201 protein-coding genes and 9 pseudogenes (2 of these 210 cut by a window edge) are annotated in these 230,686 nt (G+C 63.4%); 93 read left to right on the top strand and 117 right to left on the bottom strand.

Going from position 1 to position 230,686, the window contains the following annotated elements:
- The 3 genes from PVE73_RS08910 to PVE73_RS08900 form a co-directional block, all read right to left on the bottom strand.
- Positions 1 to 744: the 5' portion of a dihydrodipicolinate synthase family protein gene (locus PVE73_RS08910; protein ID WP_277366592.1), read on the bottom strand. The gene continues 171 nt to the left of window position 1, outside the view; the window shows 744 of its 915 coding nt (coding positions 1-744); the start codon lies at positions 742 to 744; the stop codon falls past the left edge of the window.
- A gap of 95 nt (positions 745 to 839) precedes the next feature.
- A complete protein-coding gene (locus PVE73_RS08905) occupies positions 840 to 1,826 on the bottom strand; it encodes a tripartite tricarboxylate transporter substrate binding protein (protein WP_277366591.1) in 987 nt (328 codons plus the stop codon).
- A gap of 169 nt (positions 1,827 to 1,995) precedes the next feature.
- Complete coding sequence (locus PVE73_RS08900) at positions 1,996 to 2,733, bottom strand: tripartite tricarboxylate transporter permease (protein ID WP_277366590.1); 738 nt, start codon at positions 2,731 to 2,733, stop codon at positions 1,996 to 1,998.
- A 96-nt stretch (positions 2,734 to 2,829) separates the two neighbouring features.
- Between PVE73_RS08900 and PVE73_RS08895 the strand changes: the two genes are divergently transcribed.
- Positions 2,830 to 3,775 (top strand): IS630 family transposase gene (locus PVE73_RS08895; RefSeq protein ID WP_246249038.1). Its coding sequence is split into 2 segments (ribosomal slippage): positions 2,830 to 3,170 and positions 3,169 to 3,775, totalling 948 coding nucleotides; the frame shifts between segments, so codons are not numbered across the junction.
- Here PVE73_RS08895 and PVE73_RS08890 read toward each other — a convergent pair.
- The 4 genes from PVE73_RS08890 to PVE73_RS08875 all read right to left on the bottom strand — a co-directional run bounded on the left by PVE73_RS08890 (position 3,747) and on the right by PVE73_RS08875 (position 6,972).
- Complete coding sequence (locus tag PVE73_RS08890) at positions 3,747 to 4,559, bottom strand: tripartite tricarboxylate transporter permease (RefSeq protein ID WP_277366589.1); 813 nt, start codon at positions 4,557 to 4,559, stop codon at positions 3,747 to 3,749. The genes PVE73_RS08895 and PVE73_RS08890 overlap by 29 nt on opposite strands.
- Positions 4,553 to 5,038: a tripartite tricarboxylate transporter TctB family protein gene (locus PVE73_RS08885; RefSeq protein ID WP_277366588.1), complete on the bottom strand. Its 486-nt coding sequence runs from the start codon at positions 5,036 to 5,038 to the stop codon at positions 4,553 to 4,555. The genes PVE73_RS08890 and PVE73_RS08885 overlap by 7 nt, the downstream gene beginning before the upstream one ends.
- A gap of 51 nt (positions 5,039 to 5,089) precedes the next feature.
- Positions 5,090 to 6,058, bottom strand: coding sequence for a tripartite tricarboxylate transporter substrate binding protein (locus tag PVE73_RS08880; RefSeq protein ID WP_277366587.1), 969 nt, complete (start codon positions 6,056 to 6,058; stop codon positions 5,090 to 5,092).
- A gap of 101 nt (positions 6,059 to 6,159) precedes the next feature.
- Positions 6,160 to 6,972, bottom strand: a complete 813-nt coding sequence (locus PVE73_RS08875; RefSeq protein ID WP_277366586.1) for an IclR family transcriptional regulator — start codon at positions 6,970 to 6,972, stop codon at positions 6,160 to 6,162.
- 245 nt (positions 6,973 to 7,217) lie between these two features.
- Between PVE73_RS08875 and PVE73_RS08870 the strand changes: the two genes are divergently transcribed.
- Complete coding sequence (locus PVE73_RS08870; RefSeq protein WP_277366585.1) at positions 7,218 to 8,930, top strand: dihydroxyacetone kinase family protein; 1,713 nt, start codon at positions 7,218 to 7,220, stop codon at positions 8,928 to 8,930.
- 95 nt (positions 8,931 to 9,025) lie between these two features.
- On the opposite strand, the pseudogene PVE73_RS08865 reads toward PVE73_RS08870, so the two are convergent.
- The 4 genes and pseudogenes from PVE73_RS08865 to PVE73_RS08850 all read right to left on the bottom strand — a co-directional run.
- A pseudogene (locus tag PVE73_RS08865) lies at positions 9,026 to 9,254 on the bottom strand (ABC transporter substrate-binding protein); the annotation flags it as partial.
- A 2-nt stretch (positions 9,255 to 9,256) separates the two neighbouring features.
- The gene (locus tag PVE73_RS08860; RefSeq protein ID WP_277366584.1) at positions 9,257 to 11,113 is read right to left on the bottom strand and encodes an ABC transporter ATP-binding protein; all 1,857 of its coding nucleotides are present in this window, start codon (positions 11,111 to 11,113) and stop codon (positions 9,257 to 9,259) included.
- A gap of 21 nt (positions 11,114 to 11,134) precedes the next feature.
- A complete protein-coding gene (locus PVE73_RS08855; RefSeq protein ID WP_277366583.1) occupies positions 11,135 to 12,577 on the bottom strand; it encodes a M81 family metallopeptidase in 1,443 nt (480 codons plus the stop codon).
- 13 nt (positions 12,578 to 12,590) lie between these two features.
- A complete protein-coding gene (locus tag PVE73_RS08850) occupies positions 12,591 to 13,664 on the bottom strand; it encodes an ROK family protein (protein ID WP_277367392.1) in 1,074 nt (357 codons plus the stop codon).
- 165 nt (positions 13,665 to 13,829) lie between these two features.
- Between PVE73_RS08850 and PVE73_RS08845 the strand changes: the two genes are divergently transcribed.
- From PVE73_RS08845 to PVE73_RS08825, 5 genes are all read left to right on the top strand, one after another.
- The gene (locus PVE73_RS08845) at positions 13,830 to 15,368 is read left to right on the top strand and encodes an ABC transporter substrate-binding protein (RefSeq protein ID WP_277366582.1); all 1,539 of its coding nucleotides are present in this window, start codon (positions 13,830 to 13,832) and stop codon (positions 15,366 to 15,368) included.
- A 59-nt stretch (positions 15,369 to 15,427) separates the two neighbouring features.
- Positions 15,428 to 16,348, top strand: a complete 921-nt coding sequence (locus PVE73_RS08840) for an ABC transporter permease (RefSeq protein WP_277366581.1) — start codon at positions 15,428 to 15,430, stop codon at positions 16,346 to 16,348.
- Between the two features lie 89 nt (positions 16,349 to 16,437).
- On the top strand, positions 16,438 to 17,220 hold the full coding sequence (locus PVE73_RS08835; RefSeq protein ID WP_277366580.1) for an ABC transporter permease: 783 nt from the start codon (positions 16,438 to 16,440) through the stop codon (positions 17,218 to 17,220).
- Entirely contained in the window at positions 17,217 to 18,185 is a 969-nt protein-coding gene (locus PVE73_RS08830; RefSeq protein ID WP_277366579.1) for an ROK family protein, read from the top strand. The genes PVE73_RS08835 and PVE73_RS08830 overlap by 4 nt, the downstream gene beginning before the upstream one ends.
- A gap of 13 nt (positions 18,186 to 18,198) precedes the next feature.
- Positions 18,199 to 18,924 carry a copper homeostasis protein CutC gene (locus PVE73_RS08825; protein ID WP_277366578.1) on the top strand — a complete coding sequence of 242 codons (726 nt, stop codon included), beginning with the start codon at positions 18,199 to 18,201 and terminating at the stop codon, positions 18,922 to 18,924.
- A gap of 73 nt (positions 18,925 to 18,997) precedes the next feature.
- Here PVE73_RS08825 and PVE73_RS08820 read toward each other — a convergent pair whose 3' ends face one another.
- From PVE73_RS08820 to PVE73_RS08790, 7 genes are all read right to left on the bottom strand, one after another.
- Positions 18,998 to 20,212: a M20/M25/M40 family metallo-hydrolase gene (locus PVE73_RS08820; RefSeq protein WP_277366577.1), complete on the bottom strand. Its 1,215-nt coding sequence runs from the start codon at positions 20,210 to 20,212 to the stop codon at positions 18,998 to 19,000.
- Positions 20,213 to 20,299: 87 nt separating this feature from the next.
- Complete coding sequence (locus tag PVE73_RS08815) at positions 20,300 to 21,175, bottom strand: alpha/beta hydrolase (protein ID WP_277366576.1); 876 nt, start codon at positions 21,173 to 21,175, stop codon at positions 20,300 to 20,302.
- Positions 21,176 to 21,189: 14 nt separating this feature from the next.
- A complete protein-coding gene (locus tag PVE73_RS08810) occupies positions 21,190 to 22,206 on the bottom strand; it encodes an oligopeptide/dipeptide ABC transporter ATP-binding protein (protein ID WP_277367391.1) in 1,017 nt (338 codons plus the stop codon).
- A gap of 5 nt (positions 22,207 to 22,211) precedes the next feature.
- A complete protein-coding gene (locus PVE73_RS08805; protein ID WP_277366575.1) occupies positions 22,212 to 23,210 on the bottom strand; it encodes an ABC transporter ATP-binding protein in 999 nt (332 codons plus the stop codon).
- Entirely contained in the window at positions 23,207 to 24,124 is a 918-nt protein-coding gene (locus tag PVE73_RS08800) for an ABC transporter permease (RefSeq protein ID WP_277366574.1), read from the bottom strand. Before PVE73_RS08800 ends, PVE73_RS08805 begins: the two co-directional genes overlap by 4 nt.
- Positions 24,121 to 25,098, bottom strand: coding sequence for an ABC transporter permease (locus PVE73_RS08795; RefSeq protein ID WP_277366573.1), 978 nt, complete (start codon positions 25,096 to 25,098; stop codon positions 24,121 to 24,123). The genes PVE73_RS08800 and PVE73_RS08795 overlap by 4 nt, the downstream gene beginning before the upstream one ends.
- Before the next feature lie 73 nt (positions 25,099 to 25,171).
- Positions 25,172 to 26,791: an ABC transporter substrate-binding protein gene (locus tag PVE73_RS08790; RefSeq protein WP_277366572.1), complete on the bottom strand. Its 1,620-nt coding sequence runs from the start codon at positions 26,789 to 26,791 to the stop codon at positions 25,172 to 25,174.
- 81 nt (positions 26,792 to 26,872) lie between these two features.
- On the opposite strand from PVE73_RS08790, the gene PVE73_RS08785 reads away from it, so the two are divergent.
- From PVE73_RS08785 to PVE73_RS08765, 5 genes are all read left to right on the top strand, one after another.
- Positions 26,873 to 27,784 carry a MurR/RpiR family transcriptional regulator gene (locus PVE73_RS08785; protein ID WP_346772407.1) on the top strand — a complete coding sequence of 304 codons (912 nt, stop codon included), beginning with the start codon at positions 26,873 to 26,875 and terminating at the stop codon, positions 27,782 to 27,784.
- Positions 27,785 to 28,013: 229 nt separating this feature from the next.
- A complete protein-coding gene (locus PVE73_RS08780) occupies positions 28,014 to 28,484 on the top strand; it encodes a hypothetical protein (RefSeq protein ID WP_277366570.1) in 471 nt (156 codons plus the stop codon).
- A gap of 221 nt (positions 28,485 to 28,705) precedes the next feature.
- Positions 28,706 to 31,228 carry an NAD-dependent epimerase/dehydratase family protein gene (locus PVE73_RS08775; RefSeq protein ID WP_277366569.1) on the top strand — a complete coding sequence of 841 codons (2,523 nt, stop codon included), beginning with the start codon at positions 28,706 to 28,708 and terminating at the stop codon, positions 31,226 to 31,228.
- A 329-nt stretch (positions 31,229 to 31,557) separates the two neighbouring features.
- Complete coding sequence (locus PVE73_RS08770; RefSeq protein WP_277366568.1) at positions 31,558 to 31,803, top strand: hypothetical protein; 246 nt, start codon at positions 31,558 to 31,560, stop codon at positions 31,801 to 31,803.
- Positions 31,804 to 31,819: 16 nt separating this feature from the next.
- On the top strand, positions 31,820 to 32,515 hold the full coding sequence (locus PVE73_RS08765; RefSeq protein WP_277366567.1) for a thioredoxin family protein: 696 nt from the start codon (positions 31,820 to 31,822) through the stop codon (positions 32,513 to 32,515).
- 63 nt (positions 32,516 to 32,578) lie between these two features.
- Here PVE73_RS08765 and PVE73_RS08760 read toward each other — a convergent pair whose 3' ends face one another.
- The 4 genes from PVE73_RS08760 to PVE73_RS08745 form a co-directional block, all read right to left on the bottom strand.
- On the bottom strand, positions 32,579 to 34,756 hold the full coding sequence (locus PVE73_RS08760) for a TRAP transporter permease (protein WP_277366566.1): 2,178 nt from the start codon (positions 34,754 to 34,756) through the stop codon (positions 32,579 to 32,581).
- Positions 34,757 to 34,831: 75 nt separating this feature from the next.
- Positions 34,832 to 35,809 (bottom strand): TAXI family TRAP transporter solute-binding subunit, encoded by a 978-nt coding sequence (locus tag PVE73_RS08755; RefSeq protein WP_277366565.1) that lies wholly within the window; start codon positions 35,807 to 35,809, stop codon positions 34,832 to 34,834.
- A 209-nt stretch (positions 35,810 to 36,018) separates the two neighbouring features.
- A complete protein-coding gene (locus PVE73_RS08750; protein ID WP_277366564.1) occupies positions 36,019 to 37,368 on the bottom strand; it encodes a sigma-54 dependent transcriptional regulator in 1,350 nt (449 codons plus the stop codon).
- Positions 37,365 to 39,206 carry a sensor histidine kinase gene (locus tag PVE73_RS08745; protein ID WP_277366563.1) on the bottom strand — a complete coding sequence of 614 codons (1,842 nt, stop codon included), beginning with the start codon at positions 39,204 to 39,206 and terminating at the stop codon, positions 37,365 to 37,367. The genes PVE73_RS08750 and PVE73_RS08745 overlap by 4 nt, the downstream gene beginning before the upstream one ends.
- Before the next feature lie 229 nt (positions 39,207 to 39,435).
- Between PVE73_RS08745 and PVE73_RS08740 the strand changes: the two genes are divergently transcribed.
- The 3 genes and pseudogenes from PVE73_RS08740 to PVE73_RS08730 form a co-directional block, all read left to right on the top strand.
- On the top strand, positions 39,436 to 40,539 hold the full coding sequence (locus tag PVE73_RS08740; RefSeq protein ID WP_277366562.1) for a carboxynorspermidine decarboxylase: 1,104 nt from the start codon (positions 39,436 to 39,438) through the stop codon (positions 40,537 to 40,539).
- A 38-nt stretch (positions 40,540 to 40,577) separates the two neighbouring features.
- A complete protein-coding gene (locus tag PVE73_RS08735) occupies positions 40,578 to 41,819 on the top strand; it encodes a saccharopine dehydrogenase family protein (protein WP_277366561.1) in 1,242 nt (413 codons plus the stop codon).
- 90 nt (positions 41,820 to 41,909) lie between these two features.
- Positions 41,910 to 42,596: pseudogene (locus PVE73_RS08730) on the top strand (IS630 family transposase); the annotation flags it as partial.
- A gap of 272 nt (positions 42,597 to 42,868) precedes the next feature.
- Here PVE73_RS08730 and PVE73_RS08725 read toward each other — a convergent pair.
- Positions 42,869 to 43,894, bottom strand: coding sequence for an IS110 family transposase (locus tag PVE73_RS08725; RefSeq protein WP_277364553.1), 1,026 nt, complete (start codon positions 43,892 to 43,894; stop codon positions 42,869 to 42,871).
- Positions 43,895 to 43,969: 75 nt separating this feature from the next.
- On the opposite strand from PVE73_RS08725, the pseudogene PVE73_RS08720 reads away from it, so the two are divergent.
- A pseudogene (locus tag PVE73_RS08720) lies at positions 43,970 to 44,230 on the top strand (transposase); the annotation flags it as partial.
- 76 nt (positions 44,231 to 44,306) lie between these two features.
- Here the strand turns inward: PVE73_RS08720 and PVE73_RS08715 are convergent.
- The 4 genes from PVE73_RS08715 to PVE73_RS08700 all read right to left on the bottom strand — a co-directional run bounded on the left by PVE73_RS08715 (position 44,307) and on the right by PVE73_RS08700 (position 48,104).
- Positions 44,307 to 45,635 (bottom strand): TRAP transporter large permease subunit, encoded by a 1,329-nt coding sequence (locus PVE73_RS08715; RefSeq protein ID WP_277366560.1) that lies wholly within the window; start codon positions 45,633 to 45,635, stop codon positions 44,307 to 44,309.
- Positions 45,632 to 46,216 carry a TRAP transporter small permease gene (locus PVE73_RS08710; RefSeq protein ID WP_277366559.1) on the bottom strand — a complete coding sequence of 195 codons (585 nt, stop codon included), beginning with the start codon at positions 46,214 to 46,216 and terminating at the stop codon, positions 45,632 to 45,634. Before PVE73_RS08710 ends, PVE73_RS08715 begins: the two co-directional genes overlap by 4 nt.
- A 60-nt stretch (positions 46,217 to 46,276) precedes the next feature.
- Positions 46,277 to 47,296: a TRAP transporter substrate-binding protein gene (locus PVE73_RS08705; protein WP_277366558.1), complete on the bottom strand. Its 1,020-nt coding sequence runs from the start codon at positions 47,294 to 47,296 to the stop codon at positions 46,277 to 46,279.
- Positions 47,297 to 47,360: 64 nt separating this feature from the next.
- Positions 47,361 to 48,104, bottom strand: coding sequence for a GntR family transcriptional regulator (locus PVE73_RS08700; protein WP_277366557.1), 744 nt, complete (start codon positions 48,102 to 48,104; stop codon positions 47,361 to 47,363).
- Positions 48,105 to 48,304: 200 nt separating this feature from the next.
- Between PVE73_RS08700 and PVE73_RS08695 the strand changes: the two genes are divergently transcribed.
- From PVE73_RS08695 to guaA, 4 genes are all read left to right on the top strand, one after another.
- Complete coding sequence (locus tag PVE73_RS08695) at positions 48,305 to 49,504, top strand: mandelate racemase/muconate lactonizing enzyme family protein (protein WP_277366556.1); 1,200 nt, start codon at positions 48,305 to 48,307, stop codon at positions 49,502 to 49,504.
- A 14-nt stretch (positions 49,505 to 49,518) separates the two neighbouring features.
- Complete coding sequence (locus PVE73_RS08690) at positions 49,519 to 50,283, top strand: SDR family oxidoreductase (RefSeq protein WP_277366555.1); 765 nt, start codon at positions 49,519 to 49,521, stop codon at positions 50,281 to 50,283.
- Between the two features lie 17 nt (positions 50,284 to 50,300).
- The gene (locus PVE73_RS08685) at positions 50,301 to 51,344 is read left to right on the top strand and encodes an L-idonate 5-dehydrogenase (protein ID WP_277367390.1); all 1,044 of its coding nucleotides are present in this window, start codon (positions 50,301 to 50,303) and stop codon (positions 51,342 to 51,344) included.
- Between the two features lie 210 nt (positions 51,345 to 51,554).
- Positions 51,555 to 53,117, top strand: a complete 1,563-nt coding sequence (guaA, locus tag PVE73_RS08680) for a glutamine-hydrolyzing GMP synthase (RefSeq protein ID WP_277366554.1) — start codon at positions 51,555 to 51,557, stop codon at positions 53,115 to 53,117.
- Between the two features lie 216 nt (positions 53,118 to 53,333).
- On the opposite strand, the gene PVE73_RS08675 is transcribed toward guaA, so the two are convergent.
- The 11 genes from PVE73_RS08675 to PVE73_RS08625 form a co-directional block, all read right to left on the bottom strand.
- Positions 53,334 to 53,864 (bottom strand): 2,4'-dihydroxyacetophenone dioxygenase family protein, encoded by a 531-nt coding sequence (locus PVE73_RS08675; protein ID WP_277366553.1) that lies wholly within the window; start codon positions 53,862 to 53,864, stop codon positions 53,334 to 53,336.
- 11 nt (positions 53,865 to 53,875) lie between these two features.
- A complete protein-coding gene (locus tag PVE73_RS08670; protein WP_277366552.1) occupies positions 53,876 to 54,571 on the bottom strand; it encodes an RraA family protein in 696 nt (231 codons plus the stop codon).
- Positions 54,572 to 54,582: 11 nt separating this feature from the next.
- A complete protein-coding gene (locus tag PVE73_RS08665) occupies positions 54,583 to 55,272 on the bottom strand; it encodes an SDR family oxidoreductase (RefSeq protein ID WP_277366551.1) in 690 nt (229 codons plus the stop codon).
- Positions 55,269 to 56,762, bottom strand: coding sequence for a tripartite tricarboxylate transporter permease (locus tag PVE73_RS08660; protein ID WP_277366550.1), 1,494 nt, complete (start codon positions 56,760 to 56,762; stop codon positions 55,269 to 55,271). Before PVE73_RS08660 ends, PVE73_RS08665 begins: the two co-directional genes overlap by 4 nt.
- On the bottom strand, positions 56,762 to 57,235 hold the full coding sequence (locus PVE73_RS08655; protein ID WP_277366549.1) for a tripartite tricarboxylate transporter TctB family protein: 474 nt from the start codon (positions 57,233 to 57,235) through the stop codon (positions 56,762 to 56,764). The genes PVE73_RS08660 and PVE73_RS08655 overlap by 1 nt, the downstream gene beginning before the upstream one ends.
- 40 nt (positions 57,236 to 57,275) lie before the next feature.
- The gene (locus PVE73_RS08650; RefSeq protein WP_277366548.1) at positions 57,276 to 58,232 is read right to left on the bottom strand and encodes a tripartite tricarboxylate transporter substrate binding protein; all 957 of its coding nucleotides are present in this window, start codon (positions 58,230 to 58,232) and stop codon (positions 57,276 to 57,278) included.
- Positions 58,229 to 59,008, bottom strand: coding sequence for a FadR/GntR family transcriptional regulator (locus PVE73_RS08645; RefSeq protein WP_277366547.1), 780 nt, complete (start codon positions 59,006 to 59,008; stop codon positions 58,229 to 58,231). The genes PVE73_RS08650 and PVE73_RS08645 overlap by 4 nt, the downstream gene beginning before the upstream one ends.
- Positions 59,009 to 59,174: 166 nt before the next feature.
- A complete protein-coding gene (locus tag PVE73_RS08640) occupies positions 59,175 to 59,987 on the bottom strand; it encodes an ABC transporter ATP-binding protein (protein WP_277366546.1) in 813 nt (270 codons plus the stop codon).
- Positions 59,984 to 61,018: an iron ABC transporter permease gene (locus PVE73_RS08635; protein ID WP_277367389.1), complete on the bottom strand. Its 1,035-nt coding sequence runs from the start codon at positions 61,016 to 61,018 to the stop codon at positions 59,984 to 59,986. The genes PVE73_RS08640 and PVE73_RS08635 overlap by 4 nt, the downstream gene beginning before the upstream one ends.
- 2 nt (positions 61,019 to 61,020) lie before the next feature.
- Positions 61,021 to 62,064: an iron ABC transporter permease gene (locus PVE73_RS08630; protein ID WP_277366545.1), complete on the bottom strand. Its 1,044-nt coding sequence runs from the start codon at positions 62,062 to 62,064 to the stop codon at positions 61,021 to 61,023.
- Positions 62,061 to 63,056: an iron-siderophore ABC transporter substrate-binding protein gene (locus tag PVE73_RS08625; protein ID WP_277366544.1), complete on the bottom strand. Its 996-nt coding sequence runs from the start codon at positions 63,054 to 63,056 to the stop codon at positions 62,061 to 62,063. Before PVE73_RS08625 ends, PVE73_RS08630 begins: the two co-directional genes overlap by 4 nt.
- Before the next feature lie 244 nt (positions 63,057 to 63,300).
- Here PVE73_RS08625 and PVE73_RS08620 point away from each other — a divergent pair, with 244 nt between their 5' ends.
- Positions 63,301 to 65,424: a TonB-dependent siderophore receptor gene (locus PVE73_RS08620; protein WP_277367388.1), complete on the top strand. Its 2,124-nt coding sequence runs from the start codon at positions 63,301 to 63,303 to the stop codon at positions 65,422 to 65,424.
- A gap of 46 nt (positions 65,425 to 65,470) precedes the next feature.
- Here the strand turns inward: PVE73_RS08620 and PVE73_RS08615 are convergent, their stop codons facing one another.
- From PVE73_RS08615 to PVE73_RS08585, 7 genes are all read right to left on the bottom strand, one after another.
- Positions 65,471 to 66,364, bottom strand: a complete 894-nt coding sequence (locus PVE73_RS08615) for an AraC family transcriptional regulator (protein WP_277366543.1) — start codon at positions 66,362 to 66,364, stop codon at positions 65,471 to 65,473.
- A gap of 252 nt (positions 66,365 to 66,616) precedes the next feature.
- Positions 66,617 to 68,206, bottom strand: coding sequence for an FAD-dependent monooxygenase (locus tag PVE73_RS08610; protein WP_277366542.1), 1,590 nt, complete (start codon positions 68,204 to 68,206; stop codon positions 66,617 to 66,619).
- Positions 68,207 to 68,302: 96 nt separating this feature from the next.
- Entirely contained in the window at positions 68,303 to 69,748 is a 1,446-nt protein-coding gene (locus PVE73_RS08605; RefSeq protein ID WP_277366541.1) for an aldehyde dehydrogenase family protein, read from the bottom strand.
- Positions 69,749 to 69,759: 11 nt separating this feature from the next.
- Positions 69,760 to 70,776, bottom strand: a complete 1,017-nt coding sequence (locus tag PVE73_RS08600; protein ID WP_277366540.1) for an amidohydrolase family protein — start codon at positions 70,774 to 70,776, stop codon at positions 69,760 to 69,762.
- A 77-nt stretch (positions 70,777 to 70,853) separates the two neighbouring features.
- Positions 70,854 to 71,636, bottom strand: coding sequence for an IclR family transcriptional regulator (locus PVE73_RS08595; protein ID WP_277366539.1), 783 nt, complete (start codon positions 71,634 to 71,636; stop codon positions 70,854 to 70,856).
- A complete protein-coding gene (locus tag PVE73_RS08590) occupies positions 71,633 to 73,576 on the bottom strand; it encodes a TRAP transporter fused permease subunit (RefSeq protein WP_277366538.1) in 1,944 nt (647 codons plus the stop codon). Before PVE73_RS08590 ends, PVE73_RS08595 begins: the two co-directional genes overlap by 4 nt.
- A 6-nt stretch (positions 73,577 to 73,582) precedes the next feature.
- The gene (locus PVE73_RS08585; protein ID WP_277366537.1) at positions 73,583 to 74,539 is read right to left on the bottom strand and encodes a TAXI family TRAP transporter solute-binding subunit; all 957 of its coding nucleotides are present in this window, start codon (positions 74,537 to 74,539) and stop codon (positions 73,583 to 73,585) included.
- A 223-nt stretch (positions 74,540 to 74,762) separates the two neighbouring features.
- Between PVE73_RS08585 and PVE73_RS08580 the strand changes: the two genes are divergently transcribed.
- Positions 74,763 to 76,490, top strand: a complete 1,728-nt coding sequence (locus PVE73_RS08580; protein ID WP_277366536.1) for a thiamine pyrophosphate-requiring protein — start codon at positions 74,763 to 74,765, stop codon at positions 76,488 to 76,490.
- A 14-nt stretch (positions 76,491 to 76,504) separates the two neighbouring features.
- On the opposite strand, the gene PVE73_RS08575 is transcribed toward PVE73_RS08580, so the two are convergent.
- The 8 genes from PVE73_RS08575 to PVE73_RS08540 all read right to left on the bottom strand — a co-directional run bounded on the left by PVE73_RS08575 (position 76,505) and on the right by PVE73_RS08540 (position 85,533).
- Positions 76,505 to 77,542: an NAD(P)-dependent alcohol dehydrogenase gene (locus PVE73_RS08575; protein WP_277366535.1), complete on the bottom strand. Its 1,038-nt coding sequence runs from the start codon at positions 77,540 to 77,542 to the stop codon at positions 76,505 to 76,507.
- Between the two features lie 16 nt (positions 77,543 to 77,558).
- The gene (locus PVE73_RS08570; RefSeq protein ID WP_277366534.1) at positions 77,559 to 77,759 is read right to left on the bottom strand and encodes a DUF2160 family membrane protein; all 201 of its coding nucleotides are present in this window, start codon (positions 77,757 to 77,759) and stop codon (positions 77,559 to 77,561) included.
- 5 nt (positions 77,760 to 77,764) lie between these two features.
- Complete coding sequence (locus tag PVE73_RS08565) at positions 77,765 to 78,601, bottom strand: carbohydrate ABC transporter permease (protein WP_277366533.1); 837 nt, start codon at positions 78,599 to 78,601, stop codon at positions 77,765 to 77,767.
- Positions 78,598 to 79,482: a sugar ABC transporter permease gene (locus PVE73_RS08560; protein ID WP_277366532.1), complete on the bottom strand. Its 885-nt coding sequence runs from the start codon at positions 79,480 to 79,482 to the stop codon at positions 78,598 to 78,600. The genes PVE73_RS08565 and PVE73_RS08560 overlap by 4 nt, the downstream gene beginning before the upstream one ends.
- Positions 79,483 to 79,562: 80 nt before the next feature.
- A complete protein-coding gene (locus PVE73_RS08555) occupies positions 79,563 to 80,993 on the bottom strand; it encodes an extracellular solute-binding protein (RefSeq protein WP_277366531.1) in 1,431 nt (476 codons plus the stop codon).
- A 1,021-nt stretch (positions 80,994 to 82,014) separates the two neighbouring features.
- Positions 82,015 to 82,941 carry an AraC family transcriptional regulator gene (locus PVE73_RS08550; RefSeq protein ID WP_277366530.1) on the bottom strand — a complete coding sequence of 309 codons (927 nt, stop codon included), beginning with the start codon at positions 82,939 to 82,941 and terminating at the stop codon, positions 82,015 to 82,017.
- Between the two features lie 325 nt (positions 82,942 to 83,266).
- The gene (locus PVE73_RS08545) at positions 83,267 to 84,361 is read right to left on the bottom strand and encodes an alcohol dehydrogenase catalytic domain-containing protein (RefSeq protein ID WP_277366529.1); all 1,095 of its coding nucleotides are present in this window, start codon (positions 84,359 to 84,361) and stop codon (positions 83,267 to 83,269) included.
- A gap of 152 nt (positions 84,362 to 84,513) precedes the next feature.
- The gene (locus PVE73_RS08540; protein WP_277366528.1) at positions 84,514 to 85,533 is read right to left on the bottom strand and encodes a LacI family DNA-binding transcriptional regulator; all 1,020 of its coding nucleotides are present in this window, start codon (positions 85,531 to 85,533) and stop codon (positions 84,514 to 84,516) included.
- A 189-nt stretch (positions 85,534 to 85,722) separates the two neighbouring features.
- Between PVE73_RS08540 and PVE73_RS08535 the strand changes: the two genes are divergently transcribed.
- From PVE73_RS08535 to PVE73_RS08500, 8 genes are all read left to right on the top strand, one after another.
- Positions 85,723 to 86,604, top strand: a complete 882-nt coding sequence (locus tag PVE73_RS08535) for a sugar ABC transporter permease (RefSeq protein WP_277366527.1) — start codon at positions 85,723 to 85,725, stop codon at positions 86,602 to 86,604.
- The gene (locus tag PVE73_RS08530; protein ID WP_277366526.1) at positions 86,597 to 87,478 is read left to right on the top strand and encodes a carbohydrate ABC transporter permease; all 882 of its coding nucleotides are present in this window, start codon (positions 86,597 to 86,599) and stop codon (positions 87,476 to 87,478) included. Before PVE73_RS08535 ends, PVE73_RS08530 begins: the two co-directional genes overlap by 8 nt.
- A 19-nt stretch (positions 87,479 to 87,497) precedes the next feature.
- On the top strand, positions 87,498 to 88,766 hold the full coding sequence (locus tag PVE73_RS08525; protein WP_277366525.1) for a sugar ABC transporter substrate-binding protein: 1,269 nt from the start codon (positions 87,498 to 87,500) through the stop codon (positions 88,764 to 88,766).
- Between the two features lie 57 nt (positions 88,767 to 88,823).
- Positions 88,824 to 90,242 carry a sulfatase-like hydrolase/transferase gene (locus tag PVE73_RS08520; RefSeq protein ID WP_277366524.1) on the top strand — a complete coding sequence of 473 codons (1,419 nt, stop codon included), beginning with the start codon at positions 88,824 to 88,826 and terminating at the stop codon, positions 90,240 to 90,242.
- A gap of 147 nt (positions 90,243 to 90,389) precedes the next feature.
- Entirely contained in the window at positions 90,390 to 91,595 is a 1,206-nt protein-coding gene (locus PVE73_RS08515) for an OpgC domain-containing protein (RefSeq protein ID WP_277366523.1), read from the top strand.
- Between the two features lie 44 nt (positions 91,596 to 91,639).
- Complete coding sequence (locus tag PVE73_RS08510; protein WP_346772419.1) at positions 91,640 to 93,253, top strand: glucan biosynthesis protein D; 1,614 nt, start codon at positions 91,640 to 91,642, stop codon at positions 93,251 to 93,253.
- A gap of 225 nt (positions 93,254 to 93,478) precedes the next feature.
- Complete coding sequence (gene xth / locus PVE73_RS08505) at positions 93,479 to 94,255, top strand: exodeoxyribonuclease III (protein ID WP_277366522.1); 777 nt, start codon at positions 93,479 to 93,481, stop codon at positions 94,253 to 94,255.
- Positions 94,256 to 94,279: 24 nt separating this feature from the next.
- Positions 94,280 to 95,389 carry an FAD-dependent oxidoreductase gene (locus PVE73_RS08500; protein WP_277366521.1) on the top strand — a complete coding sequence of 370 codons (1,110 nt, stop codon included), beginning with the start codon at positions 94,280 to 94,282 and terminating at the stop codon, positions 95,387 to 95,389.
- Positions 95,390 to 95,523: 134 nt separating this feature from the next.
- On the opposite strand, the gene PVE73_RS08495 is transcribed toward PVE73_RS08500, so the two are convergent.
- Positions 95,524 to 96,426, bottom strand: a complete 903-nt coding sequence (locus PVE73_RS08495) for a LysR family transcriptional regulator (RefSeq protein ID WP_277366520.1) — start codon at positions 96,424 to 96,426, stop codon at positions 95,524 to 95,526.
- A 106-nt stretch (positions 96,427 to 96,532) separates the two neighbouring features.
- On the opposite strand from PVE73_RS08495, the gene PVE73_RS08490 reads away from it, so the two are divergent.
- Positions 96,533 to 97,255, top strand: coding sequence for an SDR family oxidoreductase (locus PVE73_RS08490; protein WP_277366519.1), 723 nt, complete (start codon positions 96,533 to 96,535; stop codon positions 97,253 to 97,255).
- A gap of 29 nt (positions 97,256 to 97,284) precedes the next feature.
- Positions 97,285 to 97,722, top strand: coding sequence for an Atu4866 domain-containing protein (locus PVE73_RS08485; protein WP_277366518.1), 438 nt, complete (start codon positions 97,285 to 97,287; stop codon positions 97,720 to 97,722).
- A gap of 138 nt (positions 97,723 to 97,860) precedes the next feature.
- On the opposite strand, the gene PVE73_RS08480 is transcribed toward PVE73_RS08485, so the two are convergent.
- Entirely contained in the window at positions 97,861 to 98,604 is a 744-nt protein-coding gene (locus PVE73_RS08480; RefSeq protein ID WP_277366517.1) for an SDR family oxidoreductase, read from the bottom strand.
- 27 nt (positions 98,605 to 98,631) lie between these two features.
- Entirely contained in the window at positions 98,632 to 99,483 is an 852-nt protein-coding gene (locus PVE73_RS08475; protein ID WP_277366516.1) for an SDR family oxidoreductase, read from the bottom strand.
- Positions 99,484 to 99,651: 168 nt separating this feature from the next.
- Between PVE73_RS08475 and PVE73_RS08470 the strand changes: the two genes are divergently transcribed.
- Positions 99,652 to 100,587: an AraC family transcriptional regulator gene (locus tag PVE73_RS08470; RefSeq protein ID WP_277366515.1), complete on the top strand. Its 936-nt coding sequence runs from the start codon at positions 99,652 to 99,654 to the stop codon at positions 100,585 to 100,587.
- A 242-nt stretch (positions 100,588 to 100,829) separates the two neighbouring features.
- On the opposite strand, the gene PVE73_RS08465 is transcribed toward PVE73_RS08470, so the two are convergent.
- The 3 genes from PVE73_RS08465 to PVE73_RS08455 form a co-directional block, all read right to left on the bottom strand.
- On the bottom strand, positions 100,830 to 101,189 hold the full coding sequence (locus PVE73_RS08465) for a hypothetical protein (protein WP_277366514.1): 360 nt from the start codon (positions 101,187 to 101,189) through the stop codon (positions 100,830 to 100,832).
- Between the two features lie 213 nt (positions 101,190 to 101,402).
- Entirely contained in the window at positions 101,403 to 102,314 is a 912-nt protein-coding gene (locus PVE73_RS08460) for an AraC family transcriptional regulator (RefSeq protein ID WP_277366513.1), read from the bottom strand.
- Between the two features lie 77 nt (positions 102,315 to 102,391).
- Complete coding sequence (locus PVE73_RS08455) at positions 102,392 to 103,153, bottom strand: SDR family NAD(P)-dependent oxidoreductase (protein WP_277367386.1); 762 nt, start codon at positions 103,151 to 103,153, stop codon at positions 102,392 to 102,394.
- A 626-nt stretch (positions 103,154 to 103,779) separates the two neighbouring features.
- Between PVE73_RS08455 and PVE73_RS08450 the strand changes: the two genes are divergently transcribed.
- The 8 genes from PVE73_RS08450 to PVE73_RS08415 all read left to right on the top strand — a co-directional run bounded on the left by PVE73_RS08450 (position 103,780) and on the right by PVE73_RS08415 (position 114,337).
- Positions 103,780 to 104,772 (top strand): helix-turn-helix domain-containing protein, encoded by a 993-nt coding sequence (locus PVE73_RS08450; protein WP_277366512.1) that lies wholly within the window; start codon positions 103,780 to 103,782, stop codon positions 104,770 to 104,772.
- Between the two features lie 129 nt (positions 104,773 to 104,901).
- Positions 104,902 to 106,779, top strand: a complete 1,878-nt coding sequence (locus PVE73_RS08445; RefSeq protein WP_277366511.1) for an ABC transporter substrate-binding protein — start codon at positions 104,902 to 104,904, stop codon at positions 106,777 to 106,779.
- Positions 106,780 to 106,847: 68 nt separating this feature from the next.
- Entirely contained in the window at positions 106,848 to 107,852 is a 1,005-nt protein-coding gene (locus tag PVE73_RS08440) for an ABC transporter permease (RefSeq protein ID WP_277366510.1), read from the top strand.
- A 9-nt stretch (positions 107,853 to 107,861) separates the two neighbouring features.
- Complete coding sequence (locus PVE73_RS08435; RefSeq protein WP_277366509.1) at positions 107,862 to 108,728, top strand: ABC transporter permease; 867 nt, start codon at positions 107,862 to 107,864, stop codon at positions 108,726 to 108,728.
- Positions 108,725 to 109,786: an ABC transporter ATP-binding protein gene (locus PVE73_RS08430; RefSeq protein WP_277366508.1), complete on the top strand. Its 1,062-nt coding sequence runs from the start codon at positions 108,725 to 108,727 to the stop codon at positions 109,784 to 109,786. The genes PVE73_RS08435 and PVE73_RS08430 overlap by 4 nt, the downstream gene beginning before the upstream one ends.
- The gene (locus PVE73_RS08425; protein ID WP_277366507.1) at positions 109,783 to 110,688 is read left to right on the top strand and encodes an ABC transporter ATP-binding protein; all 906 of its coding nucleotides are present in this window, start codon (positions 109,783 to 109,785) and stop codon (positions 110,686 to 110,688) included. Before PVE73_RS08430 ends, PVE73_RS08425 begins: the two co-directional genes overlap by 4 nt.
- 19 nt (positions 110,689 to 110,707) lie before the next feature.
- Positions 110,708 to 112,246: an alpha-N-arabinofuranosidase gene (locus tag PVE73_RS08420; RefSeq protein WP_277366506.1), complete on the top strand. Its 1,539-nt coding sequence runs from the start codon at positions 110,708 to 110,710 to the stop codon at positions 112,244 to 112,246.
- Positions 112,247 to 112,732: 486 nt separating this feature from the next.
- Positions 112,733 to 114,337 (top strand): alkaline phosphatase family protein, encoded by a 1,605-nt coding sequence (locus PVE73_RS08415; RefSeq protein ID WP_277366505.1) that lies wholly within the window; start codon positions 112,733 to 112,735, stop codon positions 114,335 to 114,337.
- On the opposite strand, the gene PVE73_RS08410 is transcribed toward PVE73_RS08415, so the two are convergent.
- Positions 114,265 to 115,041, bottom strand: a complete 777-nt coding sequence (locus PVE73_RS08410) for a helix-turn-helix domain-containing protein (protein WP_277366504.1) — start codon at positions 115,039 to 115,041, stop codon at positions 114,265 to 114,267. The two genes, PVE73_RS08415 and PVE73_RS08410, sit on opposite strands and share 73 nt — an antisense overlap.
- A 107-nt stretch (positions 115,042 to 115,148) precedes the next feature.
- Between PVE73_RS08410 and PVE73_RS08405 the strand changes: the two genes are divergently transcribed.
- From PVE73_RS08405 to PVE73_RS08380, 6 genes are all read left to right on the top strand, one after another.
- A complete protein-coding gene (locus tag PVE73_RS08405) occupies positions 115,149 to 116,078 on the top strand; it encodes a DUF6282 family protein (RefSeq protein WP_277366503.1) in 930 nt (309 codons plus the stop codon).
- A 65-nt stretch (positions 116,079 to 116,143) separates the two neighbouring features.
- The gene (locus tag PVE73_RS08400; RefSeq protein ID WP_277366502.1) at positions 116,144 to 117,130 is read left to right on the top strand and encodes a fumarylacetoacetate hydrolase family protein; all 987 of its coding nucleotides are present in this window, start codon (positions 116,144 to 116,146) and stop codon (positions 117,128 to 117,130) included.
- A gap of 35 nt (positions 117,131 to 117,165) precedes the next feature.
- Complete coding sequence (locus PVE73_RS08395) at positions 117,166 to 118,197, top strand: NAD(P)H-quinone oxidoreductase (protein WP_277366501.1); 1,032 nt, start codon at positions 117,166 to 117,168, stop codon at positions 118,195 to 118,197.
- Positions 118,194 to 118,655 (top strand): MaoC family dehydratase, encoded by a 462-nt coding sequence (locus PVE73_RS08390; protein ID WP_277366500.1) that lies wholly within the window; start codon positions 118,194 to 118,196, stop codon positions 118,653 to 118,655. Before PVE73_RS08395 ends, PVE73_RS08390 begins: the two co-directional genes overlap by 4 nt.
- A complete protein-coding gene (locus tag PVE73_RS08385) occupies positions 118,652 to 120,205 on the top strand; it encodes a class I adenylate-forming enzyme family protein (RefSeq protein ID WP_277366499.1) in 1,554 nt (517 codons plus the stop codon). The genes PVE73_RS08390 and PVE73_RS08385 overlap by 4 nt, the downstream gene beginning before the upstream one ends.
- Complete coding sequence (locus tag PVE73_RS08380; protein WP_277366498.1) at positions 120,189 to 120,947, top strand: SDR family oxidoreductase; 759 nt, start codon at positions 120,189 to 120,191, stop codon at positions 120,945 to 120,947. Before PVE73_RS08385 ends, PVE73_RS08380 begins: the two co-directional genes overlap by 17 nt.
- A 3-nt stretch (positions 120,948 to 120,950) precedes the next feature.
- Here PVE73_RS08380 and PVE73_RS08375 read toward each other — a convergent pair whose 3' ends face one another.
- The 4 genes from PVE73_RS08375 to PVE73_RS08360 all read right to left on the bottom strand — a co-directional run bounded on the left by PVE73_RS08375 (position 120,951) and on the right by PVE73_RS08360 (position 123,713).
- Positions 120,951 to 121,400: a MaoC family dehydratase gene (locus tag PVE73_RS08375; RefSeq protein WP_277366497.1), complete on the bottom strand. Its 450-nt coding sequence runs from the start codon at positions 121,398 to 121,400 to the stop codon at positions 120,951 to 120,953.
- Entirely contained in the window at positions 121,384 to 122,058 is a 675-nt protein-coding gene (locus tag PVE73_RS08370) for a fumarate hydratase C-terminal domain-containing protein (RefSeq protein WP_277366496.1), read from the bottom strand. Before PVE73_RS08370 ends, PVE73_RS08375 begins: the two co-directional genes overlap by 17 nt.
- Entirely contained in the window at positions 122,051 to 122,920 is an 870-nt protein-coding gene (locus PVE73_RS08365; RefSeq protein WP_277366495.1) for a fumarate hydratase, read from the bottom strand. Before PVE73_RS08365 ends, PVE73_RS08370 begins: the two co-directional genes overlap by 8 nt.
- 172 nt (positions 122,921 to 123,092) lie before the next feature.
- Positions 123,093 to 123,713 carry a nuclear transport factor 2 family protein gene (locus tag PVE73_RS08360; protein ID WP_277366494.1) on the bottom strand — a complete coding sequence of 207 codons (621 nt, stop codon included), beginning with the start codon at positions 123,711 to 123,713 and terminating at the stop codon, positions 123,093 to 123,095.
- A 42-nt stretch (positions 123,714 to 123,755) separates the two neighbouring features.
- Here PVE73_RS08360 and PVE73_RS08355 point away from each other — a divergent pair, with 42 nt between their 5' ends.
- Complete coding sequence (locus PVE73_RS08355; RefSeq protein WP_277366493.1) at positions 123,756 to 124,742, top strand: amidohydrolase family protein; 987 nt, start codon at positions 123,756 to 123,758, stop codon at positions 124,740 to 124,742.
- A 61-nt stretch (positions 124,743 to 124,803) separates the two neighbouring features.
- Here the strand turns inward: PVE73_RS08355 and PVE73_RS08350 are convergent, their stop codons facing one another.
- From PVE73_RS08350 to PVE73_RS08340, 3 genes are all read right to left on the bottom strand, one after another.
- Entirely contained in the window at positions 124,804 to 126,795 is a 1,992-nt protein-coding gene (locus tag PVE73_RS08350) for a TRAP transporter permease (protein WP_277366492.1), read from the bottom strand.
- Positions 126,796 to 126,810: 15 nt separating this feature from the next.
- Positions 126,811 to 127,941 carry a TAXI family TRAP transporter solute-binding subunit gene (locus PVE73_RS08345; protein ID WP_277366491.1) on the bottom strand — a complete coding sequence of 377 codons (1,131 nt, stop codon included), beginning with the start codon at positions 127,939 to 127,941 and terminating at the stop codon, positions 126,811 to 126,813.
- 263 nt (positions 127,942 to 128,204) lie between these two features.
- Positions 128,205 to 129,428, bottom strand: coding sequence for a mandelate racemase/muconate lactonizing enzyme family protein (locus tag PVE73_RS08340; RefSeq protein ID WP_277366490.1), 1,224 nt, complete (start codon positions 129,426 to 129,428; stop codon positions 128,205 to 128,207).
- Between the two features lie 62 nt (positions 129,429 to 129,490).
- Here PVE73_RS08340 and PVE73_RS08335 point away from each other — a divergent pair, with 62 nt between their 5' ends.
- The 7 genes from PVE73_RS08335 to PVE73_RS08305 all read left to right on the top strand — a co-directional run bounded on the left by PVE73_RS08335 (position 129,491) and on the right by PVE73_RS08305 (position 137,118).
- Entirely contained in the window at positions 129,491 to 130,006 is a 516-nt protein-coding gene (locus PVE73_RS08335; protein WP_277366489.1) for a tripartite tricarboxylate transporter TctB family protein, read from the top strand.
- 9 nt (positions 130,007 to 130,015) lie between these two features.
- Complete coding sequence (locus PVE73_RS08330; protein ID WP_277366488.1) at positions 130,016 to 131,518, top strand: tripartite tricarboxylate transporter permease; 1,503 nt, start codon at positions 130,016 to 130,018, stop codon at positions 131,516 to 131,518.
- Positions 131,519 to 131,521: 3 nt separating this feature from the next.
- Positions 131,522 to 132,724 carry a CaiB/BaiF CoA-transferase family protein gene (locus PVE73_RS08325; protein ID WP_277366487.1) on the top strand — a complete coding sequence of 401 codons (1,203 nt, stop codon included), beginning with the start codon at positions 131,522 to 131,524 and terminating at the stop codon, positions 132,722 to 132,724.
- Positions 132,725 to 132,762: 38 nt separating this feature from the next.
- Positions 132,763 to 133,719: a tripartite tricarboxylate transporter substrate binding protein gene (locus PVE73_RS08320; protein WP_277366486.1), complete on the top strand. Its 957-nt coding sequence runs from the start codon at positions 132,763 to 132,765 to the stop codon at positions 133,717 to 133,719.
- A gap of 73 nt (positions 133,720 to 133,792) precedes the next feature.
- Positions 133,793 to 134,884 carry an Ldh family oxidoreductase gene (locus tag PVE73_RS08315; protein WP_277366485.1) on the top strand — a complete coding sequence of 364 codons (1,092 nt, stop codon included), beginning with the start codon at positions 133,793 to 133,795 and terminating at the stop codon, positions 134,882 to 134,884.
- 274 nt (positions 134,885 to 135,158) lie between these two features.
- On the top strand, positions 135,159 to 135,614 hold the full coding sequence (locus PVE73_RS08310; RefSeq protein WP_277366484.1) for a tripartite tricarboxylate transporter TctB family protein: 456 nt from the start codon (positions 135,159 to 135,161) through the stop codon (positions 135,612 to 135,614).
- A 4-nt stretch (positions 135,615 to 135,618) separates the two neighbouring features.
- Entirely contained in the window at positions 135,619 to 137,118 is a 1,500-nt protein-coding gene (locus tag PVE73_RS08305) for a tripartite tricarboxylate transporter permease (protein WP_277366483.1), read from the top strand.
- 115 nt (positions 137,119 to 137,233) lie between these two features.
- Here the strand turns inward: PVE73_RS08305 and PVE73_RS08300 are convergent, their stop codons facing one another.
- From PVE73_RS08300 to PVE73_RS08270, 7 genes are all read right to left on the bottom strand, one after another.
- The gene (locus tag PVE73_RS08300) at positions 137,234 to 138,598 is read right to left on the bottom strand and encodes an MmgE/PrpD family protein (RefSeq protein ID WP_277366482.1); all 1,365 of its coding nucleotides are present in this window, start codon (positions 138,596 to 138,598) and stop codon (positions 137,234 to 137,236) included.
- Positions 138,599 to 138,718: 120 nt separating this feature from the next.
- On the bottom strand, positions 138,719 to 139,687 hold the full coding sequence (locus PVE73_RS08295) for a tripartite tricarboxylate transporter substrate binding protein (RefSeq protein WP_277366481.1): 969 nt from the start codon (positions 139,685 to 139,687) through the stop codon (positions 138,719 to 138,721).
- Positions 139,688 to 139,899: 212 nt separating this feature from the next.
- A complete protein-coding gene (locus PVE73_RS08290) occupies positions 139,900 to 140,625 on the bottom strand; it encodes a FadR/GntR family transcriptional regulator (RefSeq protein WP_277366480.1) in 726 nt (241 codons plus the stop codon).
- 118 nt (positions 140,626 to 140,743) lie between these two features.
- Positions 140,744 to 141,490, bottom strand: coding sequence for an SDR family oxidoreductase (locus PVE73_RS08285; RefSeq protein WP_277367385.1), 747 nt, complete (start codon positions 141,488 to 141,490; stop codon positions 140,744 to 140,746).
- 32 nt (positions 141,491 to 141,522) lie between these two features.
- Positions 141,523 to 142,818 (bottom strand): TRAP transporter large permease, encoded by a 1,296-nt coding sequence (locus PVE73_RS08280; protein ID WP_277366479.1) that lies wholly within the window; start codon positions 142,816 to 142,818, stop codon positions 141,523 to 141,525.
- Between the two features lie 5 nt (positions 142,819 to 142,823).
- A complete protein-coding gene (locus PVE73_RS08275; protein ID WP_277366478.1) occupies positions 142,824 to 143,315 on the bottom strand; it encodes a TRAP transporter small permease in 492 nt (163 codons plus the stop codon).
- Between the two features lie 62 nt (positions 143,316 to 143,377).
- The gene (locus tag PVE73_RS08270; protein ID WP_277366477.1) at positions 143,378 to 144,367 is read right to left on the bottom strand and encodes a TRAP transporter substrate-binding protein; all 990 of its coding nucleotides are present in this window, start codon (positions 144,365 to 144,367) and stop codon (positions 143,378 to 143,380) included.
- A gap of 145 nt (positions 144,368 to 144,512) precedes the next feature.
- On the opposite strand from PVE73_RS08270, the pseudogene PVE73_RS08265 reads away from it, so the two are divergent.
- From PVE73_RS08265 to PVE73_RS08240, 6 genes and pseudogenes are all read left to right on the top strand, one after another.
- Positions 144,513 to 145,139, top strand: a pseudogene (locus PVE73_RS08265) (integrase core domain-containing protein).
- Between the two features lie 433 nt (positions 145,140 to 145,572).
- The gene (locus PVE73_RS08260) at positions 145,573 to 146,049 is read left to right on the top strand and encodes a gluconate 2-dehydrogenase subunit 3 family protein (RefSeq protein WP_277366476.1); all 477 of its coding nucleotides are present in this window, start codon (positions 145,573 to 145,575) and stop codon (positions 146,047 to 146,049) included.
- A 366-nt stretch (positions 146,050 to 146,415) separates the two neighbouring features.
- A complete protein-coding gene (locus PVE73_RS08255) occupies positions 146,416 to 146,619 on the top strand; it encodes a GMC oxidoreductase (protein ID WP_277366475.1) in 204 nt (67 codons plus the stop codon).
- A complete protein-coding gene (locus PVE73_RS08250; protein ID WP_277366474.1) occupies positions 146,616 to 146,762 on the top strand; it encodes a hypothetical protein in 147 nt (48 codons plus the stop codon). The genes PVE73_RS08255 and PVE73_RS08250 overlap by 4 nt, the downstream gene beginning before the upstream one ends.
- Positions 146,762 to 147,865, top strand: coding sequence for a cytochrome c (locus tag PVE73_RS08245; protein WP_277366473.1), 1,104 nt, complete (start codon positions 146,762 to 146,764; stop codon positions 147,863 to 147,865). Before PVE73_RS08250 ends, PVE73_RS08245 begins: the two co-directional genes overlap by 1 nt.
- Before the next feature lie 10 nt (positions 147,866 to 147,875).
- Positions 147,876 to 148,355, top strand: coding sequence for a hypothetical protein (locus PVE73_RS08240; RefSeq protein ID WP_277366472.1), 480 nt, complete (start codon positions 147,876 to 147,878; stop codon positions 148,353 to 148,355).
- 77 nt (positions 148,356 to 148,432) lie between these two features.
- Here the strand turns inward: PVE73_RS08240 and PVE73_RS08235 are convergent.
- A pseudogene (locus tag PVE73_RS08235) lies at positions 148,433 to 148,646 on the bottom strand (transposase); the annotation flags it as partial.
- 320 nt (positions 148,647 to 148,966) lie between these two features.
- On the opposite strand from PVE73_RS08235, the gene PVE73_RS08230 reads away from it, so the two are divergent.
- Complete coding sequence (locus tag PVE73_RS08230) at positions 148,967 to 149,473, top strand: CopD family protein (protein WP_277366471.1); 507 nt, start codon at positions 148,967 to 148,969, stop codon at positions 149,471 to 149,473.
- Here PVE73_RS08230 and PVE73_RS08225 read toward each other — a convergent pair.
- On the bottom strand, positions 149,451 to 149,948 hold the full coding sequence (locus PVE73_RS08225) for a DUF2231 domain-containing protein (protein WP_277366470.1): 498 nt from the start codon (positions 149,946 to 149,948) through the stop codon (positions 149,451 to 149,453). The two genes, PVE73_RS08230 and PVE73_RS08225, sit on opposite strands and share 23 nt — an antisense overlap.
- A gap of 54 nt (positions 149,949 to 150,002) precedes the next feature.
- On the opposite strand from PVE73_RS08225, the gene coxB reads away from it, so the two are divergent.
- From coxB to PVE73_RS08210, 3 genes are read left to right on the top strand one after another with little or no spacing between them, the layout of a single operon-like run.
- Positions 150,003 to 150,674 carry a cytochrome c oxidase subunit II gene (gene coxB, locus PVE73_RS08220; protein ID WP_277366469.1) on the top strand — a complete coding sequence of 224 codons (672 nt, stop codon included), beginning with the start codon at positions 150,003 to 150,005 and terminating at the stop codon, positions 150,672 to 150,674.
- Positions 150,671 to 153,184 carry a cytochrome c oxidase subunit I gene (gene ctaD, locus PVE73_RS08215; protein ID WP_277366468.1) on the top strand — a complete coding sequence of 838 codons (2,514 nt, stop codon included), beginning with the start codon at positions 150,671 to 150,673 and terminating at the stop codon, positions 153,182 to 153,184. The genes coxB and ctaD overlap by 4 nt, the downstream gene beginning before the upstream one ends.
- The gene (locus PVE73_RS08210; protein ID WP_277366467.1) at positions 153,181 to 153,540 is read left to right on the top strand and encodes a hypothetical protein; all 360 of its coding nucleotides are present in this window, start codon (positions 153,181 to 153,183) and stop codon (positions 153,538 to 153,540) included. The genes ctaD and PVE73_RS08210 overlap by 4 nt, the downstream gene beginning before the upstream one ends.
- 286 nt (positions 153,541 to 153,826) lie before the next feature.
- Here the strand turns inward: PVE73_RS08210 and PVE73_RS08205 are convergent.
- The 5 genes and pseudogenes from PVE73_RS08205 to PVE73_RS08185 form a co-directional block, all read right to left on the bottom strand.
- A pseudogene (locus tag PVE73_RS08205) lies at positions 153,827 to 154,108 on the bottom strand (DUF2285 domain-containing protein); the annotation flags it as partial.
- A gap of 49 nt (positions 154,109 to 154,157) precedes the next feature.
- Positions 154,158 to 154,484: pseudogene (locus tag PVE73_RS08200) on the bottom strand (DUF3363 domain-containing protein); the annotation flags it as partial.
- A 107-nt stretch (positions 154,485 to 154,591) separates the two neighbouring features.
- On the bottom strand, positions 154,592 to 154,813 hold the full coding sequence (locus PVE73_RS08195; RefSeq protein ID WP_277366466.1) for a hypothetical protein: 222 nt from the start codon (positions 154,811 to 154,813) through the stop codon (positions 154,592 to 154,594).
- A 51-nt stretch (positions 154,814 to 154,864) separates the two neighbouring features.
- Positions 154,865 to 155,071, bottom strand: a complete 207-nt coding sequence (locus tag PVE73_RS08190) for a hypothetical protein (protein WP_277366465.1) — start codon at positions 155,069 to 155,071, stop codon at positions 154,865 to 154,867.
- A gap of 127 nt (positions 155,072 to 155,198) precedes the next feature.
- Entirely contained in the window at positions 155,199 to 155,474 is a 276-nt protein-coding gene (locus PVE73_RS08185; protein WP_277366464.1) for a hypothetical protein, read from the bottom strand.
- A gap of 120 nt (positions 155,475 to 155,594) precedes the next feature.
- Here PVE73_RS08185 and PVE73_RS08180 point away from each other — a divergent pair, with 120 nt between their 5' ends.
- On the top strand, positions 155,595 to 156,491 hold the full coding sequence (locus PVE73_RS08180; RefSeq protein WP_277366463.1) for a LysR substrate-binding domain-containing protein: 897 nt from the start codon (positions 155,595 to 155,597) through the stop codon (positions 156,489 to 156,491).
- Positions 156,492 to 156,567: 76 nt separating this feature from the next.
- Here the strand turns inward: PVE73_RS08180 and PVE73_RS08175 are convergent, their stop codons facing one another.
- From PVE73_RS08175 to PVE73_RS08140, 8 genes are all read right to left on the bottom strand, one after another.
- Positions 156,568 to 157,623 carry a LacI family DNA-binding transcriptional regulator gene (locus tag PVE73_RS08175; RefSeq protein WP_277366462.1) on the bottom strand — a complete coding sequence of 352 codons (1,056 nt, stop codon included), beginning with the start codon at positions 157,621 to 157,623 and terminating at the stop codon, positions 156,568 to 156,570.
- Between the two features lie 34 nt (positions 157,624 to 157,657).
- On the bottom strand, positions 157,658 to 158,665 hold the full coding sequence (locus PVE73_RS08170; RefSeq protein ID WP_277366461.1) for a succinylglutamate desuccinylase/aspartoacylase family protein: 1,008 nt from the start codon (positions 158,663 to 158,665) through the stop codon (positions 157,658 to 157,660).
- 63 nt (positions 158,666 to 158,728) lie between these two features.
- Positions 158,729 to 159,076 carry a RidA family protein gene (locus PVE73_RS08165; RefSeq protein ID WP_277366460.1) on the bottom strand — a complete coding sequence of 116 codons (348 nt, stop codon included), beginning with the start codon at positions 159,074 to 159,076 and terminating at the stop codon, positions 158,729 to 158,731.
- Between the two features lie 22 nt (positions 159,077 to 159,098).
- Positions 159,099 to 159,884 carry a transporter substrate-binding domain-containing protein gene (locus PVE73_RS08160; protein ID WP_277366459.1) on the bottom strand — a complete coding sequence of 262 codons (786 nt, stop codon included), beginning with the start codon at positions 159,882 to 159,884 and terminating at the stop codon, positions 159,099 to 159,101.
- 12 nt (positions 159,885 to 159,896) lie between these two features.
- A complete protein-coding gene (locus PVE73_RS08155) occupies positions 159,897 to 160,628 on the bottom strand; it encodes an amino acid ABC transporter ATP-binding protein (RefSeq protein ID WP_277366458.1) in 732 nt (243 codons plus the stop codon).
- Positions 160,615 to 161,265, bottom strand: a complete 651-nt coding sequence (locus PVE73_RS08150; protein ID WP_277366457.1) for an amino acid ABC transporter permease — start codon at positions 161,263 to 161,265, stop codon at positions 160,615 to 160,617. Before PVE73_RS08150 ends, PVE73_RS08155 begins: the two co-directional genes overlap by 14 nt.
- A 20-nt stretch (positions 161,266 to 161,285) precedes the next feature.
- The gene (locus PVE73_RS08145; protein ID WP_277366456.1) at positions 161,286 to 161,954 is read right to left on the bottom strand and encodes an amino acid ABC transporter permease; all 669 of its coding nucleotides are present in this window, start codon (positions 161,952 to 161,954) and stop codon (positions 161,286 to 161,288) included.
- A gap of 5 nt (positions 161,955 to 161,959) precedes the next feature.
- Positions 161,960 to 163,315, bottom strand: coding sequence for an alanine racemase (locus tag PVE73_RS08140; protein ID WP_277366455.1), 1,356 nt, complete (start codon positions 163,313 to 163,315; stop codon positions 161,960 to 161,962).
- Between the two features lie 129 nt (positions 163,316 to 163,444).
- On the opposite strand from PVE73_RS08140, the gene PVE73_RS08135 reads away from it, so the two are divergent.
- Positions 163,445 to 164,482 carry a succinylglutamate desuccinylase/aspartoacylase family protein gene (locus PVE73_RS08135; RefSeq protein WP_277366454.1) on the top strand — a complete coding sequence of 346 codons (1,038 nt, stop codon included), beginning with the start codon at positions 163,445 to 163,447 and terminating at the stop codon, positions 164,480 to 164,482.
- Complete coding sequence (locus PVE73_RS08130) at positions 164,479 to 165,411, top strand: threonine/serine dehydratase (RefSeq protein ID WP_277366453.1); 933 nt, start codon at positions 164,479 to 164,481, stop codon at positions 165,409 to 165,411. Before PVE73_RS08135 ends, PVE73_RS08130 begins: the two co-directional genes overlap by 4 nt.
- Before the next feature lie 137 nt (positions 165,412 to 165,548).
- Here PVE73_RS08130 and PVE73_RS08125 read toward each other — a convergent pair whose 3' ends face one another.
- Genes PVE73_RS08125 through PVE73_RS08115 form a run of 3 tightly spaced genes read right to left on the bottom strand, consistent with a single transcriptional unit; the run spans position 165,549 to position 169,259 of the window.
- Positions 165,549 to 167,495, bottom strand: a complete 1,947-nt coding sequence (locus PVE73_RS08125; RefSeq protein WP_277366452.1) for a TRAP transporter fused permease subunit — start codon at positions 167,493 to 167,495, stop codon at positions 165,549 to 165,551.
- A gap of 4 nt (positions 167,496 to 167,499) precedes the next feature.
- On the bottom strand, positions 167,500 to 168,453 hold the full coding sequence (locus tag PVE73_RS08120; RefSeq protein WP_277366451.1) for a TAXI family TRAP transporter solute-binding subunit: 954 nt from the start codon (positions 168,451 to 168,453) through the stop codon (positions 167,500 to 167,502).
- A 59-nt stretch (positions 168,454 to 168,512) separates the two neighbouring features.
- Positions 168,513 to 169,259 carry a class II aldolase/adducin family protein gene (locus PVE73_RS08115; protein ID WP_277366450.1) on the bottom strand — a complete coding sequence of 249 codons (747 nt, stop codon included), beginning with the start codon at positions 169,257 to 169,259 and terminating at the stop codon, positions 168,513 to 168,515.
- Between the two features lie 94 nt (positions 169,260 to 169,353).
- On the opposite strand from PVE73_RS08115, the gene PVE73_RS08110 reads away from it, so the two are divergent.
- Positions 169,354 to 170,307 (top strand): LysR family transcriptional regulator, encoded by a 954-nt coding sequence (locus PVE73_RS08110; RefSeq protein ID WP_277366449.1) that lies wholly within the window; start codon positions 169,354 to 169,356, stop codon positions 170,305 to 170,307.
- Here PVE73_RS08110 and PVE73_RS08105 read toward each other — a convergent pair.
- The 3 genes from PVE73_RS08105 to PVE73_RS08095 all read right to left on the bottom strand — a co-directional run bounded on the left by PVE73_RS08105 (position 170,265) and on the right by PVE73_RS08095 (position 175,492).
- The gene (locus PVE73_RS08105) at positions 170,265 to 172,007 is read right to left on the bottom strand and encodes a thiamine pyrophosphate-binding protein (protein ID WP_277366448.1); all 1,743 of its coding nucleotides are present in this window, start codon (positions 172,005 to 172,007) and stop codon (positions 170,265 to 170,267) included. The two genes, PVE73_RS08110 and PVE73_RS08105, sit on opposite strands and share 43 nt — an antisense overlap.
- Positions 172,008 to 172,019: 12 nt before the next feature.
- On the bottom strand, positions 172,020 to 173,474 hold the full coding sequence (locus PVE73_RS08100; RefSeq protein ID WP_277366447.1) for an aldehyde dehydrogenase family protein: 1,455 nt from the start codon (positions 173,472 to 173,474) through the stop codon (positions 172,020 to 172,022).
- Positions 173,475 to 173,581: 107 nt separating this feature from the next.
- Complete coding sequence (locus tag PVE73_RS08095) at positions 173,582 to 175,492, bottom strand: FAD-binding monooxygenase (protein WP_277366446.1); 1,911 nt, start codon at positions 175,490 to 175,492, stop codon at positions 173,582 to 173,584.
- 158 nt (positions 175,493 to 175,650) lie between these two features.
- On the opposite strand from PVE73_RS08095, the gene PVE73_RS08090 reads away from it, so the two are divergent.
- Positions 175,651 to 176,118 carry a MarR family transcriptional regulator gene (locus PVE73_RS08090; RefSeq protein WP_277366445.1) on the top strand — a complete coding sequence of 156 codons (468 nt, stop codon included), beginning with the start codon at positions 175,651 to 175,653 and terminating at the stop codon, positions 176,116 to 176,118.
- 944 nt (positions 176,119 to 177,062) lie between these two features.
- On the opposite strand, the pseudogene PVE73_RS08085 reads toward PVE73_RS08090, so the two are convergent.
- From PVE73_RS08085 to tssI, 4 genes and pseudogenes are all read right to left on the bottom strand, one after another.
- Positions 177,063 to 177,292, bottom strand: a pseudogene (locus PVE73_RS08085) (alpha/beta hydrolase); the annotation flags it as partial.
- 62 nt (positions 177,293 to 177,354) lie between these two features.
- Positions 177,355 to 178,662: a type VI secretion system-associated FHA domain protein TagH gene (tagH, locus tag PVE73_RS08080; protein WP_277366444.1), complete on the bottom strand. Its 1,308-nt coding sequence runs from the start codon at positions 178,660 to 178,662 to the stop codon at positions 177,355 to 177,357.
- A gap of 127 nt (positions 178,663 to 178,789) precedes the next feature.
- Complete coding sequence (locus PVE73_RS08075; RefSeq protein ID WP_277366443.1) at positions 178,790 to 179,338, bottom strand: hypothetical protein; 549 nt, start codon at positions 179,336 to 179,338, stop codon at positions 178,790 to 178,792.
- Between the two features lie 35 nt (positions 179,339 to 179,373).
- The gene (gene tssI, locus PVE73_RS08070) at positions 179,374 to 181,170 is read right to left on the bottom strand and encodes a type VI secretion system tip protein TssI/VgrG (RefSeq protein ID WP_277366442.1); all 1,797 of its coding nucleotides are present in this window, start codon (positions 181,168 to 181,170) and stop codon (positions 179,374 to 179,376) included.
- A 279-nt stretch (positions 181,171 to 181,449) separates the two neighbouring features.
- On the opposite strand from tssI, the gene PVE73_RS08065 reads away from it, so the two are divergent.
- From PVE73_RS08065 to PVE73_RS08010, 12 genes are all read left to right on the top strand, one after another.
- On the top strand, positions 181,450 to 181,986 hold the full coding sequence (locus PVE73_RS08065; RefSeq protein ID WP_277366441.1) for an OmpA family protein: 537 nt from the start codon (positions 181,450 to 181,452) through the stop codon (positions 181,984 to 181,986).
- A 68-nt stretch (positions 181,987 to 182,054) separates the two neighbouring features.
- On the top strand, positions 182,055 to 183,377 hold the full coding sequence (locus PVE73_RS08060) for a type VI secretion system ImpA family N-terminal domain-containing protein (protein ID WP_277366440.1): 1,323 nt from the start codon (positions 182,055 to 182,057) through the stop codon (positions 183,375 to 183,377).
- 86 nt (positions 183,378 to 183,463) lie between these two features.
- Positions 183,464 to 184,006, top strand: coding sequence for a type VI secretion system contractile sheath small subunit (tssB, locus tag PVE73_RS08055; protein WP_277366439.1), 543 nt, complete (start codon positions 183,464 to 183,466; stop codon positions 184,004 to 184,006).
- Between the two features lie 54 nt (positions 184,007 to 184,060).
- Positions 184,061 to 185,554 (top strand): type VI secretion system contractile sheath large subunit, encoded by a 1,494-nt coding sequence (gene tssC / locus PVE73_RS08050; protein WP_277366438.1) that lies wholly within the window; start codon positions 184,061 to 184,063, stop codon positions 185,552 to 185,554.
- 135 nt (positions 185,555 to 185,689) lie between these two features.
- Positions 185,690 to 186,166, top strand: a complete 477-nt coding sequence (locus PVE73_RS08045; RefSeq protein WP_277366437.1) for a type VI secretion system tube protein Hcp — start codon at positions 185,690 to 185,692, stop codon at positions 186,164 to 186,166.
- Between the two features lie 107 nt (positions 186,167 to 186,273).
- Positions 186,274 to 186,831, top strand: a complete 558-nt coding sequence (locus tag PVE73_RS08040) for a GPW/gp25 family protein (protein WP_277366436.1) — start codon at positions 186,274 to 186,276, stop codon at positions 186,829 to 186,831.
- Positions 186,828 to 187,415 (top strand): type VI secretion system baseplate subunit TssF, encoded by a 588-nt coding sequence (locus PVE73_RS08035; RefSeq protein ID WP_277366435.1) that lies wholly within the window; start codon positions 186,828 to 186,830, stop codon positions 187,413 to 187,415. Before PVE73_RS08040 ends, PVE73_RS08035 begins: the two co-directional genes overlap by 4 nt.
- Positions 187,412 to 188,779: a type VI secretion system baseplate subunit TssF gene (tssF, locus tag PVE73_RS08030; protein WP_277366434.1), complete on the top strand. Its 1,368-nt coding sequence runs from the start codon at positions 187,412 to 187,414 to the stop codon at positions 188,777 to 188,779. Before PVE73_RS08035 ends, tssF begins: the two co-directional genes overlap by 4 nt.
- Positions 188,776 to 189,852, top strand: coding sequence for a type VI secretion system baseplate subunit TssG (gene tssG / locus PVE73_RS08025; protein WP_277366433.1), 1,077 nt, complete (start codon positions 188,776 to 188,778; stop codon positions 189,850 to 189,852). Before tssF ends, tssG begins: the two co-directional genes overlap by 4 nt.
- Positions 189,833 to 192,538, top strand: coding sequence for a type VI secretion system ATPase TssH (gene tssH / locus PVE73_RS08020; RefSeq protein ID WP_277366432.1), 2,706 nt, complete (start codon positions 189,833 to 189,835; stop codon positions 192,536 to 192,538). The genes tssG and tssH overlap by 20 nt, the downstream gene beginning before the upstream one ends.
- Positions 192,539 to 192,547: 9 nt before the next feature.
- Positions 192,548 to 192,991 carry a hypothetical protein gene (locus PVE73_RS08015; RefSeq protein ID WP_277366431.1) on the top strand — a complete coding sequence of 148 codons (444 nt, stop codon included), beginning with the start codon at positions 192,548 to 192,550 and terminating at the stop codon, positions 192,989 to 192,991.
- Between the two features lie 108 nt (positions 192,992 to 193,099).
- Positions 193,100 to 193,948 (top strand): peptidoglycan-binding domain-containing protein, encoded by an 849-nt coding sequence (locus PVE73_RS08010; RefSeq protein WP_277366430.1) that lies wholly within the window; start codon positions 193,100 to 193,102, stop codon positions 193,946 to 193,948.
- 833 nt (positions 193,949 to 194,781) lie between these two features.
- On the opposite strand, the gene PVE73_RS08005 is transcribed toward PVE73_RS08010, so the two are convergent.
- The 4 genes from PVE73_RS08005 to PVE73_RS07990 form a co-directional block, all read right to left on the bottom strand.
- Entirely contained in the window at positions 194,782 to 195,270 is a 489-nt protein-coding gene (locus PVE73_RS08005; RefSeq protein ID WP_277366429.1) for a hypothetical protein, read from the bottom strand.
- 463 nt (positions 195,271 to 195,733) lie between these two features.
- Positions 195,734 to 198,415 carry a caspase family protein gene (locus tag PVE73_RS08000; protein WP_277366428.1) on the bottom strand — a complete coding sequence of 894 codons (2,682 nt, stop codon included), beginning with the start codon at positions 198,413 to 198,415 and terminating at the stop codon, positions 195,734 to 195,736.
- Between the two features lie 168 nt (positions 198,416 to 198,583).
- Positions 198,584 to 200,875, bottom strand: a complete 2,292-nt coding sequence (locus PVE73_RS07995) for a M23 family metallopeptidase (RefSeq protein WP_277366427.1) — start codon at positions 200,873 to 200,875, stop codon at positions 198,584 to 198,586.
- Between the two features lie 12 nt (positions 200,876 to 200,887).
- Complete coding sequence (locus tag PVE73_RS07990; RefSeq protein WP_277367384.1) at positions 200,888 to 201,316, bottom strand: DUF1036 domain-containing protein; 429 nt, start codon at positions 201,314 to 201,316, stop codon at positions 200,888 to 200,890.
- A 307-nt stretch (positions 201,317 to 201,623) separates the two neighbouring features.
- Here PVE73_RS07990 and PVE73_RS07985 point away from each other — a divergent pair, with 307 nt between their 5' ends.
- From PVE73_RS07985 to PVE73_RS07965, 5 genes are read left to right on the top strand one after another with little or no spacing between them, the layout of a single operon-like run.
- On the top strand, positions 201,624 to 202,049 hold the full coding sequence (locus PVE73_RS07985; RefSeq protein ID WP_277366426.1) for a hypothetical protein: 426 nt from the start codon (positions 201,624 to 201,626) through the stop codon (positions 202,047 to 202,049).
- Positions 202,050 to 202,056: 7 nt separating this feature from the next.
- Positions 202,057 to 202,755 carry a MotA/TolQ/ExbB proton channel family protein gene (locus PVE73_RS07980; protein WP_277366425.1) on the top strand — a complete coding sequence of 233 codons (699 nt, stop codon included), beginning with the start codon at positions 202,057 to 202,059 and terminating at the stop codon, positions 202,753 to 202,755.
- Positions 202,756 to 202,770: 15 nt separating this feature from the next.
- Positions 202,771 to 203,211, top strand: coding sequence for a biopolymer transporter ExbD (locus PVE73_RS07975; protein ID WP_277366424.1), 441 nt, complete (start codon positions 202,771 to 202,773; stop codon positions 203,209 to 203,211).
- Positions 203,208 to 203,633, top strand: coding sequence for a biopolymer transporter ExbD (locus PVE73_RS07970; RefSeq protein ID WP_277366423.1), 426 nt, complete (start codon positions 203,208 to 203,210; stop codon positions 203,631 to 203,633). Before PVE73_RS07975 ends, PVE73_RS07970 begins: the two co-directional genes overlap by 4 nt.
- Positions 203,630 to 205,072, top strand: coding sequence for a hypothetical protein (locus tag PVE73_RS07965; protein WP_277366422.1), 1,443 nt, complete (start codon positions 203,630 to 203,632; stop codon positions 205,070 to 205,072). The genes PVE73_RS07970 and PVE73_RS07965 overlap by 4 nt, the downstream gene beginning before the upstream one ends.
- Positions 205,073 to 205,077: 5 nt before the next feature.
- Here the strand turns inward: PVE73_RS07965 and PVE73_RS07960 are convergent, their stop codons facing one another.
- From PVE73_RS07960 to tssK, 6 genes are all read right to left on the bottom strand, one after another.
- Complete coding sequence (locus tag PVE73_RS07960; RefSeq protein WP_277366421.1) at positions 205,078 to 207,216, bottom strand: serine/threonine-protein kinase; 2,139 nt, start codon at positions 207,214 to 207,216, stop codon at positions 205,078 to 205,080.
- Positions 207,217 to 207,264: 48 nt separating this feature from the next.
- A complete protein-coding gene (locus PVE73_RS07955; RefSeq protein ID WP_277366420.1) occupies positions 207,265 to 208,005 on the bottom strand; it encodes a protein phosphatase 2C domain-containing protein in 741 nt (246 codons plus the stop codon).
- Between the two features lie 79 nt (positions 208,006 to 208,084).
- Positions 208,085 to 208,756 (bottom strand): type VI secretion system-associated protein TagF, encoded by a 672-nt coding sequence (gene tagF, locus PVE73_RS07950; RefSeq protein WP_277366419.1) that lies wholly within the window; start codon positions 208,754 to 208,756, stop codon positions 208,085 to 208,087.
- A 2-nt stretch (positions 208,757 to 208,758) separates the two neighbouring features.
- A complete protein-coding gene (gene tssM, locus PVE73_RS07945) occupies positions 208,759 to 212,337 on the bottom strand; it encodes a type VI secretion system membrane subunit TssM (RefSeq protein ID WP_277366418.1) in 3,579 nt (1,192 codons plus the stop codon).
- Complete coding sequence (gene tssL / locus PVE73_RS07940) at positions 212,334 to 213,695, bottom strand: type VI secretion system protein TssL, long form (RefSeq protein ID WP_277366417.1); 1,362 nt, start codon at positions 213,693 to 213,695, stop codon at positions 212,334 to 212,336. The genes tssM and tssL overlap by 4 nt, the downstream gene beginning before the upstream one ends.
- A gap of 272 nt (positions 213,696 to 213,967) precedes the next feature.
- Positions 213,968 to 215,299, bottom strand: coding sequence for a type VI secretion system baseplate subunit TssK (gene tssK / locus PVE73_RS07935; RefSeq protein ID WP_277366416.1), 1,332 nt, complete (start codon positions 215,297 to 215,299; stop codon positions 213,968 to 213,970).
- Positions 215,300 to 215,582: 283 nt separating this feature from the next.
- On the opposite strand from tssK, the gene PVE73_RS07930 reads away from it, so the two are divergent.
- Positions 215,583 to 216,092 carry a PAAR domain-containing protein gene (locus PVE73_RS07930; protein WP_277366415.1) on the top strand — a complete coding sequence of 170 codons (510 nt, stop codon included), beginning with the start codon at positions 215,583 to 215,585 and terminating at the stop codon, positions 216,090 to 216,092.
- A gap of 46 nt (positions 216,093 to 216,138) precedes the next feature.
- Here the strand turns inward: PVE73_RS07930 and PVE73_RS07925 are convergent, their stop codons facing one another.
- Entirely contained in the window at positions 216,139 to 217,575 is a 1,437-nt protein-coding gene (locus tag PVE73_RS07925; RefSeq protein ID WP_277366414.1) for a caspase family protein, read from the bottom strand.
- 547 nt (positions 217,576 to 218,122) lie between these two features.
- On the opposite strand from PVE73_RS07925, the gene PVE73_RS07920 reads away from it, so the two are divergent.
- Together PVE73_RS07920 and PVE73_RS07915 are read left to right on the top strand one after the other, a co-directional pair.
- Positions 218,123 to 220,867, top strand: a complete 2,745-nt coding sequence (locus PVE73_RS07920; RefSeq protein ID WP_277366413.1) for an autotransporter outer membrane beta-barrel domain-containing protein — start codon at positions 218,123 to 218,125, stop codon at positions 220,865 to 220,867.
- 172 nt (positions 220,868 to 221,039) lie between these two features.
- Positions 221,040 to 221,752 (top strand): annotated as a pseudogene (locus PVE73_RS07915) (transposase).
- A 328-nt stretch (positions 221,753 to 222,080) separates the two neighbouring features.
- Here the strand turns inward: PVE73_RS07915 and PVE73_RS07910 are convergent.
- The 5 genes from PVE73_RS07910 to PVE73_RS07890 form a co-directional block, all read right to left on the bottom strand.
- Positions 222,081 to 222,314: a hypothetical protein gene (locus PVE73_RS07910; RefSeq protein WP_277366412.1), complete on the bottom strand. Its 234-nt coding sequence runs from the start codon at positions 222,312 to 222,314 to the stop codon at positions 222,081 to 222,083.
- A 25-nt stretch (positions 222,315 to 222,339) separates the two neighbouring features.
- Positions 222,340 to 223,014, bottom strand: coding sequence for a helix-turn-helix domain-containing protein (locus PVE73_RS07905; RefSeq protein ID WP_277366411.1), 675 nt, complete (start codon positions 223,012 to 223,014; stop codon positions 222,340 to 222,342).
- 78 nt (positions 223,015 to 223,092) lie between these two features.
- Positions 223,093 to 223,455: a DNA-binding response regulator gene (locus PVE73_RS07900; protein WP_277366410.1), complete on the bottom strand. Its 363-nt coding sequence runs from the start codon at positions 223,453 to 223,455 to the stop codon at positions 223,093 to 223,095.
- Positions 223,456 to 223,558: 103 nt separating this feature from the next.
- Complete coding sequence (fixJ, locus tag PVE73_RS07895) at positions 223,559 to 224,176, bottom strand: response regulator FixJ (RefSeq protein WP_277366409.1); 618 nt, start codon at positions 224,174 to 224,176, stop codon at positions 223,559 to 223,561.
- Positions 224,166 to 225,539, bottom strand: a complete 1,374-nt coding sequence (locus tag PVE73_RS07890) for a PAS domain S-box protein (protein WP_277366408.1) — start codon at positions 225,537 to 225,539, stop codon at positions 224,166 to 224,168. The genes fixJ and PVE73_RS07890 overlap by 11 nt, the downstream gene beginning before the upstream one ends.
- Before the next feature lie 207 nt (positions 225,540 to 225,746).
- Between PVE73_RS07890 and PVE73_RS07885 the strand changes: the two genes are divergently transcribed.
- Positions 225,747 to 225,941 carry an SDR family NAD(P)-dependent oxidoreductase gene (locus PVE73_RS07885; protein WP_277366407.1) on the top strand — a complete coding sequence of 65 codons (195 nt, stop codon included), beginning with the start codon at positions 225,747 to 225,749 and terminating at the stop codon, positions 225,939 to 225,941.
- Positions 225,942 to 226,225: 284 nt separating this feature from the next.
- Here PVE73_RS07885 and PVE73_RS07880 read toward each other — a convergent pair whose 3' ends face one another.
- Positions 226,226 to 226,618, bottom strand: coding sequence for a CBS domain-containing protein (locus tag PVE73_RS07880; RefSeq protein ID WP_277366406.1), 393 nt, complete (start codon positions 226,616 to 226,618; stop codon positions 226,226 to 226,228).
- Between the two features lie 146 nt (positions 226,619 to 226,764).
- On the opposite strand from PVE73_RS07880, the gene PVE73_RS07875 reads away from it, so the two are divergent.
- On the top strand, positions 226,765 to 226,950 hold the full coding sequence (locus PVE73_RS07875) for a hypothetical protein (RefSeq protein WP_277366405.1): 186 nt from the start codon (positions 226,765 to 226,767) through the stop codon (positions 226,948 to 226,950).
- Positions 226,951 to 227,318: 368 nt separating this feature from the next.
- On the opposite strand, the gene PVE73_RS07870 is transcribed toward PVE73_RS07875, so the two are convergent.
- On the bottom strand, positions 227,319 to 227,903 hold the full coding sequence (locus PVE73_RS07870; RefSeq protein WP_277366404.1) for an NAD(P)H-dependent oxidoreductase: 585 nt from the start codon (positions 227,901 to 227,903) through the stop codon (positions 227,319 to 227,321).
- 183 nt (positions 227,904 to 228,086) lie between these two features.
- On the opposite strand from PVE73_RS07870, the gene PVE73_RS07865 reads away from it, so the two are divergent.
- Positions 228,087 to 230,686, top strand: the 5' portion of a protein-coding gene (locus PVE73_RS07865; protein WP_277366403.1) for a bifunctional acetate--CoA ligase family protein/GNAT family N-acetyltransferase. The gene runs 82 nt beyond the window's last position; only the first 2,600 of its 2,682 coding nucleotides appear in the window; its start codon is at positions 228,087 to 228,089; its stop codon lies beyond the right edge, outside the window.

The raw sequence follows: 230,686 nt of genomic DNA, 5'->3' as shown, positions 1-230,686 counted from the left end.
GGCCGAGATCGTGTTCCAGAACTTGAGAAGCGCCTCGTGGATCTTCTGCGCCTTGGCATGATCGCCCGCCTTGACCGCGTTCCACAGCGTCACGCACACGCCGGGCACTGCGGCTGGATTGGCCGCGATCGTGCCGTGGGCGCCGATGGCGAAGGAGGGATAAAGGAGCGCGTCGACCGCCGTCAGGACCAGCTTGCCTTGTGGTGCGCTGACCAGGAGATCGGCCATCAGCTTGAGGTCGCCGGCGCTTTGCTTCACGCCGATGACGCCCGGCAGGCCCTTCATGATCCTGACCAGGAGCTTGGGGCTCAAATAGTTCCACGGCACGACATTGTAGATGATGACGGGAATGTCGGTTTCGCGCGTCAGGCGCTCGAAATGGGCGTAGGTGGCGTCGTCATCGGGCTTGAAGACGTAGTGTACGGGCGTGATCTGCAGCGCGGCCACGTTGAAGCGGCCCACGGCCTTGGCCTTTTCTATGGCGCTCCGCGTGCTGTTGGCGATGATACCGGCAATCACGGGAATACGGCCGCCGACCTCCTCCGTGGCAATCTCGACCGAGCGCGCCAACTCTTCCGTCGACAGGGTATGGCCCTCGCCGGTGCTTCCGCCAAGGCAGATGCCGTGGACATTCTTGCGCAGCATGAACCGCACGTTCTCACGCAGAGCGGCTTCGTCAATGGTCTCGTCCGCCTTGAAGGGCGTCACGAGGGGTGGGATGATACCTTCGAGTCTGTGGGACATCGGTCTTTCCTTGGTTGCCCTGTCTTTCTTGCCGGACGCCTTGGGCATGTCGCGCGCCGGGATCGGTGGCCGCGCGCTACCGCGGCCACGAAAACTCACTTCTGCGCAGCCGCGCTTGTTCCCAGCGCGTCCATGACGCGCTGAGTCTGCTCTTCGTGCTTCTCGACGAAGGCGCTAAACGCATCGGTTCCCAGCCAGACGGCGCCGAAGCCACGGTCCTTCATGCCGCTCTGGAAGCGCTCCGAATCGAACGCCTTCTTAAGCTCGGCTTCGATCTCGGCGACGAGGGCGGGATCCATTCCCGCAGGACCGGCAATGCCGCGCCAGGTGCCACCGGCAACGGCCTTTCCAGTCTCTTCTTCGACCGTCGGCACGTCCGGATACTTCTCCAAGCGCGTATCGTTGAGCACGGCAACCGTCTTGACGAGACCCGCCGAAGTCAGCGAGTCGGTCTCGGGCACGGAGCAGAGCACCACGTCCATGCCGCCGGATGCGAGTTCCTGAAGGGCGGCAGCCGAGCCCTGAGCGGGGATGAGATTCAGCTTCGCGACATCGATTCCCTCTTCCAGCATCAGCGAAACGAAGGGGATGTCCCAGCTTGCACTGCAGGTGCCGCCGCACGAAATCTTCAGGCTCTCCGGATCAGCCTTCAAAGCAGCGATAATGTCGTTGATCGACTGCAGCTTCGAATCGGCCGCAACGTGAACGGCCGCGGGATCAGCATTGAACTGCGCGATCGGCGTGAAGCTCTCGGCCGTGAAATCCGCCTGACCGAGCAGGCGGAACTGAGCGAAGGGGGAAAGCTGGCCGAGCGTATAGCCGTCCTTCTTCGCGCTGCTGTAACTGGTGTAGCCGACGATGCCGCCGCCCTGGGCCTGGTTCACCACGGTGAACGGCTGACCCGTATTCTCCTCCAGCTCGCGGGCCAGGAGACGCATCGTGTAGTCACTGCCCCCGCCCGCACCGGCCACCGCAATCAAAGTTACGGGCCGTTCAGGCCATTGGGCGAAGGCAGGCCCCGCCGCTGCCGAGATTGCCGTAAGAGCCGCTGTTGCAATGATGACGTGCCTGGTGAAGGTCATTTCTCTCTCCATGTTCCGATAATTGGAATAAGCATTGTTGCCTCCAGCATTCTACACCATACAGACAACAAGCCGCTGTCTCAAGACATAACTCCCAGTATAAAGAATTATTGCCACTAAATATATTATGTATCCCGAAGTGCGGATTGCCTGAGCAGCGAGGGTGAATTCAGGTCGGTTGCACGTCCTTCCTTGCACGGCCTTCTTCGGCCCCGCGCGAAAAGACCTTCACGCCAATCGCGGTCAGCCATGTGAGGATCGTCACGACTCCGATGGCAGCGCCGATGGGCCGCTCGAAAAAGATCGCAAGGCTTCCCTGCGACTTCAGCATGGTCGTCATGAAGGTCTGCTCGATCATCGGGCCCAGAATGAGGCCGAGAATCGCGGGCGCCAGCGGGATGTCGTTGGCTTCCATGAGGTAGCCTAGCAGCCCGAACGCCGCCACCAGCCCCACAGCGAACAGCGTGTTTTCGACGGAGAAGGCGCCCAGGATGCAGAAGACGAGGATGACCGGCGAGACGTAGCTTGACGGCAGCCGCAGGATGAGCCCGAAGCCGCGAATACACAGGATGCCCAGCGGAACGAGCAGGAGATTGGCGATGAAGAAGATCGCAAAGATCGTATAGATGGTTTCCGGATTGTTCAGGAAGAGCGTCGGACCCGGATTAAGTCCTTTGATGAACATGACGCTGATCACGATCGCGGTGATGGCGTCACCTGGAATCCCGAAGACCGTCGCGGGGATATAGGCACCACCCAAACTTGCGTTGTTTGCGGCACTTGCAGACATGATCCGCTCGACGGAGCCCTGCTCGTCATCCCGCCGGCCGACGCGCGAGCCTCGGCGCGCAATGGCATAGGATATCCAAGCGGCGATGTCCGAGCCCGCCCCCGGAAGGGCGCCCACCAGCGTCCCTAGAGCACGTCCGTTGAACTCCGAGTCGTAGCGTTGATGACACGGATTGGGTTTTATGATTCACCGTCGCCGTTGCAGGAGATGGCGATGGCTCGAGCTTACGGTGAGGATCTTCGGATGCGGGTTCTGGATGCTGCAGCGGCAGGCGCTTCGGCGCGCTCCGTCGCGGCACGGTTTGGCGTCGGCGTTTCGACGGCAATTGTCTGGATCAGGCGGGCGCGTGAGAACGGGGAACGCTCGGCGCGGCGTCAGGGCAAGCCGCGGGGCTCACGCCTGGATGCGCACGAGACGTTCGTTGTTGCCATGATCGAGGCGAACAAGGACGTGACGCTGAACGAGATGGTCGAGCGGCTCGCAGCCGAGCGCTCCGTGTGTATCGGCCGCAGTGCCCTGAGCGCCTGGCTGCGCGGGCGGGGCTGGACGTTCAAAAAAGTCCGCGCATGCATTGGAGCAGGACCGTCCTGATGTCCTGAAGCGCCGGCAGGATTGGTTCGAAGGCCAACTCGACCTCGACCCTGCCAGGCTTGTCTTCATCGATGAGACCGGCCTGTCCACCAAGATGGCCCGCCTGCGGGGTCGCGCGCCATGCGGCGAACGCTGCCGAGCCGGCATGCCGCATGGGCACTGGAAAACCACCACCTTCACCGGCGCACTGCGCCTGTCCGGCATGACCGCGCCCTTCGTCTACGATGGCGCCATGAATGGCACCGTCTTCCTCGCTTATGTCGAGCAGGTCCTGGTCCCCACCCTGAGGCGCGGCGATGTCGTCATCATGGACAACTTGCCGGCACACAAGGCAGCAGGCGTCCGCGACGCGATCGAGCAAGCCGGTGCAACCCTCATGTTCCTGCCGCCCTATAGCCCGGACTTCAACCCCATCGAGAATGCCTTCTCAAAGCTCAAAGCGCTCCTGCGGGCAAAAGCCGAGCGCACCATCAAAGCGCTCTGGGATACCGCTGGCGCACTCCTCGACCAGTTCACTCCCGCAGAATGCGCAAACTACTTCAGGGCTGCTGGATATGACCCGGATTAAGCCGGACGTGCTCTAGGAGACCGCCGCGGAGAAGCCCGAGCTTGTGCGGCCAGATCCGTGCGCCTGCTGTGGTGACTATGGGTCCCATTCGGCGGATATCGGCCCTGCCGTCGAAATCGGCATTCGCGTTGCGCATCAGTTCGGAAATCGCGAAGAGCCCGATCAGCACCGGGATTAGTCCCAGGCCGCCGATCAGATTCGTGGAGCCGAAGGTAAAGCGTGGGATTCCGGAAATCGGGTCCATGCCGACGGTGGCAAGCGTGAGCCCAAGAAACAGAGAGGCAAGACCCTTGAGCAGCGAAGGGCCGGCCACGAAAGTGGCGCAGCTCAGCCCCAGAACCCCCAGCCAGAAATATTCCACGCTGGAGAAGGCCAGTGCGATGCGCGCCAGCGAAGGGGCGGCCAGCGTCAGCACGAGAGCGCTGACGAGACCTCCGATCGCCGAGGCGAACAGGCCGGCTCCCAGCGCTACGGCGGCCTTTCCGTTGAGGGTGAGCCGGTGGGCATCCTCCGTATAGGCCGCCGAAGCCGGTGTACCCGGCATGCGCAACAAAGCGCCGGGAATGTCGCCTGCGAAGATGGCCATGGCCGAGGCGGTGATGATGGACGATACGGCCGGCAGCGGATCCATGAAGATCACGAACGGCACCAGGAGCGCACTCGCCATAAGCGCGGTCAAACCCGGGATCGCGCCGATCACAAGCCCGTAGATCGCAGACAGCACGATGACGAACAGCAAATGCGGATCGGCCAGTTGCTCGAGGACGGCGGAGAAATCTACCATATCAGCCACCCCGAAACGGAGGTGAGCGGCCCCCAGGGCAGCGGCACATGCAGAAAGGACGCGAAGCCGATATTCATGACCAAGGCGACGGCAAACCCCACGGCCAGCGCCCGGATCTTGGAAGCGCCCCTCACGGCGACGACGGTCGCCACGATGAGGGTTGCGGTAGCAAGGAAGCCGAGCGCATCCGCGAACACGACATAGAAAAGAATGGCCGCCGGCAGAATCCAGAACCGGACCGCCTTCCTGGCATCCCCGGTCCAGTCCGGCAGGACGGCAAGCGGCGCAGCTTTCAGATTGCTCAATCCCTGGAGGACCAGCGCGCCACCGCAGAGGGCAAGCCCCCCTCCGACGAGCATCGGGAAAAAGCCCGGTCCGTAGGACAGATTTCGCGGCGCGGTGAGCGTCTGGGAATAGGCGGCGACGAACACGCCTACCCCGAGAAGAACCATGCCGACGAAGATGTCGTGCACCTTCATTGTCTTTTCCCCGCCGATCTTTGCCGGAACCGTGGTTAGTGCCGTGCGCCGCTACTTGCCATAACCGAGCGCAGACATGACACGGGCCGTGTCCCGCTCGTGCTGCGCCATCAGTTGTGCGAGCGCTTCGGAGTCCATCCACCGGACGCCGAAATTCGCCTTGCGCATCGCGTCACGGAAATCGGGTGAGGCGACGGCGCTCTCGATGGCCTTTTCCCAGGCGTCGACCGCCTCGGCAGGCATGCCGGCCGGACCGCCGATGGCCCGCCACGTGCCTCCATCCACGGGCTTGCCGATCGTGGAACCCGCAAGGGGCACCTCCTCAAACCCTGGAACAGGCTCTGGGCTGAGGACCGCCAATGCCCGCACGCGACCGGCCTGCATCAATGAGGAGGCCTCGGGAAGAGAGGCCGTCTGGAAGTCCACGCCTCCGGCGGCAAGCTCGGTCAGCCCGCTTGCCGCTCCCTGCCCCGGAATCCAGTTGATTTTCGATACGTCGATCCCGTAGTCCAGCATCATACCCGCGACAGGCACATCCCAGACACTGCCGCAGCCGCCGCTGCAGTGGATGCTGAAAGCAGCGGGGTCGGCCTTGAGCGCCTCCAGCGCCTGCTTCAGATCGGAAAAGGGTGAATCCGCGCTCACGAGAAGCGACGAGGAATCGCCGTTGAAATTCGCGATGGGCGTGAAATCGGACGCGGTGAAATCTGCCTGGCCGGTAATCTTGTAGCCTGCATACGGAAAGAGCAGGCCGACCGTATACCCGTCCGGCGTGGCGTTCTGGATCGTCGTCAGACCGACAACCCCGCCGCCCTGGCCCTGATTGACGATCGTAATGGGCTGGCCGAGCCCTTTTTCCAGTTCACGGGCCAACATGCGTGTCGTGGTATCGCCGCCGCCTCCGGCTCCCGCCGGAACGACGATCGTCAGCGGCCGTGTGAAGAACCCCTCCGCCAGGGACGGTGCCGCTGTGGCGACGGTGAGGGCAAGCGTTGCAGCAGCTATACGCGGGACGTTCATCGACTTCCTCCCAGTCTTCAAGATGACATTCGAGAACTATGGCGACCGGCCTGCAATGTCAATCCCATATTCCGGAATAAGAAAGGGTGGACGCGTTGAGCTTACCGACTATCGTGACGTTTCAGTTCCCGTGAGATGGCATCTGCCGTCTGTATGACGGTCGGAGCGAGCCCCGTGATCCGACTGTGCGGCATGCGTTCCGTCGGGCCGGAAACGCTGACGGAAGCGAAGACCTGCCCGCGCGAATCGCGGATCGGAGCGCCGACGCTGCGGATGCCGATCTCGTTCTCCTCGTCGTCGATCGCATAGCCGCGCTCGCGAACCGCCTCGAGGTCGGCAAGCAGCGCCTCGATGGTCGTCAGGGTCCGCTCGGTGCGAGCACGCAAGCCCTCTTCAGCAGCGATGCGCCGGATGAGCATTTCATCCTGGAAAGCCAGAAACGCCTTGCCCACGCCCGTACAATAGGTCGGCGCGGCCTCGATCGTGGTGAGCGTGGTGAGCCGCGCCTCGCCCATTTCCTCCCGCTCGATGCAGACCATCTGACTCCCGTCGAACATGTGGAGATGCACGATTTCGCCGGTAATCTGGTGCAGTTGCAGGACGTGAGGCCGCGCATGCCGGTTCAGGTCGAGATTCGCCAGAACCACGCTGCCGTAATAGAACATTTTCAGGCCCAGCCGGTAATCGTGTCGCCGGCCGTCCTGATCGATCAGGCCGATGTCGCGCAGGGATGCGACGATGCGGTGAATCGTCGTCCGGGGCATGCCCGTCTTCTCCACGATATCCGTGATCGAGAGCTGACCCTTCGCACGGGTGAAGCAGTCGAGCACCGCTGCCATTTTGTAGAAAGATTTGGCACCACCATCGCGGCCCTGCTCGCCGTCGACATCCGCGGCGTGTGCCTTTTCGCTCATATCATTCATCGTTCCGCTCGATCTTTTCTTCTGCACGCCCAGATTCGCCTGTTCCTGCCGACATGAGAAAGGTACCATGCCCTGCCAGCTCCCGCATACCAGATCTCCACCGGGCAGAAACGCACCGATGACCGAGATGGCGGGATTTACCCGGCGCCGTTGACGACCTCATAACTTAGTGACACAAGAAGCGATTATTAGGTAGCACTAATTCCACAATTCGGAATATAACCGGGAGGGATGGAGTGAAGAAGCTCATCAACGACCCACGTGAAGCCGTTCGCGAAATGCTCGAGGGGCTGGCCGACATGTCGCCCGACCTCGTGCTCCTCAATGACGAGAATGTGGTTGTGCGCGACGGCATTCCTGCTTCCGGAAACAGGAATGTGGCCGTGATCTCGGGCGGCGGGAGCGGACACGAGCCGGCCCATGCCGGTTTTGTCGGTGAGGGCATGCTGACCGCGGCCGTGGTGGGCGATGTATTCACCTCGCCAAGCGTCGACGCGGTCTACGCGGCCATTGCCGCGGCGGCCGGTCCGGCCGGGGTGCTGCTGGTGGTCAAGAACTACACCGGTGACCGGCTGAACTTCGCCCTTGCCGCTGAATTGGCTAGGCAGGACGGAATTCCCGCTGAAATCGTGGTGGTCGCCGACGATGCCGCTCTTCGCGACACGGTGGAGCCGGCGCGCCGGCGCGGCATTGCGGGCACGATCCTAGTGCACAAGATCGCGGGTGCGGCGGCCGAGCGTGGAATGCCGCTGGCGGATGTCGCACGCGTCGCGCGCGCGGCAGCGGACGACGTCGTGACGATGGGAATCGGCCTGGGTGCCTGCACGGTTCCCACCGCCGGCAAGCCGAGTTTCACGCTCGGCGAGGACGAGATCGAGTTCGGCCTCGGCATCCATGGCGAAAAAGGCGTTCGGCGAGCCCCGATCCAGAAATCGGATGCCATCGTCGAGGCGATCCTGGAAACGCTTTTGACCGAGCTTGGCCCTCGTGCATCCGCGGGCGTCGCGCTGCTGGTCAACGGACTCGGCGCAACCACGCCAATGGAACTGACGATCGTCGCCAGGCGTGCCCTGGCTGTCCTGCGTGCAAGAGGCATCAAGGTTGAGCGGGGATGGACCGGGAACTTCATGACCGCGCTTGAAATGCCCGGCTGCTCCCTATCGCTGCTTCCTCTCGATGCGGAGCGCCGCGAACTTCTCGATGCGGCTTCCAAGGCCCCCGCGTGGCCCGGGCCGGGCATTGTTGCCGATGCCCGCAAGACGAGGCAGGCGCCGCGTCCCACGATCGACGCGGAGCAGGAGACACTCGAGCCCGGACCGATCTCGGACGTGCTGAAATCGGTCGTCCTCGCCGTCGCCGGAGCATTGGAGGAGGCGGAGACGGAACTGACCGACCTCGACAGCCGTGCCGGCGACGGCGATCTCGGCGCCAGCATGGAACGCGGCGCGCGCGCCTTGCGCGCGCTTCCACCCGCAGCCTTCGCCACGCCGGAATCGCTCTTGGTCGCCATGGCCAACACGCTGCGGCGCGCGATTGCGGGCAGTTCCGGCCCCTTCTATGCAACTGCGCTGATGCGGGCGGCGCGCCGGCTCTCCGGTCGGGCGGCACCGACCGCCGATGAATGGGCGGCAGCGCTTGCCGAGGCGGTCCAGTCCGTTGCCGATATCGGGGGCGCCAAACCCGGCGACCGCACGATGCTCGACGCATTGTCGGCTGCAGTTGCTGGCTGGGAGCGTGCCTCGGCGGAGGGGCGGTCGCCTCGGGAAGCGTGGGATGCGGCCGCTGCCGCCGCGCGCGCAGGCGCCCTCGAAACCGCGTCGATGCGCCCGCGGCTCGGCCGCGCAAGCTATCTCGGCGAGCGCGCGATCGGCGTTCCCGATGGGGGCGCCGTTGCCGTCGCCATCTGGATGGAGGCGATCGCAAACGCCCTACCCCGGGAAACGGCCTGAAGGGCTCGCAGCGAAAACCTGGCTCGATCGTTTGCGGCAACCTCCTCGTCGGGCGTGAGCTGCACGGTGATCGGCAGCGGTGTCTCGATCACAGCCAGCGCAAGCCGACTGCCGGAATCGCCTTCGCTCCAACGCTTCACCGAGGTGGCCGCATCGGCTGCCGTCACCGGGTTGCAATCGTGGAACTTGAGCCCATCGCGCAGCGTGAAGGTGTAAGTGAGTTATCGTCCCGTCGGCCATTTGCGGCTGCGGCTTGAAGACCTCATCCACCGCCACGGCATGAATCATGCAGCCGTGATTGCGGGTGATATGCGCTGTGGTGATGTTCAGGCAGCCTGATCTTCGACCCGCACGATATGACCTGGCCTCACCTCCCGGTAAGTGTGGACTGGCGGCTCGTATCCTGCAGGTCGTATGGGACTCATGATCTCGTCGCTGCTGATCGCCCGGCGCAGGGAACGCCTTTCCGGGTCGGGCACCGGCACGGCGGCCATCAGCTTCTTCGTATAGGGATGCTGGGGATCGGCGAAAAGCGCTTGGCGCGGGCCGATCTCCACGATTTCCCCCAGATACATGACGGCGACACGGTGGCTGACCCGCTCGACAACGGCCATGTCGTGGGAAATGAAGAGATAGGAAAGACCGCGCTTCTCTTGCAGGTCGAGCAGGAGATTGACCACCTGCGCCTTGATCGAGACATCGAGCGCGGAGACCGACTCGTCGGCGATGATGATCTTCGGATCAAGCGTCAAAGCGCGGGCAATCGAAATCCTCTGGCGTTGCCCGCCGGAGAATTCGTGCGGATAGCGCTTCAGCATGTCCGGGCTCAACCCGACCTGTTCGATGAGTTCGGCCGCTTTTTCCTTCGCCTGCTTGCGTGTGCCCAGCCTGTGGACGATGAAGGGCTCGGTAAGCGCTTCGGCAATGGTCATGCGCGGGTTGAGGCTCGCGAAGGGGTCCTGGAAGATCATCTGCGTCGAGCGCCTGAGCGCGTTGAGCTCGCTCCGTCTCAAGGAACGTACGTCCCGCCCGTCGATGATGATCTCGCCGCCTTCGATCACCTCGCCGCTTTCGGAACTGGTCAGCCGCATGATCGAGCGGCCGATGGTGGACTTGCCGCATCCCGATTCACCGACGAGAGACAGCGTCTCGCCTTTGAAAATGTCGAACGAGACGTTTTCGACGGCGTGTACGGCGCCGGCATGTTTGCCGAACAGTCCGCCGCCGATCCCGTATCGGGTCACGAGATTGCGTACGGAAAGAATCGGCGTTTCGCGATCGACAGCCGTTGCAAGGGGCGTTTCAGGACCGGGAATGCCGGTCTGCTTGTCCACGACGGCGAAGCGGAGAGGACGAGGCTGGCCCGTCATCGAGCCCATGCGAGGCACGGCTGCAAGCAGCGCGCGCGTATAGGGGTGCTTTCCCGCCGTAAAGATTTCCGCGGTCGTCCCCGTTTCCACCGCCTCGCCGCGATACAGGACCACGGTGCGGTCCGCGACCTCCGCGACCACACCCATGTCATGGGTGATGAAGAGGACCGACATGCCCTCCTCTTCCTGCAAAGCCTTGATCAGGTCGAGGATCTGCCCCTGGATGGTGACGTCGAGCGCCGTTGTCGGCTCGTCCGCGATCAGGAGTTTGGGACGGCTGGCCAGTGCCATCGCGATCATCACCCGCTGCCGCATACCACCGGAGAACTGGTGCGGATAGCTCCTGAGGCGCTCGGCGGCGTTGGGGATGCGAACCTTTTCCAGGAGCCGGATGGTTTCGGCTTTCGCCTCTGCGGCTGAAAGGGGCTTATGGCATGTGAGCGCTTCGGAGATCTGGCGGCCGATCGTGAAGACCGGATTGAGGCTGGTCATCGGCTCCTGGAAGATCATGGCCGCGTCGCGTCCACGCACCTTGCGCATCTCCGTCTCGTCCAGAGCGAGCAACTCGCGGCCGTTGAGCAGGATGGAGCCCTCGATCCGACTCGACGTCCTGGGCAGGAGCCGCATGATCGAAAGCGACGTCACGCTCTTGCCGGAGCCCGACTCCCCCACGATCGCGAGTGTTTCGCCCGGCATGACGTCGAGCGACACGTTCCGCACCACCGGGTTCCACTCCCCGCCGCTCAGGAAGGAGGTGGTCAGACTCCTGACGGAAAGGACCGGCTGTGAAAGGTCTGCGACTGCTTCTGTCATGGCTCCCCCTCCCTCGGTTCTTCAGGTGTTGCGCGCCGCCCTGGCGGAAACGAAGGCCGCCGGGGTGAAGTCGAAGTCCTTGTCGAATGGATAGGTGGGATGCTGCTTGCGACTGCGCACGAGGCGTTCGATGAACTGATCCACCGCGCCCGGAGACAGCACCAGCAGGTTGGGATTGGCGATGGGGGCCAGTTCGGGCGAGAGATAGCCCGATTTCACCGCGACGATCTTCGCGCTGTTGGGATCCAAACCGAGAGCGGTAAAATCGGCAATGGCGTGGAAGGGCCGGCGGCGCGCGGTCACCACGAGGTCGACCCCGCCGATGCGCAGAACGGCCTGCCGGTCGGCGGGATTCCCGGCCTCGGCAAGGAACACGACCTCGAATATGCCGGAAAACGGCCTGCTGCCGCGGTCGAGCGTCGCGCCGATGGCGAATTCCTGCCTTGCGCCGACACCGGCCCTGTAGGCGGCTTCGGTCGCCGGAGCGTCGGCGATACCGGCGAAGATGGTCTGCTTCGCATCGGCGGCGACCAGCGCGGCGAACAGTTCGGTCCGGTCGCCGACGCCACCGCCGGTCGGATTGTCGCCGGATTCGGCAAGCACCACCGGCCCGGTCTCGCTTGCGACGGCCTTGGCGACGCATTCCTCGATCGAGCCGGTCTCGGGGCCGAAGACGAAGCCCTCGCGCGCATCCCAATAGGCCTGAGCCAGCGCCTTTGCTTCGTTTTCCAGCGCGGCCCGGTCGGTTCCCGTCATGATGGCCGCAGCGGTCGCCCGCGGCTCGTCCGCCCAGACATAGCCGACATTGAGCGAGGCATCCCAGATACCTGGCTTGGCATCGATGCCGGGAAGCCGCGCATAGAGGCTCCTGGCGGGTTCGTCGACCGTGCTGGTGCGCTCGCCCGGCAGCACCACCGGCACCGGCGCCCAGACGACATGCGGGATCTCCTTCGTCTCCAGCGCCCTGATCAGCATGGACACCGACCGGCGCATCGTCTCCTCGACATCGATATGGGGCGCGGTGCGATAGGTCGAATAGATGTCGAGGCTGTCGATGATGCGCTGCGAAAGATTGCCGTGCAGATCGTAGCTGGCCGAAACGATGCAATTGGGCCCTACCAGTTCGCGCGCGGCCGTGATCCAATCGCCCTCGGCGTCTTCCATGCCTTCGACATTCATGGCCCCGTGCATGGCCAGGTAGAGACCGTCCAGCGGCAGCAGTTCCCCGAGCCTGTTCAGGAATTCGGCCTTGAACGCTTCGTAGGTCTCCCGCGCAACCGGCCCCCCGGGGATGCAGCGCGCGTGGATGGTCGGCAGGAACGTCGCATCATAGTCGGCCAGGAAAGCCAAATAGGGTGCCTCGAGCAGTTCAGCGCCGCGCAGCACACGGAACTCCTCCGCCCGCGTCAGGACGGGATTGTAGGTGCTGCATTCGATGTGGATACCGCCGACGGCGATGCGCATGAGGACCTCCGGACTAAATGATTCCGTTCAAGAAACTCTGGGTCGCAACACTCGCTGCGCCCACGGCCCACGCGTCGTCGGCGACACGCCGCATGCGGATGGGCGTGTCGCCGGAAAGCCGGGGCAGCACATTGGCCTCGATGGCCTGCTGCATGACTGTCGCGAACAATCCGTCGAACGCTTCTTCCCGGTGGGTGACGACGACCATCTGCGGATCGTTGATCTGAATGATCTGGGCGATGGCGAGGCCAAGGGCGCTGCCGGCGCGGTGAAGCAGCCTGATGGCGCTGGAGGAGCCGCTGGCCGCAACCGCTTCGACATCGCGCAGCGTTTCGGCCTCGATGCCGTCGGCCCGCGCCTGATCGAGGATCGCGATCATCGAGGCGACGGTATCCAGACAGCCGATCTTGCCACAGCGGCACGGCAGCCCGTCGACATCCACCGTGCAATGGGCGATTTCGCCGGCACCGCCATGCGCACCCCGGTACAGCCGGTCGTGAACGAAATGTGCTGCACCGATGCCATCGCCCAGCCAGATAAGGGTGAAGGCGTGCATGTCGCGGGCTTCACCGAACAGCTTCTCGCGGACGGCCAGGGCCTTGGCGTCGTTCTCGATGAAGGTGGGCAGGTTCGTGCGCGTGCGGATGAGCTTGGCCAACGGCACATCCTGCCAGCCCAACAGTGTCGATTTGATGCAGTTTGCCTGCTCCTGGTCGACGAGGCCGGAGAGCGAAACGCCCATGCCCGCTACACGCTCGGATGCAACGCCTCCGGTCCTGGTGAGGCTGGGCAGGGAATCGGCCACGGTCTGGGCGAAGGCGTCCGGATCGATGCTGCGGGGGACCTCGATGCTGGCGACAATGCCCCCCTTGAGGTCGACCAGCGCGATCAGCGCCGGGTCCGACATCATCGATACTCCGATGAAATAAGCACCCTCGGGCCTCAGGTCCAGCAGTGTGGAAGGACGGCCCTGGCGCTGGACGGTGCTGGTCTCGCGCAGCAGACCCTTATCGAGCAATTCGCGCGTGAGCCCGCTCATGGCAGCTTTGCTAAGCCCTATGCGCGCGCCCAGGTCGGCCCGGGTCATCGAGCCGGCCGCACTGATGAAGCGAAGTATTTGGCGATGGGTCAGTGTCAGCACCGGTCTCCCCAAAATGGGTTGACACTAAGTCTGCACAATGAATTAATCAAGCGCATTTAGTTCACCAATAGAACTAATAACTCATCCGGCATCCAAAAGAGGGGAAATCTCATGCCATTTCTGTCTGCTTTGCGAAGGGGAGTGCTGGCTACCGTCCTGATCGGTGCAGCCGCCTTCTCAACCGCCACCGCCGCCGAGACGCTGACCGTCATGCAGAGCGAAGCTCCCCGCTCCATGGATCCGGGCGATCAGAGTGCGACCTTCACGAACGCGCTATTGGCCCCGGTCTATGAAGGCCTGCTGCTGCGCGGGTCCGACATGCAGCTCAAGCCGGGTCTGGCCACCGAGTGGAGCGCCAATGAAACCGGCACCGAATGGACCTTCACGCTGCGTGACGGCGTCGTCTTCCACGATGGGACCGAATTCAATGCCGATGCCGTCGTCTACAATTTCGAACGACATCTGGACACCAGTCGCGGCCTGGCCGCATCGGGCCGCCTGCGCACCTTCCTCGACAGTGTCGAGAAGATCGACGACGAGACCGTCCGGTTCAGGCTCAAGGCACCCTATCCCGCATTCCTCAACATCCTGACCACCAATGCCGGTCAGATCGTCAGCCCCACGGCGGACGCGGAAGGAAACCTCGGTGCGGCTTCGGTCGGCACCGGTCCGTACCGCATGGCCGAATACCGTTCGGGCGAGTATGTGCTTCAGGAGAAATTCGACGATTACTGGGGCGACAACGCGGACAGCGTCGAAGCCATCCGCTGGACCTGGTCGTCCGAGCCGTCGGTGCTGAACATGGCACTTCAAGCAGGGGACGCCGATGTCATCAACCCGGTGCCGCCCGCCTTTGCCGCGGCGATCGACGCCAATCCGGAACTCAACCTGCACGTTTCCGACGGTGCGGCGGTATTCTGGGTGGCGCTCAATACCGAGGCCAAACCGCTTGACGACGTTCGCGTGCGTCAGGCTCTGAACTTCGCCACCGACAGGGAAGGCATCATCAACGCCATCATGTCCGGCTATGCCACACCCGCCAATTCGCCGCTCGCGACCGTGGCCGAGGGATATGATCCCGACCTCGACCCCTATCCGCTCGATCTGGACCGGGCACGCAAACTGCTCGAAGAGGCCGGCTATCCCGACGGCTTCGAAATGTCCGTTATCGTCCAGGAACAGGAAGCGCGTATCGGAGAAGTGCTGCAGGCCATGTGGGCTGAAATCGGCGTCGAACTCGATGTGCGGCGCATGGAGAGCGGCGTCTGGTCCGCGGCGGCCTTCGGCGATATCGAGCAGAAAGCTGCCGAGGATGTCGATGCGGTGATCGCTTCCTGGTCGTCGGGCGTCAACGGACCGGATCTCCAGTTCCGCCCACTCTACCACTCGTCGAGCTTCGCACCGGCCGGCGCCAATCTCGGCTTTTATCACAACGAGGAATTCGACTCGCTTCTGGACGAAGCTGCCGCCACCGTCGATGTGGATGTGCGCAACGAGATCTATGGCAAGCTGCAGCAAATGATCAACGAGGACGCCCCGCATGTCCTGCTCTACGTCTCCCAGGATCTCTATGCCACGCGTGAAGGTGTCGAGAACGTCTGGATGATCCCGGGCGGTCTCGTCCGCGTGGACGCAGCAACCAAGCAGTAACACGACGCATCGTCTGGGCTGGCTTCCACGGGTGCCGGCCCAGCCCTTTTGGGAGCGCCATGCACCGTTACATCCTCCGCAAGCTGATCTCGCTGCCGTTCATCCTGATCGGTGTGTCTCTTCTCGTCTTCATTGCCATCCGCATGCTGCCGGGCGAGCCCGCCCGTGTGATGGCCGGCCCTGAAGCCACCCAGGAAGCCGTCGATGCGATGACGGTGCGCCTCGGCCTCGACCGCTCGATCCCCGAGCAATACCTGACCTTCTCCGCCAATGCGCTGCGGGGCGATTTCGGGGAATCCATCCGTTCGCGCCTACCGGTCTGGAACGAGATCGCCGACCGTCTTCCCTATACCGTCGCCCTGGCCATTACAGCTTACATCTTTGCAATCGGCATCGGCGTCCCCTCGGGTATGCTGGCCGCGATCTACCGCAACCGATGGCCCGACTACATCGTCATGGTGCTGGCGATCGCGGGAGCCTCCATCGCCAATTTCTGGCTGGCGCTAATGGCGATGAACTACTTCTCCGTCCATCTGGGCTGGCTTCCCCTGCTGGGCGCGAGTTCCTGGCAAAGCTACATCCTGCCATCGATAACGCTGGCGGTTTTGCCGATGGCGGTCATCGCCCGAATGACGCGTTCCTCGATGATCGAGGTGCTCAGTCAGGATTACATCCGTACGGCGCGCGCCAAAGGCGTGCCGAACTCCAGCGTCTATTGGAGCCACGCCCTTCGTAACGCGCTGATCCCCATCGTCACCATCGTCGGCTTGAACTTCGGCGGCCTGATCGGCGGCGCGGTGGTGACCGAGACCGTGTTCAACTGGCCGGGCATCGGCCGGCTGCTGGTGGATGCAGTGCGCTACCGCGACTATCCGGTGATCCAGGGCGTCACGATGGTTGCGGTCTTCGGGGTCGTCATCATCAACTTCGCCGCCGAAATGGTCATCGCAGCCCTCAATCCAAGAATCAGGTTCGGCTAGTGAGTGCTTCGTCTCCCTCAGCAGCGCCCTCTCGCAATCGCCGCCGCCTGCGTCGAGCCTGGGCCTGGTCGCGGCAGAACGCCAATATTGTGATCGGCGCCGTCCTTGTCGGCCTTATCCTTCTCATGGCGATCTTCGCGCCATGGATCGCCGGAACCGATCCCTATGCCCAGAACCTCGCCAACACGCTCGAGCCTCCGTCCTGGAAGCACCCGTTCGGCACCGATGACAATGGCCGGGACATTTTCGCCCGCGTCATCTACGGTGCACAGATATCGCTACTCGAAGTGGTGCTCAGCGTGGGCATCGCGACCGCGGTCGGCGTGCCTCTGGGGATTGTTTCGGGGATGTCGGGCCGCCTTGTCGACCAGGCGATCATGTGGATCATGGACGTTCTGTTCGCCTTTCCCGGCATCGTGCTGGCCATTCTCATCGTGAGCGTGCTCGGCCCCAGCCTCTTCAATCTGATGATCGCCATCGCGCTCTTTGCTATTCCGGTCTATGCGCGCCTGAGTCGCAACGTCACGCTGGGGTTGAAGCATATGGAGTTCATCGAAGCAGCGATCGCCCTCGGTGTTCCCCGCCGGCGCATCCTTGTCCACTATATCCTGCGAAATTCGGTTGGCCCGATCATCGTTCAGTCCACGCTCACCGCGGGAACCGTCATCCTTTCGGCGGCATCCCTCTCCTTTCTCGGTCTGGGCGCCCAACCGCCGATCCCCGAATGGGGCGCGATGATGAGCCAGGGACGCAATTATCTCGGCGTCAATATCTGGATGTCGCTGTTCCCGGGGCTGGCGATCATGATCACGGTGCTCGGATTCAACATTCTCGGCGACGGCTTGCGAGACCTGCTGGATCCGAGAAAATGATTTCGCAAGCAACCGGGGCGCGGGTCGCATCTCAAGCCGAACCCGTCGCATATTGCGCCGATATCGGCGGTTCGTTCATCAAGTTCGGCCGGGCTTACGGGCCGGGAGATGTTTCGGTCGAGGAACATGTCCCCACGCCGGTCGCCTCGTGGCAGGGCTTCATGGACGCCCTGGCCGGGCTCCTCGAACGGCATGGACCGGAGAGCCGGCCGCTGCCGCTTGCCATTTCCATCGCAGGCCTGTTCGATACGCGGACCGGGCGGGTCACGGCTGCCAATATTCCCTGCTTCATGCACCACGACCTGATTACCGAGTTGTCGAGCTATCTGGGACGCAAGGTCCTGATTGCCAACGACGCCGACAGCTTTGCGCTGGCCGAAGCCAATATCGGGGTCGGACGCGGCCATGAGGTCGTCATGTGCATCATCCTAGGGACCGGAGTGGGTGGAGGTCTCGTTGCGGGCGGCAGGCTGGTGCAGGGGGCAGGCGGAGTGACCGCCGAATGGGGGCATGGTTCCATCGTGCAGACCAGCGTCACCCTCCCCGGCTCGGGCGAGCAGATCGTCGTGCCGCGCTTTGCCTGCGGTTGCGGGCAAAGCGGCTGTACCGACACGATCGGCGGGGCACGCGGCATCGAGCGGCTGCATCGGCATTTGACCGGACATCGCCGCTCCAGCCACGATATTCTTGACGCGTGGGAGGTGGGCGACCCCGTGGCCGGCAGGACCGTCTGCGTCTATCTCGAGCTTCTCAGCGAGCCACTCGCTTATGCCATCAACATCACCGGAGCATCCATGGTCCCAGTCGGCGGCGGACTTGCGACGCGCCCGGCGCTGATCGATGCGCTGGACCGCGCCGTGCGCAAGCGCACGCTCAACGCTTACACCGAGCAGTTGGTCCTGCCCGGGCGCCATATCACCGACGGCGGGCTCGTGGGGGTCTCGGTGCTCGCGTCCCAGCAATGAACAGGAACCTCATATGGACGAGCGGCTTCTTGAAGTCTGTGTCGACGACGCGCCCGGCCTCCATGCGGCCATTGCGGGCGGCGCGAACCGGATCGAGTTGTGTGCGGCGCTCACGGTCGGCGGCTTGACTCCGAGCCCCGGCCTGATGGCCGCTGCGGCAGGAAGTCCCGTGCCGGTCTATGCGATGATCCGCCCGCGCAGCGGCGACTTCGTCTTCGCGGAAACCGAGATCGAAATCATGCTGGCCGACATCGACCATGCCCGCCATTGCGGTCTCAGCGGGGTGGTGCTGGGCGCCAGCCTGCCTGACGGGCGGCTCGATGCAGCCGTTCTGAGGCGGCTTTGTATGCATGCGCAGGGGCTGGGCACGACGCTGCACCGGGCATTCGATCTGGTTCCAAGTTTCGCCGATGCCATTGAAATTGCCGTAGAACTCGGCTTCGAGCGCATCCTGACCTCCGGCGGCGCGCCCACGGTGCTGCAAGGCCTGGATCAGCTCGAGCGCATTGTCGCGCTTGCGGGGAACAGGATCTCGATCATGCCCGGCGGAGGCGTGAAGGCGGAGAACGCTGCGGAACTGATCGCGCGACTCGGCGTACGCGAACTGCACGCCTCGGGCGGGCTGGCCCGAGGCCCAGCGGGGGAAAAGATCCTGGAACTGGGCTTCGATGCGGCCTCTCGCCGGGCGACGGACAAGAACACGGTCGCAGCGGTGAAGGCGGCCATGGGCGGAAGGTGAAGCACCTGCGGCGCCTCAATCCCGCGTGGTCCCAATTCAGCCATAGACCGCCGAACCCAAGCGCGCGCCAGGATCAGGCGTCCTGCGCCATCCCCGCCGTGCCAAGAATGGTTGCCAGGCCAGCATAGAGGCCACGCAGCGATTCCTCCGGTTCCACATCGATCCATTCATCCACGGAATGGGCCCGCCCGCCGGTTCCGCCGGATCCGAGTCGGATCGCCGGCACGCCGAGGCTCATCGGGATATTCGCGTCGGTGGAACTCGACCCCGTCGTGGGCTCGAAGCCGAAGGCGGGCAAAGCCGCGAAGGCTGCCTGGACGATGCGGGTGTCGTGCGGTGTACCGCCTGCCGGGCGGTCGCCGATCCGCTTCACGTCAGCGGTGATCGGCCCGTTGGAGGTGTCGGCGCGCTCGTTTTCCTTTGCGACAGCCCGTTCGATCTGCTCGTGCAGCTGGGCGTCGATCCGATCCAACTCCTCCTGCTTTTCCGAGCGAAGGTCGATCTCGGCCCAGACTTCCTCTGGAATTGCATTGACGGAGGTGCCGCCGCCGAAGGTAGAAGCACAATAGGTCGTGCGCGGCTCTTCGGGAACTTCGAAGCGAGACATGCCCTCCAGGAGCGTACCGAGCGCATAGGCGGGATTCACCGTGCCGAATGCCGCCAGCGAATGTCCGCCTGGCCCACGGAATGCCACGCGATAGCGGTAGGATCCGACGGCGGTCGTGGTGACCTTCTCCAGTTCGAGCCCGTCCACGGTGAAGAAGCCGGCGATCTGGTGACGATATTTCCCTTCCGTGAAGAGATGGCGCACGCCGCGCAGGTCACCCTTCCCCTCCTCGCCGACATCCCCGACGAAGAGCAGGTCCTGCTCCGTTTCGATGCCTGCCCCATCGAGGGCGCGGATGAAGGCGAGCAGGACGGCCAGCCCCCGCGTATCATCTCCCACGCCGGGCGCGAAGAGCTTGGTGCCCTCGCGGCGCACCGAGCAATCGGTGCCCTCCGGGAAGACGGTGTCGAGATGTGCGGCCACGGCGATCATCTGGCCGTTGCCACGGCCCCGGCGCACGCCCAGAACGTTGCCGATGTCGTCACGCCCGACGTCTTCCAGACCGAGATCATGGAATTTTTGCTCATAGGCTCTCGCGCGACGTTCCTCCTTGAAAGGCGGTGCGGGAATTTCCGTCAGCTCGATGATCTGCTCCACCAGGAGGTCGTGCTGCTCGCGCAGGATGAACTGCGCTTTCTTGAAGGCGTCGGAAGCGATGATGCTGGCGACATCGTAGGTCATTTGATCTTTCCAATATCAGTCAGGGAGAACGGCAGATACGCGGGAATTGGCTGCAGAATGGAAGCTGAGGCCGAGGCCCGCCGATGGTCAAGCGTTCACGGCGCCCGCTCCCGCTCCCAGCACTTCGGCGGAAGGCAGCCCGCCTTCGAACCACACACCGGCCGCCGCCTGGGACATCGCGCACCCGTCATGCGCCACACCCGGAACCTCGGTAAGCCGCCAGCCGAACGCGCAGCCAAGGGCCTCTGCAGCGGCTTTCCCATTCGCCATGTAGTTGCGGGCGCGGTGCAGACGGCCCGTCCCCTGCTCCAGGGCCTCCGGCTGGGACGGCAGGTTGTCGGCATTCGCTTCGCAATCCATCTGCCCCGCCATGATCCACAGTTCGGCTCCCAGCAACTCGCGCAGATCCGCCTCGCCCAGGCCGATCCCGGCAAGACCGGCCGGGAAATCCGTGTCGAGCGTCGGCAGGGAATACCAGCCCGCATTCGCAGCGATCACCGACTTGAAAGGCCCAACGCCGACAAGAGAAACCATCCGGTGCAGGAACTGCCCGCCGGCGGAATGACCGTAGATGCGGGCTCGGCCCTCTTCCATGACACCCGCGGCCACCAGATCGGCGACAACGCGAGCGGGGACGTGGTAGATCCAGCTGTCCCGCGCAGTCACATTCCCCTCGGTATCCAGGACGATGCCATTGTTATAGTTCTCTGCCTCCGGGAAATCGGCTCTGGAGAAGGTGGGTGCGACGATCAGCAGATCGTGCTGATCGGCGGCCCGGATCCAGAAGTCCCGGTAGTCGTCGCCGTTGCGCATCATTCCGTGCTGAACGAACACCACGTCGTTGCCGGGCTTGTAGCCGGCGGAAGTGTAGCAATTCAGCGTGATTGTCTTGCCCGGCTGTCCGTGGAAACGATATGGAATCGCATTTTTTCCCTCGCGCTCGAGGAGTGTTTGAAGGATCATTCAAGCCTCATATTCTAGAAAAGATGGCAGGAAACGGTGCGTCCGGGTGAGATCTGACGGCCCGTTGGGGCTTCGGCCCGGCAGCGGTCCGTCGCGAAGGAGCAACGTGGGTGGAAGGCACAGCCCGAGGGCGGGTTGAGCGGCGACGGAATCTCCCCTTTGACTGCCGCGAACTTGCGCCTCCGGTTCTTGACCGATGGAATATTTTCGAGAAGTGTGCGCGTATAGGGATGTGCCGGATCGGCGAACAACTCCTTCGTCGGGGCCAGTTCCACGATCTCACCCAGATACATGATCGCCACGCGATCAGCGATGTGGCGCACCACCGACAGATCGTGACTGATGAAAAGATAGGTGAGCTTGCGGCTTTCCCTCAGCTTGAGGAAGAGGTTGATCACCTGTGCCTGGATCGACACGTCGAGCGCTGCGATCGGTTCGTCGCAAACGAGGAATTGCGGCTCCACGATGAGGGCGCGGGCAATGTCTATGCGCTGCCGCTGCCCTCCGGAGAACTGGTGGGGGTAGCGGCTGCGGTAAGCGGCATCCAGCCCAACCTCGCGAAGCGTGTCGTCCACGCGGCTTCGTATTTCCTTGCTCGTCGCCATCCTGTGGACGCGCAGCGGTTCGGCAAGAATATCCCCCACCTTCTGGCGCGGGTTGAGGGAGGCATAAGGATCCTGAAAGATCATCTGCACCCCAAGCGTGAACTCCTTCAGCGCCTCGCGAGAAAGATCCGAGACAAGCTCGCCCTTGTAGACAATCTCGCCGTGGGACGGGGGCGTGATCCCGGCGATCATCCGGCCAAGCGTGGATTTGCCGCAGCCGGACTCGCCGACGAGGCCAAGCACCTCGCCCTCTTGCACGGCAAGATTTACCGACCTGACCGCCTTCAGGACCGGAATCTCCGGCTTGCGTCCAAAGAGGCTGAGAAAGCGCTCGGCCAAGACCGGCCTGCGGGTGAATTCCCGACCCAGCCCGCGCAGCTCCAGTACGGGCGTGACCTCTGCTTCACCGGGGATATCGGCGGCCATCAGCATCACACGGTCTCCTCGACGGAGAGCGGATGGTGGCAGCGCCAGCTTCGCCCTTTTTCGTCAAACGCAGGCAGCGGCTCCTCGCGGCGGCAAAGTTCAGTGGCATGGTCGCATCTGGGAGCAAAGCCGCAACCCGCCGGTCGGGCGAAGAGCGGCGGCGCCGCACCCTCGATCTGGCGCAACGGTTCCCCTGCCGGGACGTCGCCTGGAACGGAATCAAGCAGTCCGCGCGTATATGGATGGCGCGGACGATCGAGGACGTCGTCGGTGGACCCCATTTCCACGATATCACCCGCATACATCACGGCGATGCGGTCGGCTAGTTCGGCCACCACGCCAAGATCATGCGAAATCCATATGAGCGCGGCGCCGCTCTCCTGCTGCAAGCGCTGTACCTCGGCGATGATCTGGCCTTGGATCGTAACGTCGAGCGCCGTGGTCGGTTCGTCCGCGATGATCAGGTCCGGGCTGTTGAGAAGCGCGATCGCGATCGCCACGCGTTGCCGCATTCCACCCGAGAGCTCATGCGGATATTGATCCACGCGCTTTTCCGGCGACGTGATGCCCACCTTGTTCAGACCGTCGATGCAGCGGCGGCGCACTTCGGCCGCTTCGACCTTTTCATGTTCGGTGATGGCCTCGGCCATCTGCTGTCCGATCGTCAGCACCGGGTTCAAGGTCGTAAGTGGATCCTGGAAGATCATCGCGAGGGACGAGCCCCGGATCTGTCGCAGAGATTCCGCATCGATCCGGCGAAGATCGCGGCCCTTGAAGCAAACCTCTCCCCGGGTGATCTCCCCCGGCGGATCGATCAGCCCGAGAATGGAAAACCCCGTCACCGATTTCCCCGACCCGGATTCTCCCACCAGGCCGAGAATCTCCCCTTCGTGAACGGTCAGATCGAGCGAATTGATGGCGGGCCATGCACCCTCGACGTCGTGAAAGACGGTTTGCAGCCCGCGGACTTCGAGCACCGGCGATGTTGTCCGTTGACGTGTCATGAGCGTTTCGGATCGAGCGCCGTGCGGAGACGGTCGCCGACGAGATTGAGAGAAAAGATGAGGATGACCAGCGCGACGCCGGGATAGAAGCTGATCCAGTAATCTCCGCTCATCAGATAGTCGAAGCCGCTGGCCACCAGCAATCCGAGCGAGGGCTCGGTCACCGGCACCCCCACCCCAAGGAAGGAGAGCGTCGCCTCCAGCGTTATGGCAGACGCGATCTGCACGGTGGCGACCACGAGAACAGCGTTCAGGCTGTTGGGCATGATGTGGCGGAACATCACTCGCGCTTTCGTATAGCCAAGGCTGAAAGCCGCCTCGACATATTCCTTTTCGCGTTCGGACAGCGCGGCGGAGCGCATGATCCGCGCGTAGTTCGCCCATTGCACCATCACGATGGCGATGATGACCTTGTCCACGCCCCGCCCCATCATCGCCAACAGCACGAGCGCAACGAGGATGGTCGGGAAACCCAGGATGAAGTCCACGAGCCGCATCAGCAGCGCCTCGATCCGGCCGCCCAGCACTGCCGCGACGAGCCCGACACAGATACCGATGACCAGCGCGATCGCGGTGGAGATCAGCCCCACCATCAAGCTCACCCGCATGCCATAGAAGATCGCGGAGACCATATCGCGCCCCTGCTGGTCCGTTCCCAGCAGGAAGACGGTGCCGTCGAAACTCTCCGAGCCCGGCGGCAGGCGGTTGTCCATGACACTGAAGGCGGTCAGGTCATAAGGATTCTGCGGCGCAAGGTAGGGCAACAGAAACCCGATCGCCACGATGACCAGCAGCGCGATCATCGAGCCCCGGATGCTGGGCCGGCGCTTCACCTTGCGCAGCATGGCGCGGCGAGATGGCGTATCGGTGATCGGTGGCCGACGCGCCGGAACAACGGAAGAAGATTGCGTCATGACATGCGCTCCACCAATTTGACGCGCGGATCAAGGACGGCATAGGCGAAATCGACGAGCAGGTTCACCGTGACGAAGATGAAGGTGACAACCATCACGTAGGCGACCACCACGGGTCGGTCGAGCTGGTAGATCGATGTGATCAGCAGCTTTCCCATGCCGGGCCAGGCAAACACCGTCTCGGTGATCGTGGAGAAGGCGATGAGGGAACCGAACTCGACACCGAGCACCGTAACGATGGGGATCAGAATGTTGCGCAGGATGTGACGGCGGACGATCGTCTGGCGACGGACACCCTTGGCGCGGGCGAACTTCACATAGTCCTGATGAACGGCTTCGGAGGCACCGGCCGCAGTGAGCCGGATCAGCAGCGCTATGTTCGGAATGGCGAGATTGACGACCGGCATTGCCATATGCCTCAGGCCGTCAAGCGTCAGGAAACTGAACGGGACACCGAGAACCTCCACCGTCTCGCCCCGCCCGGAAGCAGGTAACCAGTTCAGCCAGACCGCGAGCAGGAGGATAAGCACCATACCCTTCCAGAAACTCGGGATCGAATAGCCGAGAATTGAGCCGGTCATCACCATGCGGGAAGCGATGCTACCATCGTTTAGTCCGACCCAGAGGCCGATCGGAATGCCGACGATGCTGGCCAGAGCCAGAGCGCAGACGACGAGCTCGAATGTGGCCGGCATCCGGGAGAGGATGAGGCTCAGCGCCGGTTGACCATGCACGAAGGAGGTGCCGAGATCGCCATTGAGCGCATTACCCAGAAAAGTCAGATACTGCGCCCAGATGGGACGGTCCAGCCCGAGGCGCGCGATCATCTGTTCCCGTTCGAGCTGCGTCGCTTCCGGGCTGATCAGCAGATCGACCGGGTTGCCGACCGCATAGACGGCCAGGAAGACGGCGACCGACACGGCCAAGAGCACGGCGATGCTCTGCAGCATGCGCTGCGTAATGAAAAGGGTCATCGGAACGTGTCCTGAGATGGGCCGCGCCGGCCCGCCACAAACCGGAACTCGAGACTGCCGGATCGGAGCGGGCTTACTCGCCCGCGTCCGACGTGATCTTGTAGGCCAGCGTATACTGGTCCTTCCGACCCTCGTAATTCAGCCCCTTCCGGTGAGCCCAGATGGAGCTTTCAAAGTGGATCGGGATGAAGCCGAGCTTGTCCACGGCCATCTGCTCGGCCTTCTGGAGCAGCGCCTTGCGTTCGTTTTCATCGATCGTGGTGATCGCTTTCAGCAGGACCTCGTCGAATTCCGGATCCGACCAGGCGCCATAGTTTGAGGCGCCGACGCCCAGATCATCATTTTCCGTGGTCACATATTGGCGCAGGAACGACGCCGCCCCGCCCTCACTGGACCCCCAGCCGCCCATCGAGAAGCTGAATTCCTTGTTGCTGCGGCGGGTGAAGAAGATCGAGCGGGTCATCGCATCCAGTTCGGTCTGGATCCCGACACGGGTGAGGAATTGTGCAATTGCCTGCGCAACCTGCGAATCGTTGATGTAGCGGTCATTCGTGGCGTGGAACGTTATTTTGAACCCGTCCGGATAACCTGCCTCGACCAGCAGCTCCTTGGCGCGCTCGGGATCATAGTTCAGCGGCTCGGGGTTCTCGATCCCCCCGAACATGCCGTCCGGCACGAACTGATAGGCAGGCTGGGCGAAGCCGTCCATGATCCGGTCGACAATGGCCTGCCGGTCGATCGCCAGGGACACGGCGCGTCGCACACGCTCGTCCTGGAACGGGTTGGAGCCGTCGTCCGCTTCGACGAAAGGACTGTCCTCGCGGCCGATGTCCATCTGCAGGAAGATCACGCGGTTGGACGCGGCGGCGGTATATTCCAGATCGTCCCTCTTCTCGATCTGGCCTATGTCGCGTGCGGCCGGGTTCTCGATCAGATCGTAGTCACCGGAGAGAAGACCGGCCAGACGGGGACCAGCACTCGGCACCGGAACAAAGCTGACCTTGTCCCATTCCGGTGCTTTCCCCCAATAATTCTCGTTCCTCGATATGGTGATGCCGGCACCCTTGCTGAACTTCTCCAGCACGAACGGGCCGGTGCCAATCGCAGCATCGCCATTGTTGAAGTCATCCACGGTCGGCCAGGCGCCGGTCACGCCGCAATCGTTCTCCAGATCGAAGGACAGGTCCCCGTGTTCCACGATCCCATCGCTGAGAACCAAAATCTGCGATAGCAATTCGGGTAGCAGGGGCTCGACATTCTTGGTCTTGATGCGGATCGTATAGGGGTCCGGCGCCTCGACGGAGGCGAAATTGGTCACCTCCGAGGACGCGGTCGCGGCAACGCTGCCCTCATTGTTCATCACCCGGCAGAATGTGAAAATCACGTCGTCAGCGTCGAATTTCGACCCGTCCGAGAAGGTCACGTCGTCGCGGAGTTTGAATACCCAGGTATTGTCGTCTTCCGTATCCCAGGAGAGTGCGAGAGATGGATGGACGTTCTGGTCGGCATCCAGTTCGCCGAGCGCCGAGAAAATATGCATGGCCAGGGCGTTGTTCGGTGAAACGTCGTGGTAGTGCGGATCGACCGCCGTGGGCTCGGATGCGAGCCCAATCGTTAGATCCTCCGCAGCCGCCGGAAACACCGCCATCGCGAGCGAGATAGCAGCACATGCACTGAGTTGTCGATGAATCACATCCATCCTCCTTCTACCGTTCCCCGTGTGTTCTTGGTTAGACGCTTGTTGTCATTGCAACATTTATTACAGTAGAATGAAATGTATGAAACATCAATAGCGGCCAGGAGCCCGGTCGGAATGGTCAGGACCTTCTACTCAGACGTGGCCCAAAGGGTCTCCAAGGCGTATGCGACACTCAGCCCGGGACACCGTCAGATTGCTGATTTCATACTGAAAAACGCGACTGAAGCTGCCACCATGAACAATGTGGAACTGGCCACCCGATGCCAGGTCTCGACCGCCACCGCGACCCGTTTTGCCCGTGCTATCGGATTCGCGAGTTTCGCTGATTTCAGGGAATCGCAGATCAACGCCATGCGGAACGATCTGTCCCATGCCAACAAGCTCAGCCGGGAAATCGACTCGGCGGCCTCGCATTTCGACCTGGTCAGGAACGGACTTGAACAGGACCTCAGCAACCTCCATGCGACAAGCTCCGGTCTCGACGAGGGGACCTGCACGCGCGCAGTCGATCTGATCTTGAAGTCGGACCGCGTCTTTGCCTTCGGCGCGGGGCTCAGCCAGCATGCGATCGGCGTGCTCATGCACGGGCTGGAGCCCTATTGCCGCGGCAATGCCACCAATATCGGCCCTATGGGCAATGGCAACACAGCGATCCGGCGCGTGCTGCACTGCACCGAAAACGACCTCGTGATCACGTGCTCCCTACCCCACTACTCCGCCGATACGATCGAAATCACTCAGATCGCGCGACAGAAAGGCGCTTCGGTGATCTGCATCACCGACCGTCCGACGAGCCCGCTGACAAAACATGCGCACGAGATATTCTACGCCCATTCCAACCGACGGCTTTTGCCGAACTCCATCACCTCCGCTGTCGCGATTGCCGAAGGCATCATCGCCGCGGTTGCAAACCGTCGAACGGAGGGCCTCGCAGTGTATCGAACGCTCGACGCGCGGCACAGCCTCGGCACCAAGCAGGCGGAATAGATCCCATTCTGTTGGTCATTTCGGGATGCGGTCTGTCTGAAGGAGACGGGCTGCGATTTCTCGCCGCCGAGGCAATGTCGCCCCGCCGCTGGAACGCGGCCGGGGAACGTCGGCTAAGCGGAAACGTTCCCGTCTGTTGAAGGCACGACCAATCGACTCTGGTCCTCGAAAGGCGCGGTGCTGACCGTGCGACGCTGCCATGGAGAATTGCCGGCATGAGAGGCGTATAATGAAGAAAGTCTATGAAACGGTCGCGTTGGGGTATTTCGCTTTGGCCACGACGACTTTGCTGCTTTCGGCCATTCTCCTGGTGAGCTTTGCGGTTTGGGAAGTCGCTGCCAGCGTTTTTGCGAGCGACGCCGAAATAGTCGATCGCGTTCGCAGTTTGCTGGATGGCATAGGGCTGATGATTATCGGCTTTGCCGTGGTGGAGGCGGCCACCTTCATTGCGGAGGAAGAGTTGTTCCGAAAAAGAGAGTTGCGCTCCACAAGAGAGTCGCGGCGCTCGATTACGAAGTTCATCACGATCATCGTCATCGCCGCCAGCCTGGAGGCGCTGGTGATGGTTTTCAAGACGAGCCGCGAACAGATCCCCGAGGTGATCTACCCGGCTGCCCTCTTTGCCTCCGCGATGGTGGCACTCGTGGCGCTGGGCCTCTATCAATGGCTCTCCAGCCGTGTCGAACGTGAGAGCGATTAGCGCGACGTGCGTCCATGCGGACGCACGGCACGCGGACATGCGTGAGCCTTCAAGACGCGCGCAACCCGGCTCCAGGAAGCGGACATCGAAACCAGCAGGTCACCGGAACACCCCGGCCACGTTCGAGTTCTCGACGAGGAGAGCCCGTAAGGAGGAACTGACGATCTTGATCGAGGACAACGGGCTGACCACGAAGCGGCCTTCCGTCCGAAGGAGCGAAGATGGCGGAGAAAAAAGATACCGTAATCATCACCGGGGGCAGCGGGTTTCTCGGCCGTGCGCTTGTCGCGAAGCTTCGTCGGCAATTCGATGTCGTCTCACTCGATCTGAAGGCCGCGAAGGGCGGCCCGGAGCCAGGGCTTTTCGTCGAGATCGATCTCACCTCGGACGACAGCGTGAAAGCGGCACTCGAACGCGTACGCGAGCATGCCGGGAATCGCATCGCATCCGTCATCCATCTCGCCGCCTATTTCGACCTCACGGGGGAGCAAAACACGAAATACGACGAGATCACGGTGCGTGGTACCGGGCGTCTGCTTGACGGGCTACAGAGCTTCGAGGTCGAGCAGTTCGTGTTCGCCAGCACCATGCTGGTGCATCAGGCCGCCCGGCCCGGCGAGAAGATCGACGAAAGCCGTCCGCTCGATCCGAAGCTGCCCTATCGCGCGTCGAAGGTGGAGACCGAGGAGATGATCGCGCAGAGGCGCGGGAGCATTCCCGTCGTCTATCTGCGCCCGGCCGGCGTCTATGACAACCGGTGCAGCAATCCGTTCCTTGCCCACCAAATCTCCCGCATCTACGAGCGGAGTCCCAAGGCGCGCGCCTATCCAGGCGACCTCGAGACCGGGCAGTCATTCCTTCATCTTGACGATTTTGCCGAGGCGATTCTGCGGCTCGTCGAGCGACGCGGGGAGCTTCCGCCTGAGCTGCCGCTCCTGTTGGGCGAGCCGGAAACGATCGGCTACGGCGAGATGCAGCGCGAGATCGGACGGCTGATCCACGAAGAGCCGTGGGAGACCTGGCATGTTCCCAAGCCTCTCGCAAAGACGGGGGTCTGGATGGAAGAGGAAGTCCTGGACGAGGATTCCTTTATCAAACCGTGGATGGTCGACATAGCCGACGACCACTATGCGCTGGACATCACCCGCGCCAGAACGCTGCTCGGCTGGGAGCCGGCCCACTCCCTGCGCGAAACCCTGCCCGGGATGATCGAAGCCCTCAAGGCCGATCCGCATGGCTGGTACCGGGCAAACAAGCTGAACGCATCCAAGGTCGCCGGGCAAGGCCGGCCGGTCGCCGGGCATCCCGGCCGCGACGGCAAGGCGATGCAGGGGCATATGCACGAAATGGCCGAGATGCGGCTGCACATGCTCTGGGTGCATTTCCTCGTCGTCGCGCTCGGGGTCTGGCTCCTGACCAGCCCGTTCCAGTTCGCGCTGTTCAACCCGGAGATCGCTGCCGGCGTGGCCCACGACGTCACGCAGGAGCGCGGCTTGTGGGAACCGGCTCTGCGCAACGCCATCACCGGCTGGAACGAGATCGTATGCGGGCTTCTCCTGATCCTGTTCGGCTCGCTTGCGCTGAACCCAAGGCTGCAGTGGGCGCAATGGGGCACGACGATCGTCGGCCTGTGGCTGCTCTTTGCGCCCCTCTTCTTCTGGACTCCGAGCGCCGCAGCCTACGCCAACGACACGATCGTCGGTGCGTTGGCCATCACCTTCTCCGTGCTGGTGCCGATGATGCCAGGCATGAGCCATGAAGGCATGATGGACGAGAGCGAGATGCCGGCAGGCTGGACCTATTCGCCCTCCTCCTGGCTCCAGCGCCTGCCGATCATTGCGCTCGGCCTCTTCGGTTTCTTCGTCGCCCGATACCTGGCCGCCTACCAGCTCGGCCATGTGGATCACATATGGGAGCCGTTCTTCTCCGGCGACGGCACGCAGAACGGGACGGAATCCATCATCACCTCCGACGTCTCGCGCGCCTGGCCGATCCCGGATGCCGGGCTGGGAGCGACGAGCTACATGATCGAAGCGCTGATGGGCGTCATGGGCTCCTCCAAGCGCTGGCGCACCATGCCCTGGATGGTTGCGTTCTTCTTCATTCTCGTGGTGCCGCTCGGCGGCGTCTCGATCTTCTTCATCGTCATTCAGCCGATCGTGATCGGCACCTATTGCACGCTCTGCCTGATCGCCGCCTTCGCCATGCTGGTGATGATTCCGCTGACCGTCGACGAGGTCGTCGCCATGGGCCAGTACATGATGCGCAGCCACCGCGCCGGCCGGCCGCTGATCCGCACCTTCCTGCAGGGCGGCCCAGATGCCGGAGGCAAGGCGGACGACCGCGCCGGCTTCGGCGAGCCGCTGCGCAGGCAGGCCGAGGCATCCGTGCTGGGCGTGACGGTGCCGTGGACGCTGGTCGCCAGCTCGGTCCTCGGCGCCTGGCTCATGTTCTCCCGCCTCGTCTTCGGCACCGAGGGCGCGATGGCCGACAGCGATCACCTGGTGGGCGCGATGATCATCACCGTCGCGGTGATTGCCATGGCCGAGGTCGCGCGGCCGCTGCGGTTCCTGAACGTCTTCTTCGGTCTATGGCTCATCGCGGCACCATGGATGCTTTCGGGCGCGACTGCCGGGGCGGCCTGGAACGGCGTGATCTGCGGCCTTCTCGCAATCGCACTCAGCCTGCCGCTTGGAACGCGGAGCAGCGAACACTATGGAAGCTGGGATCGCTATGTTTTCTGAACACGATCTCGATGCGCCGGCCGTTCGTTCCGCAATGGCGGCAGGTGATCCGGTACAGATCGAACTTGCGCGCGCTGCTGGCGCCACCCGTATCCACGGCCATCCCGGGACGAAAGGATAGTCGACCGAAAAGGACGTGACCGGCGCCGAGGCCTCCACTCTCTGGTCCGGCAGGACGCCGCGGCAACGGCCGCGGAAAACTGACGGGCACTGGAGGATGCAAAGCGAAATCCCGTCACACTTGTCACTCTCACCCGGCCACCGCTCGGCTTTATATTCCCGCTCGATCCTGCAACGGCAGGCAATGGCGATCGACCGGGAGCCGAAGAATGGCAATGTCAGCAGCGAACAACGGAACCGCAACGGCTGGCTGGCTCGCTTATGCCGCCTCGCCGACCTTCGCCCTCATGGGCCTGATCGCGGCACACGATGCGGCCGGGATCGCGCTCTGCTCCGCAGGTTCGGGCATTCTGCCGGTCGACGGCATGACCGCGATGTACCTGCTGATGAGCCTCTTCCACCTGCCGCCCTGGCTGAGGCTTGCTTCCACCGCCGGGCGCGCATCGAACCGATAACCAAAGGAGACCGACCATGAACCATCCGATCGTTTCGCGGGAAGAGTGGCTGACCGCCCGCAAGGCGCTGTTCGCCAAGGAGCGCGCCATCACCCACGAGCTCGACGCGCTGCGCGCCGAGCGCCGGCAGCTGCCCTGGGTGAGGATCGAGAAGCCCTACGTCTTCGAAGGGCCCGACGGCGAATGCACGCTGGGCGACCTGTTCGGCGGCCACAGTCAGCTTGCCATCTATCATTTCATGCTGACGCCGGGTTCGGACCATCTCTGCCCTGGCTGTTCGTACACCGCCGACCATGTCGACGCGGCACGCCAGCATTTCGAGCATGCGGACCTGGCCTTCGCCGCGGTGTCGCGCGCGCCGATCCAGCGGATCGATGAGGTCAAGAAACGGATGGCCTGGACCTTCCCCTGGGTTTCCTCGGGCGACAGCGACTTCAACTACGATTTCGGCGTGTCGTTCACGGAGGAGGATCGCACCGCCGGCCGTGCGACCTACAATTTCGGTCTCACGCCCATCCGCAAGAGCCCGGACATGTTCGGCGTCAGCATTTTCGTGAAGGACGAGGACGGCGACATTTTCCACAGCTATTCGACCTATCACCGCGGCACCGAGCTGCTGATGGGCGCCTTCAACTGGCTTGACCTGACCCCCAAGGGCCGCAACGAAGGTGATGGCACCATGAGCTGGGTCCGACTGCACGATGAATATTGAACAGGGCATGGCCGGACATCACAGATAGGGCGCAGAACTGAAGTCCGATCAAGTCGAGCGCGTTCAGTCGGCCCCGCGTGCGATCATGCCCGGACTGGCGAAGCGCTTCTGGTAAAGAAAGACCGCGAGCCCGACGGCGAGGCCCCCGAAATCGGTCAGCCAGCCGCCCTTGATCATGCCCAGAGCACCGATGAGCAGGACGATCCGCAGCACCACGTTGAGCGGTCCGAAGAACCACGCCTGCACAGCGGCGGCCAGCAAGTAGATGCCGAGGCTCGCGGTCACGAAGACGTGCAGGATCTCCAGCCATTCGCCCTGCATTAGCAAGGCCTGCGAGTAGAAGAACATGAACGGGACGACGAAGGCGGCGAGGCCGAACTTGAAGCTCTCGACCGAAGTGCGCATGGGATCAGCACCTGAAAGGGCCGCGCCGGCATAGGCTGCAAGCGCCACCGGCGGCGTGATCGCCGACATCACCGCGAAGTAAAAGACGAAGAAATGCGCCGTCAGCACCGGGATGCCGAGTGCGGTCAGTCCCGGCGCGACCACCGCGGCCGCCACGGCGTAGGCAGCCGTCGTCGGCATGCCCATGCCGAGAATGATGGCGATACACATGGCGAAAAAGAGCGCCAGAAGCTGGTTCTGAGCGGCGATTGCGAGCAGGAGGCTGGAAAAGCGCGCTCCGACACCGGTGAGCGCGATGACGCCGACGATGATGCCGGCGCAAGCGCAGACGGCGACGAGCTGCAGCGACATGCGTGCGGCCATGTCCAGTGCCCTGGCGAGAGCAGTGGGGCCCATGCGGTCCGGCGTGAGCCAGCTCACCACCGCCGCGGCGATCATCGCGAGCGTGCCGGCGCGGATCACCGAATAGCCGGCAAAGAGGGCGTAGACGAGGATGATGATGGGGATGAAGAGATAGACCTGCTTGAGCAGTTCCTTGAAAATCGGCAATTCCTCCCTCGGCAGCCCCTTCATGCCGAGCCTGGTCGCCTGCAGGTCGACCATGAAATAGACCGAAGCGAAATAGAGGATCGAGGGGATGATCGCCGCGATCACGATATCGGTGTAGGGGATGCCGGTCACCTCGGCCATGATGAAGGCGCCTGCCCCCATGATCGGCGGCATGATCTGCCCGCCGGAGGAGGCGGCGGCCTCGATGGCGCCGGCGCTGCGGGCGGGATAGCCGACCTTCTTCATCAGAGGGATCGTGAGCGAGCCGGTGGAGACCACGTTGCCGGCCGAAGTGCCGTTGATCATGCCCATCAGGCCGGAGGCGAAGACGGCTACTTTTGCGGGTCCACCGCGCGCCCGGCCCGCCGCGGCGAAGGCGAAGTTGACGAAGTAGTCGCCGACGCGCGAAGCCTGCAGGAAAGCGGCGAAGGTGATGAAAAGGATGATGTAGGTCGAAGACACCGCGATCGGATCGCCCAGGACTCCCTGATCGGTAAAGATGTAGGTGAAGAACCGCTGCGCGTCATAGCCGCGATGGGTGAGGAAGCCCGGCAGGTAAGGCCCGGCGAAGGAATAGAGGATGAAGATGCCGGCAATGGCGACCAGCGCCAGCCCAGCCACGCGCCTCGTTACTTCGAGGATCAGGATGACACCGACCAGCGCTGCATAGAAGTCGCCGGGTTGCGCCAGCGCGGTTCCCGCCCGAAGCCGCAGGGCGGTGACGTTGAACAGGATGTAGCCGAGCACGGCGAGCGAGGCCACACCCAGCATGTAATCGTGCCACGGCGCGCGCTCCGCATCCCGCAGTGGAAAGAACCAGGCCGAAAGCACCGATGCGACAGTTCCCGCAAGGAGCGGGATTCCGAAGGTGGAAAAGACAAAACTTGGCGGCAGGGCGATGCCGGCTGTCCACCATCCGGCCCAGGCATAGGCGATCATGGCGGCCCCATAGCCGATCCCGCCAACGCCGATTGCCAGGAGCGGCCATTCGAGCGGATTGCGACGGTCATCTGCCGGCGCCTCGGCAACGACATCGCTCGAGGAATAGACGAGGAAGGCCAGGAGCAGTCCGCCGCAGACATGGAGCATGCGATAGGTCCACGGCTCCAGCGGATACAGGTTCATGACGAAGATGTGGAAGGCCGTGTAGACGATGGCCATCACCGCCACCGCATAGCCGAGGGAGCCCCTGTGGCTGCGCTGGTTCGTGGCCAGCGGCTCTTCGTCCACGCCCTTGGCGATGACCGTGGTGCTGTTCTTGGCCTCTTTTTTCTCGGCACCGGACATGGCTTCCTCCCTGTCGCCGGATGGACGGGCAGGCGGCAGCCGGGCCGCCGCCTGCACCTGACGAGCGAGATGCTTCTACTGGCCCTTCAGCTCGTCGGGGATCGTGACGCCCTTTTCCTCATAATAGCGCACCGCGCCGGGATGGTAGGGAAGGAAGGTGTTCTTATCGATATTCTCGGACACGGTCTCGGCCGCGCTGGCATGGATCGCCTTCATGCGATCATTGTTTTCCATCACCAGCTTGGTGATCTCGTAGGCGAGGTTCTCCGGCATGTCCTCATGGGCCACGGCGAAGTTCCACATCGCGACCGTCTGCTGCGGGTCCGGGAAGCCCTCGTAGAGGCCGCCAGGCACCTCGAAGGCGGCAAGTTCCGGACGTGCATCCAGGATCGCCTTCTGCTGCTCCGGCGTGAAGCCGAAGATGTTGACGTCGTTCTCGGCCGCGATCTGCGCAAAGGCGGCAATCGGCACGCCGGCAGCAAAGGCGAAGGCATCGATGAGACCATCCTTCACCTGCCCGATCGCATCGTTGGCGCCGGAATAGCTCACCTCCGGGCTGACGCCGACGATCTCGAAGAAGCGCGGCCAATAGGTGGCGGCCGTGCCGCCCGCTGGCCCGACGGAGACGCGCTTGCCGTCCAGGTCGTCGACCGAATCGATGCCGGAGGACTTGAGCGCCACACCCTGGAAGGGCGTCTGGTACATGGGGAAGAGCGCGCGCAAGCTCTTGTGCTCCACGCCCGGAGCCAATTCGCTCTCGCCCGTCCAGGCTTCGTAGGCCGGTCCCATCGTGACGAGACCGATCTGATGGTCGCCGGTTTCCACCAATGTGGCGTTCTGCACCGGGCCGCCCGTGACTTCGGCAGAGGCGTTGATGCCGAGATCGCTGGAGATCATGCCGGCGAGACCCGTGCCGTAGATGAAATAGGTGCCGCCCTGGCTTGCCGTGCCTATCGTGAGGCTCGACGGCCAGTCCTCCCTGTCCTGGGCGAGCGTCGGCCCGGCGAGGGCGAGTGCTGCCGCGTTCAACGCGGCCAAAACGAGCATGCGCATGGCAATCCTCCCTGAGTGCGAACGAATGTGCCGTTTCGACCGCAGCATCCTGCCGCAGTCGGACCGGTATCCTATGGCAGCACGAGTACGGGGCTTTTCAAGCACACATAGGCCCGAGCCGGGAAAATTCGATGACGGACGAACTGTGATGGGTGGAAATCGTAACAAAAGGGGGGACGGATGTGTGAGATGCCGCCCATCGGACACTGTTAGAGACGCAGTGTCTTGTGCTCCCGCTTGTCGAGACCGTAGCGCTGCATCTTCTCATAGAGCGTTTTGCGGGAGATGCCGAGTTCCTCATAGACGGGCCTCAGGTTGCCGCCATGCGCATCGAGAGCAGCGGCAATCACGCTCTTCTCGAAAGCGGCGACGCGCTCGGCTAACCGTCCCTCCTCCCCTGGCTGCGAGGCGACCGCCTCCATGTCCATTCCAAGGCCCAGCACATAGCGATCGGCGGCATTGCGCAATTCGCGCACATTGCCCGGCCAGTCGCGCCGTGCCACGTCGGCCACGATGGCGGGTGGCACCTCCAGATCCTCGCGATGATAGCGCGCGGCAGCCTCGCGCGCGAGTTGCAGGAAGAGAAGCGGTATATCCCCCCGTCGCGCGGCAAGCGCCGGCAGGCGCAGGGTGACCACGTTGAGCCGGTAGAGCAGGTCCGGTCGGAAGCGGCCTGCCGCCACCTCCGCTTGCAGATCTGTCTTGCTGGCTGCGATGAACCGCACGTCGAGCGACACCGCCTCGTTGGAGCCGAGCCGCGTGATCGACCGCTCCTGGATCACGCGCAGGAGCTTGGCCTGCAGGTCGAGCGGCATCGAGCCGATCTCGTCCAGCAGCACCGTTCCGCCGCGCGCATGTTCGAACTTTCCGTAGCGGGCGCGCATGGCGCCGGGGAAGGCGCCCGCCTCATGGCCGAAAAGCTCGCTCTCGATCAGGGTGGCCGGCAGCGCGGCGCAGTCGATCGCCACAAAGGGCCGGTCGGCGCGCGGGCTGACATCGTGCAGGGCACGGGCCGCCACTTCCTTGCCCGTGCCCGTTTCGCCGATGATGAGCACGTCGGCATCGGTTCCCGCCACGGCGCGCAAGCGATGACGGAAATCCACCATCAGCGGGTTCCGGCCGGGCAGCCGCGCCTCCACATCGTCGCGCTTGCCCGCAGCCGCGCGCAAACGCCGGTTCTCGAGCACCAGCGCGCGGCGATCGAGCGCGCGGGCGGCCGTATCGGCCAGGGCATGCGCGGTGAACGGCTTCTCGATGAAATCATACGCGCCTTCCCGCATCGCCTTCACCGCAAGCTGGACGTCGCCATGACCGGTGATGAGGATGACCGGGATGTCCGTATCGATCTCGCGGATGCGCCCCATCAATGACATGCCGTCCATGCCCGGCATGCGGATATCGGTGACGACGACGCCGTTGAAGCCGTAGCCGACATGATCGATCACCCGCTCGGCGCCCTCGAAGCTCCTGACCTCGAAGCCGGCAAGATCGAGCGACTGCGCGGCCGAGCGGCGCAGTTCCTCCTCGTCGTCCACGAGCAGGATCGTCCCGGCAGTCATTCCGCAGCCTCTCGCGCGGGCATGCGGGCGGCATCGAGGACGACGGTGAAGACCGCCCCGCCCTCCGGATCGTCGGCGACGGAAAGCTCGCCGCCGAAGTCCTTGACGATGTTGTACGTGATCGACAGGCCCAGCCCCAGCCCCTTGCCGACACCTTTGGTCGTGAAAAATGGATCAAAGATACGCTCGCGGATGGCCGCGGCGACGCCGGAGCCGTTGTCGTGCACGGCGAGCACCACCTTGTGCTCTTCCTGCCGGGCAGTGAGCACGATCCTGCGCTCGGGCAGCGCCTCCACCGCGTCCGCGGCATTGGAGAGCAGGTTCACAAGCACCTGCTGCAGGCGCACCGGGCCGGCGCGCACGGCAAGCGGCACCGGCCCGAGATCGACCGTTACGGCTGTTCCCGCCGCCTTCAGCCGCCATGCGACGATTTCAAGCGCATCCTCCACGACATCCGCAAGCGCCACCGGCTGGAGTTTCTGGTTGGGCTTACGGGCGAAATTGCGCAGATGGCGGCTGAGCGTGGCCATACGGTCGGTGAGGCTGGAAATCCGGGTGACGTTGTCGCGCGCCTCCGCCAGCCGATCGCGGTCGATCAGGATGGCGGCATTGTCCGCATAGGTCTTCACCGCCGCCAGCGGCTGGTTGAACTCGTGGGAAAGGGCCGCCGACATCTGCCCAAGGGCTGCAAGCTTGCCGGCCTGGACAAGATCCGCCTGGGTCCGGCGCAACTGGCTTTCGGTCGCGCGGCGCTCGGCCACCTCCTTCTCGAGCTGGCTGTTCACTCCGGCAAGGTCGGCCGTGCGCTCGGCCACCCGATGTTCCAGCTCTTCGCGCGCCTGGCGTTGGATCTGCATACGCTCGTAGAGACGCGCCCGCCGCTGCAGAACGACGAAACCGATGAGCGTCGCAAGGCCAAGAAGCAGGAGCGCAACCATGACGCTGGTGAACGTCTGCGAGCGCACGGAAGCCGTATCGAGCAGCACGCGCACCGTCCAGCCGGCCTCCGGCATCTGTTCCGAAAGGACGAGGAATTCCCTGTCCCGCCCATCGATGGGCATCCGCATCAGGTCATAGCCCTGGTCGGCCGCCTGCCGGAAGGACAGCGGCTCCAGCCGGGTATCCGCATAACGACGGGAAGCTTCGGTGCGGGCGAGCCGGTCGGGCGTGAGCGGCAGAAGCGAGGTGTAGAGCCATTCCGGCCGGCCGGTCATGAAGATGATGCCCTCGGGATCGGCCACGATGATCTCGTGGTCCCCGCCACGCCAGGAGGCCTCTATGGCGTCGATATCGATCTTGAAGACGACGACTCCCCGCACTGCCGCGTCCACCACGATCGGTGCCGAAAAATAGTAGCCACGCTTGAGGGACGTGGTGCCGAGCGCGAAGAAGCGCCCCTGCCGGCCCTGCACCGCTTCCTGAAAATAGGGCCGGTAGCTGAAATTCTCGCCCACGAAACTCGCCGGCCCGTCATAATTGCTGGCCGCGACTGTGGTGCCGTCGGTCAGCATCACGTAAATGTCCGAGGATTCGAGCAGCGTGTTGATGGCGCTAAGATAAGCGTTCGCGGCGGCGCGGTCGCCGGAATCCTGCGGGTCGATAACCAGCCGCTTTATCAGCGCATGATCGGCGATCAGTGCCGGAAGCGCCTCGTAGCGGTTGAGGTGCCCGCGCAGCGCTGCCACTGCCAGCCGCAAGGTGGTCTCGCCGCGCGTATACGCTTCGCCGAAATAAGCGCGCGTGGCGAGGGCGCCACCCTCCACTGCGATCAGTACTGCAAGCGCGGAGAGCAGGAGGGCTGCGAGAACCCAGCGCCCCCTGACGACGATCTTCTTCAACGCGGTACCCGGAGCATCAGCCTCGCTGGAGAGCAATATACCGGCAGACGAGGCCAGACAACTCCGGACTCGCGAGCGCGTGACAAGTCACCGCCGCGCCTCGCACTGGTCCCGCTGAATATTTGGTCCTCCGAACATCAACCTGGCGACACGCATGGTCAGCACAGGCCTAGATCAATTCTGCGGGTATTGCTAACACCACGGCCACCTGACGAACAAAGGCTGCCAGATGTCCGAAATCAGCACACCCTATTATCTGATCGACAAAGGAAAGCTCCTCCCGAATCTGGAGAAGATCGACAAGGTCAGATCGGAATCCGGCGCGAAGGTGCTGCTGGCGCTGAAGTGCTTTGCATCCTGGTGCGTCTTCGATCTCATGCGCGAGCATATGGACGGCACGACCTCATCATCTCTGAACGAGGTGCGGCTCGGGCGGGAGCGCTTCGGCGGCGAAACCCATGCCTACAGCGTCGCCTTTTCCGATGGCGAGATCGGCGAGGTCATCAGCCATGCCGACAAGATCATCTTCAACTCGATCTCGCAGCTCGAGCGCTTCGGCCGGCAGGCGGCGGACATCCCGCGCGGCCTTCGGCTGAATCCGGGTGTCAGCTCCTCCGGGTTCGATCTTGCCGATCCCGCGCGGCCCTTCAGCCGGCTGGGCGAATGGGACGCGGAGAAGGTGGAGGCCATGATCGACCGCATCGACGGCTTCATGATCCACAACAACTGCGAAAACGAGGACTTTCAGCTCTTTGGCGACCTTCTGGCGAAGACCGAAGAGAGGTTTGGCCATTTGTTCGAAAAGGTTGAATGGATAAGCCTCGGAGGCGGTATCCACTTCACCGGACCCGACTACCCGCTCGACATCTTCTGCCGGCGGCTGCGGGAGTTTTCCGACAAGTACGGCGTACAGGTCTATCTGGAACCGGGCGAAGCCGCCGTCACGAACAGCACGACGCTGGAAGTGACGGTCCTCGACAGGCTTTCCAACCAGAAGGAAATCGCCGTCGTGGACAGTTCGGTCGAAGCGCATATGCTCGACCTGCTCATTTATCGGGAGCGTGCGCATATCGCCCCGGATGAGGGGGCCCACAGCTACGTGGTCTGTGGCAAATCCTGTCTCGCAGGAGACATTTTCGGAGAGTTCCGGTTTCCCCGCCCCCTGGAAATCGGCGACCGCATCTCGATTGAAGATGCGGCTGGCTACACCATGGTGAAGAAGAACTGGTTCAACGGCGTGCAGATGCCGTCCATCGCAGTGCGCGAGCTTGACGGAAGCGTTAACCTGGTGCGCGAATTCACATTCGCAGACTACGAGAGAAGTCTTTCCTGAACTCAACCTGGGGCTAGAGAAGGAGTGTTCCCGAGGAAATGAAGAAGAACGTCCTCATCATCGGCGCTGGAGGTGTGGCGCAAGTCGTGGCGCATAAATGCGCAGAGAACAACGATGTGCTCGGCGACATCAATCTCGCATCGCGCACGGTGGCGAAATGTGACGCGATACGCGCGTCCGTGCATGAAAAGAAGAGCATGAAGACGCCCGGTTTCTTTGGTGTCCACGGACTGGATGCGCTGGATATCGAGGCCACCAAGGCGCTGATCAGGAGGACGAGCAGTTCCATTGTCATCAATGTCGGATCGGCTTTCGTGAACATGTCGGTGCTGGCCGCCTGTATCGACACGGGAGCCAGCTACATCGATACCGCCATTCATGAGGACCCGCTCAAGATCTGTGAGCCTCCGCCGTGGTACGGCAATTACGAATGGAAGCGCAGAGAAGCGTGCGAGGCGGCCGGCATCACGGCCATTCTCGGCGCGGGCTTCGATCCCGGTGTCGTCAACGCATACGCCGCGCTTGCACGGGACGAATATTTCGATTCGATGGACTCCATCGACATCATCGACGTGAATGCCGGCGATCACGGGCGCTATTTCGCCACCAATTTCGACCCGGAGATCAATTTCCGTGAATTCACCGGCGTCGTCTGGTCGTGGCAGAACCGCCGGTGGACCTCCAACAGGATGTTCGAGATTCGCAGGGATTGGGACCTGCCGGTCGTCGGCAACCGCACGACCTACATGACCGGCCATGACGAGATTCATTCGCTCTCCCGCAATCTGGACGTGCCGGACATCCGCTTCTGGATGGGCTTCGGCGAGCGCTACATCACCGTTTTCACGGTGCTGAAGAATCTCGGCCTGTTGTCCGAGCAGCCGGTCAAGACGGCGGAGGGACTCGAGGTCGTGCCTTTGAAGGTGGTGAAGGCAGTGCTGCCGGACCCTTCCTCGCTGGCACCCGATTATACGGGCAAGACCTGCATCGGTGATCTCATCAAGGGACGGAAGGACGGCGCCGGGCGCGAGGTCTTCATATACAATGTGGCCGACCACCGCGAGGCCTATCAGGAAGTGGGCAGCCAGGGGATTTCCTATACGGCCGGCGTGCCGCCCGTCGCAGCGGCCATGCTAATCGCGCAGGGAACCTGGGATGTCGGGAAAATGGCCAATGTGGAGGAACTGCCGCCGCGGCCTTTCCTCGATCTTCTCGGCAAGCTCGGCCTGACGACCCGCATTCGCGACGAGCAGGGCGATCGTCAGCTAAGTTTCAGCTAGAGCGGTTCAGGTTGTGTCTGAATCGGAGGGGATTCCGATTTCGGAGGTTTTGTGATTCAAGATGCTGGCTGGAGTGGAGGCCAGCATGGGATGACGCGACCTCTTTCGAATGATCTGCGTGAACGTGTTGTTGGGGCGGTCGAGGCCGGCGAGAGCTGCCGGTCGGTGGCGGCTCGTTTCGGCGTTGCCGTCTCGTCGGCGGTGAAGTGGTCTCAGCGCTACCGTGCGAGCGGGTCTGTGGCGCCGGGCAAGATGGGCGGGCACCGCAAGCGCGTGCTGGAGCCGCACCGTGCCTTCATCGCCGAGCGGATCAGCCAGACGCCGCATCTGTCGCTGCACAAGCTGAAGGAAGAGCTGGCGGCGCGCGGCGTGAAGGTGTCGCACGATACGGTGTGGCGGTTCCTGCGCCGCGAGGGGCTTCGGTTCAAAAAAACGCTGTTCGCCCTTGAGCAGGCTCGTGCCGACATCGCCCGCCGGCGGCAACGCTGGCGTTCTTGGCAGTCCGGTCTCGATCCGACACGGCTGGTGTTCATCGACGAGACCTGGATCAAGACCAACATGGCGCCGCTGCGGGGCTGGGGACCACGCGGCAAGCGCCTGCGCGGCTTTGCCCCGCACGGCCACTGGCGCACGCTGACCTTCCTCGGCGCTTTGCGCCATGACCGGCTGACGGCGCCTTGCGTCTTCGATGGACCGATCAACGGCCAGTGCTTCCGCGCCTATGTCGAGCAGCAGCTCGTGCCGGTGCTTGAACCGGGCGACATCGTCGTCATGGACATGTGTGGACGCCCCCGTTGGTGCAAGAAGAATCTTTTCGAAGAGCGCGGAGCGTGGTCAGGTGCTGACATGTGTCCGGCCTCTGATGCGGCGTTCTACATGCCGCGGGCCCGTATGGGAGTTCGCGGAGCGGGTCCAATTCAATCTCGCGTGCTCAAGGCACGTATCCATGATCTGGTTTTCCCGATCCCGTCTCGTTGACCGTTGCGCCATACTCTCCGTTCGACCTTCTCACACCATGGCAGCCCGCTCGAGGAGCGGTATAGAGCGGACTATCCTGCTATGGCCGGCGTTCGATAGGTTCCGCCTCTGGCCATCAATGCCCACACGATGCGCGCCGTCTTGTTGGCCAAGGCGACGATGACCAGCATGGGTGGCTTGCGCTCAAGCATCCGCGAAAGCCACGGATCCCCGGTCGATCCCTTCCGCATGGCCCAGCGCACGGCGGCGCTGGCCCCAATGATCAGCAGCCGTCGCAGGGTTCGCTCGCCCATTCGAGTCGTCTCGCCGAGCTTCTGCTTGCCGCCCGAAGAACGTTGCAGCGGCGTTAGTCCGAGCCATGCCGCGAAGTCTCGGCCTCTCTCGAAGGTCTGAGCGGACGGGGCCAACGCGGCAAGCGCCGTCGCGGTGACCGGTCCTATACCGGGAATGGTCATCAAGCGCCTGGCTTCCGTATCCTCTCTGGCGCGCCGAGCGACCTCTCGGTCTAGTTCGGCCACTCTCGTATCCAGCGCCCGTAACTGCTCAACGAGTAGAGACAGGATCGGGCGGGCGGCTTCGGGGATGGCGGAACCCTTATCCTCAATCGTCGCGATGAGCTTGGCCACGTGGAAGAGGCCTTGCGCAGCCACAAGTCCAAATTCCGCAAGATGGCCGCGTATTGCATTGATCGTCTGGGTCCGCTGGCGAACCACAAGATCGCGGATGCGGAACACCATTGCCGCAGCCTGCTGCTCTTCGCTCTTCACCGCCACGAACCGCATGGTCGGCCGTTGCGCAGCTTCACAGATTGCTTCGGCGTCAGCCGCATCGTTCTTCTGACGCTTCACAAATGGCTTGACGTATCCCGGAGCGATCAGCCGGACTTCGTGCCCGAGCTTCGCGATCTCCCGCGCCCAGTAATGGCTGCCGGCGCACGCTTCCATGGCAACCGTGCAGGCCGGCTGATCGACAAGAAAGCGAAGTACCTGATCGCGGCGAAGCTTCTTCCGGAACAGCACAGCTCCCGACCCATCTGCGCCGTGCGCCTGGAACACGTTCTTCGCCAGGTCCAATCCGATTGTGTTAACTTCCAACATGGACGCCTCCGTTCAAGTGATGATCAACGACACCACTTTGGCACAGCGATGCCGTGAGGGGGCGTCCACCCCATCAATCTCGGCTCGCACAAGTCGGCCGCCGTCCGGCAGATGATCAAAGCCGCCGGCGCAAGGCTCTGGTACCTGCCGCCTTATTCCCCAGACCTTAACCCCATCGAGCAGGCTTTCGCCAAGATCAAGCACTGGATGCGCGCGGCCCAAAAAGTGAACCATGAGGAGACATGGCGTCATATCGGCGGCCTCGTCTCCTCAATCCAGCCCAGTGAATGCAGCAACTACTTCGTCAATGCAGGATACGCTTCCGCCAAAACCTGAAAGGCTCTAGTGGTTTTGACGATACGGGGCGAGGACCAAACCTCGCCCCTTAAGAGCGGTTCACCCTTCGCCCGCGCTAGCGGCCCGTGATGCCGGGGAAGGCAACGAGCAGGCCGACGGCCAGTATCTGCAGGCAGATGAAAGGCAGGAGCGACCTGAAGATGGTGCCGAGGGAGATATCTGGCGGCGCGACGCTCTTCAGGTAGAAGGCGGCCGGGCCGAAGGGTGGCGACAGGAACGATACCTGCATGTTCATGCAGAACAGAACGCCGAACCAGACCGGATCCATGCCGAGCGATTTGATGATCGGCACGAAGATCGGCATGGTGAGCAGCGCGATCCCGACCCAATCGAGGAACGCCCCGAGGAAGAACAGGATCAGCATCATGAAGAGTACGATCACCGTCGGGTTGTCGGAGATGCCGGTGATCAGGTCCGAAACGAAGTTCACGCCGCCCATCAGGTTGTACACGCCGACGATGGCGGTGGCGCCGATGCCGATCCAAACGATCATCCCCACCGTGGCGAGCGTCTGAAGCGCCGCGTCGCGCATCAGGGTGTAGGAGAATTCGCCTCGCAGGATCGTGGAGAGGATCACCCCGCCGACGCCGATGGCCGATGCTTCCGTAACCGAAGCGATACCGCCATAGATCGATCCCAGCACGACGACGACCACGAGGATCGGGAGCGCGAGACCCTTGAGCAGCCGCAGCTTTTCCGCCGCAGGAATCGGCTCCTGCTCCACGTCCGGCACCACGCCCTTGGTGAAATAGGCGCGGAACAGGATATAGGCGACATAGAACATCGCCAGCATGAAGCCGGGAAGGAAGGAGGCCGTGAACAGGTCTCCGATCGAGACGTTCGCCGTCAGCCCGTAGATGATGAGGACGATCGAAGGCGGGATCATCGTGCCCAGCGAGCCACCGGCGCAGACGACGCCGATCGCGAGATTCTTGTCATAGCCGAGCCGCAGCATCTGCGGCAGGGCGATGAGGCCCAGGAGCACGATCTCGCCGCCGATGATGCCGCTCATCGCCGCGAGGATCACCGAGACGAAGACGGTCTGCACGGCGACACCGCCGCGGATACGCCCCGCAAACAGCTTCATGGCGTCGAAGAGGTCCCGCGCGATCCCCGAACGGTCGAGAATCGCAGCCATGAGCACGAACATCGGCACGGAGACGAACACGAAGTTCATCACGAACGAGTAGACCCGGCTCGTGATGAGCGGGATCGACATCGGGCCGAACCATCCCAGCGCAAAGATCAGCGCCACGAGCAGGGTGACGAAAGCGAGTGGCATGCCTGTCAGGAGCAATGCCACCAGCAAAGCGAACATCACGATGGTGCCCCAGCCGATGCCGAGCGCCTGAAGATTGATGCCGAGATCCAGCAAATCGGTCATCGCGGGGATCCCGGACGTTTGCGGGCGTAGTTGAACGCAAGGATGAGGAACTGCAGCACGAGCAGAATCATGATCACGAAGATGAAGACCTTGATCAGCGCCGGCGTCGGCGCGCTCCACGCACTGCCCGTCGTTTCCAGCCGGATCTCACCGGAAGGAGCAAAAACGGCGCGCTCCACCATATGGTAGGCGGCATAGGCAAAGAAGGCGCTCGCCACCGCGCATACCAGCGAGATCAGGACGTCGGCGATCCGTCGGACGCGTGGCGGGAACAGGTCGTAGAGGAGGACGACACGGATGTGGCTGTTGCGGCAGGTGCAGTAGAGGCCGCCGAAGGTGAAGGCGATGCCGCACAGGAAGACCGTGGTCTCATGCGCCCAGATCGTCGGGCTGTTGAAAACATAGCGCAGGAAGACCTCCATCAGGAGAATGATCGCCGCGGCGACAATGCCCGCGGCGAACAGATAGCCTGCCTTGTCCACGATACGCCCCATGACGCCCGCTTCCGGAGCCATGCTGCCGACGCCTTCGCTTGTCGGGGCGAGATCGGCCGCCTCGAAAGTGTCTTGCCCGTCTTTCATCGTACCACCCGAACTGCAGCCAGAAGTGCGACGGCCGCGCGATGGCGGCCGTCGTGAGCCTTATTGCAGAAGGCCCTTTTCACGCAAATACCCTGTGAGGGTATCGAACACCTTCTGCGCCATCGGCGAGCCTTGTGCGATGCGCTCCCATTCGGCAACCGCGAGCTTGCGGAACTTCGCACGTTCCTCTTCGGGCCAGTTGTGGACGGTGATCGCGGGGTCGGCCTCGGCCTCGGCCAGGGCGGCCTGGTCGGCTTCCTTCAACCCATTGATCTGGGTCTGCTGGAATTCCTTCACCGTCTCTTCCAGCAGCGCCTTGAGATCATCGGGCAGCGCGTCCCACTTTGCCTGGTTCATGGAAACCTCCACGAGCGGCAGCGAGTGGAAGCCGGGATAGACCGGGTGCGGCGCAACCTTGTTCAGACCCTGCTGCTGGTTCACCGAGAAGACCGAGTAGTCGGCCGCATCCACCACGCCCTTGTCCAGCGACGTGTAGACTTCCGAGGCCGGCAGGTTCACCGGAGCAGCACCTGCGGCTGCGAAGACGTTGGCGATCGGCCCTTCGGGCGAGCGGACCTTGACGCCTTTGAGATCATCCACGCCCTCGAGCGGCACGCGCGAGACGAAGGCCTCGAGGCCTGGCGTCGACACGCCGATGAAGTGCAGCCCGTAGGAGCCGAGGAGCTCCTGCATCAGTTCCTTTCCGCCGCCGTTCTCCACGAAGTCGATCATCTGCTCCGGATCGGACCAGGCGCCGACGGGGTTGGCGATCAGACCGAAGGCCGGATCCTTGCCGGCCCAGTAGGAGCTGTCGCAGATCTGGCCGTCGAGGATGCCAGCGGCGACCGCATCGAGCGTCTCGTTGTACTCGACCACGGAGCCGACCGGCAGCAGTTCGATCTGAATCCGCCCGCCCGACTTTTCGGCGACGAGTTCGGTCCAGCCCTTCTGATACTCGAAATTGGGATTTCCCGCCGGGTCCGAGGACTGGAAGCGGAAGGTGAATTCCTGCCCCCAGGCGGTGCCGGCGAGCAGGATGGCCGCCAGCGCGGCCGAGGCATTGATCAACAGACGTCTCATGACAGTCCTCCCGAAGGGTAGGTGTTATTGTTCGGCAACCGCGGTCCTTGCGGTGCCACGTTTATTACGCTGTCCCCGTGCTGCTGGCTGAGGAAGCGCTCGGCCGGACGGCTCTTACCGTCGGCAGAGTGGTATCGAAAAGGGCGGGATTGATCGAGTCCCCAACCTCGTCGATCATTGCGATGCTGAAGGTGATGAGATCGTCCGATGCCGAGCACGCGGCCGCCTCGTCCCCCTTTTGGATTTGATGCATGATCGCCAGATGACGGTCGATGGTGGCCTGCAGCCCCTTTTTGCCGCTGATCTGGGTAAGGTGCAGATAGCCGATCCGCCGCGCGATGGCGTGGAGGGGGCGTAGCGCCTGCTCCAGGAAGCGCTCGCCCGATGCCCGGATCATGAGCATATCGAACGACTTGTCCACCTCGTTGAACGCCTCGACGGAAATATCCCGCCGGTTCTCTTCCAGCCACCGGCGCAGATAGAGGAGCCGCGCACGGTCGTTCGGCGTCATGTTGCGCATTGCCGCTTCGGTAACGAAGCGGTTGAGGTCCCGCCGCACGGTTGTGAGCCGCCGCTCGCGCGCGAGGTCGATCGGCGCGATGCGCAGCCCGTTGCGCGGGCGTATCTCCAGAAGTGTCTCCGCGGCAAGGCGCATGACCGCCTGATGCACAGGCGTGCGGCCGAGGCCCAGCATCTCCTGCAGGTCCTGCGTCCTGAGCAAGGCGCCCGGCGCGAGCTGCATCGCCACGAAGAGCTCCTCGATGCGCTCATAGGCCTGCGAGGTCAGGTCGAGCCCCGCGTCGAACATGCGCGAATCCCCCGCCCCTCCACCGCCTTCGATGGCGGCGGGAGTGGTTCTGTCCGCATCGGGGGGAGAGCCCGTCCTCCGCAATTCAGTCTCAACTCCGTCATGACTTGCCGAGTGATATTTCACGGAATATGTTGACATGTCAACGCTGCCGGTTTGGAGGTTTCCGCCGGCGAGGACTCCAGAGAGGGCGAGACTGAATGAAGATTACGGCGATCGAAACGCTGCGCACCGACGAGTTTTCGAACGTGCTGTGGGTGCGTGTGCACACGGATGCTGGCGTCATCGGACTGGGAGAGACCTTCTACGGCGCCGGCGCCGTGGAGGCCCATATCCACGATACGCTCGCCGCGCGGCTGCTCGGCGAAAACCCGCTGCATATCGAGGCCTTGAACCGGACCATGGTGGACCTGCCGCTCGCCCAGGCTTCCACCGGCGCCGAATATCGCGCCGCCTCGGCGATCGACATCGCGCTCTGGGACCTGTTCGGGAAGGTGTGCGGGCAGCCCGTCCACCAGATGCTCGGCGGTCTCTGTGCCGAGAAGCTCAGGGTCTACAATACCTGCGCGGGCTACGGCTATGTGCGCAACCGCAACATCCGTCCCGTCGATACCTGGAACATCGGCGCCAGCGACGGCCCTTACGAGGATCTCTCCGGCTTCATGTCGGATGCCGGCGCGCTGGCCGAGAATCTCCTGGAAAGCGGTATCACCGCCATGAAGATCTGGCCCTTCGATCCAGCAGGCATCCGCAATCGCGGCCTGTTCATCTCCGCCGAAGAGATGAAGGCCGCGATCGAGCCGTTCGAGAAGATCCGCAAAGTCGTCGGCGACAAGATGGAGATCATGGTGGAGTTCCATTCATTGTGGAACCTGCCCACCGCGAAAAAGATCGCAAAAGCGCTCGAGCCCTACGACCCGGCATGGTTCGAAGACCCCATTCGGATGAACTCGCCCCAGGCGCTCGCCGAGTATGCCGCCTCGACGACCGTTCCGGTCTGCGCCAGCGAGACCTTGGGCTCGCGTTTTCCCTACAAGGACATGCTCGAGCGCGACGCGACGCACATCGCCATGGTCGACCTGTGCTGGACCGGCGGCCTGACCGAGGGGCGCAAGATCGCGGCGCTCGCCGACACCTATCATCGCCCCTTCGCGCCGCACGACTGTACCGGCCCGGTAGCCTTCGCGGCGGCCGTCCACACCTCCTTCAGCCAGCCGAACACGCTGATCCAGGAATCGGTCCGCGCCTTCTATACCGGCTGGTACAAGGAACTCGTCACCGCCGTTCCGAAGATCGAAAACGGCTACGTATACCCGATGGAAGGGCCGGGCCTTGGCGTGGATCTGCTGCCGCAGGTCTTTGAACGCCCCGACCTGACGCACCGCAAGAGCGAAATCTGAAGGGGAGCTCCAGCATGTCCAAACTCTTCGATCTGACCGGCCGCACGGCCCTCATCACCGGCTCCTCGCGCGGCCTGGGCCAGGCCATTGCCCGGGGGCTCGGCGACGCGGGGGGCCGGCTGGTCCTCAACGGCCGCAACGCCGAGGCCCTTTCCGCCGTTGCCGACGAAATGCGCAAGGCGGGATACGACGTCGTCGAGGCTGCCTTCGACGTGGCGAAGGAGGAGGAAGTCGAGGCTGCCTTCCGCCGCTTCGATGAAGAGGGAATAGAGATCGACATCCTCGTCAACAACGCCGGCATCCAGCACCGCCAGCCCTTGGTGGAGCTGGCGCTTGCCGACTGGCAGCGGGTGATGGACACCAATCTCACCAGCGCGTTCCTCGCCGGCCGGGCAGCGGCGCAGCGGATGATCCCGCGCGGCCACGGCAAGATCATCAATATCGGGTCCCTGACGAGCGAGCTCGCACGTGCGACGGTCATACCCTACACCGTCGCGAAAGGCGGTATCCGGCTCCTGACGAAGGGCATGGCGGCGGAGTGGGCGAAATTCGGCATCCAGGCGAATGCCATCGGCCCTGGCTACATGCTCACCGACATGAACGAGGCGCTCGTCAACGACGAGAAATTCGATGCCTGGGTGAAAGGCCGCACGCCGGCCGGGCGCTGGGGCAAGCCGGAAGAGCTGATGGGTGCCGCGGTGTTCCTCGCTTCCGCGGCCTCGGACTACGTCAACGGCCAGATCATCTATGTCGACGGCGGCATGCTGTCGGTCCTCTAGCACGGAAAAAGCTTATGATTCGCGCCCTTGTCGCCCATGCCGCCCATGATCTGCGCGTCGAGGAGCGGCAGACACCTGCCGACCCTGCCGCAGGCGAGGTCCGCCTCCGTATCCTCGCCGGCGGGATCTGCGGCTCCGACCTGCACTACTACCACCACGGCGGCTTCGGCACGGTCCGGATCCGCGAGCCGATGATCCTGGGCCATGAGGCGTCGGCCGTCGTCGAAGAAGTCGGTGCCGGCGTCGAAGAACTTTCGGTTGGAGATATCGTGGCCGTGAACCCCTCGAAGCCCTGCGGGCGTTGCGAGGAGTGCCGGCGCGGCCTCCGCAACGAGTGCCTCGATATGGTCTTCAGCGGCAGCGCCATGCGGTTCCCCCACGCGCAAGGGCTCTTCCGCGAGCGCATGGTTGTTCCCGCGGTCCAGGCCGTCCGCGCCGGCGCCCCGGCCGACCCGGCACTGCTGGCGCTCGCCGAGCCTTTCGCCGTTTGCCTTCATGCGGTGAAGCGGGCAGGTTCCCTCCTCGGCGCCACCGTGCTCGTTTCGGGCTGCGGCCCGATCGGCTGCCTGACGATCGCGGCCGCGCGCCACGCCGGTGCGGGACGGATCATCGCCTGCGACGTGGTTCCCGAGCCGCTTCGCCTGGCGGAACGCCTGGGTGCCGACGAGTGCCTGGACGTAGGCACGCGGCCTGCCGCCCTCGACGCCTGCAAGGAAGGCAAGGGGCGCATCGACGTCGCCTTCGACTGCACCGGGCATCCGCAGGCGCTCGCCACCGCGGTCGAGTGCCTGCGTCCGCGCGGGAAACTGGTCGCGGTGGGACTGGGCGGATCGCTGGATTTCCCCCTGCCCTCGGTCGTCACCAAAGAGCTCGACGTCGTGGGCAGCTTCCGTTTCGATGATGAATTCTCACTGGCCGTCGGCCTCATCTCGTCCGGTGCCGTCGACCTCTCGGGAATGGTCACCCGGACCTTTCCGCTCGAGCAGGCGAAGGAAGCGTTCGATCTTGCGGGTGACCGCGCAAGAGCGATGAAGGTCCAGCTCATCTTGAGCCAGGCCTGAAGAGCGCGCACTCGTGCAGGGTTGCGGAGCGAGATCGCGCCGGTCTGGACCAGACGGGAGTGGTGATCACAGACGGCCGGAATGACGTCCTGGAACGGTTTCTCGAGGCGTCATGTTCGACGGCGGGGTGAAGCATCGAACATGAAAGAATCCGGCGAAACCTTTGTCCGGCCTGTTGCGCGGAATCGCTTCCTTCTTTAAAGCCTCGCCATGAGCACCACGACCCACCCCGACACCGTCCTCATCATCGATTTCGGCAGCCAGGTCACGCAGCTGATTGCCCGGCGCGTGCGCGAAGCCGGCGTCTATTCCGAGATCGCCCCCTTCCAGTCCGCCGAGGAAGCTTATCTGCGCCTGAAGCCGAAAGCCGTGATCCTCTCCGGCAGCCCGGCTTCGACGGTCGATATCGGCAGCCCCCGTGCGCCCGATGCCATCTTCCAGTCCGGCGTGCCCGTGCTTGGCATCTGTTACGGCGAGCAAACCATGTGCGCCCAACTCGGCGGCAAGGTGGAAGGCAGCGACCATCGCGAGTTCGGCCGCGCCTTCCTGGAGATCGAGGAGGATTGTGCGCTTTTCGCCGATGTCTGGGCGCCCGGCACGCGCCACCAGGTGTGGATGAGCCATGGCGACCGCGTCACCGCGATCCCGCCGGGCTTCAAGGTGGTGGGCACATCCTCCGGCGCGCCCTTTGCGGCGATCGCCGACGAGAAGCGGAAATATTACGGCGTGCAGTTCCACCCGGAGGTGGTGCACACGCCCGACGGCGCCAAGCTCCTTTCCAATTTCGTGCACAAGATCGCAGGCTTGAAGGGCGACTGGACCATGGCCGCCTATCGCGAGCAGGCGATCGAGGCCATCCGCCGGCAGGTGGGGTCCGGCAAGGTCATTTGCGCGCTGTCCGGCGGCGTCGATTCCTCCGTCGCCGCGCTGCTCACGCATGAGGCCGTGGGCGAGCAGCTCACCTGCATCCTCGTCGATCACGGCCTGATGCGCAGGAACGAGGCGGACGAGGTGGTCGCCATGTTCCGCGAGCATTACAACGTGCCGCTCATCCTGGTCGATGCCTCCGACCGTTTCCTGGGCGCGCTCGAGGGCGAGAGCGATCCGGAGAAGAAGCGCAAGACCATCGGCCGCCTCTTCATCGAAGTGTTCGAGGAAGAGGCTAAAAAGCTTGGCGGCGCCGATTTCCTCGTCCAGGGCACGCTCTATCCCGACGTCATCGAGAGCGTCTCCTTCACCGGCGGCCCCTCCGTCACGATCAAGTCGCATCACAATGTCGGCGGCCTGCCCGAGCGCATGAACATGAAGCTCGTCGAGCCGTTGCGCGAGCTTTTCAAGGACGAAGTGAGGACACTCGGCAAGGAACTCGGCCTGCCCGACCGGTTCATCGGTCGCCATCCCTTCCCGGGCCCGGGCCTCGCCATCCGCTGCCCCGGCGGGGTCACGCGCGAGAAGCTGGAGATCCTGCGTTCCGCCGACGCCATCTATCTCGACGAAATCCGCAAGGCCGGCCTCTATGACGCGATCTGGCAGGCTTTCGCCGTTCTCCTGCCCGTCCAGACCGTCGGCGTCATGGGCGACGGCCGCACCTACGAATATGTCTGCGCGCTCCGCGCCGTGACCTCCGTGGATGGCATGACGGCGGATTTCTACCACTACGACATGGAATTCCTCGGCCGCGCCGCCACCCGCATCATCAACGAGGTGAAAGGCATCAACCGCGTCGTCTACGACGTGACAAGCAAGCCGCCGGGCACGATCGAGTGGGAGTGAGGGATAGATCTGACTCGGCCCGATATTCTTGACAGACCGACACCGTCCGTCGTGTTCCACCGCCGGGGTACTGGATCTGCGAAAGCGGCGATGCGCCCACAACGCCAGTGCGAACGCGCCTCGCGAGGCAGATAGGCGAGCGCTCCAAGCGGACACACCGGAGTTTGCCGCACGAAAGGAGACGGAGCGGTTGGCGGTCGGGCCGAGGGCGGCTTCTCAGCGGATGAAGTTGACGACGTAGTCCGCTCCGAGCCCAATGGCATCATAGTGTTTCCGGCAGAGGTCGATCTTGGTGAAGACATCCTCGTAGCCGGTTACCTTCCCCCAGGGATCGACGTAGCACATCACGCCGTTGACCTGGAACAGCGTGATCATCTCCTCGACATCCTCGGGGACGACGAGCGTGTGGGTCTCGCCCGGAGGCTCGTAGACATAGCCGCCCTCTTCGGCCACCCAGTCATGCTCCAGATAACGCCAGCGGCCCTTGAGGACGAAGCCATGAACCGGCGCCGGATGGCGATGGCGGCTGAGCACACCGGCCTTGCGGACCTTGAGCAGGTTCACCCAGTAGCCATGGGAGATGTTGAGACAGAGTGGGCGGAACCACACGTTCTGCGCCTGCGGCACCCATATTCGATCGTCCTGGGGAATGGCGTGCGGCACGACGAGGTCGGCGGCCGCTTCCGTGGGCATCGGCAACTGGTATGGCATTCTGGCCAGTTCGTCGGCGGTCGGGTTCTTGTTCATCTCTGCGCTGCTCACATGACGCCAAAGGTGTCGAATGCTTCGGTGGCCCCCATGCCGGCACGGATGGCCTTCTCGACCTCGCTCTCCGTCGCGGCCTTTTCGAGTGCCCGGCGAACCGCCTCCTCCTCCGCCTCCCGTGGTATCACTAGGACACCCTCGCGGTCTGCGAAGATCAGCGATCCCGGCGCAATGCGCACGCCCTCGATCTCCACGGGACAGCGATAGTCGATGACCTTACCGCGCGGCCCCTGGTCCTGGGCATAGACCCCCCGGCAGAATGCCGGGAAACCCAGCGCCTCGATGCCGCGCGCATCGCGCACATAGCCGTTCAGGACGGCACCCGCCGCGCCGAGATAGCTGGCCCGTGTGGACATCAGCTCTCCCCACAGGGCATACCGCATGGACCCGCCAGTTGCGACATAGATCTCGCCCGGACGAAGATTGTCCAGTGCCTCGAGCATCAGGCCGAACGGCTTCATGGTGAGCGGCCCGGCCGCGTCGGGCGCCTCGCCGGGAAACACGTCCGCCTCCAGCACCGGCATGGCGCGGCCGGCCATCACCGTGTCACGCTGCAGCGGGCCGATGCCGGCGGGCAGGAATTGGTTCATCAGGCCCATCTGATCGAGCACGTCACCAATGACGGCGGTGAAGAGCTTCTCCTTCATCAGGGCGAAAAGGCCGTTGTCGTCGGCGTAGGGCTTGCTCATCGATGTCTCCATTATGCGGCGGAATAGCCGCCGTCGACGGGCAGGATCACGCCCGTGACAAACGCGGATGCGTCGGATGCGAGAAAGAGGGCTGGGCCGACCAGGTCCTCCGGGGTTCCCCAGCGCCGCATCGGCGTGCGGTTGAGGATCGGCGCGCTGCGCGCCTGGTCTGCCTGCAGCGCGCTCGTCAGCGGGGTGGCGATCCAGCCGGGCGCGAGCGCGTTGACGCGGATGCCCTCTCCCGCCCACGCGATCGCCAGCGACCTTGTCAGCTGCGCAATTCCCCCCTTGGATGCGGAATAGGCCGGAGCCACCGCGCTGCCGAAATAAGAGAGCATCGAGGCGATATTGATGATGCATCCGCCATGCCTGGCGAGCAGCGGGCGCGCGGCGCTGCATGCACGCAGGGTCCCGGTCAGGTTGATATCGAGGACATCCGCAAAGCCGTCCGGCGTGAACTCGGAACCGTCTCGCCGGATGATGCCCGCGGCGTTGACGAGCACGTCCAGCCGGTCGAGACCGGCGAACAAGGCCTCGACGGAACGCGTATCGCGAACATCCAGGACCCGGTCCTCGATACCGCCCTCGGCAGCGACCGGCTCGTGGCCGGTCGCCAGCACCAGCATGCCCTGCGCGGCAAAACCCCGGGCGATTGCGCGGCCGATGCCGCCCGAGCCGCCGATGACAACGACCTGTTTCATTGCGGCGCCTCCTGCATGCGGCGACGCAGCGCGAAGAACAGCATCAGCGCCCAAAGGCCGAGCGTGAACACACCCAGCGTCCCCGCGATCGGACGGGCGAAGAATTCGGCGAAGCCGCCGGAAGACTTGATGAGCGACTGCATGAGGTTCTCTTCCACCAAGGGTCCCAGGATCAGTCCGAGGATCATCGGCGCCAACGGAAACGCATTCTCCTCGAGAACGAAGGCGACCAGGCCGAGACCCAGCATCAGCCAGACGTCAAAGAGCGTGTTGTTGGACGCGAAGGAACCGATGATGCAGAAGACCAGGATGATGGGGAACAGGATGGGCTGGGGCGCGCCCATGATGCGCCGCGCGGCCAGCACCGCCAGGAGCCCGAGCGGAATCATCAGGAGGTTGGCAAGGACGAAGATCACGAACACCGCGCTCACCAGACCCTCGTTCATGACGAAGACCATCGGGCCGGGCGTGATCCCCTTCATCAGGAGGACTCCGATGAGGATGGCCGTGATCGTGTCGCCCGGAATGCCGAAGACCAGCGTTGGGACATAAGCACCGGACAGGGCGGCATTGTTGGCCGAAGAGGCGTTGACGATACCTTCGGGGTGGCCGGAGCCGTATTTCTCCGGAGTACGCGAAAACCGCTTAGAAATGGCATAAGTGACCCAGGCGGCAATGTCGGCTCCTGCACCCGGCAGGGCACCGATGATAGCGCCGATCGCTGAGCTGCGCGCGACACCGTTGCGATACATCCAGAGCGTTCGGCCGACACCGGCGAGCATCGCTTCCATCCGGGCTTTCGGCAAAGGCGGTATGGCCATGGGATCGCCGATGCGGCGCAGGATCTCGCCAATCGCAAACATTCCGATGAGCACCGGGATGATCGAGATTCCCGCGATAAGCTCGGTCTCGCCGAAAGTGAAGCGCCGCGATCCCATCACCACGTCGATACCGACCGTCGACAGGAGCAATCCGATCGAGAGGGAAAGTGCGCCCTTTACCGCCGATGCGCTCGACACCAGAACCGCGCAGGTGAGGCCGAGCAGAGCCAGCCAGAAATACTCGTAGCTGGAAAAGCCGAGGGCAAACTCGGCGATCTGGGGTGCCGCGATCGCCAGCACCGCGACGCCGACGAGACCGCCGATGGCCGAGCAGAAGAGATTGGCACCGAGCGCCAGCTCGAGCTGGCCTTTCTGACGCATCTTGTAGGCGTCCTCGGTATAGGCCGCCGAGGCCGGAGTGCCGGGAATGCGCAGCATGGCGCCCGGGATGTCGCCGGCGAAGATCGCCATGGTGGTGGCCGCCACGATCGCGCCTATGGCTGGGACGGGCTCGAGGAAGAAGGTGATGGGAACGAGAAGTGCGGCACCCATCGTCGCGGTCAGCCCGGGTATGGCGCCGATGAAGAGACCATAGGCCGAGGCCGCGACGATGATGGCAAGCACGTCGGGACGGAAAACCATGCTCGTTGCGGCCGCAAGGGTATCCATCAGTAGATGACCTCCGTCAGGAGACCAAGCGGCAGCGGGACCGCCAGGATGCGCACGAACAGGAACCAGATGCAGGCGCTCGTCGAAATTGCCACGATGATAGACAGCAGCAGGCGCTTCGTGGTCAGCCAAAGCATGCCCGTCAGCAGGATCGGCACGAGGATGGGAAAGCCTATGCGCCCGCTCAGCACGATATAGAGGATCACCAGCACGGGAACGGACGCCATCCGCGTCAGCGCACCCGGTTTGCGCAGCCAGGGATCGATAACGACCCAGGGCGTGACAGCCGGCGCGCGCAGACCGCTGATCACCAGAGAAATTCCGCAGCCTGCCATGATGACGGCGACGATCATCGGAAATGTGCCGGCGCCGAACCCCTGCCCCGTGAGTTGGGGCATGCTCCAGGCCTGCCAGATGACGACGAGCGCCAGCGCCAGGAAGAAGAAGCCGAAGACGGCATCGTTGAGCTTCATGCCGCACCCCCGTTGGGGGATGCGGCGATGGTGCGTGTTGTCACTGCTTCAGTCCGAGTTTGTCGATGACCTCTGCATTGGTGGCGGCGGCGCTGGTCATGAACTCCGCGAACTCGCCCGAGCCAAGGAACCTCAGCCCGAAACCCCGGTTGGCCATGAACTCCTGGAAGGCGGCGCTGTCATAGGCGGTCTTCACGGCACCCTCGAGCTTGGCCACCACGTCGTCGGGCAGCCCGGCAGGGCCGACGATGCCGCGCCAGGTTCCGCCGACCGATGCCGTACCGGTCGCCTCTTCCGCAGTCGGGACGTCCGGATAGGCATCGAGGCGCTCGTCAGCAAGAACAGCCAGCGTGCGAACGCGACCTGCATCGCGCATCGGCTTGGCCTCCGGCAGCGACGAGGGGACGACATGGACGCCGCCGGCCACGAGCTCCTGGAAGCCGGGCGCCGCACCCTGGCTCGGCACGACGGTCAGGGCCTTGGGATCGACACCATGCGTGTTCATGAACGCGGCAAAAGCCAGATGGTAGGCGGCGCCGACGGGGAAGCCCGACGCCTTATACTGGCCGGGATTGGCGCTGATATCCTTGAGAGCTTCCTCTACGGTCTGCCACGGGCTGTCCGCGCTGATATTGAAGGCGGATGCATCGAAATTGACGAGCGCGATGGGCGTCATCTTTTCCGCGCTGATCGACGACGAACCAATTGCGGCGTAGGTGGTGATCTCGGCCGTGGCGAGGCCGATCGTGTAGCCATCCGGCTCGGCGTCGATCATCGCCGTGTGACCGACGATGCCGCCTGCGCCTTCGCGATTGACGACATTGACTGGCTGGCCGAGCTGGGCCTGCAGTTCCTGCGCCAGCATGCGCGCGACCGCGTCGGTGCCGCCGCCCGCCGCCCAGGGCACGATCATGGTGATCGGGCGCTCGGGGTACTCGGCGAATGCCGGCGCGGCCAATGCGCTGGTGGCGATCAGTGCCAGGAAAAGTTTCTTCATCTTCGGTCCTCCCTTGGGTGTGCTCGCTGGACCGCATCGGGGTCCGTTGAAACATCGTTGAGTTCAGGAATCTGCCTGCTGGTATCCGCCCTCGCCTGGGCGACGAGCGAATTCATTGCCGCCCGTGCGGCTTCGGCATCGCCGCGGGCGATCGCTTCGGAGACAAGACGATGGTTCGCGAGGTTTCCCTCGTAATTTCCGCCCTCGTCGTTGAGCATGCGCAGGTTCTCGCGCAACGCGTGGGTGATCGAGCCCATGATCGAGATCAGGAACCGGTTGTTGGAGGCATCGGCAATGGCCACATGGAATGCCAGATCGATCTCGATCTTGGCGGGAATGTCCATGCTGTCGGCAAGCGACGCCATGGCCTCCCATGCGCGCGCCACCGCCTGTCTTTGCATCCTCGTCGCCCGCAGCGCCGCTTCGGCGGCCGCCATCGGCTCCACCGCCTGACGCGTCGTCAGCAACTCCTGCATGAAGCGCGCATCGCGATTGAGGCCGCCGCCGGACCAGTCGAGAACGTCGGGATCGAGGACGTTCCACCGCACGCTGGGCAGGACGACGGTCCCGCGGCGCGGGGCGATTTCCACCAGCGACTTGGCCGCCAGCGCCTTCATGGCTTCGCGTAGCGTGTTGCGCGAGACACCGAATGCGGCCGCCAGCTCAGGTTCTCGTGGCAGGCCAGCTCCCTCGGGGAACTGCCCCGTCACGATAGCCTTCCCGATCGCGGCCGCCGCATGGGCTGTTCGTGATTGCCAATTGACTTTGCCAGTCATGGCGCTGGCCATCCTCCCGATACGCCTCCTCGCGCATTGGTAGGATGTATCGCATCTCAGGCAATCGCGTCAAGCATTCATCGGATGAATAAGTCGCTTGTCAGGAATGACAGACCCGCGCCTTGGCATTCAGGGATGATACGCCCGCCAAACGGAGGAGCGGAAATCAACGAACTTGCCCCGTTGCCATCCGGTGCCGGCCGATGGGAAGCATGATCGGCCTGCCGGAGGTCGGGTCGGTGATGATGCGGCTTTCGAGGCCGAAGACCTGCCGCACGTTCTCTTCCGTCAGCACCTCTTCCGGCTTGCCGGAGACGTGCAGGCGCCCCTCCACCATTGCCAGAAGGTAATCCGCATAGCGCGCCGCCAGGTTGAGGTCATGCAGCACCATGACGATGGTGGTGCCGCGCGTGTGATTGAGATCGGTCAGGAGATCCAGCACCTCGACCTGATGGCTGATGTCGAGAAATGTCGTCGGCTCGTCCAGGAGCAGGATCTCTGTCTGCTGCGCCAGCGCCATGGCGATCCAGACGCGCTGGCGTTGCCCGCCGGAGAGCTCGTCCACCGGCCTTTCGGCAAGCTCCACGGTCCTGGTTGCCGTGAGTGCGGCATCCACGGCCTCGTCGTCCCTGCGCGTCCAGCGTGAGAACATGCCCTGATGAGGGTGCCTTCCACGGCTGACGAGGTCGGCGACCGTGATGCCTTCCGGCGCGATGGGGGACTGGGGAAGCAGGCCCAATGTGCGGGCCAGTTCCCGCGACGGGGTCCGGTGGATCGATTTGCCATCGAGCAGCACATGCCCCCGGCGCGGCGCGATGAGCCGGGACATCGCGCGCAGCAGCGTGGACTTGCCGCAGGCATTGGCGCCGACGATCACGGTGATCTTGCCGGGCGGCACGGCGAGCTCCAGCCCGCTCAGGACGTCGGCATCGCCGTAACCGGCCGAAAGCTGGCTGACGGTGAGGGTATGAGCAGTCATAGCGAGCCTCCCGTCCGATTGACGCGGACGATCAGGAAAATCAGGTAGGGAGCACCCAGCGCGCCGGTCACCACGCCCACCGGATAGCGGCTCGGCAAAAGGAATTGCCCGCAGTAATCGCCGACCAGCACGAGCGTCGCCCCGATCAGCGCCGAGGGGACCAACAGCGAACCGTTGCTTCCCACGATGCGGGCGGCAATCGGCCCCGACAGGAAGGCGACGAAGGCGATCGGCCCCGTTACCGCCGTCGCGCATGCGATCATGCCGACCGCCGCGACGATGACAATGATACGGGTGCCGGCAACCCCGACACCCAGCGCGGCCGCGGCGTCATCCCCCAGCCTCAGCGTCTCCAGGTCGCGCGAACGGCTTAAAAGAAGCCCGCCGAGGACGGCGAGCGCCAGGAGAAGCGGGAGCGCCTGGCCTAGCTGCGCGCCGTTGACACTGCCGGTCAGCCAGCGCATCGCCTCCTGCAGGCTCCAGGCGGGAGCGTAGGAGAGGATGTAGGCGATGAAGCTTTCCAGCATGGCCGAAACGCCGATGCCGACGAGGATGAGCCGCGTTCCGGCAACGCCGTTCCTGCACGAAAGAGCATAGACCAGCAGCGCCACGCCCAAGCCGGCGATGACGGCGAAGATCGAGACGACCGGCCCGCTGAGCGACAGCACGACGATGGCGAAGACGGCCGCAGCGCTTGCGCCCGAGCTGATGCCGATGATGTCCGGGCTGGCGAGGGGATTGCGCAGCATGATCTGGAAGGCCACGCCGCCGAACCCGAAGCTCAAGCCCGCAAGGACCGACAGAACCGCCCGTGGCAGCCGCAACTGCCCAACGGTGAAGCTCGCGCCCGACACATCCTCGCCCAAGAGCACGCGGATGACGTCGTTCGGCGGCGTGAAGGATTGTCCCAGAGACAGCGCCAGGGCGAAGGTCGCGGCCAGCAGGAGCACCAGAACGGCGACCACGAAATTGTGCTTGCGCGTACGGCGGCGGCGGTTGTCGACGAGGGAATCGATGGTGGAGGCAAGCATCGTCACAGCTCACGCACCCGCTGGCGCCTGACGATCCAGATGAAGAAGGGGGCGCCGACGAAGGCGGTGATGATGCCGACATCGAGCTCGGCCGGTCTGGCTATGATGCGCCCGACGATATCGGCGGACAGAAGCAGGCATGCCCCGCCAAGTGCCGAAAACGGCAGCAGCCACCGGTGATCGACCCCGACCAGCAGGCGGCACAGATGCGGCACGACCAACCCCACAAAGCCGATCGGCCCGCAGATCGCCGTGGTCGCTCCGCACAGCAGGATGGCGCCAAGCGCGGCGACCGCGCGGGCCACGGCGACGCGCTCGCCAAGCCCGGCCGCCAACTCGTCGCCCAAGGCCAGCGAGTTCAGCTTGCGTGCCGAAAGCAGGCTTATGGCAAAGCCCAGAACAAGAAACGGCAGCACGTGGGAAATGCGGTCGAAGGTCGCTCCGCCCACGCCGCCGATCTGCCAAGCACGGATGCCGCCCGCGATGTCGTTTCGCGGCAGCACCACCGCGATGACCAGCGAGGAGAAGGCGACCGAGGTGGCGGCTCCGGCAAGCGCCAGCTTGAGGGGCGTTGCCCCGCCGCGCCCCAGGGAGCCGATGACATAAACGAAGACCGCCGACGCCCCTGCCCCCAGAATGGCCGTCCAGATATAGGCATGGGACGAGGTGATATTGAACCAGGCGACCGCGACGACGACGGCAAGCGATGCGCCCATATTGACGCCCAGGATACCCGGATCGGCCAGGGGATTGCGGGTCACGCCCTGCATGATCGCCCCGGCGAGCCCGAGTGCCGCCCCGGCAAGCAGGGCCAGCAGTGTCCGCGGAACCCGCACGGCAACCGCGGCCCGGCCGATGCTGTCGACCTGACCGCCAAGTGCTGCGACGATGTCGGTCCAGGCCACGTCGCGCGTGCCGACCGCCACGGAAAGGGCGCAAAGCGCTGCACAGGCCGCGATCACCGCAGCCAGCCAGAGGGTGCGGCTACGGTTCGACCTTCCGGGGAAAGACACCCGACCAGATGCCTCGATGCTCTGCGCCGTCATCTGGATTTTTGGGCCGCCTTTGCAAGCAAAACCAAGTAGTCTTTAAGCACCCACGGGATCGAAAGCGGTGTGGGATTTGCCGCCGTGCCGAGCGGATCCCTGCCCAAAAGGACCACCGCGTCGTTGGCGACGGCCGGCATCCTGGACATGAGCGGATTGGCCGCCAGCGCGTCGATCAGTCTCCGGTCGCCATAGGTGACGACGATATCGACATCGTCGAACGCATCGATCCGCTCGGCGCTGATGGAGTCCGAGTAGCGGCCTGCCTCCGACGCTTCCATGACGCTTTTCGGCGATTTCAGCCCCAGATCGGTGAAGAACTTCACCCGTGTATCGTTCCCGGTATAGAAATTGACGGTGCTGAGGTCGGTCGTGTCGAGATGGGTGATGAACATTGCCGATTTGCCCTGAAGTTCAGGGTAGCCGGCGACCGTTTCCGCAATTTCGGCCTCGATCTGCGCGATCAGCGCCTCGCCCTCGGCGGCCATGCCCAGCCCGGCGCTGTTGTAGCGGATCATCTCGCGCCAGTCGGTCGACCATGGGGCTTCAGGATAGGCGACGACCGGGGCGATCTGGCTGAGCGTGTCGTAATCCGATTGGCTCAAGCCCGAATAGGATGCCAGGATCACATCGGGATCGGTGGCGGCGACCGCCTCGAAGTCGATGCCGTCGCCCTCGTCGAAAAGCACCGGCTTGCCGGCGCCGAGCTCGGCCAGTTTTTCGGCTACCCAGGGCAACAGCCCATCGCCATCGTCATCACCGAAATTGGCCGCGGCAAAGCCGACAGGCACGACCCCGAGCGCCAGCGGAACCTCATGGTTCGCCCAGGCAACCGTCGCGACCCGTTCAGGCTTCTCGGTGATGGTCGTCGTGCCCAGCGCATGCTCGATGGTGATGGGATAGGTGGTTTCCCCCGCCCATGCACAACCGAATGCAATGAATGAGAGGCATGTCGCGGCAAGCGGCACGGTCAGACGGAAGAACCGCAGCATTGGCAGTACCCTCTATGAGGCTTAAGTGGACTTTCAGTCTCAGGTTCACCTGACGACGTCAAGTCGGGTGCCGGCGCGTCTGCGGTGGAGCGCCAAAGTTTCCGCAGGCTTCTACAAGAACGGTGAAATTTACAATACTGGATAAACAAGCTCAAGTTAGTAGGCGCGGCAAGGCTGCCCGTAGGCAATTCCTGCTGCCGGCGTCAGCCGACAGCGAGCAATCATGAAAGTCCGGATCCTGACCATGGAAATCGAAACGACAGGTGGCAACCACAGGCGGGCAGGAGCCCGCTACCGGAATGCGCTCCTACTGGGCTGCACGGCCTTCGTCGCCTTCCCGCCCGCGTGTTTGCTGGCTCAAGAGGTTGTGGATTCAGGGTCCGCCACCGTTCTTGAGACCCTCGTTGTCGAGGGCGGCGATCCCGATGACGATGCGAACTCGATCGTCGCGACGAAGACGTCAAGCGGCAGCAAGATGGCGACGGATATCCTGGATACGCCCGCCTCGGTGTCCGTTATCACCGCCAAGGAGATCGAGGAGCGTGGCGCGCAGAATGTCGAGCAGGTGTTGCAATACACCGCCGGCGTGACCGCGGATTTCTACGGCTCGGACGACCGTTTCGACTATTTCCAGATCCGGGGCTTCGATGCCTATGCCTATCGTGACGGGCTGACACTGGGCCGCCCCTTTGGCGGCGTGCGGGAAGAGCCTTATGCCTTCGAGCGCGTCGAGGTGCTGAAGGGCGCGAATTCCACCATCTTCGGCGTCTCGGACCCGGGCGGAGCGGTGAACTACGTCACCAAACGGCCGAAGAATGAGCGGTTCGGCGAAGTCTACGTTACCGGCGGGTCGTATGAGCACAAGGAAGTCGGTTTCGACTTCGGGGACAACCTGACCAAGGACGACACGCTTTCCTATCGTCTTACCGGCAAGTTCAAGGATGCCGATGACGAATTCGATTATTCGCGGGACGACGAGAAATTTTTCATGGGGGGCCTCACCTGGCGTCCCAGCGACGCGACCAGCCTGACCGTCGTCTTCGATCACCTGAATCGCGATGACGTTCCCGGTGGCGGCGGGCATCCGCTGGGCTCGGATTTCGACAGAAGCCGCTTCTTCGGGGAACCCGACTTCAATTATCGTGGCACGGACAGGAACACGGTCAGCGTCATGTTCGACCATGATTTCGGCTCCGGCCTGAGCTTCAGTTCGAACGCACGCTACAGCGACACGAAAACCGACTTCGGCTATGCCTATATTTCCGCCACGCCGACGGATGGCTCGACCATTGCGGACCGGGCTTACTTCGCCAACGATTCATCGAGGGAAAACTTCATCATCGACGCACGCCTGCAATACGACACCAGCTTCAGCAATGTGGACAGCCGCACGCTGGTTGGCGTCGAATACAATGAATCCTCGTCCGACAATGATTCGTATTTTGGCGCTGCACCGGGCATCGACTGGACGAACCCGGTCTATACCGGCGCGCCCGCATCCGTTCCGCTTTATAGCAGCAGGCACAACGACCAGAAAACCAAGTCCATCTACGTCCAGCAGGATCTGACCTTCTCGGAAAGATTGATCGCGACCGTCGGGTTGCGGAATGACTGGCTGGATTTGGAGGAGACGAACAAGCTCACAGGCGTGTCGTCCAGGGACGATCTCAGCGAGTTCACGAGCCGCGTGGGCCTGACCTATCGGGTCACCGATCAGTTGGCGGTTTATGGAAGCTATGCCGAGTCCGTCGCTCCCCCGTCCCTGGGCACTGAGCCGGAGCGCGGCGAGCAGATCGAGGTCGGCGTCAAATATCAGCCCAACGCATTCCCCGCGCTTTTTAGCGCTGCGTTTTACGATCTGACCAAGAAGAATGTCTCGGTCACGGATCCTATCACCCTGCTTCCGTCCACGATCGGCGAAGTTCGGGTTCGCGGTCTGGATCTTGAGGCAAAGGCCGAGCTGACAAGCAATTTCAGCCTGACGGCGGCATATTCATATCTCGATTCCGAGATCGTCGAAGACGGAGCGTCCACGAACGAAGGCAACCGTCTGCAGTTCGTGCCCAAGCATATAGCGTCGGTCTGGGGTCGCTATACGCTCGAGGGAAGCGGACGCCGTGGCGATATGACCTTCGGACTAGGCGCGCGTTACATGGGTTCGTATTATTTCGATGACGCGAACACGCAGTCGACGGGTAGCAGCATCGTCTTCGATGCCGCCTATAGCTACGACATCATGGAAAACACCTCTCTCGAGGTCAATGTAAGCAACCTGTTCAACGAGAAGCACGTCGCCTATGGCGGGTTCGGTGCAGATTGGTACAATCCGGGCCGCGCGATCTACGCAACGCTACGCCGCACCTGGTGACGAGGCTGCCCCGCCCGCAGCCATTGCGGCGGGGCAAGTCCGGCGATTAGCCGATCTGCCGCAAACGGCGCCATGCCGCCGGTGTTTCACCGACGTTTTGCCGGAAGGCTTTTGTCAGATGTGCCTGATCGGTGAACCCGAGTTGGGCGGCGATGCCCGCCACCGTCAGATCGCTCTCCACCAGCAGCTTTTGGGCAAGCTCGATGCGTCTTCCGAGCTGCCATTGCAGCGGCGTTTTTCCTGTCGTCTGCTTGAAGACATTGGCAAACCAGCTTTCGGACAAACCGACCGTCGCGGCCATCTCGGCGACCGTCAGCCGGCAATCGCCGCACGCATCGATGCGCGAGATCAGCCTGTTCATCTGCGCCTGGGTGAGCCTGCCATTGGCTTGCTTGCCGTCATGCTCGGGGATGTCGAGGAGACCGGTTAGGATGCTGCCCACGAGGCTCTCGGCATAGACCGGATGTTTCGAAGGGTTCGACACTTCCTCGACCAGCAGGCCGGCCAGCGTTTCGATGGAACCGACATCCTGGATTTCCACTGGACGGCGCAGTGCCGTCAGTGCAGCCGACGCTCCCACCGAGGGCGCCAGAAATCTCAATAGCCGATCCCTGTGCACGTGCAGATCCAGATGGGAGAAGCGATGCGGGGAGGTGAAATTGGTCCACAAGGGAACGCCGGCAGGCACATAGATCGCGCGCGTCATCGGACGGTCATGCTGTCCGAATCCTCCTTCCCGGTTGGTCATCCGGATGTGGGGCGACACGTCATTGAAAAAGATCACAAGGCGCGGATCGGGTGACAGGTAATATCCCTTGGCCCCGGACTGGCCTTCCGCATCCCAGAAGACGCTCATCAGGCCGTTCAAGCCGCGCCATTTGACAGGCGCGAGCACCCGGATGCCTTCTGTATAGCAGGTCATCGAATGCTGATAGCTCATGCTGGAAGCCCTGCGCGCTTAACCTGAAGGATGGCGGGGTTGTCTGACGCGGCAAATCATCGTGGCTGGCTTCTCCGATGGCATTTCAGAAGCGATCGGCCATGCATATTGCCGACCGGCCGCCATTTAATATGACAATAGCTATCATGTTTATTCGCTGTGGCAAGCCACTTGCGGCGAGGAGCTGATTTTGCGGTGACCTTCAGCGAGCTCGCGGGACGCCGCCGCTGATGCAGACGGCCCGGCGGGAAATCAGCGGAAGCCGGCCGTCTTGCGCAGCAAGGCCGGTGCATCCTTCGGTCCGGTTTCGCCGGCCCATGCCACGAACTGGTCCGGCCGCACCAGCACATAGCGCGCCTCGTAGCGCTCGCGGCCGCCCTCGCGGCTGTCCTCGACGGTATCGAACGGCAGCTCCAGCGCGCCCGCAGCCGCCTTGAACGCGGCAATGTCGGCCGGATCGCCATCCAGCGAAAGCAGCGTGAAGCCGCCGCCAAGGCATTCGTACACATTCCGCCCGGAGCTCAGCGGCTGCGGTGCCAGATGGTGTCCCGGCCGGGCCGCGAAACTGTGCCCGCCGATGGCGTTCGTCTCCGCCCCTGGCTGACCACAGACGATGGGGGAGCCGCGGTAGTTCGGCTCGAAAGCACTCACCTCCGTCCGCGCACCGCCGCCGCGTGCAGCCCATTCGGCCTCGAAGGCCGCCCTGTCGCGAGCCGGGTCGAAGGCTTCCAGAAAGGCGCGGTCGCTTTCGATCGCCTTCTCGATGAAATCGCGCGCGGTCGACTGGAAGACCGGCCGGCGCTCCGCGTCATAGCTGTCGAGCAGCCGGTCGCCGCCCCAGCCCCGAAGCGCGGCGGCGAGCTTCCAGCCGAGATTGCGCGCGTCCTCGAAACCGGTGTTGATGCCGTAACCGCCATAGGGCGGGTGGCTGTGCGCGGCGTCGCCGGCAATGAAGACGCGCCCCTTTCGATAGGTGTCAGCCACGGCCACGCGCAGGTCCCAGAAGCCGACATGCTCCAGCTCGACGTCGAAAGTGGCGCCGGCAGCGCGGTGGAGATAGGTCTTCGCGTCGAAATTCTCCTTCGTCGTGCCGGGCGCCACGGGGGCGTGGAAGAACCAGGTCTCGCCGAGATCGACGCGGCCGAAGAACTGCCAATAGCCTTTCAGGTCCGAGTGGAGCACGTTGAAGAAGGATTTTCCGGGGAAGCGCTCGAGCAGTTTGTGCAGGCCTCTGGAGCGGAAGACCAGAAGCACCATGAGCCTGTCGTGGTCCGAGCGGGTTTCGGTGATGCCCGCCTGCTCGCGCACCATGGAGCGGCTGCCGTCGCAGCCCGCGAGATATTCGCCATGTAAGGCGATCTTGCGGTCCCCTGCCCTTTCCGACGCTATGACGCTGACGCCAGCCGTGTCCTGGCGCACCTCTTCGGCGGTGAACCCATAGAGCACCTCGACCGAAGGCAACGCCTTCACGCGTTCGCGCAGCACAGCCTCCGTCGCATATTGGGGCAGGCGCTCATTGTCGGTGAAATAGTAGGGCCGCACCAGTTCGCGCTGCAGCCAGTCGTAATGGTAGTCGCCGAGCAGCGTGCCATAGGCGGTCAGGCCGCCGATGCCGTATTCCCTGGGGATCGTGCGGGCGGCGCGCAGCGCCTCCTCCGCGCCCCAGAAGTGGAAGTGCTCCATGGTGCGCTGGGTAAGGTTCTGCCCCTTCGGCACCTGCTGCGGCACCGGATGGCGCTCGACGACAATGGTGCGGATGCCGCGTTGGCCCAGCTCGATGGCGAGCCCCATGCCGACGGGCCCGCCGCCGGCGATCAGCACCTGTGCCTGTTTTTCCTGCATTCCGCTTCCACGCAGCCCTTTGCGAGTTCTTGACGCTCCCGAACGGTGCCTCCCTCCCCCGCTCTTGCAAGGTGAGGAGCCAGCGCCTCCTCCGTTCTAGATCGACCCCGCTTCCAGATAGACGTGCTTCGTCTCCAGGAAGTCGTTGAGCCCTTCCACGCCGTGCAGACGCCCCAGGCCAGAGTGGCGGTAGCCGCCGGTCTCGCCCTCCGCGAATAGCCGCCCATGGCAGTTGAGCCAGACGGTGCCGGCCCGGATCGCCCGTGAAAGCCGCATGGCGCGGTTGACGTCGCGCGTGAAGACGCTCGCCGCCAGGCCGTAATGCGTGGCATTGGCCTTGGCCACCGCTTCGGCCTCGTCTTCGAAGGTCTCGATGGAAACGATCGGCCCGAACAGTTCCTCCTGCACGAGCTCGGAATGCGCATCCTCCATTCGGAAGAGCGTTGGCGTCACGAAGGCGCCGCGCGCCAGCGGGCCATCGGGAATGCCGCCCTTCAGCACCAGCTCGCCCTCGTCGCCCGCCTGCTCGATCAGGCGGCAGACGCGGGCTTGGTTGTCCCTGTCGATGAGCGAGCCCATCTGGCTTGCGGCATCGGCGCCAGGGCCGACACGAACCTCGGCAAAGGCGGCGCGGATGCGGTCGGTGAATTCCTTCTCGCAGGATTTCTGCACCAGGAAGCGCGCCGCCGCCACGCAGATCTGCCCCGCCATCATGAGCGCACCGCCGGTCAGTTCCCGGCAGGTCTGGTCGAGATCGGCGTCGCCGAAGACAACGGCCGGCGCCTTGCCGCCAAGCTCCAGCGAAAGCCGTTTCAAGGTCGGCGCCGCCCCCGCCATGATACGCTTGCCGGTGCGGCTCGAGCCGGTGAAGCTGATGACGTCGATGTCGTCGGAGACGACCAGCGCCTCCCCCACCTCGATCCCGTTCTCGTTGACGGAGTTGACCACGCCTTGGGGCAGCGAGGGGCAGTCGTCCACGCACTCCATCACGCGCCGGTGGATGAGCGGCGTCTGCGGCGCCGGCTTGATGACCGCGGTGCAGCCTGCAGCCAGCGCCGGCCCGAGCGACCGGACGAGCAGGGTCACCGGCGCGTTCCACGGCACGATGATCGCCGCCACGCCGGCGGCCTCGCGGTTCATCATGGAGAAATTGCCGGGCGCGGTCTCCATCGTGCGCCCAAGAACCGTGCGCGCCAGGCCGGCATAGTAGCGCGTCTCGGAGATCGCGCCCGCCATCTCGCCCAGCGCCTCGCGCTTCAGCTTGCCGTTCTCGGCGACGATAAGGTCGGCAAGCTCCTCCTTCGCCGCCTCCAGGCGGTCGGCCAGTTCGTGGAGCACCGCCGCGCGCAGGCGCGGCGAAGAAGCCCAGGCGGTGCGCTCGAACGTCTCCCGCGCGACGGCGGCCGCCTGGTCCGCGAGGTCTCGCGAGCCGGGGGTGTAGCGGCCGAGCACGCCGCCGTCCGCCGGGTTGAGGCTGTCGAGCAGCTGGCCACCGGCGATCCACTCGCCGCGGATGTAGTTCTTCGCCTCGGGTAGCGCCATGGTCCCCTCCCTCAGATCGTCAGACCCAGGAGCTGAACGGCATTGTCCTGGTAGAGCTTCCGCCGCGTCGCCTCGGAGACCTCCAGCGTATCCAGAATGCGGATGGTCTCGCGGATATACATCGGCCCGCCCTCGGGATCGAAAGGCGCGTCGGAGGCGAACAGCACATGATCCTCGCCGAAGAACCCGATGGCGTGCTCGATCGCCTTGCGCGAGCCGAAGGAGGCCGTGTCGGCGTAGAAATCCTTGAAATATTCAAGGTGCGGGCGCTTCAGCGCCTTGCGGACGGCGCCGAGATCGCGGTCCGTCGTGCGCTTGCCCATCTGGTCCCAGCCCGGCCCGACACGCCCCTCGAAGAAGGGCACCATGCCGCCGGCGTGATGGGTGATGACCTTGAGGCCGGGATACTTGTCGAAGATGCGCGAGAAGACGAGGCGCGCCATGGCGGCCGATGTCTCGTAAGGCCAGCCGAAGGTCCACCAGATCTCGTATTCCGAACGCCTCTCCGACTCATAATCGGCAAAGTTCTCGCCGCGCGCCGGGTGCAGCCATACCGGCTTGCCGGCAGCGGCCATGTATTCGAAGAAGGGCTCGTATTCCGGCAGATCGAGCGGCTTTCCGGCCACATTGGTGAAGATCTGCATGCCGGCGGCGCCGAGTTCCTCGATGGCGCGCCTTGACTCGGCCACCAGGGCGTCCGGATTGTTCATCGGCGCCGTGCCGATGAAGGCCGGGAACCGCTGCGGATACTTTGCGCACAGCTCGGCCATGGCATCGGAGCCGATGCGGGAAAGCTCCAGCGCCTTTTCCGGCCCCGCAAGCTTTTCCAGCGGCGGCGAGGCGAGCGAGAGCACCTGCATGTAGTCCTCGCCGAACATGTCCATGACCTCGAAGCGCCGGTCGAGCTCGGTCATCATCGGCACCGCGCCAGAGCGCATGGTGATGTCGGTCATCTCGCCGATATGGGCGATCAGCGCGTCGAAAAACGGCTTCGGCCAGATGTGGTTGAAAATGTCGATCTTCTTCATGGATCCTCGCTCGCCATCAATGCGGGAAGGATGCGCAGGCAGCGCCGCAAAGTCAACAATCATCTCACTAGATGAGACTATTGAGCAGCGATATTGTGCCGCTGCTCGGACAGCGCCTGGGTGATCTCGGCCGCCGCCTGCCGCACATGGCCGCTGATCTCGTCGATAGCGTTGCCGTTGACGAGATGGCCGGCGATTGTCACGCAGACGCTGGCGATGGGGCTCCGGCCGGCATCGAAAACCGGTGCGGCGATGCCCACGACGCCGGGCGTCACCTCGCCGTAGGCCACCGCATAGCCCGCCCTTTTCACACGTTTCAGGCTGTCGCAGATCTCCTCGACCGTGTTGCCGAGGCCGATTGCGCTGAGATCCTCGATGCTGTGCTCGATCATGGGAATGAGATGGCGCCGCGGCAGGAAGGCCATGAGCGAGCGGGCGATCGCGCCGCGGCCGAGCGGCATGGGCCGACCGCGCGGATAGCTGCTGCGGGGGTTTACGGCGGACCGCTCCGAGGCCACGCAAAGGATGCGATCGCCGTAGCGCCGCACCAGAAGCGCGGTGCAGGTATATCGGTCCGTGAGATTTTTGAGGTGCTTCTGGCCGTTCAGGATGAGCGCGTCGGACTTACGAAGGAGAAAATCCATCTCCACCACCTTGGGACCGAGTGTGAAGCCGGCATTGGGGTTGGAGCTTAGGAGACCCGCCTCCCGCAGTGTCTTGAGATAGCGATAGAGCGTCGGCCGGCTGTAGCCCAGCTTCTCCATCAGTTCTTCCGGCGTCCATTCCAGCCGGTCCTCGGAAAAGACCTCCAGAATGGCAAGGCCGCGTTTTAGGCTGTTTGCCGCCTGTTCTTCGCTCACGTCAGCGCCTTCCTCCTTTCTTCCCGTGCGCGATAGGCTTCCATCCCCAAAAGGGCAACCCCGCCGCATACGCCGATGATATCGGTATAGACGGCCCCGGTAAAAGCCCCTGCCGGGACCAGCGCCATGAGACCGAAAAGGCCGAACAGAAGCCGCGTCGGAACGGACAGCTTCGAGGCGGCATATCCAGCAAGCGCCGCCGAGACGAGCCACACGCCCGCCCCCGCCGTTACCACCGCGAGGCCGATCTCGACGGGCGCACCGATCAGGAGCAACGTCGGGGAGAACACGAACAGGAACGGCACGACGAACGCCGCCCAGCCGAACTTGACGGACGCCCATCCCGTCTGCATCGCCGGCGCACTGGCGATGCTTGCGGCGGCGAAAGCCGCGATGGCGATGGGCGGCGTGATCATGGACATCATGCCGAAATAGAGCACGAAGAGATGCGCCGCGATCGGCTCGATGCCGACCGCTACGAGCGCCGGCGCCACCAGGGCGGCCAGAAGCACATAGACGCCCAGCGTCGGCAGGCCCATGCCGAGCACGATGCAGACGGCGGCCGAAAGCACGAGCAGCACGACCGCGCTGCCGCCGCCGATCTGAACCAGCGCATAGGTGAGGTTGAAGCTCAGCCCCGTGACGTTGAGGACGCCGATCACCAGGCCGGCGGCGGCCGAGATGACGATGATCTCTACGACGGATTTCCCCGTCTGCTCGAGGGATCCGAAGAGCGATCCAAGCTTCGGCCGCACCGACCGGTAGCCGAAGATCAGCGAGGTGACGATCACGGAGAGCGCCGCGGCGAGCGCAGCGCGCTCGGGCTGCCAGTTCAGCGAAAACAGGGCGCCGATCAGCACGACGAAGGCCAGGATGAAGTGCAGCCCGGTGACGATACGCCTGGCGGGCGGTATCTGGGATTTGGGAACCCGCGAGATGCCGAGCCTCGCCGCTTCCAGGTCGGCCTGGATGAAGAGCGCCACATAGTAGAGCAGCGCGGGAACCAGGGCTGCGAGTGCGACCTCGGCATAGGATATCTGCAGGAACTCGGCCATGAGAAAGGCCGCGGCCCCCATTACCGGCGGCATGAGTTGCCCCCCCGTCGAGGCCACGGCCTCGATGGCGCCGGCCTTGTGGGCCGGATAGCCGTCGCGCTTGATCATCGGGATGGTGACGATGCCGGTCGCCGTGACATTGGCCACCGCCGAGCCGGAGATGGAGCCGAACAGGCCGGAGGCGAGCACGGCGATCTTCATCGAGCCGCCGCGAAAGCGTCCCATTGCGAGCAGGGAGGCATCGGTGAAGAAATGCGAGCCGCCGGTAAGGCCGAGCAGGTTGCCGAAGAGGATGAAGGCGACGACCACCGTGGCCGCCACGCTCATCGGAATGCCGAAGACGCCGTTGACGTCGAAGGCCATATAGCCCGAAAGCATCTGCCAGTCCTGCGCCCGGCCGGCCAGCCGCCCCGGCACGAGATTGCCGAAGAGCGCGTAGAGCAGAAAGGCGGCGATGATGACGACCAGAGACCAGCCGGTCGTCCGGCGCAGCGCTTCGAGCACCAGGACGACGATGATGAGACCGGGCACGTAGGCGCTCGGCGGCTTCGAGAAGATGAGATTGACCACCTGGGGGTAGCGCACCGCCACATAACCGACGGCAAGAAAGGCAAGCAGCGCGAGCAGGCAATCGTACCACGGCACGGTCGCGCGCTCCTCTCCGCGCCTTGCCGGCAGCATCAGAAAGGCCAGCGGCAGCGTGAAGGCGAGCACCGCCGCCAGGAACTGCTGCGGATAGAGCGACAGTCCCAGGCTGCGCTGCAGGTTGAGTGACCAGGCCACCGCCACAAGCGTGAGGCAGATGGCCAGCACGCTTGCGACAGGGCGCCAAAGGGCGGGCGGAAGGCCGAAACCGGCCTTCCCTTCATTCCCCGGTGTGCTCATCAACGCCTACTCTTTCCAGATACCGGCTTCCTTGTAGAAGCGAATGGCGCCAGGATGATATTCCGAGGGCGCGATCTCTCCTGCCATGTCGTCGGGGTCGAAGGCGTTGAAGGGCGGGAAGGTCTTGGCCATCGTGTCCTTGCCTTCGTGCAGCACCTTCGTCATCTCGTAGACGACGTCGTCGGAGACGCCGGCGTGGGTGAAGACGACTTGCGGATAGGCGAAATAGGTTGCCTTCTCCTCCACGCCCGGCGTGTTCGGTCCCGGCTCGAGTTCGACGAAGTAGGCCACCGGCCAGTGCTCGCGCGCCAGCGCCAGGTTCTCCTCCGTGGGCTCGATCGGCAGCGCTCGCAGGCCGCCGACGGCGGCGTCCGCCTCCCGCACCTTGCCGGCGCCATGGGCGAAGATGAAGCCGACCGAATCTCCGGCGATGAAGGCGTCCGCGCCCGCCACCACGCTCGGCACCTGAACCGGCTGCATGTCGGCGCGGGTCATGCCGGCAGTCGCATACATCGCGTCGAGCTGCGGCAGGATGGTGTTCTGGGCGGTGTAGCCGTCCACCATCGGCTTGCCGCGGAGATCCGCGATCGAATGGATATCCGAATCGGCGCGCACGAAAATGGCCTCCACCAGCGGCATGATGAGGCCGACGACTCTGAGGTCCGGGTTGGCCGAGCCCTCGAACCATTCCTTGCCTTCCAGCGCATAGTTGACCTCCTGCAGGTTGGCGACACCGAATTCGATGCCGCCGGAGGCGACGAAGGGGATGTACTGGTTCGGGCTGGTGGCCGGCTGGATGGTCGCGTTCAGCCCCGCCTGGTTGGCCGCGTTGGCGACCGCCGTACCGATATTGTGAAACAGAGAACCCGGATTGGACGTGGCGATGCCCACGGTCTGGGCGGATGCGGCTCCACTGAAGCCGATTGCGGCCATCAGCATGGCCGAAGCGAAATGGCGTTTCATTGTTTCTCCTCCGCTGCTGCTCCCGTACCGTCCACCATCAGACGATACAAAATCCCTAAGAATGAGATTATTGTTCCATCATGCACTTGCCATCACGGACTTTTCAAGCTCATTCTGATCGGGCCCGCGCTGACATGTGCGCCCCCGCTTGCACCAAGCGCGCAAGCGGCCGCCGGGCGGCAGGTGCATGTGATCGGCTTATGAGAATTCTGAGGAGGAACAGATGGCGCTCGATCGATCCGAACCGCGGACGAAGCCCGTTGCCGACGGCCCGACAGGCGCCGAGACCTTGCTCCTCGGCCTGAAGCGCAGCGGCATCGACTATATCTTCGCCAATTCCGGCACCGACTTTCCGCCCATCATCGAGGCGTTCGCCTCGCTCGACGGGGACGAGGTGCCGGTGCCGGTCACAGTGCCCCACGAGACCGCGAGCGTCGCCATGGCGCACGGCTATTATCTCGTCACGGGCCGGCCGCAGGCGACGATGGTCCATGTCAATGTCGGGCTGGCCAATTCGGCAATGGGGGTCATCAACGCTGCCAGCGACAACATTCCCGTGGTGGTGATGTCGGGCCGCACGCCGATCACCGAGCACGGCAGGCGCGGTTCGCGCGTCACGCCGATCCAGTACGGGCAGGAGATGTACGACCAGTCCTCGCTGGTCAGCGGCGTCGCCAAGTTCCACTACGAGATGCGGTATCCCGAGCAGGGCGACATGCTCGCCGCGCGCGCCGTCAGCCTTGCCATGAGCGAACCGAAAGGCCCGGTCTATTTCAGCCTGCCGCGTGAGGCGCTGATGGAAACCGTGCCCGCCACTATCGCGCACGGTGCCTCGCCCCAGGCCCCCGCCACGGCGCCCTACCCCGACCCCGCCGCGATCGAGGAGGCGGCCCGCTGGCTGGAGAAGGCGCGCAGGCCGCTCGTCCTCTGCCAGCGCGGCGACGTCCACGGGCGCGTGGGCGCTTTTCTTTCCACGCTGGCCGAGCGCTTCGCGATCCCGGTGGTCGAGCCCTTCACGATCCGCAATGTCATGGCCTCGGACCACCCGATGTTCCTCGGCTATGACGTGAAGGGGCCGCTCGGCGAGGCCGACGTGGTGCTCGTCGTCGACAGCGCCGTGCCCTGGATGGAATCGCTGCACCGTCCGTCGCCGGAGACGAAGATCATCCATATCGGGCCCGATCCCCATTTCCAGCGCATGCCGATCCGCGGCTACCGGGCCGACCTTGCGATCGTCAGCGATGCCGCCGCGGCGCTTTCCGCCCTCGGCGAGGCAATGGCGGCGTCTCCGCACGCCGAGGAGCGCCGCGCCCTCCACGCGCGGGCGGCCGAGGAGCGGCGGCGCAACGCGGCCGAGCGCGCCGCGCAGGGTTGCGCCAGCCCGATGAGCGCGGAATGGATGAGCCACTGCATCTCGCAGGTCATGGACGAACACGCCGTCGTCTTCAGCGAGCTCGGCATCGTGCCCGGCGCCATGAGCGTGAAGCGGGCGAACCAGATCTTCAACAATCCGCATTCGGGTGGCCTCGGCTGGGGCCTTCCCGCCGCCCTCGGCGCACAGCTCGCCGACCGTGAGCGGCTCTGCATCGCCTGCATCGGCGACGGCTCCTATATGTTCGCCAATCCCGTCGCCTGTCACCAGATCGCCGAAGCCCTGGAACTGCCGGTGCTCACCATCATCAAGAACAACCGCCTGTGGAACGCCGTGCGCCGGTCGGTGGTCAACACCTATCCCGACGGCGCCGCCGCCAAGGCCAACCGCATGCCCCTCACCTCGCTCGAGCCCTCACCCGACTACACGCAGGTGGCGGCGGCAAGCCGCGCCCACACCGAGCGCGTGGAACACGGCGAGGACCTGCCGGCCGCGCTGGCGCGCGCCCTGGAGGTGATCCGCCGGGAGCGCCGGCAGGCGGTCCTGGAGCTGAACATCGCCGTTTCCGACCGGCACTGAAAGCGCGCGAACTTCTAGGAAGGCATATCGATCTGCACCTTCACCTGCCCTCGCGGCGCCCTGGCGGCGAATTCGAACGCCTCCACGCTCTCGTCGAAGGAGAAGGTCCTGGTGATGAGCGGCGAGACGTCGATCGCGCCCGAGGCAAGCATCGCCACGCAGCGCGGGAAGACATGCGTGTAGCGGAAGACGTGCTCCACGCGCGCCTCCTTGATCTGCGCCTTCGACACGTCATAGGCGATCGGCGAAAGCGGTATGCCGATATAGACTACTTTGCCGCCGGGGCAGAGCGGATCGAAGACATCGGCCGCCGCCTTCTCGTTGCCGGAGCACTCGAAGACGATATCGGCGCCCCAGCCGTCGGTCTCCTTCATGACCGTCTCGACGAGGTCCTGCGAACTGACATCCACCGGCGTCACAGGCCCGAGCTTCTTCGCGATGTCGAGCTTCGCGTCGTCCACATCGCTGACGATCACCCGCGCGCAGCCCGCAGCCAAGGCAGCGAGCACCGTGACGAGGCCGATCGGCCCTGCACCGACCACCACGGCAATGTCGCCGGGCTTCACCTGTACCTTGGTCGCCGCATGCACCCCGACCGCGAGCGGCTCCACCATGGCCGCGGCCGCGAAGGACACATTGTCGGGCAGCTTGAAGGTGAAATCCGCCGGATGCACCACTGTCGGGCGCAGCACGCCGTGGACGGGCGGCGTCGCCCAGAAGCGCACGGCCGGATCGAGATTGTAGAGGCCGAGCCGGGTGGCGCGGCTCGCGGGATCGGGAATGCCCGGCTCCATGCAGACCCGGTCGCCGGGCTTGAACTCCTTCACCTCCGCGCCAACCTCGACCACCACGCCGGCCGCCTCGTGGCCGAGGATCATCGGCTCGCGCACCACGAAAGGGCCGATGGCGCCATGGGTGTAGTAGTGGACGTCGCTGCCGCAGACCCCTACGGTCCTGAGCGCGATGCGGACGTCGCGGGGGCCGACCTTCTCTTCGATCGAAAAGTCCCTGAGCGACAGTTTCAGCTTTTCTTCCAGCACAAGCGCCTTCACGGCGAATTCTCCCTAGCTACCCGCGCGCGACAATGATCGCGCCGATGATGACCGACAGGATGGTCGCCACGAAGAGCGGCACGTTCTGTTCGAGGAAGCGCATCCAGAAGAGATGGATGGCGACGAAGAGGACGACGGCGATGAAGCCGCGGTCGAACCCGTTGGTGTGGATCGGCAGGAAGCCGCGCCGTTCCGGCTTGCGCGCGATCTCGTCCATTGCTGCTACTCCTTCACCGCGCCGAAGGTGAGGCCGGCCACGATGTGTCGCTGCGCGATCCCGAGCACCACCAGCGCGGGCACCAGGGTGAGCATGGCGGTCGCGGCCATCTGGCCCCAGTTGGTGCCTGTGACCGTGACGAATTCCGCCAGCCCCGTGGTGATCGTCCGCGCGTGCACGCTCGTGAGCGTGGCCGCGAAGAGATACTCGTTCCAGGCAAAGACCCAGGTGAGAATGCCGGTAACGGCGAGGCCGGGCCTTGCCAGAGGCAGGATGACCTTGGTGAGCACCTGCCAGGTGTTCGCCCCGTCCACGGTCGCCGCCTCGTCCAGCTCCCGCGGAATGCCGTCGATGACGCTTCTCAACGTCCAGATCGCGAAGGGCAGGTTGAAGACGCAGTAGAGCAGGATGAGCCCGATGCGCGTGTCGAACATGCGCCAGTCGCCGACCACGAAAACCTGCGTGTAGAGCAGGAAGAGCGGCAGCAGGAACACCGCCGGCGGCGCCATGCGATTGGTGATCGTCCAGAAGAAGACGTTTTCCTTGCCCGCCAACTTGTAACGCGACAACGCATAGGTTGCCAGCAGCGCCAGTACGGTGCACAGCAGAGCATTCGACGTGGCGATCACGATCGAATTGATCATGTAGCGCTGGAAAGCCGGGTCCTGCAGCGTGCGCGTGTAGTTTTCGGTGAAGAAGCTGGTGATGAGGAAGTTCGGCTTGCCGAAGAGCTGCACGCGGTTCTTCGCCGAGACTACGAACATCCAGTAGATGGGGAACAGCGTGACGAGGCTGGAGAAGATCCAGAACGCCAGGCTAAGGAGCGGGCGAGGCTTTCTCATGCTTCCACCCTCTTCAAATCCCGCCGCGCCACGAGCGCGGCATAGAGCAGCCAGCACATGACAATGGTGAGGTAGAGCGTGATGAGCGACATGGCGGAGCCATAGCCATAATCCGTCTTCGGAAAGACGACGCGCCAGATATAGAGCCCGATATAGCGGGTGGCCGAGCCCGGCCCGCCGCCGGTGAGCATCCAGACCTCGTCCACCGTGCGCAGCGCATCCATCATGCGGATGAAGACGGTGGCGAGGATCGCGGGCTTGAGCATCGGCAATGTCACATACCAGAAGATCTGGAAGCGGTTGGCACCGTCGATCTGCGCCTGCTCGAAGGGTTCCTTCGGCAGGGAGGAAAGGGCGGCAAGCAGCGTGAGCGTGACGAGCGGCGTCCAGTGCCACACATCCATGACGACCGTCATCATGAAGGCCTGATCGACATAGCGGCCGATGTTGAGATCGTAGCCGAACCAGGTCCGGAAATAATAGGGCAGCGGCCCGAGCCCGGGCACGGTGAGAAGGCGCCAGGTGGCCCCGACCGCGATCGGGGCGATCACGAGCGGCAGCGTGTGGATCGTGCGGAAGAAGCCCTTGCCCGGAAAGTCCCGCATGAAGAGCTGGGCCAGCAGATAGCCGAGCATGATTTCACTCGCCACCACGAAGAATGCGAAGCGGAGCGTGAGCCAGAGCGAATGGAGGAAAGGTGTGTCGAAGACAAGCCGGCGAAAATTTTCGACGCCGTTGAACTGCATCGTCGGGTCGGCGGCGAAGGTGTTCCACTGCGTGAACCCGATCACCAGCACATAGAGGAATGGCACCACACCGAAGATGAAGAGGATGATGAGCGTCGGCGCGAGGAAGAGCCAACCCACCGCTGACGATCGCATTCGCTACTCTCCGTTTCGCCGTGCTGCAGGGAGCCGCCGCGCCCTTCGGGTGGCGGCGGCTCCGTCGCAAGCGGGAGGACTTACTTGCGGTAGCCGAGATTCTTCAGCTCGGCGTCGGCAGCCGCGGCCGCCTGGTCGAGCGCGTCCTCCGGCGGGATCTCACCGATGATCGCCTGATAGATGAACGGTGCGATCGCCTCGCGGAGCTGATTGTGGAACGGGAAAGGCGGGGCGCCGCGGAAAAGCGGGCCCTGTTCCTTCATGAGCGTGTAGTAGCCGTCGACCTTCTTGTCCTGCTCGACCACCTTCGGATCGTCATAGGTCGCGGTATGGGTGATGCGCGAGCCGGCCAGAGCCCAGTCCGCCTGCACCTCATCCTGCGCGATATATTGCAGGAAGAGGAGCGCGGCATCCTGGTTCTTCGAGGAGTGCGGGATGCCGAAGGCGCCGCCGTCATAGTACCCGATATAGCCCTCGCCGGATTCCGCCTCCGCCATCACGCCTTCCGCCACCGGAGGAAGCGCAACGCCGACCTTGCCCACGACCGTGGACTTGGTATCGTCGGTCGCGATCCAGGCTGCGTTTTCACCATAGACGAGGCCTTGCGCCGCGCGGCCGGCAGCGAAGGTGGCCGCCACTTCGTCCCAGGTGCTGGAGGTGGATTCGGGAGGCGCGAACTCCAGGTTGCCCAGCCACCACTGCAGCGCCTCCTTGGCCTCCGGGCTGTTCAGCTCTCCCCCGTTCTCGACCGAAACGCCATAGGTCTCCGTGTTGACACCCCAATTGTAGACACCGAAGGTCGGCAGGATGCTTTCCACGAACTCATAGACGGAGGCGGGGTGACCGGACGCGGCCTGCACCGTCGTGCCCCAGAGCTCCTCCCCCTTCTCCTGGCCCTGGGCCGTGAAGAATTCGGCGATCTCGCGATATTGCTGGTGGTTTGTCGCCGGTGCGAGGTCGCGGCCGTATTTCGCCCTGAAGGCCTCCTGCGCCGCCGGATCCTCGAAAAGATCCTTGCGGTAGAGGTAGATCTTGATGAAGGCCTCCATCGGCACGCCGAACAAGTCGCCCTCGGCATTCTGGAAATTTTCCACGAAGCTCGTGAATTCGGAAACCTCGAAATCCGGCGCCTTCAGGTTCGGCTTGTCGGCGAGCGCCTTTGTGAGATTCACGAGGAAGTCGCGCGCGAGATAGCTGTAGATGATGTCCTGCTCGATATAGACGAAGTCATAGATGCCGGTATTGGCTTCCATGTCCTTGATCGCCTTGTCGTACATCTGGTCCCAGGACGTCGCCTCGAATTCGACATTGATGCCGGTCGCCTCGGTGAAGGCCGGTGCGAGCACGTCCTTCACATAGTTGGACGGCGGCGTGCTTTCAGAAATGCCGCGGATCGTCGCGCCTTCGAGCCCCTTTGCGGCATCGGCCCAGAAATCGGCCTTGGCGACCGCCGTTCCCGCCAGGAAGGCGGCCGTTACGGCGGGCAGAACCAGCCTCGTAAAGTGATGCATGTGATCCTCCCATGTTCGAGGTCGGCGGCGCGTGGGGCGGGTCCCTTCCCCGCCGGCTTCTCCTCAAGCCGGCGTGCGGCACGCCTGTCCGACATCTTGACCAATCTCCGCCGGGGCCCTGCCTCGGTTCGGAGCAGAATCCTTGCTCAAACAACTGCTTGCAGCCAAGGCTCCAACTGAACTTTAAGAGCCATTCCCCCGCCTCACCACGCCCGATCGCCGCGGCGTCTGTACTTTTTTGCTGGCTGCGGTGGTATCAGGGTGGCGACTGCCGGGCGAAGCGGTTGGATGGCAACCGCCCTCATGCTGTTACCGGGGCGGCGGCTGCAGATCGAGCCGCTTGTGGGGATAGATTTCACCGCATCTCAAATAATCTCTACAGCAAAAACAAGTGCTTGGTCGCTATTCCTTACGCTGAAGCCGCCATTTTTCTCCCCACCGCCTCCGCCCGGTTTATTCTTTCCCCATCGCTCTCGCGGGAACCGGATGCGCACCGGGTGTTCGGGAGGGCGGCGGAAACCTCCCTCCCCAGGATCGGAACCTGGGGATCCGAGGGCCCGCGACAGGCCGGCGGTGCCGGGGTGCTGGGTCAGAGACAGCATCTCGGAAAAACGGATGCTGGGTGAGAGACGGCATCGCGGAAACCGCGGAGAAGCCGCTAGGGCTCTCCTTCGGCCCGGCAGAGACCACCCCCTTCATTGGGTGCAGCCGGGAAGGAGAAGGGTCCGAGTGATCGGCCGAGGTCGGGACAGACTCCGGCGGGGGTGAGGAGCGGTCCGCGCAGCGGACGAAAAGCCAACGATTTGGCTTTTCGAGCGAACGAACGCCCGGAGCGAAAGCGGAGGGCCAAAGGGAGCGCCTTATTTAATTTTGTGGCGTGAACGGTGCGCCCCGCTTCCCAAGTTCTTTGACAATGGCCAGACGGTGCAAACCGGGCGTGGCAACGGGAAGTGCTGGCCGAAGCCCGGGAGATGCGAGCGACTTGGCGTTCCCGTGACGGGTGGCGACAGTCCCGTCCAACTCACCAGGCGCGCATCTCCAAAGCTTCCAACGGTCGTGCTGCCGTGCTCATCCGCCATGCCTCGCGGCGGTAGTCCGACGGCGTTCGCCGGCAGAATTTTACGAATTGCCGATTGAAGTTGGCGATGTTGTTGAAGCCGACGTCGAAGCAGATATCCGTGATCGGACGGTCGGTCTGCGTGAGAAGAGTACAGGCGGAATGAACCCGCATCCGGTTCACGTAGCGGGCAAAGGTGTGGCCCGTCTGCTTCTTGAAGAAACGGGAGAAGGCGTGCGCCTCCATGCCGCAAAGCCTTGCGACGGTCGTCAGCCGCATATGCGAAGTGAAGTGCTCGAGAATATAGTTCATGGCGATCTCGAGCTTGTCGTGTGCCGGTGATTGAACCGGCGGTAGCGGCGGGCGGAGCGAAAGCGTCCGCCGGTCCGCCGGATTTCGCGCCAGCGCCGCCATCAATTCCAGGAACAGGAGGAGACGCTGGATACCGCGGGCATATCCGATCTGCGCGAGGAGCCGTCGTCCGGCCTGGGCCGTGAGGCCGCTGAACTCCAGTCCGTAGGATGCTTCGGCGAACAGGGCGCCCAGATCCTCGAACTCCGGGGAAAGACTTACGAGCTTGTCGGCAAATTCGGGCGTGAACTGCACCAGCATGTCGCGGTCGGCAACCCGCTCGCCGGCCTTGATGTCGCTGACCCAATTATGCGGCAGGTTCGGCCCGGTGAGGATGACACATCCCGCCTCGAACGGGCCGACATAGTCGCCGATCATCATCTTGCCGGAGGAAGCCTGGATGACGTGGAATTCGTATTCCGGGTGATAGTGCCACTTGGCGAGGTGGTGCGGGTAGTCGTGCACGAACCATCTGAAGGATTCCGACGGTTCGCAGACGATCACCTCGTAGTCGGGAACAAGCTTTCGTTCGGCCCCCATACTCTCCTCCCAATCGGTGCGCTCGGTGCTCTTCCTTTGCTCAAGCCGTTTTCCAGATGGCCTCCGTCCTCCCACGGAGCCCATCACCACTATCGGCGCATTGGAGACGATTTGCACTCAAAAACGACGCGCCGCCATGATGATGCTTCATCATGCATGATCGTCAACGCTCAAGAAAGACGGAAAGCGATCAGACTACTGCGCAACAGTGTCGGCGGGCCGCATTTTTCCAGCCGCTCGCTCGGAGGGTTCCATGTTTGGCGGGAGAAGGCGGATTTCACTGCCTTCCAGCGCGAGAGCCGTCGCTGGAGCAGTATCATGCCGGTCAGACATTCGCCCGATAACCCGGCCGCATCAGCACCTTGACGGAATCGAGTGAATTCGCAACCTTGAGCGCCTCATCCCAATCCTCCAACGCATAGCTGTGGGTCACGATGCCTTCGGAGGTGACGAGACCCCGCACGAGGAGATCTATGGCGATCGGATAGCTGAAGGGGCCGAGATGCGCGCCGCGGACGTCAAGCTCCTTGCGGTCGCCGATAATGGACCAGTCGACGGTCGTCTCGGAGCCGAAGACGGAGAACTCAACGAACCGCCCGAGCTTGCGGATCATCTCCAGCCCCTGCGTGACACCGCTCGGATGGCCCGTGTTCTCGATGTAGACGTCGCAGCCATAGCCGCCGGTGAGGTCCTTCACGGCAGCGACCACATCCTCATTACCGGCGTTAAGGGCGAGGTCCGCGCCGTAGCGCCTGGCAAGCTCCAACCGCTCCTCCACCATATCGACGACGATGAGCTTCCGGGGCGTCTTGAGTCGCGCCACCTGCGTCATCAGAAGGCCGAGGGGACCGGCACCGGCGATCACCACGACATCGTCGAGTTCAATGCCGGCACGCGTCACCGTGTGAACCGCGCAGGCAAGCGGCTCGATGATCGCCGCATGTTCGAGCGGCAGGTGCGAGGGGATCTTGTGCACGACGGCATTGGCCGGAAACTTCATATACTCGGCCATGCCGCCGTCGGCGACCTGCCGCTGGAACCCGAAGATGTTGTGCACCTCGCACATCCAGTACTGGCCGGAACGGCAGAAGCGGCAGCGCCAGCAGGGGACGATCTGCTCGGCGATCACCATCTCGCCCTCGGCGACACCGAAATGTTCGGCCGCCCCCTCGCCCAGTTCCTCCACATAGCCGAAGAACTCGTGGCCGGGGATCACCGGCGGCTTCACATATGGGTTGGGACCGCCCCAGAACATCTGGGCGCCCGACCAGCACTTGCAGTCGCTGGCGCAGATGCCGCACGCAGCCACGCGCGCAACGAGTTCGCGGGGACCCGCCGTCGGCCGCCCAACCTCCTCCACGCGATAATCGCGCGGGCCGTGGCAGACGACGGCGGTCATCTTGTAATTGGGTCTATCCATCTCATCCTCCACGAAGAAGAAGGAAAGTAGGATCAGCGCCGGCAGGCAACCACAATCATTTCACCATGCTCCTGTACTTTTTTGCCGCCCCAGCAACGAGACAGCCCCCTCGGCAGCGAGCTCCGCTATGCGCGCGACCTTGTCGCTGGCCGTCACGCCTCCAGTCGTCGACATGAGTCTCCTGGAATGATCCGGGACGACAGGACCGAGTAACGCCGGTCGCCGTCCTGTCGGCCGGCCAAGCGGACAAGCAGGCTGTCCGCAGCCGCTTCGGCCAGGCGGGCTGGCTCACGATCGATCATCGTGATCGTCGGAGACATGACTCTGCCGAGCCTCGGATGGTCGGCTCCGAGAAGGGAAACGTCATCGGGAAAAGTAAGGCGCAGTCGTTTGAGCGCCTCGATGGCACCAAACAGGATCTGGTTGCCCGCCGCGATGAGCGCAGTTGGACGCCGCTTCCGGTCCATCAATGACATGATCGCATCATATGCATAGGTCTCCGAGTTGCCCCCGTCCACGAGGCGATCGGAGGGTACCGTCAGGCCAGCCTCTTGCATCGCCTGCCGAAACCCGGCGATCCTTTCGCGTCCCGGCCTCATCTTGCTGCTCGGAGCGATGAGCGCGATATCCCGATGGCCGAGCTCCAAGAGATGGCGGACGGCCTGGCGCATGGCTGCGGCGTGATCGCTGACCACGGCATCGACCGCCCCGGGAAGATCGCGATCGACCAGGACGACCGGGCACGACATGGACTGCACGCGCTCGATGATCTCCGGCGAACTTTCGTCGCATGTCTTGAGCAGGACGGCGTCGACCCGGTTGCGCTCGAAGGTGCGCAGCGCATTGCATTCGGTCGCCGGATCGAAGTGGGAACAGGCCAGCATGACCGTGTATCCGGCTTTGTGGAGCACGCGTTCGACATTCTGGGCGACAAACGCGCTCACACCATGTGCGAAGTCGGGCATCAGGAAGCCTATGGTGCGCGACGAGCCGCGCCGCATACTTTGAGCCGCGGCATTCGGCTCGTAGTTGAGCGCGCGCATCGCCGCCTCCACGCGCAGCCGTGTCGAGAGCTTGATCGAAGGGTGATTGTTGATCACCCGCGATACGGTGAGCGTCGACATGCCCGCTTGCGCGGCGACATCTTTGATTGTGGGGCGTCCGTCAGCCATGATCTCTGCCCATTCTCACGAAGCATATCCGACCGCCTGTCAAGGCCGTTGACGTCCGCCGAGCATTCCACTACAAAAGTAATAACGATGCAACTTTTCTGGGAGGAGATGGATGGATCGCCATGCCTGCTGGGTCCGATCGGGTCACCCGGGTCCGGTCGACGATGTCGATCGGCGGGCGGCGCAGCAATGACGCATATCTTCCGCCGCCATTGGGGCACAGCGCTACTGCTTTTGTCTCCGGCGCTGCTTTTTGCGGCGGTCTTCCTGCTCTACCCTCTCCTGAACGGGGTCTATCTCAGCTTCACGAACGCATCGGCGCTCAGGCCCACGCACCGTGTCATCGGCCTTGGCAACTATCAGTATCTTCTTTCCACGCCCGAGTTCTTCGTCGTCCTGTGGAACAGTGCTCTCCTCGTCGGAGGCGCGATCTTGCTTTCGATGGTCGGCGGCCTCGCGCTGGCCCTGATGGTGAACCGACGCCTGCCCGGCACCACCCTGTTTCGCGCCGGCGTTTTCCAGATATGGATCGTGCCGTGGATTTCCGTCGCCATCCTGTGGGGATGGATCTTCAACGCCGACTACGGGATCGTGAACCACCTGCTGACGAGCACCGGGCTGGTCTCGGAGAACGTCAGATGGTTCTCCGACAGCACGACGGCCCGCCTGGTGGTGGTGCTCGGCTTCGCCTGGCGCATGATTCCCTTCATGATGGTGGTTTCGCTCGCCGCCCTTCAGAGCATCCCCTCGGAAATCCTCGAAGCAGCCGATGTGGATGGGGCCACCCCCGTGCAGCGCTTCTTGCGGATCACACTGCCGCTTCTGCGCCCCATGCTCGTCACGCTCGCCCTGCTGCAACTCGTAAAACTGTTCCAAGAGATCACGCTCCCCTGGGTTCTCACCCAGGGCGGTCCGGTGAACAGCACCACCACCCTCAGCCTGTACACCTACAAGCTGGCCTTTCAGCAGTGGGACTACGGGCTCGCCGCGACAGCGGGTACGATCTGGCTTGTCCTGCTCGGCCTTCTCGGGCTCACGGCAATGCAACTGACGCGCCGCCGCTATGACTGATCTGGGACTCGCACGTCGCGACGATGCGGCATTTGAAACCTTCGACAGCCGGCGAAGCGCGGCGTCGGCGGCGAGCTATCTCGTCATGATCGTCAGCCTGCTGATCCTGCTCTTTCCGGTCGCCTGGATGCTGGCCACGGCGTTCAAGAGTCCTGGCGAAGTTTTTGCCGTGCCGCCGCGCTGGATTCCGCGTCGACCGACGCTCGAGCCGTTCGCCTACGCGTTCTCGCCGATCATGCTGCGCTTTTTCCTGAACAGCATGATCATCGCCGCCGTCACGGCGGTCGCGACGACACTCATCGGCGCTTGCGCCGCCTACATCATCTCGCGGATGCGCCATTGGACGACCGACCTTCTGCTCGTCTTCTTCCTGGGGTCGCTGGCCTTTCCCTTGCCGCTCCTGATGATCACGCTCTACCTGACGATCTCCACCTTCGGCCTTCTGGACACGTATCTCGCCGTCGTGATCGGGCATATGATGCTCACGCTTCCGGTGGTCATATGGCTGCTGAAGGGGTTCGCGGACAGTCTTCCGGTCGAAGTCGAGGAAGCCGCCTATATGGACGGCGCGGGTCTGCTCCGGATCGTTTCCTCGATCATCATCCCGATGATGAAGCCGGGGTTCACGGCCGCCGCAATCTACGTATTCGTCACCTCCTGGAACGAGTTCATCTTCGGGCTGACATTCACCACGTCGAACAGCATGCGGCCTCTGCCGGCCGGCATCGCGCTGCTGTTCCTGCAGGAGTTCCAGTACCAGTGGCCCCAGATGATGGCGGTCGCGACCACGGCGAGCGTGCCCGTACTCGTACTCTTCCTGGCGTTCCAGAAGAACTTCGTCGAAGGGGTCACGGCCGGAGCCGTGAAGAGCTAGCCAAAAGGGAGGAAGCATGATGAGAAAGAAGCTGTTTGGATCCGTCCTTGCCACCGCGATGGCCGTGGCGGGCGCCTCTGCGCACGCACAGGAGGTCACGTTCATGGGATGGGTCGGACTTTTCGACTTCCAGAAGGCGGGATGGGAGAACATCGTCAGCTCCTTCGAGGAACAGAACCCCGGCATGACGGTGCGCTACATAGGCACGCCGAACGAGCAGACGCTGAACCAGGCCGTGGTGGCGATCAATGGCGGCAATGCTCCCGACATCATCCAGATCAATCCGGGCGGGGTCTCGCAGTTGAACGGGATGGGCGCGCTCGCGGACCTGAGCGGGCTCATCTCCGAAGAGACGCTGGCACAAGTGCCTGAGGGATATCGCAAGGCGATGTCCTTTGGCGACAGGTTGGTGGCGCTGCCATGGATCCCCGGTCCGATCACCATGGTGTACAATCGCGACCTGATGTCGGAAGCCGGCCTGGATCCGGACTCGCCGCCGCGCACATGGGCGGAGTTCACCGATGCGGTGCAGAAGATCTGCGCGCTTGGCGACCGCAATGGCGGCAAGGTCTATGGCGTTGCACTGCGATCGGCCCAGCAGCCCGTCACCGGGCTTTGGGCGATCCCGCTGATCTGGGCGCAGGGCGGTGAGGTTGTCGATGAAGAGGGGCGCGTCACGTTCGACACGCCCGAGACAAAGGCCGTGCTCGGCTGGTATCGGGACACGATCAACAGCGGGTGTGCTCCGGAGTTCTTCGACATCCAGCAATCGCGGAATGTTTTCGGCCAGGGACGCGCCGGCTTCATCTTCGAAGGGCCTTGGGTCCGCGGTCTTGTCGAAAATCTTTCGGGCGGCACCCTCGAAATGGGCGCCGATGCGGATGTCTGGGTCGCCGACATGCCGTCGGCCGATGGCAATTCGCCGCGCAATCTCGACAATTCCAACATGCTGGTTCTGTCCGAAAACGCGAAGGACAATCCCGCCGCGGCGGCCTTCCTGGAGTTCATCGTCAGCGATCCGCAGGCAGTCGAGTTCTTCTACGAAACCTCGAACCAGCTCACCACCTCGCGGACCGATCTGCTCAATGCCGGCAAGATGGAAGAGGATCCCTACATTCAGGCCTTCGCCGCCACGCTGGAGCACGCCAATCCACTGCCGATCCGCGACGTTCAGGCGACCTCGATGCTCGATGCGCTCGCCGTCGCAATGCAGTCCGTCATAAAGGGCGGAGACATCGACGCCGAAATTGCCAACGTCGAACGTACCGTCGATCGCTTTCGAGACTAGACTATGACCCGGGGCGGCCGCTCCGTACGGCCGCCCCGTCCAGCCGCAGGAAAGTTCATGGCCCCGCCGAATATCCTTCTGGTCGTCGTCGACCAGCTTCGCTTCGACTGTGTCGGCTTTGCCGAAAGATATCCCGTCCGCACACCTCATATCGACCGCTTCGCTTCGGAGGGCACCTGGTTCTCGTCCGCCTATACCCCCATTCCCACGTGCTGCCCCGCCCGCCAGTCGTTTCTGACCGGGAAACGCGCGGAATCCCTCGGCACTCTTTGGAACTATGATCTCGGGCCGAAAATCCCGGCAATTGATCCTTCGCACTGGAGCTGGACGCAGGCTTTTGCCGATGCAGGATATGCCATGTCGTATGTCGGCAAATGGCATGTGAGCCCGCGCCATGATCCCCGGTCCTTTGGATTTGCCACTTATGTCAGCGAGTCGGACTACGAGTCGTTCCGACAGGGGCGTTACCCGGACCTCGAATACCGGAACGGATATTTCGGCGAAGATGATCCCCTCCCGCTCGAAGACACGCGGACGCACTGGCTGGCGGGTCGGTCGATGGACGAGATCCGTCGGCATGCAAAATCCAAGCAGCCATGGCTCGTGCGTCTCGATCTCTCGGAACCGCACCTGCCGTGCCAGCCGGCGAAGCCGTTTTCAGACCTGTTCGGCCCCGGCGACGTTCCGCAGTGGACATCCTTCCGGGAAACCTTCGCCGACAAGCCCTACATCCAGCGCCAGCAGCTGGTGACCTGGCGGATCGAAGACTATGAGTGGGCGGACTGGGCACCCATCGTCGCCCGCTACTACAACACCATCGCGCAAGTGGACGACGCGTTCGGACGTCTGTTGAGCGTTCTGGAAGAGTCCGGAGCCGGAGAAGACACGGTCGTCATCTTCACCTCCGACCACGGAGACATGTGCGGCGGGCACCGCATGATCGACAAGCACTACGTTCTCTACGATGACGTGGTGCATGTCCCCCTGATCGTGCGCATGCCTGGCCGGCGCAACGGGAACCGGTGTGACGATTTCGTCTACAACATGCTGGACCTGCCTCCCACCTTGCTGGAGGCGGCGGGTCTCGAAGTGCCTGATGGGTTGCATGGCAGATCCCTGATGCCGGTCCTGCGGGGGGGAACCGATGCTGCGCCTCGGCAATCGGTGATCGCTACCTACAACGGACAACAGTTCGGCCTTTACAGCCAGCGGATGCTGCGGCAGCGCGACTGGAAATATATCTGGAACGCCACGGACGTGGATGAGCTCTACGACCTCCGACACGACCCCGACGAGTTGGTCAACCTTGCAGGGCGGCAGGCGCAGGCGTCACGCCTCGCGGAGATGCGCAGGACGCTCTACGAGGAACTCATTGCCTGCGACGACAGTCTTGTCGCCAATCAGTGGCTTAAGGATCAGCTCCTCAACAGTCGGAAAATCGGGCCGATCACGACTGCGCGTTCCAACTCTCCGTAGCATCGGCACGATGCTTCCCACCGAGCCAGGACCCGCCGACGCATAACGGCGGTGCAAACGTGCCGAACAGATCGTGATGCCGTTCAAGGAACCTGCTCGTGCTAATTCCGTTCCTCGCCGGGGGCTTCAAGCCTGACGAAAGGGATCATGCGACGCCTGGAAATCTTGGACGGCATGCGAGGTTATTTCCTCGTTTTCATGATGCTGAACCACCTGACCTTCACCGGCGGATACTTGTTGGTGAAGTTCAATCACGGTGAACTGGGCTATGTGCAGGACGCGCAGGGTTTCGTGTTCCTGTCAGGTCTCCTGGTCGGAATGGTCTATGCGCGCCGCATGCTGAAGGAGGGCTATGCGGCGGGTGCCCACAAGATCCGCAAGCGAGCGATGGAAATATATCGCTACGCGGCAGGCTCCATTCTCGCGATCATTGCCCTTGGCCTCGTCTTGACCAGGTCTTCCGTCTACTGGGAGCCTTGGCTTTGGAAGCTTTCCAGCCACGACCCTTTCTATGCGATCGCTTCGCTGCTGCTGCTCTACCAGCCCACCTATATGGATATCCTGCCTCAGTACGTCCTCTACATGCTGGTTTCGCCACCGCTCATCTGGTTATGTGTAACGGGGCGCTGGAAGTGGGTTGCGGTATCTTCGGTCGTCGTGTGGATCGCCGCGCAGCTCGGCCTACACCTTCCACTGGGCAATGGCGTGCACAGCGTCATGGAATGGATCCATGAAGGCGAGATGTTCCGCTCGGCCTTCAACGTTCTTGGGTGGCAGATCGTCTTCATGTCCGGTCTCGTGCTCGGCGCGCTGTCTGCAACCAAAGAGATCGATTGGAAACAGGTGATCACGCCGGAAAAGACCGCCTTGGTATGGGCCGCTCTCGCGCTCGTGCTGATCTTCATGACCATACGCTTCGGCTTCACCTTTGGCTTCCTGCCCGAAGCCGTGGCCGAACGCTTCACCGGTCTCGACAACCGGGTCGAGTTCAGCTTCGTCTATCTGGTGAATTTCATGGCGACGGGATATCTGGTTGCCTGGATGATCATGGCCGGCTCAGTCTCGGACAATCGAGCGGTTCGGATTTTGGGCAAAGGGCTTCGCCGCATATTCAGCCTGTCGTTACTGCGCCTCATCGGTCGCCATTCACTCCAAGTCTATGCTTGGCACGTGATCGTCGTCTATCTGCTGAAGGGCTTAGAATATCACAATGGTCCATTCACGGAATGGACCAAAACGATAATTGCTCTGCTGGCCGTCGGGTCGCTTGCCATACCGGCCCTGTACCGGGAGCGGATGAGCATCCTCGGCAAATATCCTCTTTTGGCGCGCGCACGCCAAGCGGGCCGCTGAGGAAAGAAAGGCGGGCTTGCCGAAATCACAATTCGAAAACTCTCATGAATGACCAAGGGGACTGTGCATCCATGGCTGAGTTCAATCGACGCGATATCCTGTCGCTTTTCCTTTCGTCTCCTTTGGCAGCTGTCCTGCCGGCGCGCGCCCGTGCCGCGGCGGCCGATCATGGGATGACCTTCGGTTCTCCCGAGCCCTTCAACTTCGACACCTTGAAGCGACGTGCGGCGGAGATGGCAGAAACGGTGTGGCAGGATGGGAGATCGCCATACAGCGAAATCCTCGAGAAGATCGATTACGATGCGTTCCAGGCGATCCGGTTCAAGAAAGGCCACGCCCTTTGGGCCGACGACAAGGGCGGTGCGCCGGTTCAGCTCTTCCATCTGGGCCGCTACTTTCAGGAACCGGTCAAGATTCATGTGGTCGAGAACGGTACCGCTCGCGAAATCCTTTATCGGCGCAGCTATTTCGACTTGCCCGCGCATCATCCTGCCCAGAAATTGCCTGACGACATCGGCTTTTCCGGATTTCGGCTGCAGGACCCTTCACAGGAAACGGACTGGATCGCGTTTTTGGGCGCGTCCTATTTCCGCTCCTCCGGAGAGCTCGACCAGTACGGCCTCTCCGCGCGCGGCCTCGCCATCGACACGGCTCTGCAAAAGCCGGAAGAGTTCCCGCGCTTCAGCCAGATATGGCTGGAACGCTTGGAAGGCCAGGAGGGGCGCGTGCTCGTCTACGCCCTTCTCGACAGCCAAAGCATTGCCGGCGCCTACCGCTTTGATTGCGTGAAATCCGGCGGACCCGTGATGGATGTCACGTGCTCGCTCTATCCGCGCAAGGCCATCGAACGCCTCGGCATCGCACCGCTTACTTCCATGTACTGGTACTCGGAAACCAACCGAAGACAGGCTGTCGACTGGCGACCGGAGATCCACGATTCGGATGGATTTGCCATCTGGATGGGCAATGGGGAACGCCTCTGGCGACCGCTCAACAACCCGCCGACAACGGTGACCAACGCCTTCCTCGACGAAAATCCGAAAGGCTTCGGTCTCCTGCAGCGGGACAGGGAGTTCACGCATTATCAGGACGACGGGGTGTTCTACGACCGTCGTCCCTCTGTATGGATCGAGCCGACCAACAAATGGGGCAAGGGCCAGGTTCAACTCGTTGAGATCCCGACGGATGACGAAATCCACGACAACATTGTCACATATTGGGTACCTGACGACGCAGTCGAACCCGGCAGACCGCTCGAATTCGACTATCGGCTTTACTGGACCGCTGACGAGCCCTACCCGGCGGACCTGGGGCAGGTCGTAATGACATCCACCGGGATAGGTGGCGTTCCCGGCCAGCCGAGACCTAAGAACGCAGTGCGTTTCGTCATCGATTTTCGCGGCGAGGCGGTCGGCACCCTCGACCGTGACGATGCAAAACCCGTCATCGACCTCTCGCGCGGAACGGTCAGCCTCACGGATTCTCATCCTGTGGTCGACCAACCAGGCCTCTATCGTGCATTCTTCGATACGACCGTCGAAGGTACGGATCCGATCGACATGCGGATGTATATCCGAGACAATAGCGGCCAAGCGCTCACGGAAACCTGGCTCTATCAATATTTTCCAAGCTACATGGATGATGAGCGTCGATCCTAAGTTGAAGCACCGGGATCACGCAACAGCAGCCGCGATGCCCGCAATGCCGCGCCACCATCGGTCACCCCGCCTGTTTGACGGAGAAAGGGCGTCCCGAATGCCGTGCCCAGGAAGGAAGCCCGCCCTTATCGGTACGGTTGCCGGGTGTGTCGCCTCGACGATCGCCGACGATCTCCACCCCGGAGGCCAGGCCGTAAGGGACTGGGTGGGACGCATCATCTCCCGATGAAGATTGCGACATTCAACATCAACCACATCAACAAGCGGCTGCCGAACCTCCTGGAGTGGCTGCAGGCGTCGAAGCCGGATGTGGTCTGCCTCCAGGAACTCAAGGCCGCTGATGATGCCTTTCCGGAGCATGCCATGGCGGATGCCGGCTATAGCGCTGTCTGGAAGGGCCAAAAATCCTGGAACGGTGTGGCGATCCTCTCGCGCTCCGGGCGGCCTGTGCTGACCCGAACCCATCTGCCCGGTGACAGAACCGATACACAGGCGCGCTACATCGAAGGGGCGGTGAACGGCATTCTCATCGCATCCATCTATGCACCGAACGGAAACCCGCAGCCCGGTCCGAAATTCGACTACAAGCTCACCTGGCTTGAGCGCCTGCGAAAGCACGCGACAACCTTGCGCAAGACCGGTGCGCCGGTTGTGCTGGCAGGCGATTTCAACGTCGCGCCTACGGAGATCGACATCTACCCGACCAAATCCTGGGACGACAATGCGCTCATTCAGCCGGAGAGCCGCGCTGCCTTCCGGCGGCTCGTCGGGCGAAGTTGGACCGATGCGGTCCGCCAAGTCCACCCCGGTGAGCGCATATACACGTTCTGGGACTACAGGCGCATGCGCTGGCAACGCGACGCCGGGCTCAGGCTCGATCATCTGCTCCTGAGTTCCAACCTGCACGACCGCCTCGTCGATGCGGGGGTTGATCGGGAGGTGAGAGCCAGGGAAGGCGCAAGCGACCATGCACCGGCATGGATAAGGTTGAGGTTCGGCTGATGCGAAGCGCAGGATGGATCGTTCATGTCTGAGGCCCGCCCCGGCACCGCTGCACCGAGCCCTCTCGTCAAGGTGCAGGTCGTCGTTATCGGCGCCGGCCAGGCCGGTCTATCGGCGGCCTACCATCTGAAGAGGCGGGGTTTGGCCCCGCACAAAGGTTTCGTGGTGCTCGACCGGTCACCGGAGCCGGGCGGCGCGTGGCAGCATCGCTGGCCATCGCTGACGCTCAGCACCGTAAACCGCATCCACGACCTGCCGGGAATGCCCTTTTCAGAAGCGCTCGACACGACTGCCACGGAGCTACCGGCCAGCACCGCCGTCCCGGCCTATTTCGCTGCCTACGAGAAGAGGTTCGAGCTTCCGGTCTATCGGCCGGTGACCGTGAAGGTCGTTTGCGACAGAGGCGACCGCTTCAGGGTCGAAACGGACCGCGTCCAATTCTCCGCGCGCGGGCTCATCAACGCCACGGGGACCTGGGAGAGCCCCTATATTCCCGACGTTCCCGGGCGCGAGCAGTTCAGGGGCAGACAACTCCATACGAAGGATTACCGCACCGCCGATGCGTTCCGGGGCGAACATGTCGTCGTCGTCGGAGGCGGCATCTCGGCGATCCAGTTGCTCGATGAGATTTCCCAGGTGACTGTGACCAGTTGGGTCACGCGACGGCCTCCGCAGTTTCGGCGGGGTACCTTCGACGCCGAGGCCGGCCGCGCCGCGGTGGCATTGGTGGAAGACCGCGTTCGCCGAGGCCTGCCGCCGGCATCCGTCGTCTCGGTCACCGGGATTCCGGTCACGACCGCTATCGAGGCGATGCAGGCGCGGGGCGTCCTAAATCGGCTGCCCATATTCAGCGAGATCACCGAAGATGGCGTGCGCTGGCCGGACGGAACGACGCTTCGTGCGGACGTGATCCTCTGGTGCACCGGCTTCCGCAGCTCGCTCGACCACTTGGCGCCGTTAATGTTGCGCGGCGAAGGCGGCGGCATCAAGATGACGGGCCGTCTGGCGACGCAGGTCTCCAAGGACCCACGTGTACATCTGGTGGGCCACGGCCCCTCCGCATCCACCATCGGCGCCAATCGCGCAGGCGGCGCTGCCGCACAGGAGCTGATGGCATTTCTTGCCGAGCATTGACCCGCCTGGCGCAACGCGATCGGCGCGAGGGCGGCGATTCGGAAACGCACATTCCTGCCGTGCAGGGTTTCGAGCTGGCACATCGGCACTTCGTCCGAATGCTTGGACAGGGTGGATATTCGGAGAGGCTGCGATCAGAAGGGGCCGGCCTGCCGGTATTGCCGCACGTGCTCGATGAGCGCGCGCAGCTTGGGTGCCATGTTCCGGCGGTGCGGGAAGTACAGGTAGAAGCCCGTGAATGGCGGGAGATAGTCCTCAAGCAAGGAAACCAGCTCGCCGCGGTCGAGATAGGGGCGAAACGTCTCCTCTATCCCGAATGTGATGCCGCCGCCTGCCAATGCGGTCCGGATCATCAGGAGCATGTCGTTTGTCGTGATCTGCGGCTCGACCGCGACGTCGAAGGCACGGCCGTCTTCCTCGAACTCCCATCTGTAGGGTGCGACGCCGAGGGAGGGACGCCAGCCGATGCAACGGTGACTGACGAGATCACGAGGGTGGTCCGGCGATCCGTGCACGGCAAGATATTTCGGTGCGGCGACCGCGACCTCCCGCTGATCGCCGGTCAGGGGGACGGCGATCATATCCTGTTCGATCACATCGCCGAGCCGGACGCCGGCATCGAACCCGGCGGCAACGATGTCGAACTCGTCGTCAGTCACGGTGACGTCGATGGTGATCTCGGGATAAGCCTCCGCGAACGACGCGATGAGAGGCCCGGAAAGGAAGCGCTCGGCGATCGAGGTCGCCGCGATTCGCAGCAGACCGCGCGGGGCGGTGTCGCCCGCCAGTTCCTCCATCGCTGTGTGCACCTCCGCCAGCGGGCGGGAGAGGGCGACGTGGAGGCGCTCCCCGGCTTCCGTCAACCGCACGCTGCGGGTGGTGCGGGTGACAAGCGCCACCCCACAGGCATCCTCCAGCCGCCGGACACCCTGGCTGACGGCTGAGCGGGTAATCCCGAGACGGTCGGCGGCGGCCCGGAAATTCGCCTCCTCGGCCACGGCGAGAAACAAGGTCAGCAGGTTCAGATCGATTGCCATTGTCGCTCGGAGCTAACCATTGAGGTTAGGAATGAGAGGATACCGGCGACAATGCCCTTTGCCTAGCTCTGTCGTGTCAGACCCTCTCAATTGAATGGAGACAGGAATGGACAAGGTCATATTGATCACAGGCGCATCCAGCGGCATCGGGGCCGGACTCGCGCGGGAACTGGGTGCTGCAGGAGCGCATATCCTGCTGGGCGCGCGGCGCCTCGACCGGATCGAGGCGTTGGCGGCGGGAATCAACGAAGTCGGCGGCACCGCCGAAGCCATGGCGCTCGACGTCACGGACCGGGACGCCATGGCGGCCTTTGCGAACAGGGCCGTTGAGCGCTGGGGACGCATCGACGTACTCATCAACAATGCCGGCATAATGCCGCTCTCGCCCCTTGGCGCCCTGAAGCTGGACGAATGGGAACGGATGGTCGACGTCAACATCAAGGGCGTGCTGTGGGGCATCGGCGCCGTGCTGCCGGCGATGGAGCGGCAGGAATCCGGCCAGATCATCAACATCGCGTCGATCGGCGCGCACCGCGTCGTTCCCACGGCCGCCGTTTATTACGCGACCAAATTCGCCGTGCGGGCCATCTCCGAAGGTTTGCGCCAGGAGAGCGATCGCATCCGCGTGACCTGCGTGAATCCGGGCGTCGTCGAATCCGAACTCGCTTCGACCATCACCGATCCGGAAACCGCGAAAGCCATGGAGGAATGGCGGCGCATCGCGCTCAAGCCCGCCGACATCGCCCTGGCCGTGCGGCAGATCATCGAGGCGCCGGAAACCGTCGACACCAGCGAGATCACCATCCGGCCGACGGCGTCTCCCAACTGAACCAATCCGACCCGAGAAGGAATCCACACATGAAACGTCACACGACTGTCCTTGCCGCCGGCCTGGTGCTCGTTGCCGATGCCGGTCCCCTTTCCGGACAGGAGAACGTCCGCGAGCAAGAAGGTGCGAAGGCGCCCCTCGAACTTCAAAGCGGCACGGACGCGTTGACTGGGAACGGAAATCGCCCCTTTTTTCGAGACGGCGGAGGACCGGAAGTGACCCGGGAAGCCGCCAGCCATCCCTATATCGGCATGTGGGTAACCGGTGATGGCCACATCCGCCACGAGCTCCTGCCGAACGGCCGTTATGTCGAGGCGCGCGGCAATCGTGAGCGCGCCTATGAAGGCCGCTACGAGATTACCGGCGACCATATCGAATACTGGGACGACACGGGCTTCACGGCCGACGGCGATTTCATCGACGGCGTCCTGCACCATGCCGGGATGATCCTCTATCGCAGCCGATGATCGCGTTGCGCGGCAGTATCGACTGCAGCACGGCGTTAGACTGGCTCAATTGGAAGCAAACGAAAGCAGAGCCGCGCAACCGGAAATCCCGTTGCGCGGCTCCGACGGTTTACGCGAGCAACTGAACGACGGCGTCGTTCAGTGGGCGCTGAGCGTCTCCACCGCGTGATCAAAGCGGCCTTCTCGCTCCGCCCAGCGCAGGAAGCCCACGCGCTCCACCAGGATCTCCTTGGGCGTCGGCTGCTTCTGAAAGAGCGCCATGGCCTCGTCGATGAACGCGTCGAGGGGCATATACTCCTCGCGCGCCGACTGGCCGGGGGTAAGCTCGGTTCGAACTGCAGGCGGCGCAAGCTCGATCACCTCCACCTTGTCTTTGAGCTGCTGGCGCAGCGAGACCGTGTAGGAGTGGATTGCCGCCTTGGTCGCGTTGTAGGTTGGCGTGCTGCTGAGCGGCACGAAAGCGAGGCCCGACGTGACGTTGACGATCGCGGCGTTTGGCTGGCCTCGGAGATGATCGATCAGCGCGTTGGTGAGTCGGATCGGCCCGAGCAGGTTGGTGACAACAGTCTCTTCCGCATCGCGCAGATCGCGGGACCTGGTCAGATCCTCGCGGCGCATGATGCCGGCGTTGTTGATCAGGACATTGAGCGCCGGATACTCGGCGGTCACGCGCCGGGCAAAATCGCTGATCGCTTTCGGGTCCTCGACGTCGAGGATCATCGCGTGCATGCGATCCCGTCCGGCGATGGTCTCCACCAGCGTCTCCATGCGGCGGCCGGCGACGATCACCGTGTTGCCGAGCTCGAAGAAGTGCTGCGCCAGCTCCCGACCGATTCCGGATCCGCCGCCGGTGATGAGGATGGTGTTTCCTGTTGTTTTCATGGGCTTTGCTCCTTGTTGCAAAAGGGATCAGACGATGCCGCCATTGGCGAAGACCGTCTGTCCGTTGATCCAGGTGCCGTCGCCGCTGCAGAGTGCTGCGATCGCTTCGGCAATGTCTTCTGGTTCGCCGATGCGGCCATGCGGCGTGCGGGCGGCGAAGCCGGCGATCTGCTCCGGCGTCTTGCCGTCGGTGAAGAGCGTCGTGTTGACGACGCCCGGCGCCATGGCATTCACCGAGATCATCCGGCCTTCGAGCTCCTTGGCGAGAACGCTGGCAAAGAGCCCCTGCGCGGCCTTGGTGGCGGCGTAAGGTCCGTAGGTCGGGGTACGCAGCTGTATGATGCTCGACGAGAGCGCGATGATGCGGCCGCCGTCGCGTACCCGCCGCGCCGCCTCCCGCAGCACGAAGAAGCTGCCCTTCTGGTTGACGTCGACCATGCGGCTGAAATCGGCGTCGCTCATGTCGCTGAAAGAAGCGAGGTTCATGATGCCGGCATTGCTCACCACCACGTCGACGCCGCCGAAGGCGCGCTCGTTCTCATCGAACAGGCGTTGCACGGCGGCTGGATCGCTGACATCGGCCTGCACCCAGATGGCGCGGCCGCCCGCAGCCTCGATCTCTCCCGCAACCGCCGCCGCAAGATCGCGGTTCTTCTCGCAATTGACGGTTACGGCATATCCGTCGCGGGCGAGACGCTTGGCGGTCGCCGCACCGATGCCCCTTGAAGAGCCGGTCACCAGGGCGACTTTGCCGTTCGTCGTCGGCGCCGGAATCGGGCTGGTCGTTTGAGCGTGCGCGGCCCCCATGGCGAGTGCGGCGGAGCCGATCGCAACACCCGCCAGCACCGTCCGTCTCGGTAGCTTGTTTTGTTCAGACATTGTCGTCTCCTTCCTCATCGAGAGAATTGGCTTTTGCCACAACCTCACATACCGCCCATGGGCGTGTCGGGGCTTGCCAAAGCATGCGCAAAACTTGCCGGATCCTGCAGGTCGGGTGATATTTGCTCGCGCGCGTGCTAGGGTCGTTGCGGTTACAGGAGAGATCCCATGGATGCGCTCAAGGATGTCGTTCGCAACTACGCGGCTCACCATGCAAACAACGAGGGGCTGGCGCTGACGCCGGTGCCGGGCCTGCGCATGATGTGTGTCGAATCACCGCCCGGCGATCTGCATTCGATCTACCGCCCGCTGGTTTGCCTCGTTCTGCAGGGCGCCAAACGCATGACCGTGGGACGGGAGCAGCACGTCTTCTTCGCGGGGCAGTCGGTGATCGTGAGCGCTGACATGCCGGTCGTGGGCCGGATCGTGCAGGCGAGCCCGGACGAGCCCTACATAGCGATCGCTGTCGAACTGGAAATGGCGACCCTGCGCGAACTCGCAGCGCATCTGGGCGACTCGCGCGCGCAGCGTCCTTCGGAGATACGCACCTTGTTCTCCGAACACACGAACGACGCGGTTCTGGATTGCGCAATGCGGCTGATGCAGCTGATCGACAGGCCCGATGCGATGCCGCTGCTGCGCCCCGGGATTATGCGGGAGCTGCATTATTGGCTTCTCTCCGGACAGCACGGCAGGGCCCTGCGGGCCCTCGCCGCCCCCGACGGCCACGAGAGTCGCCTGGCGGCGGCCATCGCGATCCTGAGGGAGGAATATCGATCGCGCATACCCGTCGAGCGCCTGGCGACGGCCGCCGCGATGAGCCTCACCGCCTTTTACAAGCATTTCAGGCACATGACCTCGCTGACGCCGGGGCAGTATCAAAAGCGGCTTCGCCTCATCGAAGCCCGCCGCCTGATGCTGGAAGAGGGCTTTTCGGCAAGCAGCGCGGCATTCGAGGTGGGGTATGAAAGCGTCTCGCAGTTCACCCGCGAATATGGCCGTCTCTTCAAGGCCTCGCCCAAGCGTTCCGTCCTTCGCTTTCGAGAAACGTCAGGGAACGGCGCGGAGGGGCTGCTTCAGGCAGAACAGGCGAACGCCGCATAACCTCTCACGACACCTCAGACGGTGTTGAGAATCCCGGCCATTTCTTCGCGATGAGCACGGACCTGGCTGCTGCCGATCGTGGCGAGGGCATGGTCGCGCTGTCCGCCAAAATCGGCCGGCGGGACCGGACGCGAATCCTAATGTATCGCAGCGCGTGCGTGGTTCTGGAATGTGCACGTGGGGAGGGCAACGGCGTCACCCTCCCCACCCGGTGCTGGAGATGAAACATCTCGGCATCAGAGCTACCGAACCGGCAGGTCGTTCTGATCGCTGATGCCGAAGTCATCCGAGGCGTTGTATCCCCTGTACACCCGGTCCGTGCGACCGATCTGCGTGCCAACGGGATAGCCGAAGGTGCTGGGGGTAGCGGCCCCGGCATCGATGCCACCGAACTGCCGGCGGCTGAGCGACGTCGGCAGGTCGTCTTGGTCGCTCGGGCCAAAGCTGTTCGCGGCGGAGAATCCAGGCGCGACGTTGGAGCTGGCCTGGAACGCCGGCGCACTCACCTGCGGTGTCTGGTGCGGGGAATCGTTACTGGCAAGGGCAGAGCCTGCCCAAAGCAATACAACGAGGGTCGAAGTGACGGGCATGATCTTACGCATAATGGTTTCCTTTCAGTGTCGAGGTTGAAGGCGTCCGAGTTCGACGAGCGATGAACACTCAAGCGCGATCCCGTGAGGTGGAAGCGCTGGAAGGTGTCGCGCTCGTAGCTCACATTGGACAGGTTGGTTGTAGTGCTTCACGCGACCGCCCGCCGTCGCAGGGTTGCGGCGACTGTCGCGACGTTTCGGCCATGTGATTTCGAGAGGAGAAATTCAGAGCTGACGGCGGAATTCCGTGGGCGTCTGCCCGGTCAACCGGCGGAAGGCTGCGGCGAACGCTGAAGGGGTACTGTAACCGACGGAGAGCGCGACTTCAGTAATTGGCGCGTTGGACACGGCAAGCATGGCGCGGGCGCGCTCGATGCGTTCTCGCGTCAGCCACTCGTGTGGAGACTGGCCAGTCGCGAGGCGGAACGCCGTGCAGAAATGATACCGGCTCAAGCCGGCAATCGCGGCCAGCTCGTTAAGGCCGACCTCCTCGCCGAGATTGTCCCGCATATAGGTGGTCACGCGGCGAACCTGCCAATCGGCCAGCCCACGCCTGGGCGCTGGCGGTGCCAGTGTTTGGAAGCTCGAGTGGCCGCGAACAAGCTGCGTGCAGAGGAGATCGAGCGCCTGCTCCACGAACAATCGAGAGGAGGCGTCGTCCGTGGCGGCCTCACGGGCCAGAAGCTCGAGGATCCGCGCGGATGTGGGATCATCGAACCCCACCCGCCCGAGCAATTCCACGGGCTTGCCGTCCGTGAGTGGATCCGCGCACGACTGGAGCCGCTCCGGGGTGAGATAGACATGCGAGACTTCGATGCCGCCGGAAATGTCCCAACGTCCTTCGGTGCCGTCGGGAATGAGTGTGATCGTACCGGAGCGCGTGGTGGCGACGGTCCGCTGACGGCCCATCTGCCACGTGATATCCTGTGGCTGTGAGTAGTACGTCATCACGACATGACCGCTCATCGCCGGAAGCGCATCATGCAGCGCGCCATGCCGCCAGCGACGTGTGAGGCGTGTGTCGCCGCGGAGAATCGCCGGAGCGAGGTCCGGCGGCGTGTCGAGAATGCGTTCCATCTCGGTGATCGCCGAGATGCCGTCGCGCTGGTTTTCGGTAATCTTCGGATCTTCGGGCATGATGGTGCCTCGATCGCATTCTGTTCTCTTACAGTAGCAGGAGGCAATCCTCCATCACCCCTAAAATGGAAAAGACCTCAGTACAATTGCTCCTCTTCCGCGAGAGTGACGGCCGCGAGAGCGCGCTTGAACCGGTTCTCAGCCTCCGCGTCGCGCAAAAACCTGACGCGCTCGACGAGGATCTCGGGCGGCGTCGGCTGCCGGCGAAAGAGATGCATTGCCTCCTCCACGAATTGATCGACCTGCATGCAGTCGGCGCGCAGTGACTGATGAGGCATCAACTCGGTGCGCAAAGCAGGCGGCACGAGTTCGATCACCTCGACTTTGCCCCTCAGCTGCTCACGCAATGAAACGGAATAGGAGTGCAGAGCAGCCTTGGTGGCCGAATAGGTGGGTGTGACCGTGAGCGGCACGAAGGCGTGGCCAGACGAGATGTTGACGATCGCGGCATCGGCCTGGTGCGTGAGGTGCGAGATCAGCGCATTCGTGAACCGTATGGGACCGAGCAGGTTCACCTTGATCATCTTCTCAGCGTCATAAAGGTCCCGTTCCATCGTCAGGTCCTCGCGCCGCATGATGCCGGCATTGTTGAACAGGACGTTGAGCCGCGGATGTTCGGCCGCGACCCGCCGCGCGAATCTCTCGATAGCGGCTGCATCGGTAAATTCGAGATGGTAGGCGGTCATGCGACTGCGTCCGGCTACGGTCTCGTCAAGCCCCGCAGTGCAGCGGCCCGTAACGATCACGTCATTTCCGATGTCGTGAAAGCGCCGCGCAAGCGCGCGGCCAAGTCCCGAGCTGCCTCCCGTGAAGAGCATTGTGTTGCCGATGATCTTCATGCCTGTCTCTCCCTTCTCGGGCACCCTTCTCGACGGGTTGCGTACCCGCGTGGTGTGCGCGTCTCCCTCGGTCGCGCTGGCAGCCTCCTCTCCCCGTCCCAGGTCGCGCGGACCGACCAGGAGGATCATGCTCGCCGCCGCCAATTTGCTTGCGATGTGAAAGCGGATTGCTGATCGACCCCGGTGATCTGCCGCGCTTGTTTTTATGCATATGCCCTCCATTCGGGAGAAATAGTGCCTGCAGCAAGTTCCGCCGCGCGGAAACGCAGCGCCGGCAAGCGTCGGGCTCGTGGCTCGCACTGGACACGTTGGATGTAGCCCTTCGACACGGCGGTCGCCGTCGCCGGGTTGCGGCGCCTGTCGCAATATTTCGGCGGCATGACTTGGAGGGCGAGATTCGGAACCGACGCGGAAACCGTGAACTTCCAGCCAGTCACTCGGCGGAGAGTTGCTGTGAACACCGAGGGTCTGCCGTAGCCGACGGCGATCGCCGATACGCTTCGTCGGCAATCCGGAAGCGGAAGGGTGTTCAAGTCTCCGATCACAACAATGAAACGCAGAGCCCGAACTGGAGAATATCAAAGCAACTGATATAATTCCGCTAATTGGGCAAAAGAGCGAATTCCATGAGCGACACCAGTGTCAGACGAAACTTTCTCACCGTCCATCCCGACCACAATACGGAAGCGATCAAAGGCCTCGCCTCCCCGATGCGTATCGATATTCTCCGGCTACTGCACCGTAGCGGTCCCCTCAATGTCAATGAGATAGCCCGGGCGCTTGATCTTCCGCAGTCAACGGTTGCTACGAACGTGCAGATCCTGGAAGGGGCGCGGCTCATCACGACGAAATCGATCAAGGCGAGCCGAGGCCACCAGAAGATCTGCTCCGCGCGCTATGACGAGATTGTATTGCGCTTTACGGACGATGACCGAAGGGACGACAGCGTCATCGAGGTCGCCATGCCGCTCGGCCTCTACACGAGCTGCAGCGTGTCCGCCCCTTGCGGTCTTTGCTCGACCGAGGGCGTGATCGGGCTTCTGGATGTGCCGGATTTCTTCCTCGACCCCGGCCGAATGAAGGCGGCTTTGATCTGGTTCGAGCGAGGTTATGTCGAATACAAGTTCCCCAACAACGCAAAGGTCCGCGGCACGCCGGTTGCGGCGCTCGAATTTTCGATGGAACTCTCGTCCGAGGTTCCCGGAACCAACGAGGACTGGCCCTCCGACATCAGTCTGTGGGTCAATGACGTGATGGTCGGGACGTGGACTTCGCCGGGCGACTACGGGGACCGCCACGGAGCCTACACGCCGCGCTGGTGGAAGCTGGAGGGCTCGCAGTACGGAAAGTTGAAAACCTGGCGGATTACCGACCGCGGCTGCTTCATCGACGGCACCAACGTATCCGGCGTTGCTCTGTCGGATCTGGCCATTGATGAGCACCATTCGATCCGCATGCGTGTCGGAATCGAGGAACACGCGCAGAACCCAGGGGGCGTCAATATCTTCGGCCGCGGCTTCGGCAACTATGACCAGGACATCATCATGCGTTTGTACTGCGGAACTCCGAACGAGACGGTGGTTGCCGACGGGGACGGGGAAGCCGTGCCGGTGAAGTAGGAAAAGGTATTTATATCACTTGAATTGATACATATCGCTCCGTTCGTTGACTTCAGAACTCCTCGGACATATGCTGACGCCCGTTGAAAAGGCGCATAACACGCGCCGCAACGTCAGGGAGGAAGCAGCATGCCACGGAGGCTATCGCTCGCCGTACTGGCAGGTGCGGTGTTTTTCAGCACCGCAGCATTTGGGCAGGAAGTTCCACGCAACCAGAACCTCATCGTCGAGAACCCGAACGGGACGATGGCCAACCCGGACTGGTTCAACATCTGGACCCCGGCCGGTAACTCGAACCAGCCGACCGGGCTCCACCAGCTCGCCATGGACACCTTCTGGTACATCGACCCGGACCACGGCCTCGACGGCGTCTGGGACAATTCGCTGGCGGCCGAGCCCCCGATCTACAACGACGACTTCACGCAGATGACAGTGCGCCTGCGCGAGGGCATCTACTGGAGCGACGGTGTCGAATTCACTGCCGACGATGTCGTCTTCACCGCCGAGACGCACATGAACAACAACGGGCTGGTGCGAAGCCCGACCTATCAGCTCAACGTCGAGAGCGTGGAGGCGCCCGATCCCTACACCGTCGTCTTCAACCTCAAGCAGCCGAACTCGCGCTTCCATTCCCTGTTCACGGTCCGCTGGAACGCGGCATGGATGATGCCGAAGCATATCTTCGAGGGTAAGGATCCGCTGCAGTTCAACTTCAACCCGCCCGTTTCGCTCGGCGCCTACACGCTGCACAGCTACGACCCGAACGGGCAGTGGTTCACCTGGCAGAAGCGCGAGGATTGGGAGCGCACCACGCTGGCCCGCTTCGGCGAGCCGGGCCCGCAATTCGTGACCTATGTCGATCCCGGCCCGCCCGACAGGCGCGTCATCGCCCAGATGAACCACGAGCTCGACATCATTCACGACGTATCGCCCGAGGGCATGTTCACCCTCGCGCGCGAGGCGCCGAGCTCAAAGGCGTGGTTCGACGGCTTTCCCTACGCCCATCCCGATCCGACGCTTCCCGCGGTGCTCCTCAACCACCAGCACGAAAAGTTCCAGGATCGCGACGTGCGCTGGGCGCTGGCGCTGGCGATCGACATCCGCGCGGTGGCGATGGCCTCCTATCGCGGCGCTGCCACCATATCGGCGATTCAGATCCCGCCCACGGGCACGCATCCCGAGTACTACCACCAACCCTTGACCGAATGGCTGAGCGAGTTCGAGATCGACACCGGCCAGCAGGTGATCCGGCCCTACGATTCGACCATAGGGCAGCAGATCGCGGACATGCTGCGGCCGTCCATGGGCGACCAGATCCCGGAGGATCAGGATGAAATCATGCGCGCCTTCGGCGCCGGCTGGTGGACTCAGAACCTCGAGGCGGCCGCGCAACTCCTCGAGCGGGCCGGCTTCACCCGTCGAGGCAACGACTGGTACATGCCGAACGGCGAGCGCTTCTCGATCCGGCTGATGGTCGAGGGTGACGGCCGTCCGGTGATGACCCGCGCCGGCACCATGATCGCGCAGCAGTGGCGTGACTTCGGCATCGACGCGACGCCCGAGAACGCGCAGGCAGCTTTCTTCACCCGTCGCAACGGCGGCGACTTCGAGGCGGCGATCAGCTGGAGCGTGGAGACCTGGGGCGGTCATCCCGACCTGTCATTCTTTCTCGACAGCTGGCATTCCGACTTCGTCGCGCCGCCGGGTGAGGTCCAGTCGCCGCGCAACTGGCAGCGCTGGTCGTCGCCGGAGCTCGACAAGATCATCGAACAAGTCCGTCAAGTGGAGTTCGACAGCCCGAAGGGGATCGAACTCGGGCATGAGTTCGTCAAGCTCACCGTCGAGGAGATGCCGACCATTCCGCTCATGGCCTACAACGTCTTCACCGTGATGGACGAGACCTACTGGACTGGCTACCCGACAGCGCAGGACCCCTATACCAATCCCGTTCCCAATTGGGGGAACTCGCGCTACATGATGGTCAGGCTGCGGCCGACCCAAGAGTAACCCGAGTGGGACCAGGTGGGGCGGGCTTTCCGTCCCGCCACCCCTGTGTTCTCCAACGAAACGGTCCGATGCGCAGCTACGGCATCTACGTCTTCACGCGCTTCGCGCAGTTCCTCCTCGTCGTCTTCATCGGCGTCTCGCTGACGTTCTTCATCACGCACCTGTCACCGATCGATCCGGTCGAGCAGATGATCGCAGGCATGACCGCCATGGGGCAGAGCGACCCGCAGTCGGTCGCAATGATGCGCCAGGCGCTGCAGGACCTCTACGGCACCGGCGACCCGCTGATGGAGCAGTACTTCACCTACTGGGGGCGCATTCTCTCGGCCGATTTCGGGCCATCGCTCTCGGCCTTCCCGACACCGGTCTCCGTACTCATCGGCCGGGCATTGCCCTGGACCATCGGCCTCCTGCTCACCTGCACGTTGATCGCCTGGGTTCTCGGCAACCTGCTGGGCGGCCTCGCCGGCTACTTCCGCCAAAGCCGCGCGCTCAAAGTGATCGGGGTTATCATCATGGGCTTTCATCCGGTGCCCTATTACATCATCGCCTTCGTGCTCCTGATCATTTTCGGCCTGATATGGCCGATCCTGCCAACGAGCGGTGGGGCGGCGGCGAACGTCCCGCGGGGCTGGAACGCCGACTACGTCCTCAGCGTGCTGCGCCATTCGATCCTGCCGGCGGTCTCGATCATTCTGGTCGGCCTCGGCGGCTGGTTCATGGGGATGCGAGCGCTCGTCTCCAACGTCGTCACAGAGGACTACGTCACCTACGCCGAGCTCGGCGGCGTCAGGCGCAGCCGGATTCTGCCCTTCTATGTCATGCGCAACGCGCTGGTGCCGCAGGTCACCGGCCTCGCCATGACCCTCGGCGCGATCTTCAACGGCGCGATCATCGTCGAGTTCGTCTTCAGCTATCCGGGACTCGGGCGGCTGCTGATCGCGGCTGTCTATGCCGGCGACTACGGCCTCGTCCTCGGCGTGACGACGATCTCCATCATCGCGGTCTCCGCCGCCGTCTTCCTGATCGACATCCTCTACCCGGTGTTCGATCCACGCGTGCAACTCGCCTGAGGCCCGCCGATGCTGAAGATCCTCCGCGACCTGTTCCGCTACAACCGCGAATTCGCGATCGGCGCCGTGCTGATGGCGGTGATCGTCGGCATGGCGGCGCTGTCGGCCTTCTCGCCCTACCCGCCGGCCAACATCTATGTCGTGCCGCCGGACGTGCCGCCATCGTGGGCCCACCCCTTCGGCACGAGCTCGCGCGGCCAGGACGTGTTCTGGCAGCTCACTTTCGCGCTGAGGAACACGCTGCTCTTCGGCTTCGCGGTGGCGATCCTCAGCCGGGTGCTCTCGCTCATCGTCGGGCTCATCGCGGGATACCGGGGGGGCCTGACCGACCGCGTGCTGATGTCGATCAACGACACCTTCATTGTCATCCCGCTGTTCCCGCTCCTGATCCTGTTCTATTTCGTGATGCGGGACTACATGAACTGGGCGCTTCTCGCGCTCGTCATCGCCTGCCTCGGTTGGGCCTACGATGCCCGCCTGATCCGCTCGGTGATGATGAGCCTGAAGACGCGCGAGTTTACCCGGACCAGCGTGTTCTCGGCCATGAAGATGCGCGAGATCGTCGTCCGGGAGCATTTGCCTTACGTCCTGCCGATCGTGTTCTCCACGACGCTCAACAACATCAATTGGTCGATCGGCCTTGAGGTGACGCTCTCGGTGCTCGGTTTCACCGACATCAACACCCCGACCATCGGCACCATGATCTTCTGGGCCAACCAGCACAGCGCCATGGTCGCGGGGGTCTGGTGGTGGTTCGTGTTTCCGACCGCCTTCATCACGTTGACCTTCATTGCGCTCTTCCTGCTCGCGGTGTCGATGAACGAGTACATCGACCCGCGCAGCCGGCTCGCACGCATGGGGAAGGGAGCGGGATGACCGCGGCCAACGATCCCATGTTCTCCGCCGGCGCCGTACTCTCGGTACGCAACCTGCGCGCCTACTATCAGATGCAGTATTTCGGCATTGTTAGGGAGGTCCGCGCCGTCGACGACATCACGTTTCACGTCAACAGGAATGAGATCTACGGCATCGCCGGGGAATCGAGTTCCGGCAAGACGTCCTTGATCAAGACGATCGCCGCCGCCAACCGCCCACCGCTCAATGTCCTTGGCGGATCGGCGAGGTACAGCTTCCTCGACCGCGACATCTTCAGGATGAGCGAGGACGAGGTTTCACGGGTGCGCTGGAAGCATCTGTCCTACATCATGCAGGGCTCGATGAATGTTCTCAATCCAGTCCGACGGATCCGCAAGTCGTTCGTCGACTTTGCCTTCCGCCACATCAACCGGCCCGAGCGGGAATTCTTCGACATCGTCGAGCGCCACCTCGAGCGGCTTCGCTTGTCTCCGGCGGTCCTGAAGGCGTACCCGCACGAGCTCTCGGGCGGCATGCGCCAGCGCGTGACAATCGCGCTGGCGACCATCTGCCGGCCCGAGTTCATCATCGCCGACGAGCCGACGACTGCCCTCGACGTGGTGGTGCAGAAGGATGTGCTGTCGATGATCCGCGAGGTGCAGCAGGAGATGGGCTCCTCCGTCTTGTTCGTCACCCACGACATGACGGTGCACGCCAACATGGCTGACCGGCTCGGCATCATGTACGCGGGGCGCCTTGTCGAGGAGGCCCCGACCCGTGAGATCTTCACCAATCCGCTGCATCCCTACACAGCCCATCTCATCCAGAGCTTGCCGCGGATCGGCGATCTCAGTCCGAAGAAGGCGCTACCGGGGGCGCCGCCGAATCTTTCCGATCCGCCGCCGGGCTGTCGTTTCCATCCGCGCTGTCCGCTCGCCATGGATATCTGCCGGCGCGAGAACCCGGCCCTGACGCCCCTTGGGCCGGGCCACCGCGTCGCATGCTTCGCCGCAAGCTCCGAGGTCCGCCCGGCATCCGAGGCCCGGGAGGCCGCCGCGACGGCGGAGGTGCGGCCGTGAGCGAACTCCTCGCCATTGACAAAGTCACCAGGAGCTACGCCTTCGGCGGCCTCTTCGCGCGGGGCGCATTCAACGCCGTCGACAATGTCAGCTTCACGCTGGAGGTCGCTCGGCCTGAGATCTTCACCATCGTCGGCGAGTCGGGGTCGGGCAAGACGACGCTGGCGCGAATGATCCTGAACCTGATCGCGCCGACCTCCGGCGCCATCCGCTTCCACGGCACCGACCTGGCCACGATCCGCGGCTCGCGCGCCCGCATGGACTTCATGCGTCATGTCCAGCCGATCTTTCAGAACCCGTTCGAGGCGTTCAATCCGCTGAAGCAGGTCGACCATTATCTCTTCATGACCGCCCGCCGCTTCACCGGCGCCGCGACGACGGCCGAGGTCGAGGCCTGCACCGATGCCGCCCTGAAAAAGGTCGGGCTGTCGCTCGCCGAGGTGAAGGGCCGCTTTCCCCACGAGCTGTCCGGCGGCCAGCTCCAGCGCACGGCAATCGCCCGCGCGCTGATCCCCGGTCCGTCACTGCTTGTCGCTGACGAGCCGGTGTCGATGGTCGACGCCTCGTTGCGCATGTCGATCGTCAACCTGTTCAAGACACTTCGCGACGACCTGCGCGTCTCGATCATCTACATCACCCACGACCTCGCCACCGCCTACTACATCAGCGACCGCATCATCATCATGCAGAAGGGCGTGGTGGTCGAAAGCGGCCCGGCCCGGCAGGTTCTCGACAACCCGCAGCACCCCTACTCCATCCTGCTCAAGGACTCGGTCCTCTCGCCCGACACCATCGGCGAGGGAATTCTAGGCCTTGCCCGCCGGCCAGGCCAAGGGCCGCCCCCGGCCATGGCGACGGACGGGGATGCCGTTGCCCATACGCGTGCGCGACCCCGGTCATAATAGGCTTAAGGAGTATCCCATGCCCCACAGCGAAGTTCTTCTCCACCGCGACTTTGCCATCGGCGAGACCGACCGGCGTCTGTTCGGCGCCTTCGTCGAGCATCTTGGCCGCTGCGTCTATGGCGGGATCTACGAGCCGGACCACCCCAGTGCGGACGCCCGCGGCTTCCGCGGCGACGTGCTCGAGCTGGTGCGTGAGCTCGGCCCTACGATCGTGCGCTACCCCGGCGGCAACTTCGTCTCGGGCTATGACTGGGAGGATGGTGTCGGCCCGGTCGAGAAGCGCCCGCGTCGCCTCGACCTCGCCTGGGAATCGACCGAGCCGAACACATTCGGCACCAACGAGTTCATGGACTGGTGCCGCTTGGCGAACATCGACCCCATGCTCGCGGTCAACCTCGGCACGCGGGGCCCCGATGCGGCGCGCCGTCTCGTCGAATACTGCAACCACTCCAGCGGCACGACCCTGTCGGATCTGCGCAGGGAGCACGGCTGGCCGGAGCCGCATAGCGTGAAATTCTGGTGTCTCGGCAACGAGATGGATGGCCCGTGGCAGATGGAGCGCAAGACGCCGACGGAGTATGGCCGGGTCGCGACCGAGGCGGCCAAGATGATGAAGCTGGTCGATCCCTCGATCGAACTCGCCGCCTGCGGCTCCTCCTCCCGCACGATGCCGACCTTCGGCGAGTGGGAGAGGGTCGTGCTCGAGCACACCTTCGACCATGTCGAGTATATCTCGCTCCACACCTATCTGAACAACTATGCCGGGGACACGGCGGCGTTCCTCGCCAGCCCCGACCTCATGGACAGCTTCATCGAGGAAGTGGTCGCAATCGCCGACGCCGTCGCCGCCGAGCGCCGCTCCTCCAAGCGCATCATGCTGTCCTTCGACGAGTGGAACGTCTGGTATCGCACCCGCCGCGGCAACACCCGAGTGCGCGAAGGCTGGCCGGTGGCACCGCCGATCCTCGAGGAAGTCTACACGATGGAGGATGCTCTGGCCTTCGGCGGCGCCTGCATCTCGCTGCTCAACCACGCCGACCGCGTCCGCGCCGCCTGTCTCGCGCAACTCGTCAACGCCATCGCCCCGATCATGACAGAGCCGGGCGGAGCCGCCTGGCGGCAGACGATCTTCTGGCCCTTCGCCGACTTCGCCAATCTCGGCCACGGCACGGTACTGACGGCTCAGGTCGACTGCCCGACCTATTCGGCGACCTACTACGACCCGCGTGGCAAGGACGACCTGCGCTTCCCGCTGCCAGAGGTGCCCTACCTGAAGCTCGCCGCTACCCACGGTGACGGCACGCTGACGCTCTTCGCGCTGAACCGGCATCTCGACGAGCCGATGAAGATGAACGTTACCGCGCGCGGCTTCGGCGAGTTGTCGCTTGAACGCGCCCACACCCTGCACAACGCCGATCTTCAGGCGACCAACACGAGGGGGGAGCCGGACAGGGTCCGCCCGGAGGAACTGCCAGGCGTCGAGGTGCACGGAAGCGCCGTGGTTGTGACGCTTCCAGAGGCGTCATGGACCGTGATACGCATGCGGACACGCTGACAGCAATTGGTGACCGCCTGAAATGGCATGGGAGAATTCCTGTCGACATCTCTGTTCGGGGTGCCGGGACGGCAGCCCGAATCCGGCAACCGGAGACGGGCTGCGGTTCCGCATGCTACCGTAGATCGCCTCCCCTCGCCGCTGTCCGGACGCGGGAACAGCAAGGATCAACGGAACTCGCCGTTAAATCCGCATGATGGTCGGGAAAGTCGCGCCCATTGCCGATCACCACAGCACTTGTCTGTAGCGGGCCCTTGCCCTGGTTCATGCTGCCTCTTACTTTAAGAGTTTGCTGCATGCGTCGATAATGCGGTCGAATCTGATGCCGACTTGCTTCGGTGATCCGACACAAACGAGATGCTCCTTTGCACCGTGAATCGATCTATCGACAATTGGCACGTTACAATCGCATTAATCGACAACTGTTGCAGAACTGTTGCGTGGACCCGCTAAAGCGCCGTAGCGCAATTTGCAGGTTCACACAGAGTGAAATTCCTGATTACCAGTTTCGACGGGCTTCGCCCCGATCTTATCGGGCCAGAACTCACGCCGAACATCGTTCGCGTACAAAAGATTGGCGCTACGCTTTCCCGACATCGAACAGTCTATCCGAGCGAAACACGTGTCGCGTTCCCGAGCCTGGTCACCGGCGCCACCTCCAGCGCCCACGGCATGGTCGGAAACAAATATGTCGAACGGAACGCAAAGCCGCAGCTTTATGTCGACACGGCCGACGCGGCCCTCATCGACCGTTTGAACCGCGAGAGCAATGGCGGCCTGATGACGTCCCCTACGCTGGGTGAACTGCTCCACAACGCGGGCAAGAGCCTGGCAGTGCTTGCAACCAATACGCCAGGGACCACGCGGCTCTTCAATCACAAAGCCGAGGGGCTCGGACATCTCCGGTTTTCGGGGCATTTTCGAGAGACCTGCACCCCAAACGACCTGCTGGCCAAAGCCGAAGCGCAGTTTGGCGCATTGCCGGCAGCACCTCCGGAGGGCGAGCCCGATTTCACCGGCCAGACCTGGATTACCTCGGTTTTCCTCGATCTCGTCTGGCCGAAGCTGAAGCCGGACGTCACCATCCTTTCCTATGGGGAGCCGGACACCACATCGCATTTTCATGGAACAGGCGCACAAGCCACTCGCGAGATCATCTCCTTTTGTGATGCCCAATTCGGCCGCGTGCTCGACTGGTGGGAAGCTGAGGGAAAGGCCGGGGGCGTCCAACTCATCATCGTGTCCGATCACGGCCATATCACTGCTCATAGCCGCGTCTCCGTCATCGACGAGTTGAAGGGTGCTGGTTTCGCACTTGCTCCAGCGCCTGCCGCGGGCGTGGATGTCGTTGTCGTGCCCGGACAGGTCGGCGCGCTTTATCTGGCCGAGCGTTCGGAAAAGAACCTCAGTCGTCTAGTGGAAGTCCTGACCGAAGCGCCCTGGTGCGGCCCGATCTTCACAACCCCGCGCAATGCCGTCGAAGGGATTGCCCATGGCAGCCTCGCGAGCAGTCTAGTCTTTGCGGACCACGAGCGCGCGCCCGACGCTTATTTCTGCTTCCGGGCCGACGACGAAGTCGATGACTTCGGGCTTATTGGCGGCGCCTGGTACGATAGCGACCGCCGCCCCGGCCTCGGTGTTCACGGCGGTCTTCATCCGAAAGAGCTCGCTGCAGTCGGTGTGGTAGCGGGGTCAGCGTTCCAGGATTGCGGCGTATCGTCGGACGTGCCCTCCGGAATCTGCGACTTCACCCCGACCATCCTGCATCTGTTGGGGTTGCCTCTTCCGGCATCCGCCACCGGCCGCGTGCTCCATGAGGTTCTTGCGGATGTTTCTGGCCGCCCTGAAATCGTTCAGGTGCCTGAGACGTTGGAAACGGGCCTCAATGGATATCAGCAGGTGCTTCAGCGCATCCGCATCAATGGCACGGTTTACCTGGAGGGCAGCGCGGTTGCCTGCAAGTCTGTCGTTGGTCGGTCGTCTCCTGCCGGGAACGAAACGGACCAGCGTGCCGGGCGTCAGGGCGCCCGATTGAGCCGAGCGAGGTCTTGCGATATTTCGGAGGCTGCGGCCTTGAGAACAGGCGCATAGCGCGCGCAGGCCTCCTCCTGGGATTTAAAGGCGGAGGTGAAGTAAGTCAGCCCGAGACTGGCTTTCACCTTGTTGTCGCTGCCGAAGATCGGCACGGCTATCGTATTGGAATTTTTCGGCTCAACATGCGGAGCACGTGTTGCATAGCCCACGGATCTGACATGTTCCACGAGCCGCCTTAGCTCGCGCGAATGATGCGCCAGGGCGTGCTCGGGGTCGTCCGATGCCCGCAGCATGTCCACGATCAGCTCGAATTCCGGCTCGCAGGTAAAGGCAAGGTAGGCCAGCCCCATGCCGCGGGTGATGAGCGGCAACCGCATGTTCACGGTGGCATGGAACGGTGAGATCGCGCTGTCCGGCACAGTAGAGAACCGTACGACAACGGCATCCCTGTCGAGGAGCGAAATCGATACCGGCCATTGGTGCTTGCGCGTCACGGCGATGGCCCAGGGCCGCCCGGCCTCCACGACCATGGGTTCCTTGTGGAATCCGGAGCTCAGGGAGCTCACCAACGCGCTCACCTGATAGCCGCCGAGCCGCTGATCGTTCTCCACGAAACCGGCTTCTTCGAGCGTCCTGAGGAGGCGCACCAGTGTCGGCTTGGGCAAGCCCGTACGCGCATGCAGCCGCGCGATCGAGGTGTAAGGCTGCAGGTTCAGTTCCTGCAACACGGCAAGCGCACGTTGGACCGATCTGACCCCCATGCTCCTCCTCATTCCGCCAGATGGAACATGCCAGCTAGATACATTGTGGCCGCGAGCCGTCAAGCTCTAATTCAAAAACCGGCCAAACGAAGCGAGGGGTCCTGCAGATGTCTGAAAAGAACCGCGCCGAGGTTCGCGCGTTGATCGCGAACATCGACGATGCGATCGTTGACGAGCTGCTGCAGGGCGCGGTCGATCTCCACGTCCATTCCGGACCCTCGACAATGCCCCGGCAGCTGGACCATTTCGAAGCGGTGGAACAGGCGGCCGCAACCGGCATGCGGGGCATCCTGTTCAAGGATCACCACTATTCGGTCGCTCCTTTTCTGCCGATAATGAACCGCGTGCTGGGCCATCACAATGTGGCGATGTTCGGCGGGCTCGTGCTGAACAACTCCACCGGCGGGCTAAATCCCTTCGTCGTGGACGCCCAACTCAAGATGGGCGCCAAGCTCATCTGGATGCCCACGGCGCAATCGGCGAACCACATCCGAAGCTCGCACCGAAAGACGCGTCTTGCATCGAACGTTCAACTGAAGAAGTCACCGGGCATCACGGTGGTCGACGCGTATGGGGAACTTCTCGACGTCGTCAAGGAGATCCTCGATTCCATTGCCGAGTTCGACGCCATCCTGTCCTCGGGACATCTGCACATTTCGGAGATATGGACCCTTTTCACCGAGGCGAAGAAACGCGGTGTCAAGCGCCTGCTGGTCAACCATCCGATGTACGGGCTGCATTTCACTTACGAGGATATCCGTGAGCTCGCGGAATTCGGGGCCCTGATAGAGCAGTCCGCCTGCCTTTACGTGGATTGCCGCTTCAACGTTTTTGCGCCGGGAGAACTCAGGGAACACATCGAGGCGGCGGGCGTGACGCATTCCTCGATCGGCTCCGACCTTGGACAGGTAGACAACCCCTCCCCCGTCGAAGGCCTCAGGCAGGCCGTGAAACTGTGCCTGGCGCTCGGCTTCTCCGAAGACGACGTGCGCGTGATGATACGAGACAATCCGGCGAAACTCGTCGGCATCGCCTAATACCGCCGCAGCGGCATCGACCGGACGGCCTCGGCCGGCGCCGGTTCCAGGTCAGAGGAGACGACATGAAACTTGGCACCATAAGCCGGCAGGGCAAACCCGCACTGGTCGTCAAAAAAGGCAATTCGGCCCTGCTCCTGTCCGAACTGTGTGAAAGCGCGGATCTCGGCGAAGCGCCACGCACGATGCAGGATCTGATCGAAGGCGGGGCGGACGAACGTGCGCGGGTGGAGGAGGCTCTTCGCAGGGGCGAGGCCGCGCCGCTCGACCCTGAATCCCTCGACTGGCTCGCCCCGCAGAACCGCCCCTCGAAGATCCTGGGCGTCGCCTTCAACAACATGGGCATCCGCAAATCGGCGCATGTGGACCCGGGCGTGCCCAACTTCTTCCTGAAAGCCCCGTCCTGTCTGACCGGCCACAACAAGCCGATCGTCATGGAAGAGCATTACGGCGAGACCATCCCCGAACTGGAGCTTGCCGCCGTGATCGGCAAGAAGTGCCGGAAAATCGACGTGTCAGAGGCGCGCAAGGCCATTTTCGGCTATTCCATCATCAACGACGTCACGTCTCATGGCATGAAATTCGGCATGGATTCGATCGCCACCACCCGCGAACCGAACTTGCTCCGTCCCCACCATCTGGCGTGGCGGCGGCGCCATGGCGACGACGATCGCGACGTTTATTTCGTCTATCATACCCGTTCCAAGGCGACGGACACCTTCGGGCCGATGGGACCATGGCTGACGACGGCGGACGAGGTTTCAGATCCAAACAATCTCGAAGTGAAGGGTTGGTTCGACGGCGAACCTTTTGCCGTCGACTCCACCTCGAGCTACCGCTTCAAGGTCGAAGAGGTGGTTGCGGAAGCCAGTCGCTACTTCACCCTCGAGCCTGGAGACGTTATCTGTTTCGGAACTTCGGCAAAAGGCATCGGAAACTTTCCCAACGGACACCGGTCGGTCAATCTGCACAAGCTCAGCGGGAGGCTCGACATCGAAGTGGAAGGATTGGGCCGGCTGTCAAATCCTGTCGTGCACGACTGGGAGGCCTAGTGCGATGCGGGCTGTTTCCCAAGAGAGGTGAATCGATGCGCGTCGTCGAAATCCGTGGCGCAGGCGGCCCGGAGGTCCTGCATCTCGCCGAACAGCCGAAGCCGCAACCGGGACCGGCGGATGTCGTGATCCGCGTGATCGCCGCCAGCGTGAACCGGCCCGACATCCAGCAGCGACGGGGGCTCTATCCGCCGCCGCCCGATGCGTCACCCATACCCGGTCTCGACGTCTCTGGCATCGTCGATGCGGTCGGCGCGGAGGTGAGCGGCATCGCCGTCGGCGATGCGGTGTGCGCGCTGACCAATGGCGGCGGCTATGCCGAATTCTGCGTCGTTCCGGCGGTGCAGTGCATGCCCGTGCCGGCCGGGTGCACCTTCGCCGAAGCCGCCGCTCTGCCCGAAGCCTTCTTCACCGCGTGGAACAACGTCATCTGGGGCGGGCGCCTGGCGGAAGGCGAGTCCCTCCTCGTCCAGGGCGGCACCAGCGGAGTCGGCATGGCCGCCATCCAGATCGCGCGGCAGCTTCGCCGCGCCACCGTCTATGCCACCGCCGGCACGGACGAGAAGCGCCGGATCTGCCTGGAGATGGGCGCACAGGCGGCGGTCGATTATCGTGGCGATTGGGACAAGGAAATCCTGAGGCTGACGGCGGGCAAGGGCGTCGACGTCATACTCGATGCGCAGGCGGGACCCTATACGCAAAGACAGCTCGATCTTCTGAACGCCGACGGCCGTCTGGTGTTCATCGCCAGCCACCAGGACGAAACGGCCGAGGTGAACATCCGCAAGATCGTGCGGCGCCGGCTGAGCCTTTCGGGTTCCACTATCCGGCCGCAGCCTCCCGCATACAAGGGCAGGCTGGCCGAGGCGCTGGTCAGGGAGGTCTGGCCACTGCTCGAAGCCCGGCGCATCGTGAACCGCATCCACGCGATCCTGCCTTTCGAGGAGGTTCGCAAGGCGCACGGCATTCTGGACCGCAACGAGCAGATCGGAAAAGTGGTGCTGGCCGTCGACACGTCGCTGGCTGAAACGCGCCCGGGTTCCGCGCGCAACGGGGGGTGCACATGACGCTCACGGTCGAACACGCCCTGGAGCTCAAGGCCTATGTCGGCCAGGTTCTCGGGACCTCCGGGTGGATCGCGGTGACCCAGCGGGCCATCGACGATTTTGCCAGACTTTCGGGCGACGATCACTGGATCCACGTCGATGTCGAGCGCGCACGCGGCGAGATGCCCGAGGGCCGCACGATCGCGCACGGCCTTTATCTGCTTTCGCTCGTCCCGGTCCTGCAGCGTGAAATCTATGCCATCCGCAAACGCGGAAGAGGCCTCAACTACGGCTATGACCGTTTACGCTTCGTGGCACCCGTTCCCGTGGGCAGCCATATCCGCCTCAGGCAGTCGCTGGCGCGCGCGGCCGCGCATGCGGTCGGCACGCGGCTCGAATTCGACGAGGAAATCGAGATCGAAGGGAGGGAGAAACCCGCCCTTGTCGCCCGGCATATTCTGTTGATCGAGAATCCATGAACCTCGCTATTGCGCCGAACAGGGATGAGGACGGACGGGTGATCGACGGCATTCTAGCGCATGCCGCCGAGCGTCCCGACGACATCGCCTTGATCTGCGGCGATGCCCAAGGAAGCTGGAGGCAATTGCGCACGGAAACGCTGGCCATGGCAGGAGCGATTGCCGCAACCGGATCGACCGGCGATCGTGTGGTCCTGCTCGGCGACGTGAGCATCGGGCTGGTGACGGCCTATCTCGCGGTGATCGCCGCCGGCCAATGCGCCGTCCCCCTGCAGACGTCGGCACATCCCGAAGCCCTCGCCGGCATGATCGGCAACTGCGCGCCTGGCCTCATCTTTGCCGACGGCAAATATCTCGGGGCCCTGAAGCCGTTCATCTCACCGGAGATCGTGACGGTTCGCCCGGATCGCGAGGCGGGTGAACTCAACGATTTCGTCGCGGGATCGCACCCACTGCCGGCACCGCGGCAGGTGCCGCCGGAAAACGCGTTCAATATCATCTACAGTTCCGGCACCACCGGAACGGCCAAGGGCATCGTCCATTCGCATGCCATGCGCTACCGCCAAGCGTCACGCGGTGTATTTGACCTCGATCCCTTCAGCACGATGCTTCTGGCGACGCCGCTTTATTCCAACACGACGCTGATGCCACTGCTGATGACGCTGTTGCACGGGGGTCGCGTCGTCATGATGCAAAAATTCGACGCCGAGGGCTATCTTGACCTCGCGGAGAAATACGCGGCAACCCATACCATGTTGGTTCCCGTGCAGTATCAACGCATTCTCTCGGCCGACAGCTTCGCCGGCCGGAACCTTACGCATTTCCGGGTGAAACAAAGCACCGGCGCTCCCCTGCCCGCTACCGACAAACTACGCGTAGCCCAGGAATGGCCGGGCCGCTTCATCGAAGTGTATGGGCTGACCGAGGGCGGGTGCACCTGCATGCTGGACGTGACGGCCCATCCAGACAAGGCGCACACGGTCGGCAAGCCGGCCCCCGGCAACGAGATCCGGGTCGTGGACGAAGAGGGCTACGACGTGCCGGTCGGCGAGCGGGGCGAGGTCATCGGCCGTTCGGCGATGATGATGTCCGGCTATTTTCGCAACCCGGCCGCGGACGAGGCCTTCTACTGGCGCAACAAGGACGGCGTCCTTTATCACCGCACGGGCGATATCGGCGTCTTCGACGAAGACGGGTTCCTGACGCTGGTCGACCGCAAGAAGGACGTCATCATATCGGGCGGCTTCAACATCTATGCCTCCGACATCGAGGAGAAACTGCGCGAGCATCCCGATATCGAGGATGCCGTGGTGATCGCGATACCGAATGAGAAGTGGGGCGAGACCCCGCTCGGAGTTGTGGTCGCCAGGCCGGGCGCACGGATCGAACCCGCCCAGATACGCGAATGGGTCAATGCGCGTCTCGGCAAGATGCAGCGGGTCTCGCGGATCGAACTGCGGGGCGAACTGCCGCGGTCAGCCGTCGGCAAGGTCCTGAAACAGGAACTCAAGAAGCCCTATTGGGGGGACGCCAGTGGCCCAGCAGACTGAGCCGACCGGATATCCCGACGTCGCTCTCGTCACCGGCGGGAGCAGCGGCATCGGACGCGCCACCGCACTCAGGCTGGCGGCACGCGGGACACGGGTCGTCGTCGGCTATCACAGCAGCAAGGACGACGCGGATGCGCTGATCGCACAGATGGCTGGCAGCGGTCACATGGCCCTGCGCATCGCCATCGACGACACCCGATGCGTCTGCGACGCCGCGGAGGCCATCGGAAGACGCTACGGCAAGCTGGATGCGCTGGTCAACAGCGGCGGCAGCAGCCAGACCATACCGCTGAACGAGCTCGACAAACTCACCGACGAGATCTTCGACCGGATCGTGATCGTGAATCTGCGCGGGCCGTTCGCCGTCATCCGCGCCATGCGGCCGCTGCTGGAAAAAGGCGAGAACGCCGCCATAGTCAACGTGTCATCGCTCTCGGCGCAGAAAGGGGTCGGCAGCAATCTCGCCTATTGCGCGGCGAAGGGCGGGCTGGACACGCTCACCATCGGTCTGGCGAGAGTCCTGGCGCCGCGTATCCGTGTCATCTCGGTCTCGCCGGCAGGGGTGGACACGAAATTCGTCGCCGGCCGCACGCGAGAGCAGCTCGAGGCCATGGCCGGGGCGATGCCGTTGCGGAAGGTCACCTCTCCCGACGATGTCGCCCGGGCGATCGTCGCCGGCATCGTCGATCTGACCAGCAGCACCGGGATCGTCATCAATGTCGACGAAGGGCGGCACCTCTGAGCCTCATTTGGCCGCACGCGCAGGCACCTGCCCGAGGCTGACGAGCGTCATGACGGCCTCACCGTTCTGATTGGCAACGGTAACCCTGCTGCGGATGACACCGAATTCGGGGCGGCTTTTGGAGCGTTCCGTCGATATCACCTCGCGGGTGACCTTGAGCACGTCTCCCGGACGTACGGGCTTGCGCCAGCGCAATTCGTCTATGCCGAGCCCAACAACGGGTGTGTCGCCGTGGCCCCCGCCCTCGATGAAAAGACGCATTGAGAGCGCGGCTATCTGCCAGCCGCTCGCAATCACCGTGCCGAACCGGCCGGCGGCCGCTTTTTCCGGATCCGTGTGCATGGGTTGTGGATCGTTCTGCAACGCATAGGAGATGATTTCCTCCTGCGTCATCTCATAGGGCCTGCTGACCCAGGTTTCGCCGATCTCGAAGTCTTCAAGAAAGCGGGGCATCGTCATCTCCAGGCCGAACAGGTTTCGGTGTGCTTCGCGCCGCCTCAAGTTCCCTCAGAATGTCCGGCAATCGGCCTGCCGCCTGCTGCTGCAGATTACGATACATGCTGTTGCCGTGGGCATCGATGGCGACGGTCACGGGGCCGAAGGACTCGAGCCTATAGCGAGCCAGGCGGAACTGCTCGATGAGATCGTCCCAACCCGTCTCCAAGCGCTCCACGGCACCGGCGGACAAAAGCGGCGCGGCACCTCCCGGCATCGAGAAATAGACACAGCCGGTCTCCCGCATCGCCTCGACGCATTCGGCACCCATGCCCCCCTTCCCGCCGACGGACGTCAGTCGCAACCGCCGGATGATCGTCGGCATGAAAGCGTCGAACCGGGTGGAGGTGGTCGGATTGACGTAATTGGGCAGCCATTTGCCGTTCTCCTGCCGGCAGCTGCCCCCCATGTGAAAGACCGCTTGGCCGTGCAGGTCGAGCGGGAGTTCTTCTCCCTTCTCCAGCGCTGCAATGACGCGCTCATGCGTGACGAATCCCGCGGTGACCGTCACCTCGCCGTCCAGCAGTGCCATATCGCCCAGATGGAGCGTCCGCGCCTCCTCCGTAGACAATGGCAATGTCAGACGCAGGACGTCCGGCTGTGTCGCCCTACTCAAGCCTCGTCACCTTTCCATCGTTATCGATGCGCAGCGCCGTGCGCCGATTGATCCAGCAGTTGAAGCACACCGCCACGGGAACGAAGCCGTGGCCGTGGGCATAGTCCACGTGCACGGCCAGCGCCGTCGTGTCTCCCCCCGTACCCATCGGCCCGAATCCGGTCTTGTTGACAGCCGCAAGCAGCCGTTCCTCCATCGCCGCGATCATCGGATCAGAATGCTTCGTGCCGATCTTCCGCAAGGTCGCCAGCTTGGCCATTTTAGCGGCGTGATCGAACGATCCGCCGATGCCCATACCGATGATGACCGGTGGGCAATGCTGCGAGCCTGCCTTTAGCACGCAATCCATGAAATAGGCTTCGATCTCGGCGATCTTGGGATAGCTGAAAACCTTCAGGTCGGCCCAGCGGCCCGATCCCAGCGCCTTGGGCGAGCACGTGATCTCCATGTAGTCCGCGCCGTCGATCACGTCGAAGGAGAGGATGGGCATATCCTTGCCCTCGTAGCTGCGCTCCAAGGTCAGGGGATGCGTGATGAACTTCAGGATCGGCGGCTCGACGGTTTCCACCAGGTCCGCGAAACCGTCAACGAATGCGCGGCGAATGTCGCCGTCGAGAGTCAGCTTCGTCCCGATCTTCACGAAATAGGTCGGGAAACCGGCATCGGAACAGGCGTGGCGATCTTGTGTCTCGGCCGCGCGGGCAGCGGCCTGCATGAATTGGAGTGTCTTCCGTGACGCTTCGCCGGTCTCGTTCTTCTCCGCTTCGGCCAGAGCTTTCTGCGTGTCATCCGGCACCTTCTTGAGCGACCAGCCGTAGAGGTCGTGGGCTGCCTGCCTGATGACCTGGTAGGTGATCGCCACTGTCGCCCTTCCTCCCGCGAACTACCACCCTGCACTACGCCGACGCTCGCCACACGACAAACCTATGGCTGCAACATTCCGTGCAGCGAAACAAAGACTGACGTGGCTCAAGCCTCTTGATCGAGGGTGTGCAGCAGTGGGATGCGCAGGCTGCGCACCCGCGTGCAAGAACCTAATCCAGTTGGTGAAGCCAGCGGCTTTCGCCTTCGTGGAACTTCTGCAGCGCTTCCGGCCGATCGTCTCCCAGCAGATCGTTGCTGAGATCGAAGCCCCTACGATCCTGCAGATAGGCAAGAAAGCGATAGGTCGGCCTGTAAGTCGCCAGACGGTCCCAGTCGATCGGCAGCGGCTTGGACGGATCGACGGTTCTCATGACGTCACGTTCGAAGATCACTTCAAAGGTGAGGAGGCGCCACACACCTTCCCGCCGCTCGACACGGGACTGGTATCTGCAAAAGATCTGGTAGTCGACCTCCACGCCTTCCAGCACAGCGCGGTTCATGATCAATCCGGGGCTTTCGACCGTCGCCCTGTCTCCGTTGATCTGCACGAAACCGGGAAACACCCAATGCTTGCTGCCCGGCGCCATTTCCAGAAGCTTCTTTGTCGCCGAGATATAGTCCACGCCATTGCCATCATACCAGCTCGTGCGGATATGGGCGTCCGGATGGAAGCACTCGGCCATCACATCCCAATGCCCCTGATCGCGCGCAAACCGCTCCCTGCTGACGAGATCGCGAATTTCCTCGCGGTCGGCCATTCGTGCAACTCGTTTCTCGAGTTCGGGTGCCATCTGCAATTTTCTCCACCGGTGGCTCGCGGACAGAAGACCCGGATGGGCGAAGTTCTGTCAATTCTCGCCGGCGGTGCATTCCGCCTAATAAAACGTTCCGGATCGCATCTTCATATCCTGCCGAACCCAGTGGCAAATAGCCTGTCAATCCGGAGAGCACGCTTCACGATGATCCCTTGCCCGCCACCCGATCCCGATCCCAGCAAGCCGCGTTTCCTCCTACCCGCGGGCGCGTGCGACAGCCATTGCCACATTCTCGGGCCTGCCGATCGTTTTCCCTATAGCCAAGACCGAGCCTACGACCCGCCGGATGCGCCAAAAGAAAGGCTCTTCGCACTGCACCGGCATCTTGGCATTTCGCGCGCTGTGATCGTCCAGGCGAGCTGTCACGGTCTTGATAACAGCGCCATGGTCGACGCCCTGAAGGATTTCCCCGAAACGACGAGAGGCGTTGCCAACGTCCCTCTTGATTGTACCGAAGAGCAGATCGCCGCGCTGGACGGGGTGGGCGTGCGTGGCGCACGTTTCAACTTCATGAGCCGCATCCTCGAAGCCCCTCCCCTTAAGGCCATCGACCGGGTTCTGGAGCGCATCGCCCCTTTTGGCTGGCATGCGGTGCTGCATTTCGACGCCGAGCAGATCCCGGAACTCAAGAACTGGATCAACAGGCTTCCTATACCATACGTCATCGACCATATGGGCCGCCTCCGCGGCCGCGACTACGGCGGCGCATATTTCCGCCACCTGTGCGCGATTATGGAGCGGGATTTGGCCTGGGTGAAGATATCCGGCGCGGAGCGCGAATCCGAGACAGGCGCACCCTACTCCGACATGGTCCCGATCGCGCAATCCCTTGTGGAGATCGCGCCGCAACGAATTTTGTGGGGCACCGACTGGCCCCATCCGGTATTGACGACGCCCATGCCCGACGATGGACACCTCGTCGACCTGCTGTTCGAGATGGTGCCGGACGACGCAATCCGGAACGCCATCCTCATCGACAACCCCGCCCGCCTATACGGATTCTGATCACCTAGCGGACACCGCACCTGGCGGGTGCTCGACACGGGGGCACTCCGGAAGGTTCCGATCATATTGTTGCCACCGTTGCCCGCGCTCGCGTGTTCAGGAAATACGCCATGGCCAGGACCGGCACGATCAGCACCAGGCCGATTATCAGGAGATCGGTGTCGCTCCAGTTCGGAATGGCCTCGCCCGGGAGCGCGATCAGCACCGCGCCCACCAGGATCGGCAGTCGAAGCAGGGTGCCCAATGCGTTCCGGGAAAACAGCGGGCCGATACCCGCCATGTAGCCCTGGATGGCGCACGCGAAGACGAAGACCCCGAACAGCGCTAGTACGATGGAGAACACGATGTTCTGCCATTCACCGACCAGAATAAGCCCGGGATCGAAGACGAAGAAGAACGGGATGAAGTAGATCACGGAGCCGATCCGCATGGACTCGAAACCGGTTCGCATGGGCGGTGTGTTGGCAACGGACGCGGCGGCAAAGGCGCCGAGCGCCACAGGCGGCGTGATGAAGCTCAGCATGCCCCAGTAGAAGATGAACAGGTGCACGGCGAGTGGGTCGAGACCGACTTGGATAAGTGCCGGCGCTAGCATAATGGCCAGGAAGATATAGCAAGCCGTGGCTGTCATCCCCACGCCGAGGATCAGGCTGGTGACGGCGCCCATGAGCAGCAGCAGGTAGGGTGAGCCGCCGGCGATGAACAACAGGTCGTTGACCAACGTGCCGGCGAGGCCGGTCATAGACAAACCGCCCACGATCATGCCGACCGCACCAAGCGTAGCGGCAAGGATGGCGAAGAGCCTGGCCAGACTGTCGAGGAATGCCAGGACTTCCGCTTTGCCCCAGCGATTGGTCCTTGAAAAAATCTGATTGATCGCCAACAGGACCAGGGTCGCGTAGAACGGCGCCAGCGACTCCCGCCGCATCACGAGGAGCATGAATACCAGGAGCACGATGGCAAAGATGTGGTGCCAGCCTTCCTTGAGCGTTTGCCTGAGCTCAGGCAGCTCGTCATCGGGCATACCCTTGAGCCCATCGCGGGCGGCACGCGCATCGATCTGGATGAACAGACCGAAGAAATAGAGGAACGCAGGAACGGCCGCCGCGATCGCGATATTGGCATAAGGCGTCTGTAGAAAATGGGCCATGACGAAGGCGGCCGCACCCATCACCGGCGGCATCAGCACGCCACCGGTGGAAGCGCAGGTTTCGATCCCCGCGGCGGTGACGCCCTTCATGCCGGAGCGCCGCATGGCGGGAATGGTCATCACACCGGTGGTCATCACATTGGTGACGACCGAGCCGCTGAGCGATCCCATCAGGCCGCTCGATACAATGGCGACCTTGGCCGGGCCGCCACGTACATGCCCCAGAAGCGCGAAGGCGAGATTGATGAAGAACCGGCCTGCGCCGGTATGTTCGAGCGCCGCGCCGAAAATGATGAACCCGAACACCAGATTGGCAAAGGCCTTGAGCGGAATGCCGAGGATGCTCTCCAGGCTCATCGAATGGTAGGCCGCGGCGAAGGAGAACGGGGACGAGAATGCCGAAATGGGACCCGGCATCTTGTCCGCGAACAACGGATAGAAGGAGAAAAAGGCCACGATGCAGGCGAGAATGATTCCGCCGGTGCGGCGCCCGGCCTCGATGATCAACCCCCAGAGGATGGCCCCCATGACGATGGCGGAAGGCGGCGGGATCATCTCCCAGCCCAACAGCACGATCGGATATGCGTAGTAGACGAAATAGCCGAGGCACCCGAAGGCAAGTGCGGCCAGCGCCCAGTCAATCACGGTCGGCTTGCTGTCCGTCAGTTTGCCATGCAGCGGAAACAGCAGGAAGACCATCGGGATGGCAAGCGCCAGAATGCCGTAGAGGTACTGGTTCTCGATGATCGTGTAATTGAGCCTGGAGCTGATATTGAAGGTCTGGTTCGTGCCCAGGACAATCAAGGCGATGGTGGCGATGCGCGTGACCCAGCGCGCCACCGTGCCGATGTTCCTGACGGGGACGGTCTCCCCGTCGGGAATGGAGGGTATCTGGCCCGTCATATGGATTCAGCGGATCTAGCGGAAATAGACCGGCAAACCGGCCGCTTCGAGCGCTTCGGCGCGGACCTTCATCCACTCCTCGGCAAAGCCTTCGCCGCTTTTGCCTTCCATCTTCTTCCATGCCTCGGCAAGGACGCCCGCCCGCTCGATCAAGGATTCGGTGTGTGCCTCAAGGTCGTCGGACCAGACGCCGGCTTCCTTGTAATAGCGGATGGCGCCCTCGTGGTACGGTACGACCCAGTCGAACATCTGCTTTTCCGCCGCATAGCCTGCGGTGCCGGCATCGGCCTTCGAGTAGACGCCGACCTGCGCATCCAGCGCCTTGGTGAGATTGTAGACCAGATCTTCCTCAGCATGGTAGGTGATCAGATCCGGATAAGGGACGCCCGCGCACTCAAGCGGGCCGGTGAAGGCAGCGCCAACCGTTGCCACGCGCTTGGAAAAATGCGGGTTCACATCGCGCAGACGGTGCCAGCCTTCCTGATCGTCATGAGGAAAGGCCAGCCATTTCAGGCCGCGGGCGCTGGCGGCCGCCTGCTCGACAACGCCGCTGGTGGTCACGCCGGTCATGGCATCGATCTGGTCGTTGATCATCGCCGTCCAGGCCTGGGCATAGCCGGGGAGTTCGACCAATTCCACCTCATCCGTGGTCAGACCAGCGAATGCCAGGAAAGCGCGGACGTTGGCCTGCAGGGAACCTGAACTCACGACCCAACCGACCCGCTTGCCCTTCACGTCGGCTGGCGTGTCGATGCCAGCGTCGGCCGCCACGCCTAGGCTGACGCAGTTTTCGGCCCCCGCCAGGTTGATGGCGCGCAGATTTTGCGGTCCCCATTCAGGTGAAGCATAGGCCTCTACCCCCTCGAATGCGAAGAACACGTCGCTCCCAGCCAGCGCGAATGGAATGCGGCCCTCTCGAACCGGTGCGATACGCGCCTGGTCGTTGCTGACAGCAATTACGCGCAGCGAAATGCCGTAGGCATCCTGAAGCGCTTTGCCGACGGCGATCGATTGGTTGTAGCCGGTTCCGCCCACATCGAAACTTGTCCACGTAAGCGTATCGGGCAGCTTGACATCACCGCCGGCAGCAAACGCCGGTGCCGCCATCAGCGCAGATAGTGCAAGGATGGACGATAGGTTCTTCATCACTTCTCCTCCCTGATTATTCTCCCAAGTGGCTCCGAATTCATGGAAACGGCGACTTGGAACCGCGACCCGGCACCCACCGACAATTCCGGCTGGTTTCTGGTTCTTTAAGTGAAATCAAAACACCTTACGTGCGGTCGCGGAACCGGAGACGCGGCGCGTTCCACGAGACGAAACGTTCTACTCACATCTAAAACGCGCTTTATCTTTGGATGCGCGCAAACTCGAAAGTCGCCGAAGTGAATTCCTGAATCTCGCAGGACCTAGGAGAAGGCGTAAAGGGGCTCCCGCTCGATCGCCTCTCCCAAGGACAACTTATGTTCCTCGAGCGCCGCAGCGCTGAAGGTGACGCCATGGCCGCGCCCCGAACCAAGCACATACCTTCCGTTCGCGATCGCCATGGGTCCGGACGTCGCACCAAAGTCGAAAAGGTTGAGTCCAAAAATGTTCTCGACATGCAGCGCATTGGGCAGTGCAGCTGCAAGATGGACGGATAGCTCCATCGCGCCATGGGGGGAAATGGGCAGGCCGGCGGCGGCGCCTAGCGCTGCGATCTTGAGGAACTCGGTGATCCCCCCGACCTTCCAGACATCAGGCTGGAGGTAGTCGGTAGCGCCATCGTGGACATAGTTCCAGAACTCGAACCGGTTGCATAGCTGCTCGCCAACCGCGATCGGCATTCCCGTAGCGTTGCGAAGCTTCATGTGCCCACCAACGTCGTCGGACAAAAGCGGCTCCTCGATAAAGAGAGGTGCAGCATCCAACAGGATACGGATGCGCTGGGTCGCTTCACCGACCGACCACTTCTGATTGGCATCCAGCATCAGACAACCGTTGTCCCCGATGATCTTGCGTATGGCGAGGCAGCGCTCGCGGTCTTCATAGAGGCCGGGACGACCGACCTTTATCTTGAAAGCGGTATAGCCGTCACTCGATTGCGCGCGAACCTGTTCCACCAGGTCTTCCATCGAAAGGTGCAGATTGATCGCACTCGCATAGACCTGGACACTGGTTCGGGCGCCGCCGAGCAGCCTGTACAAAGGCTCGCCAGCATTCTTGGCCTTGATATCCCACATCGCGATATCGATTGCGGAAATAGCCAGCGTCGTGATCCCGCCCGGACCGGCCGCATGGCACTCCATCCACAGCCGTTGCCAGATCTGCTCGGTGTTGCGTGGATCCGATCCCAAAAGCATCGGAGCGAGATACCCGGATATCAGCGCGTGCACCGCCGCTGCGCCGACCCCGGCGGTCGTGCACCAGCCGACGCCTATCTCACCATTGTCCACTTCGACCTCGACCACGACCAGTTCGCGGTGAGTCATTGTCACGCGGCTGGATGAAACCGCTTGCTTGAGAGGCATTCGGAATGCGCTGCAGGTTATGCGGCTTATCTTCATGATGTGCTTCGCTCCTGTGGCGATCGCTGAAGTTGTTGGCGAATGCGCCACTATGGCGTGCTCCTGCAGATATCCGTCTCCCGCCATCAGGGCATTTCGTCAGACGGAACACATCTTCGATTTGCATTCCGGAGACCGGGTTGAGGACTATGGTTGCTGCCCATCGACCACGACCAACCGGACTGGTGACGTCACTGAATATGCAGAAACTCAAACTCAACGCCGACATCGCCTCGGGACTGCTGTTTGCGGTTTTCGGCGGCTGGTTCTGTGCGACGTCCATCGCCGGCCTTGCACTTGGCAACGCGTTTCGCATGGGACCGGGCTTCTTTCCCGCTCTCGTCGGCGGGCTCCTCTTCGCTATGGGAATTTTTATCGCGATAAAGGGCTGGCGTGCCGAAGGCGCGATGATCAAGCTCCGCAGCATTCCCTGGCGGGCCATCGCGCTGTTTCCGATTGGCCTGATCTTGTTCGGCGCGGTGATGCGACCGTTAGGCCTGGCAATCGCACTTCTGACGCTCTGCTTCTGCTCTTCGGTTGCGCTCAAGGGCATGACACTGGTCAGGGCTGCCGTCTTGTCCGCAGCCATCACAACGCTTTGCATCGGCATCTTTAAACTTGGCCTCGGGCTGAACCTGCCCCTCGTCGGCGACTGGCTGCGATAGGAGGCTGCCTTGGACTTCATCTCGAATCTCGCTCTCGGCTTCTCGGTCGCCCTTGCGGCGCAGAACATCCTGTTCTGCTTCGTGGGTGTTCTCGGGGGCACGCTCGTGGGCGTCCTGCCGGGTGTCGGGCCGCTCGCCACCATCGCGATCCTGCTCCCCGTGACCTTTTCGATGGCGCCGGATTCGGCGCTGATCATGCTCGCCGGCATCTATTACGGCGCCCAGTACGGCGGATCGACAACGGCCATCCTGCTCAATCTTCCCGGCGAGGCCTCCTCGGCAGTCACGACCCTGGACGGTTACCAGATGGCCAGGCGGGGGCGTGCCGGCGCTGCTCTGGCCACCGCCGCGCTGTCCTCGTTCTTCGCCGGCACGGTCGCCACCATCATCGTGGCGATTTTCGCAGCGCCCCTGACACAGGTGGCTATGGCTTTCCGGCCCCCCTCCTACTTCTCGCTGATGGTGCTGGGTCTCGTCGCCTCCGTCGTGCTGGCCCATGGCTCGGTTCCCAAGGCCATCGCCATGGTCCTGCTCGGTCTCCTCTTGGGGATCATCGGCACCGATATCTATACCGGCACCACGCGCTTGGACATGGGGATGCTCGAGCTTGCCGATGGCGTGAACTTCGTGGCGCTCGCGATCGGCTTGTTCGGCATCGCCGAAATTCTGCGCAATCTGGAAAACCCGGAAAGCCGTGAAGTTCTCAAAGGCAGGGTCGAAGGATTGTGGCTGTCCCTTCACGACTTCAGGCGGATCGCCATGCCCTCCCTGCGCGGCACGGCCATCGGCTCGGCTCTGGGCATCCTTCCCGGCGGCGGGGCGATGTTGGCATCCTTTGCGGCTTATATCGTCGAAAAGAAGGTGTCGAAAAACCGCGACGAAATGGGCAGGGGTGCGATAGAAGGCGTTGCTGCGCCAGAAAGCGCCAACAATGCCGGCTCGCAAACCGCCTTCATTCCCATGCTTACGCTGGGTCTGCCATCCAACGCAGTGATGGCGCTCATGATCGGCGCAATGATCATTCAGGGCGTCCAGCCCGGGCCCGATATCATCCTTAAGCAACCCGACATGTTCTGGGGTCTGATCGTTTCGATGTGGATCGGCAATCTGATGCTGGTCCTACTCAATCTGCCGCTTGTCGGACTATGGGTCCGGTTCCTGACAGTGCCCTATCCGGTGCTTGTCGTCGCTGTGATGGCCTTCAGCGCCGTTGGAATCTATTCAGCCTCCGGCACGCTGTTTTCCATGTACGAGTTGGGGTTCTTTGGCCTGCTCGGCTATGTCTTCATGCGCCTGGGATGTGAACCGGCGCCGCTGATCCTGGGATTCATTCTCGGGCCCATGATGGAAGAGCAGTTGCGCCGCAGTATGCTGATGTCGCGCGGCGATCCGACCGTCTTCCTCACCGAACCCATCAGTCTTTCCTTCCTCATCGTCGCGTTAGCAGCGTTGCTGCTCATGACCGCTCCGGCCATCGCCCGCCGGCGTGAAGAAGCCTTTAGCGAGGAGTGAACCATGGACGATTGCCGGACCATGCGTCCTTTTGAAGGAACAAGGGTTCTTGATATAACCCATGTCCTTGCCGCGCCGTTCGCCACCTATCAACTCGCGGTGTTCGGTGCCGATGTTATAAGGATCGAAAACCCGCAAGAGCCCGACCAGACCCGGATCGACGGCAGCGACCCCGCGCTCTCGTCCGACAGGATCGGAACGCACTTCATCATCCAGAACGGCGGCAAACGCTCGCTGACGCTCAATCTCAAGACACCTGATGGTCGCGAGATCCTGCGACGCTTGGTCCGCACCGCCGATGTGCTGGTCGAAAATTTCCGGCCCGGCGCCATGAAGGCGCTCGAGTTGAGCTATGAGGACCTGCGCGAGATCAATCCCCGCCTGATCTATGCGTCCATGTCGGCATTCGGACAGGATGGGCCACGGGGCAAGCAAACCGGCTACGACCAGGTGATCCAGGCCGTCTCTGGCCTGATGATGGTCAACGGAACCACCGACATGGTGCCCATGAAGGTCGGCACGCCGGCAATCGACTATGCGACTGGCGCAATGGGCGCCTTCGCCGTCGCTTCAGCCCTTTTGCAGCGCGAACGGACCGGGCGAGGGCAATATATCGATTTGTCCATGCTCGATACCGCCTTGATACTTCTCGGCGCGCATCTGACCAACTACAGCCGCTCCGGACGCCATCCCAGTGCGGGAGGCAATCGGCACGAGTTCGCGACCGTCGGACTCTATGACACCGCCGATGGCCAAATCCAGATTGCCGCGATCAATATGCGGCAGCAGCGCCGCTTCTGGCGCCTGCTCGGGCATCCGGAACTGGTCAAGGCCAACAATGACGCGCGCCGATCGGACGCTGCGCGTGAGCGGGAAATCCTGCAGCGCATCCTGCTCACGAAAACCGCGCAGCAATGGGAGGACTGGTTCCAGGCGCACCATATCCCCGCAGCACGCATATGGACCCTGCCGGAAACCCTTGCTCATCCGCAGCTTGAGCACCGCGACATCCTTCATCGCTTTGTCGATGAACCGGGCATTCCCGGCACGATCACAGTGCCCAAGGCGGCATTCAAACTTGCTCATGGCGGCGCGCGGATGGATCGCCCGCCGCCGCGGATGGGCGAGCATAGCGAGGCGCTGCTCGCGGAACTCGGCTACTCGGCGGAAGAAGTCGCCGCGTTCCGCGATGCCGGCGCGATCTGACAAACCAAACGGGAGGAACCTCAATGAAACTGCTATCCTTGATCGCATCGTTCTCCTTGGCCCTGACCGGGCTGGGGTCCAGCGCGATCGCGCAAGAGTCCGACTATCCCAACGATCTCGTCCGCGTCGTGGTCGGGTCGTCGCCGGGGGGCACCGCCGATACCGTTTCCAGACTGATCGCCGACGCCCTTACCGAAAAGTTCGGCCAGACATTCGTTGTCGAGAACCTCCCGGGCGCTGGGGGTGCACTGGCGGCCAAGACCGTCAAGTCGGCCGCGCCGGACGGGTATACCATTCAGTTCATATTTTCTTCGTTCTCGATCCTGCCGTCCCTCAACCCAGAGGTCGGCTACGACCCGGTATCGGACTTCGAACCGATCGCCATGGTGTCGTCTGCACCCAACCTGCTGTTGGTGCACCCTTCCTTCGAGGTATCCACGCTTGCGGAATGGATCGAGAAGGTAAAGGAGAGTCCCGGCAAGTTCGACTATGGCAGTGGAGGGATCGGCTATAGCCAGCATCTGTCGATGGAGATGCTGCTACAGGCCATGGATGGCGAGGCCGTTCACGTCCCCTACACCGGCAGCGGCAATCTTCTCAGTGCTCTCATCTCCGGCCAAGTGCCGTTCGCCTTCGACACCCTGACGACAGCGGTACCTCATATCGAATCCGGAGCGCTGATTCCGCTTGCGATCACGAGCGCCGAACGCTCCGAAATCCTACCGGACGTGCCGACGGTGGCCGAAGAGATTCCCGGCTACGAACTCACTGCCTGGAACGGTTTCGTGGCGCCAGCCGGAACCCCGCGCGAAATCATCGTCAGGCTCAACGAGGCGATTACCGAATATCTCCAGACAGAGAAGGCCAAGACGTTCTTCGCCAAACTTGGGACAAAGATCGACGCCAGCACCCCGGAAGAGTTCAAGGCGATAATCGTGGGCGACTACGAGAAGTTCGCCGAGGTGATCGAACATGCCGGGATCACGGCGCAGTAGCACTAGCCGGCGCCCGACGCGACGCGTTCGCGGCGTCGCGCCCAAATAGCCGCTCACCATCCGGGGTTCGATCATGACGATCCAGCATCTCGTTCCTGCGAAAGATTTGGGTCAATTCGTCGCGGAACTCTTCGAGGCGGCGGGTCTATCCGTCCGGGCCGCGGAACGTGTATCCGACGCATTGATCGAAGCCGATCTCTCCGGACGGAGCTCGCACGGCGTCCTGCAGGCCGACAATTATCTCGCCCGCCTCGTTGCGGGTGCGATGTCGACGGCCGAGCAACCGCGCATCATCAGTGAGTCCGGCGGGGCGGTGGTTCTTGATGCAGCCGGCATGGAGGGGCATCTCGCCGCAGAGGAAGCCATCGCGATCGCGATTGCGAAGGCGCAGGACAACGGAGTCGCTGCCGTCGCAGTGCGCCGCGGCCAGCACATGGGCGTTGCGGGGCGCTATGTTCGAATGGCCGCGGAAGCCGGGTGCGCCGCGTTGGCGATGGGCAACACCAAGCCGGTCATGCCCGCGCCGGGTGGTGCCGAGCGCCTGGTCGGCACCAACCCCATCGCCATCGGCATCCCGACCACTGACCACCCGATCGTTCTGGACATGGCCACAAGCGCAGGAACATATGGTCGCATTCGCCATGCGCATGCCGCGGGACAAACCCTCCCCGAGGGATGGGCGCTCGATGCATATGGCAGACCGACCACGGATCCCGCCGCGGCAATGAAGGGATTGCTGCTGCCGATGGGCGGAGCTAAGGGGTTTGCACTTTCGTTCGCAATCGATCTGATGGCTGGTCTGCTCTCCAGTGGCGCTTGGGGCGCGAAGCTGGGGGAACTCGACGACGACACAACCAAGCCGCAGTTATCATCATACCTGTTCATCGTTCTCGATATCGCACATTTCCGCCCGCTATCAGACTTCCTTGAGGAGGCCGACGAAGCGGTCAGGCGGGTGCGCCAATCGCGTCGGGCCGAGGGCGTCGAGCGCCTGTTCACGCCCGGGGAGCGAAGCGCGGAAGCGCTTGAAAAAAACAACGGAATGATCGAGCTCGCGCCCACCGTCGCGCATGCACTGCGCGAGAGAGCGCAAGCCCTTGGTGTGGCCATTCCGCGCTTCATGGAGGAGCACCCGACGGCTGAGGCCGTTCCCAGGCAGTCATGAAGGAGATGCCGCTCGGTGTCCTTCGCCTCGTGTACGAAGTTCGCATCGGCGCTCAAGCACGAGTACACAATACCGGCGCCGGCGAGGAGCGGACTCGGGCTGCTCGAGGAGATTTGGCCAGCCACGGCCGCCAAGCTATGTTCCATCTGCCGGAATCGGTGGATTTTGAGAATTGTATGACCGACGCCCGCCCGCAAAGTCTCGGACGATCGTGAAGAGTCGTCGGGAGGAGATACGAAAACATGCGCGACGTTTATTCAGCAGGACAGCGGACATGACCGTCAGCTCGAACACACTCGCCGGGGCCATATTCCTGTTTTTCGGCATGGCCACCGTGATTGTCGGCTGGGGTTATGGCCTGGGCACCATGACTCAATTGGGCAGTGGAGCCCTGCCTGTCGTCGCCGGCGGGGCGCTCAGCGCGCTGGGTGTCGTCCAGCTCCTCAGTGCAGTCCGAAGCGCTGCATCAGCCGCCGTACCGGCGTTCTCCCGCTTCGAACTGCGGCCCTTGCTGTCGATCCTGGGCGCGGTGCTCGCCTTTGCAGTATTGATCCTGCCGACCGGCCTCGTCCCGGCGCTGGTCGCGCTCGTTGCGATCGGGTGGTTCGCTCAAAAGGGCGGAGCCAAATGGGAGATCGCCGGGGCGATGATCGTCGTCATCGTCCTCGTCACCGCGATCTTCAAATACGGCTTGGGCCTTCCGCTGCGCCTCTTCGTCTGGGGGTTCTGAGACCATGGACCTCGTCTCTCTCCTCGCCACGGGAATGCAGGTCGCCCTAAATCCCGTCAATCTGCTCTATTGTCTGCTGGGCGTGAGCCTGGGCACCGCAATCGGTGTTCTGCCGGGAGTCGGCCCCATTATCACCATCGCGCTGTTGCTGCCGCTCAGCTTCGGCCTGCCGACAGAGGCCTCGATCATTCTTCTGGCCGGCATCTATTACGGTGCCTCCTACGGCGGCTCGACGACCTCCATCCTGGTCAACCTGCCAGGCGAGGCCTCTTCCGCGGTGACCTGCATCGACGGCCACCAGATGGCCAAAAACGGCAGAGCGGGTGTAGCCCTTGCCGTGGCTGCGCTCGGATCCTTCTTCGCCGGGACGGTCGGAACCCTGCTGATCGCCCTCGCTGGCCCGCCGCTGGCGGCCGTCGCCATGCGCTTCGGCGCGGCCGAATACGCCGCTCTGGTCTTTGCCGCCTTGCTCATGGTCGCCACCATGACCCGCGGCGGGGCGATCAAGGGGATCGGCGTCGCGTTGCTCGGCGTCATATTCGGGCTGGCGGGATCGGACGTCATGACCGGCGTCTTCCGCTTCACCTTCGACATTCCCGAACTGCGCGACGGCGTCGACTTCGCGGCGCTGGCGGTGGGCCTGTTCGCCATAGCAGAGATCATCGGCAACACGTCCTCCGGCCCGCAGGGAAAAATCGCAACGAGCGCCATCGGCAATCTGTGGCCGACCAGAGACGATTTCCGCAGGGCCTGGCCGGCCGTCGTGCGCGGCACCGGCATCGGCGCGCTGCTTGGCGTGCTGCCCGGAGCAGGCGTCGCGATGAGCTCGTTTTCGGCCTACATGGTCGAAAAGAACATCGCCGAGCAACCCGAGCGCTTCGGAGAAGGCGCCATCGAGGGTGTCGCCGCACCGGAATCGGCCAACAACGCGGCTGCGCAGACCGGGTTCATCCCCACGCTGCTGCTCGGCATTCCCGGCAGCCCGGTCATGGCGCTGCTGCTCGGCGCATTCATGATACATGGCGTGGCGCCGGGACCGCGGATGATGAGCGAGCACGCGCCGCTCTTTTGGGGGCTGATCGCCTCCATGTGGATCGGGAACCTGTTCCTGGTCGTTCTCAACCTGCCGCTGATCGGCCTCTGGGTGCGCCTTCTCAATGTCCCCTACCACTGGCTCTACGTTTTCGTGCTCGCCTTCGCCTGTGTCGGCGTGTTCACGATGGGAACGTCTGCCTTCCAGATTTACGTGCTCATCTTCTTCGGCTTCCTCGGTTACCTGCTGAAAGCGGCGGGGCTCAGTCCCGCGCTCTTCATCCTCGGCTTCATTCTCGGGCCGATGTTCGAAGAAAACTTCCGGCGCGCGATGGCCATTTCTCATGGCGATCCGCTGGTTTTCCTTCAGCGTCCGATCAGCCTCATCTTCGTCCTGCTCGGCCTTTCGGTTCTCGCCCTCGCGACGACGTCCTTCGTGCGCCGCGGTCGCGAGGAAGCGGCTGAGGGTTGAGGCCCGCGCCGCAGTTTAGGGCTTCCCTCGGCGTAAGCACCATCTGTGGAGCGGTTCTGGCTCCGGGTCCGAAGAGATTGGCGCTGCTTTTAGATCCGGGCTACCGCCACGGCTTTTAGCAAGCTCGTAACCCTGCTTCTCTCAGCGGGGAGAAGAGATCATCGAGATGGGAAACATCGTCAAGGCCGAGAACGGCATCGATTATCCTGCCGGCCAGCGAGGCGGGGATGACGCCATCGACATTGGCACGAAATTTCTCGATGTAGACCGCGGCGGGCGCCGGGTTCTTCGCCGTCCCCAGCATATCCTCGATCGTGTGGGTGAGCCTGCGCCCATCCTTGAAGAGAATCGAGACCACGCCGCGCGATCGCGACGTATCGGCGGCAGCGATCGGGTCGGCGATGTGAACGACCTTGTCTGCCAGCGCATTGATGCGAGGGTCTGTGAGGCTTGCTTCGGCGTAGGCGTTCTTGTCGAACCGACCGAGCACATACGCCTCGGCCACCGTGTGCTGAAGACTGATGCGGCCATGCCAGGGAGTAAGAGGGCGCCGCTTTTCATCGACTGGTTCACAGACGGTGTGAAACGAGCGCGGCATGATCTCACAACGGACCTCCGCGATCTGATCCAAGTCGATCCGATTGTCGGCACGCAGTTTCAGCGCGGCCGAAATGAAGGGCATCAGCGTATAGGCGCAGGGATAAAGCTTGGTCGCGATAGAAAGTGCTTCCCAGTGTGTTCCAAGCCCGCTCGCAACCTGTGAGAACCTGAACTCCGGTTCTGATTGAATATAGCTCTTGAACCAGCCGAACTTGCCCTCGAAAACTTTGCCCGGTCCGGAAATCCCTTGCGCAGCCAGCGCCATTGACCGGACGGCAGCCGCCGCCGCAAACCCCACATGCAGTGTCTTGGTCGAGGTACCGTCCTCAAACGAAGCGATCGACCCTGCCGAAAGACTCGCCGCCGTTCCCACGGCATCGACGGTCTGCCGAGGGGAAAGCCCGCGCAAACGCGCAACGGAATATGTCGCTCCGAACACGCCATAAACGCTGGTGGGGTGAAGCCCGACCTCATGCATCCGCACAGGCGAAACCAGCCCCAGCCGACACAGAATTTCCGAGCCGACAATGAGGGCCTCCAGCAATTGACGGCCGGAAAGGCCCAGAGCCTGGGCGACCGGAATGCTCGCGGCGGCGATCACACCGGTAGGGTGGATGTTGCTGGCGATATGGGTATCGTCGAATTCGAGAACGGCCGAGGCGACTCCATTGATGAAAGCTGCTCCTGCAAGAGAAGTTTCGCCTCGAGACATGAGTGCATGAGCACCGCGACCGCCCCCATCGGCATCGGCCTGCGCGCGCTCCGAAGCTCCGACGGTTGGATGATCGTATGAGGCGATCATAACCCCGATGATGTCGAGAATTCGCAGCTTTGCATTCTCGACCACCTCACTGGGAGCGTGCTCGAGCGAAAACGTCAAGCTCCACTCTGCCAGCTGCGTGCTCAATGTAACCATGTGGCAGGTGCTCAGATTTGCAGATAAGCGAAGCGGAGGTCCGGCAGCCGCCAAGGCTGCCGGGGCTCCATGTCACGGAAAAGGCTACTGCTTCAGCCCCATCTTGGTGAGCAGTTGATCGTAATTCTGATGCTCAACCTCCAAAGCATCCTTGAGGCTGCTTGCACTCATGAACCGCGGCGTGACGCCGGAGCGGACCAGAAGCCGGGTGAACTCGGGTGAGTTGCTGGCATCTTGCAATGCACGTTCAAGCAGCGTGATGATTTCCTCAGGCATCCCGCCCGGCCCCATGATCATTTGCAGGCCCGTGCCCCGGATGGAGGGGTAGCCGACCTCGGCCAGTGTCGGGACATCGGGAAAATCATCGAAGCGTTTGTCCCCGGGCACCGCCAGCGGCGTGACGGCATCCTGTCGGGCTTGCGGAATGGCCGCCGCGTCGAGCATGAACTGCACATCACCCGCAAGAACGGCCTGAACCACCTGCGAAGCACCCGAATAAGGAATGTGGTTCGCTTCGACGCCGATATTGGCGAGCATGTCCACCGTGGCAATGTGGCCCGTCGAGCCCACACCGACGGAGCCGAAGTTGAGCTCGCCAGGGTGCTCCCTGGCATAGGCGACGAACTCTTCGAAATTGCTCACCGGAAGGGATTTGGAGGCAACCAGCATGCGTGGCGCTTCGCTGATATTGGCGATCGCGACGAGATCGGTCAGTGGATCGAAGCCCACCGGCGCCAAATGCGGAGCGGTGGTAATGATCGCATTGCCCGCCAAAAGCAGGACCGAACCGTCAGGCGCTGCCCTCGCCACGCGCTCGGCACCGATTGTGCCGCTGGCGCCTCCGACATTCTCTACGACGAAATTGGCGGTAAACCGCTTGCTCAACTCTTCGGCCACGATACGGCCCACCGTGTCGCCGGTGCCACCGGCCGCGTACGGGACGACGATCGTGACCGTATCGACTGGATAGGGTTGCTGTTCTTGTGCCACCGGCGTGGATATCGAAAGTGCCAAAGCGACAACCGCGGTTAATACCGCAGCCAGTTGTTTCATGTTCTTTCCTCCCGCAGGCTGTTATCGAGGTAATTATTGGCGCCCGGCTCGCTTCATTGTCGATGGCGAGCATCAAATGTTTCGCCTGCCGGAACAGCGCAGGTCCGGCGCAAGCCGGCATGCCGGAGGGCTGCCTGCCGCCCTTCGAGCTTGAGGCCGAGTTCGCAAAAGAAATCAAACGTCTCTGTCTACTTCTTGCCGAAGAAAATGATCTACCGCCCCCTGATGCGATCGATGTCGGCAACGGCGTTCTCCAATAAAACAAGTGCTGCCTGCGTTGCAGCCTCGGGGTTACCGTCTACGATGGCGCGCATGAGAGTGCCATGTTCGACCACAGCTCGGGGACGATGGGTCCCTGTGGCCGCGATCTTGAACATGTGCTTGAGGCCAAAACCAAACAGCTGTCCGATCGGCCAGAAGAACTCGTTTCGCGTGGCCAGGTAGATGGTTTTGTGAAAAGCAAGGTCCGCTTCCACCCATGCCGCGTTGTCGTCGCCTGCGTCGATCATCGCGTGGAAATTGGCTTCGAGCCGTCTGCGGTCCTCGGCATCCGCGTTCTGCGCCGCCAGCGCACAGGCCGCCGGCTCCGTCGCCCGGCGCAACTGGAACATTTTTGCAAGATAAGCGTCGGTATCGGTCACTTCCAGGCGCCAGCGCAACACATCGGGGTCGAGATGGTTCCAGTCCATGGACTGCCGGACACGGGTTCCAGTCTTGGGACGTGCTTCAATCAACCCTTTGGCAATCAACCCCTTGATCGCCTCACGCGCGGCCGTACGGCTGACTCCCAGTGTTTCGCAAAGGCGCACCTCCGGCGGCAGCGGCTCTCCCGGCAGGTAATCGCCGCGCACGATGGCCAATCCCAGCTCATCGGCAAGGCGGGCATGGAGGTTGCGCGAGGGCACGAATTGGAGGCCGGGATCAGCCGTTCGGGACATTGCTCTTCCTTGTTGACGACGCCGCGCGAGCGTCGCGACTTACGCGCCAGGTCCGAAAACACCAAGTCCGCGAGCCTATAGAGTAGATCGGAGGGCGCAAAGCAACTGTGATTTCTCTTCAGCCGGTCACCCGCATCGACATGCCGCCATCAATGGTGAGCACCTCTCCCGTGATGAAATCATTCTCGATCAGTTCCAGAATTGCCCGCGCCACGTCCTCGACCGTGCCCTCCCGGCGCAACGGAATGCGGCTGCCGATATTGTGAGTCTTGGCCTCCTCGGTCATGGCCTCATGGAATCGGGTGCGGATGATTCCGGGCGCAATCACGTTGACGCGGATGTTTTCCGGGCCGTGATCGAATGCCAACGCGCGGGCCAGCGGGATCAGAGCACCCTTGACGGTCTGGTATGCCACTGTGCCGGGGCATCCGCGCAACCCGGCAACCGAAGACACCAGCACCACCGCACCGCCTTCCTTCTTGAGATGAGGGTGCGCAGCTTTGAACAGGTGAAAGACGGGATGCACGTGTATGTCAAAGGCCTCCATCCAGTCCGCTTGCGAGAGCTCGGTGATCTTGCCCGGCGCCGGCCCGCCTGCGGCGTGAACCAGTACATCGAGCCGGCCGAAGGCCTTGGCCACCTCCTCGACTGTCCGCATAGCCTCGTCCGGCTTGGAAACGTCGCCCCAGATCAGTGCCACCCGGTCATTACCGAATTCGCGCTGCAAACCAAAGGCATCTTCGGTCTCGTTGCGCCCGTTCACGCCGACCTTGCCGCCTTGCTCAAGAATGCGGCGGCACAAGGCGAGCCCGATTCCGCGCGAACCACCTGTAACGAGAGCAACTTTGTCCGAAACTGAATACATCCAACTTTCCTTTTGCGGGTATGATTGATCTGTTAGCCGAGAGCCCATTGCGGGATCGCGCTGGCAAGCGGCTTGAAGAGCATGACGAGCACCAGCACCAGGATTTCGGCGGCGATGAACGGCCAGACGAAGCGCACGGTCTCGCTGTACCGGCACTTGGCGATGCTGGAGGCCACAAACAGCAGCACGGCGACCGGCGGCGTTGTCGAGCCGATCTGGGTGGCCATGACCAGCGCCACGCCGAGCTGGAACTGATCGAGACCAAAAGTCTGGCCGATATAGACGGCCAACGGCACCATGATGATGAGCACGGCCATGCTGTCCACGAACATAGTCAGCACCAGCATGGCCGCCATGAGCAGCGCGAAAACGACCATCGGTTCATCGGTGAGGCCGAGAATCGTGGACAGCACGACCTTGTTGAAGTTGAGATAGGCCAGCAGCCAGCCGAACCCGCCCGCCAGCGCGATGATGCCCGAGACCATGCAAGTGGTCATCGCGGCGGCGAGCAATATGCGGGGCAGATCGGCAAGCCGGATGGTGCGGTAGACGAAGAACGAGATCAGGAAAGAATAAACGCAGGCCACCACCCCGGCCTCGGTCGCCGTGAACACGCCGCCCAGAATTCCGCCCACAATGATAAGGGGCGCAAGCAGCGCCGCCCAGACCTTGAGCGAGGCTCTCAGCACCGCCCGCGCCGAGAACTGGCCGTCGCCGGTCTGCATCTCCGGATATCGGGACGCGGAGCGCGATTGGATATAAACGACACCCATCAGCGCCAGACCGATCAGGATTCCCGGGACAATGCCGCCCAAGAACAGCCCGCCCACCGAGACATTGGCCAGCGCGCCATAAACGATCATGGTCATGGAGGGAGGGATGATGGCGCCGATCGTGCCGCTGGTTGCGGTGATCGCTGCGGCATATCCGGCCTTGTAGCCCTTTTCCTTCATCGCCGGGATAAGCACCGAGCCGATCGCAGAGGTGTCGGCAGTGGAGGATCCCGAAACGCCGGAAAACACCATACTGGCGACGATGTTGGCCTGGGCCAGCCCGCCCCTCAAATGACCGACCACGGTCTCGGCGAAATCCACGAGCTTCCTGCTGATCCCCCCGCGCAGCATGAGCTCGCCGGCCAGGATAAAATAAGGCAGGGCCAGGAGGCTGAAGGAGTCGAGGGTTGAAAACATTTTTTGGGGGTAGAGCGCCAGAACCAGTTCAGGAACGAGCAGGATCCCGCCAAGGCCGATCAGGCCCAGCGTCAGGATGATCGGAACGCCCAGAAAGATAAGCGCCAGGAGGACGGCAAACAGGACGATTAGCATCATGATGCTTACGCCTGCTCGATTCTGCGATCGGGATTCTGGCCCATGGCGTTGGCGGCCAGTCGGCGCACGGCGACGAACGCCATATAAAGCGCCCCCAGGATCATGCCGCCATACACCCAGTGCATGGGCAGCCCCAGGCCGGGACTTCGTTGCATTTGCAGGACCTGGACCAGACGCTCAAGTCCGGTCAGCATCGCTACGGCCAGCGCGAGCCAGAGAATATCGACAACGGCGAGAAAGACACGGCGGCCCGTGTCCGATAGAATCGGGTGCAGGGTCTCCATGCCGATGTGCATGCCTCGACGGTAGGCGACGGGGATCGCCAGAAAGATCATCCAGATCTGGCCGTAGCGCTGAAACTCTTCGCTCCAGCTAAGTGAGAAGTTGAAGAAATACCGGTTGAACACTTGTGCCGCGCCCACAAGGACGATGGCACCAAAGCAAATGACGACAAGCGCTTCGACCAGCCGATCAATGCCGTCGAGCATACGGGTCATGATACCCTCCCTGAGGCAAGACCGGACGGCCCGCACGCGACAGGCCGTCCGATCACCGCAGCCTATTGTTCAGCAGCGGCCCTAATCTGTTCGAGCAGATCAGAAGCGTCGATCGTGCCCGCAAGTTCATCCTGCAGCGGCTGAGCAGCTTCCATGAATGGACTGGTGTCGACCTCGGTGATCGTCATCCCTTCTTCCACCAGCTTGTCGAGAGCCTCCTGCTCGCGACCCGGCGCCATGGCCCGGGCAATTTCGAGCGCGAAGTCGGCGGCGTCCTGAACGACTTGGCGTTCCTCTTCGGCCAGCTGATTCCAGAGCGGCAGCGAGTAGGTCATGACCGTGGGGCCGAACAGGTGCCGTGTCAGAGCCACATGATCCGTCACTTCGTAGAGTTTTGAGGAATAGACCATCGAGGCGGCGTGCTCGAAACCGTCGAGTACTTTGGTCTGCAAAGCAGTATAGACTTCGTCAAAGCCCATCGGGGTCGCGTTCGCGCCCATGGCGTTGAGCGCCGCGACATAGATCGGCGACTGAATGGTACGCAGTTTCAGTCCCTTGAGATCTTCGGGCTCGGTCACCGCCACACCGTTGGTCACGACGTTGCGGTAGCCCCAGGAAAATCCATAGCCCAGAACCTTGAAACCGGCCTGTTCGAAATCGGCGGCCAGTTCCGCACCGGCATCCCCGTCGAGCGCCCGTCCGGCGTGGGCATAGTCCGTCCACAGGAACGGCAGATCGAGAACGCCAGCCCTCGGGACAAAGGTATTGTAGGTCGCGGTGCCGCCGATATGCATCGTCGCGCCCGAACCCAGTTGCAGGGCTTGGATCACGTCCTGATCGTCACCAATCTCGCTCGAGCCATATATCTCCACTTCGAGCGTGTCGCTGTGGGTCTCGACGTACTGCTCGAACAGGATGGCCGCAGCGCCATTGTCGTTTTCCAGATCCTTCACCGATGAGAAGCCAAAGCGGATCGTCTTTGTGTCCTGCGCGATCGCCGGTGCCGTTGCGAGGCCGAGTAAGGCACAGGTCGTCAAAAGTGATTTGAACATGGAATATCCTCCCTTTCACATCCACTCTCATTTGTCATACCATAAGACAAGAAAGTCAAGCGTCCTGCCTGCTCCCCGCTTTTCGGACCGGTTCGGAGCTGAATTTTCCAGATTATGATCCGCGGATTGCGAGAGGGAGAATTCCATGAAGAAGTCGAAGTCCTCGGAAGCGCAAATCGCCTTCATCCTGCGCCAGGCGATGAGTGCACGCCGGTGGCGGAGGTCTGTCGCAAGGCCGGCATCTCCGACGCCACGTTCTATAATTGGCGCAAGCGCTACGGCGGGCTGACGCCGTCGGAGGTGAAGCGCATGCGTCACTCGAGGACGAGAACACCCGGGTGAAGAAGATCGTGGCGGACCTGTCGCTCGACACGGCGATGCTGCAGGACGTTCTCAAGCGAAAGCTCTAAGGCCTGCCGCCGGCGCCGGCTTGTGGGCCTATCAGCGCGGTGTGGAGCTCGACTTCTCCCGCCCCGGAAAGCCCACGGACAACGCCTTCATCGAGTCGTCCAATGGCAAGTTCCGGGCCGAATGCCTCAACGCCCACTGGTTCCTCAGCCTTGACGATGCCCGCTCAAAGATGGAGGAATGGCGCAAGGACTACACCACTGTCCGCCCGCACAGCGTGATCGGCAACAAAACAAGCAGCAGTTCCCTTGCGGCTGGCTTACGCCTTTGCCGGCGCCTGGGCGGGCTCCGCCATTCCGGCGGGTCCTACGGGCGAAGCGAAAAACTCGCGGCTCAGTCAAAGTGTTTCTGGGCCTCGATCTAACCCCAAGGGTTTCTCCTGCCGTCATGCGGCAAAAGCCGTCGCGTCGGCGCGTGCAGCCTGCGCAATGGGCAGTCCGGCTCGGTCACTCCGCCAGATGGCTGCAACGACATCCTCCGGCTCGGTCCTTCGCGTCCGCCACTGCCGCGTGGGCGGCAAAGACCTGCTTGGCAGTAGAGTCATAGATTTCGGAATGCCGCCGCCTCTGGCATCTTGGCGCGTGTGTTGGTTCCGCAACGGGTCCGAGTGCAGGACCTGTCGGTGCAGGCCAGCCTTTTAGCGGATCGTCTAGCCATTTTTTGGGTGGGGAAGAGGAACGAACCTCCATATCTCCGGTTATGCCCCGGGAAGAGAGGATGTTTCTTGTTTGCAAACTCAACGCCGCGTGCTGCAGTTCTTGCTTCTTGGGAGCACAGCTTTCGCGGTACCACCTAGCTTGCTTGCCGCGGAATACGGTCGTGGCAAGGGAATGCCGTGGTCGCCCCTGAAGGGAGAAACTCCTTATTTCGGAACCAACCACGATCGCTTTTTCACTCGGGACGAACGCGCGGCCGTCGCAGCGATCCGCGCCCGGCTGATTCCCAGCGACGACGACGGGCCGGGCGCCACGGAAGCCGACGTCGTGACCTTCCTGGACCGGCAGATGGCCGGCTTCTACGGGCGTGGCCAGCACTGGTATATGAAGGGGCCGTTAGGCGAAGCCGCCGCGACGCAGGGCTACCAGAGCGAACACCCGCCGGCGATGCTCTACAGGCTCGCGCTCGCGGAACTGGATGCGTATTGCCGCACCGAGCATGACTCTCCCTTCGTTGAACTCCCGGCAGAGCGACAGGACGAGGTCCTCACCGGCCTGGACGAGGAAAGGATCGAGTTCGACGGCGTCTCGGCGAAAACCTTCTTCGACCTCCTCTGAAAAAACGCGATCGGAGGTTCGAGAGCCACCCCGTCCCCGATGGCCTTCCTAACTGGGGCAGCCGATGGAAGCGCGCGGTGCGCGAGAACTTCCTCAAGACCACCAGCGTCGGCGTGCACGGCGCATCAATGGCCCACCGCAGCAACTATCTCGATCTTGATCCGACCTACACGGACGTCCACGGGCGCCCGCTCTTGCGCATGACCTATGATTTCACGCTCAACGACCGGCGGCTGACTCAGCATATAACGCCCATCGCCGAGCAGATCGCACGCGGAATGGGCGGACGAGAGGTAAGGTCAACGCGCGGCGCAGCTCGTACGATTCGGTGCCCTACCAGACGACGCACACACTGGCGGGACGATCATGGGAACGGACCCCACGACGAGTGCAGTCAACCGCTACTGCCAGAGTTGGGACCTACCGAACCTGTTTGTGACAGGTGCCGGTCTGTTCCCCCAAAACGCCGGATACAATCCCACCGGCACGGTCGGAGCTCTGGCCCACTGGTCGGTTGACGCCATCATCAACCAATACCTCCGCCAACGCGATCCACTGGTGCAGACATGAGGTCGTCCAAGCGCACATTCCTCTCCATCGCTACGGCCGTCGGGCTCGGGGGGCTGTTATTCAGCGCGGACGCGGCCCAGGCACAGGAGCTCTCATACTCGCAGGTGGAACGCGGCCGCTATCTGACGACCGCCGGCGGCTGATGGCTTGCCACACCGACCTTGAAAATGACGGCCGGCCTTTTGCCGGTGGACGGGGGCTGGAGACCCCGTTCGGCACAATCTATTCATCCAACCTGACGCCCGACGAGGAAACGGGTCTCGGTCGCTGGTCGCGCGAAGACTTCTTCAACGCGCTCAACGAGGGTATCGATCGGGAGGAGCGCCACCTCTATCCAGCAATGCCCTATCCCTATTTCACGCTGATGACGCGGGAAGATACGGATGCGATCTATGCCTACTTGCGCACGCTCGAACCAGTTAGGTCGGAGTTGCCGGAGAACGATCTCCCCTTCCCCCTGAGTATCCGGCAATCCGTGTGGGGCTGGAAACTGTTATTCTTCGACGACGAGGAGTTCGTGGCGAGCCCCGAGAGGTCGGAGGAATGGAATCGGGGTCGCTATCTTGTTGATGGGCCTCTTCATTGCGGCGGCTGCCACACGGGCAAGAATGCGCTCGGCGCCGCCGACGACGACGAGTATCTGCGCGGCGGCGTTCTGGAGAATTGGTTCGCGCCGAACATCCTCGGCGGCGAGAACGGCGGTATCGTCGACTGGGAGCACAGCGACATCGTCGAGTTCCTGGGAGACGGGCGCGCCAGACATACCGCTCCCATGCAGCGTATGGGCGAGGTGGTCGCCATCGCCACGCAGTTCCTGCACGAGGACGATCTGGAAGCGATCGCTACGTACCTCAAGAGCCTCGAGGACGACCCGCGGGAGGAACAAGACCAGCCCGACGTCGCGCGTGTAGAGACCGGGGAAGGCATCTACTTCGACAACTACGCGGCCTGCCACGCGGCCGATCGTTCGGGCGTCCCCAATTTCTTTGCCCCGCTCGAAACCTCGAACAAGGTGCTTGCCGAAGACCCGTCGACAGCAATCCGTATCATTCTCGGGGGCGCCCGCGCGCAACCGACAGAGGCGGCGCCAAGCGTGCTTGCCATGCCGCCATTCGCCTGGAAGCTGTCCGACGACCAGATCGCAGACCTGCTGACCTACCTCCGCCAGTCGGGGGACAGGAACGCGGGCTCCGTTTCGGCGTCGGAGATTGCGGAGATGCGCGAATACCTTGCCAACGAACATTGAGGGCTAGCTTATGTCGCGCCTTGTCCAGCTATCCTTCGTCCTGCTCTTCGGCCTCGCCGGAACCAGCTTCGCTCAACCCATCTATCTGGGCGAGCAGGAGTTCGATACCGGCAATCGCGACACCATGGCCGCCATCCTGGAGCGGTGCGCCGAGCTTGCCGAGGACGATTTCGCCACAGTAGCGTCCAGCACCCCAGAGACGACGCCCTCCGCCGTGGACCGACCGGAGGCGGCAGAAGCGGGGGACGAACCATCGGCCGCGCGGGAGCCACCGGATGCGCGCTCCGAAAGCGAGACCGTCATTGATCGTGACCTGCTGACCATCGACATCGACGGCTTAGCGTCGGACGGCGGCGAACAGGAACCTGCCGGCGAAGGCGCTGATGCGGGCGCTCCCCCCGGCGAAGACCCCGGCGGTGAAACGCAGCCGATCCGTCCCGCATCTCGCTGCAGTTCTGCCGGGAAGCGGGCATTGTTTACTGACCTATGATCAGCGCTGTGATCCGCGCGTCGGTCAGCCCTCCGGCGGGGCGACCGTTTTCGGCGGCGGACTAGAGCAACGTGCATTCAGACATATCCGGCGGTTTTGAAGTAGTTCTGGCATTCTGTGGGTGAATAGAGGGCACAGATGTCGCCGATGGCCTTCCTGAGACCGTCGATGGTGCGGATGGCGCGTGCCCGAAGGTGAGCCTTCAGCTCGGCGAAAAGCCATTCCGATCGGATTGAGATCGGGGCTATAGGGCGGCAGGAAGAGTATCCATGCGCCGCGCGCCTTGATGGCGGCTTCGGCCTTGGGGCTCTTGTGGGGCCAGATTGTCGAGGATTTCGACATCGCCCGCGGCTGCCTGTCGACGAAGCGACGATGGAGCAGGCTCCGAATGTCGCTCAGGAGAACTTCGTCGACCCAAGCCAGACCAGATCCATCGAGCAAAACGAAGTCGAAACTTATTGGCGCAACGCGCTGAACCAATGACGCCCTCTGCGGCGGCGGCCCGGCGGCCGCCGCGGACTCCTCCTCCGGCAACAACTCCCCTTGAATGAGTAGGTTAGTGACTTAGTTGCCGATGCGGATGCCTTTCATGGTGAAAAGGGGGACATGCCTTGATCGCATGGCTGAAGCTCGTCCATATCGGCGCGATCGCCGTCTGGATGGCGGGGCTCGTCAGCCTGCCGGGTCTTTACGTTCAGCGCGCTCACGTAAAGGACGCCGACCAGCTCTTCCGGTTGCAGCGGATGGTGCGCTTCGCCTATCTGGCGCTTGTTTCCCCGGCGGCCTTCCTAGCCATAGGCACCGGCATCGCTCTCATTTTCGCCCGCGGCGTCTTTGAGGGCTGGCTCTCGGCCAAGCTTGCCCTTGTGGGCGGCCTCGCGCTCCTGCATACGCTGACAGGTCTGGTCATCATCAGGCTTTTCCGGGAGGGGGAAGTTTATCCCGTCTGGCGCTTCGTGGCGGTGACGGCGCTGACGGTGGCGTTCATCCTGGGTATTCTCTACCTCGTATTGGCGAAGCCCCCGCTGGATGCAGCCCTTCTGATGCCGGCCGCCATGTCGGAACCTGGAGCACTTCGGCGCGTCTTCGAAGATCTTAATCCTTGGATGAGACCATGAGGCCGATGCCGTGATGAAAGATCAGCTTGCCCCCATGCCATCCGGCCAAGCCCGTCAGCCCGGTCGCAAGAACGGAGAGGAGCAGACCGTGGGGGAGTACCGCCGCGGGCTCGGCGAGCCTGACACCCCAGTTCAGGCCCGCCACGGAGAGCAGCATCATGGCGGCGACGCCATGCGCCCAGCTCGCCACGCGGCCTCGGATTCCTTCCACAAGCAGAAGTTCCGCAGTGCCTGCAAGCCCAGCCGCGACGCCACTGACGAAGGCGAAGCCGGAGGACCAGATGCCCACCCGCACCCAAAAGGGATCGGCCGTCCACCAGTAGAGCATATCGGCGCCCAGCGTGCCTATGACGAAGGCTATGGGGAAATGAACGCTCATGGCATGGATGGGGTGCCCCGCCACGGCCACGGCCGATGTGACATCTTTTTCCTCGACCGCCTCATCTACCGGGTTGGGCTGGTTTTCCTCGCTCATGGCGGCGCTCCCTTTCTCGAAAAAAGCGCCGAACCGAGCCGCTGGTTCCGCTGCATGCCGATCTTCGCCCTGGCGGCGCTGACCGCAGGCTGCTCGGGCGACTTTTCCGCGCTCGATCCCGCAGGCCCCGCCGCAGGATCGGTCGCGCAATTGTGGTGGGTGATGTTCGCCGGCAGCGTGCTCCTCTTCACGCTCGTCATGGGTCTCTTCGTGCTCACGATGCTGCGGCCGGGCTTCGGCTCCGTCGTCTCCGCAAGAACCTGGATCGTTTCCGGCGGGCTCCTCATGCCCGTGCCCATCCTGACGCTGCTGGTCTACTACTCGCTGTTTCAAGGCGAACGGCTTCTTCCCCAAAAAGACGGCACGGTGCAGCCGCTGCGCATCGAGGCCAAGGCGCGGCAGTGGGAATGGGAGTTCCACTATCTCAATGAAAGTTCCGCGCCTTCCACCGTCAACGTTCTCCACATTCCCGCCGGCCAACCGGTCGATGTCATCGCCGTCAGCGAGGATGTGATCCATAGCTTCTGGGTGCCGCGGCTCGGCGGCAAGGTGGACGCTACGCCAGGCCATGCGGCGCAGGTACGGCTCCTGGCTGATCGCGCGGGCCGCTTCGGCGGTCTCTGCGCCGAATATTGCGGGCGCGGACATGCGGGCATGCGCTTTTGGGTCGAGGCGCATGAGCCGGAGGATTTCGCGGCATTGGCGGAAAAGGGCTTTGCCGAATGATGGAGCCCGAGACGCCCGATCCGATTCGGCTGCACAAGGCGCTTTCGGCCGTCTGGGACACCGGGCCGGGCCTCGCGCGGCTTGCGGCAGTGAATCATACCATGCTCGGCCGCCGCTTCATGCTGACCGCTGCGATCTTCTTCGCGATCGGTGGGCTTCTGGCCATGCTGATCCGAGCCCAACTCGCCTCGTCGGACAGCCCGTTCATAGGAGAAGACCTCTACGCCCAGGTCTTCACCATGCACGGCACAATCATGATGTTCCTGTTCGCCATCCCGATGCTCGAAGGATTGGCGATCTACCTCCTGCCCAAGCTGCTCGGTGCGCGCGATCTCGCCTTCCCGCGCCTCACCGCCTACGGCTACTGGTGCTATCTGTTCGGTGGGACCATGCTCGTGGCCGCTCTTGCCTTCGGCTTGGCGCCGGATTCCGGCTGGTTCATGTACACGCCTCTCTCCTCGCGCGCCTATTCGCCGGGTATCAATGCCGATGTGTGGCTCCTGGGCGTGACTTTCGTCGAGATTTCCGCGCTTTCGGCCGCAGTCGAGATCGTGGCCAGCATCCTGAAGCTCAGGGCGCCCGGCATGTCTCTCGACCGTATGCCGATCTTCGCCTGGTACATGCTGGTGGTGGGCGGCATGATGCTGTTCGGCTTCCCGCCGCTCATCCTCGGTTCCATTCTGCTGGAGGTCGAGCGCGCCTTCGATTTCCCGTTCTTCGATCCGACGCGCGGCGGCGATCCGCTGCTGTGGCAGCACCTGTTCTGGCTGTTCGGCCACCCGGAGGTCTACATCATCTTCCTCCCCGCCGCTGGCGCGGTCTCCACCTTCCTGCCTGTCTTCGCCGACCGCCCGCTCGCCGGTTATCGCGCGGTGGTGGTCGCGGTGATCGCGATGGGCTTCCTGTCCTTCGGCCTGTGGGTGCACCACATGTACACGGTGGGCATTCCGCATCTGGCGCTGGGATTCTTCTCGGCAGCGAGCGGCCTCGTCGCCATACCGACCGCGATCCAGATCTTTGCCTGGCTAGCGACCCTTGCCCACGGAAGGCCGCGCTTCTCGATCCCGATGCTCTATGTCTTCGGATTCCTGTTCATCTTCGTCCTGGGAGGCCTGACGGGTGTCATGGTGGCAATGGTGCCCTTCGACTGGCAGGCGCATGACACGCATTTCGTCGTAGCCCACCTTCACTACGTGCTGGTCGGCGGCTTCGTTTTCCCCATGCTCGCCGCCGCCTATTATTGGATGCCGCATCTCACCGGCCGTGTTCCTGTCCACCACCTGTCCAAGGCTGCGTTCTGGCTCATCTTTATCGGCTTCAACACGACCTTCCTGATCATGCATCTCACCGGGCTGAGAGGCATGCCCCGGCGCGTGCACACCTATCCGCAGGAGCCCGGCATCGAGCTCTTCAACCTCATCTCCTCGGTCGGTGGTTTCCTTATGACGATCGGCTTCGGCCTTGTCCTCCTCGACGTCGTCCTGCAGTTCCGCTTCGGGCGTCCGTTCCGCCGCGATCCTTGGCGGGCCGGCACGCTGGAATGGGCGATGCCAACGCCTCCACCCTCTTATGCCTTCGCCTCGATCCCGGAGATTGCGGTGCGCGCCGACAGGCTGGAGCCTGCGCGATTGGGCCCCGAGATCGCCGCCGGCCGTGGCTATCTGGGTTTCGTGCGCGAGGGCCGGATGGAGACACTGGGTGTGGAGCCGACGACCGGTCGCATCGAGCAGGTGATCGAGCTGCCGCGCCAGAGCTATGTTCCGCTTCTCACCGCGCTCGCCACCGGCGCCTTCTTCCTTGCGATGATGGCCAAAATCTACCTGCTCGCCATCGTGGCTCTGGTTCTTGTCGTCGCGCTCTTTCTTCTCTGGACGCGTGGCAGCGGCAGCAAGGTGGATGTCGGCGCGCTTCCGATCGGGCGCGGCGCTGCTGCTCCGCCGCATTTTGAAAGCGGAACCGCGCCGTCCACGCTTGCCATGCTCCTCACATTGGCGGCAGACGCTACCCTCTATGCCTCCCTGCTGTTCGGCGGCCTTTTCCTTTGGGTATCCGCCCCGGACTGGCCCACCAACCACACACCAGAGCCTGGACTTCTGCTCCCGGTGCTGGCCATCCTCACACTGGCTCTCGCCGTCTTCTCCTCAACCAAGGCGGTTCGCGCCGCGGGCGGGAAGAACATGCCCTGGCTGCTTGCGACCGCCGCATCGCATGCGTTCGCCGCCCTCCTGTTCGGATCGCTGGCCTTCGCTGCCGTGCCGGATCGCGCAGAGCATGCCGTTTCGGCAACCGTCTTTGCCGTCTACTGCTATGCGGGCCTCCACGCGCTACTCGGCGTGGTGTTTGCGCTTTATGGCGCGTTCAGGGCCCGGGGCGGCTATGTATCGGAACGCCGCAACCTCGATCTGCAGATCGGCGGCTACATGCATGCATATTCAGCGGCGGCCGGCATGATCGCCATCCTCTTCGGCTGGCTTCTCACATTGCTGGGCGGCCCGGGAGGGATGGAATGAAACGCTGGGTGGCGAAAGTGGTCCCCTTTGCGATGCTTCTTGCGGGCTTCGTCCTCTGGAGCTTCGCCTTCGTCGTGCTTTACGGTATCCAGGCGACAGGGTGCCGGCTCGGCTGGCAGTCGATTGAAGTGATGGGGCCGGTGACGCTTCAACGCACCGTTCTCGTGATCCTGTTTCTGGGCTTTCTGACGGCCCATTTCGTGCTTTTCCGCGGGCTGCAGAGCAGCCGCCGCGAAGCTCCCGAGGAGGTCGACAGTCCCGCCTTTACCCGACAGGCGGGCGCGCAGTTGGCGCTCGCCGCGCTCGGCGCGGCGGCCTTCTGCTTCGCAGGCGTCTTTTGGCTTTCGGCGTGCTGACGTACGCAGTCGAATCTTTTCCAGAGGTCGCACGAACGAGATGGTCAGGAGAACAACGATCCAGATTGCGAATGGCACTTTGGATCAAGACACTATCGCACCCATGGCGCGGGTGTTCTTCAGCGCCGATCCGCATCTTGACCTTCGCTTGTCTCGCGCAACGTTCCCTCGCACCGCTTCAGGTTGTACGCGGTGTCAACGAGCGCGAAATGCGAGAAGGCCTGCGGGAAATTGCCGACCAGATCCCTGCCCTCCCAGTCGTACTGCTCGGACAGGATACCGGCAGCGCCTCCTCAATGGCCTGTTCGAGTATTCGGCGATAACCGTGCTTCCTCATCAACTGGGCGCGAGGGAGATGGCTTTCCCAATATCGGCGGGCTCGCGCTGCTTCGTCAACGGGGTCGCGATGCAGAACGATCCGGGCCACTTCTACCCGATCCGCACCCTCGGCATCAGCGTCTAGCAGGCGCAGATAGGTCAGGAAGTGCGCTTCATCGTATAGCGTGATGTCCGGGCCGCTCGGGGCCTCGTCATCGACATCGGGATCAAGCTCGGGTCTCACGCGCATCAGAGGTCTTCCCTACCAATGTACTCCGCCACTAGGCAGCGTCTGCGCCCGCTAGATCGGAGATCTCACCCGCAATCAGGCGCCGGTCGAGCCAGGTTGCCCCGTCCGCCCCGATCTGGCCTTCCATATCGAACGCCGACAGAACGCGAATGTTGGCCTGCCGGTCGCGACCGGCGTCATAGGCAGCGGCGCGGCCATCGAAGTCCTCCGGGATGCGCCACTGGTCGGCATCGATCCGCTCGACGACGCCGGCTCGGCGCAGCGCCTCCAGCCGGCGAACATGTGCGTCGATGAAGCCCTCATAGACGCCATCCGGCACGCGACCATCGAACCGCGCCTGCTCCAAATGGCGGCTCGGCCGTTAGATGCCGTCCTCAAGCGAAGCGCCGCTCGGCGAAAGCCTGCTTTCCTCGGCAGCGAGAATGAAATATCGCAGGTGGCACATATCATTCGCCACGTCGGTCAGCCATTCAGCAGTCCGTCTCATCTTCCTCGGGACCGCTGTGCGAGCGTGATGGGGGGGCGCAGGAGGAGCGCCGCAATGATCGTGACACACATCCCTGCAGCGCCGAGCCACGACGCCACCGTGTATCCAGCATCGGAAGGGAATGCCGCACCGGCGGCGGTATAGGCGGCCAGAGTCAACCCGCCCAGCGCGCTGCCGATTGAAAAACCGACGGCGCGAACAACCTGATTGAAACTCATCGCGGGGTGCCGTGAGATCGACCAACGGGGCAGCGCATCTGCGTTCGTGGATCACCCACGCGCTGAACAGTAGGGCGCAGCGGCGAGCAGCGCGACGGCGAACCCTGGGTGATCGATCCATACGCTGGTCTGGCTGATCGCCAGGAGCAAGGCAAGCAGGCCGCCGCCCAGCAGCGCTGCACCCAATAGATCGACCTCTGAGGACCGTTCGGCGGGCGAACGCGGCACCGCCAGCCATGCCGCAATCGTCGAAGTCACCGGCCACGGCGGTAATCAGCGGCGCGCCGAGGCTGCCGACGACAGCGACGACGAGCGCGATGAAGACCAACGCCGGCTCAAGCCGACGTTCAGTCGTAGGTAGCTATGGAGGCATTGCCGCTCGCGGTCATCGGTTGGCCTCCACGGTAAGATGCTTGAAGAGATGACCGGAGTTGATGCGGGTCGTCGCCTGACGCGCCCAGTCCGCATCGATCTCCGCTGCAGAAAGCGCAGCATTGGTGTTCAGCAACATCCCGTAGGCCATAAACGTCTTGACTTGGACCGCGTCGAGGCCGGAGGTCTCGCTGACGACCTGCCAGAGATGACCGAAGCTCTGGCGCACCACCCCGCGCACCTCGTCATCGCCGCAGGCTGCGAACGCCTGTAGCTGGAGCAACAGCAAGGTTCGATCTTAACAGGCGTCCGATGTCGCGGAGATCGTTGCGCTGCGTCTCCTCTGAGAAACGCCGCATGTTCATGTCGTCGATCAGCCGCTGGCGCAGCGCGCTAGGAGCGCTCTAAGGTGCACTTCCGTCAGCTTGAAGCGTTTCGCACGGTGATGACAACAGGTTCCACCGTGCGTGCGGCCGAACTCATGCAAGTCACGCAGCCAGCGGTGAGCCGCAGCATCGCCGAACTGGAAGCGGCCGTGGGGTTTGCGTTGTTCGACAGGGTGCGCGGCCGCCTCGTGCCGACGCCGGAAGGCCAGCTCTTCTTTCGCGAGGTGGACTCCAGTTTCCAAGGGCTCGATCGCCTGCGCGCGGCCGCCGCGACGATCCGCGACTATGGCTCGGGAAGCATACGTGTGGCGAGCTTGGCCGCGCTCGGTGCGGAACTTGTGCCCAACGCAATCCACGCCTTCTTGACCCGCAACCCGAGGATCAAGGTCACCCTTCAGGTGCATCCTTCCTCCACTGTCCGCAACCTCGTGATGGATGGCCAGTTCGATGTTGGGCTGGCAGCGGATGAGGTGGATCTGTCCGGCCTCGACTCGCAGCTCTTCGGCAATTTTCCGGCCGTCTGTGCGATTCCCGCCGGCCATCCGCTGGCCTTGCTTGAAGTCATTCGGCCCGCCGATCTCCGCCAGCATCAACTTGTCGGCCTTGCCCCCGAGGACCGCGCCCGCAATCGCATCGATGAGGCGCTTCGCGCCGAGGATCTGGAACCCGACTACATCGTGGAGACGCCGAGTTCTTCCACCGTTTGCGCATTGGCTCTGGCCGGTGTCGGTATTGGGTTCGTGAGTCCGTTTACGGTTCATGGGTTCGTCGAGCGTGGGCTTGTGGTCCGACCCTTCGCGCCGCGCGTCAGCTTTCGCTATTATCTTCTGTTCAGGCCGGACGCCCAGAAAGCCCGGTTGGTAAAAGAGTTTGTGGCAGCGCTCTTCGAACAACGACACAAAGCGGCGCTCCAGCGATGATGGCAGGTTGGCTCTGGAGAGTAAGCGGCCATTCGGATCAGAGGCGCGAAACAGTTAGCGTGCAACGTCCCGGAACTCAGGTCGACCCGCGTTCTATCAGTTGAAGAGGGACATGGCGGATAGCTTGTTCAATCTTGCCTCCCTGTAACCGCTCCAGGAGCATCTGACCGGCAATTGTCCCCACTCCACGCGTATCGGCGGCTATGGTGGTCAACCCCGGCGTTATTTCTTCTGCCAGCGTAGAATCGCCGAAACCCGCGATGGCGATGTCGCCGGGAACCTGCAGTCCTCTTTCCCTCGCTTCCAGGAGTGCGCCAACGGCAAGGAGATCGCTGGCGCAGAAAACGGCTTCTATGTCGGTGTGTCCGCTAAGGAGATCCTGCATGGCTTCGCGTCCTTCCGGCACTCCGGAAACGGTGTCGCGCGAGATGCGTTGGCAGAGTTCGAGCCCCAGTTGCTCGCAATGTTCGGCGAAGCTGTTAAGACGCAGCATTCCGCGGCCGCCGCTTCGACCAATGAAGGCGACCTTGCGATGTCCCCTCTGCGCGAAATGCTCAGCCACCATGCGTGCGCCGTCGGCGTTCGAAAAACCGACCAGCATATCAATTGGATCACGCGCGAGTGCCCAGCTTTCCATGATGGGAACGCCCATATTTCGTAAGAAGGTACGGTTCGATTCAAGCTCCATCACGCCGGTGATGAAAACGGCTGCCGGTCGCATAGCCGTCAATGAGCGGATCAACGTTGTTTCGCGCTGATAGGAGTAAGAGGTACGTCCGAGTACGACCTGGAACCCCGCGGGCTCCAGAACATCCGCCAGGCCTTCTATGGCAAGACTGAACTGTTCGCTCAGGATGTTGGAAACGAAGGCGGCGACGATGTCGGACTTGCCGCTTTTCAACGCCTTGGCGTGCGGGTTGGAAAAATAGCCCGTTACCTCCACCGCCTTCATGATCCTTTCGCGCCGCACGGCGGAGACCATTTGCGGTCGGCGCAGGGCGCGCGATACGGTGATCGGCGAAACTTGTGCGAGTTTGGCCACCTCTTCGATGCGCACGGGGCCGCGCTCGGCAGGGCTCTCGCTCTCTGGGGAAGCGACTCGCAGAACTTTGTCGAATGTCGGCTCGCTCATCGCCCCCGCCATACCGACCCGGAGCAGGCCCGCATCAGCTTTCGATTTCAGCGGCTGCCTGTATAAGGCAATCGCCGGCCTGGCAATCTGCGTGCAGGCGACGCGATATGACAATGCCGCCGCGGCGGAACATCAGGGCGTCCGCCTGGCACTCCAGGCGTTCCAGATCGTGATAATAGCCGGCGACGTCGCCAGCGGCGACAGTCTGGCCGAGGGTGACAACCGGCTCGAACCAGCCGCGGCGCGTGGCGTAGATTGCCTGATCGTGGCTCTGAAGGGCGAGGATTGTGGTCGACACCGGCGCCTTCGACTCACTGATGAGCGGTGCCTGCGTAATGCCGAGGCGCACCAGCAGGTTGTCGATCGCGCGTTTGGTATTCTCCATCGTCACGGGCGTGACCGTCGCCCCGCCACCGAATTCGCCGCTGATGCCGATTGCACCGGCGCGTGCCGCAGCGCCCATGGATGTTGGGGAATCGTAGCCGTTTTCAGCGATAAAGGCGTAGTCCTGGCCCAGGTGCTCCAGAAGATCGCGCGCCTTGTCCATCATTTCAGGCGTCGGCTGCCGTTCGATCAGAGCCGTCGTCAGGTGTTCCATCGAGGTGCCGCCGGAATGGATGTCGAAGACCACATCGTGCTGCGGGAAGAGCGCGTGCTCAAGATAGTGTGCCAGCCGCTCGGTCGGCGTGCCCGCCGGATCGCCGGGAAAAGCGCGGTTCAGATTGCCGTTGTCGAGTGGAGAACGGCGGCGCGCGCCCATCACTGCATGGATGTTGCTCATCGGCAAAATGGTGACGGCGCCGCGGATGAGGTTGGTCTCGAGCGCGCGTAGAATATGGCCGAGTGCGAAGACGCCTTCATATTCGTCGCCGTGATTGCCCGCCATAAGCAGCAGACGCGGCCCGGCGCCGTTCCTGAATCGGAAGACCGGAATTTTGACCTGGAAATAGGGCGAACGGTCGATGGAATAGGGAATGCTGAGAAAAGTCGCCGAACGTCCGTCGGCTTCGAAATCGAGATCAGTGAGAATGCCGGTATGCACGTGGATCTATTCCCGGTGTTGCCGGGCGGGACCGCGAATGGCCCCGGCCCGCTTTTTTAAACCTCAAAGGGCCGCGATTGCAGTCATCTCGACGCGCAGGTCGGGATCCGCCAAACGTGCTTCCACGCAGGCGCGGGCTGGCGGATTGGCTGGATCGATCCACTCATCGTAGATGCTGTTCATTGCATCGAAGTCGGTGATATGCGGCAGGAATACGTTGACCGCCACAATCTTCGACTTATCCGAGCCAGCCTGCTCGACGAGAGCGAGAACCTTGTCGAGGACCTCCTGCGTCTGCTGCTCGATGGAGGCCCTGCGATCGTTGGCAACCTGACCGGCGACATGGACGAGGCCGTTGGCCACGACTGCCTGGCTCATGCGCGAGCCGCTTTCATAACGCTTGATGGACATTTTCCGCCTGCTCTCTCTTCACTCAGATGCGGGGCAGGTTTTCCTGCTTCACGTTGAACCACTTTTCCTGAAGCTCCGGCAACTTGCCGTTCAAGCGGTTGGCGAAGAGGAAGGTGTCGAGCCAGCGCAAAAAGTCCGGCTCGCCCTGGCGGACGGCGATATGGGCCGGCGACTGCCGGATGAGGAACTTCAGTTCCATTTCCGCATCCGGATTGTCCTGGGCCGCTTCGGCGACGATCGCACTGTTCTCGGCGAATGAGGTTGCCTGGCCTGCCATATAAGCGGAAAGAACGGACGGTACGTCTTCGAAACGGATGAGATTGGCGTCAGGCGCATTTTCGGTCAGCCAGAGGTCGAGCGTCGTGCCTTTTGCGACTGCGATGCTTTGACCGGCGAGTTGATCCGGCGTTTCCGCCTTCTCCATGTCGGCCGGGCCATAGACACCGAGTTCGACCGCAGCATAGGGCTGGGAGAAGGCGACCTGTTGCGCGCGCTCCGGCGTGGCACCCAGCGCAGCGATCAAGACGTCCACCTTGTCGGCAAGCAGGCTCGGAATGCGGTTGGGCCCGGTTACCTGCACAAGTTCCAGATCGACGCCAAGATCGCTCGCCAGAAGCTGTGCAACCTCTATATCGAGGCCGGCAGGTTCGCCGTTCTCATCATTGAAGCCCCAAGGAGCCACGTCGAGCAGTACACCGACGCGGATTTGGCCGGCAGACAGAATGTCCTGAAGCTGATCAGCTTTCGCGGGGATGGTTGCGGCAATCGCGACGCCGGCGGCAATCACAAGCGCTTTCAATTTGAGCATGGCCTTCTTCCTCTAGTGGCGGTGTGATCCAATGAAGCTCTTGAGCTCCGGTGTTTTGGGGTTTGCGAACAGTTCTGCGGGTGGTCCTTCTTCCCAGACCTTGCCCTGGTGCATGAAGACGAGCTTGGTCGCCACGTCGCGGGCAAAGCCCATTTCGTGGGTGACCAGGATCATCGTCATGCCTCTCCTGGCCATATCCTCCATGACCTTGAGAACCTCGCCGACGAGCTCGGGATCGAGTGCCGACGTGACCTCGTCGAAGAGCATGAGATCCGGCGACATCGCCAGGCATCGCGCGATCGCCACGCGCTGCTGCTGGCCGCCGGAAAGCTGTTCGGGATAAGCGTCGATCTTCTCCGCCAACCCCACTTGCGCCAGCACTTGCTCGGCAAGTGCGCGTGCACCTGCCCGGTCGACCTTCTTCGTGCGGATCGGTGCCAGCGTGATGTTGCGTTCCACCGTCAGATGCGGAAAAAGATTAAAGGCTTGGAAGACGATGCCGACCTTTTGGCGAAGCTCGCGAAGCCCCCTCATTTTGGGCGAGACATGCTGGCCCTCCACGATTATCTCGCCGCCCTGCGTGGCTTCGAGCCCGTTGATGCATCTCAGCAGTGTGCTTTTGCCCGAGCCACTTCGCCCGATGATGGTGACGATCTCGCCCTCCTTCACCTCAAGCGAAACATCCTTCAGCACCTCCAGATTACCGAAAGATTTGCGGACGTACTTGATTTCAACCAGTGCCATTGAGACGTGCCTCGAGTGAACGGGACCAGGTGGTGAGCGGGAAGCAGATCGCGAAATAGATCGCCGCGACGATGGAGTAGATGAGAAGCTGCTGGAACGTTGCAGCCGCGGCGATCTGGCCGGCGCGGGTCAGCTCGACAAAGCCGACGACGGCCGCGAGCGAGGTTCCCTTGATGAGCTGGACGAGGAAACCGACGGTTGCCGGAAGCGAAATCTTCAGTGCCTGTGGCGCGATGACAAAACGGAACTGTTCGTAACGGCTGAGGCCAAGCGAGGCGGCTGCTTCCCACTGGGTGTATTTGACGGCCTCGATACCGCCGCGCCAGATTTCACCCAGGAAGACACCGGAATAGATCGAGAAGGCGACCGTCACCGCCGTCAGCGACGGCACTTCCACGCCGAGGAACACCGGCATGCCGAAATAGAAAAACATCAGCAGCGCCAGCAGCGGAACACCCTGCACGATCTGCAGGATGAGCGAGGCGAAAAGGCGGAGCGGCAGAAGCGGGCTCGTTCTAAGGAGCGCGAGCACAAGACCGAGAAGGCCACCGAAGAAGAAGGAGAGTAAGACCAGCACAAGGGTCCATTGCAAGCCGTGGGCGAAAGCGATGAAGTCGACGGTCGAGAGGCTGCGCATCTTGAATCTCCGAGAGAAGCCTAGCGGCGCACGGGCCAGCGGAACGCCAGCGCTCCGATGGCGGCGAATAGGATTCGGCTGGCGATGACGACCGCGACGTAGATAGCGGCGATCAGCGCATACACCTCGAATGAGCGGAAGGTGCGCGATTCCACGAAGGTCCCCGTGTGGAAGAGCTCGGTCGCCGCGATCTGCGAGGCGACGGAAGTGCCGAGAAGAAGCAGAATGAGTTGGCTGGTGAGCGAGGGATAGATATTACGGAGCGCCGGCGCGAGAATGACGAAACGGAACACCTCGAAACGTGTCAAACCAAGGCACTCGCCTGCTTCGATCTGACTTTTCGGAATGGAATTCAGGCCTGAGCGGATGATCTCGATCGCGTAGGCGCCGAAATAAATGCTGAGCGCGACGCAGGCGGCAGGGAAAGGCGACAGCCTTACGCCAACGCTCGGAAAGATAAAGAAGATAACGAAGAGCTGGATCAGCGGCGGCGTGTTCCGGATGATTTCGATATAGCTTTTCAGCAGGATGCGGATGGGTTTCGGCCCATTGATGAGGAGAACTGCGCCGAAGATGCCGATGATCAGCCCGAACAACGCAGAGATACCGGTCATCTGCAGGGTGGTAAGCAAGCCTTCCATGAACTCGTCCTGATAGCGCAGGACCTGCTGGAAATTGAGATTCTGCATAGGGCTCAGCCGAAGAAGGTTTGATGGACCGACGTGACGCGATCGTTATCGTCGATCACGAAGAACGCACGCCAGCGGTCGAAGCAGGTGCAAGGATGGGAGATGCCGAACTCGACGAGATCACCCACGCAAAGCGCCGGGCCTTCCCCGATGCGCAGAAAGCCATGCTGATCGTTGAGCTTTTCGATCGAAGCCGCGCCTTCGAGATCCCGCACCTTCTTCCCGTCCCGCCATACCGCAAGCGCGACGGGAAAGCCCTGGTCGAAGGAAACGTCGCGCATGCCGAGACCGCAGATTGCGAGGCCCGGCTCCGGTCGCGAAAGCACCTCCGCCCAGAGCCGCATCGCCGGCTCGAAGATATCGGACGCGACCGCGGCCTTGCCGTCCCGAACGAATCCGCCGCGGGCATCCATCCGCTTCATGGCGCGGGCATAGACCCCGTGGTCGTAGAAGAAGATAGCACCGCTTCGAAGCATGAGATCGGCATTGCCGTCTGCATCGGCAACCGGCTTCAATCCGCTAACGACGAGATCGAAAAATTGCGAGCCGCCGGAGGAGAGGATGAGCCGTTCGTTCGGCACGATCTTTCGGACTTGGGCGAAGACATCGGCTGAAAGGGCGTTCAGCATAGAAATCCCTTCTTGGGTCGCGACGTCATCGTCGCTTGCGACCGCGCCTTCATAGGCAGCGACGCCGGCGAGCCGAAGGTGCCGCGCGTTGCCTGCAACGTCGATAAGGCGTTGGGCATCCTCCGTCGTACGGCAACCGCCGCGGGCGAGGCCCATCTCTATCATCACGGGTTGTGGCCGCCCGGCAATCTCGCCGGCCCGCATTGCGGCGGCAAGCGCGGTTTCGGAATCGACGAAAAGGACGACCTCCGCCTCAGGATGCCGGACAAGCAGGCGACCGAGACGCTCGCCATTGGTTGCGCCGCCAATCTGGTTGGCGAGGAGAAGGCGGGTGGTGCCGCAACCAAGAAGGACGCTCGCCTGCTGAAGATTGGCGACGGACAGACCCCAAGCGCCGTTCGTTACCAAGTCGTGCGCGATTTCCGGCGACATCGGCGTCTTCGCATGCGGGGCAAAGAGCACCCCGTGCTCCCGCGCATAGGCGAAGATCGCGTCGCGGTTGGCCCGATAGGCGCTTTCGCGGATAGTAAGCACGGGAGAGGCGAGATCGCCGGCCGTCACGGACCAGGAGTGCTTGTCGATATCCGCGCCGGCAAAGGGTCGGGTCCCGGCCGGAATACCACGAAGCGTGTCGTCGACGACGAAATCGCCGGCCGTCGGAGCCGCCCGAAGCCCCCTCGTGCCGCTATACCGCCTCTCGCCGATCACGGCTGCCGATGTACGCCTCGCCATTACGAATTATCCACCCCTGCTCGACGCGCCGTGCCCTTGCTTTATGCGATTGGCATTCTGGACACGGCGCGATGACAACGTTATCATTTGTTATGTGAATGGCAACCCCCAAGTTCAGGCGACCGCGATTTGACCGACATCACCGAGACAAAACCCCGCAAGAGCACAGCTTTTGCGACCGTCGACTTCGACCGCGAAGGCCGCCAGGCCGGCCATATTCACATTCCGCATTCGCCCCATACCGATGCCTGGGGGGCGACCCGCATCCCTATTGCGGTCGTGAAGAACGGGAAAGGTCCGACCGTGCTTCTGACCGGGGGCAATCATGGCGACGAACACGAAGGTCCCATTGTCCTCGGCGAGCTCTTCCGGGAATTGCAGCCGGAGGACATTACAGGACGCGTCATCATCATTCCGGCACTCAACTTGCCCGCTGTGCGCGCGGCGCACCGGACGTCGCCCGTAGACGGACTAAACCTCAACCGCACCTATCCGGGTGATCCCGCCGGTACGATCTCGCAGCAGATATCCGCTTTCGTCTGCGACCATCTCTATCCGATCGCCGACGCGTTCATTGATCTCCATTCGGGCGGCTCGTCGCTCGACATCCTGCCGAGCGCAATCGTCGAGCCCGCAGCGGATTTCGCTCTCCTGAAGCGCAACATCGAAGCCGTGCTGGCCTTCGACGCGCCGCTGACCGTAGTCATCAGCAATCTCGGTGAGCAGCGAACCTCCACGGCAGCATCCGTCAGTGCCGGCTTGACGACGGTGGGAACCGAAATGGCTGGTGCCGGCGCAGTTTCGCTGGAAGCGCTTTCGATCGCCCGACGGGGTGTGCGCAACGTTCTCAGTCATCTCGGAGTCCTGCCCAGCGAACCGACGAGAAAAAGCAGCGCCGAGCGCGAAGTGCTCGAGATACCGGGCAAGGACGGTTATGTCTTCGCGCCGGAGGCTGGCGTTTTCGAGCCTTTCCACGCCAATGGAACGCGGGTGAAAAAGGGCGATCCGGCCGGCCGCATTCACTTCGTCGAGAACCCGGAGCGCGCGCCGCTTCAACTCGCCTATGCCCAGGATGGCATCCTCTATGGCCGCCGTCATCCAGGCCGGGTCGAACCCGGCAATTGCTGCCTCGTCGTCGCGGCACCCTACCAGGGGGACCTCTTATGATCGATCTCAACGATGTCCGTGCCGCTGCCAAGCGAATAGAGGGATATGTCCGACGCACGCCGCTCGTACCTGCGACGCAGTTCCGCGATCCGGTCTGCAAGGGGATGCTCCACCTGAAGCTCGAATGCCTGCAGCCATCGGGCTCGTTCAAGGCTCGCGGCGCTGCCAGCAAACTGTTCGCTTCCGATCCGAATGCAGTAGCGCGCGGTCTTGTCGCCGCGTCGGGCGGAAATCACGGCCTTGCAGTCGCCCGCAGCGCCAACTTAAAGAACGTTCCAGCGCACATCTTCCTGCCGGAAAACGTCCAGCCGGAGAAAGTCGAGAAGATGCGCCGCTGGGGTGCGGAAACGGTGATTGCCGGTGCCGATTATGACGAAGCGAATGCCGGCGCTCTCGCCCACGCAAAGAAATCCGGAGCGCTTTACTTCCACTCCTTCGCCGACCCGTTGATCGTGGCCGGCCAGGGTACGGTGGGCTTGGAGATTTTCGAGGATCTGCCGAACGTCGATACGGTCGTCATCGCTGTGGGCGGCGGCGGCTTCATCACTGGCGCCGCAGTTGCGCTGAAAGCGCTGAAGCCATCGATTCGCATTGTCGGAGTGGAGCCGACTGGGTCGCCGACACTCCATAATTCGCTTCGGTCTGGCGATGTCGTAACGCTCGATGAAGTAACGACGCGTGTTCCCACGATGGCGTGCCGGCGGACCGATGACGCCCTGTTCGCGTTGACGCGGCAGGTCGTTGACGAGGTGGTGTTGGTCGAGGATCAGGCGATGGCCGATGCCGCGAGCCAGCTCTGGTTCGAATTCGGTATCGCCGCAGACCTGAGCGGCGCGGCCACCATCGCTGCTCTCGCGACCGGCGCCATTCAAACAAAGGACAACGAGGTCATCTGTGCACCAGTATGTGGCGCAGGCCTGCCTCTATGACGGCAAGTGCAAGTCTCCGGATTCCGGTAATTCGGCCAAGGAGGCGCACCCACCAATAGATCCCGTTCAGGACGTGGCGATTGTCTGCAAGCGGCTCGTCGACCGTTAAAAGTCGGTCAGTTCGATGCGGCGCTGCATCAAGGGTGCTGCCCAACGTGCCGGGGGTCCTCCCTGCCAGGATATGGCCTGATGAGCGCATATATCCCGCAGAAGGCGATGAGCCCGATCACGTCCGTCCAGATGAAGCCTGGCAGCAGGCTGGCCGGCAGAAGCGCCAGCACGCCGGCGATGCCGATGGTCACCCGCTCGCCCATATTGAGGCTGCGCCTGAAAAAGCCGACGATCGCGGCTGTCACCATGTAGATGCCGAGGATGGCGGTGGCGAGCGTCCAGATCACCTGTGTCCAGGTGCCGTCGAAGGTGAGCGCCGGAGTGGAGATGAATAGGAACGGCACGATATAGGCCGGCCATGCGATCTTCATCGCCTCCATGCTCGTCGTCCAGGCCGAAGCACCTGCGATGTTGGCAGCCGCGAAAGAGGCGAGCGCTACCGGCGGCGTGATCATCGACAGGAGCCCGAAATAGAAGACGAAGAGATGCGCGGCGATGACCGGCACGCCGACTTCGACCAGCGCGGGAGCGACCAGCGTGGCGAGCAGGATATAGACACCGACGGTCGGCATGCCCATGCCGAGAACGACGCTGATCAGCGCTGTGATGACAGCCAGAACCGCCACGTTGCTGCCGCTCGCAGCGACGATGTTCATCGTCAGGTTGAAGGCAAGGCCGGAAATGTTGAGGACGCCGATGATGATGCCCGCCGCCGCGCAGACGATGATGAGATCGAGAGCGGAGCGCCCCGTATCGGCAATCAGAGGCAGCAGGTCGCGCAACTTCATGCGGTCACCCTTATAGCCGATGACGAAGCTGGCGAAGAGCAGGACCACGGTGGCAATGACGGCGGCGCGTTCGGGGCGCATGTTGAGCGCGAAGAGCGCGTAGAAGAGCACGGCGAATGGGATGACGAAGTGCCATCCGGCTTTCAGCGCGCCCCAGCCGCTCGGAATCTCCTCGCGCGGCACGGCGAGCAGATTGCGCTTTCCCGCCCTCAGATCGACATTAATGAAGATCGCAACGTAATAGAGGATCGCCGCCGGCAGCGCCGCCAGCATGATGTTGACGTAGTCGACCTGGATCATGTCGGCCATGATGAACGCGGCCGCGCCCATTACCGGCGGCACGAGCTGTCCGCCGGTCGACGCAGTCGCCTCCACCGCACCCGCATAGGCTGGCTGGAAGCCGGCGCGCTTCATCATCGGAATCGTCACGACGCCAGTGCCGACCACGTTACCGACTGCGTTGCCCGAGATCGACCCGAACAGCGACGACGCCGTGACGGCGACCTTCGCCGGGCCGCCGCGAAAGCGACCCATCAGCGCCAGCGCGCCATCATTGAAGAAGCTCGCCGCCCCGCAGGCCGACAGGAGCTTGCCGAAAAGCAGGTAGGGAACGACGATGACGATAGCGACCTTCAGTGCGGTGCCGAGCATGCCATTGGCATCGGTGGCGAGGTAGATCAGCAGTTCCGAAGGCAGAGTCTCGCGGCTGCGAAAAGCGCCCGGCATCAAATGTCCGAAAAGACCGTAGCCGATGAAGACGAGAACGACCACGAGGATGCCGTAGCCGACCGAAGGCACGATGTTCAGAAGCAGAGCGCCCAGGAATGCTCCGGACAGAAACACCAGCCACATGGGCAGATAAGGCGCCTCCATCGTGATCGTGATGTAGTCGAACGACAGATAGGCGCCGGCGCCGAACGTCACGGCCGCGGCGATCAGCGCGAGGACGCATAGCATCTGTCCTGTGGCCCGTCTGGCGATGGCCAGGAAGCCGGTGGTCAGCGCCAGCGTCAGCCCCGCAGCGAGAAGCTGCGCGTCGTAGATCGACAGGCCGACATAGCGATGGATGTCGCCCGCATAGGCGATCGAGAGCAGAACGATCAGCGTGCCAGCCAGACCTTCCAGCCACACGATCGGCTTACGCGCCGGAACCGGCGCGCGATCTTCTTCGGGCGTCGTGTCCATTGCCTCAGTCCGTCAGGCCAATTTCTTCGTAGTAGGCGGAAGCGGCAGGATGATATTCGATGCCGTTCATCTCCGGCGCCATTGCCTCCGGAGAGAACTCGGCAAACGTGTTGAGGATGTTGCGCACCTTGTCCGGATTGTCGTGAACGAGCTCAAGGATTTGGCGCACCGTCTCATCGGGTACGTGAGCACCGACCGTCAGGACGTAGTCGTAACCCATCATCGGCGTGTCTTCCTCGACGCCCGGCGCGGAGCCGGCCGGGACGACCTTGATGTAGGAGGTCGGTACGAATTCCTGCATCGCCGCTTCGGCCTCGGGCGTGTCTTCCACCGCCAGCCAGCGGATTCCGACCGCGGCGTCGGCCTCGCGGGTCTTGCCGCCCTGAAGCGCGAAGAAGGCGACATCGGCATTGCCGGAAATGAAGTCATCGACGCCGTTCGGCACGGAGGGGACATTGTCGACGCCCATATCGTCGATCGACAGGCCCCCAGCGGCGAGGATGCCGTCCACCTGATAGCGCAGCGTCGGCTGAGCCGTATAACCATAGGTGATGGTCAGGCCTTCCACATCGGAGACCTTGGTATGACCGGAATCGGCGCGGACCATGAAGCCGTAGGCCGACGAACTCAAAGAGGCGGCGGCGCGCAGGTTCCGCAGCGGCCGTCCCTCGAACGGCTCCTCGCCGCGAACGGCAGCAGCCATGTCAGGGCTCGGAACGAGCTGGAGATCGAGGCGGCCGGCATCGATGAGTGGCATGGATTGGCCCGAACCGCCGTAGGCCTGCACGCGAACGTCGAAGCCGAGTTCGTTGGACAGGAACTGCGCGAAGCCCGCATTGACCGCATAATTCTGCGATCCCTGCGTTCCGGCGCCGATCCCCAGCGACTGGGCACTGGCCGTACCCGTGAAAACAAGAGCGGCAGCAAGGGCGAAACCGCCCGCGAAAGACTTGTGCATGTTTTTCTCCTCCTTGATTTTCGAATCCGGCCGGCGCCTGCCTGCCCGGCAATATGGCCTTAGAGGCCGTTGAAGCCGGCCCGCCCCACCCAATAATCCCAAGCGCGCGCCAGCGGCATTTCGCTGAGCAGCATGCGGCTTGCCATATCGATTTCACCGTCGGTCAGATAGGTGACCTCGCCAAGCTGGCGCGTCTCGCGAATGAGCGCGGCATTGTCCTTGAGGGCGATCGAGATCATGATGACGGAACGGATGTCAGCTGCAGCGCAAATGCAGCCGTGACCGCGCAAGAGCGCTACCCTGTTGTCGCCGAGGGCACGCGAAAGTGAGTGACCCATCTCCATGCTGTCGACCAGCATGTTGGTGTCGCCGAACTCGTCCTGGCTGTCCCAGATATTGATGTCCTTGCCGATGACGGAGGCCATGTGGAACATCGGCCTGAGCGGTACGTCCACCATGGTGAAGGGCAGGACCGAACGGGCGTGATGATGCGTCACCGCGTTGACGTCGGGCCGGTCCTTGTAAATCGCGCCGTGGATGTGGCGTTCGGCGTAGGGCCGGCGGTGATCCTCTCCGATGAGGTCCCCGTCCAGCGTGAATTCCATGATATCGCCGCGTGTGACCACGGCGGGGCTGCGCGAGCGTGACAGGAAATAGGTGTCGGGATTGAGCGGGTTGCGCACACTGATATGGCCGAAATCGTCAATGACGTCCTCGCGCGCGAGAATACGATTGGCCATGACCAGTTCGGTCAGTGTGGCCTCGCGAATGACGTCGTCGTTATGGCGTGAAGCCTTGTCCAGCATACGAATGCTCCTCCATTACTGGATGGAGCTTAGCTTGCGCCCCCCCTTGCGGCTAATATATAGTTTGCACCTTGATATAGCATAAAGGCTATTCATGCGCTCACTCGTCTCGCAGATATCCATCCACAAGCTGGAGGTGTTCTGCCTCGTCGTCGAACTCGGCAGCTTCTCGCGCGCTGCGGAGCGGCTTGGCATCGCGCAGCCGGTCGTGTCGGCCCATGTAAAGGCGCTTTCCGACAAGTTTGGCGCGCCATTGACCGGGCGCGCGGGGCGCAAGGTGACGCTTACGGAGGAAGGGCAACGCGTATACAACTGGGCGCGCGAGATGGTCAGTCGCACCCGCGAGATGGAACGCGAGATGGCGGAATTCCAGCGTGGCTTCGTCGGCAAGGCGACGGTTGGCGCCTCGATGACCATCGGTTCATACGTGCTGCCCGGATTGATATCGCATTTCCACACCATCTACCCGAAGGGCGAGATCTCGGTGCGCATCGCCACGCCCGGTTCGGTCACCGACGCGGTCCATATAGGCGACTGCGACTTCGCCTTCACCATTCTCGATCCCCGCCATGTGACGACAGGCCTAGAGATCGACAAGATCATGGACGAGCGGCTGATCCTCGTCGCGTCCGACAATTCCGGGATCGTCGGCGACAGCTTGGACAAGGCGGCACTCGCGGACGTGCCTTTCATCACCGCTCAGTCGGGCACGCCGCGGCGGGAGATTGAGGAGCACTGTCTGGCGGCCTATGGCGTGCAGCGCCACCATATCGCGATGGAGTTCGGCCACGCGGAATCGATCAAGCAGGCGGTGCGTGCCGGGGCGGGCGCGGCCTTTCTGTTCCGCTCGTCGGTGCGCGACGAACTCGCCTCGGGCAAGCTCCGGATCCTGTCCACGCCGGGAATGGAACTGCAGGTCCCGGTCTACCTCGTACGGCGCCGGGGCAAGCAGCTCTCGCATTTCCAGCTGTCCCTGATGGACGCGCTTTCACGCGGCCTCAACGATCAGGAGCCGGCGCGCAGCGCGTTGGCCATGGAAGGTGCGTAGCCCTTCGCGGTATCCACCTCCAGAACCGCCGTACCGCCATTCTTGACGACGGACAACGCCTCCTCCATGGCTGAAACGAGCGCGTCCGCCCCCTTGATCAGCCCCGGGCTCCAGGCGCCGAATCCGCGCGCCACCGAACTGACGTCGATGTCCGGCCCGTTCATGACGATGCCGACATGCTTGTTTTCCACCGGCCGGTCGCGATCCTTGGCGACCGTTTCCTGATGCACCTCGTCATTGTAAAAGGAGCGGTTGTTGAGGACGACGACGAGCAGCGGCACCTGCTTGTTGATACCGGTCCAGAGTGCCGAGGCGTTCATCAGAAAGTCGCCGTCGCCGAGAACCGCGAGCGGCAGCCGGTCGCTGCCCGTGTCGCGAAGCGCGAGTGCCGCGCCTACGGCCATGCCGGAACCCGAACCGATACCGCCGCCGCCATCGTAGCCAAGCGCGCCGAGCGGATGGTCGACCGGCCAGTCGGCGCCGGTCCAGCTCAAGGGACCGCGGATCAGGCAGGGCTGCGCTGCATCGAGCTTTGAACGGAGCAGAAGCGCAATGTCCTGCGGTGTCAGTGTCTCGCCTTCGGGAAGGGCGCCGAGCGGGGGCAGGCCTGGATTTGTGGCTTCCCTCGCCTCCAGCGCGTGAGCGAGCGCGTGGACCACCTGGTCGGGCTCGTTAAGAAAAGAGACGTCGGCCGGATAATGCGCACCGCCATCCTTCGACCAGCCGCGATGAGCAAAACTGTCGAGCGAGGCGGAAACGATCTTCGCGGGGACGGCGCGGTTCGGGAAGACCGAGCGCAACGTTCCGCCGAAATCCAGCCAGTCGAAATTGACGATGACATCGGCTTCGGCGAGCGCCGCCTTGGCGTCCGGATCCGGGAAATAGCCGGCGTGGCCGACAGTCAGCTTGTGGTTCGTCGGGAAGGTCGAGCCCGTCTTGAAGTCGGCGATCACGCGCGCGCCGAGATGTTCGGCGAGCGCAATGCGCCGGTTCCAGTCGTCCAGGTCGCGCGACATGCGCCCCATCATGAAGACGATATTCAAGCCCGCCTTGAGGATAGCGGCAGCCCGGTCCACCAGATCGGCGGCAGGGGCCGCCGCAGCGGGCGGTCCGCGCCGCGCGATATCCGGATCGGCGAGCGGCCGTGTTACTTTCTCTTCCTGAAGCGCAGCATCGATATTGATATAGACCGGCCCGCGCGGTGCGGTGGCGGCAATCGCGGTGCCCTGGATGAGTGCGTCCCGTGCAGCCGCGATGCTGCCCGGCTGGTCGTCCCACTTGATGAAGTCTCGCACCAGTGCGCCTTGGTCCTGCGCGGTGTGGATCCACTCGATCCACGGCCGGCGCCTGGCCGCGTCGACCGGTCCCGTCGCACCAATGACGACCATCGGAACACGGTCGCAGAAGGCGTTGAAGATACCCATCGAGCCGTGCATCAGCCCGACATTGGAGTGGAGCGCCACCGTCATTGGCCGGCCGGTGACCTTCGCCCAGCCATGGGCAATGGCAACGGCCGCTTCCTCATGGACGCAGAGCAGGATCTCCGGATCGTTGCCGGTGAAGTTGACCAAGCTGTCGTGGATGCCGCGATAGCTGGCGCCGGGATTGAGCGCGACATAGCGAAGATCGAGATCGCGCAGCGTCTGCGCGACCACATCGGATCCCCATTCGGGCGCCTGATTGTGCGTTTTGTCCGTCATGGTCGGCCCCCGTCACAGCATGATGTTAATGGTTTTGGTTTCAGTGTAGCTGTAGAGTTCCTCGCGGCCTTCCTCGCGGCCGACGCCGCTGGTCTTCATGCCACCGAAGGGCACGCCGAGAAAGTGCATGCTGGAGCCATTGATCCACAGGTGCCCGGAGCGCACCCTTCGCGCCATCTTCAGCGCATTCTTGATATCGTTGGTCCAGATCGCCGCCGTCAGGCCGTATTCGGTGGAATTGGCCATTTCCACCGCCTGGTCGAAATCCTTCCAGCGTCCGACCGCCAGCACCGGGCCGAAAACTTCGTTCTGCCAGAGCCTGAGCTCCGGTGTCACATCGGCATAGATCGTCGGCTGGACCCAGTAGCCCTTCTCGAACTCGGCACCTGCCGGCCGTCCGCCGCCGACAACGCGCCGTGCGCCGTCCTGATCGGCTGCCGCGCAATGCTCAAGGATACGCCGCATGTGGTTTTCGGAATTGACCGGGCCGACATCGGTGTCGTCGCTCAACGGATCTCCCAACCTAAGCGCAGCGACGCGGTCGGCGACCGCCTCGAGAACGCGGTCATGCACGTCCTCGTGCAGGAGCAGGCGGCTCAGCGAACCGCAGCTCTGGCCCTGCCAGGAGAAGTTCATGCCGGCGACCGCCGCTTCCGCCACCTTCTCCGGATCACAATCCGGGAAAACGATCATCGGGTTCTTGCCGCCGAGTTCGAGCGTGATGTTCTTCACCGTGACCTCGGCAGCCGCGCGCTGGATGGCGCGGCCGGTCGTCGGAGAGCCTATGAAGGCAATGCGCTTGACGCGCGGGTGGCGCACGATCGCGTCGCCGACATTCGGCCCATCGCCGGTCACGATATTGAAGACGCCCGGGGGTAGCGCATCGCGCGCGATCTCCGCGAGGATCATCGCCGAGAGCGGGGAGGTTTCCGGCGGCTTGACGATAACGGCATTGCCTGCGGCGAGCGCAGCCGCCGTGCGAGCCACCGCGAACATGACCGGGTGGTTGAAGGGCGCGATACGCGCGACCACGCCGTAGGGTTCGTGCAGCGTCATGTGGATGTGGTCGCGTGTTGCGGGAATGGTCTCGCCGCGCAGATCCGGCGCCAGCCCAGCATAGTAGCGCAGTGATTCCACTGCCGTCGGCACGTCAATCATGCGCATCGGCCGGATCGTGTTGCCGGTATCGGTGACCTCGACCTTCAGGATCTCGTCGGCGCGCGCGGCGATGGCATCGGCGAAGACGTTCATGATGCCGGCGCGCTCCATGGGCGTCCGCGCAGCCCAGCCCGGCCAGGCCGTTTCGGCAGCCACGACGGCACGCTCCACATCTTCGGCCGTCGCTGCGGGCACGCGCCCGATCGGCGCCTCGTTCGCCGGATTGACTGAGATTGACCACTCGCCGCTCGAGCTCTCGACGAGTTCGCCGCCGATCAGCATCCGTTCCGATTGGGTGATGCGCTCCATTGTCTCTCTCCCATGATGGCGGCCGAGCATTCTCGCGCCACCAACCTCTAGTCAAATATATGTTTTTGGCCTGCTATATAGTGCCGACGCTATACATCTGCCGGCCGTCAGCCCCGCGCGACCAGAAAACCATCGAAATAGGCGGCCAGCGCGTCAAAGGCGTCGAGCGGCAGGACCTGGGCGATGTACTGGTCTGGACGGACGACGACGAGGCAGCCGCGCTTTCGGTCGATGCGGCGCAGGTCGAAGATATCCCGGCCCCTTTTGAGGTCGCGACAAAACACCTTTTCATGGTCGATCAGGCCGTAGCGCCCCTTTTGCGGCAGGAGCAGCGGATGAAGCCTGTCGCGTTCCAGCTCACGGTGCCCGCTCTGGAAAACCGCGCGCAGGTCGATGACGGAATCGATGTCGGCGCCCTGTGGCGTATAGCGCAGGACCGGCGAGGCCGCATCATTCGCCAGATAGTCGCACAATTGCCGAATGGCTTCGCGTTCACCCGTCCCCTCGAATGCGAACAGCCGAAAGCGACCATCCGCATCGACGGTGTGGCCGAGTTCGACCGGCTTGGCATCCGCATAACGGATGACCGGCGCCGAGTGAAAGCGTGTACCGACGCCGAAGCCCTGCGCGAGATCCTGGTGCGTGGTGCTGCCGGTCAACAGAGACGGTGCGTAGCAGGTCGCCGTACCCGCCGTGAACCGGCCCTGCTTGACGAAGTAGCGCTGGAACTCGGCCGGGTCGATGCCCTCCTCGTCGCCCTCTTTGGTCTTCGGGCGGGCGCTGAACATCTTGGCAAATTCGCGGTCGAAATCGATAAGCTCCATGGCGACCGCCTGCCGCTCCTCCGAATAGGTGGCGAGGATACGCTCGTCGGCCAGCCCGTGGATAACGCTGGCAAGCTTCCAGCCGAGATTGAAGCTGTCCTGCATGGAGACATTCATGCCCTGGCCCGCTTTCGGGCTATGGGTGTGGCAGGCGTCCCCCGCGATGAACACCCGGGGCGGCTTGCCTGATCCTTCGACCGCGTCATCGAAACGATCGCACAGGCGCTGGCCGATCTCGTAGACCGACCACCAGGCGATCTCCTTCACGTCCAGCGTATAGGGATGGAGAATGCGTTGCGCGGCGGCGATCAGCTGTTCCGCCGTGATGTTGCGGCTCGTCACGCGCTCGTTCTCATTGAGCTTGTCGAGTTCGATATAGAGGCGAACGAGATAGCCGCCTTCGCGCGGGATGATCAGGACGCTGCCTTCATTGGCGGAGTGGATGGCGGCCTTGAAGCGGATATCGGGAAAGTCGGAGACCGCCAGAACGTCCATGACGCCCCAGGCCTGATTGGCCGAGTCGCCCTTCAGTGGCTTGCCGAGAGACTGGCGCACGGCGCTGCGCGCGCCGTCGCAGCCGACCACATAGCGGGCCTTCACCGATTCCACCGCATCCGTCTGGCTGTCGCCGAGCCGTGAGAGGCGAACGATGACGGGATGATCGCCAGCACTCTCGTCAACCGTGAGATCAAGGAACCGGCGGCCATAGGTCGGCTCAAGCCGTGACGGCGCGTTCCGCATGGTCTCCAGAAAGAAATCGTGGATGCGGGCCTGATTGAGGATGACATGGGGGAATTCCGACAAGCCGTCCTCGGTGTCCTGGATCCGGCCGCTCCGCGCGATATGCTCCGGGCGATCCGGATCAGGTTTCCAGAAGGTGGTCTCGTTCACCCAATAGGCCTCCTTCTCCACTTTCTCGGCGAAACCGAAAGCCTGGAACATCTCCATCGTGCGGCAGGCGATGCCGTCCGCCTGGCCGAGACGCAGCGGTCCCGTCTTCTGGTCGACGATCATGGTGCGGATGTCGGAGAAGGCGGCAAGCTGGGCGGCGAGCGTGAGACCGGCCGGTCCGCAGCCGACGATCAGCACGTCGACTTCGGTTCCGCCCCCGGCATTCCTGACCAGCGCGGATCGGTCAGCGGCTACCTTGACAGACGGATCCCCAGTGCGGAAACCATTGAGGTGAAATTGCATGAGATACCTGCCAATTGCTACGTTCTGTCGGAGAGTGGCGGCTGTCCTCCACCGCCTCGAAAGTGGATAGCGTCCGATCTCCTCTCGCCATCTCGAATATAATAAGTATGCTGATGATAAGCGTACGTGTCAAATGAGCTCTGGAAGGAGCCTTTCCGATGTCCGATCTCGCAGACATGCCCGGCCATATGATCCGGCGCTTTCAGCAGATTGCCGTCGCCGTCTTCCAGAGCGAACTCGGCGCGGTCGGCAGTGACCTGACGCCGGTGCAATATGCGGCGTTGCGGACGATCGATGAGCGTCCGGGGCTCGATCAGGCATCACTGGCGGCGTTGATCGCCTATGACCGCGCGACCATTGGGGGCGTGGTCGAGCGGTTGGTCTCCAAAGGCCTGATCGCCCGCGAAGTGAGCGCGAGGGATCGGCGCGCCCGCGTTCTCACGATCGCGCCGAAGGGACGCGACCTCCTCGATGCGGTCGAGCCGAGCGTGCAAAGGGCGCAGGCTGCGATGCTGGACGGGCTGGACGAAGCGGAAGCGGTGGAGTTCATGCGCCTATTACGTAAGGCGGTTGAGGCCGGCAACGAAAGCAGCCGCGCGCCTTTGCGTCGACCGGAAAGAGATTGATCGATAAGCGTTTGGGTTTCACTGATCAAAATGGTCGGACATGGAGGCGCGAAGCTGTTCTGCAGAATTGGCGATTGCAGATGTTCAACCTGTTGGATTGAAGTCGCGAACAGCCCAAACGCGACATTGGTCCTGAGTTCAACCAAACCTAAACTGCTACATACCAGATCAAAATGAGCGCCATGGTGTTTGACCATGTTGAGTTTTCAGCTCTCGAAATCAGCTTGTCTCCACGCTTCTCTCAATCGATCTTCCAACAGCGCCTGCTGATCTGCACCGGCTCGTCCAAAGGTTTGGAACGTCCGCAATGCCGGAGTTCGACGGCCTTGCGGCTGACTCACACTTCGTGCCCAAATTCGACATTGCCGTCCGCTGTCATTGTCCTTGCCCGTGCTGCCACCTGTGGCTCATGATGATCGCACCGGTCGCAGAGGCAGAGATTGAGCGTGAAAGCCATCGCCACTGCGCTCTCCTCTTGGCAGCGGCTCCGTTGTGGCCGCCGCCGGGCTCATCGTCCTGATGATCATCCGCCCGCCCGAAGGAGACAGCTTCGTCCTGTCTGTCTGGCCGCGATTGGGCGCCGCGGACTGGAGCATCGCCTTTCTCCTCGGGGGCCTCCTGGCGATCATCGCAACGGCAGTCGCCTTGGCCTACCGTCTCGCGCCCACCCCTGTCGTCGGTGTCTTCGATTCTGCTTACCTGGGCTTCGCGGCGTTCTGGAGCGCCCCGGAACAGGCAGCCATCCGGGAGCATCACTTCCTTGGTTCCCGAATATGGGATAGCCGCACCCCCCCCGAATTCCGAGAGAGTCACGCGTTCCCTTGGCAAATGCGGGCAGGGGATTTGGGCCTGCCTGACGTCCGGTCCTGAGTTTGTTCAGGTTTGCCCGGCAGATGAAACGATTGGCAAGACCGCGCCGGTTATGCTCCGTCGGTGCCTTCGTCCTAGTTTGCCGCCGCTTGCTTGATGATTTCAGCCACCTTGTCGGGATGTGAAATCATCACGACATGGGAGGCGCCATCGACGGCAACCGTTCCCTTCGACTGTGCTCGCTCGGTCATCCAGCCAAGGCTTGGGCAGGAATATTCTTGTCTGCCTCGCCATAGACGAACCAAGACGGTAGAGCTTTCCAGGCCGGCTCCCCTGCACTTTCGGTCAGTGCCGCTTCGCCCACAGATAACGCCTTCATTGAAGCATTCAATCCATGGCTGCAGGTGGAATGTTTGGACGCTCGGCCTATTTGGTCTTCTTGGCCGCTTCGTCATAGGCCTCGGCGAAATAGGCGAGGAAGATATCCAGGATACCGTTGTCGCTTGCAGCCTTCTCTTCCCATTTCTCGACGAAAAGGTCCCAGCTTCGGCTCTTCCTGGATGCGAACGCCGAGGCGCCGGCCTTGGACTCGATGGCATCGGGCGAGAATTCCTCGAGCAGCCGGGCGAGCGCCTTCTGCATCGCGGAATAGGTGGCAAGCTCGTGCCGCTTCAGATCGGCGAACGAATCTTCGACCGTCTCCCTCGCCCCCATATAGCCGGAGCGGTTGCGCCGGAACATGATCTCCATCGCTTCGGCCGCGGCGGGCACGAACTTCAACGGATTGTTGTCGGCGGCGCCGATCATCGTGCGGCTGGAACTTCTGGTCATCGACTTGGCCGCCGCCCTCGCCTTCAAAAGCTGCGTCAGGTTTTCGATGGAGGCTCGCAGCACCTCCCCGATCTCCTGTGCGACCTCCTGCGGATCGCGACCGGCAAACACGTCCGGCGGCACGCCGGCGCCTCTGGCGACGGCTTCAAGCAGTGCGTTCGGTGTTGCGCCGGAAGGAGGCGGATGCCGCGGCGGCGCCCCGGAGGGCGTGGGCGTAACAGGGGTGGGCTGCACCCCCGCCGGGAAGGGAGCAGCGGGCACAGCACGTGCACCGACAAACCCCTCTCTGGCAAGCCCCGGACCGAAGGGCGATTCAGAGCCGGTGCCCACCGAGCCCGGTGACGGCGAAGCGAAGGGCGGTTCCCCGTTGTGGCGTTCAGGTTGCGGCGCAAACTCGCGGACATTGGGGAGGTCCAGAAATTGATCGGGGAGATCGGCCGTGCGCCGGCGCGCCGGATCGGTCATGAAATCGCGCCTGTCGGCGGGCGGCGGCACGGCACCCCCGATATCCCATACGTCGTCGCCTGTTGAGGCAAAGCTCGCCGGCGTCTCCGGAACAGCAGCGGGTTCAGGCTGCTCGCCCTCCCCTTCGTTCAGCTCGACCCGGACAATGTAATGGCCGATCATGAGCCGGTCGCCGTGGCAAAGGCGGTAAGGGCTCTTCACGCGGCTCGACGAACCGTTGAGATACGTTCCGTTGCGGGAAATATCGTATAGCCAGTAGGCGCCGTTTTCATAGCGGAACTCGCAATGACGACCGGAAATGTAGCGCTGGGGATCAGGGAGCGTCCAGTCCAGATGGTGCTCGCGGCCGATCTCGAACCCATGCTCGTGGGCCTGATACCGGATGGGACCGCCATCCGGCAATGCATCCAGATTATCGATCGTGAGGGTGATCGTCATGGCTCGCAACCGCTGGCCTTACCGAGGGCCCTCGGCATCTCACTGCCAAGGAAGGCAAGATTAGCGGCATCTCCGCCGCTCCTGCAACCCACTTGGTTTCGATGGATAGAGGCGCCTCTCGACATCATCAAGCCTGGGCGAGACCGAGGCCCATGTCGACGAACTGCCGCAGTACGGAGGCTCTTCGGGCAAGCGGCACACGTGCAAGCGCGGCCAGGATGCCGGTATTGATAGCGCGGGCGGTGAGATGCGGCGGCGGTGTGACAGGCGCGAGTCCGCGCGGGGCGACGCTGCCGCCGCTCCAGCCCGCAGCAAGGGCGATCCACACACCCGGCGTCTTTACGCCGGCCGCCATGCCGGCATCGAGTGCTGCATATCGCCGCTCCTCCTCCGGCTCCCGGATCCATTCCTCCGCCAGCGTGAGCATCTGCAAATCCTGCTCGTCCAAGATGTTTCCGATATGCGTGAGGCATTGATGTCCCCACCAGACGGCGACCCGGCGCGGCAGCAGATAGGCGCAGAACGTGACGGCTTCCTCAGGTATCTTTCCATCGAGCAGCGCGCGGCAGAATTCGATCGAAGGCAGATCGGACGGGGCCGATCTCATATCCTCGCCGGCAGTGGCGTAAGCGTTGAACAGTTCCTTCGCTGTTCTGAACCGAAGCCGGTTTTGCATGGGAATGCCCCGCGTGCGGATGAACGTGAATACCGTCAGTTGACGTTGACGATCAGGCCCCTGATCTCCATCGGCCCGCTGGCCTTGTGGCTGGCCGTGGCGTCCGACTTCGTCTCCAGATGTCCTGTCGCATGTCCGGTGACGTTCATGGATTTCAGGGTGATCGACGTGCTGTCGATGACAATGGTGCTGCCGCCGACCTTCAAGGTTATCTGGCTGCCGGCCTCGATCATGATATTGTTGCCGACCGTCAGGGTGTCGTTGTGGCCGATCGTGGTCGTCCTGTCGTTGCCGATCGTGCGGCGCTCATCGTTCTCGATCGTTGATTCCAAATCCCTCTGCGCGTGCAGCCGAACGAGTTCGTCGCCCGCGGTGTCGTCCATGATGAACTCGTTGTAGCCGCCCCCGCCCGGCGTGGAATTGGACTTCCAGCCGGATATGTTTTCCTCGCCCGGCAGGTAGGGAGGGGTGTTCGTGCCGTTGTAGACACAGCCTATGACGATCGGATGGTCGGGATCGCCTTCTAGGAAGTCGACGATCACCTCCATTCCCACGCGGGGCGTGAAGAGGCCGCCCCACTGCTCGGATGCCCATACCTGCGCCACCCGTGCCCGCATCGACTGGTCGTTGTTCCTGTCCCAGAAAAACCGGACCGTTACCCGCCCGAACTCGTCGCAGTCGATCTCGCCGCTGCCGACCACCAGCGCCGTCTGCGGTCCGCGGAGATAAGGCTTGGGCGTGACGGGTTCGGGAGCATAAGGCCGTGTGGCGTCGATAAATTCGTACCTGCCGTCGTAAGCAGGCTCATCCGCCGTTGCACTGACCGAGCGGTAGGCTTCGGTGCGAAAGGCGTGCACGCAACGGAGAGCAAGATATTTCTTGTTATGGACCCCGTTGGGATGGTTCGTGAGCGTGACGAGTTGACCGGGCGTACAGCTCACGCAATCGCCGGCCGCGTGGAAATGGCCGTCTGCGGCGCGGATGCCTTCGAGGCGCCATCTGGCATAATCCTGGCCATTGGATTCCACCTTGTATTTCCCGGGGTAGTCATACTCTTCCAAATGCGCATTCCGATGCTGTGCATCGCCCGTGCGCTCCGAGCGGAGATTGGCGGAGGGCCGTTTGAAGTCATAATCGTTCAGCGTCACGCGGCCGGTGGTGAACCTGCGCTCAGGCGCCCAGTGGTGGAAGTGCTCCGACTCCCGCTGATGGCGCTTCACGATGCCGATAAAGGGCCGCGTGTCGCCAGCTATGGGGTCATAGGCACGGGCACCGTCCCCCAGGACGAGGGTGTGCTTTCCTTCCTCGTGGCGAAAATGGAAATTGATCCCGTGCTGCTCCATCAGGCGTCGCGCGAATGCGAGGTCGCTCTCCCGGTATTGCACGCAATATTCGAGTGTCGGGTAGGACCGGGATAAAAGAGCCTCGAAGCGCGCGAGGCCGGAATGCTTTCCGAATATCTGCTGGATGATCTCGGGCGCCGACTGGTTATGGAAAATGAGCGAGTTCCTGGTCTTCGACAGGAGCCACAGCCAGGGCCGCAATGTGAGATCGTAAACGAGTCCCTCAGTCGTTTCCTCGACCAGGACGACCTCGGTCAGGATGCCATCGAAATAACGTGTTCCGCCGTCGACGGTCTTCAGAGCCAATGAGCAGTTCCCGCCGATGGCCTGCCCGAAATCGATCGTTTGATCGGTGGTGATGGCTTCGATGTGATACTCGAAGAGTTCGTTCATCCCTTCGATGCCGTCGAAGCGCCTCAAAACCAGCTTGTCCGTTCCAAGTGGAGTTTTGAAATTTCCTACGCGCGATTCCTGGGTATAGGGGCTCATTGGAAACTCCATTATTTCGCTTCGTCAGGCGGCGACTGAGAGCAGATAATATTGCGGCGCCGATCTCGGGCAGACAAGCTGGAAGACGGGCTTTCCGTGAACGACTGCGTGGCCGTTTCTCTTTGGCGGCAAAGAATTCCCCCAAAATCCTGCTGCGGATGCACAGGCATCATCGCTTCGTCAGAAAATGAACGAAGACCATGATCTTCTTGACAGCTATTTTTACGAGACATACGGTGCAAAAGCCAGTTCTATTCTCGGCTTTCCGGGAGGGGTGTCATGCGCGAGATAGTTTTCGCATCAGCGGTGGCTGCCGTTGTAGTGTTTTCCCCTGCCTCTTTCGCGCAGGAGAAACAAAGCGCCGAAGATATCGTCCGCTTCTTTTCGCATGCGATCGATCTGGGTGCCCAGCGCGGCATTTGTGTGGGAACGGAGCAGGAATGCGCCGAGCGGCGGCAGCAGCAGAACGCGGAGCTTCCGACCGGACTCGACATGCTCGTCAATTTCGATCTCGATTCGGCGGAACTGACATCCGATGCGAGGGCGAAGCTCACTGAGTTCGCTGCAGCGCTGAAGGACAACCGGCTGCAGGCCCACAGCTTTGTCGTGGAAGGGCATACGGACGCACGGGGCTCGGAACTCTATAATGAAGGCCTCTCGGAGCGTCGGGCACGGGCGGTCGCCGCCTTCCTTATCGCGAACGGCGTTGAAGCTTCACGGCTCGAGGCGCTCGGGAAGGGGATGAGCGCACCGCGCGTGAATGATCCGTACGATCCGGTGAACCGTAGGGTCGAGATGCGGATCAGCATGCAGTGAGGATAGTTCAGGAATAAGATCCCAAGGCGTCCGATGAGCGGGCGCCTTTTTCATCTGCGGGCTTGCCGATGCGCTATGATCACCTGTTGCAGCCGATCTCGGAAGACGAGCCCTGCGGTCCGGACCTCGATGAAGTGGGGGACGGCGACTACCTCAACTATGTCCTTACAGCCGCCGACCGGCTGCCCGTGCGCTTCTATGACAGGGACACCGGCGCGCCGTTCGACCGCTCCTCCATTGATCTCAGGGCGGAGACGGGCGCCATCTCTGCCCTTCTCGAACGCTCGCGGGATCTGCGATTGCTGGCACTGGAATCCCGCTTCCAATGCCTGGCCGGGCAGGCGGTGGGCTTCTCGGAATGCCTCCAGGCGATGGCCGCGCTCCTCGACCGGTATTGGGACGACGTTCATCCGAAGCCGTTCGACGGCGACTATACGCTGCGGCAGAACACATTGTCCGCACTTGACGACCGCGCCTCCATAATTCTTCCGCTGGAGCACGCGCCGCTCGCCAGCGACCGACGCGTAGGCCAGATCTCGCTGCGGGACTATCGTGTGGCGGCCGGCCAGGCGGAGGCGCGCGCGGAAGGCACCGCCGTCGATATGGGCACGGTCCTTGACGCGCTGCGCCAGGAAAGCTCCCGCGGCACAGCAGAAGCGACGCACGCCTCTCTCACGGCGGCGGAAGCGGCTCTCGCCTCGATCCGGGCCAAATTCCAGGGCGCGGCCGGATACGAACATGCGCCGAGCTTCGAAGGCCTTCAGGCTGTCCTGCAGCAGATGCGCGAATTCATCGAGACCGCCCTGCCCTACCTCGCGGGCGATACCGCCCGGTTACATGCGGGGGAGAAGGAGGAGGAAGCGGCCGGGGCGAATTCCGCCGTCACGCCTGCAGAGCAGTCCGGAGCGGACAATGCAGCCGGCGCGACGGTCATCAGCCATGCGGCTGCCACCGCGGCCCTGCTCGCCGCTGAGCACTATTTCGTCCGCAACGAACCGTCCTCCCCCGCGCTGGTCCTCGTTCATCAGGCGCGCGCCCTGGTTGGCCAGCCGTTGGTGACGGCGCTGGAGGCACTTCTTCCGGAAAGCGTCGACCAGGCAGTCATCAGCGTCGACGGCCGCACCGGGCTGCAGCTGACGATGCCGAGGATACGGCACATCACGGAGACGGTAGCCGCCGGCGGATATGGTTCGCAGGATGATGCCACCGAGGCTGAGTACAGCGCCGTCACCAGGCAGGAAGCGGACATCCTGATCCAGGGCGTGGAGGCATTCTTCCGCCGCACCGAGCCGTCGAGCCCCATCCCCATGCTGCTGGCCAAGGCGAGGACCTTCATGAACAGGGACTTCGCCGGAATACTTGCAGAGATGATGAAAAGCGAAAGCAGGTAGTCTAAATCTAGACTTTGGCGTCCAAGCATTTTGGTTGACAAGGCTTACAAGCGGGTATTCAATCCAAAACATTGGAGGGGGTTTCCATGGCATCGTCGGATAGTGGCCAGAAATTCATCAAGCGGAATAGGCCTCCGCGTGTACAGATTTCATATGAAGATCCGTACAATGCTGAAAAGCAGGTGGAGCTTCCGTTCGTTATGGGTGTTCTTGCCGATCTTTCGGGCAATTCCTCGAAAGTTGAAAAGCCACCGATGGCTCAACGCAAGTTCACCAATGTCGATATGGACAATTTCGACGCGTATATGGAGAGTGTCGGGCCCAGCGTTACTTTCCGAGTGCGCAACAAGCTCGGCGACGGCGACGAGCAGATGGGCGTCAACCTGACCTTCAAGAAGATGGACGATTTCAGTCCGGGCGCCATCGCCCGGCAGGTGCCGGAGCTCAGAGCATTGCTTGAAGCTCGAGAGCAGCTTGCCAACCTGCAACGTTACATGGACGGCAAGGTCGCGGCGGAGGATCAGCTGCGCAAGCTTCTATCCAGCCCCGAACTGATGCAGGCGCTCAAGCAAAGACGTCAGGAGGCAATCGCTGCGCGGACGGAGGCGGACGGCGCTTCGGAAGCCTAGCGCGCAGCAAGGCCACTGATTTTCCGACGGTCAACCCGGCGAGAGGGTGAAGGTGTGAGCGAGCTGAAGCAAGAGCAGGCGGTCCCTGGCGCAACCCTCGACCAGGGTGCAGACGAATTTTCCGAACTCCTGAAGCAGAGCTTCAAGCCGCGCAGCGAGCGCGCAGCGACGGAGGTCGAGAATGCCGTAAACACGCTCGTCCAGCAGGCTCTGGCGGATTCCAGCCTGATCAAGGACGATGTGCTGGACACGCTGGACGAGATGATCGCGCGGCTGGATGAAAAGCTTTCCGCGCAGATGAACGAGGTACTCCACGCGCCGGAGTTCCAGCAGCTCGAAAGCGCCTGGAGGGGGCTCCACTATCTCGTCTACAATTCCGAAACGGACTCGACGCTGAAGCTGCGGGTCGTGAACGCGACGAAGATGGAGCTCTATCGCGACCTGCGGCTCTATCCCGATGCGAAGTGGGATCAAAGCCCCCTTTTCAAATCGCTGTACGAGGCCGAGTTCGGCCAGTTGGGCGGCGAGCCGTACGGCTGTCTGGTCGGCGACTATCATTTCGACCATTCGGCTGTCGATGTCAGCCTTCTGCGCAATCTCGGCAAGATCGCCGCGGCGGCGCATTGCCCGTTCATCACCGGCGCCGCCTCCACCCTTCTCGGCATGGATAGCTGGACCGAACTCACCAATCCGCGCGACATCGGCAAGATCTTCGATACTCCGGATTATGCAGCCTGGAAGTCGCTGCGAGACTCGGAGAACTCGCGCTACATCGGACTGTGCATGCCGCGGGTGCTGGCACGCGAACCCTATGGCGCCAAGTCGCTGCCCGTTGAGGAATTCGCCTTCGAGGAGGAAACCGATGGCCACAAGGGCGAGAAATATGCCTGGATGAACGCCGCCTACGCCATGGCGGCCAATATCAACCGCGCCTACAAGGAGTATGGCTGGACGGTGCGCATCCGCGGCGTGCAGTCCGGCGGCGAGGTCATCAACCTGCCAACCCACACCTTCCCGACAGATGACGGCAGCGTTGATCTCAAATGCCCGACCGAGATCGCCATCAGCGACCGGCGCGAGGCGGAGCTTTCGAAATCAGGACTTCTGCCGCTGATTCATCGCAAGAACACCGACAAGGCCGCCTTCATCGGCGCGCAATCGCTCTACCGTCCGAAGAAATTCGACAAGGAAGAGGCGACCGCGGCCGACAATCTCTCCTCACGCCTGCCCTACATGTTCGCGGTGTCGCGCTTCGCCCACTATTTGAAGTGCATGGTCCGTGACAAGATCGGCGAGACCAAGGAACGTGAAGAGTTGCAGCGTTGGCTGCAGGAGTGGATCACACTTTATGTCGACGGTGACCCGAAACACTCGACGGAGGCCGTGAAGGCAGCAAAGCCGCTTGCCGACGCAAAGGTCGATGTGTTCGAGGATGAGGAGAACCCCGGCTATTACTCGGCACGCTTCTATCTCAGACCTCATTTCCAATTGGAGGGAATGGATATCGGAATGAGCTTGGTATCCAGGCTGCCAGCCGCAAACTCCTAGAGGCTGTCAGGAACCTGGAGTGCGGCGCAGCTTGCATCCGAGGTCGCCAGCAATCTCTAGCGTCGGCCCCGATGGGTCGACCGGGACTATCATTGCATCGGAATGTCGTTACGCAACCGAATGGGGGAAATGGCCATGGCCGGCGATATGTTCCTGAAATTAAAGACTATTGACGGGGAATCGAAAGACGAGAAACATCAAAACGAAATCGATGTCGAGAGCTTCTCGTGGGGCGTTTCCCAGCCGGGTACGTTCGGTACAGGCGGCGGGGGCGGAGCTGGAAAGGCGAATTTCTCCGATTTCAGTATCGCCAAATTTGTCGACAAGTCATCTCATCGCCTGCTTATTGCTTGTGCCACGGGTGAGCATATCGGCGACGGCACTTTCTTCATAAGGAAAGCGGGCGGCAAGCAGGAAGAATACGTGAAGTACACCTTCACCGATCTCCTGGTCAGCAGCTATCAGCTCAGCGGATCTGGGGAGCGCCCCATGGAGAGCATCTCCCTGAACTTCGCAAAGGTGAAGATGGAATACGCCGAGCAGAAAGCGGATGGCTCGATGGCTGCCTTCGCGCAGGTTGAGTACGATCTGAAGGCGAACAAGAAGGTCTGATGCTCTCGATCCGATAAGATAAGGCTGCCGGCCACCTGGGTACCAGGCAGCGAACTTGCGCGGGTTTACTTCAACCCCCGGCGTGACCTGTCACAGTGGCGGCCCGCATGAATAAGAAAAGGGAATCAAACCGCTTCCAGGTCCCGCTGATGTATGCCTTTCGCGAGGCATTCGAAGCCGGGGATTCGCGAAAACTCGTCGAAGAGCGGCTTGGTGGCGAACGTGTCGTAACCAGCCGCGCTTCGCTCGCACGCCGCGGCACTGACGAGGTCCGCCTCAAACGGAACCTCGTCATTGATCTTCTGGCCTTGGTGAACACGGTCGACCTCGGTTCAGCAGTCGATCTTTCCGACATGGAGTGGGTCAGGCAGTCGGTGCTCAATTTCGGCCTTCCGGACATCACCCACCTTACCAGCGACGAGGAAGGTGTGGACGACATCGCGAAATACCTTGCCGACGCGCTCCTCCAGCATGAACCCCGTCTCGACCCGGATAGCCTGGTCGTTACCCGGGACGAATTTTTCGACGATGTCGAGCAGCGGGTCCGCTTCCGCGTCAGCGCGGACATGGCTTGCCGGCCGGCGGACGTGCCCATCGATTTCGTCGCCGAGATCGATATCTCCTCGGGCAAGGTCCTGCTCTCGCGGCTTCCGGTGACGTCATGAACCGCGAGTTCCTCAATCTCTACAACCAGGAACTGAAATACTTCTACGAACACGCCCGCGAGTTCGCCCAGGAATTCCCCGGCGTGGCGGAGCGGCTCGGCGGCCTCGCCGAAAACAACATGGATCCAGGCATAAAGGCGCTCTTCCAAGGCAGTGCCTTTCTGGCCGCGCGCGTGCAACTGAAGCTGAAGTCGGAGTTCTCCGAGTTCACCGCAGCCCTGCTCGACCAGCTTGTTCCCGACTACCTGGCGCCGATTCCTTCGGCCATCATCGTCGAAGCAACGCCACCCTTCGCCGACAAGAACCTGGCCGAGGGGCGTCATTTTCCGGCAGGCTCCAATCTCGACGCCGTCTATGTCGAGCAGGAGCGGCGTGTCTCCTGCCGCTACCGTCTTTCCGCCCCCCTCTCCGTCTGGCCGCTGCATCTGGAGACGGCGGAGTATTATTCCGGGCCGGCGCCATTGCAGGCCCTCGGCCTGGAGGTGGCGGAAGGCACGGCCGCGGGTCTTCGCCTTTCCTTCCGCCGCCGCACCACACGACTGGAGGATGACAAGCCCGCCGCCACGCCCCCGGCGCCCCCGTGAACGCACTGCCGCTGGACACCCTGCCCGTCCACATGCTCGGAACGGCGGTCGACACCGCCGCACTCTACGAGCAGCTCTTCGCCAACTGCCGGCGCGTGAGCATCCGCTGGCTCGATGCCTTCGGCGATGCGCAAGTCACCGCGGCACCTCCCGGCCTTCTGCAGCAGTTCGGCTTTTCGCCCGACGAAGCACTGCTCGGCCAGGAGCCACGTGTCTTTTGTGGCTTCTCGCTCCTGCGCGATTTCTTCGCCTTCCCGCAGAAATTCACCGGATTTCGGCTTGAGGGTCTGCGGCGGGTGCTTGCTCCGGTCGGTGCTCCCGCTTTCGATCTCCTGTTCGAGTTCGATGCGGCCGTTCCGCGTCTTGCCTCCGTGGTAAACCGGTCGTCCTTCTCGTTGTATTCCGCGCCTGCCGTCAATCTTTTCGAGATGCAACTGAGCCGCATCCCGCTCAGCCGGCACGAGCACGAGCACCACATCGTGCCCGACCGCAGCCGCCCGCTCGATTTCGAAGCGCATCGCATTCTCGACGTTTTCGCCCACTACACGGGCGCACGGGAGAAGGTCCGGGTCTTTCCCCTCTACAGCCTTCCCCCGGGCGACATTCGCCTGAACGATGCTCTGTTCTATACCGTCCGACGCCTGCCCCGGAAAGAAACGGTGCGCGAGCGGCAGCGTGGCTCGGCAACCCAGTATTCGGGAACGGATATGTTCCTCTCGCTTCGTGAGCCGAACGGCATCGATGATGACGATCGGGCGCACGAGCTGAGCCTGCGCGCGTTGGTCTCCAATCGTCATTTGCCCGAGCACCTGCCGGTGGGCGAAGCGGGTGCCGACTTCTTCCTTACCGAGGATACCTCCCTCCCCCTGCGCTGCATCGCGGGCCCGACGCCCCCGCGCGAATCCATCGTTCATCTTGAGCGGCGCCACCGCAGCACGGTCCCATCCGGCGAGATCGCGTGGAAGCTCATCAACCTGCTTTCCCTTAATCATCTGGGGCTCGTTGACCGCGACAGCAGGGATCGCGCCGGCGGCCTGCGCGAGCTTTTGAGCCTGTTCACCGATCTCTCCGATATCGTGACCGAAAGCCGCCTGCGCGGCATCCAGGGGATTTCTTCGCGGCCGATCGTGCGCCGCATCCGCCAGGAGGACGGCTTCAATGCCGCCCGCGGCATCGAGGTCACGGTCCTTCTGGACGAGAAGGCGTTCGAAGGTACCGGCATCATGATTCTGGGAGCGGTTCTCGACCGTTTCTTCGCCGAATATGCGTCCATCAACAGCTTCACCCAGACGGTGATCGAATCCCGGCAGCGCGGAATCGTGAAACGATGGCCGCCGCGCGGCGGCACGGGCAGGGTCCTATGAGCTACCGCAAGGATTTGCGCGAAGAACCGCACCGCTTCGATTTCTTTGCGGTGCTGCGTGAATTCGAGCGATCGGAGCCGAACAAGCCGCGCATCGGCGACAGCAAGGTGCCCGCGGAGGATATTCTCCGCCTTGGCCAGGATCCGTTCCTCGAGTTTCCGGCTTCGAACCTTTCCGCTTATGAGGACCGGCCCGGTGGGCCAGCGAGGATAAAGACCCGCTTCCTGGGCTTCTTCGGTCCCCAGGGCGCGCTGCCGCTCACCACGACGATCGAGGCATATACGTGGGCGACACAGCACGATCCCTCCTTCGCGCGCTTCACCGACATCATCGCAAACCGGTTCCAGCAGCTCTTCTATCGCGCATGGGCGGACGCGCGGCCCATCTCCCAGCACGAGCGTCCCGATGCCGACCGGTTCTTCGCTTATGTCGGCTCGATGGCCGGGATCGGCAGCGAGCCTTTCCGTAACCGCGATACGGTAAGAGACATCGCCAAGGTCTCGTTCGCCGGGCTCGCCGGGGGGCAGGTCAAGAGCGCTGCCCGCCTCAGGCAGATGCTCGAGGCCATGTTCGAGGTCGGGATTGAGGTCGTGGAGCGGATCGGAAGCTGGCTCATCTTCGAGCCCGGAGACCGCTTGGCTCTCGGCACCATGGGCTCCACCCTCGGTCAGGATACGTTTCTCGGTTCGCGTGCCTACAGTATCAACGACAAGATCCGCATTCGCATCGCCGCCAAGAATCTCGAGCAGTATCGCAAGTTTTTGCCCGGCGGAAATCTTTCGGATCAACTGGCCGATCTTGTTTTCTTTTACATTGGTCACCGTTTTGATTTTGACGTAGAGTTGGCGTTACGGGCAGAGCATGCGCCGGCTGTCGAACTGGGACGCTCAGGCGAGCTTGGATGGACGTCGTGGATCGCGCCTGCAAAGCCCGAAAGGGGCGAGACGGTCTACTATCGCGATGCACGTTTCAGCCCGCTGGAAATGCGACGCTCGAGCGGAAGAAAACCCAAGAAAAACAGGACGGCCGCCGAGACAACTGGAGGGGAATCCGGTGAGCGACATCAGCCTTGAAACCGTAACCGGTAAATTGAACCGGGTCGGCTATGATGCCTTCATGCGCTCCTTGCGCCACGCCAAGGGCGCCGGCAACCGCAATGTGGAGCTGGCCCATTGGCTCCTGCACATCCTGTCCAACGACCGGTCCGATGTCTCGGTGACGCTGGATCACTATGGGATAGACCGTGCGCGCATCCTGAAGGACCTTGCCGACACGGTGAACGGTTTCCGCAAGAACGAGACGGAGATGCCCGGCATCTCCAACCAGATCATGGATTGCCTGGACCGGGGCTGGCACTATGCCACACTGTTCTTCGGCGAGACGCAGATCCGCACCGGCCATATCCTTGTCGCCGCGCTGAAATCGGTCGAGCTGCGCCGCGCCTTCCAGCAGATATCGAAGGCATTGGGACAGATCGACGCCGACCGGCTGGTGGCGGAGGCGGGGCGGCTGTGGGCGCAGTCGGACGAGGAGAACCTGCGCCCGATGGACGGCTCCGGCCTTGCGGCGGCGGGCACGGCTGCCGCGGCCGCCGCCTCCGGGGACGGCGCCAAGCGCGGCACCACCGCGCTCGACCGCTTCTCCGTCGACATGACTGCCAATGCGGCTGCAGGCCGCATGGACCCGGTCGTCGGGCGCGACGATGAAATCCGCCAGGTAATCGACGTGCTCATGCGCCGCCGCCAGAACAACCCGATCCTCACCGGCGAGGCGGGCGTCGGCAAGACGGCCGTTGTCGAGGGTTTTGCGCAGCGGCTCGCCTCCGGCGACGTGCCGCCGCAACTGAGAGGCGTGAGGCTCTGTGCGCTCGACATCGGGCTGATGCAGGCTGGCGCGTCCATGAAGGGCGAGTTCGAGCAGCGCCTGCGTTCCGTGATCGACGAGGTGCAGGCCTCTCCCACGCCCATCATCCTCTTCATCGACGAGGCGCATACGCTGATCGGCGCCGGCGGGGCGCAGGGCACGGGCGATGCGGCGAACCTGTTGAAGCCCGCGCTCGCGCGGGGAACACTCCGGACGATCGGCGCCACCACCTGGGCCGAGTACCGGCAATATTTCGAGAAGGACCCGGCGCTGACCCGGCGCTTCCAGCCCGTCAACGTGGACGAGCCGTCGGTAGACAAGTGCATCTACATGCTGCGCGGCATCCTGGAGCCTATGGAGAAGCATCATGGCGTGCGCATCTCCGACGAGGCGGTGGTGGCGGCGGTGAAGCTTTCCGCCCGGTATATCCCGGCGCGGCAACTGCCGGACAAGGCGGTGAGCCTGCTCGATACGGCCTCGGCGCGGGTGGCCATCAGCCAGAGCACCACGCCCGCCGCGATCGCGGACCTCAAGGTGGCCATCGAAGCGCACGAGAAGGAGCTTGCCGCGCTGGAGCGGGAGAACGAGCTTGGCCGCACCGACGAGAAACGCCTCGGCGAGCTCAAGGAGGAGATCGCCGCGACGCGGGAGAAGCTCGCCGCCAAGGAGGCGGATCTCGCCAAGGAAAGGGCGATCGTCGACGAGATCAACGCCCTGCGCGCCAAGATCGCGGCGGGAGCCGCCGCGAAGCCGGCGGCTGACGGCGAGGGGCCGGGAGACGACGAGCCGGCCATCGTCCCGGAAGACGTCGATGCGGCGCGCGGGGAACTGCGCCAGCGGCTTTCGAGCCTCGACGAATTCGATCCCGAAACGCGCATGATCTACCCGCATGTGGACGAGCAGGCGATCGCCTCCGTGGTCTCCGACTGGACGGGCATCCCCGTTGGCCGCATGGTGAAGGACGAGGTGCAGACGATCCTGCAGCTTGCCGAAATCCTCAGCCGGCGCGTGGTCGGCCAGGGTCACGGACTGGAGATGATCGCCCGGCGCATCGAGACCAACCGCGCCAAGCTCGACAACCCCAACAAGCCGATCGGCGTCTTCATGCTCTGCGGCCCCTCGGGCGTGGGCAAGACGGAGACGGCGCTGGCGCTGGCCGAGGCGCTCTACGGCGGCGAGCAGAACATCATCACCATCAACATGTCGGAGTTCCAGGAGGCGCACACGGTTTCGCTCCTGAAGGGCGCCCCGCCCGGCTATGTGGGCTATGGCGAGGGGGGCCGGCTCACCGAGGCGGTGCGCCGGAAGCCCTACAGCGTGGTTCTGCTCGACGAGGTGGAGAAGGCGCATCCGGACGTGCACGAGCTCTTCTTCCAGGTCTTCGACAAAGGGCAGATGGAAGACGGCACCGGCCGGCGCATCGATTTCAAGAACACGCTCATCATCCTCACCTCCAATGTCGGCACCGAGGTCATCATGCAGATGGCGGAGGATGGGAAGACGCGGCCGGAGCCGGAAGAGCTGAGCGCCGCGCTCAGGCCCTCTCTCACACAGGTCTTCCCACCCGCGCTTCTCGGCCGCATCGTGACGATCCCCTACTTCCCGCTGTCGGACGAGATGCTCTCCGGCATCGTGCGGCTGCAGCTCGACCGCATCCGAAAGCGCATCGCGGAGAACCACAATGCCGCGTTCGATTATTCGGACGGCGTGGTGGAGCACATCGTCTCCCAATGCAACGACCCGGATTCGGGCGGCCGGATGATCGACAACATCATCACGAATACGCTGTTGCCTGAGCTGTCGCGGCACTTCCTCAACCGGGCGCTGGAGAAGGAGGAGATCGCCAGCGCGAAGGTGGACGTGACCGATGGGAAGTTTGCCTACGAGGTGCGGTAGGAGGAGGCCATGAGGGTCAACGACCCGATTACGATTTCCGGTTACGTGACCAAGGAGAAGTATGTCTGCGGCCGTACGTTGGCCGAGTTGGAGCGGCTCCTCGGCTTCGCCGCCGGACGCTTCTCCAAGGGGGTGACCGTTGCCAAACCGCGCATGTTGCCTGGCGTGAACGACTTCGAGACCGCAGGCTACTCCCAGGTGGCCGAACATCGTCACCGTCCTCCTTCCGGGCTCGATTACGGCGTCCTCCGACGATTGGCGCGGGAGAGTTGGGCGCTTTCCGGTCCCGAAAGCCTGATCAAGTTCCTGCCCAATATCCCTCACGCCGATCTTGATCCGGACGTTCAGTATCCGCCGGGAAAAGGTGTTCCGCAGTGGCGGATCGCCAAGCCGGGAGTTCCCGGCTTTGTCGTCGCCGAGATAACCGGCTACCCGCAAAGCCGCTATTCTTGACGCGGGCCTGAGACATATTCCTGCCGGCCCTCGCGGCCGCCGGGAGAGGCGAGGAATTCGGCACGCAGGGCGCCGGGAGTCCTGGGTGGGCCTATTGGAGGAAGGCAGATGTCGCGTACGCTTTCGCGAGGCATGACCGGACAGGACGTCCGCGCCCTGCAGGACGCTCTCAACTTCCACATCCGGCGCGGCGAGCGCCTGAGGGTGGACGGCATCTTCGGGCCGAAGACGGACGCGAAGGTGAGGGAGTTCCAGCGGGCCAACAAGCTTACGGTCGACGGGCTCGCGGGTCCCCGCACGCAGGGCGAGCTCTACGAGACGACGCGGCTGACCGTCCCCCTCGCCTTCATGCCCAATATGGCGCTCACCCCGCCGGCCTTCGGCGGCCCGCGGCAGGTCGGCATCAAGCCGCCGCGGCTCGTCCCGCCGCTGCAGTGGCCGGGACCGCCCTTCCCCGTGCCGCCGCCCTTCACGCTCGGCGGCAGCTTCACGCTCCTGCCGCCTCACTTGACCATCCTCCCGGAATTCAACGCGCCCGCCAACGTGCTCGGCCTCGACATCACGATCCCGACGAGGAAAGACCCTCTCGACCCGGCGGTGGCGAGCCGCCTGGCGATCATCGACCTGATCGACGACCTGCCGGTCAACTCGAAGTTCAAGGTGTTCCTCATCAACAAGGTGCCGAACCCGGAAAAGAAGATCTCGCCGCCGGGCACCGGCTTCGACTGGGGCGCGGAGCCCGTGTTCGATCCGTTCGACCCCACGGGCATCGGCGTGAAGGGAAACGCGGCCTTCTCCATCCGCGTGAGCGAGGGCGCGGGCGGCAAGCCGAACGTGGTCTTCGGCGCCTGGGGCGACGGCAAATTCTTCCTGGACTTCACCGGCAAGAAAGGCCAGCCGCGGCCGCTTGTCCAGGCGGAAGGCCAGTTGTGGCTCGGTTTCAAAGGCGTGTTCTGACAGGCGCCGCGCCCGGCTCGTATCCTGATTGTCGAGGAACCGCCTCGCCGTCGTCACGAAGCCCGAAGGGCTGCCCAGGCTCCATTGGCCGCGAGACCGTCGGGCGCCGACCGGGTTCCCGTCTCGACATCCTTCGTCCCGCCTTCCGCGGAGAACGGTGGTCATGCTTCACCGTCGCCACGCCCGCTTTCGCGTCTGGCCATTGTCAAAGAACCTGGGAAGCGGGGCGCGTTGTCCACGCCACTCAATTAATTTTTTAAGGCGCTTCCAACGCGCCCCGCCGGAGTCTGTCCCGACCTCGGCCGGTCACTCGGACCCTTCTCCTTCCCGGCTGCACCCAATGAAGGGGGTGGTCTCTGCCGGGCCGGAGGAGAACCCTAGCGGCTTCTCCGCGGTTGCCTGGCACCGTCTGGAACCCGGTGCCCGGTTTTTTCCGAGATGCTGTCTCTGACCCAGCACCCCGGCACCGCCGGCCTGTCGCGGGCCCTCGGATCCCCAGGTTCCGATCCTGGGGAGGGAGGTCTCCGCCGCCCTCCCTGATCCCCGGTCCGGACCCGGTTCCCGCGAGAGCGATGGGGCAAGAATAAGGGAGGCTGGAGAGGTGGGGAGAAAATGGGCAGGAAAAAAGATCCGGAAAGCTGTTAAGCGGCTGTTTTTGCCGGGACCTTTTTTCGAGGACGAAAGGAATCGGGGCGAATTTGTCCCCGTTCGGGCATTCTGTGACAAGGACCGCCGCCACGATGCGGGATGGCCGCCGCGCTCCTCCCTCTTCCGCCGCGCGCTTCCGAGGCGGGATCTCCTCCCTTCGATGCATGCGAGCGCTCCAGGCGGGCTCAGGCGAAGGCCACTTCTCCCTGCAGCGGCTGCGGAAATTCGCTCGTGTCGAGCAAGCGGCCATAGGCCTGCACGTGATCCCGATTGAGGAAGAACATCGTTCGCCGCTGGATGGCCGAAACGGCCATGAGGCGGCCCGGCCCGACGGGATCGCCGTGAAGCCGGCTCAGCAGCGGATAGACGGGGTCGATCGCCTGGTCGTTGGTGTGGCCCTTGTGGCGGATATAGCTCGCGATCGCGTTCGCCGTCTCGTTGCCGAGATAACCGTCCACCTTCAGCGGCCGCAACGGCGCATGGGTTTTCCCCATCGGGCCCATTCCCTGCGGCTTGCGGAAGTCCACGAGCCCGAGTTTCGGGAGGAGCTTGTTGATCGAAAGCTGCACAAGCTGAACATCGGCACGCCGGTTCGTGAGACCCCAGCCCACGCGGTCGGTGATGTCCCAGATCCAGACCGGATTCATTTGCGGCAGTTCAGTTACGCGGGCCATGGAAATTCCCTAGAGTGTCTATTGGGAATGCGTAAAGGCAGGCAGTGGGACGAAGAAGCCGCGAGATTACGCTCCTGAGTCCCATCCTCCTCCACCGCCGGTTCCGTCATCGCCCCCGCCGTCGGGGCTACCGCCACCGGGATCTCCTCCGGTTCCACCATCTCCGGTACCGCCTCCGCCCCCAGCGTCTCCACTAGAGCTTCCGTCACCGGAGCTTTCGGAACTGCCGGTGCTTGCAGTTCCGTTGTCGCCGCTTCCGCTGACCCTCTGCTGAATGTTTGGCGCACGCCTGGCCCTCTGCTGATTGCTTGACGCTCGTCTGACCGTCTGTTGAGCGGGGGTAACTGCTCTCGCTTCAGGCTGGGGCGGAGGAGGGGGACGCCATAAGCAGCCCTCTAGCGCAAAGAGCGACGTTCCAAGAAAAAGTGCGAGTACAAGCCGTTTCATAGCCCCCTCCTGATCCTCAGAGCATGTCCAGGCGCGGATTGGATTCCATCCACTCACGCACAATCAATTGTCCAAGAAGATCAGGCGCGGCACCGGACGCGGAGCCAAGGACGGCCACGACCGCTTCCCTGGTTCTCGGCCCCAGCGCTCCGTCGATCTCGATACCTCTGGCGCCGGACCGGACGAGCGCCTTCTGGATTTCCATATTGAGCGTGCGCTCGGGAATGCCGGCCAAGGCCTCCCGCGCCCGCGTGGAAGGGGTGCCCGCGTCGCGCCCTGCAGCCAGGGCAAGAAGCCGGATATCCTCGCCATCGCTGCCCATCAGCGAGCTGTCCTGGCGCATCATCTCTGCCGCGTAGAAGGCACCCCACGCGTCGCCGCGATCGGCGCTTTCCCGGAAGAGGCGGAAGATCGCAGCCTGATCGGCGCTGCCTTCCTTGCGCAGCATGAGGGCCAGTAACCGACCGGCATGAGGGTGCAGGCTTTGATGAGCCTGCATCAGCAATTCCTTGGCGCGGGCGGTATCCTGCTCGACGCCGACACCGTCACGATAGAGGAGCGCGAGGTTCATCGCGCCCCAGATGTCATTCCGCTCATAGGATTCACGGAAATAACGCAAGGCGCGCTCCGGGTCCTTCGGTACACGCTCGCCATAGAGATACTCGGCGCCAAGCTGGTTCATGGCATAGGTGTGGCCGGACTCGGCGGATTGTGTCAGCAACTCCATTCCGCGCGGCACATCCGCCGTCAGTCCGCTGCCAAGCAACAGGGCGCGGCCGAGGGAATACTGCGCATAGGCATCGCCGCGTTCCGCCGCCGCCTGGAAGAGCGGGATGGCCTTTTCCGGCTCCTTCCTCACGCCCGCGCCGAGCTGGTAGAAGCGCCCGAGAAGCTGGCCGGAGCGCACATGGCCGGCATCGAGCGCGGCCTGGAAATAGGCGATGGCCTGCTGGTATTCGCCTTTCGCGTAGAGCACGCGCCCGAGCTGGTGCTTGAAGCGCGCCACGTCCGGATGGTCGCGCACCGCCGCCTCGCAGGCGGCCTGCGCCTCGTCCAGGCGGATGTCGTTGGGGTAGACGCCCTTCACCACGCCCTGCACGTCCAGCGGGTCGCCCGCAAGCTCGTCGCAGGCGTTGAGCGCCGCGTTGACGGCGATGACGACGGGCGCCCTCCCCGCCGCGTTTGCGGGCCTGAGCACGATCCGGGCATCCGTATCGATGATGCGGAGCGCCGGGCGGACCGCAAGGCGCGTCACGTCCTCCGAGCGCACCAGATCGCCTTCCGAAAGCATCGTCTCGTCGAGCGCGATCTGCGTGGAGGGCGAGCGTTCCTCCACGCGATACCAGCCTTCGGGCAGGCTGCCCGCCGCAGGCAGCGCATCGGAGACGGTCACGAAGCCGGTGCCGATGTCGGTGGCGAGCGCGAGCTGCACGGGCGCCTCGGCCCTTGCCTCGGCAGGCTCATCCGGCTCCGGCGCTTCCCCGGCGGCGATGGAAAGCGCGGGCTCCTCCTCGGCAGGCTCCAGCGCCGGGTCGAAGACGACGGCCACGGCGCCGCTCACCGTCTCGCCGGTGGCCGAAGCGACGGAATAGGGGATGAGGTCGACGGATTTCTCGCCGGGCTCGGAGACATAGACGACCTCGCCGAGCCGCTCGGCGCCGATCTCCGCGCCCGGCTCGATCGCCCGGCCGTCGAGCATGAGCGCACCGAATTTCGGCGCCTGCCCGAAGCGGGCCGTGAGGGCCGCGTCGCCGCTCGCGACGGGCGGCGGGATGTTCAGCCGGACCTCGCGGCTTTCAGGCGAGACGCGCACCTCCGTCAGGCTCTGGTCCATCACCAGCATGTTCTGCCGCGTGACGAAGTAGAATTGCGAGGTGAGGCTGGAGACGTCCCACGGCACCTGTCTTCCGCTGGTGCGCTCGATCACGTCCGTGCGGATATCGGTGAGGAGCTGGCGGACCTCGACATTGGGCGTAAGCACATGGCCCACGAGGGACTCGGTGAAGGGGCTCAGGCTTCCCGCACCGTCATAGGCCACCTGGTCGGGCGCGGTGGAATAGACGATGAGCGAACCCTGGCGCGGCACGAGCGAGGCCAGCCCCTGCTTGCCTTCCACGGAGACCTTCCTGTCGCCCAGGAAATAGGCCTCGTTGCGGAAGGGATTGTCGCGGCAGGCATCGAGCACGAGGATCTGCAGCGAGGAGCTTTCGCGCATGTAATCCAGGAGATTGGAAATGTTGTAGGATTCAAGCTCCAGATCATAGGAGGAGGACAGGCTGGCATCGACGGGCAGCACGAAATTCTCGCCCGCCACCTGCACCGCGTGGCCGCTGTAGTAGAACAGCGCGACATCGCCATCGTCGAGCGATCTCAGGAAATCGCGGATGGTCTCCTCAAGCTCCGCCTTGTCGAGATCCGTGCCGATCGTAACCTCGAAATTGGCGTTCGCGAGCACCTCGCCCACGTGCCGCGCATCATTCACCGCATTGGGGAGCGGCGTCAGCGCGTCATAGGCGGAGTTGCCGATGACGAGCGCGGCCCGCCGGCCCTCAGCCTTTTCGGCGCGGGCGCCGGCGGAAAGGATCGCGGCCGAGGAGAGGGCGAGAAGCAGCACCGCGGCGAGGCGCAGGAAGGGCCCGAGCAGCGGGGCGAAGGCGCGCGGACGGACCCTCGCAATGCGCGTTCGCGCGCGCGCCATGCCTCGTCGTACGGGTCCCTCAGCGCCGTGCAATTCACCACTCCTTTCGAGCGGCAGCGTGCATGCTTCAGACTGCGTGGATAATATGTCCGGAGGCGGCACAAGACAAGGCGCTTGATGAGCCGAAACCCTTGGCGGACTAAGCCTTTCGACGGATCGGCGGGGGCTTCAGAGAGCCTCCGCCGCCGCGTTCACGAGGGCGGCCAGGGCCTGCTTGTAGCGGAGGAATTCGGGCGAGGCCTGCGCGACCTTCTGCACGGTCGTGGCGGAAGCGGCGGGCGCGCGCCCGCGCGTGCCGCGCATCTTGTTCTCGGCCCAGCCGATCACCCAGTTCGCGTCCTTGCCGGACAGGAAGGGATTGGCGCTGATCACCCCCTGCCCCAGCACCTCCGCAAGGGCGGCACCGGCCGGCGCTGAAAGCACGATGTGCGCGCCCTCCATGCCCAGGAAATGGCAGAGATAGAGCCGGCCGGCGGTGATCTGGTGGCCGCGGGCGCGCAGATAGGCTTCGCCCTCGCGGGCGAGGTTGCGCACCATCTCACGGGAGATGGTCGGATCGAAGCGGAGCGCCAGAAGGTCCGCCGTGGAGAGCGAGCGGGCAAGATCCGGCCGGTAGGTGCGCATCATGCGCAGCCAGGTGGATTCGATGAACTGGCCCAGTCCGGTGGCGGTGGAGAGCGGGTTCTTGGCTGCGGCGTCGCCGCCGCTTTCGACGCGGATGATGCGGTCCGTCAGCGCCTCCACCGCCGAACCGTCCGAGGCGACGGTGACCGTGCCCAGCGGATCGACGGCGTTGCCGCCCGAGTAGAGCTCGAAATGCAGATGCGGGCCCGTGGAAAGCCCGGTCGTGCCGACATAGCCGACGACATCGCCCGTCTTGACCGCCGTCCCGGACCTGGCGGCGGGGGCGAAGCGCTCCAGATGCGCGTAGCGCGTCTCCCGCCCGCCCGGATGGGAGATGCGCACGAGGTTGCCGTACTCGCCGGCCTCGCCCGCAAACGCCACCTCGCCGTCGAAGGCGGCGAAGACGGGCGTGCCCACCGGCGCAGTCCAGTCCACGCCCTTGTGGATGCGCACGGTTTTCAGGATCGGGTGCTTGCGCGGGCCGAAGGTGGAGGTGAGCACGCCGTTGACCGGCGTCACCATGCCGTTGACCACGCTGATCGAATGCACCCGGTCGTCGCCGGAGACGCAGGCGAAATCCCCGCCGCCCTCGCTGTAGACGAAGCACTCGAAGCTCTTCTCGGCCCCGCGCACGGCCACATAGAGGACGCGGCCGGAAGCGCCGTCCGCCCCGCGCGGCGTGCCGGAATAAACGAGCACGAAACGGTCGCTCTCGGTGGCGAAGGCGTTGAGGTCGTGCCCGCGCGAGAGATACATGATCGCCTCGCCGATGACGCCGGTCGGCACCTGATTGCGGGCGGCGGTGGAATAGATCGCGTCGAGCAGCCGGTACTGGCGCTTCGGCGCGTTCTCGTCGATCTCGCCGGAATAATGGAAGAGGTCCTCGCGCACCCACGGGTCCGTGCCGGAGACGAAGCTTCCATCGGCGCCGCGCGCGAGCGAGCCCACATAGGTCTCGTCGGCATAGACGGAGACCTGCATCAGGACGAGGGGCGCGCCGCGCTTCCCGCGGAAGCCGCGCAGCGCGACGACGAAGCCGGGTTCGAGCGTGTCGCGGGAGAAGAAGGCCTTCAGCGCTTCGCCGGCAAGGCGGGCCTCCTCCGCGCCGAAGCGGTGCTCCAGCACGACGCTTTCCAGCGTCCGCGCGGTCAGCACCCTGACGAAGATGTCCTCGCTCGCCTGGAAGCGTTCCGTTTCCGGCGTCACGAAGCTGATGCTGGTGGTGTTCTCGATCTCGGTCTTTTCGAAGGCCGGAAGGGCCGCCTCCCCCTCCGCGATCGTCTCGCCCCAGCCCGCGCCTTGGTCCGCCCCGATGCCGGCCGCGGCGGGCGCTTCCGGCTGGACGGGAGAAAGGGGCGCGGCGGCAGGCGTAATCGCCGCCATGCGCTGCGACTGGAAGAAGGCGAAATCCTCCTGGCTGGAGGGAATCGTGGTCATGAACCGCTCGCTGGAGCTGATCATGACGTCGGAGAGGATCTCCACCCGCTCGGAGATGCCGGCATCCGAGAGATCCGGCGGCCGGGGCACCGCCTTCACCTTCGGCGCCTGGCTGCCGTCTCCCAGGCTGATGATCATCGGGTCGCCCGGCAGATCCACGATGGCGGGAACGTAGACCGCCGCGTCCTCCGGCAGCATCTCGGCCTCGGGCGTGATCGTCACCACCTCGTCCTCGTAGAAGCGGATCGACCAGTGATCGCGGGTGAGATAGACGCCGGCGGCGAGTGCGCCCGCGACGGCGAGACCCGCCGCGGCGGCTGCCCTGCGCCACCGGCGCTTGCGCCGGCGGGCGAGCAGCGCGTCCTTCTTCTGGCGGAAGCTGGCGTCGATCTCGTGCATCGCGATGCCGCCTCACGGCCCGAAGGTCGTCAGGAACAGGGTCCATCGCGCCTGCTCCAGCGTGTCGACTTCGATGAACTTCGCCGCCTGGTGCCCGCGCTGCCAGCAGTCGTGGATGCCGCGGATGGCGAAGCGGCGGCTTTCGATGCACATGTCCGTCGTGCCGCTCAGGATCGGCTGCCAGAACACGTCGGTCGCATAGACATAGATGTAGCGGTTGACCAGATCCTCGCGGATGACGTTGACGCACTGGTTGGCTCCGACGGTCCACCAGCCCTCGGTCTGGAACTTCCAGGTTTCGTCCTCGGCCGCCACGCCGCCCGTCTCCTGGCCGACGGCGACGTTCACCACGTCGAGCGTCTGGTTGCAGATGGTGAAGGCCGCGCCGGCCCTCGGCGCGGGCAGGAACAGGCAGAGGAGGAAGGCAAGGCCGGCGAGCAGGAAGCCCCCCGCCCTGCCCCGGGCGGCGATGCTCCGTCGCTGCGATGTCCCAGAAACCGTCACCGGACCTCCCCCGAAGGCACGTGCTTGCGGAGCCTCGCGCCTCGAAAAGGCGGCGCGGCCCCGGACAACGATAGCGCAAGACCGCCGTTCTTTGCAGTCGTTTCCTGGCCCGGCAACAAAGCGGCCGCTTTTTACTGTCCGTGCCGAATGCCCGAACAAAAGCCCAAGAAATGCGCGCGAAAATATTTGTCTTTGTCATGGGGAGGGTTACACTCCCCCATCGGCAAGGCGGCGGGAGGGAAGCATGCTCCGCAGGCGGGTGTCCGCGTTCTTTGCAGCCGGTCTTCTGACCTTGGGCGCCCCGCAAGGCGCCGCCGGGACCGGCGGTTTTTCGGTCGAGCTCAATGACGCAGTGGATATCGAGGGTGGCTGCCGGCTGGTCTATGTCGCCTTCAACGGCACGGGCATCGCGCTGCAGAAGACGTCCTACGACGTCTTCACCTTCGACCCGAACGGACGCGTCGTACAATCGCTCGTCTTCCAATTCGGCAGCTTTCCGGCAGGCAAGACGAAGGTCGTGCAGTTCGACCTTCCCGACCAGCCCTGCGCCGAGATCTCACGGCTGCTCGTCAACGAGGCGACCGAATGCGTGGCGGAGGAAGGGCCGTCGACCCTGTGCATCGACGCGCTGAAGACCTCGACGCGCGTGCCGATCGCTTTCGGGCTGTGAGGCGGCCATGCGGCAAGTCATCATCGACCAGTTGCTTTCCGCGGGCGGACCGGTCTTCGTTGCACTGGTCCTGACGTCTGTCGCGGCGCTTGCGGTGACGATATTCAAGGTCCTGCAATTTTCCCGTCTCGGCGTCGGGCGCTCGCGCGCGGCGCGGAGCGCGGTGGCCATATGGGCCGCGGGCGATAGGAGCCGCGCGCTGCAGGAGGCGCGGTCGGAGATCTCGCCCTCCTCCGCCGCCGTGGCGAGCGCCATGATCTCCTTCCAGCATCACCCCGGCGATCATCAGCGAGCGCGGGAACTCGCGGTTCAGAGCGCGGCGGACCAGCTCACCGCCATGTCCCGCCACATGCGGGTTCTGGAATCGGTCGTGCAGGCGGCGCCCATGCTCGGCCTCCTCGGCACGGTCATCGGCATGATCTCCGCCTTCGCCGAGCTTTCCGCAGCGGGCGGCGCCGTCGACCCGTCCACGCTCGCCGGCGGCATCTGGACCGCGCTGCTGACGACCGCCGCCGGGCTCAGCATCGCCATCCCCTTCTATTTCGTCTCCGTCTGGCTCGAATCGCGCATCGATGACGAGCGCGCCACGATGGAGGCCGCAATCAACGCCATGCTCTACAGCGAGACGGGCGGCGCCCCGCCTCCGGCCGGCGCGGCATTGCCGGCGGGTCTGCTGCCACAGGGGTTTGCGGGCCAGCGGCCCTGAGAGGGATCGCCCGGGATGGACCGGACCACGATATTGCCTACCCCCAGGCGCAGGCGCATCGCCTTCGTCCTCACGCCGCTGATCGACGTGATCTTCCTGCTTCTCATCTTCTTCATGCTCTCCTCTCAGATCGCGCCTTACTCGCTGCTGCCGCTCGGCGGCGTAGCTGCCGGTACGGATGAAGCAGAGGCGGCGCCCGCCGAAGCAGTCAACGGCGCTGCGCAGCCATTGGTTGTTCGGATCGCTCACGGCGAGGTGACGATCGGCGCGGAAAGGATGGCGATCGCGCAGCTCCAGGATGCCGTAGGCCACTTTCGACGACAGGGGGTGGAGACCTATCTGCTCATTCCCTCGGGAGATGCCGAGTTGCAGGACGTGGTCTCCACCCTCGAGGCAATGAAAGCCGCCTCGGCCGGCTCCGTCACCCTGCTTAACCCGATCCGGGAGCGGCCATGAGCCTTATTCCCCCGCAGCGCCGGCGGCCGAAGCCGAATTTCTCGCTGACCACGGTGAACATCGTGTTCCTGCTCCTGCTCTTCTACCTCGCTGCCGGAAGCCTCGTCTCGCGCGGCGAAGTGGAAGCCGACATCCCGATCACACGGGACCTGCCGCTGGAACGTTTGCCGCGCCCGCTGCTCCTGATCGCAGAAGGCGGGCTGTTCCTGGATGGGAGCCCGGTTCCGCCGGGACAGGCCGGCGCCCGCGCGCTTGCAGCCATGAGCGCCACGCCGGGAGCTGCCTTCGTGAACCTGCTTGCCGCCCGCACCATGCCTGCAGGCGATTTCCTCACGGTCGTTTCCGCCGTGCAGGAGGCCGGCGTGCCGGTGCGCGTGGTGACGCTGCACGAGGGCTATGGCGTGAAAGAGGTGCGGCCGTGAAATCCGCAGGCGACGGAAGGCTGCTTCTGCTCGGGGCCGCCGCCTCCGTCGGCGCGCACGCGATGCTGGGTGCCGGCCTTTGGGCGATGCCGGACCCGCCGGGAGTGCAGGGGCGGGGCACCACCATCGAAGTCCAGGCTCTTCCGACCATGTCCGCGCCGGGAGTCGCGCAGGCGCGGGTCCTGCAGCCGTCTTCGACAGTGAGGCCTGTGGCCGAGCGTGCGCGGGACAGTATGCGGCGGGAGCCGGCGGAGCTTTCGCGAAAGACGTTGGCGGCTGCGGACGCAAGCGGACGCATGGCACCGAGCACCAAGGAAAGTGTTTCGATCGCCCGGAAGAGCGCTGCCGTGCCGCTTGCGCCCTCGGCTCGGCAGGCAAGCCGCCCGCTCGAAGCAGTGGAAGGGATCGGCCGCGCAGCTGCTTCTGGAGCTGCGCCAGCCCCCGCGGCAAGCCCCGGCGACACCGCGACACGGGTGGTTACACCTTCAACCGCTTCCACTTCCGGTGAAGTCGCTTCGAGCACACCGCCGCCGGTTGCGGCGGGCATGGCCGCCGCACCACGGAGGATCGCGGAATCCGGAACGATCGCAGCAACCGCCGCGCAGCCGGCAGCATCGACGCCCGCGGAATCGAAACGGGCAGCATCAGCATCCGCAACGGCATCTCGGGTCGCCATAGCCGCGCCCACGGCGTCCGCCTCCCGTATTGTTTCCTCGCCTTCCTCCAGCGGCACGACCGCCTCCCCTTCCGCCGGCGACGGTGAGGAGATGGCCCTCATCGCACCCCGGATCCCCGAACGCGAGACACCGCCGAGAAAGGAGATCGACCCCTTCGCCAGCATGCTCGACGTGATCGCCGCACATGAAGCGGGCGACTGCTTCCTGGCTCTTGCGCCGGCAAAACCCGAACTCGCGATCGACGGCTTCGCAGCCGTAACCGGCGAGATCGAGCAACTCCGAAGCGAGATCGCGCGCCGCGTCGGCGTTCCAGTGGAGGCACGGTCGCACGAGGTGTCGGAGGAACAGTGCCGCGCATTGTCGTTCGCGCGCGCTCTTTCGGCCCGCCCCATTCCCGCGCTGGCCATCGAACCGGACATGCGCGTCGTTCCGAGCGGCGGAATCCTTTCCGGGCACGTCGGCAATTTCGGCCGGAAATGGGTCTATTTGCTGCTTGTGGACGATGAAGGGAAGGTGGAGGAGGTGCAGGACCTGTTTCGCGAGGCGAATGGCGCGATCGGCTTCAGGGCGCCGGTGACGCTGGAGGACGGACCGGTGGAGACGGTACAGATCCTTCTGGCGCTGGCGAGCGACTCGCCGCTCGAGACCGTCGCGTCGCACGACAAGAAGCACGCGGCGGCCTACTTCCCGGCGCTCGCCACGGAGATCCGGCGCGGCGGACGGCCGGTCGATTTCGGCCTTACATTCTTTTCGGTGCGGTAGAAGGGTCAGCCGCCGAGCCGGAAATATTTGGCGACCGCCGTGCTTTCCGGACCTCCGGCACTGATCTCGGCCAGTACCCGCGGCAGCACTTCCGACGCGCGGATCGGACGGGAAAAATTCGCGGCGTCCAGGCCGTTCCTGCTGACGACGGCGACAACGACCTGGGGAACGGTCCTGTTCCGGGCGAGGTCGGCACTGGCGAGGCCGACATTGATGCTGAACTCCGCCCTTCCGCCCTCATTCCTCACGTGCTTGTTGAGGCTGTAGGCCATGCCCTTGTGGTCGATCAGGATCAGGTCGATCTTGCGCCCGTTGAGCTTGGCGATCTCGCCATGCACTTCCGCGCCGTTGGCAATGAGCGTCTGACCGAGCGACAGCACGGGCGCGGACGCCGCCGAGCCCCCGACCTGGCGCAGGAAATCGGTGATGACGCATTGTTCCGGCTCGATGAGGCGGGCGCCGATCTCGGGCTCGATATGGAAGGTCTTCTGGAAATCCTGAAGCAGGGCCTCGAACGGCTCCACGCTGCGCCCGAAACCCTCGATCTCCGCCGATTTGTCCGTGACCGAGACCGCGGTGGCATAGAAACAGTCCCTGTCGCCATAGTCGCGGATCCAGGAGACCCGGGTAGCGACGTCGTCAATGACCTTTGCCGCGTCCTGCCGGGGCGCTCCGGGGAGGACTGCTGTCAGCTCGGCCGGAGGCGAGGCTTCCGTTCCGGGCGTGGCGGGAGCCGAGGGAGCGGCCGTGTCGGACGAGAGCGCGGCCTGCTGCGGGGCAGGCGCATGCATCGAAGGTGCCTGAACCTCCTCCGGCCCTGGCTGCGCGGCCGGTGAGGCAGTCTCCTGCGGTTGCCGATCGGCCTGCTCCACCGTCGGCGGCGCTGCCGTGGCGGATTCGCTTGCGGGCGGTGATGTCGAGCCCGCCGGCTCCGCAGAGGCCTGCTGCTCGGGATCGTTTGGCGCAAGCAAGGGCGTTTCGGCTTGCTGCGCAGGGGCATCCGGCATGGATGGTGAGCGACCGAAGAGGTCCAGGTAGTAGGCACCGCCACCGGCGGCGGCCAGGAGGATGACGGCGGCGGACGGCAGGATGAAGCGCTTCGGTCCGGGCGGCCTGCCGCCCGCTTGGGACCCGGGGGCCGCGCTGGCGGTGAAGGGCGTCTGCGGTGGCGCGACGGGGCCGAAAGGACTTTCCGCGACGACGGCTTCCGCGCTCGTTCCGCCGGTGCCGGGCGCGGTCGAGACCGTGGGTGCGGAGTCATTCTGCCGGGGCGGAATGGTCGCTGCCGCGTCCTGCTGCGACAGCCAGGCGGCGATCTCCGCCATGCCGGGCGGGCGGTTCGCGGGATCCGGCTGGAGCATCGCCTCCACGAGCGGGCGAAGGGTCGGGTCCATGGAGGAGATGTCGGGCACCACACGGCGCTTCTCGATGACTTCGAGCTGCGACCCGCTCATGTCGAGCGGCGCGCCGAGCGAGACCGCGGCGAGCACGAGGCCGAGGCTGTAGATGTCCGACCGCTCGGTCACCTCGCCGCCGAACAGGCCGAGCTGCTCCGGCGAGACATAGTTGTACTTGCCGGCGAACTTGCCTTCGAGGAGCGTCTTGCCGCCGACGATGGCCGAGCGGGCGATGCCGAAATCGATGATCTTGGCCCTTTCCACCCGGCCGCCCGGAAGGATGACGTTGTCGGGCGAGAGATCGCGGTGAATGATGCCCGCCTCGTGCGCGGCGGCCAGGCCGGACGCCACCCGCAGGCAGAGCCGGCGCACGTCCTGCGACGGCATCGGTCCGCGCTTCATCACGTCGATGAGCGACTCGCCGTCGACGAACTCCATGGCGAGATAAGGCCGCCCCATGCCGGGATCGATGGTGAAGACGTGGTAGCGGACGATGGCCTCGTGCGAGAGGTGGTTGAGGATGGAGGCTTCCTTCTTGAAGAGCGACAGGATGGTCTCGTCGCGCGCGAACTCGGGAAGCACGATCTTGATGGCGACGGGATCGCCCGTCTGGATGTTGTGCCCGCGGAAGACCTCCCCCATGCCGCCCATGGCGATGCGCTCGTCGAGCTCGTAAATGCCGGAAAGCTGCGTGCCGACATCGACATGCGCGCCCGGGAGGATCTGCGTCTTATCGTCCGACGACATGGCGCCACCATCTCCGATCATCGGCGGTTTCACTCGGGCTCATCGCGTTCAAGGCTTCTCCCTGCCCTCGGCCTTCACGACGACGACCGTGACATTGTCGGTGGCGCCGCGTGAAAGCACCAGTTCGAGCAGATGCTCACATGCTTCCTGCGGCGAGCGGCCGATGACATTGTCCCTGATCTCCTCATCCCGCACGTGGCCGGTGAGGCCGTCCGTGCCGAGCACGAAAATGTCGCCCGGCAGCGCCTGACCCTGCCGCACATCGATGGTGATCTCGTCGGCAACGCCCACCGCATGTGTGATGACGTTGCGGCGCGGCCAGTGCTGCGCCTCATCCTCGGTGATCGCGCCGCGGTCGAGCAGTTCCTGCACCTCGGTGTGGTCGCGGGAGATCTGCGCGATCGCGCCGTCGCGCACGAGATAGACGCGGCTGTCGCCCGACCACAGGCAGGCATATTGCCCGTCATAGGCGAGGAGCGCGGCCACGGTGGAGCCGATGGTGATCCCGCCGCGCTCCTGCGAGAGCCGCCTGATCTCGGAGTGGGCACGGGCGAGCCGGTCCTCGAAACGGGCGCGCAGGTCCGGCGCGGAACTCGCCACGCCCAGCGTGGCGAGATGCTCGACGATGCTGCCGGAGGCCACCTCGCCCGCCTCGTGACCGCCCATGCCGTCGGCCACCACCCACAGGCCGCTTTCCGGCTCGAGCAGGAACCGGTCCTCATTGTGGTCGCGCACATGGCCCGTATGGCTGACGCCAAAGCATTCGAAAGAGTATCGGCCGCCGTTCACGAGATCTCACCCGCGATATCCCTGTGCCCGGCCAGTTGTACCCTTGCCTGTTCGACGGCCCGGCGCGTTGTTCCCATGGCTATTCTGCCACAACGCGCAGCATGAGAGTATAGAAATAAGGGTCCGGCAGGCCTTCGCGGGCGTGGAGCATCGGTCCCGCCTCGCTGGTGCCTGCCGTCCACCAGTAGGACCGCACGCGCGCGGCCTCGCGGTAATCCGCCTCCACGATGGAGGCGAGGAGTGCCGCCACGCCGGCATTCGCCTTCCCGCGCCAGACGGGACCACCCTTGAAGAGCGCCAGGCCGTCCGCCGGCTCGGCGCTCTCGGTGGAAGGCTCGGGGAGGTCCGAAAGGAGCGTCTCGGGCCGGATGCCCGCGGTCTCGCCAAGCGTTGCAAGAAGCCGGGATTCGAGCGCGGCGTACCAATCGCCCTGCGGCGCAAAGGGGGGCGGCGGCGTCTGCCGCCCGGGCTCCGCTACGTACAACGCCATCAGCGGGAAATAACGGCCAATGCCATCGACCGACGGCATGAGCGCACCGGCGCAGGAGGCGCCGAGGATGCCGGGGCCGACCCAGAAGCGCCAGATCGGCGCCACGAGGTAGAGTTCCTCCCAACGGCTTCCCAGTTCCGCGCGGCTTGCGGCAACGGCGGACTGGAGCCAGGTCTCCAGCGGATGCAGCACCTCGTGCGGGATTCCGAAGGAGATGAAATCTCGTTTCTGGGGCAGCTTGCCGAAAAGACCGAAGCCCATCGTCAAAGTCCGGTCGGGCAGCTGAATTCGGAAAGCGCGGGCAGGAAGAACGGGTTGGCGAGGGACCCGACCTGGATGGTGTAGGCGACGTCCCGTCCGCCGATGACGAAGCGGGCCAGGATGCTGTCGCCGCTGCGCGAGACCGAGCCGGCGTCGAGCAGCCGCATCAGCGCCCAGGGGCCTGCGACGCTGACGAGCGACTGCCGGCCCGGAATCTCCGGCAGGAGGCTCAGATTGACGGCACCGGCGCCCATGGTGCCAGGCCACGTCAGGCTGCCCGGCAGGTTGCCCACCTGCCGGCTCTGGATCACCTGGCCGTTGATCTCGAGCAGGGCCATGTCCGCCTGGCCATGGAGCGAGAACGGCGTGATGGAGAGATTGACGGCGGGCATCCCGCCACCCTGCGGGAAGAACGCGTCGCGGATCTCGGCCGCACGCTGGAACTCCCGCAGCGTCGCTGCCGAGAGCTCACGGCCAAGCCGCGTGTCCTGCTTCCAGGCCCAGTCCTCGCCGCCCATATCGGTGAGCGGCGCGAGGTTCTGCGCGAAAAAGCGGTCGATGATGCCGTTCGGCGCGAAGAGCCGGGCGAAATCGGCCATCGGCACGTCGCGCTCGCTCTTGCGCGAGAAGGGATAGCGGTTCGCCACCACCTGCTCGCAGGGGCGCGAGACCGTGGCGTTCAGCATCTGGTTGAGCTGTGCGAGCGAAGTATCGGCGGCGTCGCCCTCGAAATCCTCGACCGCGCCGCCGACCATGCGCGCAAGCGGCCTTGGCAATCGCGAGGCGCTGGCGCGCAACGTGACCACCTGGAGCTGGAGATTGGCGTTGGCCCGCTCGGCCTGCGACGGATTGGTCGCCGCGAGCACGAGGCTCTGGTAGACCTCGTAGAAGTTCTGGATCAGCGCATCGATCGGTCGCTGGCCCGCCTCGCCCTCGAACAGCATCTGATAGGGCCGGAACTGGGCCTCGATATTGGCGCCGGGCACCTGGGTCGCGGGCGAACCGTTCACGCCGACACGCGTCTGCGACTTGCGAAGGGCCAGGTCGATGCCGATCCGCGCAAGACCCGTCGTGCGATCGGCCGTCCGCTGCGCCAGCATCCGGCCTGCCTCACCCGCCACCGCCTGCGCTTCCTCGGCTACCACCGGCGGCTCCTCGCCTTCCTGCTCCCTGGTCAGCGCCGTCTCGCGGCTGACCTCCTCGAAGAGCTGGCGGATGGGGGAACCGGGCGAGGCCGCCGCCGACAGCGAGACGTATTGGGGCTTGTCCGCCGAGAGCGGCTTCAGCTTGATGTTCTCAAGCGCGGCCTCCCAGGCGCTGACGAAGTCGCGGCCGTAGCGGTCGAGCAGCGCGATGCCGAGGGTCTTGAACTGGTCCTCGACCGCCATCTGCTCGCCGACCTCGCCCATCACCCATTGCTCGCCGGAAAGCTTGTCGGCGATGGCGGCCATCTGAGTGAGGAAGAAATCGTTGAAGCCCGCATAGGTGTAGAGGCCGGGCACGATGACGCCGTTCAGATCGCTGCCGTCGACCGTCTCGAACACCAGACCGGCATCTGGCCCGGCGCGGGCGGCGAAGGAGAAATCCTCGATGGGCGCGGAATAGGCGGCCGACCTGATGAGCGCATAGGCCCAGTCGGCCATGTTCATGCGGGCGAGCGAGCGCTGCGCCTGCTCCACAAGCGGCCCGTTGAGATCGATGGCCGGATCATGCGCCTTGCCGAGATCGAGCATGGCGCGCAGCTGTCTTTCCAGTTCCTCACGGCCCTGCCGGTTGGCCGGCCCCGGATAGCGGTTCAGCTCCCAGTCGCGCTGCATCCAGGCGACGATGAGTTCCTCGTCCACCTTCGGCGCCTTGCCGCCCAGCATGAGGTACACCTTGAGCGGCTCGTAGAGCTGGAGCGGATCGTTCATGTTCGCTTCGATGGTGCGCTCGAGCTGCAGAATGAGCCGGGAGCGGTACATGCGCTCGAGCGCGCGTCGATATGTCGTCTCCGAGGCGGAGAGCAGCCGGCCGCGCTGGCTGAGTCCGAACGTCTCCCGCATGGGCGTGGCCTCGCCCCGGTTCTCGTAGCCCACGGGCAGATTGCGCAATGTTTGGAGATGGCCGACGACGTTCTCCAGGTCGACGTCTGAAACGCTGGTGCTCGTGAGATGCTCGTTCGCGTTGACGCGGTACTGCTCCACCGCGTTTTCCGTGGTCGCAATCAGGGCGCGGTTGGTGGCGAAGCTCACCCCCCATACGCCGAGCAGCGCCACCGCCACAAGCCCGATTGCCGCGAAGGAGCCGTAGCGGATGAGAGCTGCCCGCCGCACCGCCGCCATATCGCGCGAGACCCAGCCGGCTTCCGAGAAGATCACCTTCGTCAGGAGATCGTGCAGGAAGAAGCTCCGGCCTGTGCCGGAAAGTTGCCGTGCGGTCATCGCACTGCCGGTGCTGCGGGCGATCGCGCCCAGCACCTGGTCGATGGGCGTGCCTTCCTGCGTGCCCGAAGAGAAGTAGAAGCCACGCAGGTTCGCGTTCACCTGATAGCGCGTCGGCTCGAAGATGCGGTTCAGGAAATCCGATACGCGGTCCTTGAGCAGAGCGAACTGGCCCGGGAAGTCGAAGATGGCGATGCGCGCCACCGGGTCCGGCTCCTCGTGAAGCCGGTCGGTGAGTTCCTCCGATAGCCTGAGCACCAGCGCATCGAATTCGGCCGGGACCTGGGTCACCATGTTCTTGCTGCGGTCCTCGGTCTGGAAGGTGGCGCCCCAGACCTTGCGCCGCCGGCTCTCGGTGAAACTGCCGAAATATTCGGAGAAGCCGGCGACGAGATCGGCCTTGGTGAAGAGCGCATAGACCGGGAAATCGATCTTGAGCTGTTCGTGGATCTCCTGCAGCCGCTTGCGGATTGCCGCCGCGTGGGCGGAAAGCTCCTGGGCATCGAGCTTCAGGAGGTCCTCGACGCTGATGGCCAGGATGACGCCATTGATGGGCTGCTTGGCGCGGTTCTCCTTGAGGAGGGAAAGGAAGGAGAGCCAGCTCTTCTTGTCGGCCTGCGCGTCGGAGTCCTGCGTGGTGTAACGGCCGGCCGTATCGATCAGCACCGCCTCCTCGGTAAACCACCAGTCGCAATAGCGCGTGCCCCCGACGCCCGCGACAGCCTGCGCGCCATCGGCGCCCGCAAGCGGGAACTTCAGGCCCGAATTGACGAGCGCCGTCGTCTTGCCGGCGCCGGGTGGGCCGATGATGATGTACCAGGGCAGCTCATAGAGGAAATTCCGCTTGCCGCTCGCGCGCTTCAGCGTCTCCAGCGCTTCCGTCATGCGCTGGCCCAGCACCCTGGCGTCACCTTCCTGGCCTTCGCTTTCCGCAACCGCGGCTTCCAGCGCCTTCTCCGCCCGCCGCTTCCTCCAATAGCGGAAACCATAAAAGCCGCCGACTGCAGCCAGCACGAGGAGAATGAGCAAAAGGCGCAGCCAGACCGGCTCCAGCGGCCGCACGCCGCCGAAGCCGATGAGTGGCCCACCGAACCAGACGGCCGCCGCGAAGGCGAGCAGCCCGAGTGCTATGGCGATCCTGTAGAGCCAGCGCTTCATTGTGGTCTCACGATGATCGGCTGTCCCGCAGTCAACGTCTCCTCCGCGGGGATCATGACATCGACGCGGCGGTTCCTGGCGCGGCCTTCCGCAGTGCCGTTGTCGGCGATCGGCTCGTCCTCGCCCTTGCCCTCCACCGTGATGCGGGCGGGCTCCGTGATCTTCGGAGCCAGCATCTTCTCGACCGACCTGGCGCGGGCGAGCGAAAGCTCGTAATTCGACTTGAAGGCACTGGTCCTGCGCAGCTTCACGCTGTCCGTGTGCCCGATGATGTTGATCGGCCCCGGCTCGGGATCGAGCGCGGCGGCGATGCGTTCGGCTACGGCCTCGAATTCCGGCTTCACGTCCGCCTTGCCGGAATCGAAGAGCAGGAGGTTGTTGATTTCCACGACGATGAATTCGCCCTTTTTCTCGACCGCCATCGAGCCGCCGGCGATCTCATCCGCGAGCACGCCCCGGATACGTTCAAGCTGCGTGGTGTCGCTAAAATCCGGCCCTTCGAACGGCGCCACCACCGCGGCCCGTTCGATGGTGATGGGTTCGGACGGGTTGAGCGCCAAGAGCTTGCCAGCAAGCGCCTCACCGTCATTGCTGATGATCAGCCGCAGAAGGAAGTAGACGCCGACGAGCGCCGCACCCGCGAAGCTGGCGACGGCCCAGACCGGGATCTGCGTCGCCATGTTGGCCATAGACTTCGCCATGCCGCGCCAGCGCGGCGAGATATCCTCGTCGCTGCGCGCCTTCACATGCCTGAGCGTCTCGTAGACCTCGCGGCGGACGCGCTGCAGGTCGCGGTCGCCACCCGCAACACCGCGATACCGCCCTTCGAACCCCAGCGAAAGGCAGGCATGCATGAATTCGAGCAGATTGTAGCGCGGCGCGGGATTGGCGAGGATCTTGTTCAGTTCCTCGAAGAAGCCGACACCCGAAGTGCGCACCTGGAAGAACTGGGCGAGCATGCTGTATTGCAGCCAGATCTGCCGGTCCGCACCCGGCAGGTTCTGCACGATGTCGTCGGCCGTGCCGCAGAGTGCATATTTGGCAACCATCGCGTCCTCACGCGGAACGCCCGCTTCGAGCACCTTCCTTTCGAACTCGCGAATCTCGTTCGCGACATGGTTCATCAGCGGCACGGCCTGCATGTCGACGATCATCAGGCGGAGACGGCCGAGAAGGATGAGGAGCGGCGCGGCGGCAGCGAGGATGGGATTTGCGGCGGCGTAGCCCGCGCCGTCACGCGCATTGAGCGCCACGTCGAGCGGGATTTTTTCGACGGCAGCCTGGGCCGGCGGCGGTTGCGCACCCGGAAAGAAGGACTGTCCGGCGGCCGGCTTCATCCAGTCGTCAGCGGCCGGCATTCCCTGCCCCGTTCCGCCCGGCGGCGGCCAGGCCGGCGTTTGCGACGGAGACCATGCCGGAGCCTGAGGCGGCCAGGCGGGTGCCGGCTGCTGCGGCGGCTGGGGCGAAAAGACCGTGTGCGAGGGCGGCGGCGAAGGTGCGGCCGCAGGCGGCGTTTCGAGCGGGCCGGGCATGGGCGCCGGCCGAATCGGATCGGGTTTCGGCGGAGCGCCGCCCGGATTGGGCCTTATGACGGTTTTCCCGCCTGAGCCGAACGGATCATTCTTCGAGTTCATCTCCGTTCTTCCATGATCGCCCAGAGGTCGAGCTGGAGTTCGGGCCAATCGCCCGCGAAATGCAAGCCGATGCCGCTCGCGGTGCTGAACTCGGGCCAGAGCGGCGAGGACTTGTCGAGATAGAAATAGACGTGGTCGGAGACGGTGCGGATCTGACGGGGGGGCGTGGGCATGTGCACCACTTCGATGCCCGGCAGGTGCGCCTGCACGATCTCGTTCATGCGCGTGTTGGGCCCGACTTTGCAGAGCGCGGGAAATTGCTGCTGGATCTGCGTGAGCGGGTTCCTTGCCGCCACCTCGATGATGAAGGTGGCGTTGCGGAACAGCGAGCGGTCGTTGACCGCGGCGATATAGGCGTTGGGCGCGCGCTCGATCAGATTGAGACGGACGGCGCGGCCGACGTCGAGGCTGAGCAGACGCTGGATATCCGAAAGGACCGGCTCGAACAGCGTGTCGAGCGCATCGTGATCGTATTCGCCGTATTCGGGCGCCAGCCTTTTCGGCGAGAAGGTCCAGAGCTCACCCGCGATGCGCAGCAGTTCCTGATACATCTCCACCGGATGCACGTATTTCGAGCCGCGCATGTGTTTCAGCACGTTGATCTCGCGGTTGAGCATCTGCAGCATGAAGTAGTCGAAGGTCTGCAAGCCCCCGCCCGAACTCGGATCGGCGGCATAGCGGGCGAGCGTGCCGAGCTTGGTGTCCATCCAGCCGATGACGCGATCCACCCAGCCGGCGACGACCGGGTGCCCCTGGGTGACGAGCACCGGCGGAGCGAAAGTCTCGTCGAAGACGATCGTCTTGTCGCGGACTTCCAGGATGCGTGCGAGCTTCAGGCAATGGAAGCCAGGCTTCAGCGTTTTCCGCACCTCGAAGGCGAGGCGGGGATGCGCAACCTCGATCTCCTGCTCCACGAACATTGTGGACGCGGAGTCTACCACCGTTTCGAGATCCCGCACATAGCGGCTGCCGCTTTCGGCCTCCGGCATGTCGATCTCCTGACCGTTCACCGTGGCCGCCGGCATGGTGAGCCAGACGATCTGCTTGTCGGAGCCTTCCGGGACCTCCAGCGGCTCGGGCAGCGGGTTCGTGCCGGGCATATCGAAGGGCGTCCCGTCCTGGAACACGCCACTCGCCCGCCGGAGCGCGAACTTGTTCTGCTGGGCGAGGTCGCGGTCGATCTCGATCTGCGCGAACCCCCAGGGATAGGGGCTGATCTGCCGGACACGGCTTTCCAGCAAATGCTCGAAATAGCGGTCGTTCTGCTGCAGGTGATGCTGCCGGAGGAAAAGCCCCTCCGACCATGCGACCTTGCTGTACCAAGACATTCCGGCAGGCCTCCCCCGGCGATAGCCGCCATTTCGCACCGGCATCTTGCCATCGGGAAGGATTGAAGTGCAAGCATTTCCAAATGAAACCCGCCTGAACTTCACATCCCTATATTTCGGGCGCCTTGCGATCCGGCCGGAGAGCGAAGGAAAGCGGGCCCGCCTCCAAGAACAGGCGCCCGTTCGATCCGACTTATTCAGCATCGCCCCTCGCGCCATCATCCGTTGCCTCGCGCCGGCCTGCGCCGTAAGATGGCGGAAAGTTCCATCCGAGGGCGGTCTGATGCCGAAGGGCCCGGCAGCGCGGCTTACCGATCAGGTTCTACACATAACCCCGGGCAAGCTCGCGCCAGGGCCCGGAAGCCCGACCGTATTCATCGGCAAGCTGCCTGCCTGGCGCGGAATCCCGGCGGCGGCCGCCGCCTCGCTGCAGGCGGCAAAGACCGCGTCGGATGCACGCGTGGCCGCCTATCAGGCGGCGACGCTGGCGGCGGCGGGAACACCTGGCGCACCCGCCGCGAAGGCGGCCGAGGAAACCGGCAAGGCAGCGGAAGCCGCGGCGATGAGCTCCATGGTCATGAGCATGTCGGCGGGTGCCGACATCCACACCTGCGTCCACATGTCTCCAGTCCCTCTCCCCCCGCCGCATGGGCCGGGCGTCGTCATCGACGGGTCGCAGACGGTGCTCGTCAACGGCCTGCCGGCCTGCCGCGTGGGCGATACGGTGCTCGAAGCCTTCGGCCCGCCGGACAAGATCATGCTCGGTGAGATCACGGTCGTCATCGGCGGGTGAGCGAAAGGGTTGGGCGTGCCGCCGGGTGCCGACCGTTCGCTCTTTGTCAGAACACGCCGCCAATGCCGATACCGGAGCTGATGTCCGGCGGGGGTGCGGCCGGCGCGGGCGCCCTCTGGGCCGTGCCGCCGCCACCGCCGCCGCGCGCCCGGCGGGCGGGCTGGTTTTCGGGTGCGGCGCGGGCGGTGACCGCGGGCTTGACCTTCACTGGCTGCTTGCAGACGCGGCCGGAGCGCAGGAACAGCTCTCCGAGCAGATCCACATTGGGCTCCAGCGTCGATTCCGCCTGGTCGGTGAAGCGGTAATAGTCCTTGAGCGCTCGCACCGAGCCCTTGCCCCAGTCGCCGTCGACCGTCATGCGGTAGCAGCCGACGCGGCGCAGTTCCGTCTGCACGCTCTTCACAAGATCGATATGCTTGGCCTCGTCGTCCCCGGAGGTGCTGCCGACGATCAAGGTCTCGAGACCGGAGACGACGCTCTTCTGCGCATCCTCGATCGCCAGCGCAGGCGCCAGGCTCGCCACCTGCTGCCCTCCGATCGCTTGCTGCCCGGGCGTGTCCACCTCCACCGAACGAAGCTGCTCGCCGAGGACGAGCACGGCGGTCTGCAGGTCGCTCGAGGCGAGCTGCGTCAGGAGCTTCTCCTTCATGCTGGGGTTCGACAGTATCTTCGAAAGGCTGGCGCTGAGGGAGGCGGAATCGAGCACCTGCTGCTCGGTGAAATAGAACTGTTCGCGCAGGTTGGACTGGTCCCACGGCACCTGCCGTCCGACCGTCAGTGCCTCAGTCTCGTTGCGCACGCGGATCATCATGTCAGAGATGCTCAAGCCCGGAATCTCGATATTCTTGAGCAGCGCCGTCGTGAAGGGACTGTTCTCGCCCGCGCCGTCCACCGTGACGTTGCCCGGCTGGGTGGCGAAGGCGATGAAGGTGTTCTCGCCCACCTCCACCTGAGCCAGACCGTCGCCCGCGCCCTCGCCGAGCGGGTTGTTGCGGCAGGCGTCGAGGAAGATGAAGGTCTGCCGGTCCCGGCTGGAAAGGCGGGTGATGATATCGTTGAGCTTGGCGGCGCGCGAAGTCAGGCTCTCCACGCTATCGGGATCGGGCGTGTCGACGGGCAGGAGGTAGTTCTCGCCCTTGAACTGCACGCCGTGGCCGGCATAGAAGACGACGACGGCGCCGTAGTCGGCGAGCTTTGCCTCCGCCTCCTCGATGAGGTTCTCGAGTTCCTCACCCTTCAGATCCGTCCCGGTAAGCACATCGAAATTAAGCCGCGTCAGACTCTCGGACAGTTTCCGCGCGTCGTTGGCGGCGTTCGCCAGGTCCTCGTAGCGCTCGCTGTCATAAGTCGAGTTGCCGAGCACGATCGCGAGCCGCTTGCGCTCGGTCGCGGCGGGATCGGTCTCGGCGGCCGCCCATGCCTGCGCCGCCGCAAAGGCGAAAAAAGCGAAAAGCAGATGCGTGAGGTAGCTGCACCGTTTCATTCGGCGGCGCCTTCTCCCTGGTCATCTCGAATCCGACCGGCCGAGACATGTAAGTGCTGCCCGCTCTCAGCGGGACGTTCCCGAAGAAATGATTACATCAAAACGGCGCCGAGGGATAGAGCAGGAGGCAGACTGCGGATCCAAAAACGCGTCGTTTCAATGCGAATACTTGAGCCTTCGGGGGGAGTCCGTCCGTTTTTCCCGTGGCCCCGAAAAACAGCGGAAAGGAGTGTCCTTCCTGCAACACGGGATACAAGGAACGTCGAGCGCATTCTTCTCCGTTGTGGAAGAAGAGGGAGTAGAGGTTCTCCAACTCGTAATTCATCTCGATATATCAAAGCATTATTGCGAATGTCTCTTCTTCCGCCTTTCTTGAGCCGGCCGCCCGATCGCCGAAGAGCGCAGACTAGAAGCCGGACGAAGAACGCGCCCGCCCCGGTTTCAAGGGCCGGGGTGAAGCAACGGGCGCTTGATCATCCCGGCAAGAACAATCACACTCGCTCCTGCACTTGCGTTGCGCAGGCGCTGGAGGGGCGAGAGGGATATCATGTTGTGGAAGGCGGTTGTCGGCGGACTGTGCGCGGCGTTCGCATTCTCGTTGCCGACCACAAAAGTCCTCGCGCAGGAGGACTGCACGGCGATTCCGACCATAGTCGGCAGCGAGACAACCTCCGTCACGGTCACCTGCGGACCGGGAGAAGAGTCCGCCGGTTTCGCCACCAGCTACGGCGACGGCGAGTATGACGGCGACGGGGATGACGTCGTCATCATATCGGGCGGCCAGGTGTTCGCGAACTCGGAATCCGGACAACCGGTCGTAGACGGCACGTCCGACACGCTTCACGAGCCGGACCTCTACCTGATCGAACTGAGAGACGGCAACAACAGGTTCGAGATCAGATCCGGCCAGATAGGCGTTCCCGCCGATACCGGCGTAACGATCGTCCTGGGCAACGGCGACGATACTTTCGTCGCAAGCGGGGGAACGATCTACGGTGGGATATCGCCCGAGCCCGAGACCTTCCCGTCTCCCGACGGATCCGATGCGTTCCTTATTTCCGGAACAGCTTATATCCGGGACAAGATTTGGGCCGGCACGGACAACAACACTCTCATGATGACCGGGGGCTATCTCGGCGAGATCCAGTTCGAGGACGGCAACGACAACGTCGACATTTCGGGCGGGCAACTGGGAGAGCTTATCTTCCTGGGGGGCACGAACCAGGTCACCTTGAGCGGGACGGGGCAAATCGGCCCGACCGAGGGCGAACAGCCGGCCGTGGAATTCCTCGGCGGAACCAATACCTTCACGATGACCGGCGGCCTTGTTGCCGGCTGGGTCTCCGGCGGCGGCGGTACAGAGAACTTCAGGATCTCCGGCGGCACGGTCGCCGGGGAGATCGATGGCGAAGGCGGTGACGACGTGATCGACATCTCCGGTGGCACCCTTGCCGGCGACATCGCCGGCGGCTTCGGCTTCGACGAGGTGGCGATCAGCGGGGGTCACGTCCAGGGGGACATAGATGCCGACAGCGTCCTCCTCTATGGCGGCAGGCTCGACGGCGACATCACCGGCCTGCAGTCGCTGGTCATCGACGACCAACAGAGCACCGCGCCGCTCGTCCTGCGCGACGGCGTTCTGTTCAGCGGTACGCTGGCCGAAGGATCGATCGTCGATACCGATCTGGCGAAGGTACAGAACGGCAGCTTCCTCAGCCAGAATTTCTCCGGCTTCTCGAGCCTCTCGGTCAGCAACTCGACGCTCGGCTTCACAAGCTCCCAGGTTCTCGACGAGATCGACCTTTCGGACGGCTCCACACTTTATGTGACGGGCAATGTCACGCTCGAAGAGAACGTCGTGCCCGAAGAGGAGGAGCCGGATTTCTCGTTGTTTGCAAGCGACGTATCGGTTCTTTCACACACGAGCCCGTTTGCCGACGTCTATCTCACCTCGTCGTCGATCAACATGATCAACGGCAGCCCGAACGACGTGCTGCAGGTCGGCGACCTCACGCTCCAGAACGCGCTGCTCGGGATCGATGTGGATCAAGGCGCCGCCCTGGGCGACCAGATCTTGGTCGGCGGGGTCTTCACCGTGAACGGGCTCAACACGATCCAGGTGAACCTGGTCGGCACGCCCTTTTTCGGCGCCACGACGCAGATTCCCATCCTGGCGGGCGGGGCGCCCGCCGGCGGGGGAAGCTTCGCCATAACGGGTGTGCCGGACACGCTCTCCTCCCTCTTCAACTACGAGATCGTTCCCGGTGCGGCCGGAGGCCTGTTCCTGCTTGCGACGCCGGGAGACCTGAGCCCACTCGGCGCCGTGAAGGCAGCAATCGACGCGCAGCCGGTGATGACCGCGCTCGACGCCATCGACAGCGTCATGGACGACGCAGTCGAGTGGAGCTACGAACTTCCGGGAAGCCTACGCGCGGCGCAGGTCTCACCCACATTCGGCATCTTCGCCTCCGGCCAGTGGGCCCGGGTAAGCCACGACGGGTTCGAGGTCTCGAGCGGCGGGATTTCCGGCGCCGGCCCCTCCTTCACCGCCGACGATTTCTCCGCGACCATCAGCCTCGACTGGAACGCGGCCAAGCATTTCGGCTTCGAGGACCGCTACGGCCTGAACATCGGCTTCTTCGGCGGTTACACCTCGACCGACGTGTCGCTCGACCCGTTCATGAGCTTCACGAGCCTCGGAAGCGCCGAGAACGAGAGCGGGATGTTCGGCCTCTACGGCCTCTTCCGCAAGGGCTTCACCTATACGCTCGTTTCGGCCACGACCTTCATCGGCGAGACGGACATCGTCAACGACCTCCTGGGCTCGGCCGGCAGCTACGACACCACGGGCTTCGCGATGACGGCTTCGCTGGGCCGCATCTATCCCTTGTCCGACCGGGTTCGTTTCGACCTGCGCGGCGGAATCGTCGGCGTCACCTTCACCGGCGACGGTTTCACCGACAGCGCCGGCTATGATTTCGGCAAGTCGCGGGTCTCCTTCGGCGCGCTGAAGTTCGAACCCGGCATCTATTCCGAGCACCGGCTGGAGAACGGCTGGATCCTGAGCCCCTATGCGCGCGGCGAAATGCAGGTGCGTTTCGGCTACCGCAACACCGGAAGCTTCGAAGGAAGCGAATTCGATTTCGACGATTCGGATGTCTCGCTCAGCCTTTCGGCGGGGCTCAACCTGAAGACCTCGCCCAAGTCCACGATGAGCGCCGAATTTCGCGGAAAAGCATCCAGCGACAGCACCACGATCGCGGGAAAGATCGGCTACAAGGTCGCGTTCTGAGGGCGTACTGGGCTGCTTGCGGCCGGCTGCCGCAAGCACCCCGGCGGCAAGAGCAATCCGACGTCCTACACGGTTGCCGGTTGCGGCGGAGTGGTCAGCTTCCGTTAAATGCCCTCGAATGGGGTTAGAGTTTTCCGCGCCATTTTCCTGGCTGGGAGAGGGAGCGGAAGCGATTAAGGCATCGCAGTTCACGGACGCGCAGAAGGCGTTCATCATCAAGCAGGGCGAGGACGGGACGCCGGTGGCGGAGATCTGCCGGAAGGCGGGGATCAGCCAGGCGACCTACTTCAACTGGAAGAAGAAGTATTCCGGCATGATGCCGTCGGAGATGAAGCGGCTGCGCGAGCTTGAGCAGGAGAATGCCCGGCTGAAGAAGATCGTGGCGGACCTGACGCTCGATCGGGAGATGCTGCAGGACGTCATCAAGCGAAAGCTCTGAGGCCTGGCCGGAAGAGAGCGCTGGTGGACGCGATGCGTGTCGAATGGGCGATCTCGATCCGCCGCGCCTGTGCGGCGATCCGGTTCGACCCGAAGACCTGCCGGTACAAGTCGCGCCGGCCCGGCCAGGCCGCTCTGGAACAGCGGATCAAGGAGATTAGCCAGACCCGTGTGCGCTTCGGCTACCGGCGCGTCCCGCGACCTGGACCTGTGGGCTTACCAGCGCGGCGTCACGCTCGACTTCTCGCGGCCGGGGAAGCCCATCGACAACGCCTTCATCGAGGCATTCAATGCGCGGTTGCGGCGGAAAAGTTGGAGGCTTGGCGCAGAGACTATAGAGACTATAATGAGCAACGGCCACACGGCGCGATCGGGAACAACATCCATCATTGGTTACAGGGAGCAGCCTTTCAAGGTTCCCAGTCAGCAGCCACGCTGCGGATGTGATCGGTTGCGAGGTGATTTGAGCCCAATTCTAAGCTATTGATTTTATTGACCCACATTTCTGTGATCGCCATACCTCAAAGCATAATCTCTGCAACAAGCTGAATTTTCTAAGACTTTGACGGGATTGGTTGCGGGGGCAGGATTTCATCGTTGCTCGCATCCAGAGCAAGTCATGATGGTTGCAGGCGTGAAGGAAGAAATTTCCTCTTATTATCAACGGTCCTCGAGACATATCGGCGACTATCGGCCAACCCCGATAACGGGCTCTTTGCAGCGCAAGCATGGTCTCTGACGTCAAGCAATTCTCATGACCTCGCGGAGGTCGCGTTCAACCGGACATGCCAGCAGGGCCATCGAAGGGGGGCGAGACGCGTACAGACCAGAGCGTGGCCCTTTGATTTCGATTCGGAGAGTTTTGCGTCGAAACAGTCGCCGCGAAATGCCTGCCTGAATAGGCGTTGCCGCCGATCTCCCTTGCGACGAACTTATTCGTCGACGCACCCATCGCTGCAACCACGCGGTACTCGGCGTTTTTTGCTTGCACATCTTCCTGCAGAACCAATCTCGACTCCGCGCTCGGCAGGAACTCAGACACAAAGAGTACGCAGCGCCTCTGGCTTAATAAGTTCCACAGTACGCACGCCTTGGAGCCGGATATAGCCCTTTTCACGGAACTTCGAGAAAACGCGCGAGACCGTCTCGATTGTCAAGCCCAGATAGTCGCCGATATCGGTGCGCGACATGGCGAGTTCGACCTGCGGAAGGTCGCCCTGACGTTCGAGTTGATCAAGCAGGAAGGCTGCGACGCGCTCGGCGGCATTCTGACGCCCGATGACGAGCAGGTGCTCCTGCGCGCGGATCAGTGCCTTCAGCGCGATCGGAAGGATGCCGCGCGCGACGTCGGCACCGAGCGGTTGGCGAAAGATGCGGATCGCGGAATTGCAGATCGCCTCGGCAAAGAAATGATGGTGGCCGTCTGCCTCGAAGCCGAAGACCTCGCCTGCCACGTGGAAGGCACTGATCTGCCGACGACCATCGGAAAGTAGGCGGTAGACGCGAACCGCCCCGAACTCCACCTGGTAGAGAGCGGTGGCTCGCTCGCCCTGACCATAGATTTCTGCGTTGGACGCGTAGAGGATCACCTGATGCGGCTGCGAGGCCGCAAATGCAGGTGGTACCAGTTGTGTCGCGGTGTGGCGAGTGACGGGAACGTCTGGATGAATTCTAGTTGAGGAAGCTTGTATGGCGTTGTGAGAGAGCATCTCGATATCTCCGATCTTGTCGGACCATCAGTGCCCCGGAACACCGATCGAAGAAATTCGGTTATATCCTAAGGGAAACTACGTAGGCATGGCGGGCCGCGGCTCCCGCCTCAGGGCATCGCGCACGGCTTCGACCAACTTGTGGCCGAGGAGCGGTTTCAATACCACCCGCTCGAAGCCTCTGGCGACAAAGTCCTGCGCATGGCTGGCCAGAACCACGACGGGTGTGCGCACGCCCGCCAAGAGTATCCCGCTGCGCACTCCCGCCGGTATCGATCGGTGGTCGATCACCAGACAGTCATAGCGGTCCGACAATGTATCCAGGTCAGGCAACCGCTCCACGATTTCCACACCACAGCCCTCCGCCTCTAGGACGAAAGCCAGCGAACGCCGGAAGGCCGGGTCCGGCGCGACAACGAGGATTTTCGCATTGGTGGACAATTGTTGATCTGCTTTTCCAGAAATCGGCCTCTCAGGCCATCGGCTACATTGCACCGACAGGAGACCGGACCGCCTTGCGCTGGATCAAGCCACCAAGCGCGTCTCAGGAGCTCTCGTCGCCCGCCGCCAAAACCATCCGGACGAGCTCGGGCAGGTTCTTGGCGGTCATCTTGGCCATGACATTCGAGCGGTGGACCTCGACCGTTCGCGGGCTGATGTTGAGGTCGTAGGCGATGGTTTTGTTGGGTAGCCCCGCGACGATCCCCGCCATGACCTGACGCTCCCGTTCGCTGAGCTGGCCGAGTCGCTGGCGTATGGCCGAAATGTCGTCCTGCTCCCGCGGCTTCCTTTTGAGCTCGGCGATGGCGCGTGCCACTGCTTCGAGCAGGACCTCGTCCTCGAATGGCTTCTCGATAAAATCGAGCGCGCCCGCCTTCATCGCCTCTACTGCCATCGGAACGTCCCCATGCCCCGTGATGACGATGGCGGGCAGCATCGCATCGTCATCGTGCAGCCGCCTGAGCAGGTCGACGCCGCTCATATCCGGCATGCGCAGATCGGTGACGAGGCAGGCGTTCTCCAGTTCCCCGGCAACGGAGAGGAAGGAGCTTGCCGAGTCGTGCACGCGCACCGCATGCCCCGATATGGTGAGGAGAAATGCCAGCGATTTCCTGACAGGCTCCTCGTCGTCAACGATATGAACTACGACATCACCGCTCATTTTCCGGCTCCTGCTCTTTTCGGGCCGGCAGGGTGAAGCGGAAGGTCGCGCCACCCTTCTCGTTCCGCTGCATGATCAGTTCGCCCCCGTGGGCCTCGATGATCCGCTTCGATATGGAGAGCCCTATTCCCATCCCGCCGGGCTTGGTGGTGACGAAGGGCTGGAATAGCTGTGCCACCACGTCGTCCGGCACGCCTGACCCCGTGTCGGAAACCTCCACCACCGCTTCGTCGCCCTCGCCCTGCATGATTCGTACCACCAACTCGCGGGCTTCGCTCTCCTTCATGGCTTCCATGGCGTTGCGCATAAGGTTGATCAGCACCTGCTGTATCTGGACACGATCGACCAGAACCACCTTCGGGCCGGCCTTGAAGTCGAACACCGTCCGCACACCCAACTCGCGCGAGCCGACGAGGGCGAGAGCGCCGGCCTCCTCGACGAGCTTATGGAGGTCTTCCGGCTGCTTTTCGGTCTCGCCCCTGGTGACGAACTCGCGCAGGTGGCGGATGATCTGCCCGGCGCGCAGCGTCTGGCGAGCGGTCTCGTCCAGCGCCTCGCGCATGCGTGAGGCCAGCGCATCATCCATGTTCTTCAGAAGCCGGCTACACCCCTGCACATAGTTTGCGATGGCCGAAAGCGGCTGGTTGAGTTCGTGCGCCAGGGTCGAGGCCATTTCTCCCAGTTCGTTCAGACGCGCCAGGCGCGCGAGCTCTGCCTGGATCTCCTCCAGTCTCGCCTCCGACTCGGCCCTTTCCGTCAGGTCGCGGATGAAGCCGGTGAAGAACACCTGGCCACCGCTCTTCATCTCACCCACCGCAAGCTTCATGGGGAAGGTCGAGCCGTCCTTCCGCCGCCCGACGACGACACGGTCGATCCCGATGATCCGCCGCTCGCCGGTCGTCAGGTAGCGGTGGATGTAGCCGTCATGTTCGCCCTGATATGGCTCCGGCATCAGGATCTTGACGTTCTGCCCCACCGCTTCGGCTTCCGAATAGCCGAACTGGCGAACGGCAGCGCGGTTGAAAGAGATCATCGTGCCCTGCACATCAATGACCACCGTCGCGTCCGGCACCGTATCCAGAATGGAGCGAAGATGGGCTTCACGCGCATCGAGCTGTTCCTGCGCGCCGCGGGCGAATTTCCTGGCGTCGCGGTAGCCGGAGCCGACGAAGACCAACGCGGCGGAGAACAAGAACGACAAAAGCGCCGGCACTGCGCCGAAGTCCGCCATCACCCCTGCGGCTCCCACCGCGAGAAAGGCGACCCCGGCGGCCAAGACAAGGAGGCCCGCCGGCCTTCCTCCCCAGACAGCAGCGCCCAGAACCGCCACCGGCACGAGCAGCAAGAACCACGTCTGATCCATTCCCTGGAAGATCACTTGCCGCCCCAATGAAAGCGTTTCGATTACCGGACATTACCATAGGGCGGCGTCGGGAAAATCGCCACCATTCCGCAATGCGGCAAGATGTGTCCTGCAAACTGGACGATCGCAAATAGCCCGCTCACTTTGATGAAGGTCAAAGACCCGCACGCCTGTTCAACCAAATTGGCTCGCTAACACAGGAGCTTGATGACTGGTGAATTCAAGGACAAGGTCGCGCTCGTCACAGGAGCCGCCTCGGGGATAGGGGCCGCAATCGCTCGCGAACTGGCCACAGGAGGCGCCGAGCTAGTCGTCGCCGACCTGGAGCAGGAGTCTGCGAACAGGATCGTGGAAGGAATCCGAGCGAATGGAGGCCGGCGCACGCCTTTGCCGTGGATGTAGCCGACGCCGAGGCGGTCGAGCGCATAGTGGGATATCAATCTGAATGGCATCTTCTATGGCATGAAGTATGAGATCGCAGCGATGCTGAATCCGGCGGCGGCGCCCGCGCCTCGATATTCTCTGCAACCAGCGCGGATGCAACGGAGGGAAGGGACGCCCAGGCGGCGGCCATGTCGGCATCGGACCTTGCGGCGTCGATCGTGTCGCCGAGCTGGATCGCCGCGCTTGCCCGCAGACGCAGGAGGTCACGCGTGGATATGACGCCTACGAGCGCGCCTTTCTCGTCATGCACCCCGAGATGGCGAATCCCGAGCCTGTTCGTGCGGCCGATCGCGATAGGCTAAGGCCTGGGCGCGGATGCTGACGAGCGGCCTGCTCGCGAGTTCGCCCGCGCGGCGCTCAAAAACGCTCCCGCCATCGGCCGCCAGCAAGCGGAGCACGTCGCGTTCCGTGAGGATGCCGTATTCACCTGCTGGCAGCCCCGCCTCCCCCGCGCCGGAGACCAGAACGGAGCCCACCCGCCTTTCCGCCATCAGCGTGGTCGCCGAGCGGAGCGGTGTCTCATGACGGACGACGATGGGAGGCGTGGCCATGAGATCGCCGACCCGATGCTGGTAGGCGGAGGGGTCGATCGCGGCGAAGGAAGGCGGGCGGGCCGCAGGAAGGGATACGCCCATCCGGCCCGTGCCTCCTCGTCCCGCTCCCTTGTGAGCTGGAGCGAGGCGCGCTCCGCCTCGGCAAATGTGCGAATGCCCATGGCCTGCAGCCTCGGCAGGAGTCCCGTGAACACTTTCGCAGCGGCCACCGCACCGCCGAGCGCCTGATGGCGACCTATAATCTCGAAGCCGAGCCACGCGGCGAGCGCCTCGAGCGAGTGGTCGCGCAGATCGCGATTGACGATACGGCTCAGCGTTCGCACACAACGTCCGCGGCCGCTTCCACTGGATTCAGCACGCACGGCTTCTCTCTTTATGATCGCGAGATCGAAGCCAATGGCATAGCCGATTAGCGGTCGCCCGCCACGGAACGTCTCGAAGCTGCGCCAAACGGAAGCAAAGGCAGGCGCCTCGCGCACCATCCCATCGGTAATGCCGTGGATGTGTGTCGATTCAGGCAGGACCGGCACCCCGGGATCAGCAAGGCTTTCGAAGGATTGGTCCGGCCACACCGCCCCGCGCGCGATCGCCACGCCCCGACCTGGGCGATGCGCGCCGTGCGCGTGTCGAGGCCGGTGGTCTCGGTGTCGAAAGCCACCGCATCGAGCGCAATCAGCGGAATCGCTCCGATGTCAGGCTGCACGAACGCCCCTCCCATCTTCAGATGGCTTATACCGCGCACCGGTGCTTCGAGCCACGAAGAACGCACCCGCTATGGGATTCAGGCTGCCCGTTCACCCAGCCGGCGCATCTGATCGAGCCATTTGCGCCGCTTCCGATCGCCGGCAGGCTCGATCATGCCGAACAGGGTTTCCTTCACCGGGCCGAGCCCCACGAATTTGAGGATGTTGCGCCGCATGCCGCGCAGCCCGTGACCGAAGAACCACCAGCGATAGAAGAAGGCCGGCATGCCCATGGTGACGACGATCCGCGCCGAGCGGCCCTTGAGGAGGGTTTCGGGAAAGCCGCGCTTGCCATAAGCGAAGGCGACACCCGGTCGCATTATCTGTTCGAGGAAGCCCTTGAGCAAGGCCGGCATCGTTCCAAGCCACAGCGGAAACACGAAGACCAGGTGCTCGGCCCTAAGGATCGCTTCCTTGGCGAGTTCGAGCTCCCGCGGCACCGAGCCGTGCAGGAAGTCGTCCTGCGTGCGCAGGAGCGGGAAATCGAGCCTTGCAAGGTCGATCCTGGTCACCTCGTGACCCGCCGCCTCCGCGCCCTGCGCGTAGGCATCGGCCAAGGCGCGGCAGTAGCGGCCGGGCTCCGGATCGGGATGCCCCTGAATGATAACGATTCGGCTGGTCATGGGCGCTTCCTGGGTTTGGAATCTACCGGAAACAATACCTCCGAGCCGGGAACCGCCTTGACCGGCATCAAAGGCCGGCGGCCGGGAACAAATCGGACTGAGTTCTTCTTCCCTTGATCATGCGCAAGGCTCTCGTGATGTGGTGCCGATAGAGTTGGACAGATAACAAGAGGCGGACCTCCCATGACCATCCGCAATCTCGAACATGCGGTCGATCCGAAGTCGGTGGCTGTCTTCGGTGCCTCCGTCCGGCAGGGCTCCGTTGGCCGGATTGTTCTTGAAAACATTGTCGCGGGTGGCTTCGAGGGCGGCGTCTGGCCGGTCAATCCGAAATACCGGGAGATCGACGGCCGGCGCTGCTATGCAACTGCTGATGAACTGCCGGCAGCACCCGATCTGGCAGTGATCGCCACCCCACCCAAGACGGTCCCGGGCATCATTGGCGCGCTGGGGAAGAAGGGAACGCGCACGGCAGTGGTGATCAGCGCCGGCCTGACACGCGAGAACGGCCTCCGCCAGGCCATGCTCGACGCGGCGAAGCCATACCTCTTCCGCGTCATCGGTCCCAATACGGTGGGCCTGATCGTCCCGCCCGCGAAGCTCAATGCAAGCTTTGCCCATATGAACCCCCAAGCCGGAGGTATCGCCCTCCTGTCGCAATCCGGAGCGATCGCGACAACGCTCATCGACTGGGCGGCGGATGAAGGGATCGGTTTCTCGCATGTCGTCTCGCTGGGTGATATGGCCGATGTGGATGCCGGCGACTATCTCGACCTGCTTGCAGGCGACGCCAGGACACGCGCCATCCTGCTCTATCTCGAAAGCATTCCCAACCCGCGCAAATTCATGTCGGCGGCTCGCGCGGCCGCGCGCCTCAAGCCCGTCATTGCCGTGAAGGCAGGCAGGCATTCCGCCGCGGCAAAGGCTGCAACCACCCACACCGGCGCCCTTTCCGGCTCTGACAAGGTGGTCGAAGCGGCGCTCGGTCGCGCCGGCATCCTTCGCGTGCGCGGCCTCCGCGAGCTTTTCGATGCAGCGGAGACAGTCGCCCGCTTCCCCAAGCTCGAGCGGTCGCGGGTGGGGATCATCACCAATGGCGGAGGCGCCGGCGTGCTCGCCGTCGACAGGCTGGCAGACCTGGGTGCCGAGCTTGCCACGCTCTCCCAGGAGACGGTCGACAAGCTGGACAAGGCCCTGCCCGCGAACTGGTCGCGCGCCAATCCCGTCGACATCATCGGCGACGCACCCGCCGAGCGCTACAGCGCCGCCGTGGCAGCGGTCGCGGAGGATCCAGGAACCGATGCGCTGCTGGTGATGAACTGTCCCACGGGGCTCGCCTCCCCCGCCGAGGCGGCGCAGGCCGTCGCACGGCTTGCGAAAGAAGGAATGATCAACGGTAAGCCCGTTCTTACCTGCTGGCTGGGCGAGAAGACCGCGCGGGAAGGCCGCCGCGTCCTGCAGGAAGCGGGGATCGCAAGCTTCGAGAGCCCCGCGGCGGCAGCCGCCGCGGTCTCATACCTCAGCGACTGGTCGCGGGCGCAGAAGGCCCTGATGCGCGTGCCCTCAAGCCGCGGCGAAGACGTGCGCGGCGATCGCGAGGCTGTCTTGGATGTCTTCCGGAATGCCGCCTCTGAAGGCCGGCGCATGCTCACTGAGCCAGAAGCCAAGGCAGTGATCGAGGCCTACGAAATCCCGGTCCCGGAAACGATCGTCGTTCGCACGGGCAACGAAGCGGGAAAAGCGGCGAAGCGCCTGCTCAAGCAATCTGAGAAGATCGTCGTCAAGCTGCTCTCCAAGGAGATCAGCCACAAATCGGATGTTGGCGGCGTGGTGCTCGACATCGCCACGCCCGAAGCCGCGGTCGCGGCGGTCCGTGAAATCGAACAGCGCTTGCGGAAGACCGGAGACGCCGGAAAGATCGATGGCTTCGTCGTGCAGCCGATGGTTGCCAGGAAGCGAGCGCAGGAGGCCATCCTCGGTGTCGGCCGCGACCCCATTTTCGGTCCGACTGTGCTGTTCGGCGCGGGCGGCACGGCCGTGGAGATTCTGGACGATACCGCGATCGCCCTCCCCCCGCTCGACAGTGTGCTTTCCGGCGACCTGATCGACCGCACGCGCATCGGCCGGCTGCTCGCCGGCTATCGCGACCGACCCCCTGCCGATCGCCAGGCCATCGTCCGGGCGCTGAACGCCTTGTCGCAACTGATCGTCGATTTCCCCTGCATCGTCTCGATGGATATCAACCCGCTGCTTGCCGACAGCGAAGGCATTATCGCGCTCGATGCGCGCGTTGAGATCGAGCCGAAGGATGTCGAATCGACCGGCCCCAATCCCGCGCTCGCGATCCGGCCCTACCCCGCCGCCTGGGAAAAAGACCTGGTTCTCGGCGGAGAGGAATATCATCTGCGCCCCATCAAGCCAGCGGATGTCGCGCTATATCCCGCCTTCCTCGCGAAGGTGTCACCGGAAGACATCAGGTTCCGCTTCCTCGCGCCGCGCCGGCATTTTCCCGACGAGATGCTTCTGCGGCTCACCCAGCTCGACTACGAGCGGGAAATCGCCTTCGTCGCTCTGCGGAAGGACACGGGCGAACTTGCCGGCATCGTGCGCCTGTCTTCCGATCCGGACAAGGAAACAGCCGAGTACGGCCTTCTCGTCCGCACCGACCTGCAGGGACGAGGGCTGGGTTGGGCCCTCCTCAAGCACCTCATCGACTATGCGCGGGCAGACGGCCTGGACGTCATCGAAGGCCTAATCCTCAGCGAGAACACGAAAATGCTCGC

Source organism: Chelativorans sp. AA-79, assembly GCF_029457495.1.
Taxonomy (GTDB): domain Bacteria; phylum Pseudomonadota; class Alphaproteobacteria; order Rhizobiales; family Rhizobiaceae; genus Chelativorans.
Note: the sequence above shows the minus strand (reverse complement) of the source record. Positions and strands in the feature narration are given on the sequence as shown.

Coding starts and splice junctions, on each gene's coding strand:
- PVE73_RS08905 (WP_277366591.1), bottom strand. CDS start 1,826: ATGACCTTCACCAGGCACGTCATCATTGCAACAGCGGCTCTTACGGCA.
- PVE73_RS08890 (WP_277366589.1), bottom strand. CDS start 4,559: ATGGTAGATTTCTCCGCCGTCCTCGAGCAACTGGCCGATCCGCATTTG.
- PVE73_RS08885 (WP_277366588.1), bottom strand. CDS start 5,038: ATGAAGGTGCACGACATCTTCGTCGGCATGGTTCTTCTCGGGGTAGGC.
- PVE73_RS08880 (WP_277366587.1), bottom strand. CDS start 6,058: ATGAACGTCCCGCGTATAGCTGCTGCAACGCTTGCCCTCACCGTCGCC.
- PVE73_RS08875 (WP_277366586.1), bottom strand. CDS start 6,972: ATGAGCGAAAAGGCACACGCCGCGGATGTCGACGGCGAGCAGGGCCGC.
- PVE73_RS08860 (WP_277366584.1), bottom strand. CDS start 11,113: ATGACAGAAGCAGTCGCAGACCTTTCACAGCCGGTCCTTTCCGTCAGG.
- PVE73_RS08855 (WP_277366583.1), bottom strand. CDS start 12,577: ATGCGCATCGCCGTCGGCGGTATCCACATCGAATGCAGCACCTACAAT.
- PVE73_RS08850 (WP_277367392.1), bottom strand. CDS start 13,664: ATGACCCGGGCCGACCTGGGCGCGCGCATAGGGCTTAGCAAAGCTGCC.
- PVE73_RS08845 (WP_277366582.1), top strand. CDS start 13,830: ATGCCATTTCTGTCTGCTTTGCGAAGGGGAGTGCTGGCTACCGTCCTG.
- PVE73_RS08840 (WP_277366581.1), top strand. CDS start 15,428: ATGCACCGTTACATCCTCCGCAAGCTGATCTCGCTGCCGTTCATCCTG.
- PVE73_RS08830 (WP_277366579.1), top strand. CDS start 17,217: ATGATTTCGCAAGCAACCGGGGCGCGGGTCGCATCTCAAGCCGAACCC.
- PVE73_RS08825 (WP_277366578.1), top strand. CDS start 18,199: ATGGACGAGCGGCTTCTTGAAGTCTGTGTCGACGACGCGCCCGGCCTC.
- PVE73_RS08820 (WP_277366577.1), bottom strand. CDS start 20,212: ATGACCTACGATGTCGCCAGCATCATCGCTTCCGACGCCTTCAAGAAA.
- PVE73_RS08815 (WP_277366576.1), bottom strand. CDS start 21,175: ATGATCCTTCAAACACTCCTCGAGCGCGAGGGAAAAAATGCGATTCCA.
- PVE73_RS08810 (WP_277367391.1), bottom strand. CDS start 22,206: ATGGCCGCCGATATCCCCGGTGAAGCAGAGGTCACGCCCGTACTGGAG.
- PVE73_RS08805 (WP_277366575.1), bottom strand. CDS start 23,210: ATGACACGTCAACGGACAACATCGCCGGTGCTCGAAGTCCGCGGGCTG.
- PVE73_RS08800 (WP_277366574.1), bottom strand. CDS start 24,124: ATGACGCAATCTTCTTCCGTTGTTCCGGCGCGTCGGCCACCGATCACC.
- PVE73_RS08795 (WP_277366573.1), bottom strand. CDS start 25,098: ATGACCCTTTTCATTACGCAGCGCATGCTGCAGAGCATCGCCGTGCTC.
- PVE73_RS08785 (WP_346772407.1), top strand. CDS start 26,873: ATGTATGAAACATCAATAGCGGCCAGGAGCCCGGTCGGAATGGTCAGG.
- PVE73_RS08780 (WP_277366570.1), top strand. CDS start 28,014: ATGAAGAAAGTCTATGAAACGGTCGCGTTGGGGTATTTCGCTTTGGCC.
- PVE73_RS08775 (WP_277366569.1), top strand. CDS start 28,706: ATGGCGGAGAAAAAAGATACCGTAATCATCACCGGGGGCAGCGGGTTT.
- PVE73_RS08770 (WP_277366568.1), top strand. CDS start 31,558: ATGGCAATGTCAGCAGCGAACAACGGAACCGCAACGGCTGGCTGGCTC.
- PVE73_RS08765 (WP_277366567.1), top strand. CDS start 31,820: ATGAACCATCCGATCGTTTCGCGGGAAGAGTGGCTGACCGCCCGCAAG.
- PVE73_RS08760 (WP_277366566.1), bottom strand. CDS start 34,756: ATGTCCGGTGCCGAGAAAAAAGAGGCCAAGAACAGCACCACGGTCATC.
- PVE73_RS08755 (WP_277366565.1), bottom strand. CDS start 35,809: ATGCGCATGCTCGTTTTGGCCGCGTTGAACGCGGCAGCACTCGCCCTC.
- PVE73_RS08750 (WP_277366564.1), bottom strand. CDS start 37,368: ATGACTGCCGGGACGATCCTGCTCGTGGACGACGAGGAGGAACTGCGC.
- PVE73_RS08740 (WP_277366562.1), top strand. CDS start 39,436: ATGTCCGAAATCAGCACACCCTATTATCTGATCGACAAAGGAAAGCTC.
- PVE73_RS08735 (WP_277366561.1), top strand. CDS start 40,578: ATGAAGAAGAACGTCCTCATCATCGGCGCTGGAGGTGTGGCGCAAGTC.
- PVE73_RS08725 (WP_277364553.1), bottom strand. CDS start 43,894: ATGTTGGAAGTTAACACAATCGGATTGGACCTGGCGAAGAACGTGTTC.
- PVE73_RS08715 (WP_277366560.1), bottom strand. CDS start 45,635: ATGACCGATTTGCTGGATCTCGGCATCAATCTTCAGGCGCTCGGCATC.
- PVE73_RS08710 (WP_277366559.1), bottom strand. CDS start 46,216: ATGAAAGACGGGCAAGACACTTTCGAGGCGGCCGATCTCGCCCCGACA.
- PVE73_RS08705 (WP_277366558.1), bottom strand. CDS start 47,296: ATGAGACGTCTGTTGATCAATGCCTCGGCCGCGCTGGCGGCCATCCTG.
- PVE73_RS08700 (WP_277366557.1), bottom strand. CDS start 48,104: ATGTTCGACGCGGGGCTCGACCTGACCTCGCAGGCCTATGAGCGCATC.
- PVE73_RS08695 (WP_277366556.1), top strand. CDS start 48,305: ATGAAGATTACGGCGATCGAAACGCTGCGCACCGACGAGTTTTCGAAC.
- PVE73_RS08690 (WP_277366555.1), top strand. CDS start 49,519: ATGTCCAAACTCTTCGATCTGACCGGCCGCACGGCCCTCATCACCGGC.
- guaA (WP_277366554.1), top strand. CDS start 51,555: ATGAGCACCACGACCCACCCCGACACCGTCCTCATCATCGATTTCGGC.
- PVE73_RS08675 (WP_277366553.1), bottom strand. CDS start 53,864: ATGAACAAGAACCCGACCGCCGACGAACTGGCCAGAATGCCATACCAG.
- PVE73_RS08670 (WP_277366552.1), bottom strand. CDS start 54,571: ATGAGCAAGCCCTACGCCGACGACAACGGCCTTTTCGCCCTGATGAAG.
- PVE73_RS08665 (WP_277366551.1), bottom strand. CDS start 55,272: ATGAAACAGGTCGTTGTCATCGGCGGCTCGGGCGGCATCGGCCGCGCA.
- PVE73_RS08660 (WP_277366550.1), bottom strand. CDS start 56,762: ATGGATACCCTTGCGGCCGCAACGAGCATGGTTTTCCGTCCCGACGTG.
- PVE73_RS08655 (WP_277366549.1), bottom strand. CDS start 57,235: ATGAAGCTCAACGATGCCGTCTTCGGCTTCTTCTTCCTGGCGCTGGCG.
- PVE73_RS08650 (WP_277366548.1), bottom strand. CDS start 58,232: ATGAAGAAACTTTTCCTGGCACTGATCGCCACCAGCGCATTGGCCGCG.
- PVE73_RS08645 (WP_277366547.1), bottom strand. CDS start 59,008: ATGACTGGCAAAGTCAATTGGCAATCACGAACAGCCCATGCGGCGGCC.
- PVE73_RS08640 (WP_277366546.1), bottom strand. CDS start 59,987: ATGACTGCTCATACCCTCACCGTCAGCCAGCTTTCGGCCGGTTACGGC.
- PVE73_RS08635 (WP_277367389.1), bottom strand. CDS start 61,018: ATGCTTGCCTCCACCATCGATTCCCTCGTCGACAACCGCCGCCGCCGT.
- PVE73_RS08630 (WP_277366545.1), bottom strand. CDS start 62,064: ATGACGGCGCAGAGCATCGAGGCATCTGGTCGGGTGTCTTTCCCCGGA.
- PVE73_RS08625 (WP_277366544.1), bottom strand. CDS start 63,056: ATGCTGCGGTTCTTCCGTCTGACCGTGCCGCTTGCCGCGACATGCCTC.
- PVE73_RS08620 (WP_277367388.1), top strand. CDS start 63,301: ATGGAAATCGAAACGACAGGTGGCAACCACAGGCGGGCAGGAGCCCGC.
- PVE73_RS08615 (WP_277366543.1), bottom strand. CDS start 66,364: ATGAGCTATCAGCATTCGATGACCTGCTATACAGAAGGCATCCGGGTG.
- PVE73_RS08610 (WP_277366542.1), bottom strand. CDS start 68,206: ATGCAGGAAAAACAGGCACAGGTGCTGATCGCCGGCGGCGGGCCCGTC.
- PVE73_RS08605 (WP_277366541.1), bottom strand. CDS start 69,748: ATGGCGCTACCCGAGGCGAAGAACTACATCCGCGGCGAGTGGATCGCC.
- PVE73_RS08600 (WP_277366540.1), bottom strand. CDS start 70,776: ATGAAGAAGATCGACATTTTCAACCACATCTGGCCGAAGCCGTTTTTC.
- PVE73_RS08590 (WP_277366538.1), bottom strand. CDS start 73,576: ATGAGCACACCGGGGAATGAAGGGAAGGCCGGTTTCGGCCTTCCGCCC.
- PVE73_RS08585 (WP_277366537.1), bottom strand. CDS start 74,539: ATGAAACGCCATTTCGCTTCGGCCATGCTGATGGCCGCAATCGGCTTC.
- PVE73_RS08580 (WP_277366536.1), top strand. CDS start 74,763: ATGGCGCTCGATCGATCCGAACCGCGGACGAAGCCCGTTGCCGACGGC.
- PVE73_RS08570 (WP_277366534.1), bottom strand. CDS start 77,759: ATGGACGAGATCGCGCGCAAGCCGGAACGGCGCGGCTTCCTGCCGATC.
- PVE73_RS08565 (WP_277366533.1), bottom strand. CDS start 78,601: ATGAGAAAGCCTCGCCCGCTCCTTAGCCTGGCGTTCTGGATCTTCTCC.
- PVE73_RS08560 (WP_277366532.1), bottom strand. CDS start 79,482: ATGCGATCGTCAGCGGTGGGTTGGCTCTTCCTCGCGCCGACGCTCATC.
- PVE73_RS08555 (WP_277366531.1), bottom strand. CDS start 80,993: ATGCATCACTTTACGAGGCTGGTTCTGCCCGCCGTAACGGCCGCCTTC.
- PVE73_RS08550 (WP_277366530.1), bottom strand. CDS start 82,941: ATGGGGGCCGAACGAAAGCTTGTTCCCGACTACGAGGTGATCGTCTGC.
- PVE73_RS08545 (WP_277366529.1), bottom strand. CDS start 84,361: ATGGATAGACCCAATTACAAGATGACCGCCGTCGTCTGCCACGGCCCG.
- PVE73_RS08540 (WP_277366528.1), bottom strand. CDS start 85,533: ATGGCTGACGGACGCCCCACAATCAAAGATGTCGCCGCGCAAGCGGGC.
- PVE73_RS08535 (WP_277366527.1), top strand. CDS start 85,723: ATGACGCATATCTTCCGCCGCCATTGGGGCACAGCGCTACTGCTTTTG.
- PVE73_RS08530 (WP_277366526.1), top strand. CDS start 86,597: ATGACTGATCTGGGACTCGCACGTCGCGACGATGCGGCATTTGAAACC.
- PVE73_RS08525 (WP_277366525.1), top strand. CDS start 87,498: ATGAGAAAGAAGCTGTTTGGATCCGTCCTTGCCACCGCGATGGCCGTG.
- PVE73_RS08520 (WP_277366524.1), top strand. CDS start 88,824: ATGGCCCCGCCGAATATCCTTCTGGTCGTCGTCGACCAGCTTCGCTTC.
- PVE73_RS08515 (WP_277366523.1), top strand. CDS start 90,390: ATGCGACGCCTGGAAATCTTGGACGGCATGCGAGGTTATTTCCTCGTT.
- PVE73_RS08510 (WP_346772419.1), top strand. CDS start 91,640: ATGAATGACCAAGGGGACTGTGCATCCATGGCTGAGTTCAATCGACGC.
- xth (WP_277366522.1), top strand. CDS start 93,479: ATGAAGATTGCGACATTCAACATCAACCACATCAACAAGCGGCTGCCG.
- PVE73_RS08500 (WP_277366521.1), top strand. CDS start 94,280: ATGTCTGAGGCCCGCCCCGGCACCGCTGCACCGAGCCCTCTCGTCAAG.
- PVE73_RS08495 (WP_277366520.1), bottom strand. CDS start 96,426: ATGGCAATCGATCTGAACCTGCTGACCTTGTTTCTCGCCGTGGCCGAG.
- PVE73_RS08490 (WP_277366519.1), top strand. CDS start 96,533: ATGGACAAGGTCATATTGATCACAGGCGCATCCAGCGGCATCGGGGCC.
- PVE73_RS08485 (WP_277366518.1), top strand. CDS start 97,285: ATGAAACGTCACACGACTGTCCTTGCCGCCGGCCTGGTGCTCGTTGCC.
- PVE73_RS08480 (WP_277366517.1), bottom strand. CDS start 98,604: ATGAAAACAACAGGAAACACCATCCTCATCACCGGCGGCGGATCCGGA.
- PVE73_RS08475 (WP_277366516.1), bottom strand. CDS start 99,483: ATGTCTGAACAAAACAAGCTACCGAGACGGACGGTGCTGGCGGGTGTT.
- PVE73_RS08470 (WP_277366515.1), top strand. CDS start 99,652: ATGGATGCGCTCAAGGATGTCGTTCGCAACTACGCGGCTCACCATGCA.
- PVE73_RS08465 (WP_277366514.1), bottom strand. CDS start 101,189: ATGCGTAAGATCATGCCCGTCACTTCGACCCTCGTTGTATTGCTTTGG.
- PVE73_RS08460 (WP_277366513.1), bottom strand. CDS start 102,314: ATGCCCGAAGATCCGAAGATTACCGAAAACCAGCGCGACGGCATCTCG.
- PVE73_RS08455 (WP_277367386.1), bottom strand. CDS start 103,153: ATGAAGATCATCGGCAACACAATGCTCTTCACGGGAGGCAGCTCGGGA.
- PVE73_RS08450 (WP_277366512.1), top strand. CDS start 103,780: ATGAGCGACACCAGTGTCAGACGAAACTTTCTCACCGTCCATCCCGAC.
- PVE73_RS08445 (WP_277366511.1), top strand. CDS start 104,902: ATGCCACGGAGGCTATCGCTCGCCGTACTGGCAGGTGCGGTGTTTTTC.
- PVE73_RS08440 (WP_277366510.1), top strand. CDS start 106,848: ATGCGCAGCTACGGCATCTACGTCTTCACGCGCTTCGCGCAGTTCCTC.
- PVE73_RS08435 (WP_277366509.1), top strand. CDS start 107,862: ATGCTGAAGATCCTCCGCGACCTGTTCCGCTACAACCGCGAATTCGCG.
- PVE73_RS08430 (WP_277366508.1), top strand. CDS start 108,725: ATGACCGCGGCCAACGATCCCATGTTCTCCGCCGGCGCCGTACTCTCG.
- PVE73_RS08420 (WP_277366506.1), top strand. CDS start 110,708: ATGCCCCACAGCGAAGTTCTTCTCCACCGCGACTTTGCCATCGGCGAG.
- PVE73_RS08410 (WP_277366504.1), bottom strand. CDS start 115,041: ATGGGGGTCAGATCGGTCCAACGTGCGCTTGCCGTGTTGCAGGAACTG.
- PVE73_RS08405 (WP_277366503.1), top strand. CDS start 115,149: ATGTCTGAAAAGAACCGCGCCGAGGTTCGCGCGTTGATCGCGAACATC.
- PVE73_RS08400 (WP_277366502.1), top strand. CDS start 116,144: ATGAAACTTGGCACCATAAGCCGGCAGGGCAAACCCGCACTGGTCGTC.
- PVE73_RS08395 (WP_277366501.1), top strand. CDS start 117,166: ATGCGCGTCGTCGAAATCCGTGGCGCAGGCGGCCCGGAGGTCCTGCAT.
- PVE73_RS08390 (WP_277366500.1), top strand. CDS start 118,194: ATGACGCTCACGGTCGAACACGCCCTGGAGCTCAAGGCCTATGTCGGC.
- PVE73_RS08385 (WP_277366499.1), top strand. CDS start 118,652: ATGAACCTCGCTATTGCGCCGAACAGGGATGAGGACGGACGGGTGATC.
- PVE73_RS08375 (WP_277366497.1), bottom strand. CDS start 121,400: ATGCCCCGCTTTCTTGAAGACTTCGAGATCGGCGAAACCTGGGTCAGC.
- PVE73_RS08360 (WP_277366494.1), bottom strand. CDS start 123,713: ATGGCACCCGAACTCGAGAAACGAGTTGCACGAATGGCCGACCGCGAG.
- PVE73_RS08355 (WP_277366493.1), top strand. CDS start 123,756: ATGGGCGAAGTTCTGTCAATTCTCGCCGGCGGTGCATTCCGCCTAATA.
- PVE73_RS08350 (WP_277366492.1), bottom strand. CDS start 126,795: ATGACGGGCCAGATACCCTCCATTCCCGACGGGGAGACCGTCCCCGTC.
- PVE73_RS08345 (WP_277366491.1), bottom strand. CDS start 127,941: ATGAAGAACCTATCGTCCATCCTTGCACTATCTGCGCTGATGGCGGCA.
- PVE73_RS08340 (WP_277366490.1), bottom strand. CDS start 129,428: ATGGCGGGAGACGGATATCTGCAGGAGCACGCCATAGTGGCGCATTCG.
- PVE73_RS08335 (WP_277366489.1), top strand. CDS start 129,491: ATGGTTGCTGCCCATCGACCACGACCAACCGGACTGGTGACGTCACTG.
- PVE73_RS08325 (WP_277366487.1), top strand. CDS start 131,522: ATGGACGATTGCCGGACCATGCGTCCTTTTGAAGGAACAAGGGTTCTT.
- PVE73_RS08315 (WP_277366485.1), top strand. CDS start 133,793: ATGACGATCCAGCATCTCGTTCCTGCGAAAGATTTGGGTCAATTCGTC.
- PVE73_RS08310 (WP_277366484.1), top strand. CDS start 135,159: ATGACCGTCAGCTCGAACACACTCGCCGGGGCCATATTCCTGTTTTTC.
- PVE73_RS08305 (WP_277366483.1), top strand. CDS start 135,619: ATGGACCTCGTCTCTCTCCTCGCCACGGGAATGCAGGTCGCCCTAAAT.
- PVE73_RS08295 (WP_277366481.1), bottom strand. CDS start 139,687: ATGAAACAACTGGCTGCGGTATTAACCGCGGTTGTCGCTTTGGCACTT.
- PVE73_RS08290 (WP_277366480.1), bottom strand. CDS start 140,625: ATGTCCCGAACGGCTGATCCCGGCCTCCAATTCGTGCCCTCGCGCAAC.
- PVE73_RS08285 (WP_277367385.1), bottom strand. CDS start 141,490: ATGTATTCAGTTTCGGACAAAGTTGCTCTCGTTACAGGTGGTTCGCGC.
- PVE73_RS08280 (WP_277366479.1), bottom strand. CDS start 142,818: ATGATGCTAATCGTCCTGTTTGCCGTCCTCCTGGCGCTTATCTTTCTG.
- PVE73_RS08275 (WP_277366478.1), bottom strand. CDS start 143,315: ATGACCCGTATGCTCGACGGCATTGATCGGCTGGTCGAAGCGCTTGTC.
- PVE73_RS08270 (WP_277366477.1), bottom strand. CDS start 144,367: ATGTTCAAATCACTTTTGACGACCTGTGCCTTACTCGGCCTCGCAACG.
- PVE73_RS08255 (WP_277366475.1), top strand. CDS start 146,416: ATGGGAACGGACCCCACGACGAGTGCAGTCAACCGCTACTGCCAGAGT.
- PVE73_RS08250 (WP_277366474.1), top strand. CDS start 146,616: ATGAGGTCGTCCAAGCGCACATTCCTCTCCATCGCTACGGCCGTCGGG.
- PVE73_RS08245 (WP_277366473.1), top strand. CDS start 146,762: ATGGCTTGCCACACCGACCTTGAAAATGACGGCCGGCCTTTTGCCGGT.
- PVE73_RS08240 (WP_277366472.1), top strand. CDS start 147,876: ATGTCGCGCCTTGTCCAGCTATCCTTCGTCCTGCTCTTCGGCCTCGCC.
- PVE73_RS08225 (WP_277366470.1), bottom strand. CDS start 149,948: ATGAGCGAGGAAAACCAGCCCAACCCGGTAGATGAGGCGGTCGAGGAA.
- coxB (WP_277366469.1), top strand. CDS start 150,003: ATGCCGATCTTCGCCCTGGCGGCGCTGACCGCAGGCTGCTCGGGCGAC.
- ctaD (WP_277366468.1), top strand. CDS start 150,671: ATGATGGAGCCCGAGACGCCCGATCCGATTCGGCTGCACAAGGCGCTT.
- PVE73_RS08210 (WP_277366467.1), top strand. CDS start 153,181: ATGAAACGCTGGGTGGCGAAAGTGGTCCCCTTTGCGATGCTTCTTGCG.
- PVE73_RS08195 (WP_277366466.1), bottom strand. CDS start 154,813: ATGAGTTTCAATCAGGTTGTTCGCGCCGTCGGTTTTTCAATCGGCAGC.
- PVE73_RS08175 (WP_277366462.1), bottom strand. CDS start 157,623: ATGAGCGAGCCGACATTCGACAAAGTTCTGCGAGTCGCTTCCCCAGAG.
- PVE73_RS08165 (WP_277366460.1), bottom strand. CDS start 159,076: ATGTCCATCAAGCGTTATGAAAGCGGCTCGCGCATGAGCCAGGCAGTC.
- PVE73_RS08160 (WP_277366459.1), bottom strand. CDS start 159,884: ATGCTCAAATTGAAAGCGCTTGTGATTGCCGCCGGCGTCGCGATTGCC.
- PVE73_RS08155 (WP_277366458.1), bottom strand. CDS start 160,628: ATGGCACTGGTTGAAATCAAGTACGTCCGCAAATCTTTCGGTAATCTG.
- PVE73_RS08150 (WP_277366457.1), bottom strand. CDS start 161,265: ATGCGCAGCCTCTCGACCGTCGACTTCATCGCTTTCGCCCACGGCTTG.
- PVE73_RS08145 (WP_277366456.1), bottom strand. CDS start 161,954: ATGCAGAATCTCAATTTCCAGCAGGTCCTGCGCTATCAGGACGAGTTC.
- PVE73_RS08140 (WP_277366455.1), bottom strand. CDS start 163,315: ATGGCGAGGCGTACATCGGCAGCCGTGATCGGCGAGAGGCGGTATAGC.
- PVE73_RS08130 (WP_277366453.1), top strand. CDS start 164,479: ATGATCGATCTCAACGATGTCCGTGCCGCTGCCAAGCGAATAGAGGGA.
- PVE73_RS08125 (WP_277366452.1), bottom strand. CDS start 167,495: ATGGACACGACGCCCGAAGAAGATCGCGCGCCGGTTCCGGCGCGTAAG.
- PVE73_RS08120 (WP_277366451.1), bottom strand. CDS start 168,453: ATGCACAAGTCTTTCGCGGGCGGTTTCGCCCTTGCTGCCGCTCTTGTT.
- PVE73_RS08115 (WP_277366450.1), bottom strand. CDS start 169,259: ATGCTGGACAAGGCTTCACGCCATAACGACGACGTCATTCGCGAGGCC.
- PVE73_RS08110 (WP_277366449.1), top strand. CDS start 169,354: ATGCGCTCACTCGTCTCGCAGATATCCATCCACAAGCTGGAGGTGTTC.
- PVE73_RS08105 (WP_277366448.1), bottom strand. CDS start 172,007: ATGACGGACAAAACGCACAATCAGGCGCCCGAATGGGGATCCGATGTG.
- PVE73_RS08100 (WP_277366447.1), bottom strand. CDS start 173,474: ATGGAGCGCATCACCCAATCGGAACGGATGCTGATCGGCGGCGAACTC.
- PVE73_RS08095 (WP_277366446.1), bottom strand. CDS start 175,492: ATGCAATTTCACCTCAATGGTTTCCGCACTGGGGATCCGTCTGTCAAG.
- PVE73_RS08090 (WP_277366445.1), top strand. CDS start 175,651: ATGTCCGATCTCGCAGACATGCCCGGCCATATGATCCGGCGCTTTCAG.
- tagH (WP_277366444.1), bottom strand. CDS start 178,662: ATGACGATCACCCTCACGATCGATAATCTGGATGCATTGCCGGATGGC.
- PVE73_RS08075 (WP_277366443.1), bottom strand. CDS start 179,338: ATGCAAAACCGGCTTCGGTTCAGAACAGCGAAGGAACTGTTCAACGCT.
- tssI (WP_277366442.1), bottom strand. CDS start 181,170: ATGAGCCCCTATACCCAGGAATCGCGCGTAGGAAATTTCAAAACTCCA.
- PVE73_RS08065 (WP_277366441.1), top strand. CDS start 181,450: ATGCGCGAGATAGTTTTCGCATCAGCGGTGGCTGCCGTTGTAGTGTTT.
- PVE73_RS08060 (WP_277366440.1), top strand. CDS start 182,055: ATGCGCTATGATCACCTGTTGCAGCCGATCTCGGAAGACGAGCCCTGC.
- tssB (WP_277366439.1), top strand. CDS start 183,464: ATGGCATCGTCGGATAGTGGCCAGAAATTCATCAAGCGGAATAGGCCT.
- PVE73_RS08045 (WP_277366437.1), top strand. CDS start 185,690: ATGGCCGGCGATATGTTCCTGAAATTAAAGACTATTGACGGGGAATCG.
- PVE73_RS08040 (WP_277366436.1), top strand. CDS start 186,274: ATGAATAAGAAAAGGGAATCAAACCGCTTCCAGGTCCCGCTGATGTAT.
- PVE73_RS08035 (WP_277366435.1), top strand. CDS start 186,828: ATGAACCGCGAGTTCCTCAATCTCTACAACCAGGAACTGAAATACTTC.
- tssG (WP_277366433.1), top strand. CDS start 188,776: ATGAGCTACCGCAAGGATTTGCGCGAAGAACCGCACCGCTTCGATTTC.
- PVE73_RS08015 (WP_277366431.1), top strand. CDS start 192,548: ATGAGGGTCAACGACCCGATTACGATTTCCGGTTACGTGACCAAGGAG.
- PVE73_RS08010 (WP_277366430.1), top strand. CDS start 193,100: ATGTCGCGTACGCTTTCGCGAGGCATGACCGGACAGGACGTCCGCGCC.
- PVE73_RS08005 (WP_277366429.1), bottom strand. CDS start 195,270: ATGGCCCGCGTAACTGAACTGCCGCAAATGAATCCGGTCTGGATCTGG.
- PVE73_RS08000 (WP_277366428.1), bottom strand. CDS start 198,415: ATGGCGCGCGCGCGAACGCGCATTGCGAGGGTCCGTCCGCGCGCCTTC.
- PVE73_RS07995 (WP_277366427.1), bottom strand. CDS start 200,875: ATGCACGAGATCGACGCCAGCTTCCGCCAGAAGAAGGACGCGCTGCTC.
- PVE73_RS07985 (WP_277366426.1), top strand. CDS start 201,624: ATGCTCCGCAGGCGGGTGTCCGCGTTCTTTGCAGCCGGTCTTCTGACC.
- PVE73_RS07980 (WP_277366425.1), top strand. CDS start 202,057: ATGCGGCAAGTCATCATCGACCAGTTGCTTTCCGCGGGCGGACCGGTC.
- PVE73_RS07975 (WP_277366424.1), top strand. CDS start 202,771: ATGGACCGGACCACGATATTGCCTACCCCCAGGCGCAGGCGCATCGCC.
- PVE73_RS07970 (WP_277366423.1), top strand. CDS start 203,208: ATGAGCCTTATTCCCCCGCAGCGCCGGCGGCCGAAGCCGAATTTCTCG.
- PVE73_RS07960 (WP_277366421.1), bottom strand. CDS start 207,216: ATGTCGTCGGACGATAAGACGCAGATCCTCCCGGGCGCGCATGTCGAT.
- tagF (WP_277366419.1), bottom strand. CDS start 208,756: ATGGGCTTCGGTCTTTTCGGCAAGCTGCCCCAGAAACGAGATTTCATC.
- tssM (WP_277366418.1), bottom strand. CDS start 212,337: ATGAAGCGCTGGCTCTACAGGATCGCCATAGCACTCGGGCTGCTCGCC.
- tssL (WP_277366417.1), bottom strand. CDS start 213,695: ATGCCGGCCGCTGACGACTGGATGAAGCCGGCCGCCGGACAGTCCTTC.
- tssK (WP_277366416.1), bottom strand. CDS start 215,299: ATGTCTTGGTACAGCAAGGTCGCATGGTCGGAGGGGCTTTTCCTCCGG.
- PVE73_RS07930 (WP_277366415.1), top strand. CDS start 215,583: ATGCCGAAGGGCCCGGCAGCGCGGCTTACCGATCAGGTTCTACACATA.
- PVE73_RS07925 (WP_277366414.1), bottom strand. CDS start 217,575: ATGAAACGGTGCAGCTACCTCACGCATCTGCTTTTCGCTTTTTTCGCC.
- PVE73_RS07920 (WP_277366413.1), top strand. CDS start 218,123: ATGTTGTGGAAGGCGGTTGTCGGCGGACTGTGCGCGGCGTTCGCATTC.
- PVE73_RS07905 (WP_277366411.1), bottom strand. CDS start 223,014: ATGCTCTCTCACAACGCCATACAAGCTTCCTCAACTAGAATTCATCCA.
- fixJ (WP_277366409.1), bottom strand. CDS start 224,176: ATGAGCGGTGATGTCGTAGTTCATATCGTTGACGACGAGGAGCCTGTC.
- PVE73_RS07890 (WP_277366408.1), bottom strand. CDS start 225,539: ATGGATCAGACGTGGTTCTTGCTGCTCGTGCCGGTGGCGGTTCTGGGC.
- PVE73_RS07885 (WP_277366407.1), top strand. CDS start 225,747: ATGACTGGTGAATTCAAGGACAAGGTCGCGCTCGTCACAGGAGCCGCC.
- PVE73_RS07880 (WP_277366406.1), bottom strand. CDS start 226,618: ATGGGCGTATCCCTTCCTGCGGCCCGCCCGCCTTCCTTCGCCGCGATC.
- PVE73_RS07875 (WP_277366405.1), top strand. CDS start 226,765: ATGGCGACCTATAATCTCGAAGCCGAGCCACGCGGCGAGCGCCTCGAG.
- PVE73_RS07870 (WP_277366404.1), bottom strand. CDS start 227,903: ATGACCAGCCGAATCGTTATCATTCAGGGGCATCCCGATCCGGAGCCC.